A 230,686-nucleotide genomic window follows, 5' to 3' on the forward strand; every position below is an offset into this window, starting at 1 on the left:
CGCCGGTAGCATCACCAATAAAGGCCTTGAATTGGCGTTGAACTACAACAATCAAGTGAACGACTTCAAGTATCAATTGATCAGTACGTTCACCGCCATCAGCAACGAGGTGACCGCTTTGGGAACCGGAAGCCAGCAGATCTTTGGCGGCCAGCCCACGCACCACGGTGCTTCCGCTACCGTGACACAAGCCGGCTTGCCCGTGGGATCGTTCTACTTGATCAAAGATGCGGGGATCTTCCAAACACAGGAAGAGATCAACGCCTACTCGAAGAACGGGCAACTCATTCAACCCAACGCCAAACCCGGCGACATCAAATTTGAAGATGCCAACGGCGACGGTGTGATCGATCAGAACGACCGTCAATATGCCGGCAGCCCGACGCCGAAATTCTCTTACGGTTTTGGTGGTAATGCCGCTTGGAAGAATTTCGACATCACCATCTTCTTCCAGGGCACACAAGGCAACAAGATCTACAACGGTTTCCGCCAGGACCTGGAAAGCATGAGCTTGGAAGAAAACTATGCAGCATCGACCAAGAATGCCTGGACGCCTACGAACACCAATACGGACATGCCGCGTGCCGTGATCAACGACCCGAACTACAACTCGCAAACGTCGACACGCTTCCTGGAAAACGGATCGTATCTCCGCTTCAAGACGTTGCAGATCGGCTACTCGCTGCCGAAGAACGTGCTGAACCGTGCGAGCATCACCTCGGCTCGTCTGTATGTGAGCTTCGACAACCTGTTTACCATCACAGGCTACAAAGGGTTTAACCCCGACATCGGTCGTCAGGATACCGGATTGCCTTACTCGGTGCTGGATCGCGGCGTGGACTTTGGACACGTGTCTTATCCGCTGCCCCGGACTTCCTTATTTGGCGTTCAACTCTCCTTCTAATCTAAAACATGAACACGATGAAACGATATACAATTGTTTTGCTGACACTCCTCGCAGTGTCGGCGTGTACGGATGAACTGAACCAGGTAAATCCCAACAGCCTCACCACGGTAAATTTCTGGAAAACGCAAGCCGATTTCGAGTCAGGGTTGGCCGCTTCCTACAAAGTGTGGAAGGATGTGAACAACGGCTATTGGGCCGTGCGTGGCATCGAGCTCACCAACGGACGCGGCGATGATTCCTTCATCCGCAACGACGTGAAAGATCTCTACCAGCTTTCAACCTTCACGAACAACGCTACCACGGGCACACCCGCCAGCATGTTCACCGGCGCTTACAATGCCATATTCCGTGCCAATCAGGTGATTGAAAATCTGCCGGCAAGTGAATTGTCCGCCGATCTTAAAACGCGGTTGACGGCAGAAGCAAAATTCCTGCGCGCGGTCAACCACTTTAACCTCGCTACGAATTTCGGATCGGTGCCGATCATTACCGCGGTGCCGAAAACGGCCAGCGATGCCTTCATCGCAAAATCACCCGAAGCCGATGTGTGGGCACAAGTGATCACCGACCTGAAAGATGCGGCCGCCGGCTTGCCGGTGTCGTATGATGCCAGCGGTGTGGGTCGTGCCACGAAAGGTTCTGCGCTGGGTTACCTGGGCAAAGCCTATGTGTACACCAAGAACTGGCCCGAAGCCGAAAACACGTTCAAGCTGTTGGCTCAACCCAATGGCCAGCCGCAGTCGCCGTTCACCTATGATCTGCTCACCAACTATGAAGACAACTTCCTGGCGGGTATGGACAACAACAAAGAATCGTTGTTCGAGATCCAGATCCAGAACGTAGGCGGAACCGCTCCCTGGAATGGTGAGAACGCAAACGAATCGCAAGGTGTCACCACCGCGCAGGAATTTGCGCCCACCGAAGTGGCCGGCTGGTTCGAAATGTTCCCGACCGACAAGATCTTCAACGAGTTTGAAAAAGAGAAAACAACGGACAACGATTTCGACCCCAGAATGTATGCATCCCTGGTATGGGATTATCCCGGAGCGACGTACTACAATCTTCCTTACACCTCGTTCTCGAATCCTTTCAACTCGAAGGCCAGAATCCGCAAGTATCAAAACTGGCGCAACAACAACGAAGGCATCTGGATCTCCGAGATCAACGAAAAAGTTCTCCGCTATGCCGACGTCCTGCTGATGTATGCCGAAACGCTTACCATGCAAGGTCGCCAGGCCGAAGCCTACCCGCTCATGAACCGCATTCGCGAACGTGCCCACCTGGCCGATCTGACCGTTGGTATGTCTGCCGACGCCATGATGGCGGAGATCCGTCACCAACGCATGATCGAGTTCTATCGCGAAGGTCTTCGTTTCTATGACCTCAAGCGTTGGGGCCTCGTGCAACAAGAGATCACCAACAGCGACAAAGTAGGCCGCGAGTTCTACGAAGACAAGTTCCAATACTTCCCCATCCCGCAAAACGAGATCAACACCAACATCAAGATGGTGCAAAACGATCCTTGGTAGACGCGTTGATGAAGTGTTCTTAAAATAAAACAACCAGCATTTTGCTGGTTGTTTTATTTTGTACCGTCGCGGATGCGATCGAAACGCGCGGGAATGATGGCGCTGAGTTTACGAAATTAAATATCCAAATCCGGTATAATCGTCCACTGGTAACCAAATTTCAGACCGGCCAAATCCCGGAAGCCGGCGGAGGAAGGCGGGCCAACAAACATGTTGGTGGGTTCGTCAAAACTTCCTCTGTCGAGCTGGAGCGTACCACGCCCGTTGTCGTGGGCGAGCATGAGTAAGCTGTGGATGATGGCATCCACCTCGTCTGTGCTGAGTTGATTGGAACCACTAATGTTCATATCGATGATGTGGTGGGTTCCCGGCAGGATGACATGTTTCAATTGGGGGATACCTTCCAGCCCAACCGACCATAGCTTTGGATTCAGACTCAGATCTATGGTTTCAGGCCCATGATTGCGATTGATCAGCATGACCCCGAGATTCGGTAAGCCTTGGAAGTCGATCGCGTCGATCTTGCCCAGGTTGAAACCCGCCGAGAACCACCGGATCGTTTCGAGTGCGCCGGTGATGGAGATATCATACTGGCCCGGTGCCGGATAGGTGTGATTCAGTCCGGTCGGCTCTACGTCGGAAGGAAAGGCAATTTCTTCGTGTGTGCCATCGCCCCACGACACGTCGATCGTTTTGCTGGCACCACCACCTATGGAGCATGAGAAAAAGAGATCGTCGTCAACCACCGCCGTTAAGGTGAATAGATTCAGCAACACCTTCAACGGCTCGCCGTGCAAGGCTGCGAACAGTTCGTTAAACATAAAATCCTTCGTGAAGGTCCCGTATCCTTCTTTGGTCACGACCAGCCGGTAGGGCATGTGCGGGTCGCCCGAGAAGGCGATCACATTGGTTCGCGCTTCCAGCGGATAGGTTCCGACGGTCGTCGAGCCGCGACTGAGTGTGGCCTCTGCCGTGGTCATCGAAACTTCCCCGTCGATGGAAACAAAGACCACTACCTTCAGGGTGTTGACGTAATTGATCTGAAATGTGGCATAGCCAAAATCTTCGGGTATGCGCTGTGACACGTCAACGACTTCCATGTCTACGGTAGTAACTGCTGAATTCGAAACCACGAAGCTGTAGGGAAGGGGATGGGTCACGGCCGTGGCCAGGGGCGATCCTGCTTTTGGTGTGGCATACAACACGTTGTTGTCGTCGTCCACCAGCAAGAAGTCGGTGATGGCATACGTGCCCGGCGGGAGTTCGATGGGGTCCGTCATGAGATTGGAACCGATGTGCAACAAGGGTATCCTTTTGCTGGTGAACACCGGATCGCCGATGCTATTCTCCAGGCTGAGCAACAATGCGACGGGCTCTGCCGTTTCGGTTCGGCCACCGGAAGGAGCTGAGGGGTGAACGCCGAACGTGAACTGAACCTTTTGCAGGGCGACCGGGCTACTTTCATTCTTACAAAATTGGAGGGCTGTGCTCATCGCGACGAGTCCGATCCAAAATAGAATATTTTTCATGGTGGAATAATGCTAAAGTTTGATGATAAGGCATTTGAAACCTGCGCGTACTTCCTTACGCGCCCGGATCCGGAAGAACTTGCCAACCGTAATTTTCCTTCAGATCTCTTAGCATCTCCACGGAGGAGGGAGAAGGCGGCCCCACCATTCCATTGGTCGGGCTTGCCCAGTTTTTGTCGAGCAGGAAGCGGCCGTTCCGTGTGTTCCAGAGTGTCACCGAATCATGAATTTTTTGAATGATGTCGTCTACCTCTGCCGTTGACAGGTCACCAGGCCCCTGAATGTCCATGTAGCTGATCATATTGGCCAAGGGGAGCGACACATGATGCAGTTTCCTATCGCCGGCAAACGCTACGGAAGTGAGCTGCGTATTTTGACTGAGGTCTATCGAACTCGGGCCCGGCGTCAGCACGGCCCAGAACTCGTTCAGGTTGGTCAGGGCCTGCACATCGATGGCTTCGATGTTGGGCTGATCGTACGCTAGTCGAATCGATGTGATCGATTCCACATCGCCCGTGATCTTTATTTCAAAGCGGCCCAAGGTCGTGTAACTATGTTCGAAGCTATTCTCCGATGACGTGCCGTCGCCCCAATCCACATGGAAGGAAGAGCCTCCTTCCACGCTCATTCGGAAGTCGGAAGTTACGCCATCCGCGGTGTTCACCAGGATCGTGAATTGATGCAGCACAATTTGCAAAGGCGCGCCATGCAAAGAAGCGAGCAATTCGCTGTAGATAAAATCTTTGACGTATGTTTTGAAACCTTCCTTGATGACGATCAGGCGGTAAGACGCGTGCGTGTCGCCCGCGAAGGGCAGGAGGTTGGTTTTGGCTTCCAGCGAATAGTTGGCGATGACTTCATCACCATGATCGAGAATCGCGCTGGCCGTGGTCAGCACAAGCTCGCCGCCGGTGTTGATAAACACGGCCACTTGTAAGGTGTTCACCAGGTTGATATCAAAAGTAGCATAACCGAAATCCTCCGGCGTGCTTTGCGAAACGTCGACCACTTCCATGGCCACCGTGGTGGCGTCATCCGCCGATACGGTGAAAGCGTAGGGAAGCGGATGGGTGACCGCGCTGGCCAAGGGTGATCCGACTTTTGGAGTGGCATACAAAACCGAACCGGCATCATCGACCAGGAGAAATTCAGTAATGTTGTAAGTTCCCGTAGGCAATTGAATGGGTTCCGTCATCACACTGGTGCCCACGTGCAGCAAGTTTATGCGCTTGTGTGTGAACACGGGATCACCCGCACTGTTTTCAAGACTGATCAGTAAAGCGGAAGGTTCCGCCGTCTCTGTCCGCCCGCCCGAAGGCTGTGGCCGGAGGCCGAACGAAAATTGAACGTTCTGAAGACCGACCGGGTCCGTGTCGTTCTTACAAGTTTGGAGGGTTGCACCAACAACGAGCAACGCCATCCAGAGGAGGCACTTCTTCATGTTAGCTGGATTGATAAGATTAAGAAATAGGACTATAGACTACCTACTCCAGGTGGGCTGTGGTCTGTAAGAACAGGTTTTGATCAACGCGTTGCGAGAGGGGAGTGGGGGAGCGCATTGTTCAGGAAGGATCAAGGAGTATACACTAATGTAATTGATTTAAACCGGGAATCAAATTAAAGTCGACACACCGTGATGTGTGACAATGTCCTTGATCAAAAATTCCCAGGTCATTATTCGATCTGCACGACGATGAGGAGACCTCGCATAACATCCCCAGCGACGTTCCCCGACAAAATGAACCAACCCCAGTCACAAAAACCAATTTCTTTGTACTAAGAATATAACAACGTGTAATTTTTTTTACCCAGCTTCTTTTCCCCTTTGCAAATATTCTCCCCCGAAACCCACGGTTGACGCAACGCACCTACCTTCATAACAACCCGGAGTCATAACACCATCATCCAAAATCCAAACCAGGACGAACCCACCCTCGCCAAAAAAATCCCAAACCAAACTTTCCCTCCCCATCTCACTCATCCCTGAATACTGCCAACTGAATGCCAGCCACTAACTACTAACTACTGACTACTGGCTACTGACTACTGACTACTGACTCCCGATACCGTACATTTTATTATTCCCTCCACCGTACCTTCCCCCCAAACCCAACCTCCAACCCCTACGTACCACCAGCAATACAAATATTTGTCTTATATTATCCAATTATTGTTTTCCGAATCCCTATGAAAAAGTTCTTAAAGATTGCCGGGCTCGTACTCGGACTTGTCATTCTATGTGTCGCCGGTCTCGCCTTCTATGTCGCGAAGTTCCTGCCCGACGTAGGTCCCGCGCCGATCATAAAAGTGGATATCAGCCCCGCACAGATTGAACGCGGCCGCTACCTGGCCAACAATGTGATGGTGTGCATGGATTGTCACAGCACGCGAAACTGGTCGGAGTTTTCCGGACCTATCGTGCCCGGTACGTTCGGGAAAGGAGGCGATGTGTTTGACCAACGGGCGGGCTTTCCCGGCGTTTACTATGCCGCCAACATCACCCCGGCCGCGCTAAGCGCCCACACTGACGGCGAGATCTTCCGTGCCGTGACTACGGGTGTAAAGCGGAACGGCGAGCCGATCTTCCCCGTGATGCCCCATGGCCACTATGGCAAAATGGATGTCGACGATATCCACGCCGTGATCGCCTACGTGCGCTCGCTGGATCCCATCACCAACACACCGCCGGTCTCGCACTCTGATTTTCCGATGAATATTCTCATCAACACCATGCCGGCCAAGGCCGCCTTCACCGAACGCCCCGACACCACCGACGCCCTGGCGTATGGTGCATACCTGGTGAACGCCGCCGCATGCTTTGATTGCCACACGCCTTTTGACAAAGGTGCCTATGACGAAAACTTTGCTTTTGCCGGTGGCCGCCTCTTCAACATGCCCTTTGGCGCCCTGCGCTCCTCCAACATCACGCCCGACGAATCGGGTATTGGCAACTGGTCCAAAGAATTCTTCGTCGCCCGGTTCACCGCCTATCGCGACAGCGCCAACAGCCACCGGGCGGTAGATCCCACTAAAGATTTTAACACCATCATGCCCTGGACCATGTACGCCAACATGACGAACACGGACCTGGCCGCCATTTATACCTACCTGAAAACATTGAAGCCGGTAGCAAACACTGTAACGAAGTTTACCCCGCATCCGTAGAAGCAGGAGCCGGTTTGGAGCCGGCTCCATCTTTTATACGTATGCCCGATCTGTACGCCGTCACCCAACAGGATGTCATGTCCTTCTCTAAACACGCGGATGCTTTGCCGCAGGGAGGAGAATACGAACACGTAGTTTCGCAAAGCGCCTTGTCGGGCGTTTATCGTGAAAAGCTGATCAAGACAGCGCACTACCAGATCCGCGACATCCAGGCCGAATTCAGTCAGATGCTGAAAGTGGATTTTGAAGACGGGAACATGGAGGACTATGTCAACATCTGCATGTGCATGGCGGGAACGGAGTATGAGATCCGCTTCGACGCCAGTAAGATCCGGTCGCGCTTACAAGCCTCGCGCTATCATTTCAACTACATTCCCGACAGCCGGTATCAACTGGTGTTGCCCAAGAAAATACGCACGGTTCACCTGGCGATGAACCGCGACTACTATACGAACCTGCTGAATACATTTGAAATTCCGGCCACCGACCTGCAGAAGAACGTGCAGCGCGAAGAGCCCTTTAACAGCGGCCCCATCCATGCCGGCACGGCCATGAAAAATATTTTTATCGATTTGTTCAGCACGCCGCTCACCGGAAAGATCAAAGAACTGTATGTCGAATCGAAAGTGATGGAGATCGTGGCGTTGCAGGTAAACGAAAGGTTGGCCGTAAGCAAAGATCCCCAGGCCTTGCGCAAGAAAGATCGGGACACGTTCCACGATCTGAAGACCTACCTCGATCGCGCGTTTACCGAAGAACATTCCCTGAAGTCACTGTCTACCCAATTCGGCCTCAACGAGTTTAAATTAAAGAAAGGATTCCGCGAGCTCTTCGGCACGTCTGTCTTCGACTACCTGCTGGATCAACGTCTCTCCCTTGGCAAATCGCTCTTGCAGGAAGGCGGCTTTCGCGTGAATGAAGTGGCCGCTCGCATCGGCTACAAAAACGCCAACCATTTCTCCACCGCCTTCAAACAAAAGTTTGGGATCACTCCCAAAGACCTCAGAAAATAACTTCCTGTATTGATTTATCCTCCGGTGCTTGTCAACGTAGCGCGGAGTGGTCGCCATGCATTAATGCGCTCCGGGCGCCGCAAATTTTTTCGACCCGTCGTCGATCACCAATATCCAATCTTTTCCTCCTGACGGCGGCGTGAACGATTTGATGCCGCTTCCTTTCACGCTCTTTCCCGCGGTTGATTTTCCGGTGCGTGGATCGAACCACCAAACATTTTTAGTGGAGCCGCTGACTTTGCTGATGTCAATTTTAACGGGACTGTTTTGAGGCAAGTAAATAAAAGCATACGAACCGTTGGAATCGCGCGTGGCAATGATCACATCCAGGTAGGTGGTGCCGCGCGCTGAGGCGATCAGGTTTTGGTCGGGTATGCGCGAGAAATAAGGACGCGATAACATGAGGTCTTTCAGGTATTGCATCTCGCCCGCGGCTTCGGCGGTGGCGGCTTTTCGCCAGGCGATGAGGGTATCGCCCACGTTGATCGGTGGATTGAGACTGGTGTCGAGAAATTGCCAGACATGATGATGGCCGTACGTGACGCCGCAGCCACCGGCGAAGATGCCGCGGTAGATCCGTGCGCGCACATCGTAGGCGGTGAAGTAGCCACGGGCGCGCGTCCATTTTCCGTCCCAGGGGTTCACGGGATGGTCTTCATAACAGGGCTCCATGTCGAGCGTCGGTTTCTGAGGTTTCAGCGCGAGGTCGCGCGTCACCCAATCCCAGGCGGGCGTTTCGCGGGCACCGTGGCCCGATTGGAACGTGTTCATGTCCAGCCAAGGTTCGCTGTGGATCTGTTGTGAGGTCGAGTATTCGCCGCCAGACGGATGATAAGTGATGAATGCCTCCTTGCCCAGCACCCCTTCGATGCCGTGGGCCATAGCCGTCCAGATGGGCCGGTCGTCGAAACTCTTTCGCGTGGCATCGGGATTGGCCGCGTAGAATGCGGGACGATCGCCGCCGAGGATCCAGATCACATTCCAATCCCGGGCGTAGCGCTTGGCCAGCGTGGCGGCATATATCTCTGCATTTTTTTCGTTGAAGATCACCGGGCCTTCCCCCCACATCTGAGTGACCTTGTCACCCCATGTAGGAAGCAAACCGATGTACATACCTTTCTCGGCTGCCTTTCGGATAACGAAATCCACGTGATCCCAATAGTCATATGCATAAGGATCGTTCGGATCGTCGCCGGGTGTCTCTGCCAATTGGGTGGGGTCTTCGTTGTTGATCGGGAAATCGCCATAGCGATTGGGATGACGGATACCGTTGAATTCCGTTAGCCCCACGATCTGCAAAACATTGAAGCCTTGTGCGCTGCGAAGGGAAATAAATTCTTCGGCTTCTTCGCGTGTCAGACGATGGACCAATTCCCAATCGGTGTCGCCAAGCCAGAAGAAAGGCTTGCCGTCTTTGGTGGCGAGAAGGCGATTGTTGTCGCTCACCTTGATCTGCCCTGGAGCAAGAATGGATGAGCACAGAAGAAAAAGAAGGAAACAGGCGGTGGAGTAGGTTTTCATAAAGAGCGGTTCGGGCGCGAGAAGATACTAAAGAATTATTTATTTCGTAACCGGTTCCTTCATGCCACGCCGCAACAGCCTGTCAACGGATTTGGATCTACTCTTCTTTCGCATGTCTAAAGCCGATCTTTCGAGCCGGCTCGGTGGGCGGCGGCTCCAGAAGTTCTTTCAGGTAGGCGAAAATGACCCTGAAGTCGTCATCGTGTTGCGCTGCCTTTCGTTCGATTTGCTCGAGTTTCAATAAAATGTCTTTTGACGTAATGAGCAGTTGCCGCATCTTCGAGAACACCCGAATCACCTGAATATTTACAGAAATGGCCTGCTTACTGCCCAGAACGCTGGAGAGCATGGCCACACCCTGTTCCGTAAAAGCCATGGGTGCATAGCGGACACCGCCCCAACTTGAGGTGCCAAATTGGCACCTCAAGTTTTCGAGCTCCTGTGGCGAGAGCTCAAACATGAAATCTTCGGGGAAGCGTTCGATATTTCGCTTTACTTGTCGCTTCAAATACCGGGTTTCCACGCCATAGAGTGCGGACAGATCCATATCGAGCATCACTTTCTGTCCGCGGATCAGGTGGATCTTGCTGATCACAGCGTCGTCTGAAACGGTTAGGCTATCGGTCATCTCTTAAACTTGAACTATGTGCTACAAGCTTAAGAAATGAGACTGAAAGAAAATTGCAGTGACCTTTGTTAATGCCCACCCAACCCATGATCGCCCAGCGAATACATGACCGCAAGCTTCCATTCGCGCCCCACTTTTTTCAGGACGCGCGTCTCATAGTTCGTATATCGCTTGCCGTCCGCGCCATCGGTTTGCTGCAGAAAGTTGACCCACATCCATTCATTGGAAAATTTTTGGAAGAACCACTGCGATCGCACGATGTTGGGTTGCGGCTGGGGCTTTGGATTCTTGCGAAAAGCTTCTGTGAAATTTTTGCGGATGGCGGCCAGCCCTTTGAAAGAGCCATACGATCCGTTGGAACCATTCCAGGCACTTTGGGTGATGCGGTCGTCGACATAGAAGCTGAAGAGTTTGGTGCTGTCCTTGTTGAAGTAGGCGGCGGTCTCCGCTTCAATAATGCTGCGGATGGCTTGTTCATCCTGTTCGGTTGCTGCGAGGGATTCGCCTGCGAGGTTAGCTTCGCGGGGATGAAATGAAAAAACAGAAAAGACTGCACAGAGCAAGCAGGCGAGAGCGTAGGGAGTCCTCATATGGATTTTTTTAGATTGAATTGAACGGTTTGTACAACCGAATAAACGCAATCTTACTGTGGGTAAAGAAGAGGTGATGACGGAAAAAGCACCGTCACGATATTCAACCACGAAAGCCGAACAAACGCCGTTTGTCGAGGGTATATACTCGTTAAGCCGGAAGTCAGGGCAATGCTTCTTGGTGGTCGCCGTCTGAATAAATTCGTGCCGGATCGCTATACAAGCGCCTGGAATTTCATAGCTTGGTTGGATGCCTGCGCTTGTCGTAGCGCCACACCTTAATGCCGTAACGCTTTGGAAATCGAAACGCTGTCTGCTAAGACTACCTCCGTGGGATATTATCGTTGGCGTATTTGTGCGCTCCTGTTCTTTGCCACCGCCATCAACTACATCGACCGCCAGGTACTGGGCATCCTGGCACCACAACTGCAGACAGAAATGGATTGGAGCGATTCGCAATACGGATTGATCGTCACCGCTTTTCAAGTAGCCTATGCCATCGGCTTCCTGTTCATGGGCAAGCTCATGGACCGGTTTGGGTGTTGGGGAGGCTATGCGTTTTCCGTGTTGGTGTGGAGTGTGGCTGCCATGCTGCACGCGGTCGCCCGCACGGCGGTGGGTTTTGGCGGGTGGCGGTTTGCGTTGGGTTTGGGTGAGGCGGGTAATTTTCCGGCCGCCGTCAAAGTGGTGTCGGAGTGGTTCCCCATAAAAGAGCGGTCGCTGGCCACAGGCATTTTTCTTTCCGGCAGCAGCATCGGTGCGATCGTTGCGCCATTGGCGGTGCCCGTCATCGCCATTCACTATGGGTGGCAGTGGGCTTTCATCCTCACGGGTGCATCGGGTTTTGTGTGGCTGCTATTTTGGCTGGCCACCTATCGTCCCGTGGAGCAACACCCCAAACTTTCGGCATCGGAACTGGCCTATATTCAAAGCGATCCTCCCGAGCCCACCACGGAAGTGCCCTGGTTGCAATTGCTGAAGTACAAACAGACGTGGGCGTTTGCCCTGGCAAAATTTCTGAGCGACCCGATCTTCTCGTTCTACTTTTTCTTCCTGCCAAAATTTTTCAACAGTCAGCATGGTCTCACGTTGGATAAGATCGGGGTGCCCATCATGATCATCTACGTCATGTCCGATCTGGGCAGCATGGCCGGTGGGTGGTTCTCTTCGCACCTCATCCGGCGCGGATGGTCGGTCACTAAAAGTCGAAAGTTCACCATGTTGCTGGCGTCTGTTACGGTGACGCCGGTGTACCTGGCATCGCAGACCACAGACCTGTGGGTAGCGGTGGGGTTGATCGGGCTGGCCCTGTTCGCACACCAGGCATGGTCTGCCAACTTGTTGACGTTGCCTTCCGACATGTTTCCCCGACAGGCGGTGGGCTCTGTGGTCGGCATCGGCAGCACCGTCGGCGCCATTGGAGGAATGTTCGGCGCGACCACGGCGGGCTTCTTATTGCAGTCCACCCATTCCTACGCGCCGCTTTTTGTGGTCGCCGGCTCAGCCTACTTGGTGGCACTGGCCATTCTTCACAGCCTCACGCCGCGTTTGCGAGCCGCTATTCCTTAATTCTTTCCACGAATCACAAGCCGAACGCAGGAAAGGGGTGGAACAAAAAAGTTTGCACTCTTCATTTTCGGCTTGCGCGAAGTTTTTGCTTACTTCGCTTCCTTCAAATCATCAGAAAACATATGGTTATTGGAGTTGATGTAGGCGGAACAAACATCCGCGCAGGTCTGGAACGCGGTGGCGAGATCATTCATCCACGGAATGCGCCGTTCAACACACGGGGCAATTTGCGCGAAACGCTTGACGAGTTGACGCGGTTTATCCGCCCGCTTTTCGACCACGATGTGACAGGCATCGGCATCGGTGTGCCCTCGGTAGTTGACGTGGACAAAGGTATCGTTCTCAACGCGGCGAACATTCCGTCGTGGGAGCGTGTGCCCATAAAAGATATTCTGCACGAGGCCTTCAATGTGCCGGTCTATGTGAACAATGACGTGAATTGTTTTGCGCTGGGCGAGCACCGCTTTGGACAGTTGAAGGGCGTGAGGAACGGCGTCGGCATTTCTTCGGGCACAGGATTGGGCTGTGGCCTCATCATCAACCACCAGCTTTATTCCGGCACCAATTGTGGCGCGGGTGAGATCGGCCTGTTGCCCTATCTCGACCACAACATGGAATATTATGCCAGCGGGAATTTCTTTCGCGTAAACTATAACCTCAGCGGCGAAGAAGCCAGCCGCCTTGCCCAGCAGGGCGATCGCGAGGCTTTAAAATACTGGGACGCATTCGGTGTCCACATGGGGCAAGCCATCAAGAGCGTCATGTACGCCTATGATCCCGAAGCCATTGTGCTGGGTGGATCGTTATCGAAGTCTCTTAATTTATACGAAGCATCCCTGTATACTTCTCTCCAAGACTTTATCTATCCTGAGTCTGTGAAGCGTATCAAGATCTATCAATCACAAAACCCGAACATTGCTTTGTTGGGCGCTGCGGCTTTAGTGCCGGAGCCGTCGTAAAATCAAGCGAGTTCCTTACTGCTTATTCACGCTGATCGGAGCGACATGCTTACTCATACTTGAGCGTGTCTGCCGGGTTCGTCTTCGCGGTCTTAAAGATCTGGAAGCTGATGGTGGCAAAGGCAATAGCCAATATGGTCACCGCCGGCAAGAGGAAAAGCGTCCACTGCAATGCGATCTTGTATGGATAGTTCGACAGCCATTGCTGCATCGCCATATAGGCCAACGGGAACGACAACACAATGGCCACCGCCACCAGTTTGATAAAGTCGGCCGACAAAAGCGAAACGATGCCCAAACGCGAAGCACCTAAGGCTTTGCGTATGCCGATCTCTTTCGTGCGCTGAACGGCCGTGTAGGAAGAGAGGCCGATCAATCCCAGGCAAGAGATGATAATGCCCAGCAGGGTGAAAATGGTCACTACTTTTGCAAAGCGGTCTTCGTCATTGTATTGGCGGTTATAGCGGTCTTCCAGGAATGAATATTGAAAGGCATTGTTGGGAAAAAACTTTTTGAAGACCGTCTCCACTTGCGCGATCACCGGCTTGGGATCATTGGTTTTGATCTTGATAGATGTTTCGGCGTAGGTGCTGTAGGTGGGAACGAACACAATGGGCTCCATCGGTTTCTTCAGCGACTCCTGGTGAAAATTGCCCACGACGCCGACGATGTGCACCTTCAAATCTCCATCCAATATTTCTTTTCCGATGGCTTCCTGCGCATTGGCGATCCCCAACAGTTCCACGGCATTCTGGTTTATGATCACACTGTTGATGGCATTAAAATTGAATTTGTGGTCGGTCGGTAAAAATTTACGTCCCGCCACCAGCGGCACATCATAAGTATCCATGAAATTATGGTCGGCACCAAAAAAGCTCATGGTGTAATGTGTGTCGGAAGGTTGTTCCGCGAGCCGCAGTCCGAATGTGCGGCCAAGCCGGTTGCCGGGGATCCGGCTTGACGTTGCCGCGCTGACCACGCCGTTGATCTTGGTGAGTTCGTCCTTATAATTTTCAACACGGGTCATGAAGGTGGAGTCCCAGGCCGTGAGTTCGGGTGGATCCACAAGCATGATGTTGCGAATGGCAATGCCCAGGTCGGCTTCGTTCATGAATTTTAATTGCTTGGAAACAATAAGCGTTCCCGTAATGAGGGTAGCGGAAGCTGTGAACTGGAAAACGACCAAGGCCTTCCGCATAAATTTCCCGCCCGACGAATGTTGAAACTTACCCTTCAAGACAGTCGCCGGCTGGTAAGACGAGAGTACGAAGGCCGGATAGAATCCTGCCAACAGCACACCCGATACTAGAACCAGGACGGCGATGATGATCGAGGGTGCTTGCATCTCACCCAACACCTTCAGCATCGACAGCGGGCTGCCGACAATATCGTTGAACGTCGACTGCGAAACCCAGGTGATCACCACGGCCACCACAAACGCGATCAAACTGATGAGAACGGATTCAAAGATAAACTGCCGCACCAATTGTGTTTTCAGCGCACCCATCACTTTGCGCAAGCCCACTTCCTTCGCACGGTCCAGTGCCCGGGAGGTGGTGAGATTGATGTAATTGATCCACGCAATCACCAAAATAAAAATAGCAACGATCAACATGGCCCACACCGCCTTGCCACTGGCCGTGCGTGCGATATCGTATTCATAGTCGGAGTACAAATGCGCTTTTTTCAACGGCTGCAAATAGAATTTTTCGACGCTGCCCGATACCTTGTCGCCTTTGAAATAGCGGTCGCTAAAAGCGGGAAACTTGCTTTCGAATGCCTTGTAATCTATGCCCGGTTTTAACACGATGTAATGCCGGAAATCCGACCACGTCCAACTGTCGTCGGCGCCGTGCTCTTCGGGACGGATGAGTGTGGCATACGACACCAGCGCATCGAACGTGATGTGCGAATTGTCAGGGTTGTTGGCACACACGCCGGTGATCTTATAGGGCTGCTGATCAAGACCCCAATAGAATGTTTTTCCCAGGATGCTGGTGTAGTCGCCGCCAGTAACGCCGTAATATTTTTTGGCCACACTTTCGGTCAGCACCACCGCATACGGTTCCTTTAAAGCCGACGCGCGATCTCCGGCCAACAAGGGAAAGCTAAAGACCGACAGGAAGTGCTCGTCCACAAAATGACAATTGTCGCCGCGGAATATTTTGTCGTCAATCTTCACGTTCATATCGCCACCCGGCATGAGACGCGTATACATCTCGATCTCGGGATAATCCTTGGCCATCGTCGGTCCGATGGTGGGATAGGTGATCGTGCCATGCTGGATCAGCTTGCCATTTTGAAAACGATCGTTGGTGACGCGATAGATGCGATCGGCGTTATCAAAAAATGTATCAAAGCTCAGTTCATGCGACACAAATTGAAAGATCAGCAGACAAACCGCCAACCCCGTGCCCAATCCGAAAATGTTGATCAGCGAAAAGACCTTGTTCTTGGTCACATTCCGAAACGCGATGATGAGATAGTTGCGCAGCATAATGGTGTTGATAAGTTGATAGGTTAATTTATTTCGAAGCACGATGCCGGGTCTGAAAAACCGGATCGCGTTCCATTCAAATCGGCGCCGGGCCCTGGATAGTCCAAACCGCCTGACGTCCGACGCGAACTTCTGGATCAGGTCGCCTTCGATCTCTTCCGCCAAATGATCGGGACAAACCGATCGTAGAAAACGAAGTGCCCAGGAGGGGGGATGGGGGGTCATACCGACATTTTTAATTGGGGAATAAGCTTCCAAAGATCCATCCGCGTTTCTTTCATTGTACGCAGCAAAGCCAGACCCGCACTGGTGATGGTGTAGATCCGTTTGCGTCGGCCGCCGCGTTCGCTGGTGGCCCCGCCTACCTTGGATTTTATCAGCCCTTTGTCTTCCAACCGGTACAAGGTCACGTGCACAGCGCTAAGGTTCACATCGCGTTTCAGGCGCTTTTCGATCTCCTCGGCGATCACCGCCCCATACGCCTCTTCCTGCAACACGCCCACCATGGTCAGGATCAATTCTTCGAACTCGCCGAGATACTCTTTGCCCATTTGCTTATATTTTGTTAAGTAAATAAAGCCAATGCCTTCCAGAAAAAAAAGAAATTTGAAGATTTACTTGAAAAGGGGGGAAAGGTTACAGACTTTCTCAGCGACCGGACTCTGGGGGGTCTAAAGAAAATATGTATCTTTCCCTAGAACTGACTTTTTAGAATGAAAGAAACACTTGCCCTTCGCGGAGGGCCCAAGACCGTGACCCGGAATTTTTCCTGGCCGGTTTTTGACGAAAGCGATGTTGCCGCCGTCACGCAGGTAGCCCAAAGCGGTCAGTGGGGAAACCCCGATTGCAGCGGCCTGGTGGAAAAGTTTGAAAACGAATTTGCCTCCTTTTGTGGCAGCAAGTATGCCATAGCGTGCGCCAACGGCTCCGTGGCGTTGCGGCTGGCGCTCATCGCATCGGGTGTAAAGCCTGGCGACGAAGTGATCGTTCCGCCCTACACCTTCATTGCCACGGCCACCATCGTGGTGGAGGCGAACTGCGTTCCCGTTTTTGTCGACATCGAGCCCGATACTTATAACCTCGATCCCGCCAGGATCGAAGCCGCCATCACGCCGCGCACAAAGGCCATCATCCCCGTGCACTTCGCCGGGCAGGCCTGCGACATGGACCGCATCATGGCGATCGCGAAAAAACATAACCTCACCGTCATCGAAGATGCGGCCCATGCCCATGGCGGCGTATATAAAGGAAAGAAGCTGGGGTCGATCGGTCATGCCGGCTGTTTTAGTTTTCAATCATCAAAAAACCTCAACGCCGGCGAAGGGGGATTGGTGGTGACCGACGACGAGTCGCTTTACAACATGATGAATTCCCTGCGCAACGTGGGTCGTGTAAAAGGAGGTCAATGGTATGAGCATCACTACCTGGGTTGCAACTATCGCATCACGCAATTCCAGGCGGCCCTGCTATCGCAACAACTTGCGCGCCTGGAAGAACAAACACGGGTACGCGACACCAATGGAAAATATTTGAGCAACCTACTGGCTTCGATCGACGGCATCGCCCCGCTCACGCGTGGACACGGCGAAACGGTGCACACCTATCACTTGTTTATTTTTCGATACGACAAATCGAAATTCGGAGGATTGTCGAAAAAGGAATTTGCCGAAGCGCTGGCCGCCGAAGGTGTTCCCGCATTCATGGGCTATCCGAAACCGATTTATGAGCAGCCGGTATTTCAACAAAAGAACTTCATGTGCTATGCCCTTCCCGACACGGTGGACTATACCCGTGTGCACTGCCCCGTGGCCGAACGCGCTTGCTATGAAGAAGCCGTGTGGATCTTGCAACATGCCATGCTCGGATCAAAAGAAGATATGGAGCAGTTTGCAGCGGCCATAAAAAAAATACAACACGCCGTTCGTCGCGACTGACAAACGGCGCCATCTTGAAACAAACCTATGAAACGCAACACCGTCATCGTCTTACTCGTCTTTCTCATTTTCTCCGTCATTTCGTTTCTCACCAACATTCTCGGGCCGCTGGTGCCGGATATTATAGACAGCTTTCAATTGAGCATCGGACTGGCGGGGTTCCTGCCGTTCTCTTTTTTTGTTGCTTATGGTGTGATGTCTATTCCGTCGGGTGTGTTGATCGAGAAGTATTCCGGGAAAACGGTGATCATCGTGGCTTTTGTCCTGGCGATGGTGGCGGCGCAGGTGTTTGCCATTTTTCCGCAATTTACGATCGCGTTGCTCTCGTTGTTCTCCATCGGCATCGGCATGGCGATGTTGCAGGTGGTGATCAATCCTTTATTGCGGCAAGCAGGAGGGGAGGAGCATTTTGCGTTCAACTCGGTGTTGGCCAATTTCTTTTTTGGGGCGGCATCGTTTCTCAGTCCGTTGCTTTATAGTTACCTCGTGGGGAACATTCACAGCCATCACGCCAGTGGCATCGCTGCGCTGTTCAACGGTCTGGTGACGCCGGAGTTGAAATGGGTCTCGTTGTACTGGGTCTTTGCCGTTACCTGCCTGGTCATGATCGTGGTCATTGCCGCGATCACCTTTCCAAAAGTGGAATACACGGCCGAAGACCGCATCGATACTGGCGAAACGCTTCGTGAACTGCTGCGCGACAAAACGGTGCTGCGCTTTTTTGTGGGCATCTTTTGTTATGTGGGCACCGAGCAAGGCATCGCAAACTGGATGTCTAAATTCTTACAACTCTATCATGGCGTAGATCCTGCCACCGTCGGCGCCACCAGCATTGCTTACTTTTGGGGCCTCCTCACCTTTGGTTGTTTTGTGGGCTTGTTGCTGCTAAAACTTTTCGACAGCCGTCATATCCTGATCGTTTTTGCCTTGGGCGCGATGCTCAGTCTTTTGTCCGGACTGTTTGGTGATGTGCGCATCGCGTTGGTCGCGTTGCCGCTCACCGGATTTTTTCTTTCGATCATGTGGTCCATTGTTTTTTCGTTGGGCATGAATTCGCTCCCGAAACATCACGGCACGCTGTCGGGGATCTTGTGCACCGGCATCGTGGGAGGTGCCGTGATGCCGCTGATCATCGGAGGTCTTGCCGAAAGCGTTGGACTGAGGTTCGCCATGTTGGTCTTGTGCATGACGTTGGGATACATTCTGAGCATTGGCATCGGGGCGCGACCCCTGGTGACCAACGCCCGGGTTAAGCGCTGGCGCGATTTATTTTCGAAGCCCGCTGTGGAATAATATCTACAACTATCCTGTTCTATGCTGATCGATTAGATCTGTACTCATTATATAATTAGAATCTAAAACTTTGTTCCGATATCATGGCCATTACCCAACTCAACCCCGAAGGCGTTTTTCCACCCTATCGCAACTATAGCCACGCCGTGGAGATCAGCGGCGATTCAAAACTGTTGATCATCAGCGGCCTCAACGGCTACGAGGCCGACGGTCAAAGCATGCCCGAATCGTTTGAGGAACAAGGTGAACTGATCTGGAAACACATCGGCACCATTCTGCGGTCGGCGGGAATGAATTATGCGAACATCGTTTCATTACGGACTTATTTAAGCGATCCGTCATTCGACGAAGCCAATGTCCGGTTGCGCATGAAATACCTGGGCGACAACAGGCCGGCGTTAACAGTGATATGCTGTCAGCTGTTGGAAACGAAGTGGAAGTTGGAGATCGAAGCCATAGCGGCGAAGAGCGCAGGTTAGGGATGAGCGGTGCTAAGCTTTGATGGACGTGGCATGATCACGTGCAGGCGCCGAGCAGCACCATCGCTATCATAAAGAATATAAGATGATCCAGCCGCAGGCGAAGTTTCTTCAATGCCTGGCTGATATGGTATTCAACCGCTTTTCCCGACACGTTCAGACGGGAAGCGATCTCTTCATTGGTGTAACGGTCGAAGCGACTGAGGCGGAAGATGGTCTTGGTAGTATCGGGAAGTTTGTCGATCTCACTGTTTAACAGCTCCAGCGTCTCGTCATAGGCCACGGCTTCCTCCGTCGTGTGTGTCTCCTCCGAAAAAGTCTGCTTGGCTTGGCGGACCAGTTTTTCCTGGCTCGCAATTTTATCGAAGTGATCGTAGATGCGATTTTTCATAGACCTGAACAAGTAGGCGCTCAGGTCTTCGACGTGGCCCAGGTTTTCGCGCTTCATCCAGAAATTCACAAACACATCCTGCACCAATTCCTGCGCGGTGGTCTTATCGCGAAAATAGTTATACGCCAGGCCATAAAGTTTAGCCCAGAAGAGATCGTAAATCTCTTCAAATTCCGCTTCCGTCATACCGGTTGAGCCGATCTTTAACATGCCATAAAATTGGGTTGGGCGTAGAAAGGTAGCAAAAATGCAATCGTTTTAAAAAAAATTACAATCGAGTTAGGGTAGCAGCGGGTCATAACCTTCTTACATATATACCAAGCCTGAAAAAAGTGCGATGAATAAATATGTATTGGCGGATCTGATCCGGCGTCTCCGGGCGGGCAAAGCCTCGGCTGAAGATAAATATCTGTTGGAACAGATCTGGCAGGAAGCGATGCGCGACACATCCTATCTCGACAGCTTGTCGGACGCGGAACGCGAAGTATTGAAAAAGAAGATGTTTGCGGCCACACAAGAAGAGATCGGTCGTCGCATGCAACCGCGCAAGGTTGTGGCCTGGCGCCCGTGGGCGTTACTCGCTGCAGCAGCGTTTGCCCTACTGTTCACCGTTTCAATCGTATTATATTGGAATGCCAACCGCTACACGGAAGTGCATACCGGCTATGGCGAACGCATTGCCGTCACGCTCCCCGACAATTCGACGGTTACACTCAATGGCAACTCTATACTCCGTTACCACAGGAAGTGGGATCATGAACATACACGCGAAGTGTGGATCGACGGCGAAGGTTTCTTTGCCGTGCAACACACCGTGAACCACCAGAAATTTGTTGTCCACGCTTCCGACCAACTCAACGTGGAGGTGCTCGGCACAAAATTCAACGTGAAGAGCCGCGAAAAGAAATCCGAAGTGATGTTGACCGAAGGGAAAGTGAAGTTGGACATGCAAAACACCCAGGCAAAGGCCAGTTCAGTTTTCCTCGCACCAGGAGAACTGGCCACCCTGGGCACTGACCGCCACCTCTCCAAACGCACCGTAAAACAAAAACAATACACATCGTGGCTGCAATACACTTTGTATTTCGACCGAACCACGCTGCGCGACGTCGCTGTTCTCTTAAAAGATACGTATGGGCTGGACGTTGTTTTTGACGACGCCACGCTGCAAGACCGCGAATTGTCGGGCGAAATCTCGTCCGCCAGTATCAATGACATTTTATATGCCATCGCCGAAACGTTCAACCTAAGCGTTACCCGCGATGGCACCAGTGTTTATATTTCTTCCAAATAAACTAACCGCAAACCCGTATGCTAAAACAGTACAGTAATTACTACACCGTATGGAGGAGTTGCTTATGTCTGGTGATGCTAAGTTTTCCAGCGCTCTTGTTGGCGCAGGACCAACTTTTTGCCAACGCCCTCCAAATGAACCGCACCACGCCGCGTCGTGCCGAAGTGCGTTCGTTGCGCGAGGCACTCGAAGAGGTGCAGGATCATTTTAACGTATCATTCTTATATGAATCTACCGTCCTGGAAGGAAAAGAGGTTTCCGCCAAGATCGCCATCAAAGGAAAGATCGAAAACACACTGACCAATTTGCTGGAACCCGTCGGTCTGCGATTCAAAAAGATCAATGACCGCACGTATTCCATTTTGCCTAAGACTGCCCCGAAAACTTCCCGCGATCAGCGCGGTGCGGCCGCTTCTGAAAAGGATAGTTCGGCTGACCTCAGTCCTTCTCCCGCAGATGCAGAAGCGTTATTTGAAGCAGCGGCCGAGAACCGGTTTGTCGAGATCGTCGTGCAAGGTACCATCACCGACGAGAACAATGGCCCCATCCCCGGAGCAAACGTGCTGGTGAAGGGAACCACGAAAGGCACCACTACCGATGCCGATGGTAAGTTCTCCATCAGCGTACCCGACGAAAATGCCGTGTTGGTCGTGAGCTTCATCGGCTACACGTCCGAAGAAGTGCCCGTGGGCAGCCGCACGACAATCGATGTGAAACTGACCCCCGACATCCAGCAGCTCAGCGAAGTGGTTGTCGTGGGATACGGCACACAGAAGCGCTCTTCCGTGACGGGAGCGGTGGCCACCGTGGGCTCCAAAGAAGTATCAGCGTTGCCTGTCGTGAGTGTGGAGTCGGCCATTCAAGGTCGTGTTCCCGGCGTGCAGGTAACCAGCAATGGTAGCCCCGGAACAACGCCTACGGTGCGCATCCGCGGGATAGGCTCCATCACCGGAGCTTCTCAGCCGCTGTACGTGATCGACGGCTTTCCTGCTGCAGGAAACCTGAACAATATTGATACGAAGGACATAGAGTCTGTCGAAGTGTTGAAAGATGCCGCTGCGTCAGCGATTTATGGATCGAGAGCGGCAAACGGGGTGATCATCATCACCACCAAGAGCGGTTCGCGCGACAGCAAAGTGCATGTGGATGTTGATACCTACTATGGTGTACAGAAAGCCTGGAAGCAATTGGATTTGCTCGGCACCGATGATTACTTGAAATATGGTACAGCATTGTTGACAAATGCCGGTAACGCTTTGCCCCCTCGGTTTTCGGCTATGAATGACCCGATCTACGCAGGATCAACCCAAACCTACGCGCAAACCAACAGCGACTGGCAGGGTGCCATGTTCCGGACCGCTCCGATTTCTCAAACGCAAGTGGCCTTGTCGGTGGGTTCGGAAAAATCCAAGTTGTATACCTCCGTGAGCAAATTCAACCAGGAGGGGATTATGCTCGGCACGAACTTCGACCGGTACAGTTACCGGTTGAATTATGAAAATAAGATCAGCAGCCGGTTCACGTTTGGCGAGAACTTTAACATCTCGTATTCCAGCACACGGAACCAGGCTGAAAGCGGTGGACGAACCATTCTGCAGCACATTATTCACTCGGTTCCTTACATCCCGATCTATGATCCTACCTTGCTTGGAGGCTTCCGGGCACCAAGCGGAAATGATGGATCGGATCCTGAAAATCCCGTGCGCATCGTTAGTATGGACTCCAACAAAGACAATGTGATGAACATTATCGGAAGCGGCTATCTGGAAGCCAAGATCTTCGATGGGTTGAAATACAAATTCACCGCCGGTGTGAACTATGCCGTACGCCGTCACTTGGAAGACTATCCCATGTACAACGATGGCTTTGTGTCGCGCAACCAGCATAACCTGGTCGACAACCGGAACACAAGCTTCTCTCCCTATCTGTCGAATCAACTCACCTACGATAAGACGTTTGGATCGCACGCGCTCAACGTGATCGCCGTAGCAGAGAAGCAAAACTACACGGGGTCAAACCTCAATGCCAGTGCGCAACAGGCCCGCAACGATATCGACCAGATGACGGGATCGTCCAATCCTACGCTGAGTGGCGACAAATCGGAAACGACGTTGTTGTCTTACCTGGCACGTGTGAACTATGAATACAAAGGAAAATATCTGTTGAGCGCTTCCATTCGCAGGGACGGTTTCTCCGGATTTGCACCCGATCACAAGTGGGGTAATTTTCCCGGCCTGTCGGTGGGCTGGCGCATGAACGAAGAGAATTTCATGAAGCAAGTGCCCACGATCTCCGAATTGAAACTGCGCGCCAGCTATGGTTCACTGGGTTCCATTGCCAACGTAGGGGCGTATGACTATCAATCGTTTATCAACACCAACACGTCCTACGATTTCAACAACGCACCCGCTGCCGGGGCTGCCTACTTCGACAAGATCCAAAACCTGAACCTGACATGGGAAAAAACAAAAATGTCAAACTTCGGTATCGACCTGGGTTTGTTTGAGAACCGCGTGACGTTTACCGCCGAATACTTTGTAAGGAATGTCAGCGACTTGTTATTGGATGTTATCCCCGCCAACTCGCTGGGCTATACGTCGGCCACAAAACAGAACGTGGCATCGATGAAGAACTGGGGATATGAATTTATAGCAGGCTATGCAAAGTCAACCGGCCCGATCACGTTCAACATCAGCGCCAACATCGGCATCATTCGCAATACGGTAAAACAACTGAACGCACCCAACGCCGTGTTGTACAGCGGCAAGAACGACGACTTTGGTGGGTTTCAAATCACACGCACCATCGCCGGCAGCTCGATCCAGGAGTTTTATGGCTATAAGACCGACGGCATTTTCCAAAACCAGGCCGAGATCGACGCAGCCAATGCCATCGACGGCAACGCGTCCACGAAGTATCAGTCCAACGCAGCCCCTGGCGACATTCGCTTTAAGGATATCAACGGCGATGGCGTGATCGATGCTTCCGACCAAGTGAGCTTAGGCAGCTATCTTCCGAAGTTCAATTACGGTTTCAATGTCACGGCCAACTACAAGAATTTCGACATGACACTCTTCTTCCAAGGTGTGCAAGGCAACAAGATCTACAACGGCACGAAGGTGCTCGGTCAGGGCATGCTCCGGTTATTTGGCGCCGAGAAAGAAGTGATGAATGCGTGGACGCCCGACAACACCAACACCAATGTTCCGCGTGCAGTGAACGGCGATCCCAATCAAAATTCACGGACATCGGACCGGTTCATCGAAGACGGTTCCTACTTCCGGTTAAAGAATATCAGTATCGGTTATTCCATACCGTCGGCGGGCATACAAGACCTGACCAAGGGCACACTTAAAAAACTCCGGATCTATATCTCGTCGCAAAATCTGTTCACCGTCACGAAGTATACGGGTTATGATCCGGAAATCGGTAATCGCTACCAGAACAGTACGGGCAACACGCTGATCAATGGTATTGACTATGGCCAGTTCCCGTCGCCAAGAACCTTCATGGCCGGTCTTCAAGTTGGGTTTTAAGGCGTAGCAACAAAAAATGAAAACCATGAAAACGAAAATCATATTTTTTACTGTAGTATCGAGCCTGATCGTCAGCTCCTGCGGCGAAAACGTTCTGGACAGGCAAAGCACGACCAACGTGAAGACGGAGAATTATTACAAAACCGTCGACGAACTGAACTCCGCGCTGACCGGTTCCTATGCCATACTGCAAGGCACGGACCTTGGCGGGCGTGAGTATTTCTTCCTTCATGACCTGCGTTCCGATGACGTGGCCAGCGGCGGGGGTCAGTTGGAAACTGCCCGGAACCAGATCCTGATCGGTTCCCTGGGGGCAACCAATTCGGTGATGACGTCCGTGTGGAACGGCTTTTACCGGTTGATCCATCGTGTCAATGCCATCATTGAAGATGCACCGGATGCTACGGGCGACGCGGGTGTGAAAGCCAGAATTGTAGGCGAGGCCCGGTTCTTAAGAGCATGGGGTTATTTTCAACTGGCCGCCTTCTGGGGAGATGTTCCGCTGTACGATACCTACGCAAAAGGGTTCGAGGACGTGAAAGCCCGCAGCCCGCAAAGCGATGTTTTTAAATTCGTGATCACCGAATTGAACAGCCTGCAGGCCGACTTACCGGTTTCTTATTCCGGCAACGACCTGGGACGTGCTTCCCGCGGGGCAGCGCTGACCTTGTTGGCCAAAGTTTACATTTTCACGGGCGACTACACGAACGCAAAAACACAACTCGAAGCCGTGAAAGGTATGGGCTATGCGCTGATGGATAACTACTTTGATAACTTCAAAGAAGAAACGGAGTACAACAAGGAATCGATCTTCGAACTTTCTTATACCTCCAGCGGTAATTTTAACTGGGATGCCGATGGCAACGGAACGAGCGTAAACGAATCGTGGATCCGCTCGCAAGAATACTCCGCCGTGGGATGGCGCAACCTGATCCCTTCCGACAAGCTGCTGAACGAATACGAAGCAAACGATCCCCGCCTGAAAGAAAACTTTTATTTCATCGGCGACAAGTACGGCGATCCGGCCGCACCGCTGACGCTGACCGCCGATAAAGTACAAGGCAACTCCAGCAATTTCCACAGCGTGACCCAAAAGGTCAGCTGGAGAAAATACTCGGTCATGTATAAGCTGGACCCGGGAGGATATTATGACAAGATCGGGATCAACTATCGCATGTACCGCTACGCCGACGTGTTGCTGATGCTGGCGGAATGCGAGAACGAAGTGGGCACGGGCGCTGCGGCAATAAGCTATATGAACATGATCCGCAACCGCGCCAGCGTGAGCATGCCTAATTATCCTACAGCCGACTTCCCTTGCAATTCCAAGGCAGAGATCACCCGCGCCATCATACACGAACGCCAGGTAGAGCTGGCCGGCGAAGAAGTACGCAATTTCGACATTCTCCGTTGGAGGAAGAACGGCAAGCTGACCACCGAACCGATTTCCTATTTCGAAGCGAACAAATTTGAGCTGCTCCCCATACCGCAGGATGAGATCAATACCAACAAGGAGATTCCGCAAAGCGAGCAGAACCCCGGGTATTGATCAGCGGTCCGAATTAAACTGAAGACAGGGCGATGTTTCATCGCCCTGTTTTTTTACTTTTCAGATGAATTCACCAGAACCTATGCTCAAAAATACCCTCCCGCTATTCGCCCTTGTTCTTTTTCTCGCCATGGGTTGTCATACGCAACCCACCCGCTTCGAGCTTTTGCCTTCCGGCACCACGGGCATTGCGTTCAATAACCTGCTGACGGAGAGCGATACGCTCAACATCCTGTCGTTCGAGTACATGTACAACGGTGGTGGCGTTGGCGTAGGCGATTTTAACAACGACGGTTTGACGGACATATTCTTTGCCGGGAACATGGTGACCAGCAAACTCTATCTCAACAAAGGCAACTTCCGTTTCGACGATATTACGGAGCCAGCGAAGGTGACCACAAAATATTGGTGCACCGGCATTTCAGTAGTCGACATCGACCAGGACGGTTGGATGGACATCTATGTGTGCACCGTAAATCCCCACGACGACAGATCGACGCCCAACCTGCTTTTCCACAACAAGGGCGTCGGCGACAACGGCGTTCCCGTGTTCGAGGAAGTGGCCGCCGCAGTGGGCCTGGCCGATCGGAGCTACTCCACCCAGGCTGCCTTCCTGGACTATGACCTCGACGGCGATCTCGACATGTACCTGCTCACTAACGCGCTGGAAAACTACACACGGAACTCACCCACCGGGCAACACACCGACGGCACGGGCAAGAGCGTAGACAAGCTCTTCCGAAACAACGGTCCTGCCAACGGGCTGCCGCATTTTGAAGATGTGTCTGCCGCGGCCGGGATCCGCACGGAGGGATGGGGACTCGGCATCGTGGTGGACGACCTCAATCGCGATGGCAAGCCCGATGTGTATGCGGCCAACGACTTCCTCTCCAATGATCACGTCTACATCAATCGTGGCGACGGCACCTTTGGGAACGAGAAGGAGCGCATGAAACACACGGAATACAACGGTATGGGGGCCGACATCGGCGATATCAACAATGACGGCCTGGACGACATCCTGGTGGTTGATATGTTTCCCGAAGACAACCTGCGGCAAAAGACGATGTTTAGCGGCATCGGCTACGACCGGTTCAAAAAAAATATCCAGATGAAATACCAGCCGCAGTACGTGCGCAACGTCCTGCAACTCAACAACGGCAACGGTACCTATAGCGACATCGGCTATCTCTCGGGCCTCTATGCCACCGACTGGAGTTGGAGCGGTCTCATCGCCGATGTGGACAACGACGGCTGGCAGGATGTGCTCATCACCAACGGCTATCGCAAGGACATCACTAACCTCGACTTTGTTACCTACAGCAAGGAGTCCAGTATGTTTGGCACGGACGCCACGCGGATGAAAAAAACGTTAGATGCTGTGAATAAGATTGAAGGCGTGAAGAAGCCCGATCTTATTTTCAAGAACAACGGCGACCTGCGCTTCACCAACAAATCGAAAGAATGGGGATTGACGCACGAAGCCTATGGCAACGGCGCCGCCTATGCCGACTTCGACAACGATGGTGATCTCGACATGGTGATCAACAACATCAATGATGAAGCATCGGTATATAAAAATAATGCGCGCGAGCTTGAGCCTGGAAAAAGCAACTACTTACGCATCGCCCTGAAAGGTCCGGCGGGAAACCGGAGCGGGTTGGGTGCGCAGATCGAGATCCGTCAAGGTAATAAAATACAATACCGCGAGTTTGAAACGCAGCGCGGTTTTCAATCTTCGGTGGAGCCTTTTGTTCACTTCGGATTGGATAGCCTCACACAGCTTGACGAACTGGCGATTCGCTGGCCGGATGGACATGAGCAGACATTGAAAAATGTGAAGGCCAATCAAGTCTTGACGTTGGCGTATACCGATGCCGTTAAGCCTGCAGCGGCCGATTCTGCCGGTTTCTGGGCATTGCCCCTGGAGGAGATGGCTTCATTGGTCTCTTTTGGGAAGGTGACCGCTGCTACCGGTCTTTCCTACAAACACGAAGAAGACGAGTATATCGACTACAAAGCCACAGCCACCTTGCCTCAAAAATATTCGCAGGCCGGCCCGGGTCTTACCATCGGCGATGTCAACCAGGACGGTCTCGACGATGTGCTGTTGTGCGGCGCGGCCGCCCGCGGCACCACGATGTTCATTCAGCAAAAGAACGGGACGTTCAAAAAAGATTCGCTGGGTGCAAAGCCACAGGAGGACATGAGCATGCTTTTGTTCGATGCCGATGGCGACAACGACCTGGACCTGTATTGTGTCAGCGGCAGCTCTGAATTCGGCGCGGCGCCGAGTGCCTATCAGGACCGTTTTTATCGCAACAACGGTAAGAAACTTGTAGAGGACACCACGGCCCTGCCAAAGGAAAACGCCAGTGGGAGCACCGTAGTCGCCACCGATTTTGACAAGGATGGCGACCTCGACCTTTTTGTGGGCGGAAGGATTGTGCCTGGGCGTTATCCCGAAGCCCCGCAAAGCTTCCTGTTGCAAAACGATGGAAAAGGAAATTTTATTGATGTAACAAAATCGGTGGCGCCCCTGCTCGAGCGTGTGGGCATGATCACCGGTGCGCTGTGGACCGATTTCGACAACGATGGCTGGACCGACCTGGTCATCGTAGGAGAGTGGATGCCCGTTTCCTTCTACAAAAACAACCAGGGCAAGGCCTTCTCAAAAGCCTTCGAAGACGCCCCCGGTTGGTGGACCAGCATCACCGGCGACGACATAGACCACGACGGCGATGTTGACTACATCTGTGGGAACCTTGGACTCAACTCGCTGTTCCAGGCTTCGCCAGAAGAGCCCGTCAGCATCTATGCAAAAGATTTTGATGGCAACGGCTCGTTCGACCCGCTGGTGACGCGCTATGTGCAGGGCAAGGAATATTTAACGCATCCGCGCGAGACACTGACCGACCAGATCGTGAGCTTGAAACGCAAACTAGTTCGCTATGCCGTCTACGGAGGCGCTTCTATACAGGACATCCTTACGCCGGAACAACTGCAAGGCGCGCTGGTCTATCGTGCGACAACGCTGTCATCATCCTATGTGGAGAATCTCGGTGGAGGCAAATTCAAAATAACAGCTTTGCCGGTGGAAGCTCAATTCGCCCCCTTGAACGGCGTTCAAATAACCGACCTGAATGGCGATCATCACCCCGATGTCCTTGGCATAGGCAATTCCTATGCGGCCGATCCGCTTACCGGCTATTACGATGCCGGCACGGGGGTGTGCTTGCTGGGCGATGGAAAAGGAAACTTCCAGGCGCTCCCCGTCAGAAAGAGCAACTTTGCTGTTGACACCGATGCCAAGAGCCTGGGCCTGCTGAGGCGGGCAAACAACATACCGCTGTACATCGCTACAGCGAACCGCGATAGTTTGCAGGCATGGGAGCAACTGCCCTCAGACTATCCCCGGCTCCAGCAGTGGATAACCCCGGGACGGACGGATGTGCAGGCCGAACTCAAATGGGCCGATGGCAAAGTGGAGAAAAGAGAGCTATACTATGGTTCGGGCTACTTGTCGCAATCCACCCGTGTGATCCCGATTTTTTCCGGGGTACAGGAAGTCTGGCTAAAAGACAGTGCCGGCAATCGACGGAAGGTCTGGGGGACCGGCGCCGGGTCAAAATAATTCTGGTTGGTATAAAATTTTTTTTTGCCGGAGTGGACTTCGGAAAGAAATACTTACCCGGGTTCATCGGAAAATTTCACCCGATTGAAACACTCATTTTTGGGAGAAAAAGGCATGGGAAAGGGCACGCTTTAACGCTTGTCCAAAGGGCTTTGAACAAGAAAGGGCAGGATTTAAACAAGTGTTTGAAAACCCCTTTTTTAGCGTGGATATTATATTTTTTTTACCTTTTCGTTAGATCAAAATTAAAAACTTGTTCTACTTTTGGACCGTAAAACGAAATCGTTCGAAACATTCTTTAGAATAAACTGCGATTTCGTTCGACTTATCAAGTAGTCGAAACGGAAATCGGCTCCAATAGGTTCAGATAACAATTGATTTCTATTCGCATGAACAAACTCTTACAAGCCAGGATCGCCACTTTCACTGCGGCGAAGGAAGCCCGTGAAAGGGGCATCTATCCTTACTTTCGACCCATCTCGTCCGCACAGGACACCGAGGTGATCATTGAGGGCAAACGCGTGCTCATGTTCGGTTCCAATTCCTATTTGGGATTGACCAATCACCCACGCATCAAAGAAGCAGCCCAGAAGGCAATCGAAAAGTACGGCACCGGATGCGCCGGCTCCCGCTTTCTTAACGGCACGCTCGACATTCATATCGAGTTGGAAGACCGCATCGCCGCGTTCACCGGCAAGCCTGCTGCGCTCATTTTCAGCACCGGCTTTCAAGTGAACCTTGGCGTGATGTCGAGCCTGACCGGGCGCAATGATTATTTGATCTTGGACGAGTACGATCACGCTTCCATCTACGACGGCACACGCTTGTCGTTTTCGCGCGTGATCAAATATGGCCACAACGACATGAACGACCTGGCCCGTCGTCTGAGCATGCTGCCCGAAGAAGCGATCAAACTCATCGTGGTCGACGGCATCTTCAGCATGGAAGGCGACCTGGCCAAGCTTCCCGAGATCGTGACGCTGGCCGAGCAATACGGTGCCACGGTGGTGGTGGACGATGCGCATAGCCTCGGTGTGATCGGCGACAAAGGCGCAGGCACCGCGTCACACTTCAAACTCGACGACAAAGTAGACATCATCACGGGCACGTTCAGCAAATCGCTCGCTTCCCTCGGCGGCTTCGTAGCCTCCGATCGCGACACGATCGATTATCTGAAACACCAGGCCCGTTCGCTCATTTTCAGCGCCAGCATGACGCCGTCTTCTGCGGCCAGTGTGTTGGCTGCACTCGACATCCTGGAGACCGAGCCCCAGCACATGGAGCAATTGTGGAACAACACCCGCTATGCCATGCACCTTCTCAAAGAAGAAGGCTTCGACATCGGCGACACGGAGAGTCCCATCATCCCCATCTATGTGCGTGACAATGAGAAAACCTTTATTGTCACCAGCCTGCTGCAACAGCAAGGCGTGTTTGTGAACCCGGTGGTTTCGCCCGCCGTGCCTTCGCATGCGTCGCTGCTTCGCTTCTCGCTGATGGCGACGCACACCTTCAGCCAGATCGAAGAAGCCGTAGAGAAACTTGCTTATACATTCAAGCAAGTAGGAGTCCTGAAAATTAAAGAACGCATTTAATGAAGCGTGTAGAGCCCGTCACCACCAAAGCCCAACTTGAAGCATTTATCGATTTCCCGCATGATCACTATAAGGATGATCCTTGCTATGTGCCCGAGTTGTTCATCGCCCAGCGGGATCTGCTGACCCCCGGCAAGCATCCTTTTCACGAGCATTCGCCGGTGCAGCTTTTTCTGGCCTACGACAAAGACAAAGTGGTGGGGCGCATCGCAGGCATTCTCAACAAAAACCACAACACATTCAATAAAACCGAAGACGGATTCTTCGGATTTTTTGATGCCGTGAACGACGGCGAGATCAACGCGTTGCTGTTTCAACAAGCCGAACAATGGCTTCGCGACAAAGGCGCCAAGACCATCATCGGGCCAGCCAACTTTTCGACCAACGAAACCTGCGGCCTGCTCATTGCCGGCTTCGATACACCGCCGTTCGCCATGATGACCTACAACAAGGAATATTACGAGTCCCTGTTGAACCAGGCCGGCTTTCGCAAGAAGGTGGACCTCATTGCCTACCGCTTTGGCGAAGACGGCTACGACGACAAATCCGTGCGCGTAAAGAAGGCATTGCTGGATCGCCTCCAGTCAAAAGGCATTACGATCCGGCCCGTCGTCAAGAAGAATTTCGAACAGGAAGTTGCCCGGATCCGCGAGGTCTACAACTCGGCCTGGGACCGCAACCTCGGCTTTGTGCCGATGACGGAAAAGGAGTTCGACTACCTGGCCAAAGACATGAAAATGATCCTGGACACCGACTTCTGCCTGGTGGCCGAAAAGGACGGGAAAGCGATCGGCTTTGCGCTGGCCATTCCCGACATCAACCAACTGCTCATCAACATCAAGCGCGGACGGTTGTTGCCTTTCGGATTGTTCAAACTTCTTTTTGGTTTGAAAAAGATCAACGGCATCCGTGTCATCGCCCTGGGGGTGATGGAAGGATACCGCAAGCTGGGCATTGAAGCGTGTTTTTATGGCACCATCATCGAAGCGTATCGCCGCAAGAAATTCAAGCGCGCGGAAGCTTCGTGGATCTTGGAAGACAACGATCTCATGAATAATGCCTTGCTGCATGTGAAGGGCGTGCCCCACAAGCGCTACAGGATCTTTGAGAAAGCGATATGAAAGAACGCGTGCTGATCACCGGGGCGAGTGGATTTGTGGGGTATCACCTCATCGAGGAGGCCTTGGCAAAAGGCCTGGAGGTGTCCGCCGCGGTGCGCGCGTCGAGCCGGGTGGATCACCTGCGGAATTTGCCGGTCCAGTTTGTGACCACCGATTTTTCGGATGTCAGGGCCATCCGGGCAGAGCTGGAGGCGAAGGACTATCAATACGTGATCCACGCAGCCGGGGCGACCAAAGCCCTGAGCGAGGCCTCCTACAACGAGGTCAACGCCGTGTACACACGCAACCTGGCACGGGCCGTGTCGGAGGTGCAGGTGCCGTTGAAGAAATTTGTTTTCCTCAGCAGCCTCGCGGCCATGGGCCCTGCAAAGAATGGGCACCCCATCCTGGAAAAGGACGCGCCGAACCCGGTGACATTCTATGGAAAAAGCAAGTTGCTGGCCGAAAGCTATCTCTCGGCCTTGGACGGCCTGCCCTCCATCGTGTTGCGCCCCACAGCCGTATATGGCCCCCGTGACCGCGATATTTTCATCATCCTGAAAACCATCGCACAAGGCTTGGAGCCCTACATCGGGAGAAAGCCACAGCAGTTGAGCTTCATTTATGTGAAAGATCTGGCGGCGGTGAGCATAGGGGCTTTGTTCAGTTCAGTTGTCAAAGGATCGTATAACGTATCCGATGGGGGAAGTTATGACCGCTATGAACTGGCCAACATTACCAAAGAAATATTGCACAAGAAGACGTTAAAGGTTCATATCCCCATGGGGATGGTAAAAGCCATGGCGTTTGTCCAGGAGACCCTGGGACGGATGCAGGGCAGCATGCCGGCGCTGAACCAGGACAAGCTGGCCGAGCTCACGGCCGCCAACTGGTCGTGCAGCATCGACAGCATCCGGAAGGACCTTGGATTTTCGCCCCGCTACACGCTGGCGCAGGGGTTAGACGAAACCCTTCAATGGTACAAAGCCAATCGCTGGCTCTAGGTGAACCCAAACAAAAGACTTTAATAAAATGCTATGAAAGAACAGATCGAACAAGCAAATGGAAAGCTGGGCATATTGATCCCTGGCCTGGGTGCCGTGGCGACCACCATGATCGCCGGTGTGGAGGCCGTGAAGAAGGGATTGGCACAACCTGTCGGTTCGCTCACTCAAACCGGCAACATCCGCCTGGGAAAACGCACCGAGAACCGCTATCCCAAAATAAAGGACTTTGTGCCCCTGGCCGATCTGAACGACATCGTGTTTGGCGGATGGGATGTATACACCGACAACGTCTATGAAGCCGCGGTGAACGCCAAAGTGTTGGAGCTTGGATTGCTTCAACCCATTAAGGACGAGTTGGAAAAGATCAAGCCCATGAAGGCGGTCTTCGACAAAACCTACATCCGGAACCTGGACGGCACCAACATCAAGGAAGCGGCGACCAAGTTCGACCTCGCGCTGGCCGTGATGGAAGACATCGACAACTTCAAAAAAGAAAACGGATGCTCGCGCCTCGTCATGGTGTGGTGCGGCTCCACAGAGAAATACATCGAAGAAGCAGACGTTCACCAGAACATCTATGCTTTCGAAGACGGCTTGCGCAACAACGATCCGCTCATTTCGCCCAGCATGATCTATGCCTATGCCGCCATCAAAAAAGGAGTGCCGTTTGCCAACGGTGCGCCTAACCTGACATGCGACATCCCGGCGCTGATCGAACTGGCCAAAGAAAACGGTGTGCCCATCGGGGGCAAGGATTTCAAGACGGGGCAGACCCTGATGAAAACCATTCTCGCTCCCGGCCTGCACGCGCGTTCGCTGGGTATCCGCGGATGGTTCTCCACAAACATTCTCGGCAACCGCGACGGCCTCGTGCTGGACGACCCGGATAACTTCAAGACCAAGGAAGTGTCCAAGTTGGGCGTGCTGGAAGATATTTTGCAACCCGAGCTGAGCCCGGAACTCTACGGCGACCTGTATCACAAGATCCGCATCAACTATTATCCGCCGCACGGCGACAACAAGGAAAGCTGGGACAACATCGACATCTTCGGATGGTTGGGTTACCCGATGCAGATCAAGATCAATTTCCTGTGTCGCGACTCGATCCTGGCGGCTCCCATCGTATTGGACCTGGCCTTGTTCTTCGACCTGGCCAAGCGCGCGAACATGAGCGGCATCCAGGAATGGTTGTCGTTCTACTTCAAGTCGCCGCAAACTGCGCCGGGCTTGCGTCCGGAGCATGACATCTTCAAACAATTGATCAAGCTGCAGAATACGCTGCGTCACATCATGGGCGAAGATCTCATTACGCACTTGGGCCTGGATTACTACCAGGATCTGGTGGAGTCATTGTAAGCTTGCATGACCCTACACCAGATCATTGCAACCGTTGCAGGCATCGGATACATCCGCAAGGGAAGTGGCACGGTGGCCGCGGCCGTTTGCGCAATCGCCTGGTATGTATTTGCCGGCGGCGTTGATCCGGCGGTGGTCCTGTTCATTACCCTGGCCATCACCGCCATTGGTGTGTGGTCGGCCACGGTGGTGGAGCGATACTGGGGCATCGACAGTCATCGCGTCGTGATTGACGAAGTAGCGGGCATGGGCATCAGTGTGTTGTTCCTTCCCGTAAGTTTCGGCATCGGTCTGGCAGCCTTTGTGCTGTTCCGGTTTTTTGATATTGCCAAACCAGCCTATATCCGTTCGATGGAGAAACTTCCCCACGGATGGGGGGTGATGGCAGATGACGTGCTGGCGGGAATTTACACCAACATCCTGCTGCAGGTGGCTGTGAAACTATCCATACTCTGATCATAAAAGACGGACTCATATTCCTGAAGTCACAAACGGCTTCACTTATCGCATCGCTGGTGGATTTTGCATGCACTATTGTTTGCGTTGAGGTGTTAGGAGTTTGGTATGGCCATGCCGGCATTGTGGGGAATATCGTGGGAGCCATCACCAACTTCGTCATCGGCAGACAATGGGTGTTCATTTCTTCGGAAACGACCAACCTAAAGCAGCAGGCACTGCGCTATGCAATCGTTTGGATGGGTTATGTGGCGCTTGGTTTTTTATTGTTGGTGGCCGTGACGGACTACGTCAATATTAATTATGGTGTCGCAAAAGTACTGGTAGCGATTTTTTTAAGTGTTACGTATAACTACGTACTGCAAAAGAAATATGTATTTAAATAGGCGCGTACGGCGCGCATGAAGTGTGATGTATAGAATAAGTATAGTGATCGGTCTTTGGATGAGTGCAATCGCGGTGTTTGGACAGACCACCGTGAGCGGCGTCGTGACCGATGCTGAAACGAAAGAACCCCTGCCTTTCGTGAACGTTTTTTATGAAGGTACTACCGTGGGAAGCGTCACCGATGCCGACGGCGCCTATGTGATCCATACCCCCAACCTGGAAAATGTGAATCTTCATTTTTCTTTTTTAGGGTATAAGACCGTGATCCGCAAGATCCGTCCCGGCGAAACACAGGAGCTGAACGTGAAGATGGCCCCCGACGCCAAGATCCTCGACGAGGTGACCGTTACCTCCGGCAACCAACGGGAACGCTACCGGAACAAGAACAATCCAGCTGTGGACCTCGTGCGGGAAATGATCTCCCACAAGAAAGAAAACCGGATGGAGAGCTACAACTTTGCCGAGTATGAAGAATACGAAAAGCTTCAGATGTCGCTCAGCAACATGTCGGACAAATTCAAGGATCGCAAGATCTTTCGCAAATACAAGTGGCTGTTCGAAAACGTAGACACCACGACCATTCCCGGCAAAGCGCTGCTGCCCATCTACCTGCAAGAGACCTTGTCGGATCGCTACTACCGGCGCACACCCGAAAAGAACATCGCCGTCACGAAGGCCCATCAAAAAGTGAGCTTCGACGACTATATCGACAACGCGGGTCTGAGCACCTACCTGAATTATTTATACAGCGACATCGACATCTATGACAACAACACGGTGTTGCTGACCAACCAATTCCTGAGTCCCATTGCCGACAGCGCGCCGACCTTCTATAAATTCTACATTACCGACACCCTGAAAAACGTAACACCCAATTTGGTGGAGCTGGTGTTTGTGCCGCGCGATGCCGGTGGATTTTTATTTCAGGGGAAATTGTACGTTACGCTCGACACCCACTACGCCGTGCAAAAGGTGGAGATGACCGTGAACAAAAACATCAACCTGAACTGGGTACGCGAACTGCACATCGACCAGGATTTTGTGCAAACCCCCTCGGGACGTTTCCAGGTGGTGAAGAGCCGCATGCAGTGTGATTTCGGATTGTCGAAGGGTGGGGGCGGCCTATACGGCGAACGCGTGGTCTCCTACAAAAATTTTGTTATCGACAAACCCCGCGAGCCCAAGTTTTATGAAAGCGACTCGAAGCTAACGCTCACCGACTCGGAAAAGCACAACGACGGATTCTGGCTCTCCAATCGCCACGACTCGTTGTCTGTGGCCGAATCGAAAGTGTATCAAAATATCGACAGCCTTCAGAAGCTACCCTCCTTCAAACGCACGATGGACATTGCCACGCTTTTGCTGGCCGGCTACAAAGGTTTTGGCTGGTGGGAGCTGGGACCGGTGAACACGTTCTACAGCTTCAACCCCGTGGAAGGTTTCCGCCTCCGGGTCGGTGGACGCACGACGCCCAAGTTCAACGAACGCCTGTATTTCGAGACCTATGGCGCCTATGGTTTTAAGGATGAGAAGTGGAAATATTTTCTGAGCGCCACCTATTCGTTTACCGGCAAATCCATCTGGCAGTTTCCGGTGCACACCCTCCGCGCGAGTTTCCAGCGCGACACAAAAATTCCCGGCCAGGAGCTGCAGTTTGTTCAGGAAGACAACTTCCTCCTTTCGTTCAAACGCGGTGTGAACGACAAGTGGCTGTACAACGACATCTGGAACATCGACTACCTCCACGAATTCGACAGCCACTTCTCCTATAGATTAGGCTTCAAGAATTGGAAACAGATTCCGGCGGGAGGACTGAAATATGAAATCCGCGCAGACGACACCGTGACAGAAATCCAGCAGGTGACCACTTCGGAATTTTCATTGGAGCTACGCTGGGCGCCGGGAGAGCAATTTTACCAGGGTAAAGCCTACCGGATTCCCATTCCAAACCGGTATCCCATCGTCACGGCGCGTTTTATCGGGGGCGTGAAGGGGCTCCTGGGCGGCGAATACAATTATCAGTCGGTGGCCCTTAATGTGTTCAAACGTTTTTATTTGTCACAATTTGGCTACACCGATGTGGTGGCCGAGGGGGGCTATGTTTTTGGCCAGGTGCCGTTCCCGCTGCTGAACATCCACCGGGCCAACCAGACGTACTCCTATCAGTTGCAGTCCTATAACCTCATGAACTTCCTGGAATTTGTGAGCGACAAATATGTGAGTGTGAACTTTGATCACTACTTCAATGGATTTATTTTTAATAAAATTCCGTTGTTCAAAAAGTTAAAATGGCGCGAGGTGGCTACGTTCAAGTTGCTGTATGGTAGTATCCGGAGGGAGAACGATCCGAACTACAACGCGCAGACCTTTGCCTTCCCCACGAACAGCGACGGGGTGACCACCACTTATTCGCTGGCCGCGCAGCCCTATATGGAGTGCAGCGTGGGGATAGCCAACATTTTCAAGCTCATCCGTGTTGATATGGTGAAACGCCTGAGCTACCTGGATCACCCGACGATTTCGAGTTGGGGCATCCGCGCAAGATTTAAATTTGATTTTTAAGCTAGCAGATCGTATGAATACAACGACAACCCCCCAAGTGATACAGAAGCAACCGTTGCGCATCGTGTTGCAGCAACTGATCTATAAGGTGATCAATCCCTTCGTGAAATTTCTGGTGCGCATCGGGTTCACACCCAATGCCGTGACCACGGTGGGGCTGGTCCTGAACGTAGGCGTGGCCGCCATCTTTGTGGCCGGCGCCGAAGAAGGCAACCGCGGCGACCTGAGGTATGTGGGCTGGGCTGGAGCACTGACGCTCTTTGCCGGCCTGTTCGATATGCTCGACGGGCAGGTGGCGCGCCTGGGCAACATGAGCTCGACCTTTGGTGCACTATACGATTCAGTGTTGGACCGCTACAGCGAACTGATCATGTTCCTGGGAATTTGTTATTACCTGATCGGCCATCATTATTTTCTCAGCTCGTTGTTTGCTTTCATCGCCCTGATCGGGTCCATGATGGTGAGCTACATCCGGGCACGGGCCGAAGGTCTTGGGGTGGAGGTGAAAGGAGGGTTGATGCAACGGCCCGAGCGCGTGGTGACCATTGGGGTCTCGGCCCTGGCCTGTGGCATCACCGCCTATTATATCGGGGGTGACTATAAACTTTTTGTTCCCGGCATTCCCTTCCAGATCTTCGAGACCATTTCCGTGTTCACCATTCCCTTGACCATCATGGCCGTGTTGACCAACATCACGGCATTCCACAGACTACGCGAAGCGAAGAAAGCATTAGAGCAGAAAGGATTATAAGGATCGTTTAAGACGTATGAATTTTTTATTGAGCATATGGCTGATCACGATGGGGATGGCCCCCGTCAGAGAGGCTCCAAAGGCGGAGCCGTGCGAGTGCACCATCAGCAACCAGTTCCCCACGCCGCCAAGAGATCAGACCTCGCTCTTCTACATTCAACGAACACCCAACACCAACACCATCATGTACGAGCTGAACCTCGACCAGGGTGTGCCCAACGAAGAGGAGCCGGTTCGGGTCTATTGGTTGCGCTATGGCGAGAATGGCCAGCGGGAAGATCTTTCGTATATTCAACGTCATTATGCCTACGGCATCAAAAGCAAGAAGCTGGAGAACAACACGTTTGAACTCCGCTTTGTGTCCTATAAAAAACTTCCGTTCTACCTGTCACGTTCCGCACGCGATAATCGTTATCACATCCTGGCCACGGTCAATGGGAAGCAGATTGAAGTGAGCCGCGTGTTCCTGCAAATTGAAGGGGGAAGCTTCTGGCTTCCCAATGTGGTGTGCGCGCAGGTGAAGGGAATCGATCCGGTTTCCGGTAAAGAAGTTATTCAGTCCTTTAAACCTTAGGGTATGAAGAAGCAATTTGTCTCCAATTCAACCGAGTCGTCGCGCATGTTCAAGAGCGACTTCCTGGAGCGGTTTTCCGTAGTCCACTACAGTGTGCCGCTGATCGTTTTTATTCCCGTGATTTTATATTTCATCTACAGCGCCTTGTTTGTCTGGCACAATAACGTCGTCACGTTCGTGGCCTGCGGCCTGGGCGGCCTCTTGTTTTGGACGCTCACCGAATATGTGATGCACCGGTTTATTTTTCATTTCGAACCCAAGTCGAAATGGGGCCAGCGTCTTCACTTTATTTTTCACGGCGTTCACCACGACTACCCCAACGATGCCCTGCGGTTGGTCCTGCCCCCGTCGGTGAGCATTCCCCTGGCCACCGGTTTCTATTTTCTTTTCCAGGCTGTTTTGCCCCCGGATTGGGTTTCCGCCTCCTTTGCCCTCTTCATTGCCGGATATCTTTTCTATGATATTTCGCATTATGCCCTCCATCATGCTACCTTTAAAAGCCCATTTTGGAAAAGGCTGAAACACCACCACATGCAGCATCACTACAGCGATGCCACCAAGGGCTACGGTGTGAGCTCCGCCCTTTGGGATAAAATATTCAGATCGGATTTTGAAAAATAACCTGGATTACCCGGCGGCTGAGGCAACTAAACCTTTTGGACGTTACCTGGCCACCGCTTTGCTGGTATCGGCAGTCTATGTATTGCTCTCCGCCCTGCTCATCGGCTTCAAATCCGATCAGTTGGTGCTGGCGGGCATTTTTACGGTGCTCTATGTGTCGACCGCCATCACCCGGAAATTCATCCTGGGCTTTTCGATCTTTATCGTCTTCTGGGTCATTTTCGACTACATGAAGGCCTTCCCCAACTACTGGTTCAACGACGTGCACATCGGCAGCCTCTACCACGCGGAGGCCCGCCTGTTCGGCATCCACACCGTCGAAGGGGTGCTGACACCCAATGAATATTTCCAGCGCCACAGCATCGTGCTAGCGGATGTGCTGGCCGGCATTTTTTACTTATGCTGGATTCCCGTGCCCCTGGGTTTTGCCGCCTATCTCTTCTTTCGCAACCGCCGGAGTTTCCTCTATTTCTCCCTCACGTTTTTGCTCACCAACCTCATCGGCTTCGTCATCTACTATCTCTACCCGGCTGCTCCTCCGTGGTATGTCCAGGAATACGGTTTCGATTTCATCGCCGGCACCCGGGGCAACACCGCCGGCCTCATCCGCTTCGACCACTTCTTCCACATCACCGTCTTCCAATCCCTCTACACCAAAGGCTCCAACGTCTTCGCCGCCATGCCTTCGCTGCACTCGGCCTATCCGTTGCTGGTACTGTACCACTCCTGGAAAAACAAAATGGGCCTCATGAAGATCGTCTTTGCGATCATTACGGTGGGCATTTGGTTTGCGGCGGTCTATACGAGTCACCATTACATTTTGGATGTCCTGGCCGGCATTGCCGTGGCAGTCACCGGAATCGTGCTTTTTCAAATGATGCTGGCGAAAAGTAAGGGATTCGCTGGTTTTGTGGAGCGGTATGCTGGGGTGATTTCTTAGGAGCGAGAACTTCTGGCTACTGACTACTAACTCCTGGCCTGGATCTCAGGATCTGAGTTTGAATTACAGGTATTGGCTACTGACTACTGACTACTAGAATACCGAGAACAAGCTTCTGGCTACTGGACTCTAAATCTGAACGCTAGATTCTGAATTTGACTCTGGCAATTAACTCCTGGCTCCTGGCTCCTGGATTCTGGCTCCTGATTTCAACTCCTGACTCCCAGCTCCTGATTTAATCCCGTGGCAAATCAGATCCAAAATCACCTCCAACCGGTCACCCATTTTCTTAATGCGGCAATCCTCCAGCAATCCCATCTCAATGCCTCGCGTGGCGCTCAGCATGATATGACTCAGGTCGTCCAGGTCCTGGTCCGTGATGCGTTTGAATTCGTTGTTGTAGATGCCGAAGACGAGGATGTCGCGGAGGAGTTCCAGTTCCTGGGCTTCGAAGTTTTTCTTGAGTCCTTTGATCAGTTGGGGGTTCTCGGAGATCTCGCCAAAGACAATGCCGTAGAGGTTGGCTTTTTGGTTGATGGCCCTGATCTTGCTGATGGTGAACATACGGAGTTTTTCCTCGGCGGTGCAGGCCTTCTCCACGGCAGCTTTCACCTGGCTGAAGACTTCCTGCATGTCTTCGCGGATCACGGCATCGAAGATCTCGTCTTTGCTTTCGTAGTAATAGTATAGCGTACTCTTGCCTTTTCCCACGGCCTTGGCAATGTCTTCCATGGTGGTTTTGAAAAGGCCAAAGCGCTGGAATAGGGTCCGGGAAGCTTTGAGGACTTCCACGCGGATAAGTTCATCTTTGGAGAGGACGACGACGCTCATCTAATTTTTTGACCAATTTCGTTTTGGAGTCTAAAATTACGATAAATATACAAGAGCAGGAAGGGTTTGTACCATTTGTGCCGTAATAGATGGCTTGAAAATCGGGTTTCTTTTAACTGGCCATCCCAATTCAGGAACGGTTGAAAGCGGGGATAATAGAGGGGGTCAAGTTTTGCGTTCTAGGTATATTTACGGACCAAGAAAATGTATCCCTGTGAAAAGAAGCATGTACTGTTTGAACGCCACGACCAGCTCCGTCCTGAAACTGTTGCTATGCGCTGTGGGGTTAGCGGCTTGCAGGCCGGAGAGCAAACCAACGTTCACCGATACAAAGGCCGTGAGCAAAGAATACGCCACCACGTTCAAGTTTCGCCCCGGTGCGTTAGTGATCGTGGAGGATTACGAAAAAATGTCGGATGCCAGCGATAATACGCCTCCCAAGGCCATACGCGAGCTGCGCGACGAGGCCACCATCGGCAAGATCCTTGCCCTCGCTGCGGCGCTCCCCGACGAAGGACAGATCATGAAAAAGATGGCCAACGTCCCCCTGTTGCGGACCACGTTGATGTATGCGGACGACACCATTTTCTTCGATTACTACAACGCCTCCGTGAAAACCCCGAGGACTTCTTTCTATGCTAATCCTCCGCAGGAAGAGAAGGCGTTGTACGAGCTGTTGCAGTCGTTGGTAAAGTGAAAGGAAACGGTGAAACAAACCGTTGAGGGAGCTGATCATAGGTTGAATAAGCAGTCAATTTACGTCTAACGCGCTGTCTTCCACCTACATGTCAATATCAACCTTTCACTCACCCGGGACACCCACCTGATAATCGGGGGGCGGTCCGGCTCTTCCAATGTGGAAATTTGCAGTCTCAACTACCCCCAGATATGAAATTAAGACAAAAGATCACGCTCCTGATCAGCCTTGCTCTGCTGGTGCCTACTGTTGTCATCAGCACGGTAGCCATCTACAAGATCAAAAGCCAAGCCAACCGCGACATTGCGGAGTATCACGACGAGGAGTTTGCTCAGCTTAAAGTCTATCTGAAACACATTACCGACATCGCCTATGGCGTGATCGAAGCGCAACACAAAGCGCTCGCCGATTCGATCACCCGCTTCAACCAACACGCCGACTCCACCCAGGCCAAGCGGTCGCTCACACCGGCTATGATGGACCCCGCCTTGCAAGAATTGTCGTCCATCCGCTTCGACAATGGCGAAGGCTATTTTTGGGTGACCGACAACAAGCTTCCTTTCCCCACCATGCTGATGCATGCCGAAAAGAAAGACCTGAAAGGCAAGGTGCTGGACGATCCCAAACACAACGTGGAAAAGGAGAAAGGCCGCAACATCTACCAGGTCCGTGCCGAGCGTGCCAATGCCGACGGCGATGCGTTTGTGGAATACATTATGAAAAAGCCCGGCACGCAGGAAGTGGTGAACAAGATCTCCTACTCGCGTTTATATAAGCCCCTGGGCTGGATCGTGTCTACCGGGTTTTATACCGATGCGATCGATCAGGCGGTCGCGGAAAAAAAAGCAGCGTCAAACCAGCAAGTGGGGCAGATGGTTTTCTTCATTCTGGCGCTGGCAGCCTTTATCCTGGCCGTTGGACTGACGGTGTCCATCTATTTTAGCAAGGCGTTGACCACCGCTATTCTCAACATCAAAGATACGCTGGAGCAATTGGCGCAAGGACGCCAGGTGGAACAAGTGCATGTGCACCGCCGCGATGAGATCGGCTCGATGACGCACTCGCTCAATGCGCTGGTGCTCGGACTGTCGTCGTATACTTCCTTTGCCAAAGAGATCGGCGAGGGCAACTTGCAACAGACCTTCACGCCCCTGAGCCAGCAGGATATTCTCGGCAACGAATTGCTGTCGATGCGCAACAACCTGAAAAAAGCGGCCGACGAAAAAGCCATTCGCGATTGGGCCAACGAAGGCCTGGCATCGCTTGGCGAGGTGCTGCGCCGCAACAACATGAACACCCAGGAACTCGCCACGGAGACGCTGCGGGAATTGGTGAAATACACGAAGATGAACCAGGCGGCGCTCTTCATGATGGAAGAAGGATCGGGCGAGAACGATCAATATTTGCAATTGGTGGCGGCCTACGCTTATGAGCGAAGAAAATATATGCAGAAGACCATTGCCGTTGGAGAGGGTATGGTGGGCCAGTGTGTGTTGGAGCGCGGCACGATTCACTTGCGTGAAGTGCCCGAGGAGTATGTCAACATCACGTCGGGCCTGGGTCATGCCGTGCCGCGGACGTTGTTGATCATGCCGCTGATCTATAATGAGGTGGTATACGGTGTTTTGGAGATGGCTTCGTTCCGCGAATTTGGTGATCACGAGATCGCCTTCCTGGAAAAGATCGCCCAAAGCATTGCGGGCACCATCGCTAGCGTCCAGACCAATGAACGCACAAAAAAGTTACTGGAACAGAGCCAGCAGATGTCGGAGGAGATGAAAGCGCAGGAAGAAGAATTGCGCCAGAACCAGGAAGAGCTTCAGGCTACCTCCGAACAAATGCGTCGCCGGCAGGTGGAGTTGGAAAAAGAGAACGAGCGCTTGAAAGATACGCTTCGTTCGTCGGGGGTTGACGTCCAGACAACACGCACAGCTTATCAGACCGTATGATGATACACTACACTTCACGCCCACGGCTTTTTGTCCTGGCGAGTCTTTTCCTCCTAACGTCCATCCCAACCCTGGCGCAGGAAAAATATTGGGTGAAGCCGGACAGTCTCTACAAGTACGTGCAGCCCTCGGCCGCCCTGCAATTTTGGGGAACGTATACGTCTGGCGAGAAGGCGCAGTTTGCTGCAAACGGTCCGTTGGAAGCCGTCCAAAATCGCGTGAGCTTTATGGCGCGTCGCGCGCGTCTGGGCTTTAGCGGAAAGCCATACAAGGGCCTGAGCTACGCGGTGATGATCCAGTACGACAACCTGGGCAAAGACAAACTCAGCGGCGTGCGCGGAGCTACCAACACGGGAACACTCGGCATACTGGATGCGTATGTCACCTGGCGCTTTACCAAAAATGAAATGGGCGCCATCACCGTGGGTTATTTCCAACCGCAGATCAGCCGCGAATGTATTACCGGCGACTTGTTGGTGAACTCGTTCGACAAATCCGTTTCGCAAACCTATATCCGTCAGCACATGGATGGCAAAAGCTATGGCCGGGCTACGGGTTTGAACATTGGCGGCTTAAAAAATTCCGGGTCCTTTTCGTTTGGTTACAACGTAGGGATATTCAACAATGTGACCACCGCAGCCGACCCCAAGAACTTTCCCGAAAGCGCCGGCAAGTACTGGTCGCCGTTGACGGTGGAGCGGCTCACGTTCACCTTTGGTGATCCCGAAAAAAAGACCTACTCGATCAACTACGATGCGAACAACTATTACAGCAAACGCAACGGAGTGACCTTCGCCGTCTTTGGCTCGCAGCAGGGGCGTACCGATATTTTTCAAAACAACCACGTGAACGGATTTGACGTGCTCTTCAACTACAAAAACCTGAACCTTGACGGCGAATGGTCATGGCTTGAACGCAAAGCCGAAGGCCACACCCTTCGCGGTCAGACGGGACACATTCGCGCGGGATACAACATCGTAGTATCCGAAAAATATTTCCTGGAACCTTGTTTTATGTTGACGGACTATAGCGGCGACAGCAGTGGATCGGTTTCGGGCAGCGACCGTTTGTATGATGCAGGCGTGAACTGGTACCTCAATAAAAAGAACTGCAAGCTGAGTGTCCATTACATTGTGCAGGAGGGTGCCGGGGTCAATGGCTACACGGATGGGGTGACGTTTCAGAAAGGAAATTATGCCGGCGCTTCGTTGGTGTTGATGATTTAGGTTGAGGGATAAGAATAGTAAAGATAGGGTTAAACGTTAGGCGTTATTTTGTTTTGGGTTGTGGGACTGACTGTTTGCTTACGCGGCAGGAAGTCCCTTTTTTATGGCACTGCTTAAAGGCATTCGCCTGGATACAATATTCCCATAACTGCGGTGGCGCGTCATGCCATCAAAAATGTGGACACCGATCGAGGTATTGTGTGGCTGCCACAGGCAGGTGGGAAGTCAAGATTTTTTTAGCCCATTGAGAATTAAATCGAATAGTTGATTTTGTCTGCTTTCCAGAGACTCCACCGTTTGGTCGGCTTCCATGATGTCCCATTCAAGCACGTTGATTCGCAATTCGGCTAACAGCATCGTATCAAAATTGCGATATATCCCCGTTTGCTGACCTTTCACAAACAAGTCATTTAACATGATGATCAGTTCATGTTTGTATCGTTTTATCAGTTTGTAGGCGGCAGGATAATACTTCCGGATATCATAAAAGAACATGGGTCCCGCTTCGAGGGCGCGGTTAACGATGAACCCGTTAAAAATAGAGAGTCGTTTGATCTCCGTTTCTTCCCGAGTCATCCGGCTTTTGAGATCCAATCTGCTTTTTTCGACGGATAGTTTTACGAAATCCGTTACCATGGCATCCTTATCGGTGTAAACCTTGTAAAGCGTTTTCTTGGAGACACCCAGGTGTCTGGAGATATCATCCATGGTTACCCCATGGAATCCCCATTTTCCGAACAGGTGTCCACACCCTGCCAGTATGTGATCTTTCTCCATAACTAGTTCGTATCAGGGACCGCCATGGCGCCATGCGATCCGATTCGCTTAATGCCCTAATTCTCCCAGGGTTCTTTTTAAATTCGCTTCGGCTATTTTATAGCCGACCTTTGCATCAATAACGTTGCTATAGGCTTGCTGCCAGATGGTTTGTGCATCCAGGACATCTTTTCCGGCGATGGTACCGGCTTGGAAACGGTCTCGACTTAATCGTAAATTTTCGGCGGCTTGTTCTAAAGAAAGCGCTGCCAATTTAACGCGTCTTGCATTTTGGTTCAGTTGTAAGACCGACTGCTGTACTTGCAGCGAGATAATTTCTTTGCTCTCCTGGAGTTGATGTTCCTGCGCATAAATACGGTATTGCTGTTCTCTCACCTTCTCCGTTCGCTTGCCCCAACCGAATAGGGGAACATTCACGGTTAACAAACCATAATAGCTGGCGAGCGATGTGCCATTATTTTCCGGATTGATCCCTTGCTTCCCAAACGCACTGACACCGCTGATGCCGAGTGAAATACTGGGCAACAGTTCTCCTCTGTAAATTCGCTCCTGTAGCCGGGCAGATTCCAATGTTTTCTCCTGGATGCGAATTTCCGAGCGAACCGTCTGTGCGTGTGTTGTCAAGTCGGAAATGGAAAGCGAGTCAAACGTTCCGGTGATGCTATCCGATACATTGAAGTCTATGCTATCGGCCAGGCCAGTGAGTTGCGCCAGATTCAGCTTTGCCAGCGTAAGTGCATCTCGCCCTTGGATCAGGTTTAACGCGTTTTGATTTTGCTGGACGCGGGCGCGGAGCAGATCGTTTTTATAGGTAATGCCGGCAGTATATTGGTTGTTAATGTCGACGACTAACGCAGTCAATTGCTTGTGGCTCTGCTCGGCTAATGCAATTTGCTCTTTTGCGGAGATCACTTGCCAGTAGGTCACTTCGGTATTGTACAGCACATCGGAAGTGGTCAACGCCTTGCGTTCCGTTTGAATGTCCACCGTGGCGGCGGCCACTTTTTTCTCCAATTGGTTTCTGCCTCCCGAATAGATGGGCTGGTTAAAATTGATCCCCGGACTTACACCCTGTTCGGGCAGTAGCGTGTTGAGCGGTTTTCCAAAATAAAATCCGGTCACCGAACCGTCAATGGTAAACTTACTCTTGGTGTCGGCCTGCTTTTTTTGCGATTCGGCAACCAGAATATTCTGATCCGCGGTTTTTATATTGTTATTCTGACGGATAGCGAGTTGTCTAAACTCATCCAGCGTTATGTTGCGCTGCGCCGCCACGAACGAAGACTGTAGTAACGCGAGTATGAATATGAATAAGGAGCCCGGGAGGATCCCCGATGTTGTCGACTTCATTTGATGTTATTTTATATGATGTTTTAGTTTGTTGCTAAGCCTGGTGCTTCCCTTTCAAATCAAATGAGCTCCGGCTTATATTGGATATGCTCGTCGGCGTCCGGTTGATTCATTTCTTCATGAACCACCTGCGGTTTAATGAATTTGTAATAAAGCACGGGCACCACCAGGAGGGTCATTACCATGGAGAAGACAAGACCCAATGCCAACACGCTTCCTAACGGCGACCACAATGGCGACTTGCTGAGGATCATCGGAACAACGCCGATCGCCGCTGCCGAAGAAGTTAAAAAGATGGGCCGCATTCTTCTTTTTGCCGAGGCTATGGCTGCGGCCTTCAGCGTATAGCCGTGCTCGCGAATCAATTCATCGGCATAATCCACCAGGATGATTCCATTGCGCACGACAATTCCCATCAGACTTATAATGCCGATGAATGCCGTAAAACCCATGGGATTGCCGGTCAGCAAAAGTCCAAGCATGGCACCGAGCAAACTCAGCGGGAAAGCCGCTAGCACGATCAGCACTTTTTTAATGCTTTTGAACTGAAACAGCAACGTGAGGAAAATGAGCATCAGACTGATCAAAAGCGACTTGCCCATGTCTGGAGAAGTTTCGCCGGATGACTCCACTTCGCCTCCATAGTTGATGGTGATGCCCGCGGGCAGTGTAAGGGCTGCTATTTTTGGCTTTACTTCGTTGACGATGGTCGTAGCCGTGATGCCATACTGTGCTTCAGACCGAACCGTAAGCGTGCGAAGTCCATTGCGATGAGCAATGACGCCGGTATGCCACGCCGGTTGGAGTTCTACGACTTCTTTGAGTGGCACCTTTGTGTTGTATTGCGACGTGACGTAGATGTTTTGAAGCTTATCCAGGCCATCGCGATTTTTTCCATCGAGTCGCAAAACAATGTCAATGGGTTTATCATCCTCCCAGAGCGTGGAGACAGTGTTTCCTTTGATCTCACCCCCCAGCGTTTGGGTAATGGTAGAGTGACTTACACCCAGACGGCTTGCTGCGTCCTCTTTGATGATGGCACGCACTCCAAAATAGTCATCTTGGTAATCGGTGCGGATCCAGTTCGTGCCTTTCGTCTTCTCAACAATGGCAGCGATTTGTGCCGCCACCCGTTTTTGGTCTTTTAAATTTTCGCCCACGACGCGGATCTCTACGGGAGCCGGTGTCTCCTTATTCGACAACTGCCTTACCCTCACATAACCGTTGGGAAGAAAATTTTTGAACTTTGTCAGGTATTCACCGATCATCTCCACGGTGGCTTCCTCACTGGTGGTGTTGATAAATATTTGCGCAAAATTTTCGCGCGGCGTTTCCGGAGCATAGGTGGCGTGGAAACGGGGAGAGGAAGTGCCTACAAAGCTGGCCGTGGTGACAATGCGCGGATCATCTTTTATGGCGGCTTCTACTTTTTCTACGGCCTTGGCGGTTGCCGAAACATCGGTGCCATTTTGCATCCATAGCTCCAGGTTAAATTGATTTCGCTCGGCCATCGGAAACAGTTCCTCCTGTACACCGCCGCCAACCACCATAGCCAGAAAGACGGAAAAAAGACCTGTGAACATCGTAAGCTTTGGCCAACGAAAGCAAAACTCCACTGCCTTGTTGAACCCGTCCTGTAAGAGATCGAGTATGTTCTTTTTTGCAGGACGATCGGCTACATGATGCTTGAGCCCTTTTTTCAAGAAGACATAACACATATAAGGTGTTAAAAGCAGGGCAACCAGAAAGGAAGCGAATAATGCGATGGATACGGCGATCGGCAAAGAGACGATGAACTCCTTGGGAAGTCCTCTCAGAACAAACGCCAGCGGCATGAAGGCAAAAATGATGGCAGCGGTTGCCGTAAACACCGGGATCATCAACTGCGTTGCGCTCTGCCACGCGGCTGTCCAATTCGCAACGCCCTCATCCAGTTTTTCGATATAATTATCCACGATGACGATCGCGTCGTCGACCACCATCCCCAGCACGACAATCAGTGCGGCGAGCGATACCTGATGAATTTCTATTCCCACCAAATTGAGGATGGCAAAGGTTATCGCGATGGACACGGGTGCGGCAATCGCCGATATGGAAGCGATGCGGAAGGGGAGGAGTAACATCACCACGACGATCACCGCAGCAATGGCGATCCCAAATTCCACCATGAAATGACTTACCCGTTCGCCCACCACTTCAGGTTGGTCGACGATGGTCCGGATGGTAACATCGGCGGGCAACGTCTTCTTTACGGCTTCAATTTTCTTGTTGAGGTCATCGCCAAGGAACACGATGTTATTTCCAGGTTGCATTTGCACGGTCAGCATCATCACATTGTCGCTGCCGACCTTTATAAAACTATTCAGTTCTTCATAGCGTCGTTCAATCCGTGCGACATCTTTCAGTCGGACCACTTTTCCGTCGGGGCTGCTGAAAATGATCTGGTTGCCGATGGCCGCCTCATCTTTGTACCGGCTGTTGGCAAAGATGGGAACATTACTGGCCGACAAAGTAATGTCGCCGGTATAGTTGGTCACATTCTGTGTTTGTAATACAGCCGACAGCGTGGCAAAATCAAACCCATATTGCTGCATCTTTTCATCGTCAACAATGATATAGATCTGTTGACGCTGTCCACCGTATCGATTGATCTTAGAGACTTCGGGAATCGTTTTAATGCCGTCCTCGATCTTGTCCAGATACTTTTCAACTTCGGCATAGCTTCGGCCGGGTGCGCTCACCGTGATCATCTGCGCAACCACATCGCCGAATTCGCTATTGACAATCGGACCCTGTACACCGGGAGGAAGGGTAGGACGCAAGGTGCTATTCAACCCATGCTGCAAGGTGCTCCAAAACTTTTTGGGGTCTTTTACCTCGTCGTTCAACTCCGCGATAATGACCACCTGACCTTCTTTTGTTTCCGAGCGGGTTTTCGCCTTCTTGATCTCTTCGAAACTGAAAAGGAACTGCTCAATTTTGTCGGTCACCTGCTTTTCCACCTGGAGCTCATCCGCACCCGGATAGAGTGCAAAGACAATACCTTGTCTCACCGTAATGCGCGGGTCCTCGCTCCGGGGCATCGTGATCAACGCCACGATCCCCACCACAACCAATAATCCCGCAATCAACATCGATATCTGACTATACTTCATCGATGCTTCAATAATGTTTATTCTTCGTTTTTTCATGGGTTCTTATCCATCTGTAGATTCGCTTGTTCCTTCATTTTTTGAGCGCGTCGGTTAAAGCGACACCGTTTGACCGTCCTTCAATTGACTTTGTCCTTGTATGATCACGTTGTCACCAACGTGAAGACCTTCCGAGATAATGATCTCATCCCGTAACAGGCCATCAACGACGACCCTCTTTTTGATGGCCCTGTTTTTATTGTCCACAATGAAGACGTAGGTAAATTCTTCCGGATCGCGAACCACGGCATCGGCGGGAACGGTCAATGCCTCGCGTTTGTGATCCGTCGAAATGGTGATGTTTGCCAACATGCCGGGCAGAAGCTTTCCATTGGCGTTGACAAGTTTGACTTTCACTTCAAAACTTCGCGTGGAAGCATCTGCCTGCGGGTTAAGGATATTGATCTTTCCGTCTCTGGTTTCTTGTATGGCCGGAACCGTGACCGTTGCCGGCGTGCCGGCAGCGAGCTTGCTGATCTCACTTTCTGAAACGGAGATCTTGGCGTATACCAGATCGGTCTTCACCAGGGTGAAGGCCATCACTCCGGGAGAGGCGATAGCACCCCTTTCAATTTCTTTTGCCGTAACAATGCCAGCAAACGGAGCATAGAGTTTGGTGTCTGCCAATCTTTTGGCCGCGATACTCTTGTTTGCTTTCGCCTGTGATAAGGCAACCTTGGCGGCGATGTGCTCCCGGGCAGGCAGACTTCCTTTTGTATACAGCTCATCGAGTCGATTGAAATTATCCTGTGCCTGTTCGAGGGAAGCTTCTGCGAGGGAGACGTTGTTCTGGTATTCGATGGTTTCGATCGAAGCCAGTAACTGCCCTTCGGCAACGTGCTGCCCTTCCTCGACGTGAACAGCGACCACTCTTCCCGGAACGGAAAACCCCAGCGAAACGGAATTGTCCGCCTCAATCGAGCCACTGTAAGAAAGGGTCTCGGCTATGCCATTCGCTGCCAGTTGTCGTGTGCTGACTTTCAAAGGAGGAGCAGCGGGTTCTTTGTCCACGCTCTTGGTACAACCTGCCAGCAGGATCACGGCCAGACTGAATGAGGACAATTGCTTAAATACGTTCATAAAAATTATTCGTTTTGTTTTTTGTGGTGAGACTAAACCGGTTTGTAAAAATTGGGAGGGAGTCAAAGTAAATCTTCGACCAAGACGTTTCGTGGCGGTGAATGAAACAATGCTTTTGTCTTCGTGCTGTTATCTTCAAAGAGACCAAGTATGAAATCGGCTTCCTTGTCTCTGTTGACATTTTCATTTTCGGGCTGCGAGAATACGTGATAGTAGCGCACGCCATATGCCCCGACTTCACGATCAAGTTCTTTCGACATCTCCATGTGCAGCAAGCTGGCAATCCTGCCCAAAGGGGAGGGTGCGGATGTTAATAGTATGGGGTCGCTGCAGATCTGGATGAAGGTGCCGCGTCCGTGATATTTCATGAGCGGAAGGAGAAGCTTTGCCGCCATAAACCAAGAGGACAAGCTCTCGTATTGCATCTTGTCCCAGGTAACATAGTCGAGTTCGGTGAGCGGCAGCGTGGAGTAGGTAGCGCAGGACAGAATAATAACCAGGTCAATCCTTCCGTAACTCAATTGAATGTGATCGGCGATCTCTTTCGATCTTTCGTAGTCCGTCGGGTCGGTGACCAACGTCACTAATGAACCGGTGGAAATGTCGGCGACTTCAGTTTTTATCCGGAGAATCGTTTCCGCGTTGGGCGCAGGCACAATGACCAACGCACCGCGCTGAAGCAGCTGCCGGATAATCGAAATTTCAAGCGATTGCGTTGATCCTGCAACGATTGAAATGATATTCTTGAGTGACTGATCCATAGTGATGACATCCTTCGGGGATGACGATACAAAGATGGATCACGCAGGAGGTGAACGGAATGTTGAAAAGTACTTAATGTATGTCTGAAAGTACGCGTTCGGGCAGGAGTGCAGATTGCTCTTCCACCAGGATCGACGCGTCTTGTTTGCTTTTCCGGTACTCGGAGGGTGTGAGACTTGTTTTGTTTTTAAAGAACTTGCTGAAAAAGAATTGGTCGCTGAACTGCAACAAAAGGGCAACCTGCCCGATCGAATAGACCGGGTCATTCAACAAGATCATCGCCTCGGTGATGACCATCTCGTCGATCAGGTCTCCTGCTGTTTTACCTACGGCCTCTTTTACCGTTTGGGTTAAATACCGTGGCGTGACGGCAAGTTGGCCGGCGTAAAATTGCACACTCCGTTCTTCCCGATAGTACTTGATGAGTAACTTCATAAAGCGGGCGGCCAGATCTTGCTTGCGCGTGGGCTTGGTTTTTAATTTTTGATTGTGATGATAAAAGACATTGACGAGCTCATAGACCAGGAGGCTGAAATTGTGGTGAATGATCTCTTGTGAAAATTCACTCTTCTGCCGGGTCACGATGTTGGCATAGAGCATGTTAAAGATCCTGGACAGCAAAACGATCTCGTCATTTTCCAAGGCGACGTGCGTGTTGAGATCCGGCCCGAGCAACTTGAACGCGGAAAGATACTTTTGATAGATGCCAACTTTAAGAAGAAAGTCTTTAGAGAAGGACAGGCACCTGCTGGAGATGAATTCAGAAGAGCCGATGAATTGGCAGATCGTACCCGGTTCGATCAAAACAAATTCTCCTTCGCCAATGACATGATGTGTGAGATTCAACTTTAGGGATATTTCTCCCGAGGTGACCATGAATAGAAAATACTGATCGACTCGAAAAGGATAGAAAATAGGGATGGCCTTTTTCTCATTCTCGGCAACGGAAACCTGGAGGCCGTCTAATTGCTTGGTTTGCCCAAGGATAGTAAGGAGTTCCGAAAACGTGTGATTACGGACCATTTGTTCAGTATGCTTCGTTTGTTCAGTTGTCATCATACGAGTCGGTTTGTAAGCCTTAAGACGTAAAGAATCCAGGAGGTAGACGAAAGAACCCAGGCTTTATTTTAAGCTTGCCGCCGAAGAAGCGCCAATAATGTCCAAATCAAGATGGCATTTTTGATAGTGACGAGCTTTCCAGCAAAATCGACACACGCCTTGTCGCATTAAATCAACGGCTTAACAGAAAATTGGCGTGGTCATGTTTACAAATTTGAATACGGCTAAGCCCGTGCGACCTCATCGATAGGACCTGGTAAAGACAGTCGATTTTTCAAAGCGCTATACAATGATTCTAAAGGTGAGGTTTATCCTTGGTTTTAGAGGCGTGGTGGATTTGGCGATGCGGTGTTCCCAGTGTTGTTGGAGGTCGCCTTTCATGAGGAGCATCGAGCCGTTTTCGAGGCGGATGGCGTATTTGCGGTCGTGGTCCTTTTTGTGGCGGATGTCGAACTTGCGCACCTGGCCGAAGCTGACGGAGGCGATGATGGGTTGTTTGCCCAGTTCGGTTTCGTTGTCGCTGTGCCAGGCCACGGAATCGTTGCCATCGCGGTAGTAGTTGAGGAGGACGCTGTTGAAGCGGATGTGGGCCAGTGGTTCGATGCGTTCTTTGATGGCCAGCAATTCGGGCGTCCAGGGGTGGGGTTGGAAACGGGTGCCGGTGTAGGCATAGTTTTTTCCGGAGTCGCCAAACCAGGCGGTGAGGCGGGGGGTGATGACCGGCTTGCCATACATCACGACTGTGCGTTGTTCCCAGGGGATGGTGGCGATGAATTTTTGGAGGTAGTGGGCGCTTTCGGTGTTGGTGAAAAGTTGAGGGGTGTAGGCCACGAGGTCATCGGGCAGACCGGTGCTTATTCCGCTTTCGCCAAACATGTTCAATTGGTCCATCCCAGGTTAACTGAAAAGGAGAGGAATTGGTTGCGGCGTTTTTGCGGGGTTGGGGTGGCGAACAGGGCCTGCTTGCGTGAAGGATGGGAGTGGAAAGCCCGGAGTGCGGTGGGGAAAGGGGAGAAGGATTTGTTGGTGGGACACCAACAATGGGTTTGATCGGGTCTTGAAATGGGGGGACTAAGGGGTAGGCGGACTTGTAACGGACAGCCTGACCCCGGCGGGCGGGATGCGGGTGGAAAGAAGGGGGCACGCCCGCCCGGGATTTAAAAACGCTTAAAAAAGTGGTCTTCCGGATAGTGGTGGCACCACACTTACCTGTCTCTAGACGGATTATTAGGGTTAAAAAACGTTAATTTGGTTTTACGTTACAAAGGGATGGTGACTTTGCCCGAGGAGGATATGATCAGGGCCATTCGTGATGGCGATAAGGTCGCTTTTCAGCAGGTGTTTTATGCTTGCTACGATGGCCTGTGTCAGTATGCCTGCACGATGCTGAAGGATATGGACGAGGCCGAGGATGTGGTGCAAGCCATGTTTGTGAAGGTTTGGGAGAAGCGCGAGAGCCTGGGGATCCAGACGTCGATGCGGTCGTATTTGTTCCGGTCGGTGTATCACCAATGCCTGAACCAGTTGGAGCACCGTGCCATCAAGTGGAAGCACCAGGAGCAGGGCGCCTACGACAAACTGGGCGAGGTGCAACAACCCGAAGTGTTCCCGGAAGAATTGGAGGAGCGCATCAAGGCGGCCATCGGCGAACTGCCAGAGCAGTGCCGGATCATTTTTATGATGAGCCGTTATGAGGAGATGAAGTATGCCGAGATTGCGGCCCGGATGAACTTGTCGGTGAACACGATCGAGAACCAGGTGAGCAAGGCATTGAAAATTTTGAGAGGGCGGTTAAAAGATAATTTTGTTTAACATGAAAATCTGTGTCGCGTGATGAAGGAAAATGAAAGCGCCATAACCGATGAGCTGATCGTGCGGTATCTCGCCGGCGAAGCTTCCCCCGAAGAGGCGATGGCTGTGCAGGATGCATTGACGGATTTGAAATTCCAGTCGCGCTTTGCCGCACTGCAGAGCACGTGGGCGGCCACCCACCCGGGGAAAACAACACACCAAGTTTACGCAGCCGAAGCCTGGCTGGCCATCGAGGACCGGCTGACGCGGCGACCACTTCAAAAAGTAAAGACCTCGCCGGAAGAAAAAAAGTCGCGTGCGTTGCGCTTCAGTCATCGCGCGTTCCGCATAGCCGCGTCGTTGCTGTTGCTGGCGATAGCGGGCGTTGTGCTGTATAACATGCTGACCTCGCCGGATGAGGCGTTGACCTATGTGACCACCCAGGGAAAAGTGCAGCATGTGGACCTGCCGGACCAATCGGTGGCCACCGTGTTTCGAAACAGCAAGCTCTCGTATGCCGCCGATTTCAACAGCCACCACCGCGAAGTTTCGTTGCTGGAAGGCGAGGTGTTTTTCAACGTGACCCACGACCGCAAACACCCGTTTATCATTCACACCGCGGTGGCCGATATCAAAGTGATTGGCACAGCCTTTAACGTGACGTTGAACGGCGATGCCGTGGAGGTGTCGGTGAAGGAGGGTAAGGTGCAGGTCTATACGAAAACCGACAGCACCTTCCTGGAGGCCGGCGTGACGGGGGTGGCCCAAAAGGCCGGTCTCATCCAAACCCAGGACTCCGTGAACAGCAACGCCTGGGGCTATGCCACACACCGGTTTGTATTTAAAGACACCCCCCTGCGCGAAGTGATTCGCGACCTGGAAAAGGCCTATCCGTATACCATAAACGTATCGGACCAAGCCATTAATAATTGCAGGCTAACGGCTACTTTTGAGAATGATTCTGCCGAAAATCTGCTAAATTTAATGGCGGAATCTTTAAACCTTTCCGTAACAAGCAGTGGAGGCGTCTATACATTGGAGGGCGAAGGCTGCCCGTAATCTTCTGGTTGCGGCCATGGTGATCTGGATATCGGCAGATGTCCGGGGACAGGCCGTGGACGATATTCTGACAAAAGGAATCTCCCTTTCCTATCAAGACAAACGTTTTCATGACGTGGTGGAAGACCTGGAACGTGTGACAGGCCTTCATTTTATTTATAGCTCCGACAAGATCGAAGTAAACGGCCGCGTTACGCTGTCGGCCCACCGCCACTCGCTCGATGAAGTGCTGGCGCAGTTAGGCAAGCAAATGAACCTGGCGTTTAAAGTCCAGGGCAAGTATGTGGTGATCAAAACCCTTCCGCCTGCACCCGTAATTTCAAAATCCATTGTCCCTGCAACGCCTGCTCGCGTCAGTGAACCGGTAGAAGATCTTCAGTACACCACTTCGCTTATCGCGAACCCATCCTTCGATACGCGCGATTTTTCTGCGGCAACACTGTCTTATCCACAAGTGAAAAAAGATCTGCAAACGTTGCAAGTATATTTTGATTCGGATCTGCTGCAAAAAATTCCGCCGCAATACATTCGCCGGATCGGGCAGCGTCAGCGGCTGGGCTGGTTTGCCAGCGGTGGGTTTATGATGAATGACTACTCGATCGGCGCGGTGTTCCAGGCCGGGATGCGTTCGCTTTATTTTGTGATGGGCTCCAGTTGGATGACCGACAGCCGATACCACGGGTCTTATGGCCTAGGATCGTCGATAAAAATTGCCCGTAATTTCTCCGTCAATCCGGCCCTCACGTTTTCGCCGATGAAGGAGACCAACAAGCATACCACCAACTTCTATGGGCACAAAGTGGACGAAAATGTGCAACTCAAGGCGGGTCACTGGCAGATGAAATGGATGGTGCAGTATGCGCTGGGCCGTCATATCAATCTTAATTTCGGCCCGACCATTAACCGGCTGCACACCTCCTTTACGACAAAGGATGTGAGTCTGTCGCGCTACACACAGGTGGCGGGTTTTGTGGGAGACCCGCAAGGTTTTTCGGCCTATGGCCGCGAGCCCGCGACGCAGCCGATGGTGACCACCGTGATCGTTGTGGATAGTCATCAAAAGCAATATCAAACCCTGCAATATTGGGTGGGCTGGGAGGCCAGCGTTTCTTACCGCATAAATTTTTCGGGCCGCCGATAGTGGCAAGTCTTCTTTCGCCTGTCTCTGGGATGTGAGCGAGTGCCCACAGCATATCCAAACTTAAAACAGACTGACAGGTGAACTTACAATCACATCTACGAGATGCCCTCTGGGTCCTATTTACGTTTACGATCATGGGACTGTGCTTTGCGGTTCAGCAATGGGAGGACAGAAGATTTTCCGTCGAGTGCATCACGGCGGAAGTGCAGGACCTGTACCGCCTCGATGCGCGGCAGGCCAAGAGGATCCAAGAGATCAACTACGACTTTTATGACCGTGTGAGCAAGGCCTCGTTCCATTATCTCCTCAACGAAGAAGCTTGCGAAAAAGAAATCGAACGGTTAACCCTCGAGAAGAATGAGGCGGTGATGAGCGTTGTCAAACATCGCATGAGCCATCGAACGGTGGGAACGGAAGTGGGGTTGCAGTGAGACCTGCGAACCGCCCCGCCTTCGCTAAAGCTCCGTCTTCGCTAAAGCTACGACGGGCAAGTCGGCGGGCACTGAGAGGGGCAGGTCGGTAGTATTCTTTTTTTTTGCTTCTTTTCTAGCCCGCTGAGGCTTTAGCGAAAGCGAGGGCGGTTCAGTCTCCACGGCCTGATCGATGGGATCATTACCACAATCAAAATAGCTTGAGTTGATCTTTGTCTGCGGGAGGCTTTGCTTTTCCAAAGACCGTGCGGCCCCCGTGCTTGTAGGACTCGGCCCGCTCTTGGGCGATCACTTTATCGAATGCTCCGGGATCGGGTTCGAAATCTTGCTCCATCCGCTGCGCCACCACCGTCAGACTTTTTATGGCGGCTTGTTTGTCGGCGTCGCCGATCTTTGCTTTCTCTACGGATGTCTTCAGAATGTTGATGGTCTCGTCATAGACCTTGGTGGGAACCGGGAACGGGTGGCCGTCTTTGCCACCGTGTGCAAAAGAAAACCGCGCGGGATCGGTGAACCGCGACGGCGCACCGTAGATCACTTCGCTGACCAACGCCAGCGATTGGATCGTGCGCGGGCCGACGCCTTCCAATAGCAGCAGCGATTCGAAGTCAAGCAGCGACCGGTCTTGCGCCAGGTTCAAAACACTTCCCAGCCGCTTGAGATTAACATCTTTCGCCCGGACATCATGGTGCGAGGGCATCACGATGCGCTGGATCTCCGGCAACATCACCGAGGGTTTTTCTTTCACGATCTCCAGCATCGAAGCCTTGGCACGGGCAGCCTCCACGTCGGTCATGTTGAGGATCTCGCCTTGATTTTTTCCGTAGATGAACGTGTGCGGATTTTCGACAAACGACTTGACTTTCTCCGAATGCCAGTGATAGCGGCGGGCCATGCCGTTGGCATCGTTCATGCCCTGTTGCACCACCGTCCATTCGCCGGTGTCGGAAACCACGAACGTGTGAAGATAGAGCTGAAACCCATCCTGGATGGCCGTGTTGTCTACCTTGGCCGTGAGCTTACTGCTCCGGACCAGCGCATCACCGTCCAACCCGGTCTTGTCGGAAAGTTGCATCAACTCCAAGGGCGTTTGCCGCGAGTGTCGTCCCTTGCCGCCACAGATATAAATTCCCAGATCTTTAAATTTCGGATTGACGGCGCGCTTCAGAGCCCCCATCACCGACGTGGTGATCCCCGACGAATGCCAATCCATCCCCAGCACACACCCAAACGCCTGAAACCAAAACGGGTCACTCAACCGGCTTAACACCGCCCCCTTTCCATACTCCAGCACGATCGACTCCACAATCGCCCCGCCCAGCAAGCTCATCCGCTGCGCCAACCAAGGCGGCACCTGCCCATAATGCAAAGGCAGATCCGCAGAACGTACGTTATTAAAATGCAGCTTCGGCATAGCTCAAAGATACCTGTAGATCACCCCAAATCCCACCTTGCCCAACAAAAGCAGACCCCTTAAAAGTGCCTCAAACACTTGTAAAATTAAGTTTGACAAAATAAAAGTCCCCGCACTCAAAGCACGAATGGATGTTCCAACCAAATCACAGAGCATTTTGTAGCACCATCAGAGCTTTCCCTACGCATACAAAATCCAAAAAACATCCTATTTTTGATTCCACCGAACAAAGAGCACAAGCCAAAAGCAGCACACGACCTGGATAACCAAAAAAAACTCCTGGCTTCTGACTTCTGGCTCCTCAAGACAACTCCCAACACCGAACAAAACCATCGCTTGCCCCAGGCCCATCCTAACCAGCCTCCTCCAACCCCATATGACCGCCCCAACCCAAACGCTCGCGCTAAACAACCCGAAGATCATCCGCGCCTGGTACATGTACGACTGGGCCAATTCTGTTTATTCGCTCGTCATCGCCACCGCGATCTTCCCCATCTACTACAAGGCGGTTGCCGTGGATGGCAACGGGAGCGACATGGTGAACTTCCTGGGATTCACCATTCAGAATTCCGTGTTGTACTCTTATGCCTTATCGTTTTCCTTTCTCGTCGTGGCCGCGATGTTGCCTTTGCTATCCGGTGCTGCCGATTACATTGGCAACAAGAAGATCTTTATGAAATGTTTTGTGTGGTTGGGCAGCATGGGCTGCATCGGTCTTTTCTTTTTTGATGATATCACGATGTTGGGATGGGGCATTTTTTGCTCTATCGTCGCCAGCATTGGCTATTCCGGTAGCCTGGTGTTCTACGATGCCTTTTTGCCGGAGATCGTCACCGAAGATCGCTATGACGTGACCAGCGCACGGGGCTATTCCATGGGGTATTATGGCGGCGTGCTGCTCATGGTGATCTGCCTGGTCTTGATCATGAATGCGCAGGCCTTCGGGCTGGGGGCCACGCCCGGCGAAGCCAGCACATTGGCCACGAAAATATCGTTCATATTGGTCGGGCTTTGGTGGATCGGATTTTCACAAATACCGTTCCGCGTGCTGCCCGACAACCCCTTCAACAAAAAGCCTACCGGCAACATCTGGACCAACGGATACAAGGAAATACGGAGCGTTTGGAGAAGCCTGGAATATCAACCGCAGTTGAAGCGCTACTTGTTTGCATTCTTCTTCTACAACATGGGCGTGCAAGCCGTGATGTACCTGGCCACGTTGTTTGGAACGGATGTGCTCCATTTAAAAGATCAAAGTCTTATCGCCATCGTGGTCATCATTCAAATCGTTGGTGCAATGGGAGCCTATTTGTTCGCGCGTTTGTCGCGCCGGTTAGGCAACCGTCTTTCGTTGTTGGTGATGATCGTGATTTGGATCGGGGTGTGCATCTCGGCCTACCTCATTACCACGGAATATCAATTCTATGGACTGGCCTTTGTGGTGGGCATGGTGATGGGGGGCATTCAATCGCTGTCGCGCGCAACCTACTCCAAGCTGATCCCACAAAACACCACGGACCACGCTTCCTACTTCAGTTTCTATGATGTTACCTACAACGTCTCGATCGTGATCGGCACATTCTCGTATGGCTTCGTGGATCAAATCACGGGGAGCATGCGCTATAGCGCCCTGGCGTTGGGCGTGTACTTCCTTATCGGTTTCTTTATTTTATCGACCGTGCGGGCGAAAGAGATCCAGGCGGCGCAGGTCCGTTAGTAGCGCAGGTGCTTCACGGTCATGCCGTTGTTGATCAATTGCTTCAACGAGTCGATGCCGATCTTGAGGTGCAGCTCTACAAACGTTTTGGTCACCACCGAATCGCTGGCTTCGGTCTTCACGCCCTCGGGTACCATGGGTTGATCGGAAATGAGCAATAGGGCTCCCGTTGGAATTTTATTGGAGAATGCCGTGGAGAAGATCGTCGCCGTTTCCATGTCGATGGCCAGCGCGCGGATCTTGCGCAGGTAGCTTTTGAATTCTTCGTCCCATTCCCACACGCGCCGGTTGGTGGTGTAGACGGTGCCGGTCCAGTAATCTTGTTTGTGATCGCGGATGGTAGTGGAGATGGCTTTCTGCAAAGCAAACGCGGGCAAGGCCGGCACTTCGGGAGGGAAGTAGTCGTTGGAGGTTCCTTCGCCGCGGATGGCCGCGATGGGGAGCACGAGGTCGCCGATGTCGTTCTTTTTCAATCCGCCACATTTTCCGAGGAACAAGGCGGCTTTGGGTTTGATGGCGCTGAGGCAGTCCATAATGGTGGCGGCGTTGGGGCTGCCCATGCCGAAGTTGATGATGGTGATGCCCTCGGCGGTGGCGCTGCGCATGGCACGATCGTGGCCGTTCACCGGCACGTTGTGCCAGGCGGCAAACATGGTTACGTAGTTGTCAAAGTTGGTCAGCAGGATGTATTCGCCGAAATGGCTCAGCGGCTGCCCGGTGTAGCGCGGCAGCCAGTTTTCAACAATATCTTGTTTCGTCTTCATGGCCTAAAGTACTAAATCGGTAGAAATATTTGCAGGCGGTATCTAACGGTAAACAAAAAATAATCCGCGCGCGTTTGCGGGCCGGTGACGAGGGTGGAGAAAATTTGGTTTATTTGTGTGCATGGTCAAGCTCAACCTTCCCGATTTTGAATATGTCCTAAAAAAAGAGGAGGGCAAGCTTTTGATCCTCGACAGCATCCGCAAAAAATATCTGGTGCTGACACCGGAGGAATGGGTGCGGCAACATTTCGTGAACTACCTCATCCAAACCCTGCAATACCCGCGGTCGCTCATCCGGATCGAAGGCGGACTTCAATTCAACCGGCTGCAAAAACGTTCCGACATCGTGGTCTTCGATCGGGAGGGCAAACCTTGGATGGTCATCGAATGCAAGGCTCCCGACCTGGCCATGAGCCAGCAAACCCTGCGGCAAGCGTCGGTCTACAACCACTCGCTCAAAGCCAAATACCTCGTCATCACCAACGGCCTCCAACACATCTGCTGCGCCACCGACTGGGACGCCAACACGACGGCGGTACTGGAAGAAATGCCAGCCTATAACGGCTGACCATACCCCCAAAAAAACTGAGGGCGTCCTTCTTTGCTTGACCGAAGCGTCAGCGAAGGAGGACGCCCTCTGAAGCTTTCGCGAAAGCAGGGCGGTTCAAAATGATTTCGTCTTACAGGAATTTCTTCACGTCAGTATATCCCAGACCAAAAGCATCCGCCACGGCCTTATACACCACTTCCCCCTGGATCACATTCAATCCATTCCGCAATTCCATATTCTCCTGTGCCGCTTTCTTCCATCCCTGGTTCGCCAAGCGAATGGCATACGGCAACGTCGCATTCGTCAACGCCAAGGTTGACGTATAGGGAACCGCACCCGGCATATTCGCCACGCAATAATGCACGACGTCATCAATAATAAATGTAGGATCCTCGTGCGTCGTCGGACGGCAGGTCTCGATACAACCTCCCTGGTCCACGGCCACGTCTACCAGCACCGTGCCGGGCCGCATCGACTTCAACATATCGCGTGTGATCAGCTTGGGCGCTTTCGCTCCCGGCACCAGCACACCGCCGATGATGAGGTCGCTGTCTTTGATCATTTCACGGATGGTATATTCGTTCGATACAATGGTGTGTACATTCTTGGGCATCACGTCGTCTAAGTAACGAAGACGGGTGATGTTGAGGTCCATGATGGTTACATCGGCACCCATACCCGCAGCGATCTTCGCCGCGTTTGTGCCCACGACACCGCCACCGAGAATGAGCACTTTGGCGGGTCTCACACCGGGCACGCCGCCCAGCAGGATGCCTCTGCCTTTCAAGGGTTTCTCCAAATATTTTGCGCCTTCCTGGATGGCCATTCTCCCGGCCACTTCCGACATCGGGATCAGCAGCGGCAAGCTGCCATCGATGCGCTCTACGGTCTCATAGGCGAGACAAACCGCGCCCGTGGCGATCATGGCTTTGGCCAGGGGTTCATAGGAAGCAAAGTGAAAATAGGTGAACACCAATTGGTCTTTGCGGATGAGGTTGTACTCTTGCTCCACGGGCTCTTTCACTTTCATGATCATTTCCGCGATCGCGAAAACGCTGGCAGCATCGGGAAGAAGTTTAGCGCCGGCAGAAACATACTGTTCGTCGCTGAAGCCGCTGCCAACACCGGCTGTGGATTGTACATGAACCGTGTGACCGCGTTTCACCAATTCCTGCGTGCCGGCAGGTGTGAGGGCAACACGGTTTTCATTATTTTTAATTTCTTTAGGAACACCTATGATCATAAAACTATCGTTTTTTTAACGGCTGCAAATATACTAACATACAGTCGTTGTTTGCTGTAACCCTTTGAAATTATGAGCGAAAGCCTCCTGTATGCGTTCTATGGATCATTGCGCCGGGGCATGGACAACCATGCCCTATACGAGCATGATTTGCAGTATCAGCGCACGGTGGTGCTAAAAGGATATGCGCTCTACTCGCTGGTCGATTATCCCTATGCCGTGAAAACGGGCGACCCTCGTGATACACTGGTCGCGGAGCTGTACACCATCCCAGACCTGGAAACAAAACAAATCATACACGATATGGAATTGGATGCCGGATATATTTTTTCGGAGGAACAAATTGCCGAAGGAAAGTTTGGAATCTATATCTTCGCCACACCGGGTGACCACGACGAGCGGGTGCCCGGCGGGGACTGGGTGGCCTACCGCCTCGCTTTGGGAAAGTAAATGGTAATGCCTATTTTTGAACCGAATCTATTCACCTTTTCAACCCCAGGAAATTTGAGCGCGATCAAGGAAGTAAAGGTAAAGTTCTCGCAAGCCAGAGTGAAAGAAATTCTGGCCGACTACCGCCTGGCGGTAGAGAGCCGCGAGGCGAGCATCATCGGACGCAGGGAAGTGTTCATGGGCAAAGCCAAGTTTGGCATCTTCGGCGACGGCAAAGAGCTGGCGCAGATCGCGATGGCGAAAGTGTTCCGTCGCGGCGATTTTCGCGCCGGTTACTACCGGGATCAAACGTTCATGTTCGCCATCAATGAACTGACCGTTCAACAATACTTCTCACAACTTTACGCACACACCAGCGTGGAGGCAGACCCCGCTTCTGCAGGCCGCCTCATGAACGGTCACTATGCCACGCGTCTCCTCGACGAACACGGCAAGCTTCGAAACCTCGCCGAGAACAAGAACAGCAGCGCCGACATTTCGCCCACCGCCGGCCAAATGCCCCGCCTCCTGGGACTGGCCTATGCCTCCAAACTCTTCCGCGAAAACGAAGGACTAAAAGAATACACCACACTTTCCAACAACGGCAACGAGATCGCCTTCGGCACCATTGGCAACGCCTCCACTTCCGAAGGCATGTTCTTCGAAGCGATCAATGCCGCGGGCGTGTTGCAAGTGCCCATGCTCATTTCGATTTGGGATGATGAATATGGCATTTCCGTTCCGCAGGAATTTCACACCACAAAAGGAAGCATCTCAAAAGCATTGGCCGGTCTGCAGCGCACCGAGACGGAAAAAGGCTTTGAGATCATCACGGTGAAAGGATGGGATTACCCCGCCCTCATCGACGCCTATCAAAAAGCAGAACTCATTTGCCGCGAACAACACGTGCCCGTATTGTTTCATGTCTATGAGATGACACAACCCCAGGGCCACTCCACCTCCGGTTCGCACGAGCGCTATAAATCGAAAGAGCGCCTGGCGTGGGAAGCCGACCACGACTGCATCCGCAAAATGCGCGAGTGGATCATCAACGAAGTGATGATCCTTCCCGAAGAAGTGGACGACATCGAAAAAGAAGCCCGTCAAGCGGCCAAGCAAGCCAAAGAGCGTGCATGGAAAGCCTTTATGGACGATGTCCGCAAAGATCAGAATGTCGTGAACGAGATCTTGGACAAGGCTGCCGAGCAGGGCTCGCACCAGGAAGAGATCCTCCGCATAAAAGAAGATCTGGCCAAAGCGATCAACCCCACACGCCTGGAAACCATGCGGGCCGCAAAGCTCACGCTGCGGCTGCTCTACCAGGAAAGCATACCCGCAAAAGAAGAGCTGCAGCACTGGCTGAAGCACTCTGAAGCCGACAACTTCGATCGCTACTCGTCGCACATGCACAGTGTGTCGGATGAGTCGGCGTTGAACGTGCCCCGCGTCGATCCGGTGTACTCCGATTCGTCGCCGCTCATCGACGGCCGCGAGATCCTGCAAGCGTGCTTTGATGCCGCCCTCACCCGCGATCCACGCGTGCTCGCCTTTGGCGAAGATGTGGGCCGCATCGGCGATGTGAACCAGGGCTTCGCAGGATTGCAAGCCAAGCACGGCGATTTACGGGTGACCGATACCGGCATTCGCGAATGCACCATCGTAGGGCAGGGGATCGGCACCGCATTGCGAGGCCTCAAGCCCATTGCCGAAATTCAATACCTCGATTATTTTATCTACGCCCTCCCGACCTTGTCTGACGACCTGGCCTGTTTATACTATCGCACCAAGGGTGGCCAAAAGGCGCCGCTCATTGTGCGCACACGCGGCCACCGGTTGGAAGGCGTGTGGCATGCCGGCTCACAAATCGCGATGCTGCTGCACACCTTGCGCGGCATGTACATCATTGCGCCACGCAACATGACACAAGCGGCGGGATTCTACAACACCATGCTGCGATCCGATGATCCGTCGGTCATCATCGAATGCCTCAACGGCTATCGCCTCAAAGAAAAATTGCCCGACAACATCGGCGAGTTCACGGTGCCGCTGGGCACACCGGAGATCCTGAAAGAAGGAACGGATGTTACCGTGGTCACCTACGGTTCCATGTGCCGCGTGGTGATGGAAGCCGCCGAAGAATTGGAAAACTACGGCATCTCTTGTGAAGTGATCGACGTGCAGACCCTGCTTCCGTTCGATCTCCATCACAGCATCCTGGAGTCCATAAAGAAAACGAATCGTGTCGTGTTTGCCGACGAAGATGTGCCCGGTGGGGCAACGTCGTTCATGATGCAACAAGTGCTGGAAGAACAAAATGCCTACGCCTACCTGGATTCCAAACCCGTGACCATCACGGCAAAAGATCACCGCCCGGCCTATGCCTCCGATGGCGACTACTTCTCAAAGCCCAATGCCGAGGAAGTTTTTGAAAAAGTATACGGCATCATGTCCGAAATGGATCCTTCGAAATTTCCTTCGCTGTATTGAGCAAGAAGAAATAAATCAGAACAAAGAAGAAGGGACTACTCGATTTCGAATAGTCCCTTCTTCTTTTATCCCGTGTCGCTTTCGCGAAGCGTGTTATAACATCTTACTGCAAAAGTTATCCGCCGCGTTTGATGTCGTCCAGCGTAAAGTCGCCGGTGTCGACCACGTTGCTGGTGTGTAGCGCCCGGTCGCGGATCTTGACGAGCAACCTCATCGGTTTGGTCGTGAAGATGGACCGGATGCCCGTGGTCACCATGGCATAGGTGAGTTTGCCCTCCAGCGGACCGGCGTTGGAAGTCAGTATGGGGAAGCGTTGATTGAAAGAGATCGTACAAAATTCTTTTGTCCAGTCGAACTCGACGTAATCTTTTGAAAGGTCACTGCCGGTTCCCACTTTGTAAAAGAATCGCACATCGATGTTGGCGTAGTTTGGATTGGTACGATAGAAGAATGTGTCCAGCAACACGTAGGCTGGGAGAGGAGGCCTTCCCGGGGAGGGGTTCTCCAGGTATAGCGTGTCCTTGACATGGATGTCTGTTCCGGTGAAAATGCTTTTGTAGGCGTCTTCTACATAGACTGAATCATACATGTAGTAGAGGCAGTTATCAGCGTCGGTGTATTTGGGAAGATAACTGTATTCGGCGCTCCGGGTCGACCGCATCGTGAGCAGTTTGCCTTGTGCGCCGGAGGATACATCCAGGAATTGGGGAAGATCGTAGGGCAAAGTTTTCTTCCCGACGGCAGTGGTATCGCCGTTGTTGCCCAGGTACATGTTCACGTCGTTGAAGGGCGAGTCCGTCAGGTCAGACGAAAGACCAAGATCGCCGTCGCCGTCTTTGAAATTGATGGTGATCACCAATGAGTCTTTTTGGCCGCTGCCACCGCCGTCGCGGAAATAGATGTCGCCGTCGTAGCTGATCTGCGGCGTGTCAGGAAGTTCTGGAGGATTAAAGCACGCCCCGGCAATCAATGCTGAAATTCCGAATAATAATAGGCCCTTTAGTGCTTTCATCTGTACATTTGAGTCGGTCAAGTTAAGGAACGCTTGGAGACTTTTAAAAGTTTTGAATCAAAATTATACACCGTAAACGACCATTCCTTCACGGATATTGCTTTGGAATTGTTCCGCTTTCAGGCGGCGAATAACTCCGTCTACAAAAGTTTCATCCACCACCTCTCTATTGACCCAAACGGGGTTAAAACGTTGGAAGACATCCCCTTTTTTCCCATTTCTTTTTTCAAAACGCACACCGTGCAGACAGGGGTGTGGCAACCGCAGACCGTGTTCACCAGCAGTGGTACCACGGGAAGCGTGACCAGCCGTCACTTTGTTCACGATCTTGACTTTTACTTGCGCCACGCCCAACGCTGCTTTGAATCTTTTTTCGGACCCCTCACCGATTATCATTTCCTGGCCTTGTTGCCATCGTACCTCGAACGCCAGGGCTCGTCCCTCATCGCCATGATGGACCATTTCATCCGCGAAAGCCAATCGCCCTGGTCGGCGTTCTATTTGCAAGACGTAGACAAACTGTTGCGCGACCTGGAAGCCCTCCGCGGCGACCACCGCAAGGTGATCCTCTGGGGTGTTTCGTTTGCCTTGCTGGACCTGGCCGAGCGTGCCCCGCGCGACCTGCGTCCTTTTATGATCTTCGAAACCGGCGGTATGAAAGGCCGCAAAAAAGAGATGACCCGCCAGGAGCTCCACGGCATCCTTTCGGAGGCCTTCCGGGTGGAGGCCATCCATTCCGAATACGGCATGACCGAGCTGCTCTCGCAAGGCTATACCCGTGGCGGCACGGCGTTTTCAGGAGCCCCCGCCATGCGGGTCATTGGCCGCGATTTGACCGATCCGATGCGCAAGGGGTTACTTGACGAAACCTGTGGCATTAATGTCATCGACCTGGCCAACGTGCATTCTATTGCCTTTATAGAAACGGAGGATTTGGGAAGGGTATTTTCGGACAAAACGTTTGAAATTTTGGGCCGTATGGACAACAGCGATGTGCGGGGGTGTAATCTGCTGGTGGGATAAAAGGACCGTCACACCGCCTGAATTATCGTTTTGCGGATTTGTTTTCTGTTGAAAGAATGATATTTTTGTTTTACCAAAGCCATCGAAATGAAAAAGATTGTAGCCTTCGTTGTTTTAGCAGCTTTTATCTCTGCCTGTAGCCAGTATACGTGCCCTACGTATGCCAAAAAGGAAGTGCCTGCTAAAAAGAACGCAGAACAGAAGATCTGATGATCTTCCATCCCGGTTCAGAAAAACATACTTCTCTTTTCTGAGTATTCAGCAACAAGCTTCGCTTAGAAGCTGGCGAGCGATATACCTATGGTCATCGTGCTGAAGTTGTTGAATGTGCTGGAGTTGGCATCTTTCAAACCTTTGTCCTTTTCAAACAACGGCGTCAGGTTGTAATAACCAAACAGGCTGAAATTCCCAATGCCGATGCGGCCGGTAATGCCATACCGGAATTTATTCAGGTTGAAATCCTGCTTATCCTTGAGTTTCTTGGTCTCTCCATTCTCGCTGTATTTCACCTTCGTGAACGAATCGAACATGTAGCCCACGCGGCCGCCTACGCCCACCTTGAAGCTACGGGCCGGATCGTCAGGGTTCACCGTCCAGCGAAGTTCCAGGGGCACTTCGAAATAGTTGGTGATGATCTGCGAGCGCTTTATGTTGGGGATCCCCGTGTTGCCCGGAGGGATCAGCGAGGGCGTCGTGGCATTGGTAGAACTGTAGTCTAAGACGTAGTTGTTTGTAAGCTTATAGCGCTCCAGGCTAAAACCCACGCCCGGCACAAAGCTGAATTGCGACTTCAGGATCCTGAATTCGTATTGATAATAGAAGTTGATCGTACGCGACCCCCACAAGCCCTGTTTGAATTCCGATGGCGCGCTAAGGGCGCGGTTCAGACCCAATTCCAGCACAAAGGCACCCGGTATGTCGGGGCGTGCCGTGGTCTTTTTGGTAGTGGTGGCAGCCTGGCTAAAGGCGCCAATGGAAATGCCCGAAAGAAGGACGATGCACGCTAGGTTCTTGATCATGTAATACAAATATTCAGTAAATAAAGGCCCAAAAATAGCTTTTTTGTCGGCAGGGCAAAACCGTTTATTTTGTTGAGTGAAATTATTCTTTACATTTGCACTCCCATTTCCACACCCACACACGGAAACACACATTTGGACCCGTAGCTCAATTGAATAGAGCATCTGACTACGGATCAGAAGGTTTGGGGTTTGAATCCCTACGGGTCCACTGATAATCAGCCACTTACGAGTCTTTTGTGAGTGGCTTTTTTATTGCTGCATAGTTGAGATTTCATTATTGAATGCGCATCTGACCTGTCGTCTTGCCTCATCGTTGCCCTAGTTAAAACGAACAACTTCATCCAATTAGTTTTCATCGATTGCATTTAGCATTTGCTGATTATTGCCGTTTCATTTCTGATTTTCTTCTGATTTCCTCAATGATGCGACAAAGGCGATAATAGTTTTGTAAGCACCTCAGAAATATGGAGGACAGGACATCTAACTACTTTTCAAGTCTAAGATCTCATTTTCAGAAATTGCATTTTGCCAATGCTCCATAATCGCAAGAGTGTTTGTTATCCGCCAACGTCAACAATCATTACTATGAACCTGATACGCAACGCGGCGAAATGTAAAAAGATGTGGCGACGTCGCTAAATCGAGAGGGTCATATCATTTTGTGCGTGTGCCTGCAAGTTGCTTTCTGCTGATGGTGGATTGACCCAGAGGCCCTGGCGCAACATCCGGGAAAAGAAACGTTAGCGATTTTACATCCGTGAAGTCGCCCGGTTCGAAGACAACAACCCGGGGTTGGTCGACAATCTGCCGATCATCGCGGTTTATGCAGCTATTGTCGATATCTTTGCACAGATCATCGACTGCCCGCCTTGCGCTTACAGAGCAACACCTACCGGCACCTGTTTCATTTCTCGATCGCGTTGATCATTATGTTCCCGTGGGGCTACATCATTCGCCCTGGCGAGGGATCTGGCGGTCCGCGCATGCACGGGTTCCTCATGTACTGGCAGTGGTTTGCCATACTTTCTGTGCCGTTATATTTATTGAATTCGTACTGGGCTGTGCCCCGGTTGTTGAAGAACCAGCGCTATGGCATGTATCTGCTCATCATTGCGCTTTGCCTGCTAGTGAGCTTTTTGTTCAGGACCGGGTTTGAGCGGTTTACGCCCGCCGTAGCCAGCGTGCACCTGCCCGAATCCGTAACCGTCCGCCCCGTTCACATCTTCCCCTTATTGTTCATCTTCACCTTGGGTACCAGCCTGGAGATGATTCTGGGCTGGGAGAAGCAGCGCACGCTGCAACGCGAGATCGAGAAAGAAAAATTGGAGTCGGAACTCTCCATGCTCAAGACCCAGATCAATCCCCACTTTTTCTTTAACGCCCTCAACAGCATCTACGCCCTGTCTGACAAGAAATCAGAAAAGACCGGAGACGCCATTCTATTGCTATCCAGCATTATGCGCTATGTGCTGTACGATGCCAACCGCAGCAAGATAGAAGTCGCTAAAGAAGTGCAGCACCTGGAAGACTACATTGCCATGCAGCGGCTGCGCATATCCGACCGTGAGCAGGTGCAGATCGAATTTCAGTTTCAGGGTGATGGCACGGCGCAATTCATCGAGCCGCTTATTCTTATTCCCTTTGTGGAAAATGCTTTCAAACATGGCGTATCATACGATCAGCCCTCGTTTATCAACATCGATCTGCGGGTATCGGGTGGCGTATTTTACTTTGAGGTGACCAACAGCAAAAAGAAACATGCCGACACTGTCCACGCCACGCACCACGACTATCACGGCATAGGCATTACCAACACGCGCAAGCGCCTCGACCTGATGTACAAAGACCGCTACATCCTCACCATCAAAGACCGCAACGACCAGTACTCTACACAGCTCACCATACATCTGGACGACGCAGACCACGCACTCAACCGGAAGACCGCATGAAGATCAATTGCATTGTAATAGACGACGAACCCCTGGCGCTGGAGCTCATCGGCTCGCACATCCGGAAGGTACCCTATCTGCAACTCCGCGGGTCGTTTCACCGGGCGATAGATGCCGTAAAGCTGCTGCACGAAGAGAAGATCGACCTGATCTACCTGGACATCAACATGCCCGACATCTCTGGCATCGAGTTTCTCAAAGGGCTGCAAAACCCGCCGAAGGTCATCTTCATCACCGCCTATGACCAGTATGCCGTGCAAGGCTTTGAGGTCAATGCGGTAGACTATCTGTTAAAGCCCGTGTCGTTTAACCGGTTCTTACTGGCGTCTAATCGGGCCCTGGAGTTGATCGGCAAACAGACCCCGGCCGGCAACGGTTATATCTTTGTAAAGTCTGAACATAACAACTTGCGCGTGGCGCTGGAATCGATACATTATATTGAGGGCTATCGCGACTACCTCAAGATTCATACCGCCGATAAACACCCCATCCTGACCATCACCACATTCAAGGCTATTGAAGAGCTATTGCCCGATATATTCCTACGCATACACCGGTCGTACATCATAGCCGTGGATAAGATCATACTTTTTCGCAATGGCCAGGTGTTGGTGAAAGATAAATACATTCCCATCGGTGAATCCTATCGCGAGCTATTCCATCATGCGGTGGTTGCGGGGAAGATGTCGGGCACGGGGTATTGATGGATTGAGAAATAAGGGATTGGGGATTCGGGTTTGTCGGTGAATTGGCGGAGTCGGTCAGGGAAATATCGGGGCCAATCTGTTTTTGGAAATCAGCTGTAGGGTTATGCTCATCTTTCCGGGAAATATCAAACATGAAGATCAACCGGTTGATGTGCGTGGGGTGCACGCTTTTGTTTTTTGTGGTTAGTCAGGGCAATGTTTATGCGCAGGGTAAGGTTACGCTCAGTGGCACGGTGACGGATGCGGCCAATGGTGAGTTTATCATCGGCGCCAGTGTGCTGATACGGGAAACGGGCAGCGGGGTGGTGACTAATCCTTATGGATTTTATTCTATTACGCTTGCTGCAGGCACATATACCATAGAGTATTCCTTCGTAGGTTATGAAAAGGTCACGCGGCAGATCAGTTTGGTGGCAGATGCTCAACTAGCCATTGAGCTCAGCGAACTTCCAGAACAGTTGCAGGAGGTAGTGGTGACGGCGGCGGATGAAGATCAGTCTACCCATGTCAAGTCGCTGGAGATGAGTACCAACAAGTTTGACATCAAGACCATTCAGAAGCTGCCCGCGCTCCTGGGCGAGGTAGACGTGGTCAAGTCGCTGCAGTTTCTGCCGGGTGTGAGTACCGCGGGCGAAGGTGCCTCGGGCTTTAACGTACGGGGTGGTGGCACCGGGCAGAACCTCATCCTGTTGGATGAAGCGCCCATCTACAACTCGTCGCACATGCTCGGATTTTTCTCGGTGTTCAATCCCGATGCCGTAAAAGAAGTGAAGCTTTATAAAGGCGCAATGCCTGCCTACTATGGTGGCCGCACCAGCTCGGTGCTGGACGTGCGCATGAAGGAGGGCAACACCCGCCAGTTTGAGGCCAATGGCGGCGTGGGTTTGATATTCAGCAGGCTCTCGCTGGAGGCGCCCATCGTCAAAGATAAAGCATCTTTTATCGTGGCGGCGCGCCGGTCGTATATCGACGTTATTGCCAAGCCGGTGTTTGACGATGGCGGCCTCAACTTCTATGACCTCACGCTCAAGACCAACTATAAATTCAACGATAAGAATAAGATCTACCTGTCGGGTTATTTCGGTCGCGATAATCTGACTTTTTCCGATGCGGGTGGCTTTCACTGGGGTAACCAGACGGGCACCATTCGCTACAACAGCGTGTTGAACAATCGGCTGTTTGCCAACTTCTCGGGTGTATTCAGCAATTATAGCTATGAGTTGGACGTGCAGCAGGATGATAAAAACTCCTTTACCTGGAATTCGTCCATCACCAACTACCGCTTCAAGCCAGACTTCAGCTACTACATCAGCGAGCATTCAGAGCTTGACTTTGGGGGCGAGGCCATTTACTATCAATTTAACCCGTCTACCACCGTGGGCGTGACCAACGGCAGCGAGATCAACAGCAGCCTGGACCGTAAGTATGGATTGGAGTCGGCGGCATACATCAGCCACAAGCTGAAGGTGAACGACCGTATTGATGTGGAGTATGGCTTGCGCCTTTCGCACTTTCAATACCTGGGCGCCGGTACTGCCTATACGTATAACGACACCATACCCGGCAAGAAGCGAACGGTTACCGGTGAACAATATTACAACAGCGGCCAGACCATCGCTTCATACACCACGCCGGAGCCGCGCATCTCCGCGCGCTTTGGCATCAACGACAACAGCTCGCTGAAAGCCAGCTACAGCCGCAACGCACAATACGTGCACCTCATCTCCAACACTACCGCCTCAACGCCCCTGGATGTGTGGACACCCACCACCAACAACCTCAAGCCCACGCTGGCCAACCAATTTACGCTGGGCTATTTTCGCGCGCCGGGCGGCAACGCGCAATATGAGTTCTCCGCGGAGTCGTTCTACCGCACCTCAACAGGCGAGGTGGATTACATCAATGGCGCAGAGCTGCGCAGCAACAAATACCTGGAGGGTGATCTGCTGAGCGGCGATGGCCGTGCGTATGGCCTGGAGCTCTACCTGCAAAAGAAAACCGGCAAAGTAACGGGGTGGGTGAGCTATACACTCAGCCGGTCTGAGTTGAAAGTAGACGGCATTAACCGGGGCCACTGGTACCCCACGCGCTACGATCAGACCCACAACCTCAAGGTGGTGGGCTCCTACCAGTTAAGCAAGCGCTGGTCTGCCACAGCCGATTTTGTCTATACCACCGGCACGCCCACCACCTTTCCCGACCAGCGTTACACCTCGCAAGGCGTGCTGATACCCTACAACTCGCAAGACGCACGCAACGATACCCGCATGAGCAGCTATAACCGCCTGGATATCTCCTTCAGGCTCGACGGAAAAACGGTCAACAGAAACGGCAAGCTGCGCAAGAACCGCGACTACTGGGTGTTCTCAGTGTATAATGTATACGCGCGCAAGAATCCTTTTTCCATCTACTTTTCTCAAACCGGAGATCGCGTGGCCGTAGGTCAGCCCATGCAGGCAGAAGCACACCAGGTCTCCATCATCGGTACCGTGGTGCCGTCTATCTCCTACAACTTTAAATTCTAAACGAGTATGAAAAGGCAACAAGCCCTATGGCTGCTCCTGACCCTGGCATCGCTAGTCCTCACCGCGTGCGACGATGTAATAGACGTTAATACCGGTACCTCTACGCCGGTACTGAACATCGATGCCTGGCTCAACAACAAGCCGGAGACACAGACGATCTACCTCACCATGACACAAGATTATTTCGACAACGCCAACCCGCCACCCGCGGCATCTGGCGCAACAGTATCTGTGACTGACAACCGGGGTAACGTATACGCATTCAGTGAAGACGTGGAGTCGGCCGATGGGGCGTATCGTTGGACGCCGGCCGGCGGCGAGGGGCTGGGCGTGACGGGCCTGACCTATACACTGAATGTGAACTACGGCGGCGAAACCTTTCAAGCAAACTGCCGGGTGGGCCGTGTGCCGGCCATCGATAGCCTGACGTACGCCGAATGGGACCGGCCCATGGTGCGTGACAACGACAAGACCTTTTACCGCGGCGAGTTTTGGGCTACCGATCTGCCAGGCAAAGGCGACACCTATTGGATCAGGACCTACAAGAACGGTGTGCTGCTGAGTAAACCCAGCGAGCTTAACGTGGCTTACGATGCCGCCCGTGTATCGGGCAGTGCGTTTGACGGCGTGACGTTTACCGCCCAGGTGCGCACCGGCATTAATCCCACGGAGACCGATGCCAATGATGATCCGGTATCACCGGTAGAGCCGGGCGACTCGCTGTATGTGGAGATCCACTCGCTCACCGAGGCATCTTTTAACTATATGAACGAGGTGCTGAAGCAAACCGATCGCAATGGGGGCATTGCAGAACTGTTCTCTGCCGTGCCGCTGGCCAACGTATCGGCCAATATCGTGAACCTGGATGGCAACGGTTCGCCCGTGGTAGGGTTCTTTAATGTATCGGTGGTGTCGGGACTGGGCAAGACGTTCCGCCGCTAGTTAGCCCTTTCCCTCTGTTTTCAAGGTATCGTCACGCCTTTCACCTCGGTTGTATGAGCGGAAAATATTCCCAGTGCCCCGTTTGAGATATTGCTGGGAGGATTACTTAGTGTAGTGCCGCCGCCGGACTGGCGTCAGGCTCACGAGGGGCCTGTGCGGCAGGCCTGCGAGTACGATAAATCGCTGCGCGATCCAACGCTAAAGGCAGATACACATCCTGTATTGGGGCCTTTCTATTTCAGATGATCGACCCTGCCAATAGTTTTAAAGGAACTTGAAAGTATCCTTAAAATCTGCCTTCTTCGGTATGCGAATCAAACAACGCTTCCGCAACACGATGCAATATATAGACCTATGAAAAAGAAAAGCGCAGGTATCGTTTTAGCCCTTTTGATGGGAACCATCTCTTGGGCGCAATCAAAGGAACAGAAAAGGATCGTGGAGGAAGGGAAGAAGCTCTATCGTTCGGAAATGGCTTCCTGGTACGGAACCGATGTTTTCCTGGATAAGTTTAAAGACAAAAGTACAAGGGCCGGGGGCTATTTTTCATATGCCACAGAGCACCAGACGATTTGTGTGTTCTTTTCTCAGGACGCCGCCCCGAAAATACTGGCGACGTTTGCTTTCGATAGCACCTTCAGTGTGAATACCGTAATGATCGATGGACAGGAGCGTGCGTTGTCAAAACAAGAGTCTGACTTGTTGGCTATTCGGCAAATTGCCCTGGCCAAGTTGGGAACCGATACGCTGTTTAAATTCTATCAAGACATGAATCCCAACATCATTCCTTTAAATGATGCACTGGGCAAAAGAGTCTACGTTTTGACCGGTCCAAAAAAAGTAGGGGTCGTTGTCTTTGGCAATGATTACCTGCTGACGTTTGACGATAAAAATGAATTGAGGAATACGAAAAGACTTCATCACAATTTGATCCGTACTGACTACGGCAAGCCCGGGGAAGTGGCGGTCTCGGCCATGCATACCCATGTGCCGGAGACGGGAGACCTGATCACCGCCACGGACATTTGCACCCTGATGTTGTATGCGAAATTTGCCCGGTGGAGGACCTACTATGTGCTGTCTCAAAAGAACGTGTCGATATGGGATTGTGAAAAAGATCAACTGATCGTGATGACGAAGGAGGCTTTTGAGAAAATAGGTAAAAGCGAGACCAAGCCGTAGCGGGTAGGCCATCAGTGGGAACAAAAAACCAGGTTTGGCTCAACGATCATACGCTCTACAAACGGATATCAAGCCTTGGGTTCCGGTGACCGGATTTGAAACTGGGGCCCTACACGCCCAAGCCCGGGATCATGCAATCGCTTGCAAACGATTTGAGTTCTGTGGACGTGTTTCATAAAGAGAAAAATACAGCTTCATTTTTGCCAAACTGAGAATGAGAAAGCAGGTAACTGTGTATAAAAATACACAGTCGGTTATTATTTAAGTTTTCTGGCGGGTATTGATAAATATGGCATCATTTTGTCATACCTTTGATATAAGTCTGTTGGAGCCCATCCTTCCCCTAAATGTGCGTCGACCCTAAGCTTATCATCCCAGATGATGAGACCGTGGAAGTATGTGCTCAGCAAACCGATTTAAAGTAGCGTTGTGGGGAATGCTCCACGTAGCACTTGTGTTTATCTAGACTTTTTACCTAAAAAATCTCTGATGATCCAGGTCAGGTAATCCTGCGGATGGATATCGGAATAAATATCTCGTCTATGGCCAGAAGTTTTACTGCTCTTAAAACCTCCATTTTTTTACTTTTCTCTCTCGCCCTCGCATCACCAAGTTTTGCCCAGACCAACACTTCACAAGTTGCTGGCGGTTTGTGGACCGCGGCGGCAAGCTGGTCGCTGGGTCACGTACCCCTTCCCGCTGAAGACGTGGTCATCAACACGAACATCACCATGAACGCTGGCTCCGTGACGGTCAATTCCCTCACGGTGAACAGCCCCAGGACGTTGACCATCGGCAACAGCACTACTGCCCAAACCCTTAACGTGACGACCTATGTTACGGTAAACTCCGGTGGAACCATCGCCGTGGGGAATTTCAATGCCGTCCATTCACTGACGGTCGGTGGAACGCTGACCAACGCGGGTACCCTGACGCTGTGGAACAGCGCCTCACAGGTTTGTAACCTGATCTTGAACGGCACTTCGCTCACGGGCAACGGTACCTATACGCTAAACAGCATCACCGTTGGCGGGGCTGTAACCAACAACTCCACGTCGAACATCACCGTAAAGGGCGACATCACTTCCAACAATACGTTCCAGTCAACGGCCGGCACGTTCACGTTCAATGCGGCCACCACCCAAAACCTGAACGGAACGACCAATCCCACCTTCAACAACATAAGCATCGCCACAAACAACACGATCGTTTTGCTCAGTGGGATCAGTGGCATCACGGTGAACGGCACCTTTACGATGGCCAACAACACGACATTTGATTTTGGATCGGGAAGCGCCCGTACCGTGACCATTGTCGGAAACCTGGTGACTCCGCAAACCATCACGATGACGGGTGCCGGTCTGGCGCACCAGTGGATATTGGGTGGTGCAACCAATGCTGCTCCGGGCACCTTTAACACCACGGCGAACTCGGGAAGCACCGTGGAATACAATAATGCTTCGACGCAAACTGTTTTTGCTTCCAACAACTACCGCCATGTAAAATTATCCGGTAGCGGAACGAAAACATTCTCAAATACCACCACCATTAACAACGATCTCAACATCACCGGCGCCAACGTGGTGGTCTCCAATGCCAATACCTTGACGGTAAGCGGAAACCTGAACAACAACGGAACAGGCACCACGGTATGGGGCGGCAACGCCAACACGTTGACCCTGACCGGAAACTTGCTGGTGACCAACAACACGACGTTTACCATCGGCAACGCCGCCCAGGTGAAGACCCTGAACGTTACAGGGAATGTCCAGGTTGATCTGGGTAGCACATTGAATGTGGGTGCCTTTGCTGCGGTGCATCTTTTATCCATTTCGGGCAACCTGCAGGTGGATGGTACTTTCAACATGGTGCAGACCTTTCCCGGCAATGTTTGTAACGTTACGTTCTCCGGTGCCACCAACAACACGGTGACATCGCCGGGAGGAACGGGCACGATCGGCTTCAATCAAATCACTTTAACAAAGGGCGCCGTCGGCAACGTGCTGGATGTCCAGGCACCCATCACCATGTCGTCGCCTACAGCGGCGGGAGCCTTTCTGACACTGACCAGCGGTACATTTAAATTGTCGAGTGCTTCCACGCTAACCCCTTATTATGGTGCCGCCACCATTTCCGCGGGAGCCGGTGGCTTGTGGCTCAATAATAGTGGCGCAAACGTTTCTTGTGTGCAGACGGCCACGACGACCGCCCCTGGAAACCCCACGGTGACCGGGTTGCTTCGCATTACGGCCGGCACGTTTGCCTATGGTAGTGGTAACGACGTGATGGCCGTGAACGCGGCAACCAGTAACCTGTGGATCGACGGTGGCACCCTGAACATGTATGGTGGTGTTTCGTTTTCCAGTACGTCGCAGTTCAACATGACGTCGGGTAATTTCAGGATCGACCCCCAGGCGGTCGATAATTATCCGTCAGGCACGGTCATGATCGGCTTTTCGTCAACCAGTGCGACAAATGCCGTAACCTTTACGGGCGGTACGCTCACCATTGTCGATCCTCCTGCCAGCGGCAACGGAACCACCTTGTTCATTACGCCCACCGCGGGCTATGCCTATAATTTTAGTGGAAGCACGATCAGTTTCGGCGACGGGGTGAGCAACAACACGGGGTCTGCGGGCTTTGGCTTCACCGTGGATGCCGGCAGCCGCTACCCGCTGTCAAATGTAGTTTTGAACAACGGAACGTCTACCGGATCAAACCGGTTTGTGAGGCTCACCAATACCGATTGTACGATCAATTCCAGCTTGGTTTTTGGAAACAATGCCAACGATAGCTTCCAGCTCAATGGAAGACAGCTCACGCTGAACGGCACCCTGACCCCGGCATCGGGAACACTGGTCGGCAGTGCGACGTCGACCCTCGTCATCGGCGGAAGCAACACGCCCGTGATGAGCTTGCCTCCGATTGTCGGCGGTAATCTTTTGAGTTTAACGATCAACAAAACCGGCACCAACAATACGGTAAACCTGGGTAGCTCCGTTACGCTGGCGGCCACGGGTATACTCACTTTGACATCCGGTGTGCTTGAAATTGGAAATTACAATCTAACACTGACCAATAACGCAGCCATTGCCGGTACGCCCTTTTCGGCCACGAACATGGTTGCAACGGATGGTAGCGGATATTTGATCCGGAACGTGGCGTCCACGCAGACGCTTAGCCCCATCGGCGCTGCCGGCTATTATACGCCCATGACGCTGAGCTCCATTACGGCGGGGGGTACCTACAGCATACGTGCGGTGCCCACGGCACTTAACCCGGGCTACATCAGTGTGTATTGGGATTTTGTTACCAGCACGCCAGGCAAAACGATCACTGCTACTTTTCAATATGATCCGGCACAACTCAACGGCGCCACGCAGATCATTTCTTATGCACCGGCACCCTACACCGTCTTTCAACGGCCCCCGCTGTCGGGTACATCTTCTTTTGGCACAAACTCGTTCACCATCACCGGCAACACCACCGCCACTGCCGGCGGATACTGGACGATGGGCAACACATCGACCTTTTACTCGTATCAAACCGGTGACTGGAACACGCCTTCGACCTGGACATCGGACCCCAGCGGAACCTTGCAGAGCGGGACCACGGTGCCGGGTTACAACGACAATGTCGTGATCTTGACCGGCCGCACGGTTTCAATGACGAGCAACATTACCGCGCAATTGCTGAACCTGCAGATCGACGGTGGCGGTTTCGTAGACATGTCGACCTTCAGCTTTACCAGTGGCTTGTCGACCCTTAGCGGGCAAGGTACGGTGCGATTGGCTTCCATCAATTTCCCTACCATTGCGGCGAACACGTTTATCAATGCCGGTGGCGGAACCGTTGAGTACTACAACGCAGCGTCTTTTGCTTTACCAGTTGCCCAGACGACGTATAACAATCTGACCATTAATTGCGCCGGCCGGACCGCAACGCAATTGATGAATTTGACATTGAACGGAAATCTGTTGGTGAAGGCCGGCACGTTCCAAATTAACGACAACACGTCCACCCGGCGTCAATTGACCATTAACGGCGACGTTACGGTGAACAGTGGCGCGGCAATCACGGTGGGTACAGGGGTGACCAACACCACGACCAACCCCACGACCATCACGACCGCGGTGGCGGGTCCTTTTATCGAGTACTATGACAATCAATCGCACCGCGTTGTCATCAACGGTAACTTCACAAACAATGGAACGGTAAGCTTTTCCAACATTCCTTACCCGGTTTACAACGCTTTTCCCCCTACGTCGACGGGTGCCACGTCGGGATTTGCCACGGTTTATTTCCAGGGCTCGACAAGCAACGTATTGACGTGTAACAACACCACGACCTTCTACAACCTGGTGTTGGATAAAGGCAACGACCAGACCTATTCCCTTACGGTCAATTCCTCGGCGTACGGTTATTTTAAATTGTATGGTGCCAACAACGCCGTGGCCGATGCCTCGGCGGGCGCTACGGCTACCAATCCCAACATCAAGAAAGCCTTGTGGATCCGGAATGGAACTTTGATTTTGCAAGGTTCAACGATCATCCCCTCGCTTACCGAGGGTAACACCACGGGAACGCTACCGGCAACTTCCGATTACTTTATTCCTGCAAACGGCGGGCTGTACATTAACGGACCCGACGTAGTTGTGCTGGGCACGGCCGATGACTACCGCGAAGTCAATACCGCCTATAGTGTATCGGGTGGTACCGGCCTGGCGAACGGTGTTTTGCAAGGCGGTTACAGCGCCCTCTATGTATATGGTAAGCTGCAGATCTCGGATGGTTATTTGTCCATGCGCGAATCGGGGGGTATCGTCACCAACGGTGGTTCCGGTCAGATCGTGATCAACGGTGGCGATGTGGATGCCAAGCAATTCCTGAACGCCACTTCGTCGACGGCGTCGTTTCAAATGAGCGGTGGCTTCTTCGCCCTCCGCGGGCGCATGAAACGTGTGCCTTTATCGTATGCGACCGTAGCCAATTTGGTCGACACTGTAGCCACTACCATCAATACCGTCAGGGCTACCAATGGAACGACCACCGGCTTTGGAACTTTTAACATCAACAATGCGGCAAACATTTTCAATATGTCGAGCGGCGACATCTGGATCTATGACGTGTGCGATGCTACGCCTCCGGCCACGGCACCGTATGTCTTTGATGTGAAATCGTCTGCGTCGAACATCAGTGTAACCGGCGGTACGCTTACCATCATTCCGACAGCGGGAACGGGTGCTGCCGACGAAACCAACCATGTGATCTCCTCCAATGCCGCGTTGGGCAATTTGGTGATCAAACGACCCAGTAGTTCGACCGTTGTTCAACTGGCGGCAGGCTATCCGCTTACGGTGCTGTCGAAGGTGAACATTCAGTCGGGAAGCTTTGATGCCAATGCACAGAACCTGACGATCGGGGGCAACTTCACCATTGCCAACGGTGCAACGTACGTGGCCACGGGTACATCGGCCAACACCACCATTTTGAATGGATCGGGAGCGCAAACCATCACGGTCAATACGGCCAGCGCGCTCGCCCTGAATAACCTGACGCTCACCAAAACCAGCGGCGTTGCTGTAAATTTTGCGGGTTCGCAAACTGCCATCAATGTCGGCGGCATCCTGAACCTTACGCTGGGCACGTTGAACGACAATGGAAATACTATCTCTGTAGCCGGTAATGTTTACAACTCCGGGGTGCATGCGGGTACCGGAAAGATCTCCTTGAACGGATCGACTTCCACCCAAACCATCGACGGTAACGGTATCTTCCAAAATCTTGAATTGAACAGCACCAATGCCGCGACGGCTCCGATCTCGCTGGCCAACAATGTAACGATCAATGGCGTGCTCACTTTCTCGCGCGACAATCTGTTCAACATCAGCACATACAATTTGAAATTCAATGCTTCGGCGACAGTGGCCAATGCAGGCACTTTACGCTACGCACAATCGGCAGGCACGGCGGGTGACGGTGGTATCACGAAGGTGTACACCTCTCCCACAGCGTTTGTTTTTCCGATTGGTGCAGCATCGACAAGCCATGTGGGTGTTCCGAAGTACACACCGGCGTCGATTGGGCTTAGTGCGGCGCCAACAGCCTATGGGTCCATTACGGTGGTTCCTGTCGGATATGCACATCCCAACGAAACCACTACCGGAAGAGCCTTGACCTATTTTTGGCGCGTGAAGTCTTCGGGCTTTACACTCGGTACGGCGAAAGTAACGCACGGCTATACGTATTCGGTGAACGATGTGGTGACGGGAACGAATATTACGGAAAACGGCTACGTGGCCGCACGCTATGATGTGAACACCACCTCCTGGACAAAAGGAACGACCAGCGACCTGGACATTACCAACAAAATTATCGGTCAGCCTACTGCAGGAACATTTTTGAAAAATGTGTCATTCATCGACGGCGATTACACGGCCGGCGACGATACCCCGACCGATCCGTTTGGAACGCCCAAAGTATTTTACAGCTATGCCACGGGTGCGTGGGGTACCGCGGCAAGCTGGACGAGCGATCCGACGCGTGCCACCTTTGTAAACATCGGTACACCGGGAGCAACCGACGTGGTGCATATCGGTGCCGGGCACACCATCAGCTTTGGAACACCAACAAACTATCTGACCAATCCGAATACCGATCCGCATAGCTGCGCCACGCTTTATATCGATGCGGGTTCTGTGCTCGATGTTCGTTATAATCCTTCCAGCAACCTGGGGATCGTCATGAACAGTTCGTTGGGTAACGGAAGGATTAAAATTACTTGCGCACAGGCGTCGGGAAGTACGTTTGCCAATCCGGCCGGCGACTTCAGCAGCTTCAATACCAATTTAGGAACGACCGAACTGTATAGTACAAACCCCGGCTACGGAACGACGTATTGGATGGCCAACGGCGTGACGACATATGGCAACCTGCTGTTCTCGCCTCTTGGTGGTTCTAATATTATTTTCCCGAACAACGACGTATTGATCTATGGTAATTGCACGGAAACCGGCGGCAATGCAGACTCGTGGTTGTGTCCGACCTGGTCTGGAAATTATCCCCTCGCTCCGGCAGTAACGGTTGCCAAAACCATTACGATCAACGGAAACCTGGACATACAGGGCGGAGCTTTCGGGTGGTATGGCAACGGAAACGTAGCACAGAACGTGGTTGTGAAGGGCAATGTTACCGTGTGTTCTGTTTGTGCTCTGGATAATTTTGGAGGGGGGGCAACAAATCAAACCCTGACAATTGGTGGGACGTTGACCAATGATGGAAACGGGCTTGCGAATGGTGGCGCGGGGCAAATCGCGCGGGTTGCATTGAGCACCGTTCCAGTCACCTTTAACGGCAATAACTCGGCGAGCATCACCAATACGGTTGGAACACCAACCACCATACTCGGTTCGGTTACGGTGAACAAAGGATCATCGCAGGCCACCACGCTGAATCTGAACATCGCCGGTACGCTCACCACGCCTGCAGATAACTGGCTGACGTTGCAAAACGGAACGCTGCAGTATCAACGGCCAAACCCCAATACGGATTTCACGATTTCTGCGGCCACGAACCTCAACATACCTTCGACGGCAGGCCTTTATATCAACTATACCAACAGCAACAACAAAAACGTGCTCATCGCCAGCAACGGTGCCGATGCCAGCGATCTGTTGCTGAGTGGAAAACTTACCGTGGTGAATGGGAACGTGTATGTTGGACAAGTGGGAACTTCGGCGTTCAACAATGATATCGAGTACTCCGGTAACTCCGCGGCCATCCAGGTGACGGGCGGAACATTGACGGTGAACGGGCAGATCCGAAGATCCACGGCATCGACGAACGGTGCATTGTCCTACACGCAAAGCAATGGAACGGTAACCATCAACGGTAACAGTTCGGCAGGCGGGTTGGCCACATCTTTAACACGGGCAAAATTGGAAGTGCTCAACACGGGCAGTCAATTCAATATGTCGGCCGGAACGCTTACGCTGCAAAGAGGCGGTGGTACTACGTTTGGTGACTTGTACATCAGGCCTTCAAGCTCTACCGTGACCGGTGGTACGATCATTTTCTCCAACACCGTTCCCAATGCCGTTCAGAATTATACCATGGATGCTACAGCATCGCTGAACAATCTGTCGGTGACGGCTGGCGGTTCTAATGGAACCAACGCTACGGTTACACTGATGACCAACCCGCTGGTATTGAAAGGAACTCTGACGCTTTCGAACAACAAGAGCTTCTTCAACGCTAACAACCGGAACGTGACCATCAACCAGGACCTGGTGAACAACGGAAGCACGGCGAGCTATGTGTATGGCACCAACCTGACCACCTTTACGGGTTCGACGCAGAACATCAGCGGAACATCGGCCACGAACTTCTACGACCTCACCGTCTCGCCGTCGGTTACGCTAACCGTCAACAACAGCTTTACCGTCAATCACGATCTCACGATCGGCAGTGGAAGCCTGTTGCTGAACGCCAACAAGGTCACCGTTTTGACTGACGGTGCTTTCGTTAACAACGGCGCTTTTTCAGACGACAACATCACCGGCGGTATCAGCATGGCGGGTTCATCCTTGCAAGAAGTTTCGGGTACCGGTTCGTTCAACCGGTTGGAGATCAACAATGCGAACAATGTGGCCTTGTTGAACGACATTACACTCGATCACAACCTGGTGATGACCAATGGTATCTTCAACATCAAATCGAATAACCTTATCCTGAACACAACGGCAAACATTTCGGGTTCGTCGTTTAGCTCTACAAAAATGATCATGACCGACGGTGTGGCTACCAGCCTCGGCTTGACAAAATTCTTCCCGGTCATTTCGTCGACCACAACCTTTACCTATCCCCTGGGTGTGGCGTCGAAATACACGCCGGCCGTTTTCACCATCAATGCCAGCGGTGCGATCGGCTATATCAAGGTGGCGCCTGTGGATTCGTATCAACCCACGGTGATCGACCCCAGCAGAGTTTTGGATTACTATTTCAGCATTTCAAGCTCCGGTATCGTCGGCTTTGACGGTACCCTCGTGCTGAATTACCTGGCGAGCGACGTGAACGGAACGGAGTCCGATTATGTAGCGGGCTGGCTGCAGCTTCCGGGAACGTACTGGAGCAAGGCGGCCGTAGGTCCTGCAACGGACAACGTGAACGAGACGACCCACAAGATAACGTTCCCTTTCCCGGCGGGGTCGAGCAACCTGAACGGTGACTATACTGCGGGTGAGGATCCGGCCATCCCGAGTCAAATCCCTACCTATATTTCCAACAGCGACGGTAACTGGTCGGACAATACTATATGGACGCCGGTGGGTGCGTCGCCTCCCTGTCCGGTGGGTGGTCCAAACGGCTACAACGTTATCATTCAAAATAACGTGTCCACTACGGTAAACAATTGCTTCGCCTACACCACCGTTATTCAAGGCACCGGCAAGCTGTCCATTCTTTCGCCTACCTATGGCCACAACTTTGGAACGGTCGATGGCGATGCCAGCTTGGGCACCGGCACGCTCTATTTGGAAAGCGCCAATTTGCCCGCCGGAAATTTCACGCCCTTCCTGGATTGCCTTGGCACGGGAACGATCGAATACGGCGGTACCGGAAGCTATACCCTGATCTTGAACGGCTTTACTTCGATACCCAACCTGACCTTTAGCGGCACGGGAACGAGAATCTTGCCCAACACTGACCTGACGATTTGCAACACGCTCAAAATAGACGGTCCCACGTTGGATAACAGTGTGAACAACCGGTCGCTCACCGTCAACGGTTCGATGGAGCGCTATAACGCGGGTGCCTTCCTGAGCGGTAGCGGCAGTACGGCAACCGTTACGTTCTCGGGTTCGGCAGCACAAACACTCGGCGGCGCAACGGGCGATTTCACCGGCGCGAATGCCTTTAACAATCTTGAGATCGACAACAGTGCCGGACTTTCCATCGGCGCAAACGGAAACATTGAAGTGAACGGAAATTTGTCGCTGACGAACGGTATTGTCACGACGACGTCGACCAATAGTCTCAGCATTCTCAACACTTCTTCCTCGGCCATAGTACCCACGGGCGGCAGCGCCACGTCATACATTAACGGCCCCCTGAAAAAACAAATTGTGAATGGCGGCGCGTTCGTCTATCCACTGGGACAAGGTTCGGTAAAGGGTCACACCTTTACGCTTACCTCGGCTTCGACGGGGACTTCGCTCTTCACGGCACAGTATTTTACCCCCAACCCCACGGCATCGTCGGTTACAGCGCCTATCATTAAAATGAACAGGCTCGAGTATTGGACGGTAACCGCTACCGCTTCAAAAACAGCCAGGGTTGGCATTGCCTGGGATGCGCAAAGCGATCTGAACGGATATATGACCGTGAATGGCATATCGGATCTGGAGGTTACCGAGTACAATACCGGCACGTCGTCGTGGGTAGGACTGACGTCTACGACCACAGGTGTAAACAACCTGGGCAGTGCCACCACGACAAGCAACGTGAACCTTTCGACAACGCCGAAGAATTATTCACTGGGAAGTATCACTGACCCCACACCACTTGCTGTGTTGTCGCCAACCGGCGCCGTGTGCGGAACCGCGGGTATTCCGGTGACGATCACCACGCACTCGCCCATCACGTTGAACTACACGATCAGTTATAGTTTTAACGGCGTGGCACAAACGCCGATCGTGGTCACATCGCTTCCTTTCACATTGCCTACATCGGCAGCGGGATCCTACCAGTTAACCGGGTTTAAGTACAACAACAGTACGGTTACCGGTAACGTGGATGGCACCGCCGTAACAACGGATGCTTCGCCAACCACGTCAGTAGCGGGCTCCAATCAATCCTTGTGTAATGCCACCAGTTTGAACTTGTCGGGGAACAATCCGACCGTGGGAACAGGTTTGTGGACCATTACCTCCGGAACGGGCGGTTGGTTCAACACCCCTAACGCCACAAATTACAACGCACTTTTTGGTGGCCCTCCCGGGCACACGTACACGTTGAAATGGACGATCACAAACGGTTCGTGTACATCGAGCAGCAGCGTCTCGATCTCTTTCCCCTACGCACCGCAGCAACCTTCAGCATTCACGACTGCGTCTACGTCGGTGTGTAAAGGCACTTCCGGCTACGTGTATACTGTGCCGGCGGTGGCAGGCGCAACATCGTACCAATGGTCGTACTCCGGCGCGGGAGCAACCATTGTGGGATCGAGCAACTCGGTAACGATTAACTTCAGTGCGGCAGCAACGAATGGAACGCTAAGCGTTTCTGCGGTGAACGGCTGCGGACCTGGAACAGCCAGGACCATAGGCATAACGACAACAACCCCTGCGGTGGCTACCTTTAACTATGCGGCAAGTCCTTATTGCCCGAATGCGTCCAACCCTAGCCCTACCTTTACCGGTGGTGGCGTTGCTGGAACGTTCTCGTCGACTACCGGATTGGTGTTCGTAAGCACCTCCACCGGGCAAGTGAACCTGTCGGCCAGTACGCCAGGCACCTACACGGTAACCAACACCATTGCCCCGGCAGGTCCTTGCGGCACGATCACCGCCACCAGTTCGATTACCATCACCGCCACCGGAAACTGGTTGGGTGGTATTAGCAGCAACTGGCTCGACCCTAATAACTGGATTTGTACGACGGTTCCCACGTCTAGCACCGATGTTGTAATTCCTGCTGGTGCGGCTAACATGCCCATCATCAACGCGGCGGGCGCCATTTGTAAAAGCATCACGATCAACAGTGGTGCGTCGTTAACGATCAACGGCACGAATAATCTTGATGTATACGGCAACTGGACGAACGGCGGCACCTTTACGCGCAACAGCAGCATGGTAACCTTCAAGGGTACGAGCTCGATAGGCGGCGCCGCGGTAACAACGTTCAACGATGTTACCATTTCCGCTACCGGTAACATAACAGCACCGGCGGGGAATGTGAACGTCGCTGGGAATTGGGTGAACAACGGAACCTTTACGGCGTCCACCGGGACGATCACGTTCACGGGAACCACACCCAGTACCATCAGCGGAACGACGACCTTCTACAACCTGACGATGTCTAAAACCGGCAACAATGCTACGCTCAACGGCACGGCGACTACCACGGTGAATAATGTGCTCACGCTGACGACCGGCAACCTGGTGTCGTCGGCCACACACGGCCTGGCCTTGACAGCCACCGCCACCACCAGCGGAAGCTCTGCCAATAGCTTTGTGTCGGGACCGATGACAAAGGTGTTGACCGGAACAAGTTTTGTCTTCCCGTTGGGCAGCGCTTCGGCAAACCGATACCGTCCTGCGATGGTCAACAACACGAGTGGCCCCGACACCTGGTCGGCCGAATATGTGGGTGCCAATCCTACCTCGGGTGGATACTCCAACAATATTTACAATTATTCATTCTTGAAGAAGGTCAGCGAGTTTGAGTATTGGTTGATATCGCGCGCGGGTGCAACATCTGCCGACCTCACGTTGTCTTACAACGTGGGCAGCTATATTCCGCCAAACATTGGGAATGTCGCCAATTTGAAAGTTGTTCATTGGGACGGCGCGATGTGGGATATTCCTACGGGTGGAGGCACCTTCTCGCAATCGGGAACGAATATCACGGGCACCGTGTCCATGACGCAAATTAATTCCTTCAGTCCTTTTACACTGGGGTCCGGAGACATTACATCGCCCCTGCCCATCAAGCTTTTATACTTCAAGGCGAGCGTAGTAGACGACGCCGTATTGACGGAGTGGGCTACCGCCGAAGAAGAGAACAACGACTTCTTTACGATAGAAAAATCATCGGATGGCGAGACGTTCACGGAAGTGGTGAAGGTTCCGAGTCAGGGCGATACTAAAACGGGTCATAAATATTCCTTTAGCGATCCGGATCCTTATCCCGGTTTGTCGTACTACCGGTTAAAGCAAACCGATTTTGACAGGAAGTTCACCTACTCAAAAGTGGTGGCCGTACGATACGATGGTGTGACATCGGTTTCGATGAAGGCTTATCCCAATCCGTTTGCCGGAAAGAAAATTACCGTGGAGCTCAAAGGCTTTCAGGGTGTGACCGACATACCGGTTCAAATATTCGACATGCTCGGGCAACCCGTCATGGAAAGAATACTGACGACAAGCAAATCAGGCATCGTGAGAGAAGACCTGGTTTTTGATAACACATTGCCGGCCGGGCTGTACATCCTCAAAGCCGGCCCTTCGCTGAAGCTGACGCAGAAAATAGAAGTAGAATAGCGGCGGCTAACGTGAGCAGGATAAAAAAAAGGTTCTTCAAAGAACCTTTTTTTATCCTATCCATGCGTGCCCGGGCGCCGATTCAACGGCTTGCCACAGGACTTCGGAATTGGCACATGGTTTGGCATGAGGTGCCTTGAAAGCGAGTGATCTGTACCCGCCTTCATCCCTTTCAATCCTACCAGAATGGCGAATGATATCTCCGAATTTAAAATTCTCATGGTCGACGACCGTAGTGAGAATTTGCTTGCTTTGGAATCGATACTCCAGAATGAAAATTACGCTTTAGTCAAGGCAAATTCCGGCAGGGAAGCCCTTTCGATCTTGTTGACTGACGTGGATTTTCATCTTATTCTGCTGGATGTGGTCATGCCCATCATGAACGGTTTCGAAACCGCGGAATTGATCTACAGCCGCGAAAGGCTGATCAATATTCCAATCATATTTCTGACCGCCATGGATATTGAGGGCAACGTTTACAAGGGATACCAGTCCGGTGCCGTCGATTATATCCGCAAGCCGATTATACCCGAGTTGTTGAAAGCAAAAGTAAAGGCTTTCGTAGAGCTGAGCGAGAAGAACAGGGCGCTCATCAGACAGGAGCGGGAACTCCGCGTGGCAAACGAAAAACTGGAACTTGAAATCGCAGAGCGCAAACTATCAGAAGCCAAGATAAAGTCGTTGAATGAAAGTCTCCAAAAGAGACTTGAGCAGGTAGAGTTTCTGGATTCCTTTAATTCGTCGATTTCACATGACCTGGTAGGTCCTTTAAACAGCATCATCGCCCTCACCACCCTGCTGCGCGACATGCCAATTGATGGTGAAGTGCTCGAGCTGGTAAATCTTATTATGCGCTCCTCCGACCGGATGGCAAAATTGATCCGGGACCTTTTGCACTTTTCGCGGCAGGCCCATGAGGACATTTCCAGCACCGCGTTCGGCATGAAAGAACTTGTAAATGAAGTGATTCATGACATTGCCCTGAGCATGCCGCTGGATAAGACCGAGATCGTCATTCACGACATGCCCGTCGTTCAGGGCGATAACAATATGCTCAAACAGGTTTGGACAAACCTGATTTCCAATGCCGTGAAGTATTCTCAAAAAAAAGAAAGCCCCCGGGTGGAGATCGGGGCCAGGCAAGAACAAGACAAATTGGTGTTCTTCGTCAAGGATAATGGTGCTGGTTTTGACATGAAGAACTATGACAAGTTGTTCGAAATATTCCAACGCCTGCATAGCGAGAAAGAATTCAACGGAAACGGCGTCGGCTTGGCTATCGTGAAAAGAATTGTCGATAAGCACAATGGAAAGATCTGGGCTGAATCAGACCCGGGCAAAGGCTCCAACTTCTATTTTACGCTCAATGACCAACCGCAGTAGTAGTTTGTCCGGAATACATTTTCCAACTACTGACGGTATGAGCGTTGAGGCTTCAACCCTGGGGATTTAAGGATAAAAATCCCCTTATTGTGGAGAAAAATACACAAAGAGATGGGGTATATCGTCGCACGGCCGTCGGCATTTTTTTGTTTTGCCGGTGATTTGCTGCATTTTTAATCTGCATGAAAGCCCAATTCATCCTGCCGCCCTTTGCCATCTCCCGGTGTGTGAAAAATATATTGGTGATCGAGGACGCCAACAGGCCAAGCGACTTCATCCTTCCACTCTTTGCCAACGGTGCTCCGACGCTCGTCTTTCAAACCGTAAAAGCGTCAAGAGAAGGCAAGCCGGTGGGCCATCTCACGCTCTTCGGCCAATTCATCGCACCCAGCGAACTGGTGATGAAGGGGGACTTTACATTGATAGCGTATTTCTTTTATCCGTATGCCTTGCGATCGCTATTCAACGTGAGCGGTACTGACCTTACGAACGAACATGCAGACCTGAATTTTTTTAAAGCGGCAGCCGATTTTAGCCTGCAGGAAAAACTGTTGAACGCGCCTGCGCTGAAGGACCGTCTGGAAGCGATGACGGCGTTTATCCAAAAGCGGATGGAGTGCAAAACAGCGGACGATAAAAAGATCGTGTTCGCCACCACCGAGATCCTGAAAAACAATGGCCTGCGCCAACTCCCTGACATCCGTCGGGAACTGAACGTTTCGGAAAGAACCTTTCAGCGGCTGTTCGAACTCAACGTGGGCGTTTCACCAAAGATGTACCGTCGCATCTGCCAGTTCGATGCCGCCTTTCAAGCGCTCAACCTGGATCCCCACGCCAAGCTGAGCGACATCGCCTATCAAAACGGTTTTGCAGACCAAAGCCATTTCATTCGCGTTTTCAAGGAATTTACCGGTCTCACCCCAACCCAATACCTCGGCCAGCTTTCACAATATATTCCCTGACTTTTTTTAAGTTTTTCTTGCGGTGACGGGTCTGTTCTATTTCTCCCGATGCGATGGCCCTAACGTTGTATAAATTTTAACCAATCACACATGAGACAACTTATCGTCACCGAATGGATGTCATTAGATGGCGTCTTCGATTCAACCCTGATGAACAAATGGTTCGAACCCTATCATAGCGACAGCCGCGCTGCGTCCATACGCGACACGATCGACAACTGCGAGGTGATGCTTTACGGACGGAATACCTATGAGATGATGTACCCGTATTGGTCATCGTTGAAGAACAATGAAATGGGCGTTGCCGGAAAGTTGAACGCCGTAAAAAAATATGTAGTATCGACCACGTTGACGACGGCGCCCTGGCAACCGTCTACCATTCTCGGGCAAAACGCCCTGAAGGAGATTGCAGCGATCCGGCAGCAGGAGGGAGGACCGATCTTGGTTCAAGGCAGCGCGACACTGGTGAAATCGCTGTTGGAAGCAAAGCTGGTGGATGAATTGAAATTGATGATCCATCCGCACATCCTTGGGTTTGGAAAGCGGCTATTTGAGGGAGCGTTGGATACTGGCTTGGAGCGTGTCGATATTCAAAAACTGGATAAGGGCGTGACGGTTGTCAAATTTAAAATGATTCGATAAGACGCCCTTCCCACCTTTTCGGGTATTTCAAGGAAGTCGTCCCGGGTGCTTTTGGAAGTCGGCGTTGGACTTGGGTGAGCTTTTGGGAATGTGTGCTTGGCCCAATGACAATTTAACACGTAGGGACTTGCGGTTACCGTTTTTTATTCCTTTTCAAGCCCGGCACATACGCGAGTGACAAGCTGGCGAAAGCCGTGGGATCGGCTTTTGCGTTACTCACATAATCGGAGCTTTTGCCGTTAAGCTTAACCATGCGATAAGCCAGCATGCATTCGACGCCCGTTCTGAATCCGAGTAACAGGCCATCTCGAACAGGGTATTCCAGGTTGACCCCCGATTGGAGAAGAATGTTGGAGATTTCATAGTCGCCCTTCAAGATGGATTGGTCGGGTGTTTTGAAGCCGTGGACGGTTGAGAGTTCTGTTCCGACAGAAAACCATCCGGCATGAAGCGGGTGTCTCAGGTAAAGCCGCGAGGGCAGGACGAAGTCAAGCTGCCATTGCTTGGGCAACCGGTGCCAATACGTAAACAGGGGTGTAAAGGGCAGGTTGGCAGTAGGGTCAATTAAAGCAATCAAGCCGGCTGTAATGATCGTTCGCTGGTTGGCTTTGAGGACCAGGGTGGCGGTGAAAAGACCTCGAAGCTTTTCGACGGATTTAAAATTTCTGCTGTTTAGCATCAGGGCCGATGTGAACACCGCCGTTTTGCCAAATAATGAATCTTTATAAACGGTATTGATCGACAACGTCAGGTCATGCGTTTCAACGTCTCGCCGATCTCTAAATTGAGGATAGGTGGGGGAGAGACTTTCTGTATTCCGCAGCGATTCTTTCTGATACACGTGGGTGAATGTTCCGTAAAGAACAAATTTGCGTTTTTTAAAGCTCGGAAAAGTAACGAAAGACCGTGCCCGGAAGGTCTCCGCAATCTCGCCTTTTTCAATTTTCTGCTTCAGAAAATTTGCATTGTAAACCCGATCGCTCACGCGATCGATCTGGATAGAATAGGGTCTGACGGTGGGGTACACCTTATTGATCCGCGCCGCTAAATTCAAGAGAGAATCTTTGACCTGCTGCTTCTCTTGTGCAGGTGTCGTGTATGATGCAAACACGAAGCATACAAAAATGAAACGTCGGGTATTGCTCCATACATCAGGAAGCGATCCGCTTATGGTTAACCCAAAAACAATTGGGAGTATCTTCAAATCGGCACTCCCGGGCGCGGCCTTCGATACGCCTGTTACTACATGGAATTTATTCATAGACAAACAATAGGATGGAGGCTAGTGGTGGAGTGAATGAAAAAGTTCGAATACGCGGTTGATAGAATGCTGAACCTGGGCAAGATCCGACGTCACTTCATTTTTGAATACGACAATTCCTTGGAGGTGAATATCACGATCGAAATGCCATGGACGCGCCACCCGGGCAAGATTAAAATCAGAGGGCTTGATGATGCTATCGAATTGAAGCTTGTTATGTTTGGGCATTCCCTCGCCATCGATCAAAGTACCGAGATCGGTTACTTCGAAGACCACCAATTTGGACGTGCCGTACAGCGATAATTTGCCATAGAGGAGATATTCATTCGCGGTTAGTCTTTCCCATTCCGTACTTTGAAAGGTGATAATGCGATGTTGAGCTGCGTTCAGACATGACGGCCCCATCAATCTACGCGTGAGGCGCATGGTCTTCGCCGATACGCTGTCGGCATATAAAACCATTTTCAACATGGATGTGCCGAGATCCGCTTCCTTCCAAACCATCATCGCGTCAAAGTCTGCAAACGAGCCTCGCAAAGCTTTGCCTCCCGGTAGGGCAACGGTGAAGAATATGTTGGAGTCCCGGCTATCGGAAACTCTAAACTGAGGATGTTTACATCGAATCATACGGCAGTGGATTGTTTATGCTTCCGTATTTCTATACGATGGCGGGATGAACATCTTTGCGTGTAGCTTTCTCCTTCCATCCTTCGATGATCAGGTACATGGCCGGCACGACAAAGAGCGTGAGCATCATCGAGCTGGTCAGTCCACCGATAATGACCCAAGCCATTCCGTTCTTTATCTCGGAACCGGCCCCCGAGGAAAGCGCAATGGGCAGCATCCCTAAGATCATCGCTAAGGTGGTCATCAGGATGGGGCGAAGCCTTTCTTTGCCAGCCTCTACCAGCGCGTCTTTTACACGGTGCCCCTCACGCTTCAATTGATTGGTAAAGTCAACAATGAGAATAGCATTCTTGGAAACAAGCCCCAATAACATGATCATCCCGATAATCGAGAATATATTCAGTGTCTCCATCGCCAAGGCTAACGCCAGGAGTGCACCAATCAAAGCGACGGGAATCGAGAAAAGGACAACAAAAGGATATATCATGCTTTCATAGAGTGCGACCATGATCAGGTACACCAATACAATGGCCGTCAGGAGGGCCAGCCCCAGGCTGCCAAACGCATCGCCCTGGTTTTTGACATCGCCTAAATATTCAATGGTGATACCAGGCGGGACCTCTACATGCTTTACTTTTTCTTTGATGTCGGAAGCCACTGTTCCCGTGGGGCGCCCGACCACATTGGACTGCACGGTGATGGCATTTAGCCGGTCACTGCGCTGCAAGACACTCTCGCTTTGTCCGCTACCGACCTCCGCAAACTGATTGAGAAGGAAGGTCTCGCCGTTGTTGTTTGTGAACGGCAGATTTCTAACATTCTCAATACTTGACCGGTTATATTGGTCAAGGCCGATAAGAATATCATATTCATTCCCGGCTTCTTTGAATTTGCTTTTGTTATCGCCGTTAAAGGCCTTCTGCAATGCGCTGCCGACCTGACTTGCATTGAGCCCAAGCAACGTCATTTTCTCACGGTCCAGTTTTACATATACCTGTTCCTTGAGGTTCTTTACGGAGAGCTGTACGAATTGCGTTCCAGGGACTGTTCCAACGATATCGCGATACTGTTCCGCCACCTTTCTGACCTGCGCAAGGTCGACACCCTTAACAGCGATCTGAATGGGAGCGGAATTGCTATTGCCTGCGATAGAGATCGGTGACGCGGTAACTTTAATCCCCGGTATGGATCCATTCAAGGTCTGTTGGATGAGCACGCCGAAGTCTTCGGATGAAATATTTCTTTCTTGTGCCTCCTTCAACGTAACGCTAAGTTCCGACACGTTGGCGTTGCTAGTCGCACCGGAGACACTGCCACCCACAAAGCCAATGCTGGAGAATACTTTCACGACTTCTGGCCGCTGCAGAATGAGTTGTTCAGCCTGTTGCGTCACCATGTTGGTTTGATAAATGGAAGCGGTGGGAGCAAGCTCCAGGGTGATCAGCACTTCACCGCGGTCGCCGGAAGGAATAAACGAAGCGCCAATAAAGCCTTTTGCCACCAGCATCAGGGAACCGATGATCAGCATCATGACTCCCGACAAGAGATAGCGTTTCTTTTGCAAGGCAGCGATCAACAGATTTGCGTACAAATCTTTCAAGGCATCGATCATCCGTTCAAATCCAAGGTTTAGCCTTCCCCATAAAGTTTTGGGATTCAATACAGCGACCGCTCCGAACCTGCTGGCGAGCATGGGCGTGATGGTAAAAGATACAAACAAACTCATGATGGTCGAGAAGACAACGACCAGTGAAAACTCCCGGAGAATGGACCCGATGATCCCCCCCGACATCGCCAACGGCAAAAACACCACGACGTCTACGAGCGTGATGGCCATGGCGGTAAAACCTATTTCGCTACGGCCGTCCAATGCCGCTTTCACACGATCTGCGCCCATCTCCAAGTGACGGTAAATATTTTCCAGGACCACGATGGAGTCGTCTACCAGGATCCCGACGACCAGGGACATGCCCATCAGTGACATCAGGTTGAGCGAGAAGCCCATCAAATACATGGCGATGAACGTGGGTATGATAGAGGCAGGTAATGCCACCAATACGAACAGAGAGCTTCGCACACTGTGCAGAAAACCCAGCATAACGATCGCCACGATGAGCACGGCCAGCCCGAGGTCCTCGATCACCAGGTCGGCCGAGCGAAGCGTGTAAACGGATTGGTCCGCGGATATGGTAAACGTTAGTTTTTCTTTTTCATACTCCTTTTCCAGTTGAGCGAAGACCTTCCTGACGCCTTTGCTAACGTTCACCGCATTGGCATCGGATTGCTTAATGATTTGAACACCGATGGAGGGCAGCCCGTTTACATGATTGATCGCCGTGGTCTTGGCCGTGGCGTCTATGACCTCCGCCACATCTTTTATATAGATACTTCCTGCCCCGGGATGTTGGCGGATGATAAGGTTACGGATCTGCTCAATGGAAGTAACATTGGCGTCGTACTGAATCGACACCTGTTGATCAACGGTTTCGATCCGTCCTGCCGGGAAAGACTGATTGGCATAATGGACCGCGTCCGTCACCTGGGTGATGCTGATACCATAGGCATTGAGCTTTTCCTGGTTAACATTGACCTGTATCTGACGTTCATCGCCACCAATGACGTTGACTTGTCCGACGCCGGTAACGTTTTGCAAGACCGGGCGGAGCTGCTTGTCAACCAGGTCATACAAATTCTTCGAGGCCAGTTGTGAGGTGATCCCTGCGCGAATGACCGGTGTCTCTTCCAGGTTCACTTTGCTGACGATCGGTCGATCGATGTCTTCCGGAAGCGTATTCAATACCTGATCGGCCTTGCGCTGCACGTTTCGCTCAGCTTCGTCAAGATCGGTTCCGCTTTTCAATTGAATGGCGATCTGTGACAGTCCTTCCTGTGAGGTGGAGCTAATTTTGTCGAGGCCTTCAACCGAAGCAAAGACATCTTCCAGTTTTCGGGTCACGGAGGTTTCGACTTCTGCGGCGGATGCACCCGGATAGACGGTGCTGACAGATACGGTGAGGACTTCCATCTTCGGAAGCAGGTTATAGTTTAACCTAAAGTAACATTGTACTCCAAATAGAATAAGGACTGTAAAGATGACAAGGACCAATAAAGGTCTCTTAACGGCAATCTCTGTTATTGACATGATCTGGCGCTTTAGTTGGAAACACGAACAACACTACCTTCCTTTAAATTGATCTGACCGGAAGTCACCACGACCTCTTCGGCGCGTAGCCCACGGGTGACTTGAATGTTTTCTCCAAGCGCTTTCCCCGTTTGAATAGGCCGCTGATGAACGACACTGTCGGAGACCACATATACCGATGCATTCTGGATGCTCTCCAGCAGCGCCTCGCGTGGAATGACCAACACTTTTTCGGTGGTGTTTTTGGAGAAGTCGACATAAACAAATGTTCCCGATCGCAGGAGTGAAGTCTCCGTATTGTTCATCATGACTTCCACCCGGTAGCTGTGCGTTTCATCCGCTTGAGGACTGATGAAGCTAACGCTGCCGGAAAAACTTTTGTCGGGGTATACATCGGTTTTAATCTTCACCGACTGTCCCTGCTGGATCTGGTATACTTCGCTTTCGGTCAGGTTAACCGCTACTTTTGCTTTGGAGAGGCTGATGATCGTGGCAATCTCGCTTCCTGCATTTGCATACATGCCCGACTCTACCGGCTTAGCGGAAATAATACCGCTGATCGGCGCTTTAATGGCCGCGTCACTGATATTCTTTTTGACTTGACTTACCTGGTTGAGGGCATCCTGGTAGTTTTTGCTGATCTCGTTTACCTTCTCCTGGGTAGCGGCTTTCCCTTGCAGCAATTCGGTGTATACTTGCAAGTCATGTTGTAATTTGCTGGCGTTCGTCTCAGCTTTCTGTAAGTCAAGTTGCAAGGCTTGCATGTCCATCACCGCCAATACCTGGCCTTCGGTTACGTGACTACCCAGATCAAAGCGAATTTGACGAATCATTCCACCGCTCAGCGCCAGCGCCTTCACTTCCTTGAACGGCGCAATGCTGCCCGTCTTGATCATATTGATTTCATGCAACTGTTCACTGGCGACAGCAATTTTTACGGGAATCCGGAGCTTGCTCTGCAGAGCCGGTGTGTTTTTTTCATCGAGCACTTTTTTGTTTGCCCAAAGATTGTAGCCAATCAGCAACACGATAAGGAAGCCGATTATGCTGATGATATGCATACTCTTCATAAAATTTAGTTTGATAGCGTCTGGTAAAAGTCTTTTAGTGTCCCCTGGGCTTTTTCAAGGTCAACCTTCGCCAGGAAAAAATTGTATAAGGAATTGAGATAGTTGCTTTGTGAGTCCCTCAGCGTGTTTTGTGCGGTCAGCCACTCGGTGAGGTCGGTAGTACCTTTCTGATATTGGAGATGAATGGCATTGAACGTTGATTGCGCCAGTTCGATATTCTCTGTGTAAAGGCGTAGGTTCGACTGCTCCTGTTTGAATTTGGACCTGGTATTTTCAAGCTCAACCTGGTATCTGCTTTCTTCCAGCTTAAAATTCTCGATGGAATTCCGCCACTTGTATTTGGCTTGCGTGATTTGTGCCTGTCTTTTAAAGTCAACAATCGGGATGGTTAGCTTAAGCCCAATGCTGGAATAAGAACTCATGGAGGACCATGCCTGGTTCACTTCATTTCCAAAGCCAACGTTGCCGTAACGGGCATACGCAGAAAGTTTGGGATAGATGATGTTCTTGAGCCTGCGTTCATCGATCTCCGTAAGCTTGGCATTAACCTGTAATAATTTATAGTCTGTGCGGTTGCTCACCGAAGCTTGTTGTAGTGAGTCCGTGGTGGGTATATAGAAGTCCAGTGTCTCGTTCGTTATGGGTTTTACGGTCAGTTGCTCCAGGATGGGAAAACCCATTTCAAACTTTAACTGGTTCTCGGATAATGTGAGATTTGTTTCGGCTACACGTATTTGCGTGAGCGAAGTGTTGTAGTTGACTTTTATTTTTTCAAGATCTTTTAACAGCGTTACGCCTTTATTGACTTGTTGTTCCGTTACCTGCATTTGACCCCGGTAAGTTTCGTTTGTGGAATGCAGCAACTCGAGTTGTTCGCGATACACAGCAATCTGGAAATAAGCATTACAGATATTGTAGATCAAAGTCTCCTCATTCTTGGCGACGTTGAGCTCCGCCTGAAGTTTGCTATAGCGGTTGGCCTGGAGACCGGTGATGAGCGATTTGTCGAAGATCGTTTGGTCCAGCTGTGCCATCGGGTTAACCTGGTACTGCTTGGTAAACGCAACCCGGACATCCTCCGGACCAAAGACACCGGCCGGTATAACGGTTTGTTGCACTTTTAGATTGTCGTCTAATGTGCCGGTTAGGGTCACGGTCGGCAGGTACGCAGCCAAGGCTTCTCTCGCCTTGGCATCGGCAAGCTTCTTTTCATTGGCGTATACTTGGTTGCTGTGGTTGTTTTTTAACCCATAGTCTATGCAGGACTTTAGCGTCCAAACATCCTGCGCAAACAATGCGGTTGGCAGTATTAACAGCAAGCTTAAAAAAGTACTTCTATTCATTCGTCTTCGTTTTTTCCTTTTGGGGAACAGCATTTTTACTTGTGCTGATTAGAACCTGAAGCAAAAGACGTGATTATGGTTCTGCGGGATTTTGTTATTATACCAAAGCCCCTCCCTTTTATACCAAATCCCCCAGGCGCCTGCGTGTATGTGATCTGAAAGCTCTAACTAGCATCGGGAACCAACGTTTGCGGGAATCGGGTCCGGCGGATATGCGTATCTTTGAATCAGAAAATCTCCAGAACTATGACGGACGATCGTGAAAATCTAAAGACCGGGAAGCTGATCAATTTTGTCGTCGAAGACCGGCACAGACTATTGCGGCATGTCATCTTTCTGCTGGGTTTATTCGCACTTTTGTATACCGCTAACTTCTCCACGAGCTATCCGGGTCAGTATAGATACTATATCTTATTCTCGGTGTACATCGTTTTTATTTCGATGTTCTATATCAATATGTATGTGCTCGTTCCCTATTTTTTCTTTAAGGACAGGTATGTACTATACTTGATACTTTTAATCATCGTGGTCACGCTGGGGTTGTCCGCTGTGGGCTATATTCTCAACATCCTCCTGGGTGATTATCGTATTCTCGAAGGGCGCCCGGAGGATAGGCGAGGTTTCTATGAAGGCGCCATTGAATCGGTTTGCGTTATATTGGTGACGACAACACTAAAGCTTTTGCAGCGGTGGGCAAAAGACAATGAACGGATTGCCGAGCTGAAAAACCTCACCTTGCGCATGGAGTTAAATGAATTGAGGAGCCAGATCAGTCCACACTTTCTCTTCAATATGCTCAACAACATAAAGGCCCTGGTCAGAACCAATCCGGAAATGGCCACTACGGTTATTATAAAACTGTCTGAATTTTTAAGATTTCAGCTCTATGAGAATAGCGAAGAGAAGACGTTGCTGACTTCGGAAATAAATTTTTTGTCGAACTTCGTCAACCTGGAAAAAATAAGAAGGGACAACCTCTTTGTCACCATACAAAATAAGATGGATCAGCAGACCGCGCGCAATATTTTTGTGCCGCCGAATTTGTTCATCATGTTTGTCGAGAATGCTGTAAAGCACAGCGTCGACTTAACGGACAAAGACGCACACATCGACATACAGTTCGAAGCGACCCACAACAAACTTCATTTTAGCTGTACCAATTCGGTAAACCCCGCCTATCCTGTTTCCGACAAGAAGAATGGCGGATTAGGTCTGGTCAATATCAAAAGAAGATTGGAATTGCTTTACCAGGATAAGTACAGTTTGGAGATCACTGCGACAGATAAAGTATATACTGTAAATCTAACGATTCCCCTATGACCTGTATAATTGTCGATGATGAGCCCTTGGCCAGAGAGGAGATGCACGCGCTGATCAAAGAGGTGTCGCAGCTTGACGTCCTTGGAAAATTTTCAAATGCGCTCGCTGCACTGGACTTTCTCAAGACAACGGACGTTGACCTTATTTTCCTCGACATTGAAATGCCGATGGTCTCCGGCTTGGAATTTGCCGAACGCATTCCGAAACAAACGCTCGTCATTTTCACAACGGCCTACCCCCAATACGCCTTAAAAAGCTACGAGCTCGATGCCATCGACTACTTGCTGAAGCCTATTGAAAAGGAAAGGGTTGAGAAAGCGATAAACAAGGCCCTGGTTTACAGGAAACTGTTATCGGATGATAGCGAAAAAAGTACGGTCGAATCAAATACAGAATCATTTTTGCTCATTAAGGCTGAGCGGAGATACTACAAGGTTAATTTCAGTGAGATCAAGTTTATCGAGGGCCTCAAAGACTACGTGGTCATTTATACGAAAAACCAAAAGCTGTTCACAGCGATGAATTTAAAGACGATTCATCAAAAATTGCCGCCAACCCTCTTCTTGCGCGTGAGCAAATCCTATGTGGTGAATAAAGATCACATCGAGTCGTTCGACAATCACACTTTGTTCATCGGCGATTCCGAGATTCCCGTCGGGGAGGTGTATCGAAAAGATTTTTTTGAAAAGTATGTGGGTAATTCGCTTAATGATTCATCGAATTTTTGATAAGTGCGATAGTGGGAAGGAGAGTTGAGCGTTGGCCGCAAGGCGGATTTGATTGGGCAAGTATCTGTGTAGAGCGGCTCTTGGCACAATATTCCCCGCGAACAAGGGAGTATTCATCCCGTGCGTTATTTGAATGACCAAATTGTTGAAGTTACCTGGATCAGCATATCAGTGTTGATGATCTTCGAGGTGGCCATAGCGCGTGGCACACTTACCTTAATAGGAGCGTTGCCATAGAAATCGTGGAGAAACACCAGCGAGCCCAGGATGGCGGTTACGACACCCGCTATGGCGAGGAGAGAACGGACTCTTGATCTGTTTCCTGTTTTGATGGTGTTGTGAGACGTTTTCATTTTGGCTTGTGATTATGATGTAAATAACGGCCTGGAAATGGGCTTTGGCTATGGGAAAAAGGCCGTTTCAGGGCTTGGGTAGGTGAATGCCGGAAAACGGGCGGTGAATTCTGGAAGCGGGCCAGGCTAAGCGGGCGTGGAAACGCTCGACGATGCCTGAACTTGGCGTGATTGCCACCGCCGGTGCTTCAAATGGAAATACGCCATCGATCCGCCGATCAGCAGACTGCCTGCCGCCGAAACGGCATATCCCGCCAGGAGAAAGAAATCCAGCCAGCTCACCTCCGCAAAACCAAACTCTTTGAACAGCACCACCCCCAGGCTCCCGAGGTATCCAAAAGAGTCGGCGATGTACATAATAAACCCAACGGTACCCACATACTGGAAAGCCGCCAGCAAGCGGTCGAAGAAAATGCTGTTGAAGGGAATGTAGCCCAGGTACAGTCCCAATCCGATCAGGATCATCCAAACGGTGGGAGAGATCAGGTGCTGCTGGAACAAGAACGTGCTCACCCCCACCAACACCATGCCCACAAACACGATCAGGTGATTCACCATCAGGGCAACTTTGTTGTTCTTAATGATCATCGTGCTGCCAATAATAATGAGCACAGCAATGGAGATGGGCGTTTCCGTGGTGGCAAAGATCTCCGGTGAATTTCCATAGCCCAGCGACTTCCAGACCTCGGCCGAAAAATTGTCGCGCAAGTCGCGGAAGGTGGTGAGCAGCATGTAGCTGAGCGTGAACAAGACGATCCCCGGTAAAAAAGTAGCGACAAAATTCTTGCGCTCGGCGGCGTCCATCGGTTGCCGTTTGGTGCGCAACTGTTCGTCCAGTGCGGAGGGCGGTGGAAGTTTGTCCAGCAAATACAGAAACACCAGCAAGGGCACCGCGAACACACCACACGCCGCAAACGGCATCCACATTTCTGAAACGCCCCAATCGCGCATGATAAAGCCGCCAACGGACTTAGCAAATCCTGCGGAAAAAATAAAGCTCACCGAGAGTCCGGCGCCCAGCACTTCCGTGAACCGCCGTCCTTCCAAATACCCGAACACCATGCCCCAGACAAATCCAAGGGGGAATCCATTGGTAAAAAGAAATACCATATTATACGGCGCCGGCACCACGGCAAACAGCAACCACGACAAACCGGCCAATCCCACCATCAGCAGGATGCCCATGGCCCGCGAAGCGGCTTTCAATTCAGAGATGATCTTGATGCCGACAAACTTGGCGCAGCCATAGCCCACCACCTGGAAGATGACCAGCCAACTCTTATAACTCAACGCTCCCACCCGCATACCTTCGAACGTGGCTACGGAGAAGGCTTTGCGAAAAGCATAGATACAGGTGTAGAGACAAAACGCCATAAGGGTGGCATACAACGCAAACCAAAAACTGTGGGTATGCTTTAACCAGCGGGTGATGGGCGACTCAGAAGGTAATGCCATGCGCGTTAAATGAAAAGGGTTTCCAGCGGCCTTCGTGTAAACAGCTGATCGTTTTGAATCCGACACGGTGCAAGAGGGCGGCCGTTTCCGGGAAGTGGTTGGTCAGATCCTCCGGACGATGGGCGTCGCTGTTGATGGTGACGGGAATATTTTTCTCCGCCATCATCTGCAATATCCATGGACTGGGATAGGGATCCGTCAATTTTTTATGATACAAGCCGCGGGTGTTCACTTCGACGATGGCGCCGCTTTTTTTTATGAGGTCCAGCGTTTGCCGGAGCTGATCGACATACCACGGATCCTGCTCGCTGAAGAATTGGCCGTCTACATTTTGGATTTTGATCTTGTCCAGGTGACCGATCACTGTGGGGCAGGCCTCGTGGATCATCTGCCGCGTCAACTCGTAGTAGCGCACCAGCGTGTCGCGGATATTCTTTTGAAAGATCTTTTCATAACCCTCCAGGAAATGCGCGTGGGGCCCATCGATCTCCCAATGCGTGCCATCGGGCAATGACTCCACAAAATGGATGGAGCCGATGGTGAAGTCCAGCAGGGGGCTGAAATCGGTTGGAGCCACCATGCCGGGAATGAAGTCCACTTCCAGGCCGGCGTAGAGCTCAAGGTCCGGGGTGGTCGATTTGAGGCTTTGTATTTCGTCCCGGTAGGCCGACAGGTTTTCCGTCTTCATACACCATTTGGAGGGAAAGGGCAGGGGAGCGTGCGAAGAGAAGCCGAGACTGATCATGCGTTGCTCCCTGGCCCGCGCGACGTGATCGGCAAGTGTGCCTTTGCCGTCGCAAAAATGACTATGGGTGTGAACGTTCGACCACATCAGGGGCTTTGCGGGGTTGAGGTTTAACTTCCGATTTAACGTATTTCAACCGGGTTTCAAAATAGGAATGGGGGAGAGACCTGGGGGATTGGCGCCTTTTGCCTGTAGAAGAGCGTCACCCTCAACGCCATCCTAACGAGAGTCAGTCGCACAGAAGGCCTGAGTTTTTTATTAACAAATTCATCCTATGTGGGTGACAGAGAATTCACATGCGTGTTTCACCTTTGTGCCCGTCCTTCACCATTCAAGCAGAATATTTCTTCATAAGTTTAGGTTAATGAAAGAACTTCTTCGAAGGGCGAGCCCTCCAGCCGGGAGGGCTTTTTTATTTTATACCCCTGTAACGCTTGAGCCACGGACCAAATAGCAATTGAGCCGTACACCAACTAAATTGGATTTACAATTCGTCACCTTCGCCTTGTAAATGTGAACGGTAAATGGAAATCATAAAACTAAGCACGGACTGGGCCAAGGCAGAAGTCATTTCATCAAAAATGGTAAGCCTGTTGAGCTTGCTGATTTTTTTGGTTGCGCTGGGATTCTGGCAATTGGGCAAAACGCCCATGGCAAAGTCCTTTGTGTGGCCTTTGCTGGTTGCGGGCTTACTTTTAGTGGCGGTCAGTGCGGGATTGTACTTCGCCAACGCCCCTCGCATCGCACAATTTGAAGCCGCTTATAAAAAGGATGCCGGCACATTCATCCAAAGTGAACTCGCCCGAACGGCAAAATCGAAACACGATCTGGCTTTGGTTTTTAAAGTGCTTCCCATCATCACCATGGCCGCCACCCTGCTCATTATATTTACCCAATCGACCTTGTGGAGAGCCATCGGCGTGACAACCATCCTCCTCATGACATTATTGATGCTCATCGACAGTCATACCGAGGCGCGGAATACCGCATATCATCAAAAATTACAAACGGCAAAACCATGAGCGATAAGATCCTTCCGATAACGCGGGTTTTGGAAGATAGCTTTGTGTATTCATGCGCATTTGAAAAACAACGCGGCTTTGAACAATTCGTTCCGCATCATGTGCTGGCTTTTCAATTCTCGGGTGAAACCCATATCCAGCATCAAAGCGGGGTCATCGTTCTAAAGAAAAATCAGGTGTTGCTGGCGCGAAAGCATCAGCTGACAAAAACCGTAAAAATCCCTGGGGCCGATAAGGAGTATAAAATTATCTCGGTCATCCTTACAGATATCGCACTGCAACAATTTGTTTCGGAGGCTGACCTTACCAACAACAAAAAGTATGAAGGCGAAAATATCCTGCTGCTAAAGTCAGACGCATTGATGAAAAGTTATTTTCAGTCGCTGTTGCCCTATATAGAGAAGTCAAAAAAAATCAGCAAAAAATTAGCTGCTATCAAAATCAATGAGGCCATTGAATTGGTGTTAAATCAAAAGCCTTCGCTGAAAACCTTTTTCTTTGATTTCGCCAATTCGCATAAGATAGACCTTCAGAAATTCATGTTGCAGAATTTTCATTACAATGTACCCATCGAAAATTTTGCAAAGCTTACGGGCCGCAGCCTGGCGGGTTTTAAGCGCGATTTTGATAAAGTATTTCGAACATCGCCCCGCAAATGGTTACAAGAAAAGCGATTGGCAGAGGCCCACTACCTCATTCAACAAAAAAAGCAAAAGCCAGGCGATATCTATCTGGACCTGGGGTTTGAAAATCTTTCTCATTTCTATACGTCTTTCAAAGAAAAATTTGGAGTAACGCCGGAGACGCTCATCCGCCAACAACCCTAAGATCAAAGAAATCAAAACAAACATTGAAAAATGAATACGGAACAACAAGGGCAACAAGCGGCCGATAGACTGGCCATCCGCAACCTGGTGGATCAATATGCGTATTGTGCCGACACGCGCGATGCGCAGGGACAAATGGCGCTTTTTACAGAAGACACCCGTTTCATTGTGTTCATGGACGCTAAATCATCCGAACCCACCCAAATCCTCCATAAAAGAGCAGACCTTTTTCCCGTCTTCGATAACCTGAATACGTATCGTGCCACGATGCATTTCAACGGACAAAGCACGGTGCTACAGCTGAGAGATGACACCGCAACCGGTATTACCTATTGCATTGCGCACCATCAAACGATCAAGGACGGCGTGCAACAGCTGATGATCGCCCATATTAAGTATCATGACCGCTTTGTGAAACAAAATGAGAAATGGCTTTTTGCCGAGCGCAAGCTAATGGTGGATTGGATAGAAAATAGATAGTTCTCAGGCCTTTAGCTTTTTTCGGATCGCCTCATATTCACTGATGGTCCTGAATCCCTGGAACAGTTTATATAGAATGAAGAGATGAAAGGCCAGGGCCAGCCACTGGGCCACGAGCGCATAAATTGCCGCATCGATCACATAGACAATGGCACCAACAATAAACGCCCAGCGTTGCAGCTTGGCGGCAAAGTATCCAAAGAAAATGAAGATTGCCGCACCGGCAAACTGAATAAAATAATTGGGCTCCACCTCGATGATGTCTCTTATTAAAAAGCCGTCGATAAACGAGGGGATGGCAAGGCCGGCAATAAAGTAAGCTCCCTTGGCTTGCAAGAAGACATTAATAATAGAAAGCGCCGCAATGGCATAAAACCAATAGGCCGCCTTTTGTACATGGGTGGCGCGCTCTTCCAGGTTCATTTCTACAACATCCAAGTTCTCGGCAATTTCATTCGTTTCAACGGGGTCGGATTCTGGCGTGTTTTGCATACAAAGGTTTGGTTAGGTTTAAGGTTAAAATGTATTCGTTTTAAAACTTCGATTCGTGCTGGGTAATTTTATAGCGCCCGCAACGGCTCTTTAATCAGAGAGCACCAAGCGTCCTGCCGATGTATGTAGTCGCTCCAAATCGTCTCCTTTCATTCCAAAAAAGTGCCCGAAATCTAATGTATTGATATTTCATAACCCATTCAACGGTAGCTTTTCATGAAGTAATATACCCTATACGAAGTCATTCTTTTAGTGTTCTGTTTTGGGAGTTTTGATAATCCAACCTGCCAAGTGTTAGTCACGAAAACAGTTGGATCTGAATAACTAAAAAACAAACCTATTAAGTATGAGGAAAATTTTACTAGTCTGTAGTATGTGCCTCGCCATAGCCTGGAGTGTGGTGGCGCAGGACCGAACGGTTACCGGCAAGGTAACCGAGCAAGATGGCTCACCCTTGCCGGGTGTGAACGTTATTGTGCAAGGAACGTCCGTTGGAACCGTCACGGATGTGGATGGGAAATATTCCCTTAGCGTTCCATCGGGATTCAATGTGCTGGTCTTTTCTTTTATTGGATTGACCACGCAGGAAATAGATGTCGCCAGCCGGACCTCGGTCGACGTTTCGATGTCGACCGACGTGAAACAATTGGGTGAGGTGGTTGTCACGGCCGCCGGCATTGAAAGAGAGGCCAAGTCGCTGGGCTATGCCGTGAACTCGGTGAGCGGCGACAAGGTGTCGCAAAAATCGGAGCCCGATTTACTCCGCAGCATGCAGGGCAAAGTGGCCGGGGTGAACATCCTCAGCTCCAGCGGGGCGCCGGGCAGCGCCACGCGCATCACCATTCGCGGTAACAAATCCATGTTTGGTAACAACCAGCCGCTGTTCGTGGTCGATGGCATTCCCTACGACAACGGCTACAACGTCACCTCCAACGAAGTGACCGATGGAGCATCCTACTCCAGCCGCATCGCCGACATCGACCCCAACAACATCGAGTCGATGAGCATCCTGCCGGGCGGTGCCGCAGCAGCCTTGTACGGTGTTCGTGCCGCCAACGGTGTGGTGGTCATCACCACAAAATCGGGTAGCAGCCGCGCTTCGCGCAAAGGATTGGAGATCGCTTACTCTTCCGGTTTCGCAATCGAGCAAGTGGCCAACCTTCCCGAATATCAAAACAAGTATGGCACCGGTTCGAAAGGCGACTATGCAGAAGCCAACGGTAGCTGGGGTCCGGCGTTCAACCGCCCCGGTCCGGGCGTGAACTATGGTCTCGACGGCAGCACAACCCCCAACGGAAGCGAAGTGGATTCCATTCCGTACTGGTCCTCGTATGCGGCTGTTTTTCCGAACGGCCCCAAGATGGTGCCCTATCAGGCCTATCCCAACAACGTGAAGGATTTCTTTAAGAATGGAAAGGTGTTCGAAAACTCCATCACCATCAGTGGTGGTAACGAGAAGTCGGTGCTCACCCTCGTGGCATCAAACCTGAAGCAGGATGGCTACATCCCGCATTCGTCATTCAACAAGACCAACGTCAGCTTGGGTGGACAAACCCAGTTGGTGAACGGTCTTCACGTGGGTGGAAACCTCTCGTATACAAATTCCGCGCAGCGTGGACCTTTGAGTGGTTACGGTTCGGCGAACCAGGTGAGCGCCTCGGCATTCTCGCGTATTCTCTTCCCGGGCCGCAGCTGGGACATCACTGGCCAACCCAAGTTTGACCCAGTCACGCAAGGCAACGTGTTCTTCCTGGGTTCTGCTGCCGACAACCCGTACTGGTCTGCCCAGAACAACGGCATTCGCAGCAACGTCGACCGGATAGCCGCCAGCGTAAATGCAGGGTATGACATCACGGACTGGCTAAACGTCACCTATAAGATCGGTGTCAACACCTACAACGACCGCCGGAAAGAAATTACGCGCAAGGGCTCCGTAGGTGCGGCAGGACTCGGACAGATCATCCTGGACAATATCTACTACCAGGAAATCGAATCGAACTTGCTGGTCACCATCAACAAAAACATCACGGATGACCTGAGCCTCAAAGCGATCATCGGACAAAACATAAACCAACGCACCGGCGAAAGCCAGGCGGTGAAAGGTGTGAACTCCATTGCGTTTGACATCGACGACATCGACAACTTCAACTCGGTGACGCCCTTTGGAGGCACGTACTATCGCAGAAGACTGGCGGGCCTCATGGGCGATGTTGCTTTGGGATGGAAAGACTATTTGTTCCTGAACCTTACCGGCCGCAACGATTGGTCGTCTACCTTGCCCAAAAGCAAAAACAGTTTCTTCTATCCGTCGGTGAGCACCTCCTTTATTTTTACCGAGGCGCTGGCCATGGACAAGAGCATTCTTTCCATGGGTAAGATCCGTGCCGCCTGGTCGAAGGTGGGTAACGACGCGTTGCCCTATTCCCTGAAGGCAACCTACAACCTCAACCAAGGCAACAGCAGCAACCTCGTAGGGGCGCTGCCTGGAAACGACCTGCCGTTCAGAGGACACCCGGGGGCTACGACCGGTACGACGGTGTATGACCCCAACCTCACACCGGAATTTAGTACGACCATCGAATTGGGAACGGACCTGTCATTTTTCCAGGATCGCATCAATGTGAAGGCGACGGTGTATAAAATCAACACCACCGACCAGATCGCACCCATCGCGCTGCCTGACGAAACAGGCTTTAACCAGATCATCACCAACTTCGGCGAATTGTCGAACAAGGGGATTGAACTCGGACTGGATGCCACGCCCGTTAAACTCGCCAACGGCTTTACCTGGAACATCTATGGCACATACACGCACAACGAGAACATCGTAGAGAAACTTTCTCCCGGGGTGGATGAGATCGTACTGCGCAACGTTTTTGGTGGCAGCGTGACCCCCATGCTGGCGGTAGGCAAGCAATACGGCATGTTGAAAGGAACCTATGATGTGACCGACGATCAAGGCAGGTTCCTGATCGACCCCGCCACGGGCGCGACCATCATCTCCAAGGACTTCCACTACATTGGAAATCCCAACCCGAAGTTCCTGGCCAGCTTGGGCAACGCCTTCAGCTTTAAAGGATTCACGTTGTCTTGCTTGTTCAACCTGCGCTATGGCGGCGACCTTTTCTCGGCCACCAACCAGTTCTATGTCGGAAGAGGCGTGACGCGCTACACCGAGGAACGCGATGGAACCTTCATCATTCCCGGCGTTTACGGCGACACCAACACCAACAAGCCGATCCTGGTCGACAACAAGGAAGTGCACAACACCACGCAAGTTATTAAGAACGACCTCTACTTCCAGACGGCCGGCGGTGGCTTTGGTATCAATGCTTCTGACAAACAAAGCATCTTCGATGCCACCGTGCTTCGCCTCAGCGAAGTAACGTTTGGCTACAGCGTGCCCAAAGTGTTCTTGAAAAAGACACCGTTTGGATCCTTGAGTCTCACGTTCACCGGCCGCAACCTCTGGTATAAGGCCCCCAACTTCCCGAAGTATTCCAACTACGATCCGGAAACCACCTCTTTCGGTGGTCAGAACTACACCGGTATAGAATACAACACAGCACCTTCGGTGAAGCGTTATGGCGTGAACCTGCGTGTTACCTTCTAATTTAACCTCGAACGAATCATGAACATGAAGACATGCACTAAATACATCGCCCTGTCCCTTTGCGCCTGGATCGCATCAGGGTGTAGCGATTTTCTCGATATCAACACCGACCCCAACAACCCCAGCAAGGTGAAGCTTTCGCAATTGCTCACGCAATCGGAAGTGACCATGGTGAACTCGTTGGGCATCGGTTCTAACGGTCTTTCTACCAGCACTTCCATATTGGTTCACCAAACCGTACAACGCGGCAGCGTGGATTCGTATGTAGTGTCGGGAGAAGACTTCCAGATCACCACCGCGTGGCAGAATTTATATTCAGGGGCATTGGAAGACTACCTGGCCATCATTGAGCAAGGCACGGAGAGCGGCGACGCACACTATGTCGGCGTGGCCCAGATCCTGACCGCCTACTCTTACAGTGTCATGGTTGACGTCTGGGGCGATATTCCCTATTCGGAAGCCCTCGTTGGGAACGCGGTGCACTATCCGAAGTACGATGACGATGCATCGATCTATCCGAAATTGCTGGAAATGATCGACAATGGCATCGCCAACCTCGCAGCAGCCTCCGGCGTCTCGCCGGGAGGTGATGATGTACTGTACAATGGCGACCTGGATAAATGGAGAAGATTTGCCAAGAGCCTGAAACTGAAATTGTACAACCAAACCCGCTTGGTAGACGATGTCACCGCGGAGGTAAATGCGCTGCTGACCGGAGGCGACCTGATGAAGGCCGGCGACGATTTCGAGTTGGCCTATGGCACATCGGTTTCTCCCGACGACCGCAATCCCGCTTTCGTCTTGGAATATACGCTGGGTAATCGCCCATCCTATATCAGCCCTTACTTCTACGAGATCATGATGAACAAAAGCACGTTGAATGATGTGCTCAGCGGCATCACCGATCCGCGCACGCCCTACTATTGGTTCAAGCAACTTACCGACCCGGCCGATGCTCAAAATCCCACGGAATACACCGATACCAACGGATTCCTGTCGATCTACTTTGCTTCACAAGGTGTGAATCAGGGCTGGCAGCAAGACCGGTCGCAAACCGTGCTCGGACTGTATCCCATCGGTGGTCGCTACGACGATGACGAAGGCGGCATCGTAAATACTTCGGGCGCTATTACCGGCCCGGGTAATGTAGCCCAGCGGTTGTATCCCTACTTCAGCGCGTTGTATACGCAAGCCGAATTGGCCCTCACCGTGCCGGGTGTGACCGGCGATGCCCGGGCGCTCTTCAAATCGGGTATGCAGGCCTCCTTCGCCAAAGTGAACGCGATCGCACAAGCCGCGAACGCTCCGCTCATCGCCGCGGCCGATGTCACCGACTATGTGAATGATGTGTTGGTGAAATACGACGCCGCCGATAACAACGGTAAACTGGAGTTGATCCTCACCGAAAAATGGATCGCCAGCTTTGGCTTTGCCATGGATACTTATACCGACTATCGCCGCACAGGCTTCCCCATCATGTTCGATCCCAATACGGACAACATTCCCTTCACGGTGACCAGCCGGGGATATCCGGTATCGCTCGCCTACAATGCGAATGCCTTGAACCTGAATCAAAATGCACCGGCACAAAAAACGGTGACGACTGACAGAGTGTTTTGGGACCCTAACTGATGATGTACTTTAAAATCTTAGCTTATGAAATATAAAATAAACTATATAGCGCTGGCGGTTCTCGGAATGCTGCTCACGTTCTCGTGCGAGGACAAAGACAAGCAATTGTTCGATGACTTCGAGCAAGGGTCGATCCCGCTCTTTGCCCAGGAAGACGACGATTCGGGGCTGGTGAATTTTCTCGATCCGGACCAAACCATGTTGTCGTTCAACGTCACGACCGAAGGATTGTCGCCCGTGAGCAGCGTCGATGTGTTGGTGACCTACAACAATTCGGAAACCGGCACCAGCGAGACGGTCACCTATACCAACGTGACTACTTTCCCGGCAACGGTGAAGATCACCCTCAACCAATTGCTGGCCGCCTTTGACACGGATGTAGTGACCCAGGACTCGTTGAGCCTTGGCGATAACTTCATCGTCGGCGGTGCCATGAAAATGGTCGATGGCCGCTACCTCAACGGCGGTTATAGCCCCAGTGTGTTCAGCAAACGGCCCGTCACCCTCACCTACACGGTGAGTTGCCCTTCCAGCATTCCCGAAGGCAAATGGGAAATTCATGTGGAGTCCAGCGATGCAACGTATACGGTGAACCTCACGAAAGTGGGCGGGGGCACCTATACAATCGATAACTTCAACTTCGACTATGACCTGGATTTCTATGGCGGCTTCAACGACCTGGCCGGAGCGGCAACTTTCGTTGACATCTGCAACGACCTGACGTTGAACGGCGTCGAGCCCAATTATGGCATCTCGTGGCGCGGCAGCGGCGTGTACGACCCCGTGGCACAAACCCTTACTTTTGGCGAGATCACCGATGTGGAGTATGAGCAAGGACCCTATACAAACGGTGGCGGCGACTGGGTGTTGACGTATAAACCGTAAAACAGAAAAGGAGTTATTTTGATGGAAAGAGAGGCCGCCCACAAAGCGGCCTCTCTCCGTTTATAAAATACCGCTTTTAGTTTCTGATACTCTTTTTCTTTTTTAGCTTCAAACTCATTAACCTGAATCTATGCGACCCACCTTGCCCTCCCTGCTCTTGTTGGTGCTTTTTCCCTTGCTTTCGCTCGGTCAAAAAAAGAAAGCCGACACCGAACCTGCACCCGTCACTTCGCCTATTGCCGACAAAGTGAAGAACTTCAAAAAGCTTCCCGGCTATTTCGAATATTACTATGACGAAAAGCAAGACAAGATCTGGTTGGTCATCGACAAGTTCGACACCGAATTCCTGTATGTCTACTCGCTGTCGGCCGGCGTAGGCTCTAACGACATCGGTCTCGACCGCGGACAACTGGGTTCGGAGCAAATCGTGAAGTTCGACAGAAGGGGCCCCAAGGTATTGTTGGTGCAACCGAACTACGCCTACCGCGCCATCTCCAACGACAAATACGAACGCAAGGCCGTGGAAGACGCCTTCGCGCAGTCGGTACTCTATGGATTTAAAGTCGAGGCAGAAGAAAATGGCAAAGTATTGGTAGACGCTACCAACTTCTTTCTGCAAGACATCCACGATGTGAAGGGAACGTTGAAAGCCACCAAGCAAGGAAGCTACCGGCTCGACGAATCGAGATCGGCCATCTATACCCCCCGCACCAAAAACTTTCCGAAGAATTCAGAGTTTGAAGCTACGCTCACGTTTCTGGGCGAACCCGAAGGTGCGTATATCCGCAGCGTGGTGCCGTCGCCGTCGAGTGTCACAGTGCGGGAGCACCACTCTTTTGTGGAGTTGCCCGATCAGAACTATACACCCCGCAAGTTCGACCCGCGTGCAGGCTACTTCGATATCTCCTACTTTGACTATGCCACGCCCATCAGCGAGCCGATTCAAAAACGATTCATCACCCGCCACCGCCTGAAAAAGAAAGACCCCACGGCGGCCTCAAGCGAAGCGGTGGAGCCCATCATTTATTACCTGGACCGCGGCACACCCGAGCCCATCCGCTCGGCGCTGCTCGACGGCGCCCGTTGGTGGAACCAGGCCTTTGAAGCGGCCGGATACACCAACGCCTTCCAGGTGGAACTGATGCCCGAAGACGCCGACCCGATGGATGTGCGTTATAACGTGATCAACTGGGTGCACCGCGCCACCCGCGGCTGGTCGTATGGAGCCTCAGTGATCGACCCCCGTACGGGTGAGATCATCAAAGGCCACGTAACCTTGGGATCGCTGCGCGTGCGCCAGGACTTCCTCATTGCCGAAGGGCTGTTGGCCCCTTACGAAGAAGGTAAACCCGTATCGAAAGAAATGGAAGCCATGGCCTTGTCGCGCCTGCGTCAACTCGCGGCCCATGAAGTTGGCCACACGTTGGGTTTGGCTCACGCGTATTCGTCCAGCAGCGAGAACCTGGCATCGGTCATGGACTATCCCCACCCGTATGCCGCCCTGGTCAATGGCAAAGTGGACCTGAGTCATGCCTACGACGACAAGATCGGCGCGTGGGACAAGGTATCCATCACCTACGGCTACCAGGACTTTCCATCCGGCACGGCCGCAGAACCTGCCCTGAACAATATCCTGCAACAAGCCTTGAAAGCCGGCCTCACATTTCTATCGGATCAGGACGCCCGTCCGCTGGGTGGATCGCATCCGTACGCCCACCTGTGGGACAACGGCAAGGACCCTGCCGATGAGCTGAGCCGCGTGCTCGACATCCGCACGGCGGTGTTGAAGAACTTTGGAGAAAACAACATTAAGCCGGGTGCGCCGATGGCCACGTTGGAAGAAGCGTTGGTGCCCATGTATTTTTTCCACCGCTACCAGACCGAGGCGTGCGCCAAGCTGGTGGGAGGCCTCAACTACCGGTATGCCCTCCGTGGCGACGGTCAACCCGTGACGGAAATGGTGTCGCCCGCCGAACAAGCCAAGGCCCTCGATGTATTATTGAAAACGATTGCGCCCCAGTCGCTGATGTTTCCCGACAAATTACTCCAGATCATACCTCCCCGTCCTTTGGGGTATACGCGTCACCGCGAGGTGATTAAGATCCGCACCGAACTCACCTTCGATGCCCTCGGCGCTGCGGAGAGCGCCTCACAAATGACACTAAGTTTGCTGCTCCACCCGGCCCGCGCCGGCCGGTTGGTGGAGTACCATGCCCGCGATCCCAAGCAGCCGTCGCTGGAGGAGGTGATCGATAAAGTGATCCTGGCCACCTTCAAGGCGCCGCGCAAGAGCGGCTACGAAGGAGCCCTCCAAATCACGGTAAACGACGTCCTTTTGACCAATTTGATCCAGTTGGCCCTCGACAACAATGCTTCTCCACAGGTGCGGGCCATCGCCTATTTAAAGCTCGAACAAGTCAAAGCCTGGATGACCCCACGCTACCAATCGGTGGTGGATGAGGACTGGAAAGCGCACTATACGTATGCTCTGGCCCAAATTCAAAAATTCCAGGAAAATCCCGACGAGTATAAAAAGGAGGTCCCCCTGGTTGCGCCTCCCGGTCAGCCGATTGGAATGGACGAAATTGGTTTTTGCGGTCGTTTTTGATAAATCCGGCGAATAAAAAGGCATTTTATGGTTCTTTTTTATAGAAGCCCGGCATGTAGGTTTTCATGTTTTTTTGAGTGGAATTTAAGATGGGGGCTGGCGAAGTTGCATGAACGGAATTGGAGCTTCCCCTATGTTACACCGAACGACCTTAGTCGTCTTGTTGCTATTACTGGTGCCTGCTTTCTGTTTTGCCCAACGAAGCGAAACGGATAGCCTGGAAAGCCTTGTAAAAAACATTCCGTCAGACACCACGAAGGTGTGGCTCCTCAATAAACTGGTGACCGGTCTTCGCGAACGCGACAACAGCAAAGCCATGGAATACGGCCGCCAGGCCCACGACCTGGCCCTCGTGCTCAACTACGAACGGGGACTGGGACAAGCCCTGGAGAATCTCGGCTGGATCCACTACCGCAAGGGTGATTATTCGCGTGCGTTCGAACTCTCTACCGCAGCCCTGACCATTGCCGAAAAATTTAATGACGGGTCGGCCATCGCCCGGTGCCTCAACAACGTGGCGGCTATCAGCTATGAACAAAAACAATTCATGGTGGCCATCGCCAACTTCAAGAAAGCCTACGAAGTAAGCAAACACATCGGCGACAGCGTGGCCATGTCGCGCAGCACGAATAACGTGGCGTTTAGTTTCCTGGGGATGGAGAGCTACGACTCTGCCCGGGTTTACGCCGAACGTGCGCTGAAAACAAGTCACGGCAAAGACAAACTTTTCCTGGTCGGATTTTCGTATCGCACCCTGGGCGACATCGACGTACACGACAAACAGTACGAGAGTGCGCTTACTAAATTTCACCGCGTGATCAGCATTGCCGATGAACTGGGCAACGTTTTCCTGAAAGTCTCTACGCTGCACCGCATCGGCAAAGCCTATTATTTGCTCGGCGATCCGGACCGTGCGCTTTCCCACTTGTTGCAAAATATTTCGCTGGCCAACGAGAATCAATTCAAAAACGAGATGGAGCGTTCGCTGAAACTGGTGTCGGAGATCTATGCCTCAAAAAAGGAGATCGGCAAGGCGTTCGACTATCAAACCCAATACCTGGCCGTTCACGATTCATTGTACAACCAGCGCAACGGCGAACAAATGGCCCTGATGCAGGCACGCTTTGATTCGGAAATGAAAGAAGCCAAGATCGAGTTGTTGTTAAAAGATTCCTTGTTGAAAAAAGAAGAGCTGCACGTGCAACGCAGCCTCATCTATTTTTCCGTGGGATCATTTGTGCTGATGGCCTTCCTCGCTTTCGTGTTGCTCTACAACAACCGCGTAAAGAAACGGGCCAACGACCAACTGGCCGCCAAGAACCTGGAGATAGAACATCAGGCGCAGCAACTGCGCAACGTGAACATCACCAAAGACAAACTGTTCTCCATCATCAGCCACGACCTGCGAAGCCCCTTGGCCAGCCTCCGCGGACTGATGGACATCATGAGTATCGAGGAACTGACGCGTGAGGAGTTCCAGACCACTACCACGAAGCTGCGTCAAAACCTGGACTCCGTACGCGAAGATCTCGACAACCTCCTGTTCTGGGCCCAGTCGCAATTGAACGGACTTCAAAGCAATCCCACGTTCCTGAAGGTGCGCCCGCTGGTGGAAGAAAAGATCCAGCTCTACGAGGAGATCGCGCGTCAGAAAGAGATCACGGTCGTGAACGAGATCGAAGAATCGCTGTCGGTGTTGGTAGACCGGAATCACATCAGCCTGATCATCCGGAACCTGCTCGCCAACGCCTTGAAGTTTAGCAAACCGGGTGGCCTCATCATTGTGCGCGAGAAGCTGAAAGGCGACCTGGTCGAGATCTCCATCACCGACTCGGGTGTGGGCATGACGTCGAACGATCTTCGGAAACTATTCAATGTCGAAACACACTTCTCCAACCCGGGCACGTTTCAGGAAAAAGGTGCCGGCATCGGCTTGTTGCTGACCAAGGAGTTCATAGAAAAAAATGGTGGATCCATTTGGGCCACCAGCGAGCTGGGCAAAGGATCCACCTTCACATTCACCGTTCGGCAAGACACCAACCTCGTGAACGAAGAAGAAGTCGTTTAACGGCAAACGTCAGTAATTCATCACGGTAATCAGCCCTTCAATTTTTTCAATTCGGCCTCATACGCGGGAGCGTTTGCTTTCTGGTCTTCAGGAATATTCTTGATGGCCAGTTCCCAGTTTTTGATCGCGCTTTTTTTGTCGCCCATGGCCGTGAAGCCGCGAGCCAGTCCCACGTAGGTGGTAAACATATCGGTGGGATGCAGTTGGCGGTTGAGCTTGAACACGTCCATCGCCTTTTGATTTTTACCGGAGGCCAGTAACGCCCGTCCGTATTGATGCACGGCCATCACCGTGGCGGTAGGTTGTTTAATGGCTTTGTCCATGACCACGTCTGCTTCTGCATCCTTGCCCATGGCTTGCAAAACCAGGGCCTTGGTTTGAAGGGAATTAAAATCTTCGACGCCGATAAAGTTTCCACTGATCGCGTTGTCGGCCCAGTGTAATGCTTCCTCCAGGTTCACTTTATTCTGGGCACAGAACTGTGCGGCCGCCATCCAGGGCTGATTGGTAAAACCGGCTGTGGTGCCTTCCAATTGGCCACGAAGTTTGTTCACATAAATGTCGTTCACATTCGGCACTTCGATCTTGAATGGGATCCGGCGGTTTTCCCATTGCAGATAGCCCGTGGCCGAGGTTTGCTGGCGGTCGTCAAAGCCATAGGTGAGCCATTCGGTGTAGGGGGCATCCACGGGGGTGGTCTTCACGCGCAGCGCATCTTCTTTCGGATTGTAGAAGTAGCTGCCCCAGCTGGTGGAGTTGTTGGAAAAGATCCAGGTCCAGGGGCCTTCTTTCTCAACGTCGAGATATACACCATAGGTGCCGGCCTTCAGGGGTTGGCCTTCGATCTTCACATCGTTGGAGAAGGTAATCGTCGTGTTTTCGTTGGAACCTGCACGCCAGGGAGCGGCCTTGGACGTGCCATAGCCCTGATCGATAAAACCGTAGTGTACCAACTCCCCCCAGATGTGACCTTTGCGGTCTTCTCCGTTGGGGCCATGAACATCCGGACTGTTGTAGGTGATGGAAACCGAGGCGGGACCGATCCATTGTGTAACGGTACATTTTTGGTTGCCACCACTGGGTGGCAGGGCCAATTGAGCAAGCAACTGCAGGCTCAGACATAAGCCGCAGGCCAGGAAAAGTAATTTTTTCATAATGAGTTATTGGTTAGGGTTGAAGTAAAGATAAACGAATAGCCTCCACTTTGGGTGTCACCCTTTCCTAGGTATTTTGATCAGACCGAATGAAACGCGCGTTCCGGTACCAATACTTGCAATGCACCCGGCATGATCCGGATGTCGAAATGGTCGTGTTCGCCACACGGTTCGCCGTCCACGTGATAGGCCACGGGATGCTTGGTTTTGAGGAGAATGGCCGGTGCTTCGAGGATCTGGCAAATGGCCGAGCTTTTCAATTGGCCGGTAAACATGGCATAGACAAAATCCATACGGTAGGCCGGCACTTTTTTCATGATATTGATGTGCAGCAGCCCGTCGCGCACGGAAGCCGCAGGGGCCACCCGCGCATTGTTGCCATACTGCGACGAGTTGGCAAACGCAATGATAAACGCTTGCTCGTGGATCGTTTTTCCATTCAACTCCATCGCCACTTCGAAGGGCTTGAACTTCATAAACTCGCGAAGGGTAATGGAAGCGTAACCCACGAGACCACGCCGGGTGTGGTTCGCAAAAAGATTGGCAATGTGTCCATCAAAACCGATACCCGACACGTTGAGCGAAAGTTTGCCGTTCACTTGAAAAGTGTCCATGGCCAACGCGCGGCTGGTGAAGATCTGGTCGATGGCTGTGGGGGTCTTTACCGAGATGCCCAGGTGCCGCCCCAGCCCATTGCCCGAACCCCGGGGAATGATGCCCATGGGGAGGGGTGTGTTGATCAGGCCCTGCGCCACTTCGTTCAACGTGCCATCGCCACCCACCGCTACAACAAACGCATAGTCTTTCCCCACCGCGTCGCGGGAGAGCTCCGTGGCATGACCGCGGTCGCGGGTGAACTCGATGGTGCACTCCACGTCGTTCTTGATGCAGGTGTCGATGATGCGGCCTTCCAGTTTGGGTTGGTAGCCGGTGCCGGCATATTTATTTACGATAAACAGGGCCTTTTTCATGCGGTGGATTTTCGCCTTCAACGTTAGTCATTTTTTTGAAGTTCTCCACTGGTCTGAAGGCCAGGATATTCCTCCGCATTTCGCGGACCTCCATGGCCTGATATGAAAAATGGCACCCGGTACCAGACCGCGTGCCATTGTGAATGACGTATGATGGAAGTCTACTTCTTGACTTTCTCCTGGATGTATTTCACAGCCTGGCCAAAGGTTTGCATCTTCTCAGCGTCGTCGTCGGGGATGCGGATATCGAACGTTTGCTCGAATTCCATGACGATCTCTGCATAATCCAGCGAATCGATGCCAAGGTCTTTTACGAAGTTGGCTTCGGGGGTGATTTCCGATTCTGCGATACCCAGCTTTTCCGTCAATATTTTTGTCACTTTCTGCGGGATGTCTTGCATAGCGATAAAACTGTTTCGGGGTAAATGTATTAAATCCGCTTTTGCCCTCCAAGCGGGTTTGGGGTGGGAGGGGAAACTTTCGGAGTGGTGGCTGTGGTGAAAAGAGCGGGCGGTGAGCGTGATGGTGCGTGGGTCCGAAAACTTGTTGGTGGGACACCGATAGGTGGGTGCGAGGTGTATCCCGACGGTGAAGGGGAATATTTTAAGCGCGGGGGAAAAACCCTCTTGTTGGTGTCCCACCAACAAGAAGCGGCGGGGGACCACCATAAAAAGTAGGGATCAAAACCGCATAAAAAACTCAGTGCCTTTGCCGACAGTGGATTTTACGGTCAGCGTGCCCTGGTGAACGCGCATGATCTGGCGCGAGAGGCTGAGCCCGATGCCGGAGCCTGATTTCTTCGTAGTGAAGAAGGGGATGAAAATTTTCTCCATCGCTTCAGGATCAATGCCCGTGCCGTTGTCTTTGACAGCAATGACGGCGCGCGATTTTTCGTTTACAAACACCTTGATCTCTATCTTTTTCTCTTCCTGGTCTTCGAACGCTTGGATGGCATTGCGGATCAGGTTGATCAACACCTGCTCGATCATGTTCTTGTCGGCAGAGAGGGTGAGGTCTTCGGGGTAGACCGATATGGTGAGTTGGATGCCGCGGTCGTTCAGGTCGCGGCGGTGCAGCATGGCCAGTTCCTCCAGCAGTGTGCGGATGTCGATTTGCACGGGCCGGGGCTTGGGAATGCTGGTGAGGCTGCGGAATTCTTTTACAAAATGGATCAGTCCTTCGCTGCGCTTGCTGATGGTCTGAAGCGAGAGGTGAATGTCGCCGAGTTGTTCCTTGGTGAGGGGCTCGTTGTTGTCTTCCTTGACGTGAGGTTTCAGTTCCTCTTCTACAATGCCGGCCAATGATGAGATGGGGGTCACCGAATTCATGATCTCGTGTGTGAGCACGCGCACCAGGTTTTGCCAGGCCTCCATTTCTTTTTCTTCCAATTCGCTCTGGATGTTCTGGATGGAGATGAGCTTCACGTTCTCGTTGCGCAGCGTCAGCTCGATCGCATAGATGGAAAGCTGCACCAGTTCTTCCCCGATCTTGAGGCGCACCAATTCGCGGCCGCCGGTCTTCAGCTTTTCGAACACGTTCACCAGCGTGTCGCTCACTTCGGCCAGGTCGCGGATGTTGACGGCGCGGTTGATCTTGAGTAGCTTGCGCGCGGCGCTGTTGAAAATTTCGATGTTGCCGTCTTCCTTGAACACGATGAGGCCGATCCCCACGTGCATCACAATATTTTTGAAGAATAGAAACTCCGAATCTTTTTCACGACGCGAGCTGCGCAGCTTCAGCATGGCTTCATTCATTTCCTGGTGAAGCCGCTTCACGGCGGGGTCGTCGCTTTCGGTCTTGAACGAATAGGAGAGGTCGTCGAATTGGATGGAGTCGAGGAACGAGGCCATGTTCTCGTTGGAACGGTCGAGGTACTCTACCAGCAATTTGATCTGGTAAGCGCTCACCGCCAGGAAGATGAGGGCATACATCCAGTCGCCGCGGGAAAAAGCAAAAAAAGCAAAAAGAAATATGGAGGCAGATAAGAACGCTACCCTTGGGAGTACAGGTGTTTTCCAGTTGAAATTAAAGTCCATACTTCTCCATTCGACGATACAGCGAGGCGCGCGTCAATCCCAGTTCGTCGGCGGCCTTTGAAATGTTGCCGTTGTGCATTTGCAGCGCTTTGGCAATGGCCGTGCGTTCCACTTCGTCCAGGTTCAGGGTGTTGTTCGCGGGGCCTGACGTGAGCGACCGGCTGAGGAGGAAATCGCTCTCCTGCAGCGTGGCCGAGTCGGTCATGATCACGGCGCGTTCGATGGCATGTTGCAACTCGCGGATATTGCCGGGCCAGGCATAGCGCTTCAGGCGGTCGAGGGCTTCGCTGGCAATCGTGGTGACCAGCTTGTGATATTTCTTGGCGTAATAAGCAAGATAGTGTTGCGCCAGCAGCGGAATGTCTTCCACGCGCTCGCCCAGCGGCGGTACGCGGATCTCCACGGTATTGATGCGATACAAAAGATCCTGGCGGAACGTGCCTTCCTGCACCATCTTGTGGAGGGGCATGTTGGTGGCGCAGATCAACCGGATGTTCACGGGAATGGCTTGGTTGGCACCGACGCGTGTCACTACGCGGGCTTGCAGGGCACTCAGTAATTTACTTTGTAAACTCATGCTCAGGTTGCCGATCTCGTCCAAAAACAGGGTGCCATCGTTGGCCAGTTCAAACCGGCCGGGCCGGTCTTCGCGGGCGTCGGTGAAGGCGCCTTTCTTGTGGCCAAACAATTCGCTTTCGAATAGGGTCTCCGTGATGGCCCCCATGTCGACCGACACAAAGCTGTTGTCTTTGCGCAGCGAGCGTTGGTGGATGGCGCGCGCGATGAGCTCTTTGCCCGTCCCGTTCTCGCCCAGGATCAACACGTTGGCATCGGTCTTCGCCACTTTGTCGATGAGGGCGAACACTTCCTTGATGGAACCGCTGTCGCCAATGATATCGCCGAAAGGCTTGCTGATCTGTTCCTCCAGCATCTCCTTTGCTTTCTTCAACTTATCGACCTGGTTGTACGATTGCTTCAACCGTATCGCCGTGGCGATGGTGGCGATGAGCTTTTCATTTTGCCAGGGTTTGAGAATGAAATCGGTCGCGCCTTGTTTGAGGGCACGCACGGCCATCTCCACATCGCCAAAAGCGGTGATGAGGATGACCACGGCCGTGGGGTCGTGGGCCAGGATCTGCTCCAGCCAATAAAAACCTTCCTTGCCGCTGGTGATGTCCTTGCTGAAGTTCATGTCGAGCAAGATCACATCATAGCTATCGTTGTTGAGGAGGAAGGGAATTTTCTTTGGATTCTTCTCAATGATCACGTGGTGGCCTTGCTTCTTGAGCAACATCTTGGCCGCGAGCAACACATCTTCATCATCATCGATCATTAAAATTTTGCCGCCTTCAGGATTCACAGTGTATGGTAGATTTAGGGTGAATGATCATCTCCAGGGAATTTTGTGCCAACTTCGAAATCAAGCGAATTTCGCCCATAAAGCGGACACGACTGTCCCTGAGGGTACAAAGATGTTCAAAAATGAACAGTTTTATAGTACGGTATTACGGTTTTGGCGTAAAAAAATCGATTGTCTTGTCCCGGATACTATAGATCCGCTCGTCGGTGACCAGGAAGAATTGGGCGGGCTGGGGCAGGGCCTGTTCGCGGGTCTCGGTGGTGAATAAGTTGAAGAACTTGAGCTTGTTCGCCTCGATATAGTACAGTTCTTCGCCGATAAAATTGAAGCTTTTCAGCGTTGGGCTTTCGATGGTCCTGAGCCATTTTCCCATCCGGTTGAAGACCTGGATGCCTTTGCGCGGCTGCAGCAAGAAAACAAACCCCTGGTACTCCCGGATAGCGGTAAACGCCTTGACATCCTTATAAAGCCCGGGGGGAATCTTCACGTCCACATCGACGGTCTCCGTGGCCTTAGTAACTTTTTTCAAACTACCGTCGGCGGCATCAACCACCCAGATGTCGTGGTCGCCGGAGATGGTGACCAGCCAGGGCTCGATCACAAAGGACGAATCGAGGTGATATGAGGCGGTCATGTCGAACGACGGATTATAAAAAGCATAATGGCGGTCGTTCCGGAAATAAGCAAAAAGCCGCGAGCCGTCGCGGGGATCAAACTGTGTGGGCAGGGTGCCGAGTTTGTAGACCACCCCCAGGGTTGCGTCCGGCGCGAACCGTTGCAGTTGCCCGCCTTTGGTGATCACGTAGAGGTCGCCGGGCCGGTCCACGGTGGCGTAGAGAATGGTATCGCTGAGGGAAATGGATTTGATCTTCACTTGCGCCGACGCCGCGGAGACGCTGAGCACCAACACTAAAAACAAAAACCGGAGCGGATATTTCATGTGGGGGATTTGAAAGTTTTAAGTGCTACCTGCTGTCCATCATATTCGGCATAGGTGCTGAAATTCACCCACTCGCCCGTGTTGATGTAGCGGCTGTTGGCGCCGATCTGCAGGTCGAGCGGAAGGTGGCGATGGCCAAAGATGTAGTAGTCGAAGTGCTCGCGGCTTTCCAGGTCTTTGCAATAGGACCAAAGAAACTCGCCTTCTTCTCCCTCAAATTTTTCCTCGCGCTTCTGATTACCCAGGCGGCTCTTGCGCGACCAATAGTTTGCAATGCCTATGCCAAAGTTGGGATGAAGGCGCGCAAACAACCATTGACACAACTTGCTGTTGAAAAACTTCTTGATGAATTTATACGTGTGGTCGCCCGGACCCAATCCATCGCCATGACCGATAAGCAATTTTTGTGCGCCCACCTGCAGCACTTGTGGATCGCGGAAGATGGGAATGCCTAGCTCCGTAGGAAAGTAGTCGAACATCCACATATCGTGATTGCCCGTGAAGAACACGATGGGGATACCCGCGTCGCGCAGCTCAGCCAGCTTGCCTTGGAGGCGGATGAACCCGCGGGGGATGGCGTGACGATACTCGAACCAGAAGTCGAAGATGTCGCCCAGCAGATAAATGCTGTGGGCCTCGTGCCGCACTTCCTCCAGCCAGGCTACGATGCGTTTTTCGCGTTGCAAACTGGTGGCGTGGTCGGGAACACCCAGGTGAAAGTCGGAAGCAAAGAATATTTTCTTTCCGTGAAGGCTGGCGACGGGTTCGATCATAAAAAAACTCAGGTGCTTGGGACACCTGAGTTCAAAAGTAAGATTAAAATGTCTAAATCAAGCTAGTTCGCTTCCTCGGGCGCCTCGCCCTCCAGCGTAGGAGTGGGGTCAACACCCGGCTGCTCGTTTTCGAGTGCTTTCTTCTCATACTTACCCTGGCCGTTGGTGAACTGCTGGTAAGTGGTCAGCTTCTCGAAGGGGCGTTTGCCGATGAGTCTTTCCAGATCGGCCTGGAACAGGATCTCTTTCTCCAGCAATTCCTTGGCGATCAGGTCAAGGTATTGACGGTGCTGGATCAGCAACTGCTTGGTGCGGGCGTATGCCGCATCGATAATTTTCTTCACTTCATCGTCGATCTTCTCAGCCATCGCTTCGGAGTACGGTTTCTGGAACGCGTAGTCCGATTGTTTGGAGTCGTAGAACGACATGTTTCCGATGGCGGGATTCATACCATAGATGGTCACAATGCTGTAGGCCATTTTGGTGATCCGCTCGAGGTCGCTGAGCGCGCCGGTCGAGATCTTGCCGAAGACAATTTCTTCTGCTGCGCGGCCACCAAAGGCCATGCACATCTCGTCGGTCATCTGCTCGGTTTGATACAGGAACTGCTCGCGGGGGAGATACTGCGCATAGCCCAGTGCGGCTACACCGCGGGGCACGATGCTCACTTTCACCAGCGGGTCGGCATGCTCCAGGAACCAGCCTGCCACAGCGTGACCGGCTTCGTGGAAGGCCACGATCTTTTTCTCTTCGGGGAGAATGATCTTGTTCTTCTTTTCCAGACCACCGATCACACGGTCGATGGCATCCTGGAAGTCCTGCATGTCTACGGCTTTCTTATCTCTGCGGGCGGCAATGAGGGCCGCTTCGTTACATACGTTGGCAATTTCTGCGCCGGCAAAACCGGGTGTCTGCGCCGAAAGTTTTTTGGGATCCAAGCTCGGATCGAGTTTGATGGGCTTCAAATGCACTTTGAAGATCGCCTCGCGTCCTACGATGTCCGGCTTGTCGATGCTGATCTGGCGGTCGAAACGTCCGGGGCGCAGCAAGGCTGAATCCAGCACGTCGGGACGGTTGGTGGCGGCCAGGATGATCACACCGCTGTCGGTGGCAAAGCCGTCCATTTCTACCAGCAGCGAGTTCAATGTGTTTTCACGTTCGTCGTTGGCACCGGGCAACTGGCCGCGTCCGCGGGAGCGTCCGATGGCGTCAATTTCGTCGATGAACACGATACAGGGTGCTTTTTCCTTGGCTTGCTTGAAGAGGTCGCGCACGCGGGCCGCGCCCACGCCGACAAACATTTCCACGAAGTCGGAGCCGGAGAGCGAGAAGAAGGGAACGCCTGCTTCGCCGGCAACGGCTTTTGCCAATAAGGTCTTACCGGTACCGGGAGGGCCCACCAGGAGAGCGCCTTTGGGTATTTTACCACCCAGCTTGGTGAACTTACCGGGGGTCTTCAAAAAGTCTACGATCTCTTTTACTTCTTCCTTGGCTTCGTCCAGCCCCGCTACGTCGGCGAAAGTGATTTTTACTTTGCTTTCGGCGTCGAAGAGGGCGGCTTTGGATTTGCCGATGTTAAAGATCTGTCCGCCGGGGCCGGCGCCACCGGTCATGCGGCGCATCAGCATCCAGAAGCCAAACAGGAGCAGGAAGAGGAAGCCCCATTGCACGAAGAGCTGAAAGTAGTCTTCGCGGTCTTCGGGTTTGTATTCGGGCGATTTAGCGGCGGGCAGCTTGTCGCGGAAGGTGCGGAACTCCTGGTCGAAGTTGCCGGCGTCTACCACGTGCATGACATAGTGCGGACCGCTGTTGTTGGGCGTGCTGAGCATGCCCTTGTTGAGGTCGTCCTTATATTTGACGTTGTTCAGGGCATCCTGCGTCAGGGTTACTTCTACGAATTTCCGGTTTTGAACCAGCACCACCTTTTTTACGTCGCCATTGCTCACCATCGTCTTGAAATCGTCGTAGTCCAGGTCTTTCAGGTTGCTTGAATTGCTGAAATACATGACTCCGAAGATCACCGCCAGTGTGGCCAGAATGACCCAAACCTGGTAGTTGCCACGGGGTGGCTTATTGGGTAAAAGGGGCTTATTATTTTCTTTCTTGTCAGCCATTATCTATTTCCTCGTCAATTTTTAAAATATCAAATCAATAACGTGTTGTAAATGAATTGGTTTTTATTTACCGTCTTCAATTTCGGTAATGTCCGCGTCACCCCAAAGTCTTTCCAGCGCATAAAATTCGCGTCGGTCTTTGCGGAAGATGTGGACCACTACGTCAATATAGTCGAGCAGCATCCACTCTTTATTGTTTTTTCCTTCGGTGTGCCAGGGATTTTCTTTCAGGGTCTTAAAAACTTCGGCGTCTACGGAGTCTGAAATAGCATCCAGTTGTTTGTCGGAGTTTCCGGAACAGATCACGAAGAAGTCAGCAACGGCGTTCTTTATCTTGCGAAGGTCCATGATCACAATATCCGTGGCCTTTTTCTCCTGCATGCCCTTTACAATCACATCGCTAAGCTTTTCGGCGCTGGCTCCCTTCCTTTTTTTAGCCATTAATCTATCTTCGTTTTTTGTTTAACCCACAAAACTAATCAAAAATACCTTGTATAAAATTCCTGCCAGTACGCTTTTCCTTGGAAAAAACCTTGTTTTTGTGCCGGAATGTCATTCCACCAACACCCTGGCCCTGCAACTTTGCCAGAATTCCGGGCCGGTGGAAGGCACTTTGGTGATCACCCCGAATCAAACGGCCGGCCGAGGCCAGCGCGGAAACGGCTGGGAGGCCGAACCCGGCAAGAATTTTACCTTCTCGCTCATCCTGAAACCCACCACGCTGGCGGTAAAGGACCAATTTTACCTGAACATCTTCACTTCACTGGCGCTCCACGACTACGTGACGGCCAAAGCATGCACCGCCGTTCGTGTAAAATGGCCCAATGACATTTACGTCGGCTCCAAAAAAGTATGCGGTATACTGGTGGAAAGCCAGATTTCGGGAAATAAGTTCTCGCATGTGGTGGTGGGCATCGGGTTGAATGTTAATCAGCAGAAATTCGGCACCGATACGGCAACATCGTTGAGCGTCTTGACCGGACTCCAATTTGACCTGCAGACGGAGTTGGAAACGTTACTGAAATTTCTTGAAGCGCGTTACCTGCAACTGCGCGAAGGGAAGATGACTTTACTGATGGAGGATTATCTGAATGTCTTGTACGGATTAAACACGCCGTTGTCGTTTGACGTGGACGGCATGCCCGTGGAGGGCATGATCGCAGGGGTGGATGAGTCGGGGAGGCTTCGCGTTTTAATGGAGGGGAAGGAGCGGGTGTTTGGTGTGAAAGAGGTTGGTTATAAAGTAGTGTGACGGCGTGCGCTATAGGACGCCAATACTTCCTGTTGATTATTTTTATAAATTAATGTACACCAGCCCATGGGTTTAGACACCGTCGAACTGCTCATCAACATGGAGAAACGTTTTAATATCTCCATCCCCGACCAGGAGGCTGGGCAAATCTATACCGTTCAGGATTTTGTGAATTGTATCTATGCCAAAATTTCAATGCACCCAGAAAAGGCGATGGATATAAGAGAGGTCGAGCGAATAGTCATCCACATCGTGAGTGAATCCTCCGGCATACCGGTGAGTGAAATCAAATTGACCCATAGCATCACCGATGATCTCGGTTTGGATTAAATGCGATTCGGATAACGAACGAACTATTTTTTACCCCGCTTCAACAAAGTTTTTCTTGTACCGGTCTTTTTCGATGCCTTCGCGTCTTTATTATGGGCCAGCGAAAGATCGATCCAATAATCGAAATCTTTTTTCGATTTTATCCCGCTTTCATCCACCAGAACATAACCGATCATCGGCCGGTTTGTGAAATCCATCGTCCGGCAACCTTTCTTTACAATAGCCTGCGCGTGAAAATTTTTATCGATGCGGCACATCAATTCGTCCTTCATCACGCCAACGCACATTTTTCCATTGTACATGAATACGAGTCCACCCATCATGGTTTTCTCTTCCACGTGGCGGAGTTCGTTGAATCGTTCGCGAATGCGGTCGGCCAATTTCTCGCTGTAGGCCATGGTGTTTTACGTTAGGTCGTCACGAAAGTCCACATACTTCTTCCATACCGTATGAACGACTTCCTTGCTGAGAGGTTTCGAAGCATAGTGGTCCACCATATCCGATTGCGCAGCCTTCTGTTTATCGCGCGGATCGAGCGAACTGGAGAGCATGCAGATGATACATTTCTGCTTGTGGGTTGAGAAGCTTTCTCTGAACTGGTCGATGAACTGCCATCCATCCATGCCGGGCATGTTGATATCCACGAAGATCAGTGAAGGCCATTTCTTTTCGCGCTGAAAGGCCGACAAGGTCTCCAACGCTTTTTCAGCCGACTGGATGGAGAGCACGGACTCCACGCACCCGGTTTGACGGACCATAATGGTGTTCAGAACGTTGACTACATCGTCGTCGTCGATCAGCAGGGCCAAATTCAGTTTTTGATGATCCTCCATTACGGTATGGTGAAGTTGAAGACGCTTCCCTTCGGTGTGTTTTGTTCCACCCAGATCTGCCCGTTGTGAAGCTCGGTTACAATCTTGTGGCATTGTGCCAGGCCCAGGCCATTGCCTTCATACATACCCCGGGGATGGAGCCGTTGATAGAGTCTGAATATTTTTTCATGATGCGTTGGATCTATTCCGATGCCGTTATCGGCCACAAGAAAATTCCAATATTCGCCTTTTTTGATACAGGAGATCTTCACCCGCGGCGGCTCTTTGCTTCTGAACTTTAAGGCATTGCTGATGAGATTTTGAAACACGATCCGCAGTTCCATGGCGTAGCCCATTAACGCGGGCAATTCATCCACTTCAATGGTGGCATCACAGGCTTCTATCAAATGGCTGAGATCGGCGCGCACCTCTTTCAGGATCTCGTTGCAGTCGACTTTTGACATCACATTTTCTTTTCCGATCCGGGAATACTCCAGCAGTCCCCGGATGAGACCCGACATCCGGGTAGCGCCTTGTTGGATGTAGCCGATGTATTGCGAAACTTCCGGATCCGGATTTTTCGAGAGTTTATTGCTCAAGAGAGAAATGAAGCCTTGTATCGTGTTAAGCGGCTCCTGCAGGTCGTGTGAGGCCACATAGGCGAACTGTTCCATTTCAGTATTTTTCCGCTCCAGCTCGTCGGCGTACTTGGCGATGCCCTCCGCTTTCTTTAGTTCTGTGTTGTCGATGTGGCAACCGATCATGACAAGCGGGTTGCCTTGCTCATCGCGTTCGACAATATTTCCCGAACAGATCACCCACACGATCGACCCGTCCTTGTGTTTATATCGACATTCGATCTCAAAAGGGATCAGGCCATCGGATTCAATGTGTTTTGCCAGCAGTGCATAGGTGTCGGGCAGATCGGAAGGATGCATCAGCCTGTTGATGGTCTCGGTCGAGTTCTCTAATTCCGAGTCTTCATAGCCCAGCATGGCCTTCAGGTGCGGGCTGATGAACATGGTGTTCTCCGGGATGTTAAAGATCCAATAGCCCGCCAGTGTGCTCTCCGTAATGCTGTTGAACAAAGCCTCTTTCTCTTTCAGTTGGTGGCGCACGGCTGAAAGTTCTTTCTGAAGGCTTTCCAGGGTGATGGATTCGTCCTTCATACTTTGTAAGCCCTCGCAACCATCGGCATGGATTCACCAATAGGGTCATGCAGATCCTTAAACTCCGGATTTTCCTTCACGATGAACATAATGAACAAAGGCAGTCAAATGAATAGGGGTGCGGCAGTTTGAGAATTCGCTAACCTCTTTTATCCCATCGTTCGTATTCGACAAAACTGCCTCCGCGAAATTAGCGAAATGCCCTTGAATTCCGTACGCTGTCCTGAAATTCGCGACAGAAAATTCAATGGCGATTCTCGTCTGCGCTTTTGCTGAACCTCGCCACCAGGTACCAGGTGATCAGGATTTGTAGAAGTATAAATGTGGGTAGAATGGCAGGGTAGAGGATAAATACATCCAACGCCTTCCCCGACGCGAGCATCACAGGCAGGTCGAATATGTTAAATAGTATAATCGCCGCTAAAAGCCGCTTGTTGCCTTTGAAATACCACCAGCAAAATATTCCGTAAAGAAATTCCAGGACAAAGTTCAGGAACGGGAATGAAATGATGCCCAGCCCCCAAACCGGCGTCTCGCTGAACGGCGAAAGCCTGATGTCCTTCTCGTGAAAAAGAATATCCAGCGCCACATGCGACAGCACGCCCAACGCAAAAGGCAAGGCCAAGGGCTTGTTCTTGACGATCCAGCGAACTATGCCGTAGGAGATCAGCGACAACAAGAGGCTGGAGAAGATGGAGTGTGAGTAGGGAAGAAAATCGAGATGAAGTTTCCCGTCCCGCACAGAAAAATGTTCGATGCCCAGGTAGTTAAACGCGACCCAAAATAGTTCAACGACTTGGGTGGAGATCAGCAGGGGTAGAATGGGGACGTTTGGCCGATCTTTTTTGAGCAGCAAGCTGGTCGCCGCGTGATTGATTGCATACATAAGTTCTGAATTTTATGTACAAATCAACGCGGGTAATACCTGGTATTTTTTGACCTAGGTCAAAAAGCGAAGACGTTCGGTTTGCGCTATTGGTTTAAGGATAATTTCCGCCTGATGCGGCTAAGCGTCTCCTGTTTTATGCCTAAGAAAGAGGCAATATCGCCGAGCCGGGCAGCTCTGTATACTTCCGGGTAAACTTTCAGAAACCATTCATACTTGTCTTTGGCGGGAAGATGGATAATTTTTTTCAGGAAGTAGTCTCTGTCCATACAGGCTTTCTCGAGTGCTTTCCGTCCCATCACATTTAGAGAAAGGCTCTGCGCATAGAGCTTTTGCAGCGCATCAAAACGGATCAGGAACAGCTGGCAATCCGTCACCGCTTCAATGGATTCATAGGCCGGACGTTGCGAATAGAAGCTGTGGTATGAACTGCAGAATGTGCCGGGGCCGTTAAACTCCGTGGTTATTTCGTTGCCTTGGTGATCCAGGTGAAAGGTTCGCAGATAGCCGCTTTCAATGAGCGCCAGGTGAACACTAAGTTGCCCTTCGGTGATAAAGTATTCTCCTTTTCTGAGCTGGCGTGCCGACAAGGATTCTTTAAAGGCGATCAGTTCGTCGTGCGGTAATCCCAGGCCAGTGAATAGTTTGTCGCTCATAGGCAGAGTTGTTAAAAATCAGGACGCATCCGTTTGAAATGTCATTGTCCATTCAAACCTTTCGCATCATGCATCTGCAAAACATGCATTAAAGATAATGTATTAAAGAATTCAAAGTTTTTATCTATTATTGACGCTACGTTATCTATCATGAATGGTATGAAAAAAATTACGTTACTGCTCTTTTTAGTGATTGCCGGAAAGGCGTTCAGCCAGCAAGCCTATCCTCCCATCGATCTGGATCTTATCGTTTCCTCCATAGACGCTGCTTCGGGACGGCGAGAGTTATCGCTTGAACTCCTTGCCACGAAGATCTCCAAAGATGACCGGGTCAGGATGGAGAAAGCCATCGAAGATCTGAATGTTTCCATTTCGCGCGACCGGACCAACGCCACGCTCTTCCTCGAGCGCGGCCTGTTGAAGAAACAATTGAGCATGTGGCTGGATGCCACGGCGGATGTAGAGCGCGCATTGCGAAACGATCCCAAAAAACATGAGGCCCATTTCTATCTCTCCGAATTGTGGATGATGCAAGGGGGGCGCTACAATGCCCTCACAGAAATCGAGCAGTACATCAAACAATACCCCGACAGTGCAAAAGGCTTCTATCAAAAAGGTCTTGTCCTGACTTTTCTCACGCGCGCGAAAGTCCGCAACTTCAAGGACCAATGCACGGAATCTATTCCCGAGTTTGAAAAGGCGATCGCGCTGAATCCCAATTACCGGGAAGCCTTGTTGGTGAGGGGTTACTGCAGTCAGTTCCTTGCGCTCTTCGAACTTGCCCTGGCCGACTACGACAAGGTCTTGGCAAGCCACCCGGATGATAGCCTCGTGTATTTTTTAGTGGGGAGTTTTTACGACGAACGGAAAGACGTTGCGAACGCCTGCAGCAGCTACACAAAAGCCAGGGACCTCGGTGCTAAAGTGCCCGATCGCATCCTGAAAAGAATTTGCCCCGGCAAGTAGACCGGGTTCGATCATTTGCTCCTTACGATCGGGGCTACTCGCGTGCCGATCAATTCGATGGACTTGAGCAGTTTCTCCTGCGGAAGATGCGCGTTGTCCATTTGGAACGTCAGCCGGGAGATGCCACCCAGGGCTTCGCTGTGGCGGATGATCTTCTCCGCTACTTCTTCCGGGTTGCCCACGATCAAAGCACCTCGCGGGCTGGCCTGCGCGTCGAAGTGAGGTCTCGTTACCGGCGGCCAACCGCGCTCCCTGCCGATCTCGGTAAAGGTGCGCGCATATCCGGGATAGAAATCATCCAACGCTTCTTTTGTGGTGTCGGCCACGTAGCCGAGGGAATGCAATCCCACTTTCAACCGGTCGGGAGAATGGCCGGCCTTGGCGCCTGCTTCTCTGTACATATCGATCAGCGGGCGGAACCGATGTGTTTCCCCTCCAATCACCGCCACCATCAAGGGAAGTCCAAGGGCTCCGGCGCGAACAAACGATGCGGGCGTGCCGCCAACGCCTAGCCATATCGGTATGGGATTTTGTACAGGCCGCGGGTACACAGCCTGGCCGGTGAGCGGCGCACGGAATTTGCCCGACCAATTCACGCGTTCGTTGTCGCGGATGGTCAGCAGCAAGTCAAGCTTCTCGGCGAAGAGCTTGTCGTAGTCCTGGATGTTCAACCCAAACAGCGGGAACGACTCCGTAAACGAACCCCGCCCCACCACCATTTCGGCGCGGCCTTTTGAAACCAGATCCAACGTCGCGAAATTTTGAAACACCCTCACCGGGTCGGCCGCGCTCAATACCGTGACGGCACTCGTCAGCCGGATATTCTTGGTGCGGGCCGCGGCAGCTGCCAGGATCACCGTGGGCGCCGAGTCCAGAAACTCGCGGCGATGATGTTCACCCACCCCAAACACATCCAACCCCACCTGGTCGGCCTGTTCTATCTTCTCGAGCAGGTGGCCCATGGCCTCTATTGCATAAATGCCCGTGCTGTCAACTTTATCTTTTTGTATGGCGGCAAAACTGTCAATTCCAATTTCCATGGCTAATGTCCCAATAGGTTTGGTTATCTACATTTTTTTCTTGGGAAATGTTCCATGGACGAGAAGGATTTAAAAAATGCGTTAAGCTCCACAAACCCTCCGACAACGCACATCATTCCGCAGGCACAAGCTTCCTCTGGCCTCGCACGTGTTCAAGGAACCCCGTGGATAGCGCACGGGATTTGGCTGCATTTCGAATCGGGGGGTACACTATCGGTGTTGACGGATGCTTACATCAACCCGTGTGCAGCATGTTACCAATACTTGACCGTGTTGTACAAATCATTCCATTCGGGGTTGAACCCGACGATCAGTTCGATCTTTTTTATTCTTGAATAAGTCTTGAGTTGTTTTTCCCGGGCGATGGCTTCTTTGCGGGAATCGAAGGTTTCATAATAAACAAGCTTATTGATATTGTATCTCGCAGTGAAGCTACGCGAGTTGACTTTTTCTCTGTGTTGGGTGATCCTGGCGTATAGGTTTGACGTGGCGCCGACGTAGAAGACGGTGTGGCGGTTATTTACTAGGATATAAACACAACAGCCCTTGGCCATGGTGTTAAAGTAGTGGTTCTTTTTTGAAACTGCGAAATGAAAGAAGTACTTCGGGCGTAGGTTTTAAAAAAGGCGTGCCAGCGACATGACGGGGTTTGCCGGTGTTCGTTTCATTTCGTGCGCAGCATATCCGGTTTCATTGCTGTCGGAATTCGGGATGTCTTGAATTGCGGGCGTACGGTTTTATGAAGATTGTGCCTGCGACATTGTCGGTGATAAAAAGAAAAAGCACCTCAGGGGTGCCTTTTCTTTTTATTATGACCGACAACTCACTCACCAACCAAAGATCTGTTTCAAATTAGGATTCAAAACAACTTCCGGTTGGGGTACGGGGCGGTAGTAATACTTGGGCTCTGCAAATTCGCCACGATCCGGGTCGGTCACGCAGGTGCCGCTGGTGCCGTTGGAAAGGTAGAAGGAGGCATCGCTGCCTTCGGGGCCGACGCGGTAGTAGATCAGTTTTACTCCGAGGGAGTTTTCCTCTTTGTCGCCTTCTTCGGGGATGGATTCGGACTCGGCGATGAGGATGATGTCTTCAATGCCGTCGCCGGTCAGGTCGTATTTGCCGAGGCCGGGGAAATACAAGCCTTCCAGTTCTTTTTCGATGAGCTTGCCGGCGTGCCAGCGCATGAGGTCATCGAAGCGGAAACCTTCCAGGGCGAGTTCCACTCTTCGTTCTCTCCGGATCTCGAGCAACACATCGGCCATGGCGCCGCTCACGTTCGGGTATTGGGCATGCAATACGGGGTCAGGCGTGGGGGCCATGGTGAGGTGGGGCATGGCGACGCGGTCGCGGAGGCTGTTGATGGAAACATCAAGATCCCCTTGGGTGAGCACGCCAAGTTCTGCACTGGCTTCGGCATAGGTGAGCAACACTTCGGCAAAGCGGAGAACGGGAATGTCGGTGCTGTTTTGAACCGTTACATCAGTGTCATTCACAAAGCCTTTCAATTGGTGATAGCCCGAAAAGTTTTTGGTGAGTTGCTGGACATAGATGCCGGCGCCTTGGGCATACGTGGAGGAGTTGATAAGTTCCCAGCCTGGATAGGCATAGGTTTGATAGAGGCGCGGGTCGCGATCCTGAAACTCCTCTACGAATTGTTTGGTTTCATAATTGGCCTGGTTGGTGTATGGAGTTCCGTCGGTCATCAGGTAGGCTTGCAGCAAGTCCTTGCCCGGGTTGGATTCATAGTTGCCAAACATATACCCCCACCAACCGCTGTTGAGCAGATCGTTTTGATAGAGCCGGCTGAAGATTACTTCCGGGTTACCCGACAGATCCGTGCTGACAAAAAGTTTTCCGTAATCTTCCATAGGGTTACCGTTGGAGTACAACGAAAATCCACCGCCGTCCATGATCGCTTTCGAAACGTCACGGGCGATCTGCAGATACTTGTCCGCTGTGCCTTGCAATGAAAGTTCGTCGTGATATTTCCGGAAGGTACCTTCATAGAGTGCATGCCGGGCGTAGTAGGCGCCGACAACCCATTTGTCAACAGGGCCTACGCGCGGATCGTCTTCAACATGCTCCCAGGCAAAGGCATAGTCTTCAAAGATGTGGTCCACCACCGTGGCTCTTGGGTCGCGTCCTTTGTACAGGTCGGGATCGTTGCTGGTCAATGTCCGGTCGTACCAGGGCACATCGGAGTAACGTTTCACTTTCTCCATGTAGAATTTTGCCCGAAAGAACCGACCCAATCCTTCATAGTGATTCTTTGTGGCGTCGTCAACTTGAGCCTTTCCGAAGTTATCCAGGAAGTAATTGACTTTTCTCAGCTGCGCCCAATCGCTAACCGGACTCCAGCCGTCGAGAACGGTGGCGGGCGTTGGTGAGCCGAGCATCATATTCTTGATCTCCGTCATGCCGGTAGTGGCAGCGTTGTCGGTCGACCGGTCGTCGATGTAGATATCAAATCCTTCGAAGTCATAGAGGCTGTTGATATAGATCTCCAGGTCCTCGGCGGTATTGAAGAAGTTCTCCTTCGAGATCTCGGTTTCGGGTGCGCGTTCCAGGAAATCATCGTTGCAGGACTGGACGCCCAGCAGCAGGGTAACGGCGAGTAATACGATATATTTTTTCATGTCTTTAGATCTTTTGGGTTCTTAGAAACTCAATTCAAGTCCAAATGAATATCTTCTTTGGAACGGATAGGCATAGCCCCAACCCGAACTGGTCGACAGTGAGGGGTTGGTTTTGTTGACGTTATCCGTAATGGCTTCCGGATCAAAATACTTTTTCAGGGCCGACCACTCCGTGAGGTTTTCACCACTCACATAGATGCGCAAACGGTTTATGTGCACGCGTTCCAACACGGCACGCGGGATGGAGTAGCCAATAGTGAGGTTCTTCAAGCGAAGGTAGGCTGCACTCAGCATGTAGCGGGTCTGGGGTATTGCCAACCCTTGTGACTGGTCGACGCGCTCGCCTAAGTTGCGGTCGGCAAGCCAGGCTTGCAGTACAGGATATTTGGCATCGGGGTTTGCCTCGGCAAGTCCCGCGTTGATATACGATTGTGAATGCTGGGCCATTTGGGTCGGGCTGTCGTCCGCTCCGCGGTAGAAATCCAGCAGGTGCTCATAGCCGCCGGCATAGGGCTGCTGATAGAATCCCCAGTAGAGATATTGCAAAGGATAGTAGTCCATTTTGCCAACACCCTGGAAGAAAATACGGAAGTCGAAGCCATTCCATTCTCCACCCAGGTTGATGCCATAGCGGTAGCGTGGCAGCATGTTGCCAATGACGGAGAGATCCTTGGGATCATTGACGGTCGTCCCCTTTTGGATCGTATGATCGCCATCCAGATCCTGATATTTTGGCCATCCCGGCACGATGTTCAGCGCGCCCCAGGGGATGATGGAAGTTTGGTCGAGGTTGTTGATCTCTTCCTGGGTTTTAAACAGGCCATCACTCTTCAATCCCCAGATCTCGCCCAGTCGTTGTCCCTCATAGAATTGCGTGAGGTTCTTGTTGGGGTTGTCAAACCGGGTAACGTACGAGCGGTTGTCCGACAAGATGAATCTGGCGTTGAAGTGGAACGGCTTTGCCGCTACCGAAAACTCGTCGTCATAGGCCAGGGACATTTCCCAGCCCTGCGTTTTCAGGTCTGCTGCATTTTCGAGCGGCGGGTTTGCTCCAAAAACACCGGGAAGGGTTTTTCCAGGCATGAGCATGTCTTTGGTGTCGCGTCGGTAGATATCAAACGTCGCGCTGATGCGTTGCTGGAGGAAGCCCAGGTCGATACCAAGATTTCGGGTATAGACTTTCTCCCAGGTATAGTTGGACGATACTGGTGCAGGTGCCGAGATCATCGTCGGGCGGGCGCCGTCGAAAAGGTAGCTGGCGGTGCCGGCGTACATCAATTCGCGATATCCATATTCTCCCACACCGGATTGATTTCCCAGCGCGCCGTAGGATCCACGCACCTTGAAGGCGTTCACTACACCTGACAACGGTTCCCAGAAACTTTCTTTATCCAGCCTCCAGGCAGCAGAAGCCGACGGGAAAAATCCAAAGCGTTTGTCCTTTGGGAACTTGGACGAGCCATCATAGCGTCCGTCCAATTCCACGATGTAACGATCGTTGTAGATATAATTCAGGCGGTAGAAAGCTCCCCGGATAGACCAACTCTTGATTCGCTCGCCAACGGTAGGTATGCCGGTAGCCAGCTGTGGTGTGGGGAGTGCAGTGGAGATCACCCCGGTCCGGGCCATCGTCGTCGTTCCGAGATTACTGAATTCCTGGTTGTATCCAACAATGGCATTGAAGTAATGACGGCTCAAGGTCTTTTCGAACGTAGCATATGTGTTCGATACATAATAGCTATAGAAGGCAGCGGACCGGTAGGCGGTGTTGCTGCCTTGCGTACGGATGTCGCCGGGACCGTATCCGATGTCATATTTCCGTTGATAGCTTGTGGAGTCGGTGTTGTCGCGGCGCACGGTGAAATCAGAGTTGATGCGCAGCATTCGGTTAAAGAATGAAAGCTCCCCGCTGAACGTGCTTTGAAGCATATTTATTTTATTGTTGGTCTGGCCGCCGTTGGTGAGCTGCGCGCCGAGGTATCCAACATCGTTGTTCGCCCAGGTCCCATCGGGGTTTTTGTCCCAGCTGGTGGGGGTAAGATTGTAAAGGTTTTGGAGGTCCATATAGAAAGGCTTCACCCGGTCGGTGAAGGCCACCGAGGTGTTGTTGCCGATTGAAAGCCACTTATAGGGTTTGAAATTTATTTTTCCCCGGAACGAGTAACGATCAAATTTGTCTTTGGCCAGTTTGAGGGCTCCGTTTTGAGAATCGTATGACCCGGAAAGATAATAAGACGTGTTGCCCGCCTTGCCGGATAACGACAGGTTTTGACGTTGCGACACGGTGGGATTGTCGAGGTAGTATTTTGTCCAGTCGCGATTCCCCATGTATTGCCATTGGGTGTTGTCGTTTGGATTGAGCCGCACGGGCGCGCTGGAGTTTGGATCGTCAGAGCGTTCTTTTGCCCATTGGTATTGCTCTGCCGTATAATTGACATAATCCCAAGGCGTGTTGTCCGTTGACGTTTCCTGCAACCGCATATAGATGTAGGGATCGGTTATTTTATTGGGAAGGATGGTGGGTTTGCTCCATGAAAAATTGTTCGTGTAGTTCACCTGGATACCATCTTGTGTGCCGGTTTTGGTCGTGATCAGGATCACACCATACGCTGCCCGGGCGCCGTAGATCGCCGCCGACGAAGCATCCTTCAAGACGGAAATGCTCTTAATGTCTGCCGGGGCAATAAAGTTGAGATCTTTGGGATCCATAGGCACATTGTCCACCAGGACCAGGGGCTGTCCGTTAGCACTCAGGGAGGTGATGCCCCGGATATTAATGTTGGGTGTACCGCCTGGCTCGCCACTCAGAAAATCGACGTTGAGGCCGGCCACCGCTCCTTGTAGGCCCTGACCGACATTCGTAATGGGTCGAGCCTCCAGCACTTTCCCTTCGATCGCATCGACGGCGCCGGAAAGATTCGCTTTCTTCTGCTCTCCAAAGCCGACGACCACCACTTCCGCCAGGGAGGTCGTGTTCACTTTGAGCGGAACATTGATCATCGTTTGGCCGCCGACAGGTATTTCTTCCGTCAGGTAACCAATGAAGGAGACCACCAGCACGTCGTTGGCTCCGGCTTCCAGCGAAAACTTCCCATCCACATCGGTAATCGTGCCCTGGGTGGTTGACTTGATCAAAATATTGGCCCCTACGATAGGGGTACCGTCAGCGGCGTCGGTGATCGTGCCCTGAACGCGTGCGCTTTGTGCCATAACCGGGAACGACGCAATGACCATGAGCACCATGCACACGGTCATCACTCTTGTCGCGGTTAGCATCTGATTGTAGAAATGATCCATAATTTGGGTTTTGGTTGAGTTTGATAGGTTAGATCCAAATGGGTATTCAAATGTATCGTTTCAAAATAGATTGAATGACCATTCAATTAAATTTAACAGATTCTTCATATTGGAACAAATTCATTTAATTTACTTTGACAAAAGTTTAATACATGGGAAGAATAAGCCTCAAAGACACCCGCCAGAAAGAAATTATCCTGGCATTTTATACCGTTGCGAAAAAAATAGGACTCGAAAATGCCTCGATTGCCAAGGTGGCCGACCATATGGACATCAATCCCAGCCTGATCGTACACTATTTTAAAACCAGGGAAGCGTTGTTTTCCGGACTCATTGACTTCATTTTGGAGCAATACAGCGACATTTACAAAACAAACGGGCAGGACTATACCAATGCCCGCGAACTGAAACAGCTCATCGACAACCTATTTTCAAGAAAATGGAACAAGCTTTTTGACGACAGCGTGTTTTACAGTTGTTATGCGCTGGTCTACAGGGACAAGAAAATACGATCGGCCTTCAAAGCCCTGCACGATTCCCTCCGCAAGCTGCTGACGGACGCCCTGCAAAAGGCCAATAAAAACGGTGTGATCAGCATCCGCAACGAAAAAGAAACGGTAGAGATAATTTTTGCGCTCATGGAAGGAGCCTATTACTACCTGGGCATGATAGATTCCAAAACAGACTATACCCGCAAACTCAACATGCTGAAAAAACATGCGCTTCTGCAGTTGGGATTGTAGCGGCAGTATATGAAATCAAGTTGAACCACCTTTCTTCGCTCGCTGAAGCTTTAGCGAAAGCTGGGCGGCTTAATATATTATAGAGCACGTCAGCGCTCTTTATTAATTATACACTTTCTGTTTATCGCTTGATTTTCAAAATACGAAGGATAGAAAGACTCGCGATCACCACCCAAATGACATTGACAAACAGGTTGGGCGTATCGGATTTATGATAGGAAAGGACGACCAGGCAAATGCCTCCAAAAGCATTCAACGCGTGATAATTTATCCGGTCGGGCTTCATTTTGCCCAAACTCAATAAACCATAAGCAACAACATAGGCCACTACGCCGGCCCACCCGATAATTTCTATCATTACGCTATGTAGAAGAGCCGTTTAAAAAAATAATCATTCAATAATTGCGGATGCTTTTGGGTGTCCTAACTAATTTTCAATTTTGAACAGTTATTCAATATATTACGATTTACAAAAATTACGCATATCCCTTTTATGATAAAAGTTAAATTTCTGTTATCTATTCTGTGTTTTCACCTGGTCGTTTTAGGACACGCGCAACGCAAGGCGGTTTTTATTATTCTTGACGGCATACCGGCGGACGTGATCGAAAAAGTTGAAACGCCCGTGCTCGATGAAATTTCCTCCAAAACGGGGTACACACACGCATACCTTGGCGGCGAAAAAGATGGCTACAGCCAATCGCCCACCATTTCGGCCGTGGGCTACAACCACGTGCTCACCGGCGTTTGGACGAACAAACACAATGTTTGGGACAACGACATTGAAGCGCCGAACTATCACTACTGGAATATTTTCCGCATCGCCAAAGCATCCAACCCGAATGTAAAGACCGCCGTGTTCTCTTCGTGGACCGACAACCGCACCAAACTGGTTGGTGAAAACTTGCCGGCAGCCGGCGGCGTGAAACTGGATTATTCCTACGATGGATTGGAATTGGATACCGTGCGTTTCCCCCACACCAAAGACGCGAAGCACATGTCCGATATCGACGAAGCCATATCGACCGAAGCCGGAAAATACATTCTCGAAAACGGGCCGGACCTCTCGTGGGTGTACCTGGAGTTCACCGACGACATGGGCCACATGTACGGCGACAGTCCCTCGTTTTATGATGCCGTGAAAAAAGCCGACGCGCGCGTCGGTAAAGTATGGAACGCCATAAAAGAACGCGAACGAAAATTTGGCGAAGAGTGGATGATCGTCATCACCACCGACCACGGCCGCGGCGCAAAAACCGGCAAAGATCATGGTGGCCAAAGCGATCGCGAACGCACCACCTGGATCGTCACAAATGGCAAACCGCTAAATGCCCGCTTCCACCAGACACCTGGCGCGGTCGACATCGCGCCTTCCATTCTTACGTTTATGAATCTCTCTATTCCGGAGGATATTAAAAAGGAGATCGACGGTGTGTCTTTTATCGGCGATGTGTCGGTCAGCAATCTGAAAGCCATTCGCACCGGCGACAAGGTCGAACTGAGCTGGAGCGTACTCAATCCAACCGGTGAAGTGGAAATTCAGCTCGCGACAACGAATAATTTTGCAAAAGGAGGGATCGATACCTACACTACTCTGGGGAAAGCGCCGGTCAAGGCAGGTAAATACACGTTCAACCTTCCTGCGCCGGCATCAGCCGATGTCTACAAAATATTGATCAAGGCCCCTTTTAACATGACCAATACCTGGGTTGTGAAAAAGGATCTCAAGAAACGCAAAAGCTGACGTCAAAACCGGAGGATCCCGCGTGTGTTGGCTTCACATGATTTGAGGAAGCAAACGCGCGCGGGTAACAGCCGGTTAGAAATACGAGGAAAATCCAAATTGGAAGCCGGCGGTTTTTGAAGCGGGGTTGCCCAGGATGTCGACTTGCCAATTGTAGCGATAGTTCAGACGGATCACCGTTTGTGATGTGGGCCTCCAACTGATCCCCGGCACGATGGAAAAGAAATCTTCCCGGATGTTGCCACCGGTTTCCATGAACGTGCCTTTGTTCCAATCCACATACTCGATCCGGAGAGCGGCGTTGACAACCGATCTTTCAAACCCGAGCAAACTTCCTTTTCGGATCGGTTGAACCACGTCCATATATCCACCCACCTGACGTTTGCCATATTGCTGGCTATAGGAATCGGGAACGTCAACATGAACAAAGGCCCACTCGGCTCGGATGTAGGTGTTTGTCACCGGCACCGTGGAGGTGAAATCGACGGCCCAGGTGTCCACTCTTCTTTTCTTGTCGATGATCAGGCCGTCTTCCTGGAATTTATTATAGACTCCGCCCATATAGGAAAGACCGAGTTCGCCGATTCGCTTGTTGCGCAGCGCGACCTTGGCGGTGATCAGCGGCTCACCGTTAAAGCTTTCTTCAAACCGGTCGGCGTTCAGTTTTGTGGCAGGAAGGAACGTTTTATTTTCCGCGTTGCTGATGATCTTGTCGTCAAAGCCGTTGGTGAGATACACTTCATAGGCATAGACCCAGTCCTTCTTGTACAACTTCCCGTAAAGACCAAACCCCACGTTGCTCCACGTGGCCGGCAGCATTTGTGTGGCAGAAATAGGTCGGTCAATAAATTCCCATTTGGGGCCGTCATGGTTTTGGTTGAACGCCCCGATGGGGTTCATGATCACCCCACCGCGAAGATTGAGCAAGGGATGGAATTCAAAATCGACGGAAGCAAATTCAATGTTGATTTCCTTTGTGCCGTCTTCGAATTCAATTTCAGACAAGAATTTTATTCGTCGGTAGATGCTGGAGGCAATAAACAATGTCAACCGGCGCATCTGAAATTGGTGTCCTTCCGAAACGCCATCGGTCCCGAGGTGTTGCCAGTTTGCTTCCACGTATCCGCCCACGGCAACCGGCAATTTGCCCACCGAGAGGAACGGCCGGTTGTAGACCGCGTCCATGTTGAGGAGCAATTTCGTAGTGTCCTTTGGAGCACGTCGCAGCAGCGTGGAATCGATCTGGCCGCTCGCGCGAAAGGTTAACAGCAACAAAACAAGTATACCGAAGAGTAAAGGTCTTTTCATGATTGTCGTAGGTCTATTTTGATCTTGCCATCACCCACCGTGACCGGGAATGATCTTAAATTTTTCTCCGCAGGCCCCTGGCTCACCGTGCCCTTGTTGTTGAATTCACTGCCGTGACTGGGGCAATGCAAATGATCGCCCGAGGCTTGCAGTTCGGAACCCTGGTGCGTGCACTTCATCCACAAGGCGCTGTATTCATTTTCCGAAAAGCGGTACACGTAGATGGGAAACTCCAGCGTATCGTTTTGCACCAGGATATAGGGGCGTATAACGGTCTGCTCTTTTTTGAGATAGCTGAATTCAGAAAGTGGCACAACGATCCCATTGGCTTCGACGGTGCCCGTGGCGTAGTGTGTACTCTGGCAGTTTGTTAAGACCAGGGGAGCGAGGCTGCCGCCGAGACAACCCAGGCAGGTTTGCCGGATAAATTTTCTTCTGTTCATACTATTGCCCCTACAGGTTTTCGAGGAATTGAATCAATTTGGTTTTGTCATCGTCAGAAAGATTCACATACCGCTCTCTCGCTTGCGTGGCCTCTCCGCCATGCAATCGGATGGCATCTTGAATACTTCCTGCGCGTCCATCGTGTAGGAGGAAATATTTTCCGCCTTGCGAATTTTTTGAAAGCCCCAAGCCCCACAGCGGGGGCGTTCGCCATTCGTAGGTTTTTGCTGATCCTTCCGTATAGCCATCGTCTAACTCCGGACCCATATCGTGTAGCAACAAGTCGCTATAGGGTGCAAATACTTTATGGGCCAATGCGTTGATGGAAGAATTTCCCGTTTTCATTTCGGGCCGGTGGCATTTGGCGCAGCCCGTGGTGTTGAAGATCTGCGCGCCCGAAACGAGTTCGTCCTTTTGTCCGCGGGCAATGGGCGCTTTTAGGGTCTTCAGATAGAACACCACGTCGTTGACTCTTTGGTTGGGAATTTCGGGGTCGATCTCCAGTCCCGAATAAGTGTCGTAAGGTTCGTAGGTTGTGGTGATGCCGATGTCTTGATTATAAGCCGTCACAGTTTGTTGAAGGAGATCGTAGGTGGCGCCCTTTTTGCCAAAGCGGCCGATATACTTTTCGTCCTTTTCGACACTGCCTTCACGGGGCGTAACATATCCTTTTAATGCGATCCAGTTGGCCACGCCGCTGATGCCATCACCATCCTGGTCGTCAGGGTCGGCCCAGCTGAGGATCTCTTCGTCGGCCACCGCATCGATGAAGCCCAGGCCTGTGTTGGCGGGCGGTGTAAATTTTGAGAAGGGAGCACCAGCAGGAATGTTTTCAGGGGCATACCCCGGGAGGGCCCGGTGCTGCAATTGGGGACCGCCCATATTTAAAAAGAGATTGCCTCTTTCGTCGCTTTGGCCAAACCGGGTGAGGGTGGTGAAGGGATGACCTTTGCCATCGCCCGCATGACAACTGCCGCATGACGTGGCGACAAACAAGGGCCCTAAACCATTTTCGGAAGTGAAAATGTCGTTGTTGAAGGCTGCATCGCCGTTCAGAAAATGCTGATTCTCAGCCGCAGACAGTCCTTCCACGGGACCGTCCAAAAGGGAATCGCTTTCGCGTGCGCCGGGCTCGAATTCGGAGCAGGCCGCGCCCAGTATCAAAAATGCAAAAAGGCTCGGCCGGGAAAATATTCGGGTATTCATCGAACAAAAGTACGAATGTTAGAATTAAAATGTTAGATGAATCTAATAAAATAAATTTAATATTCTTACCCAGAAATTGCGATTTTTGACATAAATCGAGGCTATGGGGTCATTAACGGAAGAAAACTATATCAAATCGATCTACTCCTTATCCGGCGAAACCGGCGAAGTTTCGTTTACTGACCTCGCCCGGAAACTGGAAGTAAAACTTCCCACGGTCAACAGCATGGTAAAAAAGCTGGCCGTCAAAAAGATGATCGTTTATGCTCCCTATAAAGGCGTGAAGCTCACCGAAAAGGGAAAAAAAGAAGCGCTGTCGATCATTCGAAAACACCGCCTGGCCGAGTTGTTCCTCGTGAAAGTGATGGGATTGGGATGGGAAGAAGTGCACGACATCGCCGAGCAACTGGAGCACGTGGACTCACCGCGCTTTTATGACCGGATGGATGAATTGTTGAACTTCCCCAAAGCCGATCCCCACGGCGAGCCCATCCCGGATACGGATGGAAAACTCCCTGCAAAAAAACACATCGCCCTGAGCGAAGTCGCGGAAGGAAAAACCGTAAAGATCATCGCCGTGTCGGTCGATGAAAAACCTTTCCTGGATCTCCTCAATATCAAACGCATCCACATCGGCGACACCATCACCATCCAAAAGCGCGAACCCTTCGACGGGTCCCTCGCGATCCTGAAAGCCGGCCACGAGATCATCCTAAGCCAGCAGGTAACGGAGCGGCTGTTTGTCGAATGACATGGCGGGCTCCGGATCCATCCGCGTAGTTGCGGTTAACTTTCCTTAAAAAAGGATTATCTTTAATCATGCTCATCACCTGGCGGTCCCTATGGCCGGTTAGCTGTAGTCATCCGTCTAAATGAAATAGTATATATGTCCGATTTCTTCCAGTGGTTGCCCGGATTCTTCGTTGTCGTTGACGCGAATTTCAAGATCGTGTCGGCCAATAAGTCTTTCGTGGAGCATGTCTCGCAGGCTCAGGGAAACATCATCGGCAAAGAAATATTTACGGTGTTCAACGCCCCGCAGCCCGTGCTGCAGGCCGCGTTAGACAGTGTTCTGATCCATAAACAACCGGGCCCCCCGTTGCTTTTTGCCGACGCCGACAAAACGGTCAGGATCGAATGCACACCCGTACTCGAGGGCGCAGGGAATCCCTTCATCATTCTGAAGGTAGAGTACATCCCCGGCATCGTTCAACCCGCAACCGATCCTCACGATCTTTTCGTTACCCTGTTCGAATACAATCCCGCCGCCCTGGCGATTTCACGTTTGCACGACGCCAAGATCATCAATGTGAACGAGTCGTTATTGCGACTGCTCGAGTTTTCCGGCAAGGCCGAGGTGGTTGGCAAGACCTCTGAAAGTTTGAACCTGATGGACAACCCGGAACAACGAAACGAGATCATCCGTCAGTTGAAAGAAAATAAGAAGGTGATGAATACGGAAGGCAGTCTCCGTACGCGGAAGGGAAATGTGAAATGGACGTCGCTGTCGCTGCTGTTGGTGAACCTGAACGACGAACCCTGTTTGATGGCCGTCATGATCGACATCACGGAAAGAAAAATCGCGGAGGACAAATTAAAACGCATCAATGCCGATTTGGAGGAACTGGTCACGGAACGGTCGAAAAAAATGATCGAAACGGAGCTTGAATATCGCTCGGTCATCGAGCAGGCAACGGATGGTATTTTTATTTCCGACGCCAAAGGAAAATACATCGATGTCAACCCCAGTGCCTGTGCGCTGCTGGGGTATACCAAGGAAGAGTTCCTGGAAATGACCACGCAAGATGTGCTTCAACCGGAAGAAGCGAGACGCAACCCTCCAAAGTTTGCCGAATTGCTGAATGGCCAAAAGATCTTGAGCCGGCGGAACCTGATCCGGAAAGACGGTTCTGTCGTTCCCGTCGAGATCAGTGCACGGATGCTCACCAACGGTCGCATGTTGGGGATGGTGCGCGACGTCACCGAACGCCAGCGGGAGGAAGAAGCCATCCAAAGCATGAACACCGCCCTGGAGGAAAAAGTGAAGGAGCGGACGGCCGCGTTGGAGCGGAAGGTGATGGAATTAAAAGAGAGTGAAGATAAATTCGAAAAGGCGTTCAAGGCGAGCTCTGCCGGCATCACCATCACCCGGCTTTCGGATTCGCGGTACGTGGAAGCCAACGATGCTTTTTTGCAAATGGTCGGTTGCTCCCGGGAAGAGGTGCTTCATCACAGCTCCACCGAGCTGGGGTTGATCGTGGATATAAAACAGCGGGAGGAGGTTTTGAAGGCTTTGATCCGCGACGGTTCTTTCAAGCATATGGAGATGACCATAAAACGAAGAACGGGCGAATTGGTGGAGATCTTGTCATCCATCGAAACCATTCAGCACGGCGGAGAGAAGTTTGCCATCAACATCATCTACGACATAACCGAACTCAAACACGCCCAACAGAAACTGGAGATCGCGAACCGGGAGTTGGAAGCGTTCACCTATTCTGTTTCCCACGACTTGCGCGCGCCGCTCCGGGCCATCATCGGCTATTCGGAAATATTGAAGGAAGATTTTGATCCTGTTCTGAACGACGAAGGAAAGAAACAGCTCAACCGGATCCAGGACAACGCCTCCAAAATGGGGCGTTTGATCGATGACCTCCTGGCGTTCTCCAAGCTCGGCAAACAGGAACTGGCCAAAGCACAGATCCAAACCGCCGCGCTGGTCGAAAAGAATATCCACGACCTCGTTGCGTCAACCCAAACCAACGCCGAGATCATCGTGGAAACGCTGGAGCCTTCTTTTGGCGACCTGTCGATGCTGAACCAGGTGTGGCAAAACCTGATTTCCAATGCCATTAAATATTCTTCAAAAAAAGAAAACCCCGTCATCCGCATCGGTTCTTTTTCCGAGGGACATGAGGTGGTTTATTACATCAAAGACAACGGCTCGGGCTTTAATATGGATTATGGTCACAAACTGTTTGGCGTTTTCCAGCGCCTGCACAAGTCCACCGAGTTTGAAGGAACCGGCGTGGGGCTGGCCTTGACAAAAAGAATCGTCGACAAACATGGTGGCCGCATTTGGGCCGAAGGAAAAGACGGGGAGGGGGCTACGTTCTTTTTTTCCCTTCCCCCGATGCCAGCGGATTAAAGAAAGAATGGCAAACGTCCATCCATAAAATTGCAAGGGATGCCAAAAAAAATAGACTATACCGCCACAGCGCAGCGAATTTTCGCCCAATTCCCCTTCCTCACTTTTCTGAGCATTCAAATAAATTTCTGGATCATCGCCAACGTTCTCCTGGGGACGATCATGCACCTGCAAACCCGTTCGGTTGGCGAAACCTTTCATTTGACCGGATTAGGTCGGCTGACCCCGGTGCTCATGGTTTGTGTCACGATAGGGATTTTGAATGGTGTGTGCCTTGGATCGGCCGACTATTATTTTGACAGGAAAATGGCCAGGAAGCAATCGCTGGGACGGCTCCTCCTTTTAAAGACCGTCATATCCGTCAGCGTTTTACTTCTCTTTTTTGCGCTCCTTCGATTTGTGTTATTTGATTGGGTGCGCTCCCCGCAACTGGCTTCCGGCCTGAGTCCTAAGTCATGGGAATATATCTTTTATATCCTGGCGATCTATTATTTCTTTATGACCCTCCTGATCAACTTCATCAACCAGGTGAATAAGAAATATGGTCCAGGAGTATTGGTCCCCTTGCTGCTGGGAAAATATAGTATTCCGAAAGAAGAGGAGCGGATCTTTATGTTCATGGATTTGAAATCCTCCACGTCCATTGCAGAAAAATTGGGTCACATAAAATACAGCGAATTCATCCGGGATAGTTTTATGGACATTAACCGGGAGCTGTTGCCCTATCGCGCAGAAGTTTACCAATATGTAGGCGATGAAATTGTGGTGACCTGGCGAGTGCCCGATGGACTAAGGGACTTTTGCTGTATACGATTTTTCTTTGCCAGCGAAAAACATTTTTTAGACAGAGCGGAATACTATACAACGAACTATGGTTTTCTCCCGCACTTCAAAGCGGGCCTGCACATGGGAAAGGTGACTGTCGTTGAAATTGGTGACATCAAAAGAGATATCGCTTACCATGGCGACACCTTGAACACCACGGCAAGGATCCAAAGTGTTTGTAACGAATACAACAAGAAATTTCTCATTTCAGAATACCTGCTGGAGAAAATTGACGTAAATCATCACCTTAAAACAGAAGCCTTGGGGATGATCCAATTAAGAGGTAAAACTTCGTCGATAGGAATAGCAAGCCTGGATTATGAAAGGATATAAAGAGATCATCCCGGATTGACCGGGATGATCTTCTCATATCGGAAGCATTCAGCAGGAGCTCTTTTCCGAGGCAGCATGTCTCGTGCTTCAAGATCACTCATATTTCAATTTGTCCACGGGATTGGCATTTGCCGTGCGGGCCGATTTTGTGCTCACAATCACTAATGCGATCACCAACACCAGGACTCCTGGCAAAACAAATCTCCACCACGACAGCGGGATGTGATAGGCAAAGTTGCTCAGCCAACTGTCGACCACATAATAAGCAACGGGTACCGCCAGTACAAAGGAGAGCGCCACCATCTGCACATACTCCCGCGAGAACATCACCAGGATCTGGCGCACGTTCGCGCCCAGCACTTTGCGGATGGCCACCTCTTTACCCTTGCGGTTCACAACGAACGTGATCAAGCCATAGAGCCCCAAACAACCGATGAGCAGGAACAGCAAGGCAAACAATTGAAAGAGCTGCGCGTATTTAGTTTCCTGTGCATAGAAGGCCCGGATGTTTTCGTCGAAGAATTGATAGGAGAACAAGTGGTCCGGGAAATTCTCTTTCCATATTTTTTCGATGTCCTTCACCGCCTGAATCAGGCTTTTTCCTTCCGTAGTTTGAAGCTTGATGCTCACGGTGGAGTATGAACCCGGTTCGGTGCGCATGGCGATGTTGTCGTATCCTTCCTTCAGGGAGTTCATAAAATAATTGTTCACCACACCGACAACGGTCATGATCTGGCCATTCCACTTCAGTTGCTGGCCGAGGGCTTCTTCCGGTGTGCCCAGGTGGAGGGAGTTGGCGAGTTGCTGATTGATAAGGATGTTCCGCGACGAGTCGGCGGCGTTCAGGTTTCGACCCGCCAATAATTTGAGTTGAAACAAGCCGAGGTAAGCGCTATCGATGGAGCCATATTCGAACACCACATAATCTTTCATCTCTTTCGCCTCCGGTTTTCCGATGTCCTGGTAGCTGTGGCTGCGGTTTACTCCCGAGGGCAGCGTATAACTAAAACTCACTCTCGCCACTGACGACAGGGCCCGGAGTTTGTCGGCCAGCACTTTTATGCCCGCCGCACTGCGGTCGGGCACCCGCACGCTGATGATGGCGTCGCGATTGAATCCCATATCCACATTTTGAAAGAATTGCATCTGGCTCACCACGATGAAGGTGCCCACTACCAGTACTTGCGTGATCGTAAATTGAAACACCACCAACACTTTGCGCAGGCTGATGCCCCCCAGCCGCTCCGTGGCAAATGTGTTTCGCAGCGCATCGATCGGATGGAAGCGTGAAATGGTCCATGCGGGGTAAAATCCTGACACCAGGGTGAGGACAGCGACAATGGCCGCGAGCAGGAGAATGACCGCCGGGTCTGTAAAATTATAGTGTGTAAGCCTCAGGTTTAGGATGGGCTGTAGCGCGATGATCAAGGCTTCCGACAACCCGAGTGCGATCACCCCGGCGCCAAGCACGACCATAAACGTTTCGATCAGAAACTGGATGACGAGGTTCTTGCGATTGCTGCCCATCACTTTGCGCAACCCGATCTCTTTCGACCGGAGCACCGATTGCGCGGTGGCCAAATTGATATAGTTGATACAGCCCGTCAGCAAGAGGAACAAGGCTATCAACTCCAGGGCCAGGATGGTCTCGCGGCTGATCGTCCGGCCACTGAACGTGCCGAAGCGCGCGTCGAAGTGCACATTGCTTAACGGTTGCAGCAGATAGTGCCGTGAACTTGACAATTCTTTCGATGCGTGCGCGGCATGAACCCGGGCGATCTGTTTTTCCATGTCGGCTTGTGTCATACCTTCGGGCAGGCGGATGTAGACACTGTGGCCATCGTTCACACCGGTCCATTCGTTGGGGGCGCCTGGGTTCAGCTTTGTCAGGCTGCTGTAGGACAGGAGGATCGAGAAGGGGAACTCGGTGTTGTTGGGGAAGTCTTCCACCACGCCGGTCACCTGGGCATCGTACCGTTTCTGAAGACGCAAGGTTTGACCGATAGGATTTTCGTCGCCGAAATATTTTTTGGCATACGACCTCGTGAGCACTATGCTAAGGGGTTCGACCAATGACTTGTCGGGATTGCCACTCAGCCAGGTGAGGCCACCCTTGCCGAAGTCGAAAACTTTAAAGAACGAGGGGTCCACCAGTGTGGCGCCGCTTTCTTCCCGGAACCTTCGAAGGGTGGTGCCCGATTTGTCGATCACATCCACATTGGCGCCTCCGAAATATTCCATGGCCGTCGTGTTCATGTTGTTCAGGCCGGGGATCTCCTCTTTTATGGCGACGGGAACCGGATAGGAGATACCCGTTCGGAACTCGGACATGTCATCGCCGCTCACACGCACCATCCGGTAGATGCGGTCGGCGCCGGCGTGGAACGTGTCGAAGCTCAATTCAAAACGCACCACCGCCAGGATCACCAGCGTGGCCGCGATGCCGGCGACGAGCCCAAGAACATTGATGACGGTGTTACCTTTCTGCGCTGCGAGACTGCGGCGAGCCATTTTGAAATGTGTGCTGAGCATAGGGGTGGGTTTGGGTTGATACGGAGATTTTTTCCAGAAGAAACTTTTGAAAAGAAAGCCCACACCGTTCAGCACATACCTTCTCCGGGCATATTGAATATTTTTGTTGAGGATATCTTTCACGAACATCTCGTAGAGATCGCCACGGATCTCTTCGGAGAGATCGGTTGGCGACAAGGAATCGATGACCTTGTCAACCCAGGCTGGTGGTTTGAGACTGTGATTCATAAGGTGGTAGTTTTGGCGATAAGATTCCAGATCAGGTTACGGGTATCGCGCAATTCTTCCAGCGCGTTGCGGCCGTGGGCAGTAATGCTAAAAAGCCGTTTTCTTCTTCCTCCACGTTCGGTGGATGCGCCGCCCATTTTTGATTTCACAAATCCCTTTTCTTCCAGTCGATGCAGAACGGCGTGTATGGCGCTGATGCTGAGTTCGCGGTTGGCCTGTGCTTTCAATTCTTCCGCCACCGTCACGCCATAGGCTTCCTTGTTCAGGAGGGCGACCATCAACAAAATCAATTCTTCCAACTCCCCGAGATAAATGCGAGATGACATAGCCGGTATTATTTCAACGTTTGTAGAGCAAATATACCGCCAAGGGCCAAACGGGATCAAAAGACCAGATTTATCCAGGCAAACTGTACGAATAGGATTCTTTTTCGCCCGTTTCCGGACGGAGGTTTTGCGGGCAATGTGCTAGCTTTACATACCCTATTAATAATATGAAGAGGCTTTATTCGGATGTCTGCATTTTTTAAATACGCGGGCTTATGCCTGTTGTTTGTTGTGTCCAGCACGGCGCTTCATGCGCAATACGAGGCCGCCCATTGGGCCTTTGGAACTTATGCCGGCCTGGATTTTACCTGCGCCAATACACGCCTGGACATCTCACCGTTTTTTGGGCTGGAGGGCGGATCAACCATGTCCACCCCGGACGGCAAGCTTCTTTTTATAACCAACGGAGACCAGGTCTGGAATAAGGATTTTCGGATCATGCCCAACGGCAGCGACCTTGGCGCCCAATGCCTCGGGTTTGGCGATAACCCCTCGTCTACACAAAGCGCCCTCATTGTTCCCCATCCCGGCAACTCAAATCAATATTATATTTTCTCGACCGACTGCGCCGAGGACTACTTTGCCGACGGGCTTAACTATTCCATCGTAGACATGTCGTTAAACAATGGGCTGGGGGATGTGATCCTGAAAAAACAAACGCTTCGCGCCCCGGTGGCCGAAAAAATAGCGGCCGTCTTTCAGCCGAATGGCAAAGATGTGTGGTTGGTGTCGCACGGGATCCGGAACAATGAATTCTATACCTATTCCATCACCAGCGCGGGGCTCAACCCTACGCCCATTGTCTCGGCCACCGGCCAGGTGCATACGGGTGGCCGGGGTTATCTCAAGTTCTCACCCAATGGCCAGCGCCTGGTGGCCAACAGTTTTGAAATTGGGTACTACAATAGCGATGGCATTTATCCCGAGCTTTTCAAATTCGACAAAAACACCGGCAAGGTCACTTCCGATTTTGTCATCACTTCCTCGCTGAGGGGCATGTACGGCGCCTCCTTTTCACCCAACAGCAAGGTGCTCTACCTCGCTTGTGCGTGGTTGTGCACCGAGCAAAACATTGTACAATACGACCTCAGCCTCGGCACACCGGACTTGATCATGTCCAAAAGACAAACCATGTCGGTCTGGACCGAGGTGGGGGCATTGCAATTGGGCATCGACGGCAGATTATATTTTCAACTCTACAACGGCGATGGTGGCTTGGGCGTCTTTACAAATCCCAACGGAATCGGTGCAGACGCCGGCATGATCCGCGACTTCATCAAATATCCATGCCCCATCGCCACGGGCTACGGACTTCCCAACTACATCGAATCTTATTTTGAAAAGCCGCTCGTCCGCTCCGGGACGTGCCCCGCGTTACCCGTAAGCTTTTTTAGGAATGTTGATTTCACTTCCAAAAGTGTTTGCGAAAATCTGACCGTGGAGTTTGCCATCCAGGCCGACTATATTCAATTTGATCATGCCCATGGAGATTACAATGCCTGGAGCGCCACGCCTAACTATGGGTGGGATTTTGAAAACCAAGGCTACTATGTCAATCCAGGGACGGATCCGATCACGCACGACTATCCGACTCCAGGGAAATATACCGTGACCTTAAGAGCCTATGATTATTTTTGTTTTGGAACGACAGTTCAAAAAGATGTCGGTGTGTCCATTCTCGAAGCAAAATTCAGCTACACCGTAGCGTGTGTGGGACATGCAGTGAATTTTAAAAATGAGTCGCTGGATTGTGAAGAGGGCACCACGTGGGCGTGGGACTTTGGCGATCCGGGTCCTGGGAACACCAGTACGCTCTCCGATCCCGTGCACGTTTACTCCCGGGCCGGCACCTACGAAGTTACGCTCACGGCAAACGGGACTTCCGTAAAAAAGATAAAGGTCGAAGTGGTTGAAGACCTTCCGGTGTTGCAGGAGGACATCGACTTTTGCTTTGCCACGCCCGTCACGTTTGGACCGACGTCCGACATTCCTGGTGCTACCTATCAATGGAGCGACGGCTCATCCCAGCGCCAACTCACCGCGGGTGATCCGGGAGAATATTCGCTCGTGATCACCCGCAACCAATGCCTGGCCGAAAGCAAATTCAACCTGCACTATCGCGATTGCGCACAATGCGATGGCCTGCTGAAGAGCATCTCGCTCGGGAGCGACACCGTGATCTGCGACGGCGATTCGTTTTCGATGGGCCTGCCCGAAACGACACCGGGCACCTTTGACTGGCGAAACGGGGCCACCACCTCGCGCATCCAAGTGGACAAGGCCGGAACATATTCATTAAAACTCACACAAGGAAACTGCGTCACCTCCGCGTCTCGCGCCGTTGACGTAAAGAATTGCGAGACGTGCAACGACTTTATCGCCAACATCATCACGCCAAACGGCGATGGGAAGAATGACACGTTCATTTTTACATCCGACTGCGATTACGATCAATTCCGAATGCATGTCGTCAACCGCTGGGGAAAGACCATCTACACATCGGCAACACCATCCTGGAACGGCATCACCGGAACCGATCCAAATGCTTCGGGCATTTATTATTATTCGATAGAATATTCCCATCCCGGCGCCCACGGCAGAAAAATAGCCGAACGGCGGAAGGGGTGGATCCATGTTGTGAAGTAGCAATGGTGTTAAATATTATTTTATTTTATTGACGCTCGCCCTCACGCCCTCGCCCTTGTTGGTGTTCTTCACCAACAAGATTTATGCCGTCACACCTTATCGTAACGAGTCAAATGATGAGGTGGAAGCGATGTGTTTAGTTTCCGGAATGCCGCAAGAAACGAATTCTTGTTGGTGAGAACACCAATAATGGCGACGGCTGTTGATGTGTCTCGGCTTGATGAGTGGAGGCAATGTGTTTTGATCGGGAAGGTGAGGGGAAGTAGATCTTGTCGATGAAGAGCACCCTCTTTATTTTTATTAGCGGAATACGAATGACCATAAAGTCGTCGTTAAAGCTATAGCCAAAACCTCACTTAGCCGCCATGAAATCAACCCAGGCCTACCGTTATTGTATGCTAGCCCTGCTGGCTATTCTGTTTTTTTCGTGTAAAAATTCCGATCTGGGGCCACAGCTGGATTTGGATAGTCTTTTGGTAGTGGTAACGCCCAAGTATGATTCCTCATCAAAATATCGCGGGCAATTGCTTTCCCTGAAGCTTGGCTCTGGCAGCGTGACAAAGCTTACGGACATCAAAGGATTGCCCGTCGCGATCAGCAAAGTGGGCGACAAGCTTTTGGTCCTTGCGAAGGATAACTTTTTTTGGAACTATCATTGGTTGAACCGGATCAATCTATTGAACGACAGCCTGGAAAAAACTACCACCTTTACGCCTTTGGAGTTCTACGACCCGCCAACGCGCATAGCCCTTTACAACAACAAACTTTACATACCCGGCATCAATTCCTATGAACTGAAGGACATGGTAAACATTGTAAATCCGGAAACCATGTTGGCCGAAGACACGCTTCATATGCCACCGATTGAGTACCTCACGGATGTTGTTGTGGTAGGGAATCGGTTGTTTGCTAAGCTTACCGATAAAATAAGAGTTTATAATAACACCACGCTCGAGCTCATCGGCACCATCCCGCTCCGGGCAAAGAGTTGGGCGGGAATGATCGTGGACAAAAACAACCGGATCCTCATTCCCGATGGACAAATTCAATCCATCAATCCGGATGATCTTTCCATCACCACGACCTCGGCAAAAGTAGACGTCTTCGATCGCCCGGGTGGTCTGCAACCGGCCCTGGACAGAGACGCGAACGTATTGTATTTTCTTAGTAAGGACGAAGACGATACATTTTATGCTTTAAAGAAAATAGATCTGGCAACCGGAGACGTTGAGATCTTAAGCAAGAGTAATGAAGCTTCCTTTCCAACGGGCATCATTTTTCTACGCTACGACAAATCCCGCAACATACTCATTGTTGGCGGCAGCGAAAATATAGGAACGGTGACCACGTTAAGCACCAGCGGCACCCTTATAAAAAAGTATAAAATCTATGTAACACCGTTGGATGTGGTTTTGGAGTAACCGCCCGCCCTTGTTGGTGTGGGTAAGTAAGGATTTTTATTAAAAACGAAGCCGTCCCCGAGTATAGCTTGCCATGAACGGGGAGATTTCATGCGCCTTTGAACCTGAGTGTATACCTGGCGGCCCCCCTCGGAGGCCTCGGGGCCGGGCTATCCGTTCCAAGTCCTCGCCCCGCGCACCTGCCCACCCGTCGCTATGGGCTTTCCACTACTATCCCTGGCCGGTCGACTGGTCCATTTTTAGCGCTGAAAAAAAGTAAAATCTTCGTCCCGTCGAAGAAAGTCAAACACCCCTTCTTCAATTCGAAATTATCCGAATGCAAACGGCTAATTTTCTTAACGACTTATTACCTTGTCCTCATGACAATCGAATTCAGGCGACGAAGCTTGCATCTCCGTTTGAAAATTAGAAAGGCTGCCCATCGGGGCAGCCTTTTTGATTATGATTAAAATCGATAGCACTACTCGAAATAACCCTTGTCTTTTAACTTCTGTTGAAGTTCAATCATCTGCTCGGTATAGGTGTGCGTGAAGTTAATATCGAACCACTGTTCAGCTGGCAATTTTAGCTCCTTAGGAGATGGATAATAAAAGATGTATAATCCCCGAGGCTTGGCGTCTCCAGTCTTCTTATAGTCTGAAACCTTAAATAACTTGACATTTGAGCTAACATCATTAAGATTGGAATCGTACAGTCTGAATTTTATAGAATCATTGTAATCAGTCTGCCTCGGTATATAAACCACCCCTTTAGAATTAAGCTTATAATATTCCTGTTCTGGCGTGTCTGGTTTTTCAATTGCGAAAATCCATCCACTATAATTCTTAGGCATCGAGACTCTGGTAATGTGGAGCGCACAGAAGGCTGCCCCCACCATCAGACCAAACACAATTTTCATCCTACTTAAATTTACTTGTTGTACGTAAACCACTGTAAGGTCGAGCGCAATGGGCTTGGCATGGAGGTAAATCCTTGAAATATTGCCGTATTGGTTTGCCTAAATTGCGTATTCTCCTTGTCACTTATTCGCTGTTGGATCATTGCATCCATTGGATACTGCAAACCGGTCATGGTTACCGCATGAGAGTAAACAAAGGATTGCGTACTATACTGATAATAAACTTCCGCGACGCCAGGAATGGACATCCGAACTGAAGGATACACGCCGTGCCCAATTTCCACATAAAATTGTCCCGCCGTGTTAATATTTACAGTTATTTTCTGATTAACATCTACAGCTCCGCCCATCATTTGCAAGCCGGATATTTCGCCCGCCCTTGTTGGTGTTCTTCACCAACAAGATTTATGGCCATACCCTTAGTAGCGGCGAGCCAAATGAGGATGGGAAATTTTCCGCGCGAAATAACACTACGCATCGCCCCATTATGATTGGGAGGAACGATCTTCGTTTAAGAAGGTGGGAGCGATACGCTTGCTTCAAGAATGTTACGGGAAGCGATTCTTTGTTGGTGAGACACCAACAAAGGGGGGTGGGGGCCATGGGCAATGTTTTGTTTGGGAGTATTGAATGGCACGAAGGGTTTGCTTCGGGAATGTCGCTGAAAGCGATTCTTGTTGGTGAAGAACACCAATAAGGGCCGGTGGGCCGGTTACAACTTCAAATAAAAATCCCGCGTCAATTCAACGTAGCTGTCAGACCATTCCAGTTTCTCCTTATATAATAAGATCTCGCCGGTCTCCGTCGCTCGTTCCTTTCGCGAAAATTCCAGCAGCCACCGTTCGATGGGCTTGCCTTCACGTGTCCGGAAGCTGTATTGCCGGGTACAGAAAAAGCCCCGTGGTTGTGCCAGGGTAATGAATTGAAGGCCTTCGGTGTAGGGGAGAACAACGTTGAATGTTCCTTCGCGCGTCAACAGACGATCGACCGCCCCGAGCAAAGCAGCGTGGTCTAGCGTCACCGTATGACGTGCTTCGTGACGTCGTTTGTTGGGCGGCTCTTGGCTGTTGATGAAGTAGGGGGGATTGCTGAGGATGACGTTATAGAGCGAGGGGGTTTGAGGTGGTGTGAAATCCTGGATAGGTGTAATATGAACATGCAGGCGGTCGCCCCACGGTGACGCAGAAAAATTATCAGCGGCTTGGGCGGCGTCTTGTCCCTCGAGCTCTACGGCATCGATTTGCGTGAGGGGTGAGGTCCGTTGGGCGGCCATCAGCGCGATGATGCCCGAACCCGTGCCGATGTCGAGGATGCGGTTGGCGTTTGCAACGTGGGCCCAGGCGCCAAGCAGGACGGCATCGGTGCCCACCTTCATGGTGCTGCGGTCGTGCTGCACTTCAAATTGTTTGAACTGAAAATGCGTTTTCCTTTTCATACCTTCACGGCCCGGGTTCGCGGGACAGCTTTCTTTCCATGATCTCCGTTAAGAAGAAAAGGAAAGGAGTGGTGGTCCTTTTATAAACTCTACACCGTAAGTATATGGAAAAAATTCGCTGGGGTATTTTAGGATGTGGCAAAATCGCCAACAAGTTCGCCGCCGACCTGCGGCTGGTCAAAGATGCAGAGCTGGTGGCTATTGCCTCGCGCAACCCAAAAAAGATCGCCGCCTTCACCGCAGAGTTTGCCGTGCCGCTCGTGTTTCATACGTACGAAGAACTGGCGGCCTCGCCCGATGTGGACGTGATCTATGTGGCCACCCCCCACGGCTTCCACCGCGACCATACCCTGCTTTGCCTGCAACATAAAAAGGCCGTGCTCTGCGAAAAGGCCTTTGCCCTCAACGCCTACCAAGTGCACGACATGATCGACGCCGCCCGCAAACACAACACGTTTCTAATGGAGGCCTTCTGGACAAAATTCCTGCCGCAATATCAAAAGGTAAGCACGCTCATCAAGTCGGGCGACATCGGCGAAGTGAGACTGGTCCAGGCCGACTTTGGTTTTCGCGCCGAGAAGCCCACGCCACAGCGGCTACACGACCCGGCCTTGGGTGGGGGATCGCTGCTGGACGTCGGCATCTACCCGGTTTTTCTCGCCCTGTCGTTCCTGGGCAAACCTGTGGATGTGAAGGCCGTCATGAAGCCCTATCCTTCCGGCGTGGACGAGCAGATCGCCATGACGCTGGTGTTCGAGAACGGCGCGCTGGCCAACCTCAGCGCCTCCTTCGCGGCCGACACGCCCGTGGAGGCCACCATTGTGGGCACGACGGGATACATTCGCATGAGCAATCGCTTTCACAATGCCACCTCGCACATCACGATGGTCAAGGATAAGCAACCACCCCAAACCATCGAAGTGCACCGCGAAGAAGGCTATGGCTACCAGTTCGAGGCACGTCACGTGAACAGCTGTTTAAACAAAGGCCTTACCGAAAGCCCGGTGATGTGCCACGCCGACTCGCTGTTACTCATAGAGACCCTGGACCGCATCCGCAAAAGCTGCGGCATCCGCTATGAAGCCGACCGGCAATAGAATTGGGAACTCCATATTTTAATTTATTGGCGCCGTCGGACCTGAAGAAATCTTTCAGAATAAAGAATTTAAACTAATTTTCGCCCTTCATTTTACAACCCGGTATGAACCCATCTTTGACTTTGACCGGCGACAAAGCCGCCGTATTTGCAACTGTTGAGAACTATTTGGCTAAGGCTGGCTTCGCGGTGGCCGCCAAGGACTTTAATCGCCCCTGGGGTGGTTTCTTTGTGCTGGACGAAACACAGGCCCAGGCATTCGCCGATCTGTATTTTCCCGGCATCAATCTCGATACGCTGCGCATCAGCGGCAAGCTGAGTCCGAAGATCCTGATGGTGCAGCCGCAGACACGCTTGTCGTGGCAGTATCACCACCGTCGCGCCGAGATCTGGAAACTGGTGGCAGGCACGGCCGGTGTGGTGACCAGCGAAACGGATACAGAGGGCGTTGTGAAGAGCCTGGCCCCCGGCGAGATTATCCGCCTGCGCCAAGGACAGCGTCACCGCCTGGTGGGCCTCGACGGCTGGGGCATGATTGCCGAGATCTGGCAACACACCGACGCCAACCATCCTTCCGACGAGAGCGACATCGTGCGGGTGCAGGATGACTTCGGACGGTGATCGTTTTTATCATAACCATTTAATATTGGAGGACCGGTGGCCAAGAAGTTGAAGGATGCCGAACTGAAAGCGTTCCTGGACGAGAAGGTGGACCGCTACAATCAACCGGGCTTCATCGAGCTGGATCCCATCTCCATTCCCCATGCTTTCACCAAGCCACAGGACATCGAGATCGCCGGTCTCTTTGCTGCCGTATTGGCCTGGGGGCAGCGCGTCACCATCGTGCGCAAATGCCAGGAGCTATTAGGCCTGATGGACAACGATCCACATCAATTTATCCTCCATCACCGGCCGCGCGACCTGAAGGCACTCGAAACGTTTAAACACCGCACGTTCAACGCGACGGATACCTTGTATTTTGTGGAGTTCCTAAAATGGTTCTACCAAAAACACAGTTCCTTAGAAGAGGCTTTTGTTGTCGATCCCGCGGCGAAGACCATAGAGGGAGGGTTGATCCATTTTCACGATCTTTTCTTTAGCCTCGACGATTATCCCCATCGCACGCGAAAGCACATCTCCACCCCGGAACGAAAATCAACCTGCAAGCGCCTCAGCATGTACCTCCGCTGGATGGTGCGCGACGACCACAAAGGTGTTGACTTCGGGTTATGGAAAAATATATCACCGGCACAGCTTGTATGCCCTTGCGACCTCCACGTGGATAGGGTAGGGCGGAGGCTGAAGCTGATCCGTCGCAAACAAACGGATTGGCAAACGGCGCTGGAGCTCACCGCCAATTTATCGCGACTCGATCCATCAGACCCGGTGAAGTATGACTTCGCTTTGTTCGGTTTGGGCATCGAAGAAGGACGGTCGAGGCGGGGAGGCTGACTTCGTGCGGAGATTGAGTGCGGGGCTTGCACAAGCCACCTGATCGGAGCCGCTGAGCCTTGAAATAACGCGGATAAATGTGGGATTTACCACACGTCCTTTCTGCCATCGTTAGCGAAATAGAAAAGTTCCCGTCTTTCTTTTGAAGGCCTTCTTAAAGCAAGCTTAAAGTCAGGATTTACACGGGCAAAACGTGCTCATTTCAATTTAAAATCATTCTAAATTACACTGATATTGTTGGAAATTGACCCCATCTAAGCATTCCGTAATTACCTTTCGCAGGTTTTGAAATGGGGCAGGAAAACCCCATATTTTATTGCGCAACGGCTTAAATAAATTTGAAAAAATGAGTTCCGATAGTAGATTTGTGCCGCTTGTTTTGAAAACGGACACTGAACCAAACATGAATAGAAATTTTATCTCCTCCGCTTGCAAGTTCCTCTCCCTGGTTTTCGTCTTCGCATTTCTCAATCTTACCTCCAACGCTCAGGAAATCTCCAAAGAGCCCGCTGCCATCAGCGCTGGTGAATCATTGTTTAATGCAAACTGTAAAGCCTGTCACAGAGTAAAGTCCAAGTTAGTAGGCCCTGCACTACAAAACGTTTACGACCGGGCCCCTTCCATCGACTGGATCAAGTCGTTTGTGAAGAACTCCTCCGGTGTCATCGCAAGTGGAGATGACTACGCCAACAAGCTGTACAATGAGTTCAACAAAACTCAGATGACAGCTTTTTCTTCGTTTAAGGATGCCGACATCATGAACATCCTGGCCTACATCAAGGCTGAAACGGAGAAGGTGGCTGTTACTCCGGTACCTAACGGTCCGGTTCCTCCCACGGGCGGCGGCGATGGTGGTGTTTCGAAAACCTACCTCGACGTCATCCTCGCCGGCATGCTCCTCATCCTGGTGTTGTTGTTGGTGATCTTGGGCTTCCTCGTTTCGGCCCTCAAGCGTTTCCTCGATCAGAAAGAACTTTCGGAAGAAGAAAAAGAAGTGGTTCATTCGCCCATCACGCTCGGTACCGTTACCAGCAGCTCGGGCTTCATTTTCATCGTGGTGTTCCTGGCCGGTTCGCTGGGCTTCAAGGCGGTGATCAATGGTCTTTATTCTATCGGTATTCAGCAAGGCTACGCTCCCAAGCAGCCCATTGCTTTCTCGCACAAGATCCACGCCGGTCAATTGGAGATCGACTGTAAATATTGCCACGTCGGTGTAATGAAAGGCAAGAGCGCCACCATTCCTTCGGTCAACATTTGTATGAACTGCCACAACCAGATCAAAGAAGGACAGCAGACCGGAACGGGTGAAATTGCCAAGATCACGGCAGCGTGGGAAAATAAGAAACCCATCGAGTGGGTTCGTATCCACAACCTTCCTGACCTGGCCTACTTCAACCACTCGCAGCACGTGAACGTGGCGGGCGTTGAATGCCAGACTTGCCACGGTCCTATCGAAACGATGGACGTTGTTCGTCAGCACTCCTTATTGACCATGGGCTGGTGTATCGATTGCCACCGCAAAACCGATGTGAACACCAAAGGCAACGCCTACTACGACAAGCTGGTAGAGCTGCACAAGGAAAAATCGAAGGCACCGATGAAGGTAGAGGATGAAGGTGGATTGGAATGTGCCAAGTGTCACTATTAATATATAGAATAATTACGGTCAACGCATCGCGATAAACGATTTATGGAAGAATCAAAGAAGGTATACTGGAAAGGCATAGAGCAACTGGCCAACAACCCGGAGTTTGTAAAGCACGCTCACGAAGAATTTGCTCAGCCAGGACCGGAAGAAGATCTGGGACATTCCCGCAGGGATTTCTTGAAAATGATGGGCTTTGGTGTGTCGGCCGTAGCATTGGCCGCTTGCGAAGCGCCCGTGCGCAAGGCTATTCCGTATGTGAACAAGCCGCTCGACATCGATCCCAGCATCCCGAACTACTACGCTTCAACCTACACCAACGGCGGCGACTACGCCAGCATCGTGGTGAAGACCCGCGAAGGCCGTCCGATCAAAATTGAAGGTAACGCGCTGTCAAGCGTGTCCAAAGGCGGCACCAGCGCTCAGGTAGAGGCTTCGGTGCTTTCTTTATATGATAACTCCAGGCTTCGCGGCCCTTTCACAAGAGGCACCGAGAAGAAGGAAAAGATCACCTGGGAAGACCTCGACAAACAGGTAGGCGCCAAGTTGAGCGAAATTGCCGGCAAAGGCGGCCAGATCCGCATTGTAAGCAACTCGATCCTGAGCCCTAGCACAAAGGCTGCGATCGCAAAATTCACAGCGAAGTATCCCACTACACAACATGTTCAGTACGATCAAACGTCTGCTTATGGCGTGTTGAAAGCCAACGAAGCTTCTTTCGGAAAGGCGTTCATTCCTTCGTACGACTTTAGCAAGGCATCCGTCATTGTAAGCGTTGCTGCCGACTTCCTGGGCAGCTGGATTTCTCCTATAGAATACACCAAGCAATACGCCATCACCCGCGATGTGACCGAGGAAAAGAGAGAGATGTCTCGCCACTATCAGTTCGAGTCCATCCTGTCGATCACCGGTGCCAATGCAGACTACAGATCGCAGGTCAAGCCTTCGCAAGAAGGAGCTGTGGTGGTTGCCTTGTATAACCTCATCGCTGCCAAAGCCGGCAAACCTGCCGTTTCGGGTGGCGACGATAAAATAACCCACGTAGCCAAAGCGGCCGAAGACCTCTGGGCTGCCCGCGGTAAAGCCCTGGTAGTAGCCGGGTCGAACGACAAGTCGGTGCAAATCCTCGTGAACGGCATCAACGACATGCTGGGAAGCTACGGCACCACCATCGACACAGCCGTTACGGTGAACTACCGTCAAGGCGACGATGCAGCGATGGCCGCATTTGTAAGCGATGTAGAAGGTGGCAAAGTAGACGGCGTGATCTTCTACAATTGCAACCCCGTATACGATTATCCGCAAGGCGCGAAATTAGGCGCAGCGCTGAAAGGCATTGCCTTAACCATTTCCACCAGCTATAAAGAAGAAGAGACCGGCGCGCTGACGCAATACCTGGCACCCGATCATCACTACCTCGAAGCCTGGAACGACGCCGAGCCGAAGAAAAATATGTACAGCTTAGGCCAGCCTGCCATCACGCCGATCTTCAAGTCGCGTGCCGCACAGGAAAGCCTTTTGTTGTGGGCCGGCGAACCGAAAGCCGACTACTTTGAAATTCTCCAAAGCAACTGGAAAACCTGGTTCTACAAAGGCCAAGGCGATTTCCAAACGTTCTGGGACAAAGCCCTTTATGATGGCGTGCTGGAGTTGCCTGCAGAACCCGCAGCAGCCGTTGCCTTTGCCGGCGACGTGAATGCCGCGGCCAGCAGCATTGCCAGCGCACCGAAATCCGCCGGCTTCGAGCTGGTGATCTACGAAAGCGGTAACATCGGCAACGGATCGCAATCCAACAACCCGCTGTTGCAAGAGCTTCCCGACCCGATCACCAAAGCAGTTTGGGATCACTATGTAACCGTATCGCCGAAAGACGCGAAAGACATCAACTTCAGCGAAAGCATCACCAAATATTTCACGATCGGTGTGGAAGGCAAGTCGATTGAACTTCCCTTACTGGTTCAACCGGGACAAACTCCCGGCACGATCGGTGTACCCCTCGGTTACGGCCGCACCAAAGCCGGCAAGGTAGCCGATAACATTGGTGTGAACGTTTACCCGCTCGTAGCCATGGTGAACGGTTCGTTGAGCTACACGCTCAACAACGTGAAGTTCGAAAAGACAAACAAAGAATATCAGATCGCGCAGACGCAAACCCATAATACTTACATGGGCCGTCAGACCGTAGTGCAGGAAACTACCCTGGCGAAATACCAGGACAAACATTGGGACCGCGAATACCATCCCACGGTTACCACCTGGGCCGATCCCAAACACAAAGTCGCTCCCGGTGAAGTGGCCATCTGGAAAGGTCACGAATACAAAGATCACCATTGGGGCATGGCCATCGACCTGAACACCTGTATCGGTTGTGGCGCCTGCGTGGTGGCTTGTAACGTAGAGAACAACGTGTCGCTGGTAGGTCGCGATGAAGTGATCAAGCGCCGCGAAATGCACTGGTTGCGCATCGACCGCTACTACAGCACCGACGCTCCCGCGGACGATTGGAGAGGTGTTGAAGTGGCTGCGGAAAATCCTGAAGTGGTGTTCCAACCCATGCTGTGCCAACACTGCAACAACGCACCTTGCGAAACGGTATGTCCTGTAGCGGCTACGACCCACAGCACCGAAGGTCTGAACCAAATGACCTACAACCGCTGCATCGGTACACGCTATTGTGCAAACAACTGTCCTTATAAAGTGAGACGTTTCAACTGGTTCAAATATCATGACAACCGTCAGTTCGAGACCGCTAACCCGGCCATGAACACCGACCTGGGTAAGATGGTATTGAACCCCGATGTGACTGTACGTTCACGCGGTGTGATGGAGAAATGCTCGTTCTGCGTGCAACGCATCCAGGCCGGCAAGCTCACCGCCAAGCGCGAAAGAAGACCGATGAACGACGGCGAAGTGGTAACCGCCTGCCAGGCATCTTGCTCTACGGGCGCCATTGTATTCGGCGACATCAACAATCCCGAAAGCAAGATCTCCAAACTGTTGAAGATCAGACCGGCCGATCCGGAACGCCCGCACCGCGTAGACAAGATCACGGACAACCCCCGTGCCTACCAAGTGCTGGAAGAGATCGGCGTGAAGCCCAATATCTGGTACCTCACCAAAGTAAGAAACAAGGATGCCGCCAAAGCCTAAGGCCGAGGTTGAAAATTGAAAAACGAATAAGTGTATAACGGATAACTTATAATCATAAAATGCAGGTAAGTTCAGTAGTTCGCGATCCCCTGGTAACCGGTGGCAAAACAGTAAAGGATGTTTCGCATGACATCAGCCGCCAGGTGGAGGGAAGTCCCACCCGCTTGTGGTGGATGGCCATGGCGGTCTCTTCCGTCTTCTTTGCCTTTGGCTTCTATTGCGTTTGCACCCTGTTGTGGAACGGGGTGGGCGTGTGGGGTCTTAACAAGACCGTAGGTTGGGCCTGGGACATCACCAACTTCGTGTGGTGGGTCGGTATCGGTCACGCCGGTACGCTGATCTCGGCCATCTTGTTGCTGTTCCGTCAGCGCTGGAGAATGTCGATCAACCGCGCTGCCGAAGCCATGACGATCTTCGCCGTGATCTGTGCCGCTACGTTCCCGCTCATGCACATGGGCCGTCTCTGGCTTGGTTTCTACTGGGCGCTTCCGCTTCCCAACGCTTTCGGCTCTCTCTGGGCCAACTTCAACTCGCCCCTGTTGTGGGACGTGTTCGCCATCTCGACCTACTTCACCGTATCGCTGGTGTTCTGGTATATCGGTCTTATTCCTGACTTCGCCGTCATCCGCGACCGCGCCGTGGTGCAAGGCAACATGTTGCGCGCCAATGTATACAACGCCCTCAGCTTCGGCTGGCAGGGTGGTGCCAAGACCTGGATGCGCTACGAATCTGTTGCGTTGATCCTCGCCGGTCTTTCCACGCCACTGGTACTCTCCGTTCACACGATCGTATCCATGGACTTTGCGACGTCGGTTATCCCCGGCTGGCACACGACCATCTTCCCGCCCTATTTCGTTGCGGGTGCTATCTTCTCCGGTTTCGCTATGGTGTTGACCCTGTTGTTGGTCACCCGCGTGGTGTTCAAGCTGGAGGACTACATCACCATCTACCACATCGAGTTGATGAACATCATCATCATCGTGACCGGTTCGGTAGTAGGGGTGGCTTATATCACCGAATTGTTTATCTCCTGGTACTCCGGTGTGGAGTATGAAGGATATGCTTTCTATAACCGCGTGCAAGGTCCGTATGCCTGGGCATACTGGTCCATGATGACGTGTAACGTGATCTCCCCGCAGCTGTTCTGGATCAAGAAGATCCGCACCAGCATCGCGGCCACGTTCATCCTGTCCATCATCGTAAACATCGGTATGTGGTTCGAGCGCTTTGTGATCATCGTGACTTCGCTGCACCGCGACTACGTACCGTCGAGCTGGACGATGTTCCACCCCACGATGTACGACATCGGGGAGTACCTGTTCACCTTCGGTTTGTTCTTCTGTGCCTTCCTGCTGTTTGCCAAATTCTTCCCCGTGATCAACATGGCCGAGGTGAAGAGCATCATCAAGGTAGGTTCCGAAAGAGTAGCGGCGGAAGAAATTCCGGTCATGGAAGAGTCGAACGATACGCATCATTAATGCACTTGTAAAACAGAGACAATGGACGCAGAAAAAAATTATTTAGTAGGAGTATTTGACGACGAAGACGTGCTCCTGAGCGGGGTGACTTCCATTCGCGAAAGCGGTGTGAAGATCCACGAAGTATATTCGCCGTTCCCGGTGCACGGCCTGGATGAAGTGTTGGGTTACAAACGCAGCCGTTTGCCCATCGCGGCCTTCCTGTTTGGCCTCACCGGCACCAGCCTCGCCTTGACCATGCAGATCTGGATGCTCGGCTACGACTGGCCCATGATCATCGGTGGTAAGAACTTCGTGTCGCTGCCGCCTTTTATCCCCGTGACGTTCGAGCTCACCGTATTGTTGTCGGCCCTCGGCATGGTGGCCACCTTCATGATCGTGAGCGACCTGAAGCCCTACCGCTGGCCCCGCCAGTTCGACCTGCGCAGCACCGACGACAAACACGTGATGGCCATTGACCTGGCATTGAACCACGGCAAAAGCAAAAGCGAGATCACCAGCATCCTGAAAGCCGCTGGTGCCAGTGAAGTGAATGAAAAGAATTTTGAATAATCCGAGAATATACTTTATGCGCATTGTATCAACCTTGTTCGTAGCATTTTCTGCAGCCGTCGTGTTGACTTCCTGTGGCGCCGGTGGTGAAAACCAGGGAACAGAATATGCCCCCAACATGTATCACTCCGTGGCGTATGAGCCCTATTCTCAGATCACCGACGAGGACGCCGGACGCTGGTTAACATCGATCGACTATCCCGATGGCCACGCCGAATTTTACAACTCCAACAAATTCAACCCGTACCGCATGAACATGCGCGAGGCGGCTCCCCACACCGTGGCCCGCAACAAGCATGGATGGTTGCCTTACCGTCTCGGTAAAGACAGCCTGGCCTTTGCTGCCGCCAACGTGAAGAGCCCGCTCGACTCCACGGCCGCCATCATTGCCGACGGAAAAGTATTGTACGAAACCTATTGCGACCACTGCCACGGCCCCAAAGGCAAAGGCGACGGCAAAGTAGCTGCCGGTGGCGTGAAGGTCGAAGTGAATGGTGAACAGAAAGAACGCTCCATCTACGCCGGTGTAGCCAACCTGACCAGCGACGCATTGAAAGGCGTGAGCGAAGGTCACATCTTCCACGTGATCACCATGGGCAAAGGCCTCATGTGGTCGCACGGCTCGCAGATCAGCCCCGAAGACCGCTGGAAGATCGCCAAGTATGTGAAGACCCTTCAAAAATAATTGAGGTACCAACGTAGAACTGAAAAACGGATAACGATAAAACAATGGCTCATCAAGTAGAAGTTACGGAAGAACATTATGTATTCAAGCCATCGCTCAAGACGAAGCTTTATGCCATCTTAGGCATTGGAGCACTCCTTTTAGTGCTTGGCCTCTTTTTGTCGAAAGACCCTGCAGAGGCTGAGGGAGCAGAGCATGGCGGTGGTCATGGTGGTCACAGTGCCAAAGTAGAAGCCACACACCTGGTGGCCAGCGCTGAAGAACATGCCGCAGCTTCCGAAGGTCATCACGAGGCCGGTGCCGAGCACCACGAAACCAAGTATTGGATCAAGCGCCTGTACACCACCCTGTGGATGAACAACGTGTATTTCGCCGGTCTGGGCATCATCGGTTTGTTTTTCGTAGCCGTCCAATATGCAGCACAAGCGGGATGGTCGGTAGGGGTGCAGCGCATCGCGCTCGCCATGGGCACTTGGATTCCGGTTGCCGGCTTGCTCATGCTGGCCCTCTGGTTCGTTACCAAGCACGACATTTTCCATTGGACACATGCCTATCTGTATCAAACAGGCGGTGCTGAATTTGACGCCATCATTAACAAAAAAGGTCCATTCTTTTTCTGGCCTTTGAAAGGCGGCAGTTTCCCGGTCTTTTTCATCTTCCGCATGGTGTTGTTCTTCGGCTTGTGGTACTGGTTCTTCTCTAAGATCCGCCAGAACATGATCTCCGAAGACCTGGAAGGCGGAACTTCCTGGTGGTATAAGAGCCGCGGTCTTTCCGCTTGGTTCCTTGTATTCTTCGGTGCCAGCTCCTCTATCGCAGCCTGGGATTGGGTCATGAGCATTGACACCCACTGGTTCAGCACGATGTTTGGCTGGTACGTATTCGCCAGCTGGTGGGTAACCGGTTTGGCCGTGATCACCCTCATCGCTGCACACTTGAAAAGCGCCGGCTATCTCAAGATCGTTAACGCAAACCATCTCCACGACCTGGGCAAGTTTGTGTTCGCCTTCTCCATCTTCTGGACCTACATCTGGTTTTCGCAATTCCTGCTGATCTACTACGCACACATCCCCGAAGAAACTGTGTACTTCGTGGAGCGGATGCGCAACAGCCCGTACAGCTGGATCTTCTACTTCAATATTATTGTTAATTTCGTGTTGCCGTTCCTGTTGTTCATGACGCGCGATGCGAAGCGCCACTTGTCTACACTGAAGCTGGTTTGCCCCATCGTCATCGTGGGTCACTGGTTCGACTTCTTCAACATGGTAACGCCCGGCGTTATGAAACACTCTGGAGGAATTGGCTTTGTGGAGATCGGTATGTTCATGGTCTTCGCCGCAGTGTTCCTGCTGGTCGTGCTGAATAGTCTGACGAAATTGCCGCTCTGGGGCAAAAACGATCCGATGTTACAAGAGAGTCTTCATCACCACATTTAATGTATAGAAACTGATATGATGAGTTTGATTATTATTCTTGGCGTTGTTCTCATTCTGGGGATCCTCTATATGATCTTCCGGGTAGGCAACCTGGTAAGCATTGCAAAAGGAGGTGTGGTTGACGAAAAGTCAAGTACGGCGAACAAAGTAAATGCAGCCCTTTTTATCGTTTTCATGGTGGGAAGCCTCGGCTTGTTCTTCTGGTATTCCTTCAGCCATTTTCACGAATACACTTTGCCCGTCGCTTCCGTACACGGAAAACACACCGACAACTTGTTCTGGATCACCATGTGGGTGACGGTGATCGCTTTTGTGATCATCAGCATCGTGATGTTCGTGTTCATCTACCAATATCAATACAAAGAAGGCCGCAAAGCCAAATATTTCCCCGACAACCACTACCTGGAGTTGGCGTGGACCATCATTCCGGCGATCGTGTTGGCCGTGCTGATCTTCACCGGTCTGCGCGCCTGGAACGACATCACAAGCCCCGCTTCGAAAGATGCGGAAGTGATCGAGCTCGTGGCGCAGCAATTTGCATGGACCGCCCGCTATCCCGGCGTGAAAGACAAAGAACTTGGAAAAGTAAGCTATAAACTGATCGACAACTTCGGTAACGAATTTGGTCTCGACCTCTCCGACAAGCATTCCTTCGACGATTTCAAATCGCTGGAACTCCACTTCCCCGTAGATCAGGAGATCCTGTTGAAGATCCGTGCCAAGGATGTACTGCACAGCGTGTTCCTGCCCCACTTCCGGGTGAAAATGGACGCCGTGCCCGGCATGCCTACCCAATTCAAATTCAAAGCCACCAAGACCACACAGGAAATGCGTGACGAGCTTGGCAACCCGAACTTTAATTACGAACTGGCGTGCACCGAAATTTGCGGACGCGGTCATTTCTCGATGAAAATGCCTGTTGTCGTAGAGAGTCAAGAGGCGTATGAGGCCTGGAAGGCAAAGCAAGAAACGTGGTTGAAACAAAACCCTGGCTACCTCGAAAAGGTACCGGCAGCATTGAAGGAAGCGGCGATGATCCAGGCAGGCATGCAGAAAGATCCCGGCGCAACAGTAGCGGAAGTAAAACAATAGGTTAAAAGATTTATCAAGACATGGCAACGACCGATATTCACCTCCACCAAGATGTTCACCATCACGATGATCATGAGGATCATGAGCACCATGAAGGTAATTTCTGGACCACATATATTTTTAGCCAAGACCATAAAGTAATTGCCAAGCAATTCCTGATCACGGGTATTTTCTGGGCCTTGCTGGGCGGTACACTCTCCGTGATCTTCCGTCTGCAACTCGGTTTCCCCGAAACAAACCTGGATTGGCTCAAGCCTGTTTTGGGCGGCTGGATTACTCCCGAAGGAAAACTGGACCCTGAATTCTACCTGGCGCTGGTGACGATGCACGGAACCATCATGGTGTTCTTCGTGCTCACAGCCGGTCTGAGCGGTACATTCTCGAACTTCCTCATTCCCCTGCAGATCGGTGCCCGCGATATGGCCTCCGGTTTCATGAACATGCTTTCCTACTGGTTCTTCTTCCTGTCGAGCGTGATCATGTTCATTTCGCTCTTCCTGGAAACGGGACCTGCCGCCGGCGGTTGGACCATCTATCCTCCGTTGAGCGCATTGCCCCAAGCCATTAAAGGCTCGGGTCTGGGGATGACCATGTGGCTGGTAGCGATGGTGTTCTTCATTGTGAGCTCGCTCCTGGGAAGTATCAACTACATTACGACGGTTATCAACATGCGCACAAAAGGTATGTCCTTCACGCGCATGCCACTCACGATTTGGGCGTTCTTCTTTACGGCCATCATCGGTATCCTTTCATTCCCTGTATTGTTTGCCGCTGCCTTGTTGCTGGTTTTCGACCGCAGCTTTGGCACGAGCTTCTACCTGTCGGATATTTATATCGGCGGCGAAGCGTTGGCACACGAGGGCGGTAGCCCCATCCTGTTCCAGCACTTGTTCTGGTTCCTGGGTCACCCCGAAGTATACATCGTATTGTTGCCGGCGCTCGGTCTTTCTTCAGAGATCATCGCCACCAACTCGCGCAAGCCTATCTTCGGCTACAAAGCCATGATCGGTTCCATGCTCTTCATCGCCATCCTGTCGTTCATCGTGTGGGCTCACCACATGTTTGTAACGGGTATGAACCCTTTCCTCGGTTCCATCTTCATGTTGCTCACGCTGATCATTGCCGTGCCTTCTGCGGTGAAGATCTTCAACTATGTGACCACGCTGTGGAAAGGTAATATCCACTTCACGCCAGGCATGCTGTTCTCTATCGGTTTGGTGTCGTTCTTCCTCACGGGCGGTATCACCGGTATTTTCCTTGGCAACTCGGCCATCGACATTCAATTGCACGATACGTACTTCGTCGTAGCCCACTTCCACTTGGTAATGGGTAGCGCGTCGTTCTTCGGGATGATGGCGGGTGTGTACCACTGGTTCCCGAAATTCTTTGGCAGAATGGTGAACCCTACGCTGGGCTACATCCACTTCTGGCTGACCTTCGTGGGTGTGTACATGGTGTTCTTCCCCATGCACTACATCGGTATCGCCGGTTTCCCCCGTCGTTACTATTCCTGGACAAACTTTGAAACGTTCAGCGGCTTTGCCGACCTGAACATGCTGGTGAGCGTGGCCGCGATCATTACGCTGGGCGCCCAGTTCATCTTCTTGTTCAACTTCTTCTATAGCATATTCCGCGGCAGACTGGCCCCCGCCAACCCTTGGGATTCCACGACGCTGGAATGGACCACACCGCGCAATCCCGGTCACGGCAACTGGGTGGGAGAGATCCCGTCCGTATACCGCTGGCCCTACGACTATAGCAAGCCGGGTGCGAAGGAAGACTACATCCCTCAAAATATCCCGTACTCCGAAACACCGGAATCCAACTTGCCGCACGAAAATGATCTCATCAAACTGGAGACTTTGAACGGCGACGGATCTATTGTGGTGGAAGGAAGCAAGCACTAATTGACGACACACGATCTTCGGTTCAAGGTTCAAAGTGACGGACTTCTCCCCACTTTGAACCTTGATTTTTTAGAGCATATCCGCTCGCATTTTATGGCACAGGGGAAATTATTATGAGATCATTTCGCAGGCTCACCCTCTCAACGCTTATTGCCGTGTACGTGCTCATCCTCGTAGGAGGCATTGTGCGCAGCACCGGCTCTGGCATGGGTTGTCCTGACTGGCCGAAATGCTTTGGCAACTGGGTGCCCCCCACCTCGGTTTCCCAATTGCCCCCGGACTACAAAGAAATCTACGCCGCCCACCGCGACAAAAAGAATAAGCGCTTTGCGAAGTATTTATCGGCCGTAGGCATGGACGCCACGGCAGCGGGTATCCTCAACGATCCCGGGGTGCTGCACGAAAATGATTTCAATCCCGTAAAGACCTGGATCGAATATGTGAACCGTATCGTGGGGGTTATCATCGGCTTTCTCATCTTCGCGGTTTTCGTGGTTTCGCTGGGCTATTGGAAAAGCGAACGCAGGTTCACCGTGGTGGCGTTTCTAACGTTTGTGCTGGTCGGTTTCCAAGGGTGGCTGGGATCGTTCGTTGTGTCCAGCAACCTCACGCCGTGGACCATTACAGTACACATGTTCCTGGCCCTGCTCATCGTAGCTTTGTTGGTATACCTCGTAGACCAGAGCAGCTACCGCCCCGAGATCAATTCGTCCATAGGCTTCTGGTGGCTGGTGGCCTCGATGGCCGTGTTGCTGGTGCAGATCCTATTGGGCACACAGGTGCGGGAAGCGATCGATCGCGTGTCGCAAGTAGTGGTGCGCGAGGCATGGATCGCCAACCTGGGAGGAGAGTTCATTATTCACCGTTCCTTCTCGTGGATTGTGCTGATCATGCATGTGGGATTAATCCTGAGATTGCGTAAAACTGAGGGGGCAAAAACTTTTACCCTTGCCCTAATCCTGCTAATTTTGGGGACCATTTTAACGGGTTTGAGCATGGCCTATTTCGCTGTGCCGCCGTTCCTCCAGCCGGTGCACCTGCTGTTTGCGACAGTCACTTTCGGAACACAGTTTTTGTTCTTGCTGAAAATGAATAGAAAAGAAGAGCCTGCATTGGCATAGCCTATGATAGTCGGACAAATCGATCAGCTAACCGGAATCAACTTCGTGCTCGCGAAAGCGAAAGCGTACTGGGAATTGTTGAAATTCCGGCTCTCGTTCCTCGTGGCATTCTCCTGCGCGTTTGGATTCGTGCTGGCCTCACGTGAGATCAACTGGCTCACCTTCTGCATGCTGTTCCTCGGCGGATTCCTGCTGTCGGGTGCCTCGGGCATCATCAACCAAATTATTGAGAAAGACCTGGACGTGTTGATGGGCCGGACCATGAACCGCCCGTTGCCAACGCACCGCGTATCGGTAAACGAAGCCATCCTGGTGGCGGCTATCTGTACCGTGGCGAGCGTAAATATCCTCTGGAAATTCACCAACCCGCTGACCACCGGTTTGTCGGTGTTGTCGATGATCCTCTACGGTTTTGTCTACACACCCTTGAAAAGGGTAGGCCCCGTAGCCGTTTTTGTGGGCGCCATTCCCGGAGCCCTGCCGCCACTGTTAGGCTGGACGGCCGCCACGGGAATCATCTCGCATGAAGCACTGATCATTTTCGGCATCCAATTCATCTGGCAGTTCCCCCACTTCTGGGCCATTGCCTGGGTGGCCGACGAGGACTATAAAAAGGCGGGCTTCAAACTGCTGCCCTCTGGCGGACAAAAGGATTTGAACACCGCGGTGCAGATCATGATCTACACCATGTTCCTCATCCCGATGGGATTGTTGCCGGCCACCTTTGGCATCACGGGCATCAACTCTGCGATCGTGGCAACGCTTTGTGGAGTGGCATTTTTTGCATTGACATTTTCATTGATGAAATCGGGCGACCGGAAGTCGGCGCTGAAGATCATGTTTGCATCGTTCTTGTATTTGCCCATTGTGCAGATCGCGTATGTGTTGGACAAGATTTGATGTAGTGAAGGAAGAATTAATAAAGTGACAGGAAGGAAGCTTGTTGGTGAAGAACACCAACAAGGGCGAGGGTTGATAAAGAATGAAGCGTATGGCATTGGATATAAAGATCGTTGAAGAAGCACAGAAGCCCTTGGGGATGAACCCCAAGAAATTTGGGCTGTGGCTGTTCATGGGAAGCGTGATCATGGTTTTCGCAGCCTGGACCAGCGCCTACCTGGTGCGTCGTGCCGACGGTAACTGGAGAGTGTTTGAATTGCCGAGCTTGTTTTGGATCACCTCGGTCATTATCCTGGTCAGCAGCGGCACCATGCATTGGGCCTATTTGTCGGCGAAAAGGGACAACCTGGAGCAGACCAAGCTGGCCATCAGCATCACCAGCCTGCTGGGGGTGGCGTTTTTGATTGGGCAGTTCCTGGCCTGGGGGCAGATGGTAGAGCATAACGTGCATTTTGTGGGGAATCCGTCCGGGTCTTTCGTGTATGTGATCTCCTGGATGCACGGGTTGCACATCGTGAGCGGGGTAGTATTTCTGCTCATCGTGCTCGTGGCCACTTTCCAGTATAAAGTGCACTCAAAAAGGATGTCGCAGATGGAAATGTGTGCCACATACTGGCATTTTTTGGATGCCCTTTGGCTATATTTGTTTGTTTTTCTATTATTGAACCGCTAATAAAAAGGCTGTTTTTTGACGATATTCGCACACTCACCCACACCCTCATTTAAACGCGTAACCTATATAACGTATACCAATTAATACTATGGCAAGTACAGCAGCAGCAGCTCACGGCGAGAGCACATGGGACGGTGGATCCTCACCGATGGGAGCCAGCTATGGCAAACTCATGATGTGGTTCTTTTTAATGTCCGATGCTTTTACTTTCTCCGCATTGCTCATCACCTATGGCCTGGTGCGTTCTTCGCATCATGCATATACAAAAGCCGTAGATGCATTCACGTTCTCGCAAAGCTACTGGCCCATTCCTGAAAAGGTGTTCGAATCCGTTCCGTTCCTGGAAGGAGTGTCGCTTCCCCTGGTTTTCGTGGGTATCATGACTTTCATTCTCATCATGAGTTCCGTAACGATGGTACTTGCTGTTGAAGCCGGTCACCGTATGGACCGCAAGGCCGTTGAGAAATGGATGCTTTGGACCCTGCTGGGCGGTATCGCTTTCTTGAGCTGCCAGGCTTGGGAATGGACTCACTTTATCCATGGAGCACACCACGGTTCAGCAGTGGCAGAAGGAACAACTTTCTTCGGCGCTAACCTGGCCCATAACCAATACGGTCCCCCGGATTTTGCAGCCTTCTTCTTTTTCATCACAGGCTTCCATGGCTTCCACGTATTCAGCGGGGTGTGTCTGAATTTCCTCATCTATTTCAATACGGTCACCGGTCTCTACGAAAGAAGAGGTCACTATGAAATGGTGGAGAAGGTAGGCTTGTACTGGCACTTTGTGGACCTTGTATGGGTGTTCGTGTTCACGTTCTTCTACCTGGTTTAATCATTCTCAATCAATCGAATCATCTTATAAAGAAATTTAGATATGGCACACGCTGAAAACGAATCGCACGTAACCGTTCTTCCTCCCGATAAAGCGAAAATCAAAAAACTGTGGACAGTGGCCGCGTATTTGGGGGCAATCACTGCTGTAGAGTTCCTTGTCGCCTTCACCATGAACCACGGTCCTTTGAAGACGGCGATCTTCATCGGCATGACCATCATAAAAGCCGGCTACATTGTAGGCGAGTTCATGCACTTGCGCTATGAAGTGAAAGTGTTGTTCTGGTCCATCCTCATCCCCTTGATCTTCATCGTGTGGATGCTGGTAGCCTTTATTTACGAAGGCATCGCCATTTCACTCGTTCGCTAAGAAATTATCCATAACTCATTTCAGAGGCTTGAGTGTATGCGCACTTAAGCCTCTTTTTTTTGATCTAAGCGATTGGATAATCCCTTGCTACTATGAAAAAAACAAAAGCACTCCTTTTATTCCTCGCACTGTTGCTGCCGATACTGGTCTTTCTTTTTCTGAAATTTTTTGGGAAGAACGAGTTTGCAGTGCCACCTTTGTACACCAAAACCTTTCCTGAAGTGCCTCAAGGCTGCCCTCCTGTAAAAGCGCTGCCATATCGCATTGCCGACAGTGTAAGAGTGAAAATTCCTTTTGAAGGTGATAGCCTGGTATTGATCACCTTTAATACCCTCACCACCGAGGCGAAGAACCAAATCAGGCGAGTGGAGGAAAGGTTCACAAATTACCCGGTGGCCTTTATTCGCCAGGGAGAGCCAGCGTCCAAATGGCAATGCATCTTCTTCCTGAAGCCGCCTTACGATCAGGTGCTCATCGATCGCAAAGGAGCCATCCGCGGCCAATACACCGCCGCCGATCTGGACGAAGCCGACCGACTGATTACGGAGATAACGATTATATTAAAGAAATACTGAGATGGAGCCGAATGTAGTAAACGTAGAACAACAGAAAGAGCCCTACAAAAAATTGATCATTGCTGTATCGATTGCCATCCCGTTAGTGGTGGCGGTTTTGTTTGGCGTGAAGGTGCCCGGCTACGACCTTTCTTTTCTACCCCCGATCTATGCCACGATCAACGGCGTCACGGCCGTGTTGCTGGTGAGTGCATTGATCGCGATCAAAAACGGCAAGCGGAAGTTGCATGAAAATCTAATGAAGACGAACATCGCGCTTTCGGCGGCTTTCCTGGTGATGTACGTCTTGTATCACATGACCAGCGACCCTACGTCCTATGGCGGCGAGGGTGCCTTGAAATACATCTATTTTTTTATCCTCATCACGCACATTTTGTTGTCGGTCGCTGTTATACCGTTGGTGCTTTTCACATTTGTGCGGGCCTGGCGTGGAGACTATGTGCGGCACAGAGCGCTCGCCAAGATCACGTTCCCCATCTGGCTTTATGTGGCCGTGACGGGAGTGATCGTTTACCTGATGATCAGCCCATACTACGCAGCATAAAATTGGTTATCTTTAAGAGATCGATATGAAAAAGGCAGCCTTCCTCAGCATCGTTTTTGTGATCATCGCTACGGCGCAGTCGGTAGCACAGTGCGCCATGTGCCGGTCTACGCTGGAGAACAACTACTCCAACGGCAAGCCCGGCATCGCGGCCGGCATGAACACCGGCATCCTGTATTTGCTTTCCATGCCCTACCTGGCCGTGCTGGTGCTGTGGTATTTCTGGTATAAAACAAGTAGGAATGCAAGAAAGGAACTATCTCACGGCCCTGTTGCAAGGTAAGTGCCCCCATTGCCGCCAGGGCAACATGTTTGCATACCCCCTCCGAAAGCTGAGCAAGTTTAACGTGATGAACGCCACGTGTCCGCATTGTGGCATTCGACTGGAACCGGAGCCTGGGTTCTACCAGGGCGCCATGTATGTGGGCTATGGGTTCACCATCGCCTTCATCACGTTGGTCAGTCTCGTCCTGTATACGTTGGGTGATGTTTCGGAGTGGCACTACATCGGCGCGAGCGTGGGTGGCATGGCACTGCTCATCCCGCTGAATTACCGCTACTCGCGCATGGTGTATCTCTACCTTTTCGGCGGCATCAAATACGATCGCCGCCTGTCGCAAACAAAGTAGTTTTCTTACCTTTATCGATCATCACCTGGTCGACGATTGAAATCACGGACATTCATACTCTTTGGAAGTTGCCTGTTGACGTTCGCGTTAGGAGCGCTGGCGGCCTATTTTTCCCAGCGTCTTGAATCCTCCCAATCCGTCGAAGCCGCGATCGTGAAGAACCTGCAACAGGAGCTTGCCACCATGGCGGCCGAAGTGGATACGTTGATGCCCAAACTTCAACGATCGTCCACGTTGCCACCGCACCGCCGCCGCTTCTCTTTTTTTGTATACGATGCCCAGCAACTCGTAGCGTGGACCGACAACGGCTTCGTGCCTTCGCCCGCCTCGGTGGCCGAACCGTTTACGCTGAAGATGCTCATCAGCGGTAACGGCGATTACCTGGCCCGGAAATGGAAAGTGAACGATACAAAATTCCTGGTGGGGGTCATCCCCCTCTATCGCAAGTTCAGCATCACCAACAACTACCTGGAACCGTGGTGGAATCTTCGGATCTTTCCCTCCTCCGACATCACCTTGCTGGAGCCCGGCGCGGCATCCGGCACCAGCATCTGCGTGGAGGACCAATGTCCGTTTCGCGTCAACTTCCAGGAGCACGTACCCTTGCGCGACCCCGTGAAGTTTGCGGCCATACTGTTGTTGTCGCTTTCGATCGTTCTTTTCGTAGCACTTTTCTACGGGCAGCTCGAACGCCTGCCCTATGCGGAAGGAGCCTTGCTCTTGTTGTATGGATTTTTGATCGGGCTTCGATTTGTCATGATCCGGCTGAATTTTCCCGCAGCACTGGACGCCTCCGACCTGTTCGATCCCAAAGTCTTTGCATCTTCAACATTAAACGCTTCGCTGGGCGATCTTTTGATCAATGAGCTGGCCTTGCTGTTGTTGAGCGTATTTGCCTTTAATAATTACCAGAAGTTCAAAAGCTACCACTTCCTGTACCAGCGAAAAGCCATTGCGTGGTTACTCTCCGTTGTGGCGGGACTGGGTGTGCTTTTTGCAGCGTTGTTTCCGTTTGTGGTCATTCAAACGATCAATAACAATTCGTCTATCGTGATTGATATCTCCCAGTCGCTGCAATTCGACAGCCTGCGGTCGATGGCCACGCTCGCCGTATTGTTGGCGGGTGGTTGCTCATTTCTATTTGGCCATACGTTCTTGCGGCTGCTCATTGGCGATGGAAATAAACTTCGCGTCTTGGGGGCTTTCATGCTGTCGGCCCTCATCTTCGGCCTGATAAACTCGGCGACGGAACAGCCCTACCTCTCGTCGCTCGTGTTGGGGACCTGCTATTTCCTCATTGTGTATGTGTTGAAATTGTATGTGAGCCTGCGACGACTGGGCTTTGCCACGTTCTCTTACCTGTTCATCTCCATCTTTTTCCTGTCGGCCAACGGCGCCTACGCCATCTTCTATTTCACACGCCAGGAAAAGATCGCCAGTCAATTTAAGTTTGCTGAGAATTTTTTGGTAGACCGCGATTACTTTGGCGAATACCTGTTGCGCGAGACGGCATTGAAAATTGCGGACGATGCTTTTATTCAATCGCGGATCAACGTTCCCTTCCTGAGCCGCGATATCATCCGTCAGAAAATACGGCAGGTATTTTTGCCAAGCTATTTCAATAAATACGATGTCGAGATCTTTCTGTTCAACTCCCGGGGCGAGCCGCTGGACAACCAGTCGGCGTCGACGCTGTCGCAGGTGATCGGCATCTATGACCAGGACGCCTTTCGCACCGACTACGACCGTGTGTACTTTGTGACCAGCCCGGCAAAAGATGTCACCCAAAAGTATCTCGTGCTGGTGCCCATCAAACGCGCCAACTCCCTGCTGGGCCACGTCATGCTCGACCTGTCGCTAAAGAAACTGATCCCCGACAACGTTTACCCCGAATTGCTGGTAGACAACCGGACGCAGCAATTCTACCACACCCAGGACATCAGCTATGCCGTATTCTCGGACACCACGATCCTTTTCAGTTCAGGCAAGTTCAACTACGACGCCGCTTTTTACCGCGATTGGCTGGGCAATCCCGACCTCTACCGCAAGGGCATCAGTGCCGACGGTTTCACACACGTGGCGCAGGAATATCAAAACAACCGGCTGGCCGTAGTGTCCTCGCAGCAGCAACCGATCATGCTCACGCTGGCCAATTTTTCGTTCCTGTTGGTGCTGGGCTTGGTGATCATCCTGTTGTTGCTCCTGGCGCTGGGCATTGCCAATTACATTCAAGGGGAAAAGATCTATTTCTCTGCGCGCATCCAACTGTTGTTGAACATGGCGTTCTTTCTTCCCCTGATCCTGGTGAGCGTGACCACCCTAAACCTGACCAACCGCTCCACCCAAAACCAGCTGATGGAAGAATACCAGGAGCGGGCCGAGACCGTGAGCAGCCAATTGTCGGCGCAACTGGACCGCTATGTAAACGGCAACACCGAAAACGTGAACAACTTCGAGCAACAGCTCCGGGAGCTGGCGCAGTTGACCAACCTGGATGCCAACGTGTTCAACACCAAAGGCGAGTTGCTGGCCACCAGCCAGGCCCTCATCTTTGAAAATAATTTGATGTCACGCTACATCAATGCCAATGCCCTGCGAAAGATCAAGGGAGGCAGCCGGGTGGTGATCGAGACCGAGCGCGTGGGCAAGCTGGAGTATTTTGTGTCGTATGCGCCGCTCACCGCGCCGCTTAGCGGGAAGCTCATCGGCATCCTGGGGATCCCGTTCTTTCAATCGGCCAGTTCATTGGAGCGGGTGCAGATCAATATCGTGGCCAACATCCTCAACATCTTTTCGCTCATTTTCATTGTGTTGGTGGTGCTTTCTTATTTTGTCTCGCGGTGGCTCACCTTCCCATTGAAATTCATTACGCAATCGCTGCAGCGCACGTCGCTCACCAAAACCAACCAACCGCTCACCTGGAAAGCCGACGACGAGATCGGGTTGATGGTGAAGGAGTATAACCAAATGCTTTTCAAGCTCAGCGAGAGCAAGGCCGAACTGGAACAGACCCAGCGCGAAAGCGCGTGGCGCGAGATAGCCCAGCAGGTAGCCCACGAGATCAAGAATCCGCTCACCCCCATGAAGCTCACGCTCCAGCAACTGGAACGCGGGATTGGGTCGGGCACGAACACGCCGGAAAAAACAGGCAAGGCCGTGTCAACCTTGCTCACACAAGTGGATACGTTGAACGACATCGCCTCTTCCTTCAGCACGTTTGCCAAAATGCCGCAGCCGGTCATCCAGCGCCTGGAACTGGTGTCGCTGGTGCGGCGCACGGTGGTGCTTCACCATTCTTCGGGAGATGTGCAATTCGAGACCGCGCTACGCGAAGCCTATGTCCAGGGCGATGAGCAATTGCTGGGACGCACCTTCTCCAACCTTATCCTGAACGCGTTTCAGGCGGCCCGCCCGGGATACAATCTGCAGGTAAAGATCAGCCTCATCCAAACACCGGAAGGCTATCAGCTGGCTTTCCACGACAACGGGAAGGGTATTGCTCCCACGGTGGCGGAACGCATTTTCCTGTCGCATTTCACCACCAAGAAGTCGGGGTCCGGGCTCGGGCTGGCCATTGCCAAGCAGGCGATTGAACACATGCAGGGAAAGATCTGGTTCGAGACAACGGTAGGGGATGGCACGACCTTCTTTATTCTTTTGCCCCCATCCGGGGGAATCGCTTCGGTGCTGGAGGAAAAATCTGCCCCGGCAGTGTAACCAATTGTCGTTTTACGAGTAAATTCATGCAACCCACTGGGGATCCATAGGTCTTTCATAAAACACGTCGCCATGATCAAAAATTATCTCCTCATCGCCGTAAGGAATATCTTCCGGAATAAGTTGTTCTCCACCGTCAACATCCTGGGCCTGGCGTTCGGGATTTGCAGCGCACTGTTGATCTTTTTGTGGGTGAACGATGAACTGGAGTATGACTATTTCCACGCCAACGCAAATCGCCTCTACCGCGTCATGGAGAACCAGAAGTATACCGACGGTCGCATCTACACCTTTGCGGCCACGCCGGGTCCCATGGCGCCCTTTATAAAAGAAAAATATCCGGAGATCGAGAAGGCCACACGGTTCACGTGGGAGACCAACAACCTCATGCAGGTGGAGGATAAGACCTTCTACGAAATGGGCCGCTATGTGGACCAGGATTTTGTGGAGATGTTCAGCTTCCCTTTTCTGAAAGGCAACATGGCCACTGCACTGAAGGACAAGAACTCCATCGTGATCACGGAGAAGATGGCGAAAAAATATTTCGGCGACCAGGAGCCGCTCGGCAAAGTGTTGCTCATGAACACCAAACGATCTTTCACTGTCACGGGCGTCCTCAAAGATATTCCCCGCAATTCGTCTATCCAGTTTGAATACCTCTTGCCCTTCGAAGTTTTTTGGGATGACAACACCTGGCTGCACGAATGGGGCAACAACAACATCCGCACCTTCCTGCTGTTGCGCGAAGGAACGAATCGTGAGAATTTTGCAGCCAAGTTTAAAAATGAGATCGATGCACACCAGGAGAAAAGCAACGTAGAGCTTTTCATCCAACCCCAGGCAGAGGCCTACCTCTATGGCGATTTCGAGAACGGCGTGCAGTCCGGCGGACGCATCGAATCGGTGAAGATTTTTTTCGTGGTGGCCGTGTTCGTGCTCGTGATCGCTTGCATCAATTTTATGAACCTGTCTACCGCACAAGCCACCAAGCGCGCCAAGGAAGTGGGGCTGCGGAAAGTGATCGGGGCTGTGCCAAGCCAGTTGTTCCGGCAATTTATGGGCGAGTCGTTTGTGACGGTTTGTATCAGTGCGCTCCTCGCGTTACTCTTTGCGCTGTTGCTCATACCGATCTTCAACGAGATCACCGGCAAAGCGCTCACCTTAAACCTGCTGGATTCCCGGTTGCTGATGATCTTCGGGATCATCATTATCTTCACCGCTTTTGTGGCGGGTAGCTATCCCGCCTTGTTCATTTCCGAATTCAAACCGGTGCAGGTGCTGAAAGGTCAACTGAAAAGCGGCAGCCGTGCCGCAGTGTTCCGCAAGGTCCTGGTGGTGGTTCAGTTCACCATGTCGATCATCCTCATCATCAGCACCACGGTAGTGTTCCGGCAGATGAATTTTATGGAAAATCGCGACATCGGTTTCGATCGCGAAAATGTATTTTACCTGTGGATGGAAGGCGACGTCCGCCCCAAGCTGGAGACCTTCCGCACACGCCTGCTGGCACAACCCGGCATTGAAAGCGTGACCTCGGCCAGCCAGATCCCCATCGACATCGGCAATTCTACCGTAGGCGTCGAGTGGGAAGGCAAGGATCCCAACGAAAAGATCCTCTTCAGCAACATCAACGTGGACTTCGAATTTATCCAGGCCATGAAGATGAACATGAAGGAAGGCCGGCCCTTCGACCGGTCCCGCATCAGCGATACGTCCAACTACATCGTCAACGAAAAAGCCGCCGAGAAATTTGGCTTCAAAGACGGCGTGGCCGACCAGGACCTCACCATGTGGGACCGCAAAGGCAAGATCGTTGGTGTGGTAAAAGACTTTAACTTCGGGTCGCTCCATAGCGCCGTGGATCCGCTCATCCTGCGCATGGATCCGAAAGAAACCTACTGCTTGTTGGTGCGCGTGAAACCCACGGAAAAGGATGCCGGCCTCCGGTCGACTGAGATCTTGTGGAAAGAGTATGCCCCGGGGTATCCCTTCAAATATTCCTTCCTCAACCAGAACTGGGAAGACTTCTACAAAACCGAGGCCCAACGTGGCAAAGTGTTCAACACGCTGGCCATCCTGTCCATTTTCATTTCATGCCTCGGCCTGTTCGGACTCTCGGCCTTCTCTGCCGAGCGCCGCACCAAAGAACTGGGCATTCGCAAGGCGCTGGGTGCGTCCATGCCGGGCCTGGTCCGTTTGATGGGCAAAGAATTTACCGTGTTGGTGCTGTTCGCCGCCGCTTTAGGTTGCCCCTTCGGCTGGTACCTCATGACGCAATGGTTGGAGACCTATGCCTACCACGTCGATGTGGGCTATCTCACCTTGATCATGGCCGCGGTGGTTTGCCTGGTGATTTCACTGGTCACGATCTCTTACCACTCCGTGAAAGTAGCGGCAAGTGACCCGGTGAAAAGTCTGCGTTACGAGTAAAGGATAGTACAATCGGGCAGCATCTAGGCCAAGCTGAAGATGCTGTCCGATCACTGATTGACTACCAATCCAGGGTTGCCAGTCGGATGATAACAGAAATATAAAATACGATGATGCCCAGGTAAAAAATACGCCGGCCATGCCGCCTGTCTTTTTCTGCATATTCATACACCCGTTGGCCATCCGGTAAAGTCCTCTTGTACGTAAACAAGAGCCATCCTACAATGATGCCGAAGAGCCCCCCGAACAGCGCTGACAGATAACCGATAAAAATCCACACCCGGTTGCTTTCGTCTGGCTTTGCCAGTTCAGTGATGCGTTGCTTTTTTAGCGAGTCTATGATTTCATCATTGACTTCTCTTCCCCGTTCTGTTAATATTTTTTTTGCAAGTTGATAATCGAGCGCATTCCACTCGTCGGGCTTGCTCAGGATGTCGAAAAGTTCGTCGTCCGTAAACTCAAAGAGATAGTGTGTTTTGTCAACGGTTTCCAATTCGGTATTGCCGATGTCCAGCAGGAGTGCATTCGCTTTTGGAAAATCATCGGATTTGATTTTTACATAGTAGAACTGCGCCGAGGGCTGGGTGCCGTACAAGACGTCAAGATTTTCCTGATCCTGCGTGAGTTCAAAAGCGATCCCGTGCCTGAGGAGTAGGTTGGTCAAGGCCTCGGCGCTCTCCTTTTCGTTGTACTTCTTGAATGTTAAAAATTCCATAGCATGTGCTTCCCTTTATTGACGGATAAAGACGACTGACAATCTTATGTTCTATTTAAAACCTCAAGGTAAAAACCGTTTCCACGTCGGGTTCGGAAACGACGGTGATGGAACCGTTGTGCATTTGCATGATCTGACGCGAAAGGCTTAGGCCGATGCCGGAACCCTGGCGTTTGGTGGTGTAGAACGGCACAAAAATATGCTCCAACGCTTCCTTGATAATACCCGAACCATTGTCGCGGATTTGTATGATCACGGCGTTCTCATCATAGAACCCCGTCATTTCTAACAACGGTTTTTCAGTTTCCGCCAGCGCCTCGATGGCATTCTTCAACAGGTTGATCAGCACTTGCTCGATCATTTCCACATCGGCCTGGATGGTGAGGTATTCGGATGAACACGTGTAGTGAAAGTTGATGTGTGTTTTCTTCAACTCCGTCTTCATCAGCTGGGCCACGTGTTCGATAAGATCTTTGAGGCGAACGGTCGCCATCTTGGGTTTGGGAAGCGAGGTATATTCGCGGTAAGCGTCGATGAATTTGATCAGACCCTTGCTTCTGTTCTCGATGGTGCTGAGGCCTTCGCGCAAATCTTCCGCACCCTCTTGCTGCAACTCGTAGTGATCTTCTTTCTTCTCCATATCGTGATCAAGGATCTCGCGCAGGGTGGAGGTGAGCGACGAGATGGGCGTGATGGAGTTCATGATCTCATGGCGCAACACGCGCGTGAGGTTTTGCCAGGCCTCCAGTTCTTGTTGTTGCAATTCCGGCTGGATGTTTTGCAACGTCACGAGCTTCACGTCCGTGCCGCGGATGCGCAGCTCGGTGGACTGAATGGTGAGGTAAAGCTCGTTGCTGCCCTTGTAGAGCTCGCTCTTGCCCGACTCCACGCTGTTGATGGAGTGATAAAGCTTCGGGTTGATGTGAATGAGCTCGTTGATATTTTTGATGTTGGTGATGCCCATGAACTTCTTGGCATTGGCGTTGACCAGCTGCACATTGCCTTCGGTGTCGAACGAAAGAATACCCGTGCGGACCTGTTGCACCACCGTGTTGAGATATTGCCCGTGTTCCTCTTTTTCAGAACGTGCCCTGCGGAAGGCTTCGAGCACTTCGTTGAAGGCAATGTTGAGGTCTTTAAAGGATTTTCCCAGCTTATTGTCGGACGCAAACCCCGAAATAAAATCGGAATATTTCACCGACTCCAGGAAGCGTGTAAGCTTCCGGTTGGTCTGGCTCACAAAACGGAAGATCTCCGTGAGCTGGAGAACAATAATGATCCCGGTGAGCAACGCGGCAAAGAGCATGTTGGGGCGCGTGACCATGTACATAAACAAAGCCATGGTGAGGCCCAGCAGGATCACCCGCAGGATGACGCGGGTTCTGAAGTCATTAAATCCGAAGTTCAAGGGTAAGTGCGTTTCTCAGTATCCGGTTTCAAGTTCACGGTTTCGAACTTGTAAAGCAAGCCCGCGTCGTGTCGCAGGCACAAGCTTTTTAAAGATCTACGCCCGAAGTCCAAGACACCCCGAATTTCGATACCGAAAAAATGGATATACTTCAAACGAATTGAAACGAAACCCCCTAAACACCGAGGCTACCACACCCCCCCCCACAACGACGTGCAAGCGATCCCATACCTGATTAGACGGCTAAAGTCGAAAATAAAATAGTTGCCTATCAGGGCTAGGCGATGGCTTGTGAAGCAAATAAATAAGTGCTTTTTTGCGAACGCCAATTAATTAAAGGACCGGCGCTATAGCCCTGATGGCGTCCATGGGGGAACAACGTCATGCCCTGGATGTAAGCAATCATAATAACCTTTGCGTCAGATGAATACGATAAATGAAAAATTACCGCGGGCCTTTAGCAGTTTCCTCGTGGCCAGTATTGTAGCGATGGCAATGTCATGTCACGATGGGTCGGACGGTTTAACAAGTCTAATGAATGTCACCAATGAAGCTGCGGGCGCAAAGTGCCTGGATGGTGGACTTAAAGTGGAAACCGGCATCGACACCAATAGAAATGGTACGCTCGATGCGGGAGAAGTTCAGCAAACAGAATTTGTTTGCAATGGCGTTAATAATCAGAATACGCTCACGAAATACACGACCGAACATGCGGGTTCAAATTGCGGCGCTGGTGGACAGAAAATCGAAACCGGGAGGGACTCGAACGGCGATGGAACACTCGAGGAGAACGAAATCCAACAAACCATGTTTGTATGCAACGGTATGAATGGTGTGACCTTAAACGAGATAAGGGTAAAGATAACTAGTAATGCAGGTAACCCCGGCCAAGGAACCGGTTTTTCCTACACTGAACTATTCGACTTTGATATAAGAAACTATCCCGGAATCGACTCGGTAATATTTGTTGTAGACAATGCCCTTTCTTATGAGGGCTTTGCGAGCTTTCAATTATATGACGCAACACATAGCGCCTACATCGACGGATCGATAGTCAGCACTACTGTCGTGGATAATGTGACCTACAAAGGAGTGCGTCTCTACAGCGAAAATATTCTATCTAAATTACCTCAATCTAAGGCGGATTTTAACGTGGCGTTAACCAAGCCCGGGCAGTTTGATCATGCCTTTCTGTTTTTGTATGACGTAAAATAATTTCTTACAAGCCATACTTTTCCAACCGGCGATACAACGACGACCGGGTGAGTCCCAACTCCGAAGCCGCCTGCGTAATGTTCCCGTTGTACTTCTTCAGGACCTTCCGAATAAGCAGCTTCTCCACCTCTTCAAGATTGTATTGCTCCAAGCTCAGCTGCCCATCCTCCTTCGTAGACGATGCCGTAGTGAAATTGAAATCCTCTGGCTGCAACACATTGCTGCTGCTCAAAATGATCGCCCGCTCAATAGCGTGCTGCAACTCGCGAATGTTCCCCGGCCAGGGATGCTTGTGCATGCGCGACATCGCGCCTTCGCTGATCTTCGTCACCGGCTTGTCATATTTGGCGGCATAGTGTTTCAAAAAGTGATTGGCCAGCAAAGGAATATCTTCAAAGCGCTCGCGTAGAGCGGGAATTTCAATCTCGATAGTGTTGATCCGATACAGCAAATCCTGCCGGAAACGATTCTCCTTCACCATGTCATACAGCGGCATGTTGGTAGCGCAGATCAGCCGGATGTCGATCGGTGTATCCTTGTTGGACCCCACGCGGCTCACTTTCCGGTTTTGCAACACGGTGAGCAGCTTGGCTTGCAGGGGCATGGACAGGTTGCCGATCTCGTCCAGGAACAAGGTGCCGTTGTTGGCCAATTCGAAACGTCCGGGGCGGTCTTCTTTGGCGTCGGTGAACGATCCTTTCTTATGTCCGAAAAGCTCGCTTTCGAATAGGGTCTCCGTGATGGAGCCCAGATCGACACTGGCAAAGTTCTCGTTCTTGCGTGCGGAATTCCGGTGGATGGCGCGGGCGATCAGCTCTTTCCCCGTGCCGTTCTCGCCCAGGATGAGCACGTTGGCGTCGGTTTTGGCCACGCGGTCGATGGTCTGGAAGATCTTTTGCATGGCGGCGCTTTGACCAATGATCTCGCTGTAGCGGTCGTTGAGCACCTGGTTGATCTCCTGGTTTTTGATCTTGAGGGTTTCGATGACGTCGCGCGACTCGCGGAGGCGCATGGCCGAATAGAGGGTGGCCTGTAGTTTTTCGTTTTCCCAGGGTTTGAGCACAAAGTCGGTGGCGCCGGCCTTAATGGCTTTTACGGCCATTTGAATGTCGCCATAGGCGGTGATGAGCACGACTACCGCCGACGGATCTTGCTGCAGGATGCGCTCCAGCCAATAGTAGCCTTCGCTGCCGCTGCTCACGTCTTTGGTGAAGTTCATGTCCAGCAGGATCACATCGTAATCCTCGTTGTTCATGAGGGCGGGCAAGGCCTCGGGGTTCTTTTCGACATCGACCTGGGCAAAATGCCGTTTGAGGTGCATCTTGGCGGCTTTCAGAAGATCTTCGTTATCGTCTACAATGAGGATTTTTCCTTGTTTCTGTTCCATTCAAATTGGTTGGTTAGGCTCGTAAAAACTGTATCATTAACAAACACGGCTGTCCGCTAATGGGCAAAGGCCATACCGAAACATATTTCTGGCTAATTTCATCAAAAATAGCCCTTTTAGACCGTTTATTCGTTCGGAACCGGACAGTTACGTTCACATGTGAACGAGAAATGACGGTTCAGAACACGGAAATCAGGGCTAAAAATGCACTTCCCGCGGTTGGCACACTTGTTGGCATTGGAGGTAGCATGACGTGGAGCGGACATGCGCATTTTTACTGCCGCCGCATGCGTTCACGGTAAACCTGAAATTTTTAAAGCGATAGAATGGACAAGCAAATCAAGAAGAAGATCTGGACAGTGAAACGAATAGCCACCTACAGCGGCATTGCTCTTTTCGTAATATTCATTGGCTATCAGTTTATTTTTGCCGACCGGCGGTCGAAACTCAAGATCGAAAAAGACAAGATCACCATCTCCGACGTGAAGCGTGGTGTATTCCAGGAATTCATCCCGCAAACCGGTGTCATCGAGCCGGCCCGCACGGTTTATCTTGATGCGGTGGAAGGCGGAACGATCAAGCGCGTGGTGGCTGAAAGTGGTTCCATGCTGAAAGCCGGTGATGTTATTTTAGAGCTAAGCAACCTTAACCGCGAAATTACAGTCTTAACGCAGGAAGCAAACCTGAACGAAAGTATCAACCGCGTGCGCGAAACCCGCCTGCAGCTTAACCAGAACGACTTGCAGCAGCGGCAAACGTTGGCCCTCATTGAGAGCCAGTTGCAAATTTTGGGTCCGCAATACTTGCGTCAGAAGCAACTTTTTGAAAAGAAACTGATCTCTAAACAGGAATTTGAAAAGACCGAGGCGGACTATAAATACAACCTCCAGAATAAAAAGATCACGTACGAAGTGTACCGGATCGATTCCCTGGATCGGAAGCGTCAGATGGCGCAAATGAACTTTTCCGAAATGAAGATGACCCAAAGCCTCGACGGCATGGGAAAGATCCTGGATAACCTCGTTATCCGCGCCCCGCTGGATGGTCAGCTTTCCCGCCCGCAGCTCGATGCCGGCCAGAACGTGAACCCCGGCCAGCGCCTCGGACAAGTGGACGTGGTGGGGAGCTATAAAGTGAAAGTGCCTATTGATGAATTGTATTTACCCCGCATCACGACCGGGTTGCACGCCACGACAACGTTTAACAATAAGGATTATGCCCTGCAAATCATGTATATTTATCCGACCATCATAAACGGAAGGTTCGATGTGGACATGGATTTTGTAGGGGATGTGCCCCCCGGAATTCGCCGCGGTCAGTCCCTCAGATTGCGGATAGAATTGGGCCAGTCGTCGGAAGAGCTGTTGTTGCCTGTGGGCGGATTTTATAAAGATACCGGCGGAAACTGGGTATTTGTGTTGGATGGCGAAAACAAAGCGGTACGCCGCGATGTGAAACTGGGACGGAAAAATACCGAGAACTTCGAAGTACTGGAAGGCCTGAAACCGGGCGATAAGGTGATCACCTCGTCGTACGAGAACTTTGGCAACAATGAAGTATTGATGCTGAATTGACAACAATTCAAGACAATACGGTAACAACTGAAGGCAATTTGTAGTCTAACGAAGTAACCTTTGTGATAAAAAGAAGTAATTAGTCAAACCAAAAACGAGTATTAACCATCCATCTGAAAATAACCAGCCATGATCAAACTTAAGAACCTTGAAAAAGTCTACACGACTGAAGAAGTAGAAACCACCGCCCTCAACAATATCAACCTTGATATAAAGGAAGGTGAGTTTGTGGCCATTATGGGTCCCTCCGGTTGCGGTAAATCCACGCTGTTGAACATCCTTGGTTTGCTGGACAATCCGTCCGGCGGCGAGTATCACTTCGGCGAACACGAAGTGGCCAAGTACTCCGAACGTCAGCGTGCCCAATTGCGCAAAGGCTCCATCGGCTTCGTGTTCCAAAGCTTTAACCTCATCGACGAACTCACCGTATTCGAAAACGTTGAGCTGCCCTTGCTCTACATGAAGGTGCCTGCGTCCGAAAGAAAACAACGCGTAGAAGAAGTGCTGGAGCGCATGAACATCATGCACCGCCGCAACCACTTCCCGCAACAACTGTCGGGTGGTCAGCAACAACGTGTGGCCATTTCCCGTGCCATCGTAGCGAAACCTAAAGTGATCCTGGCCGATGAACCTACCGGTAACCTGGACTCTGCCAACGGCGAAGAAGTGATGAAGCTCCTTTCGCAATTGAACGAGGAAGGAACCACCATCGTGATGGTAACCCACTCGCCCTACGATGCCAACTATGCTCACCGCATCATCAACCTGTTCGACGGTAAGGTGGTAACGGAGAACATCAAGGAGCAATTCCATATCTAAGCGATCATACCAAAGAAGGCAGCCACGCGATTGTGGCGGTCAGAAGAAGCTGCCTTCCTCTAAGCAACATACCGGAGGCCGACTTTTTAGTCGGCCTCTTCTATTTAGAGCACTTTTAGAAGCTATGTCAGTTGCCAGTCCAGCCTTGACCTGCGGTCCGAGGCTGCTGTTATCTATAGTCCGGGCTGCCGTTATTTACGGTCCGGTGCTGCTGATACTTACGGTCCGGTGCTGCTGATACTTATGGTCCGGTGCTGCTGATACTTATGGTCCGGTGCTGCTGTAAGAAGTTGTCCGGGCGGGCAATTTTGTTTTGCCCCAGGGGACAATTCTTTTTTTCCTTGCCGGGATTTGTAAACCGACTCGGCTTCCAGGCCCTGACCCGCGTTACGGGATGTCTTGCGATAAAAGGCTGGGCTATGTACGCCCTTAATTTTTGAAGCCGGACATACCACTGTACACTTCCGTACATCGATCGGTCGGCAATCGTTAAAACGATCGTTTTTTGAACGAATCAGGTCATGGCATATTTCTTGGACATAGGGGTGCAACCTGTGACGCACGATTGTAGTCTTATTGTCGACCTAATAAAACCCCGCATGATCCAAAACTTTTTACGCATCACGATTCGCAACATGATGAAGAACAAACTGTTCATCTTCATCAACGTTTTTGGGATGGGCATCGCGATTGCCTGCTGCATTGTGGCTTATTTTAACTGGGAGTTCGATGCGCGTTTCAACACGCATCACGTCAATGCACCCACGATCTACCGTGTAAGCTCCATCCGTGAGTTTGAAAAACAAACGACGCTCTACGGCCATGCCCCGATCCCGCTGGGCGCTGCCATCCGCCAAAACATACCGGATGTGAAACACGTCATGCGCCTCTGGTGGTCGTATTCCGATTTTAAAGTAGAAGACAATATTTTTCGCGCCGGCCTGGCCTATGCCGATCCCGATATCTTCGACATGTTTACATTTGAATTTATCAACGGCAGTCCCGCGGCCCTGAAAGATAAATCCAAGGTGGTGCTCAGCGACGAGATGGCCATCAAACTGTTTGGCTCTACCGACGTGGTAGGCAAAATGCTCACCCAGGTAGACGGTGCCATTCTGAAGGAAAAGGAAGTAGGAGGGGTGTTTAAAAAGCAACCCGCCGGTTCCAGCTTCGCCGAGGACTCCTACACACACTTCGATAACTTCTTCGACGACGTGAAGGAGGTCACCGAAAACGACTGGAAGAACCGCGACATGCTGTTCGTACAGATCGACGACGCCAGCCGTGTGCCGGTCGTGCAAAAGCAGCTTCAGACGTTCGTGGAAAATAACAACAAGGTCCGCGAGGATTTTGTCATCAAAGAATTTTTACTCGATCCCTTCGTGGGCATGGCGCAACGCGACGAAAACATGGACACGTGGTCGAGATTGCACCCTTCCAGCCCAAAGGCCGCGGTGATCAGCCCCATCGTGATGGCCGTGTTGATCCTGCTCATCGCCTGTTTCAACATGACCAACACCGCGATTGCCATTTCTTCGCGAAGACTGAAGGAGATCGGCATCCGCAAAGTGATGGGCAGCGTGCGCGTCCAGCTCATCGTTCAATTCATCGGCGAAACGATGTTCATTTGCTTTGTTGCATTGATCGTCGGCTTGTTTTTGGGTGAGGTGTTATTGTTGTCATGGAATGCCTTGTGGACGGAGATGAAGCTCACGTCCCATTACCTCGACAATCCTTCATTTTTGATTTTCCTGGTGGCTGTATTGTTTTTCACAGGCCTGGTGGCCGGCAGCTACCCGGCTTTTTACATCAGCAATTTCGAGCCCGTCAGCATTTTAAAAGGCCAGATGAAGTTTGGGGGCACAAATTATTTCACCCGCACACTGCTGGCCCTTCAATACGCCATCTCCCTCACCGCCATCATCTTCGCCATCGCCTTCTATGCCAACTCCAGGTATCAATCCAACTTCGACCTGGGATTCAATGAGAAGAGTGTCATCATCGCCTACGTGAGCAACCAGGGCGAGTTCGATACCTATCGCAACGCGATTCAACAAAATAAGGACATCGTTTCCGTCGCGGGTTCCAAGCACAGTATTTTCTCTTCCGGATATAACGACCCGATCAAGTACGAATCCAAACAAATGGAGACCGACATCATTGAAGTGGGCGACGGCTACTTGAACACCATGAGCATGCACCTGGTGGAAGGCCGCGACTTTATTAAAGATTCTGAAAGCGACAAAAAAGAATCCATCATCGTCACCGAAAAACTGGCAAAGGATTTCGGCTGGGACAAACCCCTGGGCAAAGAGATCCTCTGGATGGACACCGTCAAGTTATATGTGATCGGCGTGGTGAAAGATATCTACACGAACGGCCTGTGGGATAAAATGGACCCGTTGATGCTCCGCTACATCGGCCCCGAGCAATACACCCATGTGATCGTGAGTGGTCCGATGGATAAAATGGTTTCTATCAACAAAGCCATGGAAGCCCAGTGGAAACAAGTGTTCCCCAACCGGATCTACAACGGACGCTTTATAGACGAGATGACCGTAGAAGCCCGCCAGGTGAACGACAACATTGTGAAGATGTTTGCCTTCCTGGGCATCGTGGCCCTGATGCTGTCGGGCACGGGCTTGTATACCCTGGTGTCGTTGAACATCATCAAGAAAATGAAGGAGATCGGCATCCGCAAAGTGTTGGGCGCATCCGTGTCCAACATCACGCGCATCATCAATACGGAATTCGTGATCATCCTGGTCATCGCCTCGGCGCTCGGATCGTGGTTGAGCTACTATGCCGTGGATTGGCTCATGGACAGCATCTGGGATTACTATCTCCCCATGTCGGGTGTCACCGTGGCCGTTTCGGTGTTCATTTTGTTCTTCATTTCGGCAGCGGCTATCGGCTACAAAGTGTTGGGCGCCGCGACCATGAACCCGGTGAATACATTGCGGGTGGAGTGATCAAATCAAATCAAGACTACAGGAAGATGTTACAGAAATCCCCGGAGCGCTGTAACATCTTCATTCTGAATATCGTCTCAAGTACTGTACCGGAATTTTTCTCTTGCGTGTTTAACCCTAGAAATCTTCTCCCAAGCGCATATGTTTAAAAACTATTTCAAAGTTGCCGTCAGGAATATCCTGAAGCACAAATTCTTTTCCGCCATCAACATCCTGGGCATGACCACGGGTATTGCCGCATGCTTGCTCATCATTCTGTACATCACCGATGAGTTGAGCTACGATACTTTCCATGCCAACGCCGACCGCATCTACCAGGTGGGCCTTCACGGAAAACTTGGTGGCCAGGACATCCGCACGTCAAACACCTGCCCGCCGATCGCCGCGGCCATGGTGGCCGAGATCCCCGAAGTGCAGGCAGCCACACGCATAACGCCCCGCTTTGGACGTCCGCCCGTGAAATACGAAGACAAAGTGTTTACGGAGGAAAAGGTTTTCTATGCCGACTCCAATTTCTTTGAGTTCTTCAGCTTCCGCCTGAAGGAAGGCGACATCAAGAATGTGCTGAAAGAACCCAACACCGTGGTGCTCACCGAGGAGATGGTTAAGAAGTACTTTGGCAACGAGCCGGCTGTCGGAAAAATCCTGGCCATTGGCGACGACAAGACCGCCTTCAAAGTGACGGGTATCGCCGAAAACCCACCATCGAACTCCCACTTCGGATTCAACATCCTGTTGTCGAGCGAATCGAACAAGGACTTGAAAACGGGCATCTGGCTTAACAATTTCATGTACAGCTACTTCATGCTCCAGCCCAACGCCAAGATCGAGGCCGTCAACAAAAAGTATGAGCACCTGGTGGAGAAATACATCGGTCCCGAATTGGAAAAATTCATGGGCACCACACTGGCGCAGATGAAAGCCAGCGGCGGCGCCTTCGGTTATTTCAGCACCAAGATCACGGACATACATTTGCGTGCCACTGCCCAGGATTCACTGGAAGCGGGCGGTAATGTGACCTACATCTATTTCTTTGGCGGCATCGGCGCTTTCATCATCTTCATCGCCTGTATCAACTTTATGAACTTGTCGACCGCACGCTCGGCGGGAAGGGCCAAGGAAGTTGGCCTGCGCAAGACCTTGGGCTCCCAACGCGGCCAGATGATCGGTCAGTTCCTGGCGGAGTCCATGTTGTATAGCCTCGTCGCCGTTGTGCTGGCCTTGGGCGCTTGTTATTTCCTGTTGCCGTCGTTCAACTTGCTATCGGGCAAGCTCATGAACATGCGTGTTTTGGCGAGTCCGCAGTTGCTCTTGGGCATTGCAGGGCTCATTGTGTTTGTGGGGCTGGTGGCCGGTAGCTATCCCGCTTTCTATCTCACCTCGTTCAATGCGGTGGAAGTACTGAAAGGAAAAGTGCGCGCCGGTATGAAGACCAAGGGGGTGAGAAGCTTCCTGGTGATTTGCCAGTTTGCACTGTCCATCTTCCTGATCATTTTCACGTTGGTGGTCTATCAACAGATTCAATACATGCAGGAGAAGAACCTGGGCATCGACAAAAACAACATTCTGATCCTGAGCAGCACAAGCCGGTTAGGTACCAATAAAGAAGCTTTTAAAAACGCGCTGGCCCAACAAACCGGCATCGTGAAGCTCAGCTACACCACCAATACATTTCCGGGCGTTAACAGCACCACCATCTTCAAATCGGCCGGCTCCGAACAAGACCACATCATGGGGGTTTACTTTGCCGACCAGGATCAACAGGATGTGATCCGGTTTGAAATGAAGGAAGGACGTTATTTCTCCCGCGAATTTCCCAACGACTCGACGGCCATCGTCCTCAACGAAGCCGCCGTGCGCGAATTTGGTTTTGATCAGCCCATCGGAGAAGAAATATTATACAATGGCGATGGCGACGGCACCACGACCACTCACCTCCGAGTGATCGGCGTGGTGAAGAATTTCAACTTCGAATCGTTCAAAACCGACGTGCGCCCCATTTCTATCCGCCTCACCAAAGATGCCAACAACCTCATGATCCGCTACGAAGGCAGCCCCAAGGCATTGGTGGCCACGGTTGAAAAACTTTGGAAGGAACACTCCACCAACGAGCCGTTCGAATACACGTTCCTGGACGAAAACTTTGACGAGTTGTTCCGCGCCGAGCAGCGCATGGGCAACCTCTTCAGCATTTTCTCGGGATTGGCCATCTTCATTGCTTCCCTTGGATTGTTTGCGCTGGCCGCATTCACCTCGGAACAACGCACCAAGGAAATCGGCATCCGTAAAGCGATGGGGGCAACCGTGTTCAGCCTCACCGTTTTGTTGTCGAAGGAGTTCACCAAACTGGTGCTGATTGCGTTTGTGCCGGCCGCCATTGGCGGGTGGTATGTGAGCAACCAGTGGCTGCAAAGCTTTACCTACCGCATTCCCGTAGATCCCATGGTGGTGATCCTGAGCGGGCTGGGAGCCATCCTGGTGGCTTGGCTGACGGTGAGCTACCAATCCATAAAAGCGGCCCGTTCAAACCCCGTGGAATCGCTCCGGTATGAATAGGGTCAGGTCGAAAGAAATCTGACAAAAAGGGGCGCTTTTTTTAAGAAAAGCGCCTTTTTTATGGAAATTCGCAGCCTTTTTTGTTCTAATGTTAAGTTTTTGTTAATGTATTCACATTCGACTAACATTTGATACCTTAGTGAATCAACCACAAGTTTTATGGAAAAAGCGAAGACCCCAAAATCGTCCAAAAAGGCTCTGAGAAGCCTCATTAACGACTCTCTTCAACAATCCCTCAATACCCTGGAGCTTCCGCAATCCAGCAAGAAGGCCAAAAAACTTCTTCACCGCAGCGCCAAAAAACTGGCGATCATTTTCGCCGATGCTATGAAGCGCGAGGAGAAGAAAAAAAAGAAAGCCGAGAAATTCATGGAAGACGCCGCGAGCGGAAAGGGAAAGAAGAAAAGCTCCAAGCATGTAAAGCTGGAAAAGCACTCGGAGTTGGCGAGCTGATCTTCTAAAAGACAACCACGAGAAACACACTAAGCCCTTTGATAAAAGGGCTTATTTTTTTGCCCCGAACTTTGCGCGGTAGTAGTCGCGATCTTCAAACCACTCCATGATTGCGATGTTCATGAGCACGAGCAGCATGCCATAGAGGAAATCTTCAAACGGGATGGTGCCGAGACGGAAACCCAGAATCTGCTTGTCGTTGTACCACACCACCGGCGTGTGAAGCAGCCAGCCCGTAAGCACACCGTTGAAGAGAAAAAAGGGCAGCAAGATCACGACGAACGCGAAATAGAATCGCCCCATATACCGTGGCCGGATCTTCAGCATCAGGTAGGCCAGGAACAACGACACGACCACGAACGTAACGCCCGTATACAGCTTGTCCATGTGAAAGATGCCTGCGATGAGCAGCAGGATGATCAGCGCGCTCGAGATCAACTCCTGGTGGGGAAAGAGATAGTCTTTCTCGATCAGATGATTCAAGGCGAAGTAGGTGAATACACACGCGTAGGGGATGCAAATAAAAAACAAGATCTCCTCCAACGGCAGGTTGCCGATGAAGATGCCGCAAAGATATTGAGGGTTGAATCCCCACACACCCAGGTGGATGAACAGGCTATCCCAGATACAAAAGAAAGGCACTGAAATGAGCAATGCGATGCCCAGGTATTTCCATTTCTTGTAGAAGGGAGCTTTGGGCAGGAAGCTGACCAGAAACGGCAACAGGAGGGAAACGATATCGATGGACAGGTATAGGTATCTTGAATTCAAAGGCTATTGGGTTTCTTGGCGTTCTTGTTTATAGGTGAAGTCTTTTGGTTCATATTTTTTGGAGGCAATTAAAAATCCAAACGCTTCGCAGCCCTCCCTGGAATGCTTGCTGTGGTGAATATAGTGTGCGTGGATGATTCGCTGAAGATATTTGCTTCTTTTTTCCGGCCGCCACCGGATGCGTTGGTGCACCAGGATGTCGTGGAAGACCACGTAGAACAGTCCATAACAGAAAATGCCCGTGGCCACGGCCAGCAAATAGGGGTTAAACACCACCTGCGACGCGTAGTAGAACAGGCCGATACACGGTAAGCTAAACACGAGGGCAAACAGATCGTTGCGTTCCAGGGCATGTCCATGCACGGTGTGGTGAGACTTGTGCCAGCGCCATAAAACTCCGTGCATCACATATTTATGGGTGAGCCAAGCCACGAATTCCCACAACAGAAAGGTGCCGGCAATGATGAGCGAGCACAATATCAGGGTGAGGAGATTCATGGGCGATAGTCAAAAATAGCACTTAGCGAGCGCTCCGCAAAAAGGCTGGAACAACGGCCGGAGGCCTAAGGGAATACCGTAGCATACTTCATCGGTAGTTTCCGCGCGCCTGGAAACTTCGCGAATGTGACGGAATTTTGAGAAAAAATCAACGAGTCCGTTCCCATACGGATGGAGTAAACTGCACACGTTTTAGTGGATAAATTTTCATACATTTCCCTACACATTCCGCCCAAAATGGTTTTGAAATTCTTCCGAAAAAATGAACTTGGAACTGCATTGTAAGGCTATGAAAAACTTTTCGTTTTCAGTTGCGACAATGACCCTCATCGCTATCGTCATGCTGACTTCTTCCTGTCGGGAAAAGCTCTCCGCATCGCGTTCAAAAGACTCTGTTGATTACAATCTCCACATCCGGCCGATCCTTTCCGACCGGTGCTTTAAATGCCATGGCCCCGACGCCAATCAGCGCAAAGCCCATCTGCGCCTCGATACACAGGAGGGCGCCCTGGCCGCGTTGAAAGACAATCCCGAAGGTCACGCCATCATACCCGGCGATCCCGAGCATTCCGAGGTATATCTCCGGCTCGTCTCGACAGATACGGCGGAAGTGATGCCACCGGTAAAGTCCAATCTCAAGATCAACGAACAGGAAATCGCCCTCATCAAAAAATGGATTGCCCAGGGCGCCAAATACAAACCCCACTGGGCCTTCATTCCACCCCATAAGACGCCAGTGCCCGAAGTGGACGATGCGGAATGGCCAAAAAATGAGATCGATAATTTTATTCTCGCACGCCTCGAGAGCAACGGCATCGAACCCAACGAACAGGCCGACCCCGCCCGCTTGCTAAAACGCGTCTGCTTCGACATCACGGGCCTGCCACCGACCCTGGCTATGCAAGACAAATTTTTAGAGGATAGCTCACCCGAAGCTTACGACAAGGTGGTCGACGAGCTTTTGAGGCAACCTCAATACGGCGAAAAAATGGCAGCCTACTGGATGGACGTTGCCCGCTATGCCGACTCCCACGGCTACCAGGACGACGGTCTCCGCACCATGTGGCCCTGGCGCGATTGGGTCATTCATGCCTTCAACGCCAATTATCCCTACGATCAATTCATCACCTGGCAACTGGCCGGGGATCTTCTGCCGAATCCCACCAAAGAACAACTGCTGGCCACGGGGTTCAATCGCAATCACAAGATCACGCAAGAGGGCGGTGTCATCGACGAAGAGTACCGCATTGAATATGTGACCGACCGCACCAACACCTTTGGCAAAGCCTTTCTGGCCCTGACGTTCGAGTGCGCGAAGTGTCATGATCACAAATACGATCCCATCCTTCAAAAGGATTATTACAGCACGTTCTCGTTCTTTAACCAGGTACCCGAAAAAGGACTGGTAGGCGACATCACGCTGGCCTCTCTGGCGGATCCCCCGAACATGAAGATCACCACCGCCGACGTGGAGAAGATCCTCACCTTCATCAATAAAAAAGATACCGCGACCGTCCCCGTCATGATCATGGCCGACAGACCGGAAAAACGGGCAACCTATCTCCTGAAACGGGGTGTTTACGATGCTCCGGGCGATAGGGTATACGTTGGTCTGCCCAAAGCCATCCTGCCGTTCGACTCCGTGCGCTATGGCAACAACCGCTTGGGCTTGGCCCGATGGCTCACCGACAAGAATAATCCGCTCACCGCGCGCGTCTTCGTAAACCGTATGTGGCAGGAATTTTTCGGACGCGGACTCGTGAAAACTTCCGGCGACTTTGGCATGCAAGGTGAAATGCCGTCCCACCCCGAATTGCTCGACTGGCTGGCGCTTGACTTTATGGACCATGGATGGGACATCAAACGACTCATCAAACAATTTGTCACCTCAGCAACCTACAAACAATCGTCGGTGGTGACGGAGAAGAAACTGGCGGTAGATCCCGAGAATATTTTGCTGGCGCGAAGCTCGCGGGTGAAAATGTCGGCGGAGGTTATTCGCGACCTGGCGTTGGCCAGCAGTGGTCTGTTGGTGAAAGAGATCGGCGGCCCGAGTGTGAAACCTTATCAACCGAAAGGGATCTGGGAATCGTCTACCTCCGGTCGCGGCGTGTTGGCGCGATACGTGCAGGATCACGGCGACAAATTATACCGGCGAGGATTGTACTGTTTCATCAAGCGCACCGTGCCACCCCCCAGTATGCTGGTTATGGATGGCAGCAATCGCGACCAATGTGAAGTGAAGCGCATGCGCACCAACACGCCCCTGCAGGCACTGGTACTGTTGAACGACCCGGTAGTGCTGGAATCGTCGAGGGTCTTTGCCGAGCGATTGGCGCAGAAAAATTCTACGATTGAACAAAAGACCATTGAAGCGTTCCGTTCCATCGTGGCGCGCGCGCCAAAACCGGAAGAGCTGAAAGTGCTGTTGACGTATTACGAAGAAGAGAAGAAAGGCTTTGATCAGTCGCCGGAGAAAGCGAAGGAGTTTATTGCCGTGGGAGAATACCCGCAGACAGAGATCAAAGACGTGGCCTCGGTGGCGGCCCTGATGCAGGTAGTGCACACGATTTTTAATTTGGAGGAATCCATCACAAAAGTTTGAGGTATGGAAAATGAATTTTTAAAGCAACGCTTCCACATCACCCGCAGACATTTCTTAGGGAAGATGAGTCTTGGGTTGGGCTCGGTGGCACTGGGCTCGTTGCTGATCCCCGACCTGTTCAAACCCGGCGCCGACGAAGGGGCGATGTTAACGGGCCTTCCCCATTTCGCCCCCAAGGCCAAACGCATTATTTATCTTTTTCAAAATGGCGCGCCCTCGCAGTTGGAGAGCTTCGACTACAAGCCGCTGCTGAATAAAATGGCCGGCCAGGATCTGCCCGCGTCCATCCGCATGGGCCAGCGCCTCACGGGCATGACCTCGGGGCAAGCCAGCTTTCCCCTGGTGGGCTCGCATTTTTCGTTCAAGCAATACGGTCAGTCCGGCGCATGGGTAAGCGAGATCTTCCCCAACATGGCCAAGATCGTCGACGACGTTTGCTTCATCAAGACTATGCACACCGAAGCCATCAACCACGATCCGGCGTTGACTTTCATGCAGTCGGGGGCACAGCAAGGCAACCGCCCCAGCATGGGCGCCTGGCTGAGCTATGGGTTGGGCAGTGAGAATAAAAACCTTCCCGCTTTTTGTGTCCTGCTTTCCCGTGGCCGCGGCAACGGTCAGGGGGTTTACTCGAAGCTGTGGTCCAACGGATTTTTAGATAGCATCCACCAAGGCGTTCAATTTAGTAGCAGCGAAGAACGCGTGTTGTACCTGAAAGATCCCCAGGGAAGAGACCGCAACGGCACCCGCAAAATGCTGGACAACCTCGCCGAACTGAATGGCATGAACTATCAGGAGTTTGGCGATCCGGAAACACAAACGCGTATCCAGCAATATGAAATGGCCTACCGCATGCAAACCGCGGTACCTGAACTTTCCGACCTGACCCAGGAGCCGGACCACATCATCAAGATGTACGGTGCCGACTGCCTCGTGCCCGGTACATACGCCTCCAATTGTTTGCTGGCGCGGAAGCTGTCCGAGTCGGGCGTGCGCTTTGTGCAATTATACCACCAGGGCTGGGATCAGCACGGCAACATGGTGGGCGAAATGCCCTTGCAAGCCGAAGATGTTGACCGCTCTACCGCCGCACTGGTGATGGATTTGAAACAACGGGGCCTGCTGGACGAGACCTTAGTGATTTGGGGAGGAGAATTCGGACGCACAAACTATTGCCAGGGCAAGCTGAGCAAGGAGAACTATGGACGCGACCATCACCCCCGAGCCTACACCATCTGGATGGCCGGTGGCGGTGTGAAGCCTGGCCTGGTCTATGGAGAGACCGATGAATTTGGTTACAACATCGTGCGCGACCCCGTGCACGTAAACGATTTTCATGCCACCGTCCTTCACTTGATGGGACTGAACCATGAACAACTCACCTATAAACACTTGGGTAGACGATATCGCCTCACCGACGTAGCCGGTAAGGTGGTTTCGGGAATACTGGCTTGAACCGCTCATGGAGAGACTACAGCGCATCATCCTGAATATCATTTTTTGTATCCAGGTCCTTCTGATTTTTTTGTTGTTTTTCGAAGACCAAATACAACTCCCGGCCTGGCTGCAGGTGGCGGGTCGCATGCATCCGTTGGTGTTGCACATTCCGATCGGTATGATGATCTTTTTGGTGGCGTTGATCTTGCTGGAGAAATGGCTGGATCAGGCCGTTGCCCCCGTGATCATCAACTTCGGGCTCATCCTAACCTCGCTGTCGGCTTCCGTGACCGCCCTGTTTGGATTTTTTCTGAGCCTTCAGGGCGACTATGGCGCCGAAGCACTCACGCGTCACAAGGTGAGTGGCGTGTTGTTGAGTTTCTTGTGTTATTTAATCGTCTTGTTATATCAGCAGAAAAAACGCCAATCCGTATTTTTTGGAGCGGGCCTGGTGTGTTTCGTCACCCTGGTAGTGGCCGGTCACACCGGTGCCATACTCACCCATGGCGAAAACTTTGTGCTGGCCCCGATGACCCACGATAAAAAGCCGGTGTTAACGGTAGAGACGGCGTCCGTCTATCACTTCGCGGTGGAACCGATCCTGGAAAAGAAGTGCTTCTCCTGCCACAACGAATCGAAGGCCAAGGGTGGACTCATCATGACCACGGTAGAGAAGTTCAAGGCCGGCGGAAAAGAGGGCACAGCCTTCACCGAGGGCCATCCCGAGGCGAGCCGTATGATCAAGGCGTTCTATCTTCCCCTAAGCGACGACAAACACATGCCTCCCGATGGCAAGCCCCAACTCACATCCCTCGAGATCACCACCCTCAAAGCATGGATAAAGGCCGGGGCCGACTTTGACAAAAAGCTGGCCGAGTACAAAACGAGCGACTCACTCACTTTCATCACCACCGCCTTTGCGTCGTCCACGCCAGACCAGGAAAATCAAGTGCTGTATACTTTTCCGGGATTGTCCGATGACAAAGTAGCCAAGCTCAATACGCCATTCCGGTCGGTGTTTCCCCTGTATCAAAACAGTCCCGCGTTGCAGGCCGATTTTTTTGTAAAGAAAGCATTTGAAGTAAAAGCGGTGGAGGAATTGAAAGCGGCGGCCAATCAATTGGTCGTGGTGAACCTTTCACGGATGCCGGTAACCGACAAAGAGATCCCGCTGCTGGCGACCTTCAAAAATCTGGAGCAATTGAACCTGAACTTCACGGCCATCACAGGAAGCACGCTTGGCGAATTAAAAGCGCTTAAGCATCTGAAGCTCCTTTCCCTTTCGGGAACGGCCATAAAGGCAAAAGACCTCGCACCGGCATTGGACGCGCCGGCCTTGCACACGGTGTATCTGTGGAACACCGCCGTGACCGACGCCGAAATCGAAGCCTTTCAAAAAGAACATCCGAAGATCACCCTGATAAAAGATTCCTTCCACGACAATACCATCCTGCGACTCAGCAAACCCTCACTCGAAAACGAGGGCGTGGTGAAACGAAACGGCAAGGTAACCTTAAAACACACCATGCCCGGCGTCACGATCCGGTATACCCGCGACGGAACGGTCCCCGACAGCGTGAAAGGCACGGAGTTTAAAGAACCATTCCCCGCCACGGAAACCTTTGTAGTAAAAGCACAGGCCTGCAAGGCCACATGGTTTTGTAGCGAAGTATATGAATCCACAGTATTTGTGGAAGGCATTCATCCCGTAAAAATGGAATTCTTCAACGAGCCCGATCCGCAATATCCCGGCGAAGGCGTGACAAGCCTCATGGATCACCGGAAGGGTGTGAGTGACGTGTTGAAAGAGCCGTCGTGGCTGGCCTATCGAGACAAACCGTTTGCAGCCGGATTTTGGTTTGATAAAGAGTTTCCAAAAAGCATGGTGTTCAGCTACGCCAGGAACCTGGGTGCATTTAGTTTTCCCCCCACCGGTATAGAGGTGTGGGCGGGTAAGGATGAGAAGGATGCCAAACTGATCCAACGCATCAAAATAGATCAGCCGAAGGGTTACGATCCCAACAAGGTCGCGGCCCTGACCATACCCTTGTCACCCCATCCCTATGCGTTCTACAAGATCGTGGCGCACCCGGTGGCGAAACTTCCCGCGTGGCACGACAGCAAGGGGGAGAAGGGCTGGGTGTTCTTCGACGAAGTATTTTTTTATTGAACTACCCCAAAGCATTCTTGAATACGCGTAGAACACGTTCGCGCGCGAAGGCGTGGTCGACTATGGGTCTGGGATATTTTTCGGATTCGAATTCGGGGACCCATTTTTTTATGTAGGCCATTTCTTTGTCGAATTTTTCGGTTTGCAACTGAGGGTTGAAGACACGAAAATACGGGGCAGCATCACAGCCGGATCCCGCGGCCCACTGCCAGCCGCCGTTATTCGCGGCAAGATCGTAGTCCAATAATTTTTTCGCAAAGTAGGCCTCGCCCCAACGCCAGTCAATGAGGAGGTGTTTGGTGAGAAAGCTGGCCGTGATCATGCGCACGCGGTTGTGCATGAACCCCGTAGCGTTCAATTCCCGCATGCCAGCGTCCACGATAGGGTAGCCCGTTTTGCCTTCGCACCAGGCTTCAAACTCTTGTGGGTCGTTGCGCCAGGCGATGCGATCGTAGGCGGGCTTGAACGAATGCTCTTGTACCTGCGGAAAATGCCAGAGGATCATTTGGTAAAATTCGCGCCAGATCAGCTCATTCAACCAGGTGGTATTTTTTTGCATACCCAACTGCGCCAGCTTGCGGATGCTCACCGTCCCAAAGCGCAGATGAACGCTCAACCGTGTCGTGCCCCTCAAAGCAGGAAAGTCGCGTTGAAGATCATATTTCTCAATGATGGTTCGTTTGACAACGCGTTCCGGAAAATCAATAAACGATGGTGTGAACCCCAAATGCTCGAGCGTGGGGAAAGGAAGCGTTTTTGTTTTGAGAAAATTCGAAAAGTGTTTTTCCGTGGGATACTGCTTCAGGTGAAGCGGTGATAACGTTGCCTTCCACTTCCGGCTGTAGGGCGTGAAGACCGTGTAAGGCGATCCGTCGTCCTTAACAACTTCGCTCTTTTCGAAGATCACCTGGTCTTTAAACGTTTTAAAGGGAATACCTTTTTTCTGTAAGATACTGCTGACTTGCGCGTCGCGTTCCCGGGCATAGGGCTCGTAGTCGTGATTCGCGTAAACAGCCTTTGGGTTGAACTTTGCATACAGCGTAACGGGGTCGCCATGCAACACCAGCAGCGAACTCCCCAATGCTTCCAATTGCGTTTTTAAAATCTCTAGTGACTGGTGTATGAACGTGACGCGCGCATCATCGCGGTCATCCAGTTTGTCAAGGATCACCGTATCGAATACAAAAACGGGAAGCACATCCGGATTCTCCTTCAAAGCATGAAACAACCCGGCATTATCTTGCAACCGAAGGTCCCTCCGATACCAAAACAATGTCGTGGACGATGTGATCAATGTGGCGGGAACTTCGAATGTGGTAGCCTTCACGAAAATCGTTTTTCTTCTAACAGACAATGGGCGAAGTGGTTTGAAATTTCATTTGCGCTTCGCCCTGAACGTGCCGTTGGGTTGAATAGAAACCAATTCACGCGCTTTTCCCGAAGCATCGACTTCAAACTTCACCTGGAAACCTTCCAGTATTTTGATCTTGAATTCGTTGGGTTTGGTGGCCGCTAATTCGTATTCCGGCTGACCGGGCACGAACAGGTAGAGTTTGGAAGTCTCTTTGATGTATACGCGGGCCACGTTCCCGCCAAAGTCATAGTCGCCGGTATAGTTGGCCAGTGTGGGAGCCGGTACATCGAGCGGTTGCCATTTTCGTTTGAAGACAATGTCTTTCACCGCGGGCTCCAGCCGCACTTGGATTTCGTCGATGGTACCGTCCAGGCCTGTAATAAATTGAAATTTTTCGCCGTCGAAATATTTTTCGTTCGTCGACCGGAAAATATCGTAGTGATAATGTTCAAGTTTAGTTTTCAATCCGTGTACATCTGCGGTCAGCGCAGTGCCATCCGAAGTGATCTCCACTACACCATAGGCAGGATGTTCGAACTTTCCGACAAAAGCTGTCAGCGGATGCGACGGATGAGTGTCCTTCACACGATTTTGGTCGTCCTCTTCTTTTTTGATGCGTGCTTGAAGATCTTTGTTTTTATTTCTTTCGTTTAGAAAGCGCGTGTTCCAATCCACGACCGGGAGCCCCAGCATTCTGTCCAGTATGTTATTGCGAATGATAGCGGGTACGGTAGAGGCATTCATGTTGCTGAGCACGACCACCCCGATGGAATCTTTGGGCATGAAACACGTGCTCGCCGAAAAGCCGTCGATGTTGCCCCCGTGGTCGACGCGCACGTGGCCGCGGTAGGCGGTGATCATCCATCCTAATCCATAGGTATTGTAAAACGACTCGTCATACTGCACAGGCACCTGCGCAATGCCGACCATCGTAGGCGTTTGAAGCTGCCGGACGCTGTTTTCAGAAATTATCTTTTTGTTGTTGTAGCGGCCACCGTTAATGAGGGCCATCAGCCAGTGACTCATGTCATCGGCGCTGGAGTTGATGGAACCTGCCGGTCCGAGCGCGTCGATGTTCATATAAGGCATGACGCGTATCGTGTCATGTTGCTCACGATAGCCCGTAGCAAAATCGGTGGCACGTTGCAGGTCGTTTATGGAAAAGTTAGTAGACGTCATTTCCAGCGGAACCAGGAAGCGATCGCGCGTGAAATTCTCCCACGATTGTCCGCTGACCTTTTCCGCCAACAGACCGGCCGTCATGAACATCAGGTTTTGATATTGATAGGTAGAACGGAACGGCTTGCTGGGTTCCAGGTAGCGCAGCCGTTCATAGAGCTCTTGGCGGGTATAGGTCGAGCCATACCACAACATGTCGTGCCGTGGCAACCCCGAGCGATGGCAAAGAAGATCGCGTGGCGTGACATTAGCCGAAACATAATCGTCCTGGAGTTTGAAATCCGGCAGATAATCTCTCACGGGTTTATCCAACGCCAACTTGTCTTCTTCTTCCAGCAGGCAAAGCCCCGCGGCCGTAAAAGCCTTTGTACACGAACCGATCGCAAAAAGGGTTTGCGGCGTTACAGGAAGCTTTCTTTCTGCGTTTCGGTAACCATATCCTTTCGACAACACCACTTTATTTTTATAAACGATCGCCACCGAAATGCCCTGCGCCTTCCAGTCGTGCATGACGGAGACAACGTACGCATCGAATCCTTTTAATTTTTTGTCGAGATCTTTGTTTTGACCAAACGCGATCGTGCCTGGCGTCGCCAGGATCAGGAGGCATAGAATGTGTCGCATAGAGGGAGAAGGTTGGTCTCTCTAAAATAAGAAATTGACACTGGTAAAGAAAGGTCAGGCGGCGATTTTGTTCAGCTCCGGATGATTCAGGATGAGCTTGAACCAGGCAGTGTATGCCTCGGGATGCTGCTTCACAGCCTCACGCAATAACGCAAGGCTCATAAATTTCCACTCCTCCACTTCGTCTTTGTTCACCACGGGCTCGCCATCAAAGGTGCCTACGTAGACATGATCATATTCATGCTCGACGAGGTTGTTGTCGAGAGCGGCACGGTAAATAAATTTATAGGCAAACTCCGGTTGCAGATCGATGCCCATTTCTTCTTTCAATCGCCGGCGTGTGGCGTCGGCCATGGATTCGTCCGGGAGGGGATGGCTGCAGCAGGTGTTGGTCCAGAGGCTTGCGCTGTGGTATTTGGTCGGGGAGCGCTTTTGCAGCAAGAGCTCACCTTTGGTGTTGAACAGGATAATGGAAAAAGCACGATGTAAAAGTCCCTTGCGGTGGGCTTCCATTTTTTCGAGCGTGCCCACGGCGTTGTCGCGCTCATCTACGAGGATCACCTGTTCCATCAGAGCCAATTCAATTGATGTTTCACATACGAATAGGCAAGGAGGGTAGCTTTTTGGGGTTTCGGTATCCGGATACGGCTGCGCATAACAATGTGTGACGGCGTGTTCTTTATTTTTCTAAACAACGCAAGGTAATATACATACGCCACATAGACACCGAAACGGGCCGACCGTGGCAATTTTTTTATACCCACATAGGCTTCATCAAAATCCCTCCGGATACTGTCCTCAATTCGCTTTTTACAGGGCTCGTCGAAGTGCTCCAGGTCCACGCCCGGGAAATAGACGCGGCCCATCGCTGCATAATCCGACTGGAGGTCGCGCAGGAAGTTCACTTTTTGAAACGCGGCTCCCAGCCGCATGGCAAAGGGCTTCAGGTCGTGGAACATTCGTTTGTTGCCATGGCAGAACACGCGCAGGCACATGAGGCCCACCACCTCGGCCGAACCCAGCATGTACGCCTGGTAGGCCTGTTCATCGTAAGTGGTCTTGTAAAGATCCATTTCCATGCTCTTCAGGAATTGGGTGATCAATTCGTCTTCTATGCCGTACGCATTCACCGTAAACTGAAAGCTGTTGAGAATGGGATTGAGACTGATTTTCTCCCGCACAGCCCGAAAGGTGTCGTCTTTGAACCGCTCCAGCAATGCGCGCTTATCAAAGTCATGAAAGGTGTCCACGATCTCGTCGGCAAAGCGGACAAAACCGTAGATGGCATAGATGGGGTCTTGCAATTCCCGGGCAAGGCAGCGAATGCCCAGCGAGAAGGAGGTGCTGTAGGCCTGCGTGGTGAGGCGGCTGCAGCGAAGCGAAACCTGGTCGAACAGCTCCTTCATAAGTCAATTTACTTTAGAAAACCCCGGGTGCCTCCTGATCAGTTCCCGGGCCACCACTTGCCCCGAAATAATAGCCGGAGGCACACCCGGCCCCGGCACGGTGAGCTGGCCCGTATAAAACAAGTTGTCCACTTTTTTGTTGACGATCGACGGTCTCAACGTTGCCGTTTGCAGCAACGTGTTGGCCAATCCGTACGCGTTGCCCTTGAACGCGTTGTAGTCGGCAACAAAATCGCGATGCGCATAACTCTTCTTGAACACAAGATATTCACGAATGTCCTGACCGGTCAACTTCTCCAGCCGTTTCATCACCATCTGGAAATAGTGCTCGCGAATTTCTTCCGAATCATCTAAATCGGGCGCAACAGGGATAAGAATAAAGAGGTTCTCACAACCTTCCGGTGCCACCGTGGGGTCGGTTTTGGAGGGACATGACACGTAGAATTGAGGTGCGGCCGGCCACTGCGGATCATCGTAGATTTGGGCCGCGTGTTGTTTGAAATCCGCATCGAAAAATAAAGTGTGGTGCCGCAGGTTGTCCATCTTCTTGCGAACACCCAGATAAAAAATAAGACACGACGGCGCCATCACCCGCTTCTGCCAGTAGGCTTCTGAATACCGTCGATAGGGTGCCGGCAATAAATGCTGCTCCACATGATGATAGTCCGCGCCGGCCACCACATAGTCATACGGCTGAAATGTTCCGTTCACCACCAGGCCTTTCGTCTTTGTCGTGTTCATCTCCAACTGCTCAACGTTACGGTTGTACAAAAATTTCACACCAAGCGAAGTGGCTAGCGACACCATCCCCTCGATCACCTTGTGCATGCCCCCCAGGGGATACCACGTGCCAAGCGCCATGTCGGCGTAGTTCATCAGGCTGTAGAGTGCCGGCGTTTTTTCAGGCGCGGCACCCAGGAACAAAACCGGGAACTCCAGCAGCTGGATAAGTTTGGTGGATTTGAAATATTTTTTGATGTAGGACGAGATCGATTCAAACACGTGAAGTTTGAATAAGCCTTTCATCAGTGTTACGTCGAAAAATTCAGTAAACGATAGCCCTGGTTTGTATACCAGGTCGTGCATGCCGAGGTCGTATTTGAATTTGCTTTCCGCTAGAAATTTTTTCAGCTGCTCACCACTGCCCGGTTCGAGGGATTCAAAAAGGACGCGCAAGGCGTCGGCGCCCGCAGGAACATCCAGCGTGTCGTGCCCGTCATAGATAATGCGATAGGAAGGATCGAGGCGTACGAGGTGATAAAATTCGTCGACGCGTTTTCCGAAATGCCGGAAGAAGGATTCGAACACATCGGGCATCCAATACCAACTTGGACCCATGTCGAACGTGAACCCGGCTTCATGAAATTTTCGTGCCCGGCCGCCGGGAGAATCATTTTTCTCGAGCACGGTAACGTCAAACCCTGCCTCCGCCAAAAAACAAGCCGCCGAAATTCCAGAAAAGCCCGAACCGATAATGCCTACGCGGCGCTTCTCCATATATGAAATCCCTTCCGGGAAGTTAATTCACACGTCGCCGCAAGACGCGACTAATAGCCATGCAAGCGCTTCTGAATTTCCTTTCGGGCGTGAAAGATCCTGTTTTTCACCGTGCCGATGGGAATGTTCAGATGGGCTGCAATTTCGTGATATTTATATCCGGTCGTGTGCATCTTGAAGGGTGTGAGCAATTCCTCCCTCAAGTGATTCACGTTGTTCCAGATCTCCCGGAATTCCATGCTCTCCTGCGGCCGGTTAAAGGTATGCTCTTCTTCGACATTCAGAAAGTACAGGTCTTTGGTGGTATCGTGTGAAGTTTTTGTACGTTGATTTTTCCGATAGTTGTTGATGAACGTGTTGCGCATAATGGTAAAAAGCCATCCCTTCAAATTGGTGTTGTCGCGAAACTTGTCGCGGTAGGTCAGGGCCTTCAGGATCGTGTCCTGAACGAGATCCAGCGACTCGTCACGATCGTGTGTGAAACGGCGTGTGAAGGTTTGAAGGGTGCTGCGCAGTCCGGCTATTTCGTGGGTGAATTCGAGGGTTTTCATTTGGATTGTGTTTAAGTAAAGGTGAATCAAGTTTAAACAAACGTACCCAATGCAAAGAATTGACCAATAATTCTGTTTAATGATAATATAACGATATTAAACAGAATTTCTCGGTCAAATGAATTTCACCCTTTAATAAAAGGCTCAAAAACGGGGGTATCAGCCCACTGGAAGGAAAGTATTACAGAAACAACCGTAGTTCTGCTGCCGTGGAAAAAGTCTGCACATTGGCGATCTTTTGGCCTTTAAAACGCTGTATTTGGAGGCCAGACACAAGAATTGGGCTTAACGGGAAATCCTTTGTCAGACGCTGTAAATAGTCCTCCACAGGGGTGTTGGGGACGGATGTTATGCTGCTGAGCAAAATATCGGGCTGGTGTGTGGAATACACAGAGATGAGGTCCTCATGTGGAACATTTTGCCCAAGATAGTAGGTGCGATACCCACTTCTCCGGGTGAGGAAATGGTAGAAAAGGAGGCTCAGTTCGTGCATTTCGCCCTCGGGCAAAAAAAGCAGGATCTTCCGGGCCGATTTCGGTGGCAGGGGCAATCCGTCGATGGCTACGATGATCTTTTGCCGGATCAGGTTGGAGATGAAGTGCTCGTGGGCCGGCGTGATGTTATGCGTCTGCCACAAAATGCCAATCTTCTCCAGGAACGGATAGATGATTTCCGTTACCGATTTTTCGAAACCATAGCGGAGGATGAGATTGTTCAGGATCTTCTCGAACAATTCCTCCTCCATGTCGATCATAGCCACCACCAACTGATCGATGTGCACCATCGCGTCGTTGTTCAGTTCGCTAAGTTGGAGCACCTTGCGGTTCATGTCGTCCAGCGACATGTCGGCAATTTTAGAGATTTTGATGCCGTTGTTGTTGAGCAACGAAACATTGATGATCTTTTTCAGATCTTCGTCGGAATAGAAGCGGATGTTGGTGGCCGTTCGGTTGGGGGCAATGATCTTGTGACGCTTCTCCCAGATGCGGATGGTGTGTGCCTTGATTCCTGAAAGCTGTTCGAGTTCTTTTATAGAATATTTACCCATCGTCCAACCTTTACTCTCCTTTAACCGGCCCGTGCGGAAATTGTTTTTTGACAAGCGGGGAAATCATACTTTTATTCTTCATGGCTCCTGATATTATAAAAATAGGAAAAGATTGGTTCTCGTCCAGAGGATGGAAAGTGTTTCCTTTCCAGCAAGCAGCGTGGAAGGCTTACCTGAACGGGCAGCACGGTCTCGTGAACGCGCCCACCGGCAGCGGGAAAACCTATTCGCTGATGGTGCCATGCCTGCTGGAATTTATCCGCGACCATCCCAACTTTGCCTCACAAAAGAACAATGGCCTGCAGGTGATCTGGATCACACCCATCCGGGCACTTTCCAAAGAGATCGAACTTTCGGGCAAACGCGTCATCGAGGGGCTGGGCTTGCCCTGGAAAGTGGGTGTGCGCTCGGGCGATACGTCGGTGAAAGAGCGCGCAAAACAAAAAGAAAAACCGCCGGAGTTGCTCATCACCACACCCGAAAGCCTGCACCTGCTGCTGGCCCAAAAGGGCTACCCCGAATTTTTCAAGAACCTGCGCGCCATCATCGCCGACGAGTGGCACGAACTGATGGGATCAAAACGCGGTGTGCAAGTGGAGCTTGCGCTTTCGCGATTGAAGACCATCTCACCACACCTGAAAGTATGGGGCATCTCCGCCACCATCGGCAACATGGACCAAGCGCTGGAGGCGTTGCTGGGAAATTATTATCATGAAAAAAATTACACCATCGTCCGCTCCGATCTGGAAAAGAAGGTGGAAGTGGTTTCCCTCTTACCCGAAACGCTGGAGAAATTGCCCTGGGCTGGGCACTTGGGCATTCAACTCTTGCAGAAGGTCATCGACATTGTGAAGACGAGCACGACCACGCTCATCTTCACCAACACGCGCTCCTTTGCCGAGATCTGGTACCACCGCATGCTGGACAAAGCACCGGAGCTGTCGGGTCTCATCGCCATGCACCACGGCTCGATCAGTCAGGAGATCCGCAATTGGGTGGAGGAACAACTTCACGAAGGAAAGCTGAAAGCCGTGGTGTGCACCTCCAGCCTCGATCTCGGCGTGGACTTCCGCCCCGTGGAAACGGTCATTCAAGTGGGTGGACCAAAAGGCGTGGCTCGTTTTCTTCAACGCGCCGGCCGCAGCGGCCACCAACCTGGCGCCACCAGCCGCATTTACTTTGTGCCAACCCATTCGCTGGAGCTCATGGAAGCTGCCGCCATCCGCGAAGCCATCACCCGAAAGATCGTCGAGGATCGGTTGCCCTACATCCGTTCTTTCGACGTACTCATCCAATACCTCGTGACACTAGCCGTCTCCGATGGATTTTATCCCGACCAGATCTACGCGGAGATCAAAAACACGTTCTGCTATCAATCCGTGTCCGAAGACGAATGGCATTGGCTCTTGAATTTTATCACCACCGGCGGTGACTCGTTGCAAGCCTATGATGAATACCGCAAGGTGATCATCTTGCAGGGATTGTATAAAGTGGACAACCGCATGATCGCCATGCGCCACCGCCTTTCGGTGGGCACTATTGTGGGCGACAGTTCCCTGTTCGTGCGTTTTGTGTCGGGAAAATACCTGGGCACCATCGAAGAATATTTTATCTCGCGTCTCAATCCCGGGGATGTCTTTTGGTTTGCCGGCCGGAACTTGGAGCTGGTGCGCATCAAAGAGATGGAGGCGCAGGTGCGCAAGTCGAATAAGAAGTCAGGCGCAGTGCCCTCCTGGCAAGGCGGGCGCATGCCGCTCTCGTCGCAAATGAGCGAGATGATTCGCGTGAAGCTGGACGAAGTGGTCCGGGGCGTGGAGAAGGACGACGAATTGATTTTTTTAAGACCGCTTTTTCAATTGCAAAAAGACCGCTCGCATCTGCCGGCCAAAGACGAATTTCTCATCGAATATTTCAAAAGCACCGAAGGCTATCACGTGCTCATGTACCCGTTCGAAGGACGTTTTGTGCACGAAGGCATCGCCGCCCTCATGGCCTACCGCATCGCGCAGATCCAACCCATCACGTTCTCGATTGCCATGAACGACTACGGCTTTGAATTGCTTTCCGACCAACCCATTCCCATCGAAGAAGCGGTGGAGACCAATGTGCTGGGGGTGGAGGATCTGCTGAAGGACATCCAAGCGAGCATCAATTCTACCGAGATGGCGCGGCGCAAGTTCCGCGACATCGCTGCCATATCGGGGCTCGTGTTCAAAGGCTATCCCGGCAAGCCGGTGAAGGACCGGCATCTTCAATCCTCGTCACAACTGTTTTTCAATGTCTTTCACGATTATGAAGCGCACAACCTGTTGCTGCAACAGGCCTTTGAAGAAGTGATGGATTTTCAATTGGAGGAAGCGCGGTTGCGCAGGGCCTTGGAGCGTATCGCGCATCAAAAAATTATCATTACCCGCCCGGCCATGCCCACACCCTTTGCCTTTCCCATCATGGTCGACCGCATGCGCGAGAAACTAACCTCCGAAAAACTGGAAGACCGCATCAAGCGCATGGCCCTTCAGTTCGACACAGACTAGTGGACGAACTCAGTGAACGCGAATAGCGTATGAGATCTAGAAAATAGAGCGGAACACGAGGAACAATGTGCCGGCCATGATCATCACCACAGGCAACGTAAGGAACCATGCAATCAGAATATTGCGCACCGTATCGGGCTGCAAGTTCTTCACACCGCGGTTGGCCACCATGCTACCGGCGATCCCCGACGACAACACGTGCGTGGTGCTCACGGGCAATCCGAAATAAGATGACAAGCCAATAGTGCTGGCCGCGACAAGCTCCGCGCTGGCACCTTGGGCATAGGTGAGATGTTCTTTGCCGATCTTTTCCCCCACGGTTTTCACAATGCGTTTCCAACCGATCATCGTGCCCAGACCCAGCGAAAGCGAGATCATGAGAAGAACCCAGGTAGGGGAGTAGTCGGTGGCCTTGCGAACATTTTTAAGTTCGTCTTTCAACGATTTCTTTTCGGCTTCACTGAGTTTCACATCTTCTTTTTTCGAGATGGATGTGAGTTCGCGATCCATGATCATGATGTCTTTTCTGACCTGGAAACGTTCGGTTTTCGGTATGTCATGAATGTCGCTCAGCGTGGCAAAGCGCAGCTTTAACCGATCGTTAATCTGTTTGGCCTCGTGTAAATTCCGGCGATCGGTCAAGGACAAATGAGAAGAGTCGATACTGGAGATGACTTGTTCGATCTTGGTAAGCGATCCAGGCAACTTTGTGGGAGAGAAGGATTCGTCCAAAGCAAAATAGGCCGGCACCACGCCAATGAGAATGAGCATGATCAGACCAACACCCTTCTGACCGTCGTTGGAGCCGTGAAAGAAACTTACGAGTGAGCAGGTGAGTACCAGTATGCTCCGGATCCAAAGCGGCGGTGGCTGATTTTTCTTTGGCTCCTTGAACAAGCTGTCGCCATAGGAAGTTTTCTTTGTAAACGTTCGGATCAGGTACATCAAAATGATGGTCATCGAAAACCCGAACAGGGGAGAGATCAATAGGGAAATCCCGATCTCCTGTGCCTTTCCCCAGTTAACCGCATCGCCAGAAGCCTCGGGCAAAAGCGAATAGGCCAATCCAACGCCAAGGATAGAACCAATAAGGGTATGCGAGCTGGAGCAGGGAATGCCGAAATACCAGGTAAGTAAATTCCAAAAAATGGCCGTCATCAGAAGGGCCATCACCATGGATATGCTGTGAGCGATATTTTGATCGACCAGGGTCTCCACCGGCAGCAGGTTGATAATGCCTACCGCTACGGCGATACCGCCCCAAAAAACACCAATAAAATTGCAAAAGCCCGACCAGATCACGGCCACCCAGGGCTTTAGTGAATTGGTATAGATCACCGTGGCCACGGCATTGGCCGTATCATGAAAACCGTTAACAAATTCGAAGGAGCAGGCAGCAATAAGGCAGATGATAAGCAGGGCTGAGTACGCGAAGTCTAATTCGAACATAAACCTTTTATTCCGTGTGCAATCTAGGGTGAATTCCCGTCCACAATGTTATCGCTATGTTAACTTTTTTTTCTGAAAACCTCCGAATTAGTCCCATTTGGCTGGTTTTCAGCGGATTGGCAAAGGCTGTGCGGATTAATTTTTGATTTACTAGATTGACCCGGTCATGGAAATGGAGATTTTAGGAGAGCGCCTCAAACTATACCCCCAAAAGGCGGTTTTTTGGCCTGGAAAAGACATACTTTTTGTTGCCGACCTACACGTGGGCAAGATCAATCATTTTCGCCGGTCGGGCATACCCCTGCCGGTAAAAGCGAACGATCGAAACATCGAGCTGTTGATGGACCTCATTCAGGCCACCCATCCCAAACGGGTCATTTGCCTGGGCGACCTTTTTCACAGCCACTACAACCCCGAGTGGGAAGTGTTTGGTGAGGTGGTCAAACATTTCAACAACATTTCCTTCGAATTGGTCATGGGCAACCACGACATCATGAGCGAGATCCAATACAGTCGTAAAGGCATCCTGCTCCATGACGAGCTCCGAATCGATCCGTTCATCTTTACACACCATCCCATGGAAGAAGTGGAGGAAGGGGCCTACAACCTTGCCGGTCACATCCATCCCGGCGTCAACCTGAGGGGCAAGGGCCGACAATCGTTGACATTGCCTTGTTTTTATTTCGGATCTTGCGCCGGCCTGTTGCCCGCCTTCGGGATGTTTACGGGACTGGCCCGCATCCATCCGAAGAAGAACGACAAAGTGTTTATTATTTTGGAAGATAAAATCATGGAAGTAAGTCCAACGTAAAGCGCTCACCTGAATCGAACCTATGCAGCATAAAAAACTAAATTCCTCAAAATCGCCTCAATCGTTCAAAACGTCGCGTTGGCTCATACTTGTATTTTTATTTGCGGGCTGTCACGCCTGGTCGCAAGATACCACAAGGCTCTCGCTCCTTTTTGCCGGCGATGTGATGGGACATGACTCCCAGATCGCTGCGGCCTACGACGCCACAAAGAAGACCTACGACTACACGGCCTGCTTCCAGTACATAAAGCCTTACATCGAATCGGCCGATCTGGCCATCGCCAACCTGGAAGTGACCTTGGGCGGACCGCCTTACAGTGGCTACCCGCAATTCAGCTCACCCGACCAACTCGCCGTTACCCTGAAAGACGTTGGCTTTGACGCCTTGGTCACGGCCAATAACCATTGCGTTGACAGGGGCAAGAAGGGGATAGAGCGCACCGTGGCGATGCTCGACAGTTTCAACATCCCCCACACCGGCACATTTTACGACACCGTTTCGCGTCTCAACGACTCGCCCCTCATCCTGGAAAAGAATGGCTTCACCCTCGCGCTCCTCAACTACACCTACGGCACCAACGGCATTACCGTTCCGAAAGGCAAGATCGTGAACCTGCTCGATACCGCCGTGATCCGCCAGGATCTTCTCAAGGCCCAGTCGTTGCACCCCGACGCCATCATCGTGTTCACCCATTGGGGAATAGAATATCAGAACCTTCCGTCGAAAATACAGAAAGACCTCACCGACTTTTGTTTTGCCCACGGTGCCCGCCTGGTCATCGGCGCCCACCCACACGTGCTCCAGCCGATGGAGTGGCGAAAGGAAAAGAATCAATTCGTGGCCTATTCGTTGGGAAATTTCGTTTCCGGCCAACGGAAGCGCTACACGGATGGCGGTGGCATGGCCTACCTGGAGCTCTCCAAGATCACCTACAAACCCGACAGTGCCATCACCACCATCGACAGTGCGGCCTACGGGCTCCAATGGATCTACCGTTCAGCCGAAGCCCACAAAAATTATTACATCATCCCTGTGCAACCCGGCGACAAAGCGGCCCTGGAAATTGTGAAGACGCAGACCGCGCGCGATGCCTATCGCATCTTCGTGGAGGATTCGCGCCAGCTTTATAAAAAGCATAACAAGGAAGTACCCGAGCGAGCTGGATTCCCGCCGACGCCGCCCCCTGCAGAGATTCCGACAGAACAGCAGCACTGACGGATAGCACAGATCATTGCCAGATTATTTTCCGCGCTTATAAAAGCGGTCGGCCAGTATGGCAATGGGCAACCCAATGCACACCATCAGAATCCCCATTTGCAAAGCGGCCTTCGCCACATCAAAGGGGCCCATCTTGACGAGTGTGAGCGGAACCACAATTTTGTTCATGCAGACCCATACAAACGCTCCATACAAAACGCCCGACACATATTTGTTCTTCGCTAGAAAAGATAAATAAGGAAACGCGAGAAAATACAACACCGTCCACCCATAAGCGATGATGTAGTGAAAGAGCAACCCGGTCAGGGCCATCCCCGCGCCGCCCGCATAAGCCTCCTTCCCAAACACCGCCGAAGCGATATAGTGAAGCACGATCACCGGACTCCCACCGGCGACGATATAGAAATGAATAAACGCCGAAAGAATATCCATCGTCCCTGCCAGCAACCCGGCAAGTATAATGGCTTTGACAATCCCATCCGAAAGGCGAGCATTAGCAACATTTTCCATAATCAAAAATGATTTTGTACCGTCACGAAGGTATCACAAAACCAACAATCATGCGATGACGCAGATCGTGTGAATTTTACACCACTCCACCCTGAGAAACCACTACCAACCCAAGAAATTCCAACATCCATCTCCTGACCCTGACTAGCTCTCCCGAATTCTGACTACTGGTTGTTGATTTCTGCATCCTGGCTTCTGACTCACGACTCCATCCCCACCGTTGCAAATATTTCGTCCCATTCGTCGCCAGGTAAGTATCCCGTAATATTTTCTGATTTCCGGGTCAAAAAAAAATTCAGAAAAAATCAAACTGCAATCTCATTGCAGTCTCTACCCTGATCTTTGTTCTCGATAAAGCCAAACTTATAGACGTGGAAGTAAGGTGATAACCAACGTTGAAGACGTTGACCGAGGTTATCACCTTTTCCTTTTTAACGGAAGTGGAAAAAAGAAAACCTAATCGCTATGCGCATGAGACCAAGTTCATTTTTTGTGTGTGGTTCGCTCGCAATCGCCGTGCTGATGGAGTCAAACCGGAGTTTCGGGCAAGTTAACAAACCACCCATCTTCACTGATCCTGCGCCGGTTACGGTAGTGGAGGATTTTGGCACGCAAGGAATTCCAAATGTCATTGCGGGTTGGAGTCCCGGAAGCGCGATAGAATCGGAAATGGGACAAACCGTTTCCTTCCATATAGTCAGTTCAAGCGTCGACCCCCGTTTTTTTTCAAGTATCGCCATCAACGCAGGGACTTTAAGTTTTACCGTAGTACCCAACGTGAATGGAGCTACCTCCATAGAAGTTTATGCAAAAGACAGCGACGGGGCAGTCAGTGTCATAAAGAGGATAAACATTAAATTTCTACCCGTCAACGACCCGCCTTCGTTCACGAAAGGACCGGACATATCCCTTTCTGCGATCAGTGCCGGGCCACAGACTTGGCCATCTTGGGCGACCGACATCAGCCCAGGACCAGCGGACGAGTTAGCACAAACCGTTCATTTTGAACTAAACGGATTTGACGCGTCCCTTTTTTCTGTACAGCCTGCTATTGACGCTCATGGCACATTAACTTTCGTGCCCGCGCCCACCACGTCAGGCCAGATCGGTGTTGTGGTTACCGCGGTGGACGACGGTGGAACAGACAACGGGGGGATCGACCACAGCCTTCCCCAACGGTTTTTCATTTCGATCCCTTCCAATCAACCCCCAACGTTTGTCAAGGGCGGGGACATAACCGTACTGGAAGACTCCGGGCCACAGCAAGTCAGTTCCTGGGCAACCCAAGTGTCAGCGGGCACAAATGAACCGCTTCAGCAAATTTCCTTTCAGCTCTACGGCTACGATCAGACCCTTTTCCTCGAAGGGCCATCCGTCGACCCCCAGGGGAACCTTACGTTCACACCAGCGCTCAACGTTTATGGCAGCACACCCGTATCCGTTCAGGCTACCGACAATGCGGGCACGTCAAACGGAGGACAAGATCACAGCGCACCAGCAACATTTGCCATCACCCTGCAACCGGTAAACGATCCACCCACTATGGACCTCGTGCCAACCCAACACACGAAGATCAGCGCCACCACCCAAATCGTTTTTCTGACCGGCATAACCCCAGGTCCATTGGAGAACAGCCAAACCATTGCGCTCACCGCATCGGCAAACGACCAACTTCTGAATGAACCGCAGGTATTCTATTCGGGAGGGAGTCAAGCCAAGCTGGAATATTCACCGAAGAATATGCCCGGTACCGCTACGATCACCGTGACGCTTACCGACGACGGTGGAGTTGACCATGGAGGCAGAGACCAATCGAAGTATACTTTCGAGATTGTCATCGACGATGAGATCCAGCCACCGCCAAAGCCTCTGGTTCAAGCGCTGTTTGTTCCCACCGTATTTTCGCCCAACGGCGACAATTCCAACGATGTGTTCAAAATACGGGGTGACGGCATAGCCTCACTACAGTTTGCCATTTTTGACTTATCGGGTCGAAGAGTGTATTACGCCAGCGACGTGAGATCGGTCACGGAGCAAGGATGGGATGGCAGCTTCAACGGTGTCATGCTACCCGCCGGCAGCTATGCCTGGACCTTAAAAGGAAGTCTTGTCGATGGCAGCGAGCTTTCCTTTAATGGAAAAAAATATGGTCAGGTATTGCTGATCCGATGAACACAACAGGCATGGTTAATTAGAAAAGGAATCAAAATGACAAAATCTAAAAAAGTTTTCACGTACGTCTGTCTTGGCATGCTCACCGTGACGCTGTCATGTTCCAAATCCCCTTGCGAAGAAAGCAAAGACAATCTGATTGTGGAGACCGTGCTCACCGCCGACGAACAATCGCGACTCACACCGGATCAAGTCATTCAAAGCCTACGCGAGGGCAACGCCCGGTTTTGTTCAAACGACCTGACAGCCCGCGATCACAGCAAACAAGTCAGGGAAGCCGCACGCTCACAATTTCCCAAGGCGGTCATCGTCTCCTGCCTCGACTCGCGAATACCGGTAGAAGATATTTTTGATAAAGGCATCGGCGACGTCTTTGTAGCGCGCGTGGCGGGTAATGTGATCAATGAAGATATTCTAGGTAGCCTGGAATATGGCTGCGCGGTGGCCGGTGCAAAGGTGGTGGTGGTGCTCGGTCACGAAAACTGTGGGGCCATCAAGGCCGGCATCGACAACGTGCGCACAGGCAACATCACGTCACTTGTTCTCAAGATCCGCCGCGCCGTCGACCATGCCATGGCTACTGAAACTGACCCTGCGCCGGAAAACCAAGATTTTATCCGTGCAGTATGCCTCGCCAATGTTCAGATTTCCCTGAACGACATCCACGGAAATAGCCCCATTCTGAAAGCCCTTGAAAAGCAGAATAAAATCAAGATCGTCGGTGCACTATACGACATCAACACAGGCCGGGTGAAGTTTCTGGAAGGTCAGTGATCTGCATGCACATTCTCGGTGCTATCCACAGAGGACAGAAAAAAAAGCGCTACTCAAAAGAGTAGCGCTTCTCTTTACAACAAAAAATCATTAACCCGTCGGCAAAGGTCGCATTCTCTACTGCAATTATTTTGCAGTGGCTCTTTTTTAAGCTATTGGTTTTTGAGGCGCGTAGATGCCCAGCTTCTTCATGCGCGAGGCGAGCGTGGTGGGTTTCAGGTTTAAAATGTCGGCCGCGCCACCGGTTCCCCGGATACGCCAATTGGTTTTTTCGAGTACGCGAATGATGTGAAGCTTTTCCGCCTCCAGCATCGAGATGCCATCGTCTTTTTTGATGGCGGAGATGGGCTTCCAATCGCCGATAGACAATTCGTTGCCGGGACTTGTAATGATGAGGCGTTCGATCACATTCTCAAGCTCGCGAATGTTTCCAGGCCAATCATAAAGCATCAGTTGTTCGATGGTGGCCGAGGAGATCTGTTTTATCTCTTTGCCGATCTTCTTGCTATGCTTGTTCACAAAGTGATGCACCAAGGCTGGAATGTCCTGACGCCGTTCCTGCAGGCTGGGGTTGTGAATGGGAAAAACGTTGAGGCGGAAGAAGAGATCTGACCGGAAATTTCCAACGTTCACAGCTTCTTCAATATCGCGGTTTGTGGCGGCGATAACCCGGACGTCTACCCGCGTGGCCTTGGCATCGCCCAGTTTGTGGAAGTCGCCATCTTGCAGTACGCGCAACAATTTGGCTTGCAGATCCAGCGGAAGTTCGCCGATTTCGTCCAGAAAAATTGTGCCTTTATCCGCCAGCTCAAAAAGCCCGATCTTGTTCACCAGCGCTCCGGTAAAAGCGCCCTTCACGTGCCCGAACAATTCGCTTTCAATCAGGTTGGCGGGCAACGCGGCGCAATTTACTTTCACCATGCTCCGATTGCTGCGATTGCTCATCGTGTGAATGGCCCGGGCCAACAACTCTTTGCCGGTACCCGTTTGCCCGGTGATCAGCACGGTGGCGTTGGTGGAGGCCACCTGACGGACTTTTTGCAGTACTTCTTCAAAGATCTTGCTTTCGTACACAATCTCACTGGGATTGTTGTGAGCCGAGATCTCGCGCCGCAAATATTGGTTCTCTTGTTCCAATCGTCCTTTCAGCTTCTTGATCTCTTCGTTGGCGTCCAGAAGAATGGAATTCTTTTCATGGAGTTGTTTGTTGGTGACCTGCAGTTCTTCCAGCAGTTTTGCATTCTCGAGTTTGAGGTTTCTGGATTCCAGACCCTTTTCGATAATGCTCCGCAAATGCTTCAGATCCCAGGGTTTGGAGATGAAGTAGAAGATCTTGCCGTCGTTGATGGCGTTGATGACGGTTTCAATTTGAGAGTACCCAGTGATGATGATCCGCACCATGTCAGGATATTGCGGCACCAATTCCTTTAACAAGTCGAGCCCGGTTTGATCGGGCATCTTTTGGTCGGTGAGAATAAGGTCTACGGCGTTATCTTTAATGACCTGTTTTGCTTCTGCGGCCGAGGCGGCCACGAGGATGTTGTATTCTTTTTTGAAAAGCGATTTGAAAATAGTAAGATTTTCAATTTCGTCATCAACATACAAGAGCGTATTCATTATTGAACCTTTGTATAATACACTAAAATGTAACACATAATTTAGAGAAATTCAATCCTTCATTTGCATAAACCGCGAAGAGTGGTCAAGAATTTTCGCATGATCTCACCGGGCAGATGATGTTTGGGTTTACACTTTATCGAAGATTGCGGCCACCAACAGGCTTTTGGAAAAAGGACCGCTCACGCTACCCGAAACCATTCCATCTTTAAACAACAGGATCGTCGGGATTTCCAAAATGCTATAGGTACGCTCGAAGAAGGGATATTCGTCCAGGTTGACTTTGTAGAACAGAACTTTGTCTTTGAAATCGTCTGTGAATTCCTGCAGGAGCGATTCGGCCAGGAAAGATAAGCCACTGTAGTTCTTATAAAACTCTACCAGGACGGGTTCCTTGGAGAGCAGCACTTTTTCGGCGAACTGAATTTCGATGTCGCTTCCGGTCATCTGAAGTATGCCCATAGTTTGTGATATTAACGTAACCCCTTCAATAAATTTTGTGCCAGTAAAAAATGCCGTTTGCAATCAAATTTTAGAGGTGATCGTCTCGAAGACCGTCGGAATTTCGTTCGTCCGACGAAATTTCGTTTCATAGGCCCGACCAGTACACATCGACACGCGACAAATCCGCCAAGGCATGACGGCATGTGTATGAACCGTGAACATTACCGATGCAATAGGACCGACGAAATTCCGACGAACCAACGATATTTCGTTGGCATGAAAGTCTTAAAACTGTGTTAATTTATTGATAATCAGATTATTATGTTTGGGCCTGATCCTTGTAATGAAGCGTTAAAAAAAACATATCGAAATGAGATTTATAAGCCGTGTGCGATGGCACAGAAAGAGCATGCGTTCGCGAGATCCAGTCGTTGAGTCCTTGCAAAGGACAAAGATTAATCCTTCTTCTTTTGCTTTTTACTTTCTATATTCAACAAGTACTTGGCGTAGTTTTGTTGTTCGCCCGCCCTTCCCAAAAGTTTTCTCAGATCTAACGACTCCACGTATGGTTACGCTTACCCCATAGCTATGCAAGCTCAACATCCTTTTACCATACTATATGTTGACGATGAGAATGAAAATTTGATCGTATTTAAAACGACGTTTAAAAAACATTATAACATTCTCACAGCATTGTCGGCCAAAGAAGGGCTTGAGATTCTGCGTAGCCAAACCGTGCAAGTACTCATTACAGACCAACGCATGCCCGAGATGTCAGGCGTTGACTTTTTGGAACTTGTGAAACGGGAATACCCGGATTGCATCCGACTACTGATGACGGGCTATACCGATTCGGAGAGCATCATCCTGGCCATCAACAAGGGGAGTGTTTTTTATTTCATCCGCAAACCCTGGGTAAGAGAAGAACTGTTTACGCTGCTGGAGAAATGTCTTTCCTTTTACACCCTGAAGCGAAGACGGAAAGAGCTCGAGCATCAGTGGACCAGGGCGCTCCAGGACCTGGAGACATTTTTCTATAAATCCTATCACGATCTGAAAGGACCCATCTCCACCCAACTCGGTCTGCTCAACATGATCAAGCTGGACCAGTCTCCTGAGATGACTACAAAGTATCTTTCTCTCATTGAGGAAGTAACACTGAAGCTGGACCGGACGCTTAATAAGGTGCAGTGCTTAAGCGAAGTTTTGAGAGACCAGGTGACACTGGAGGCCGTAGACATCTATGAGATCGTCCGTGAGATCCTGTTCGGGTTCAAGGAGGATATTCAAAGCCGGGGCATCGAAGTGCTGATGGATGACAACACGATCCAAATCATGCAGACGGACCGTAAGCTGATAAAATCGCTGCTGGAAACGCTCATCGAAAACAGCATCCTCTATATGAGCGACAGCCAGATCGAAAAGGAGATCCGCATAGTCGTTTACAAGGCCAACGACGAATTGTTTTTTTGCCTCTTCGACAATGGCATCGGTATAAACGAAGATATACTGTCGAAGGTATTCGATGCGTTTTATAAAGGCACCTATAATTCAAAGGGCGGAGGCCTGGGCCTTTACCTCGCCAAGAAAATAACCGAAAAGCTTCACGGCACCATCGAACTGAAAAGCCCAGGCGGCAAGGGCACCGAAGCCATTATCAGGCTTCCGGAGATGCATCCGCAGTTGGCGAGTCATCCAGTTTGATTTTTTTTCTCTGGCGCCCTTTGACCGTAATGCTCGTCTTCCGGCCAAGGCTGGCCGTGATTTATTCGTCAAGACAAATCCACCCTGCGATTGCATGTAAAGATTACATCTGGACCTGCGTTTGGCCATCTGGTTAGCAATAGAAAAGGCTACTGAAATATAGTTTCAGTTTCACCGCCGTATTTGCCAGGACGATACAACGAGCGGATACATGAAGAGAAAGCATCATTTTGATCTGGGAGGGAAGAGCAGCTATTTCCTGGAGAAGGTGAACCTGGTTCTGAAGCCAGCGGGGTTCAGTTTCAAAAAAAAGGAGAACGCGATGCTCTTTCATAGGGGCACGCTATTCGGATATAACCAGGTGTATTTATCGACGACCGTGGAAGATCGGATGTTGCGGATAACGCCGTACTTTTATGTGCGTGTCAATTCCGTCAACATGATTGCCAATCCATTCCTGGGTTGCCCGGAGAAGCTTTATGGTTGCAATCCAACCATTGGTGCCAATCTGCGAAACCTGGGGCTTGACGAAGACCACCTGCTGGTGAAGACCATCGGAGATGTAGAGGCCTCGCTTTTTATTTTTGAGGACATCGTCGAATCCAAGATGTTACCCTTTTTTAATGCATTCTATTCAGCCGCTCGCCTCGATGAAGAATTAAATCGCGACGAACGTCCGGCCAATCTTTTTCTCAATGACATCATCGAGCGTCCCGTGGTTGGCACGGTGGCGGCGATGCTGAACCGGAACAAGCGGTTCTCCGCACTGGTGGACTATTACCGGCGCAAGTTGCTCATGACCACACCCAAAATTGAAGAGAACTACGAAAGCCTTCTGAAATTCCTGCAGACCAATTGCCAGTAACCCAGCCGGTACCGACAAAAAGGTTCCGGCCAGCGATCTGCAAGTTGCTATAAAGCGTAAAGGATGCTAACTTGTCTGAAGGAATGCATGTTCGCGCCTATCTGTGGCTTTATATACTTGCCTATGAAAAAAAGCTTCCTCATCTTTTTATGTGCCACGACCTTATCGCTTGCCCTGGCCCAGGAAAACAGCGGTAAGAAAATTAAACCTTACGTTACGACAGGAGGTGAGCTTATTTTTTCTTTGGCTCATCTTTCGATAGATCAATCCGAACAGGGAACACCGCTTCGATTTTCACCGGTGTTCAATGCGCAAATGTGGATACATGCCGATCAAAATGAACACTTTGGGTTTTTCTCAGGCTTCACCCTTCGCAACGTTGGCTTTATCTATGACCTTCCCGGAACGGATACCCGAAAAAAAGCACGCAGCTATAACATAGGCATTCCCTTCGCCTTTAAGTTTGGCGACATGAGCAGTACATTTGTGTATGCCGGCTATGAAGTCGAGTTGGCGTTCAACTATAAGGAAAAAACGTTTGTAGAAGGTGATAAGAAGGACAAATTCAACCGGTGGTTCAGCGATCGCATGAATCTTTTTCAACACGGTCTCTTTGTGGGCGTTCAGTTGCCGCACGACGCCAATCTCAAATTCAAATACTATGTCTCGAAATTCTACAATAGCAACTTTGCCGAGACCGATGCCAATGGCGTGGTGGTCCATCCGTATCAAAACATTGACGCTAACGTTTTTTACTTTGCCCTGAGTTTTATGCTACGGCGCGAAAAGCTGGAAAAATTTAGACGCCCCGATACGTATTCCACGCGCCGCTAGTTCCCGGAC

Annotated in this window: 178 protein-coding genes and 1 tRNA gene (2 of these 179 running past the window's edge); 106 read left to right on the forward strand and 73 right to left on the reverse strand. The window is 51.5% G+C overall.

Annotated elements, in window-relative coordinates; genetic code table 11:
* Positions 1 to 904: the 3' portion of a SusC/RagA family TonB-linked outer membrane protein gene (locus D4L85_RS19430; RefSeq protein WP_160143854.1), read on the forward strand. It extends 2,462 nt beyond the left edge of the window; only the last 904 of its 3,366 coding nucleotides appear in the window; its start codon lies off the left edge, out of view; its stop codon occupies positions 902 to 904.
* A gap of 17 nt (positions 905 to 921) precedes the next feature.
* Positions 922 to 2,436 (forward strand): RagB/SusD family nutrient uptake outer membrane protein, encoded by a 1,515-nt coding sequence (locus D4L85_RS19435; RefSeq protein ID WP_160143855.1) that lies wholly within the window; start codon positions 922 to 924, stop codon positions 2,434 to 2,436.
* Positions 2,437 to 2,552: 116 nt separating this feature from the next.
* On the opposite strand, the gene D4L85_RS19440 is transcribed toward D4L85_RS19435, so the two are convergent.
* The gene (locus D4L85_RS19440; RefSeq protein WP_160143856.1) at positions 2,553 to 3,965 is read right to left on the reverse strand and encodes a hypothetical protein; all 1,413 of its coding nucleotides are present in this window, start codon (positions 3,963 to 3,965) and stop codon (positions 2,553 to 2,555) included.
* A 55-nt stretch (positions 3,966 to 4,020) separates the two neighbouring features.
* On the reverse strand, positions 4,021 to 5,406 hold the full coding sequence (locus D4L85_RS19445) for a hypothetical protein (protein WP_119755870.1): 1,386 nt from the start codon (positions 5,404 to 5,406) through the stop codon (positions 4,021 to 4,023).
* A 746-nt stretch (positions 5,407 to 6,152) separates the two neighbouring features.
* Between D4L85_RS19445 and D4L85_RS19450 the strand changes: the two genes are divergently transcribed.
* Both D4L85_RS19450 and D4L85_RS19455 read left to right on the forward strand, forming a co-directional pair.
* On the forward strand, positions 6,153 to 7,130 hold the full coding sequence (locus tag D4L85_RS19450; protein ID WP_119755871.1) for a c-type cytochrome: 978 nt from the start codon (positions 6,153 to 6,155) through the stop codon (positions 7,128 to 7,130).
* A 41-nt stretch (positions 7,131 to 7,171) separates the two neighbouring features.
* Complete coding sequence (locus D4L85_RS19455; protein WP_119755872.1) at positions 7,172 to 8,143, forward strand: helix-turn-helix transcriptional regulator; 972 nt, start codon at positions 7,172 to 7,174, stop codon at positions 8,141 to 8,143.
* A gap of 60 nt (positions 8,144 to 8,203) precedes the next feature.
* On the opposite strand, the gene D4L85_RS19460 is transcribed toward D4L85_RS19455, so the two are convergent.
* The 3 genes from D4L85_RS19460 to D4L85_RS19470 form a co-directional block, all read right to left on the reverse strand.
* A complete protein-coding gene (locus D4L85_RS19460; protein WP_119755873.1) occupies positions 8,204 to 9,664 on the reverse strand; it encodes a glycoside hydrolase family 140 protein in 1,461 nt (486 codons plus the stop codon).
* Between the two features lie 97 nt (positions 9,665 to 9,761).
* Positions 9,762 to 10,292, reverse strand: coding sequence for an ORF6N domain-containing protein (locus D4L85_RS19465; protein WP_119755874.1), 531 nt, complete (start codon positions 10,290 to 10,292; stop codon positions 9,762 to 9,764).
* 68 nt (positions 10,293 to 10,360) lie between these two features.
* On the reverse strand, positions 10,361 to 10,882 hold the full coding sequence (locus D4L85_RS19470; RefSeq protein ID WP_160143857.1) for a YybH family protein: 522 nt from the start codon (positions 10,880 to 10,882) through the stop codon (positions 10,361 to 10,363).
* 294 nt (positions 10,883 to 11,176) lie between these two features.
* On the opposite strand from D4L85_RS19470, the gene D4L85_RS19475 reads away from it, so the two are divergent.
* The gene (locus D4L85_RS19475; RefSeq protein WP_119755876.1) at positions 11,177 to 12,451 is read left to right on the forward strand and encodes an MFS transporter; all 1,275 of its coding nucleotides are present in this window, start codon (positions 11,177 to 11,179) and stop codon (positions 12,449 to 12,451) included.
* A gap of 122 nt (positions 12,452 to 12,573) precedes the next feature.
* Complete coding sequence (locus D4L85_RS19480; protein ID WP_119755877.1) at positions 12,574 to 13,410, forward strand: ROK family protein; 837 nt, start codon at positions 12,574 to 12,576, stop codon at positions 13,408 to 13,410.
* 49 nt (positions 13,411 to 13,459) lie between these two features.
* Here the strand turns inward: D4L85_RS19480 and D4L85_RS19485 are convergent, their stop codons facing one another.
* Complete coding sequence (locus D4L85_RS19485; RefSeq protein WP_119755878.1) at positions 13,460 to 16,132, reverse strand: ABC transporter permease; 2,673 nt, start codon at positions 16,130 to 16,132, stop codon at positions 13,460 to 13,462.
* On the reverse strand, positions 16,129 to 16,458 hold the full coding sequence (locus tag D4L85_RS19490) for a PadR family transcriptional regulator (protein ID WP_119755879.1): 330 nt from the start codon (positions 16,456 to 16,458) through the stop codon (positions 16,129 to 16,131). The genes D4L85_RS19485 and D4L85_RS19490 overlap by 4 nt, the downstream gene beginning before the upstream one ends.
* 162 nt (positions 16,459 to 16,620) lie before the next feature.
* Here D4L85_RS19490 and D4L85_RS19495 point away from each other — a divergent pair, with 162 nt between their 5' ends.
* From D4L85_RS19495 to D4L85_RS19505, 3 genes are all read left to right on the forward strand, one after another.
* Positions 16,621 to 17,841: a DegT/DnrJ/EryC1/StrS family aminotransferase gene (locus D4L85_RS19495; protein ID WP_119755880.1), complete on the forward strand. Its 1,221-nt coding sequence runs from the start codon at positions 16,621 to 16,623 to the stop codon at positions 17,839 to 17,841.
* Between the two features lie 27 nt (positions 17,842 to 17,868).
* A complete protein-coding gene (locus tag D4L85_RS19500) occupies positions 17,869 to 19,134 on the forward strand; it encodes an MFS transporter (protein ID WP_119755881.1) in 1,266 nt (421 codons plus the stop codon).
* An 83-nt stretch (positions 19,135 to 19,217) separates the two neighbouring features.
* Positions 19,218 to 19,613 (forward strand): RidA family protein, encoded by a 396-nt coding sequence (locus D4L85_RS19505; RefSeq protein ID WP_119755882.1) that lies wholly within the window; start codon positions 19,218 to 19,220, stop codon positions 19,611 to 19,613.
* Between the two features lie 37 nt (positions 19,614 to 19,650).
* Here the strand turns inward: D4L85_RS19505 and D4L85_RS19510 are convergent, their stop codons facing one another.
* A complete protein-coding gene (locus D4L85_RS19510) occupies positions 19,651 to 20,214 on the reverse strand; it encodes an RNA polymerase sigma-70 factor (protein ID WP_119755883.1) in 564 nt (187 codons plus the stop codon).
* 127 nt (positions 20,215 to 20,341) lie between these two features.
* On the opposite strand from D4L85_RS19510, the gene D4L85_RS19515 reads away from it, so the two are divergent.
* From D4L85_RS19515 to D4L85_RS19585, 15 genes are all read left to right on the forward strand, one after another.
* Entirely contained in the window at positions 20,342 to 21,298 is a 957-nt protein-coding gene (locus tag D4L85_RS19515) for a FecR family protein (RefSeq protein ID WP_119755884.1), read from the forward strand.
* A gap of 17 nt (positions 21,299 to 21,315) precedes the next feature.
* On the forward strand, positions 21,316 to 24,834 hold the full coding sequence (locus D4L85_RS19520) for a SusC/RagA family TonB-linked outer membrane protein (RefSeq protein ID WP_119755885.1): 3,519 nt from the start codon (positions 21,316 to 21,318) through the stop codon (positions 24,832 to 24,834).
* A 25-nt stretch (positions 24,835 to 24,859) separates the two neighbouring features.
* On the forward strand, positions 24,860 to 26,383 hold the full coding sequence (locus D4L85_RS19525; protein WP_119758862.1) for a RagB/SusD family nutrient uptake outer membrane protein: 1,524 nt from the start codon (positions 24,860 to 24,862) through the stop codon (positions 26,381 to 26,383).
* Positions 26,384 to 26,465: 82 nt separating this feature from the next.
* A complete protein-coding gene (locus D4L85_RS19530; protein ID WP_160143858.1) occupies positions 26,466 to 30,017 on the forward strand; it encodes a VCBS repeat-containing protein in 3,552 nt (1,183 codons plus the stop codon).
* Between the two features lie 389 nt (positions 30,018 to 30,406).
* Positions 30,407 to 31,612 (forward strand): serine palmitoyltransferase, encoded by a 1,206-nt coding sequence (gene spt / locus D4L85_RS19535; RefSeq protein ID WP_119755887.1) that lies wholly within the window; start codon positions 30,407 to 30,409, stop codon positions 31,610 to 31,612.
* Positions 31,612 to 32,733 (forward strand): GNAT family N-acetyltransferase, encoded by a 1,122-nt coding sequence (locus D4L85_RS19540; RefSeq protein ID WP_119755888.1) that lies wholly within the window; start codon positions 31,612 to 31,614, stop codon positions 32,731 to 32,733. Before spt ends, D4L85_RS19540 begins: the two co-directional genes overlap by 1 nt.
* The gene (locus D4L85_RS19545) at positions 32,730 to 33,716 is read left to right on the forward strand and encodes an NAD-dependent epimerase/dehydratase family protein (RefSeq protein WP_119755889.1); all 987 of its coding nucleotides are present in this window, start codon (positions 32,730 to 32,732) and stop codon (positions 33,714 to 33,716) included. The genes D4L85_RS19540 and D4L85_RS19545 overlap by 4 nt, the downstream gene beginning before the upstream one ends.
* Before the next feature lie 33 nt (positions 33,717 to 33,749).
* Positions 33,750 to 35,075, forward strand: a complete 1,326-nt coding sequence (locus tag D4L85_RS19550) for an inositol-3-phosphate synthase (RefSeq protein WP_119755890.1) — start codon at positions 33,750 to 33,752, stop codon at positions 35,073 to 35,075.
* 6 nt (positions 35,076 to 35,081) lie between these two features.
* Positions 35,082 to 35,531 (forward strand): phosphatidylglycerophosphatase A family protein, encoded by a 450-nt coding sequence (locus D4L85_RS19555; RefSeq protein ID WP_119755891.1) that lies wholly within the window; start codon positions 35,082 to 35,084, stop codon positions 35,529 to 35,531.
* A 59-nt stretch (positions 35,532 to 35,590) separates the two neighbouring features.
* Positions 35,591 to 35,917: a GtrA family protein gene (locus D4L85_RS19560; protein ID WP_160143859.1), complete on the forward strand. Its 327-nt coding sequence runs from the start codon at positions 35,591 to 35,593 to the stop codon at positions 35,915 to 35,917.
* 58 nt (positions 35,918 to 35,975) lie between these two features.
* The gene (locus D4L85_RS19565) at positions 35,976 to 38,480 is read left to right on the forward strand and encodes a DUF5686 and carboxypeptidase-like regulatory domain-containing protein (protein WP_228450536.1); all 2,505 of its coding nucleotides are present in this window, start codon (positions 35,976 to 35,978) and stop codon (positions 38,478 to 38,480) included.
* A 13-nt stretch (positions 38,481 to 38,493) separates the two neighbouring features.
* Positions 38,494 to 39,231, forward strand: coding sequence for a CDP-alcohol phosphatidyltransferase family protein (locus D4L85_RS19570; protein ID WP_228450537.1), 738 nt, complete (start codon positions 38,494 to 38,496; stop codon positions 39,229 to 39,231).
* 16 nt (positions 39,232 to 39,247) lie between these two features.
* Positions 39,248 to 39,805 carry a DUF4833 domain-containing protein gene (locus D4L85_RS19575; protein WP_119755894.1) on the forward strand — a complete coding sequence of 186 codons (558 nt, stop codon included), beginning with the start codon at positions 39,248 to 39,250 and terminating at the stop codon, positions 39,803 to 39,805.
* Between the two features lie 3 nt (positions 39,806 to 39,808).
* Positions 39,809 to 40,426: a sterol desaturase family protein gene (locus tag D4L85_RS19580; RefSeq protein WP_119755895.1), complete on the forward strand. Its 618-nt coding sequence runs from the start codon at positions 39,809 to 39,811 to the stop codon at positions 40,424 to 40,426.
* On the forward strand, positions 40,416 to 41,366 hold the full coding sequence (locus tag D4L85_RS19585; RefSeq protein ID WP_228450538.1) for a phosphatase PAP2 family protein: 951 nt from the start codon (positions 40,416 to 40,418) through the stop codon (positions 41,364 to 41,366). The genes D4L85_RS19580 and D4L85_RS19585 overlap by 11 nt, the downstream gene beginning before the upstream one ends.
* 168 nt (positions 41,367 to 41,534) lie before the next feature.
* Here D4L85_RS19585 and D4L85_RS19590 read toward each other — a convergent pair whose 3' ends face one another.
* The gene (locus D4L85_RS19590; RefSeq protein ID WP_119755896.1) at positions 41,535 to 42,197 is read right to left on the reverse strand and encodes a TetR/AcrR family transcriptional regulator; all 663 of its coding nucleotides are present in this window, start codon (positions 42,195 to 42,197) and stop codon (positions 41,535 to 41,537) included.
* 214 nt (positions 42,198 to 42,411) lie between these two features.
* On the opposite strand from D4L85_RS19590, the gene D4L85_RS19595 reads away from it, so the two are divergent.
* The 3 genes from D4L85_RS19595 (at position 42,412) to D4L85_RS19605 (ending at position 46,069) form a co-directional block, all read left to right on the forward strand.
* Positions 42,412 to 42,894, forward strand: coding sequence for a hypothetical protein (locus D4L85_RS19595; RefSeq protein ID WP_160143860.1), 483 nt, complete (start codon positions 42,412 to 42,414; stop codon positions 42,892 to 42,894).
* 191 nt (positions 42,895 to 43,085) lie between these two features.
* Positions 43,086 to 44,843, forward strand: a complete 1,758-nt coding sequence (locus D4L85_RS19600) for a cache domain-containing protein (RefSeq protein WP_119755898.1) — start codon at positions 43,086 to 43,088, stop codon at positions 44,841 to 44,843.
* Complete coding sequence (locus tag D4L85_RS19605; protein WP_119755899.1) at positions 44,840 to 46,069, forward strand: porin; 1,230 nt, start codon at positions 44,840 to 44,842, stop codon at positions 46,067 to 46,069. The genes D4L85_RS19600 and D4L85_RS19605 overlap by 4 nt, the downstream gene beginning before the upstream one ends.
* 225 nt (positions 46,070 to 46,294) lie before the next feature.
* Here the strand turns inward: D4L85_RS19605 and D4L85_RS19610 are convergent, their stop codons facing one another.
* From D4L85_RS19610 to D4L85_RS19640, 7 genes are all read right to left on the reverse strand, one after another.
* The gene (locus tag D4L85_RS19610; protein ID WP_119755900.1) at positions 46,295 to 46,846 is read right to left on the reverse strand and encodes a TetR/AcrR family transcriptional regulator; all 552 of its coding nucleotides are present in this window, start codon (positions 46,844 to 46,846) and stop codon (positions 46,295 to 46,297) included.
* A gap of 48 nt (positions 46,847 to 46,894) precedes the next feature.
* Positions 46,895 to 48,196 carry a TolC family protein gene (locus D4L85_RS19615; protein ID WP_119755901.1) on the reverse strand — a complete coding sequence of 434 codons (1,302 nt, stop codon included), beginning with the start codon at positions 48,194 to 48,196 and terminating at the stop codon, positions 46,895 to 46,897.
* Between the two features lie 59 nt (positions 48,197 to 48,255).
* A complete protein-coding gene (locus D4L85_RS19620; protein WP_174236163.1) occupies positions 48,256 to 51,387 on the reverse strand; it encodes an efflux RND transporter permease subunit in 3,132 nt (1,043 codons plus the stop codon).
* Between the two features lie 54 nt (positions 51,388 to 51,441).
* Entirely contained in the window at positions 51,442 to 52,467 is a 1,026-nt protein-coding gene (locus D4L85_RS19625; protein ID WP_119755903.1) for an efflux RND transporter periplasmic adaptor subunit, read from the reverse strand.
* A 62-nt stretch (positions 52,468 to 52,529) separates the two neighbouring features.
* Positions 52,530 to 53,228, reverse strand: a complete 699-nt coding sequence (locus tag D4L85_RS19630) for an SDR family NAD(P)-dependent oxidoreductase (RefSeq protein ID WP_119755904.1) — start codon at positions 53,226 to 53,228, stop codon at positions 52,530 to 52,532.
* 73 nt (positions 53,229 to 53,301) lie between these two features.
* Positions 53,302 to 54,288, reverse strand: a complete 987-nt coding sequence (locus tag D4L85_RS19635; protein WP_119755905.1) for an AraC family transcriptional regulator — start codon at positions 54,286 to 54,288, stop codon at positions 53,302 to 53,304.
* A gap of 282 nt (positions 54,289 to 54,570) precedes the next feature.
* On the reverse strand, positions 54,571 to 55,179 hold the full coding sequence (locus D4L85_RS19640) for an alpha-ketoglutarate-dependent dioxygenase AlkB family protein (RefSeq protein ID WP_119755906.1): 609 nt from the start codon (positions 55,177 to 55,179) through the stop codon (positions 54,571 to 54,573).
* 357 nt (positions 55,180 to 55,536) lie between these two features.
* Between D4L85_RS19640 and D4L85_RS19645 the strand changes: the two genes are divergently transcribed.
* The 4 genes from D4L85_RS19645 to D4L85_RS19660 all read left to right on the forward strand — a co-directional run bounded on the left by D4L85_RS19645 (position 55,537) and on the right by D4L85_RS19660 (position 58,710).
* Entirely contained in the window at positions 55,537 to 56,100 is a 564-nt protein-coding gene (locus D4L85_RS19645; RefSeq protein WP_228450539.1) for an RNA polymerase sigma-70 factor, read from the forward strand.
* A gap of 21 nt (positions 56,101 to 56,121) precedes the next feature.
* Entirely contained in the window at positions 56,122 to 57,138 is a 1,017-nt protein-coding gene (locus D4L85_RS19650) for a FecR family protein (RefSeq protein ID WP_119755907.1), read from the forward strand.
* A 16-nt stretch (positions 57,139 to 57,154) separates the two neighbouring features.
* Positions 57,155 to 58,279 (forward strand): STN domain-containing protein, encoded by a 1,125-nt coding sequence (locus D4L85_RS19655; protein ID WP_119755908.1) that lies wholly within the window; start codon positions 57,155 to 57,157, stop codon positions 58,277 to 58,279.
* A 134-nt stretch (positions 58,280 to 58,413) separates the two neighbouring features.
* Positions 58,414 to 58,710, forward strand: a complete 297-nt coding sequence (locus D4L85_RS19660; RefSeq protein WP_119755909.1) for a hypothetical protein — start codon at positions 58,414 to 58,416, stop codon at positions 58,708 to 58,710.
* A gap of 190 nt (positions 58,711 to 58,900) precedes the next feature.
* On the opposite strand, the gene D4L85_RS19665 is transcribed toward D4L85_RS19660, so the two are convergent.
* Complete coding sequence (locus tag D4L85_RS19665) at positions 58,901 to 60,124, reverse strand: DUF763 domain-containing protein (protein ID WP_119755910.1); 1,224 nt, start codon at positions 60,122 to 60,124, stop codon at positions 58,901 to 58,903.
* Between the two features lie 376 nt (positions 60,125 to 60,500).
* On the opposite strand from D4L85_RS19665, the gene D4L85_RS19670 reads away from it, so the two are divergent.
* Complete coding sequence (locus D4L85_RS19670) at positions 60,501 to 61,841, forward strand: MFS transporter (protein WP_119755911.1); 1,341 nt, start codon at positions 60,501 to 60,503, stop codon at positions 61,839 to 61,841.
* Here the strand turns inward: D4L85_RS19670 and D4L85_RS19675 are convergent.
* Positions 61,838 to 62,605 (reverse strand): AMP nucleosidase, encoded by a 768-nt coding sequence (locus tag D4L85_RS19675; protein WP_073139457.1) that lies wholly within the window; start codon positions 62,603 to 62,605, stop codon positions 61,838 to 61,840. The genes D4L85_RS19670 and D4L85_RS19675 overlap by 4 nt on opposite strands.
* A 121-nt stretch (positions 62,606 to 62,726) precedes the next feature.
* Here D4L85_RS19675 and D4L85_RS19680 point away from each other — a divergent pair, with 121 nt between their 5' ends.
* Positions 62,727 to 63,173 (forward strand): type I restriction enzyme HsdR N-terminal domain-containing protein, encoded by a 447-nt coding sequence (locus tag D4L85_RS19680; RefSeq protein ID WP_174236164.1) that lies wholly within the window; start codon positions 62,727 to 62,729, stop codon positions 63,171 to 63,173.
* Positions 63,174 to 63,285: 112 nt separating this feature from the next.
* Here the strand turns inward: D4L85_RS19680 and ald are convergent, their stop codons facing one another.
* Entirely contained in the window at positions 63,286 to 64,398 is a 1,113-nt protein-coding gene (ald, locus tag D4L85_RS19685) for an alanine dehydrogenase (protein ID WP_119755913.1), read from the reverse strand.
* A gap of 72 nt (positions 64,399 to 64,470) precedes the next feature.
* Here ald and D4L85_RS19690 point away from each other — a divergent pair, with 72 nt between their 5' ends.
* Both D4L85_RS19690 and D4L85_RS19695 read left to right on the forward strand, forming a co-directional pair.
* Complete coding sequence (locus D4L85_RS19690) at positions 64,471 to 64,848, forward strand: gamma-glutamylcyclotransferase family protein (protein ID WP_119755914.1); 378 nt, start codon at positions 64,471 to 64,473, stop codon at positions 64,846 to 64,848.
* Between the two features lie 54 nt (positions 64,849 to 64,902).
* Positions 64,903 to 67,314 carry an alpha-ketoacid dehydrogenase subunit alpha/beta gene (locus D4L85_RS19695; protein ID WP_228450540.1) on the forward strand — a complete coding sequence of 804 codons (2,412 nt, stop codon included), beginning with the start codon at positions 64,903 to 64,905 and terminating at the stop codon, positions 67,312 to 67,314.
* A 115-nt stretch (positions 67,315 to 67,429) separates the two neighbouring features.
* Here the strand turns inward: D4L85_RS19695 and D4L85_RS19700 are convergent, their stop codons facing one another.
* Complete coding sequence (locus D4L85_RS19700) at positions 67,430 to 68,326, reverse strand: hypothetical protein (RefSeq protein ID WP_160143862.1); 897 nt, start codon at positions 68,324 to 68,326, stop codon at positions 67,430 to 67,432.
* Between the two features lie 33 nt (positions 68,327 to 68,359).
* Between D4L85_RS19700 and D4L85_RS19705 the strand changes: the two genes are divergently transcribed.
* Positions 68,360 to 69,349: an acyl transferase gene (locus D4L85_RS19705; protein ID WP_119755916.1), complete on the forward strand. Its 990-nt coding sequence runs from the start codon at positions 68,360 to 68,362 to the stop codon at positions 69,347 to 69,349.
* Between the two features lie 87 nt (positions 69,350 to 69,436).
* Positions 69,437 to 69,559 (forward strand): hypothetical protein, encoded by a 123-nt coding sequence (locus tag D4L85_RS34985; protein ID WP_257791759.1) that lies wholly within the window; start codon positions 69,437 to 69,439, stop codon positions 69,557 to 69,559.
* Between the two features lie 65 nt (positions 69,560 to 69,624).
* Here the strand turns inward: D4L85_RS34985 and D4L85_RS19710 are convergent, their stop codons facing one another.
* Complete coding sequence (locus tag D4L85_RS19710) at positions 69,625 to 70,368, reverse strand: porin family protein (RefSeq protein ID WP_160143863.1); 744 nt, start codon at positions 70,366 to 70,368, stop codon at positions 69,625 to 69,627.
* A 137-nt stretch (positions 70,369 to 70,505) separates the two neighbouring features.
* Here D4L85_RS19710 and D4L85_RS19715 point away from each other — a divergent pair.
* From D4L85_RS19715 to D4L85_RS19765, 10 genes are all read left to right on the forward strand, one after another.
* Positions 70,506 to 70,579: transfer RNA gene (locus D4L85_RS19715), tRNA-Arg, on the forward strand.
* 661 nt (positions 70,580 to 71,240) lie between these two features.
* On the forward strand, positions 71,241 to 72,320 hold the full coding sequence (locus D4L85_RS19720; RefSeq protein WP_119755918.1) for a sensor histidine kinase: 1,080 nt from the start codon (positions 71,241 to 71,243) through the stop codon (positions 72,318 to 72,320).
* Positions 72,317 to 73,024 (forward strand): LytR/AlgR family response regulator transcription factor, encoded by a 708-nt coding sequence (locus D4L85_RS19725; RefSeq protein WP_119755919.1) that lies wholly within the window; start codon positions 72,317 to 72,319, stop codon positions 73,022 to 73,024. Before D4L85_RS19720 ends, D4L85_RS19725 begins: the two co-directional genes overlap by 4 nt.
* A 134-nt stretch (positions 73,025 to 73,158) precedes the next feature.
* The gene (locus tag D4L85_RS19730) at positions 73,159 to 75,552 is read left to right on the forward strand and encodes a TonB-dependent receptor (protein ID WP_119755920.1); all 2,394 of its coding nucleotides are present in this window, start codon (positions 73,159 to 73,161) and stop codon (positions 75,550 to 75,552) included.
* A gap of 6 nt (positions 75,553 to 75,558) precedes the next feature.
* On the forward strand, positions 75,559 to 76,494 hold the full coding sequence (locus D4L85_RS19735) for a DUF4249 family protein (protein WP_119755921.1): 936 nt from the start codon (positions 75,559 to 75,561) through the stop codon (positions 76,492 to 76,494).
* A gap of 354 nt (positions 76,495 to 76,848) precedes the next feature.
* Positions 76,849 to 77,676: a hypothetical protein gene (locus tag D4L85_RS19745; protein ID WP_228450541.1), complete on the forward strand. Its 828-nt coding sequence runs from the start codon at positions 76,849 to 76,851 to the stop codon at positions 77,674 to 77,676.
* Positions 77,677 to 78,218: 542 nt separating this feature from the next.
* The gene (locus D4L85_RS19750; RefSeq protein ID WP_160143864.1) at positions 78,219 to 90,935 is read left to right on the forward strand and encodes a hypothetical protein; all 12,717 of its coding nucleotides are present in this window, start codon (positions 78,219 to 78,221) and stop codon (positions 90,933 to 90,935) included.
* Positions 90,936 to 91,121: 186 nt separating this feature from the next.
* Positions 91,122 to 92,318 carry a sensor histidine kinase gene (locus tag D4L85_RS19755; RefSeq protein WP_119755924.1) on the forward strand — a complete coding sequence of 399 codons (1,197 nt, stop codon included), beginning with the start codon at positions 91,122 to 91,124 and terminating at the stop codon, positions 92,316 to 92,318.
* Positions 92,319 to 92,500: 182 nt separating this feature from the next.
* Positions 92,501 to 93,280: a helix-turn-helix domain-containing protein gene (locus tag D4L85_RS19760; protein WP_119755925.1), complete on the forward strand. Its 780-nt coding sequence runs from the start codon at positions 92,501 to 92,503 to the stop codon at positions 93,278 to 93,280.
* A 90-nt stretch (positions 93,281 to 93,370) separates the two neighbouring features.
* A complete protein-coding gene (locus D4L85_RS19765) occupies positions 93,371 to 93,922 on the forward strand; it encodes a dihydrofolate reductase family protein (RefSeq protein ID WP_119755926.1) in 552 nt (183 codons plus the stop codon).
* 133 nt (positions 93,923 to 94,055) lie between these two features.
* Here the strand turns inward: D4L85_RS19765 and D4L85_RS19770 are convergent, their stop codons facing one another.
* The 5 genes from D4L85_RS19770 to D4L85_RS19790 all read right to left on the reverse strand — a co-directional run bounded on the left by D4L85_RS19770 (position 94,056) and on the right by D4L85_RS19790 (position 101,365).
* Positions 94,056 to 94,976, reverse strand: a complete 921-nt coding sequence (locus tag D4L85_RS19770; protein WP_160143865.1) for a hypothetical protein — start codon at positions 94,974 to 94,976, stop codon at positions 94,056 to 94,058.
* Between the two features lie 228 nt (positions 94,977 to 95,204).
* Positions 95,205 to 95,810 (reverse strand): YceI family protein, encoded by a 606-nt coding sequence (locus D4L85_RS19775; protein ID WP_119755928.1) that lies wholly within the window; start codon positions 95,808 to 95,810, stop codon positions 95,205 to 95,207.
* 31 nt (positions 95,811 to 95,841) lie between these two features.
* A complete protein-coding gene (locus D4L85_RS19780; RefSeq protein ID WP_119755929.1) occupies positions 95,842 to 98,952 on the reverse strand; it encodes an efflux RND transporter permease subunit in 3,111 nt (1,036 codons plus the stop codon).
* Positions 98,953 to 98,963: 11 nt separating this feature from the next.
* The gene (locus D4L85_RS19785; RefSeq protein ID WP_119755930.1) at positions 98,964 to 100,022 is read right to left on the reverse strand and encodes an efflux RND transporter periplasmic adaptor subunit; all 1,059 of its coding nucleotides are present in this window, start codon (positions 100,020 to 100,022) and stop codon (positions 98,964 to 98,966) included.
* 5 nt (positions 100,023 to 100,027) lie between these two features.
* Positions 100,028 to 101,365 (reverse strand): TolC family protein, encoded by a 1,338-nt coding sequence (locus tag D4L85_RS19790; RefSeq protein ID WP_119758867.1) that lies wholly within the window; start codon positions 101,363 to 101,365, stop codon positions 100,028 to 100,030.
* Between the two features lie 246 nt (positions 101,366 to 101,611).
* Between D4L85_RS19790 and D4L85_RS19795 the strand changes: the two genes are divergently transcribed.
* On the forward strand, positions 101,612 to 102,685 hold the full coding sequence (locus tag D4L85_RS19795; RefSeq protein WP_119755931.1) for a sensor histidine kinase: 1,074 nt from the start codon (positions 101,612 to 101,614) through the stop codon (positions 102,683 to 102,685).
* The gene (locus D4L85_RS19800) at positions 102,682 to 103,413 is read left to right on the forward strand and encodes a LytR/AlgR family response regulator transcription factor (RefSeq protein ID WP_119755932.1); all 732 of its coding nucleotides are present in this window, start codon (positions 102,682 to 102,684) and stop codon (positions 103,411 to 103,413) included. The genes D4L85_RS19795 and D4L85_RS19800 overlap by 4 nt, the downstream gene beginning before the upstream one ends.
* Before the next feature lie 125 nt (positions 103,414 to 103,538).
* Here D4L85_RS19800 and D4L85_RS19805 read toward each other — a convergent pair whose 3' ends face one another.
* The 3 genes from D4L85_RS19805 to D4L85_RS19815 form a co-directional block, all read right to left on the reverse strand.
* Positions 103,539 to 103,766: a hypothetical protein gene (locus D4L85_RS19805; protein WP_119755933.1), complete on the reverse strand. Its 228-nt coding sequence runs from the start codon at positions 103,764 to 103,766 to the stop codon at positions 103,539 to 103,541.
* Between the two features lie 126 nt (positions 103,767 to 103,892).
* The gene (locus tag D4L85_RS19810) at positions 103,893 to 105,221 is read right to left on the reverse strand and encodes a DUF5690 family protein (RefSeq protein WP_228450542.1); all 1,329 of its coding nucleotides are present in this window, start codon (positions 105,219 to 105,221) and stop codon (positions 103,893 to 103,895) included.
* Positions 105,205 to 106,053: a histidinol-phosphatase gene (locus tag D4L85_RS19815; protein WP_119755934.1), complete on the reverse strand. Its 849-nt coding sequence runs from the start codon at positions 106,051 to 106,053 to the stop codon at positions 105,205 to 105,207. The genes D4L85_RS19810 and D4L85_RS19815 overlap by 17 nt, the downstream gene beginning before the upstream one ends.
* A gap of 437 nt (positions 106,054 to 106,490) precedes the next feature.
* On the opposite strand from D4L85_RS19815, the gene D4L85_RS19820 reads away from it, so the two are divergent.
* The 3 genes from D4L85_RS19820 to D4L85_RS19830 are packed head-to-tail and all read left to right on the forward strand — an operon-like array spanning position 106,491 to position 108,295.
* Positions 106,491 to 106,988, forward strand: a complete 498-nt coding sequence (locus D4L85_RS19820; protein WP_119755935.1) for a hypothetical protein — start codon at positions 106,491 to 106,493, stop codon at positions 106,986 to 106,988.
* A complete protein-coding gene (locus tag D4L85_RS19825) occupies positions 106,985 to 107,815 on the forward strand; it encodes a helix-turn-helix domain-containing protein (protein WP_119755936.1) in 831 nt (276 codons plus the stop codon). The genes D4L85_RS19820 and D4L85_RS19825 overlap by 4 nt, the downstream gene beginning before the upstream one ends.
* A gap of 30 nt (positions 107,816 to 107,845) precedes the next feature.
* A complete protein-coding gene (locus D4L85_RS19830) occupies positions 107,846 to 108,295 on the forward strand; it encodes a nuclear transport factor 2 family protein (protein ID WP_119755937.1) in 450 nt (149 codons plus the stop codon).
* A 3-nt stretch (positions 108,296 to 108,298) separates the two neighbouring features.
* Here the strand turns inward: D4L85_RS19830 and D4L85_RS19835 are convergent, their stop codons facing one another.
* A complete protein-coding gene (locus tag D4L85_RS19835) occupies positions 108,299 to 108,787 on the reverse strand; it encodes a hypothetical protein (protein ID WP_119755938.1) in 489 nt (162 codons plus the stop codon).
* Between the two features lie 346 nt (positions 108,788 to 109,133).
* Between D4L85_RS19835 and D4L85_RS19840 the strand changes: the two genes are divergently transcribed.
* The 5 genes from D4L85_RS19840 (at position 109,134) to D4L85_RS19860 (ending at position 119,593) form a co-directional block, all read left to right on the forward strand.
* Positions 109,134 to 112,400 (forward strand): SusC/RagA family TonB-linked outer membrane protein, encoded by a 3,267-nt coding sequence (locus D4L85_RS19840; RefSeq protein ID WP_119755939.1) that lies wholly within the window; start codon positions 109,134 to 109,136, stop codon positions 112,398 to 112,400.
* Between the two features lie 18 nt (positions 112,401 to 112,418).
* Entirely contained in the window at positions 112,419 to 114,032 is a 1,614-nt protein-coding gene (locus D4L85_RS19845) for a SusD/RagB family nutrient-binding outer membrane lipoprotein (protein WP_119755940.1), read from the forward strand.
* Positions 114,033 to 114,056: 24 nt separating this feature from the next.
* On the forward strand, positions 114,057 to 114,917 hold the full coding sequence (locus D4L85_RS19850) for a hypothetical protein (RefSeq protein WP_119755941.1): 861 nt from the start codon (positions 114,057 to 114,059) through the stop codon (positions 114,915 to 114,917).
* A gap of 130 nt (positions 114,918 to 115,047) precedes the next feature.
* Positions 115,048 to 117,525, forward strand: a complete 2,478-nt coding sequence (locus D4L85_RS19855) for a zinc-dependent metalloprotease (protein WP_119755942.1) — start codon at positions 115,048 to 115,050, stop codon at positions 117,523 to 117,525.
* A gap of 133 nt (positions 117,526 to 117,658) precedes the next feature.
* On the forward strand, positions 117,659 to 119,593 hold the full coding sequence (locus D4L85_RS19860) for a tetratricopeptide repeat-containing sensor histidine kinase (RefSeq protein WP_160143866.1): 1,935 nt from the start codon (positions 117,659 to 117,661) through the stop codon (positions 119,591 to 119,593).
* Between the two features lie 29 nt (positions 119,594 to 119,622).
* On the opposite strand, the gene D4L85_RS19865 is transcribed toward D4L85_RS19860, so the two are convergent.
* The 9 genes from D4L85_RS19865 to rsfS all read right to left on the reverse strand — a co-directional run bounded on the left by D4L85_RS19865 (position 119,623) and on the right by rsfS (position 129,382).
* Positions 119,623 to 120,747 (reverse strand): DUF2911 domain-containing protein, encoded by a 1,125-nt coding sequence (locus D4L85_RS19865; RefSeq protein WP_119755944.1) that lies wholly within the window; start codon positions 120,745 to 120,747, stop codon positions 119,623 to 119,625.
* Positions 120,748 to 120,827: 80 nt separating this feature from the next.
* The gene (locus D4L85_RS19870; protein WP_119755945.1) at positions 120,828 to 121,718 is read right to left on the reverse strand and encodes a diacylglycerol/lipid kinase family protein; all 891 of its coding nucleotides are present in this window, start codon (positions 121,716 to 121,718) and stop codon (positions 120,828 to 120,830) included.
* A 161-nt stretch (positions 121,719 to 121,879) separates the two neighbouring features.
* Positions 121,880 to 122,119 (reverse strand): acyl carrier protein, encoded by a 240-nt coding sequence (locus tag D4L85_RS19875; RefSeq protein ID WP_073139866.1) that lies wholly within the window; start codon positions 122,117 to 122,119, stop codon positions 121,880 to 121,882.
* Positions 122,120 to 122,398: 279 nt separating this feature from the next.
* Positions 122,399 to 123,754 carry a sensor histidine kinase gene (locus tag D4L85_RS19880; protein ID WP_119755946.1) on the reverse strand — a complete coding sequence of 452 codons (1,356 nt, stop codon included), beginning with the start codon at positions 123,752 to 123,754 and terminating at the stop codon, positions 122,399 to 122,401.
* The gene (locus D4L85_RS19885) at positions 123,744 to 125,087 is read right to left on the reverse strand and encodes a sigma-54-dependent transcriptional regulator (RefSeq protein WP_119755947.1); all 1,344 of its coding nucleotides are present in this window, start codon (positions 125,085 to 125,087) and stop codon (positions 123,744 to 123,746) included. The genes D4L85_RS19880 and D4L85_RS19885 overlap by 11 nt, the downstream gene beginning before the upstream one ends.
* Positions 125,088 to 125,259: 172 nt before the next feature.
* Positions 125,260 to 126,054 carry a hypothetical protein gene (locus D4L85_RS19890; RefSeq protein WP_119755948.1) on the reverse strand — a complete coding sequence of 265 codons (795 nt, stop codon included), beginning with the start codon at positions 126,052 to 126,054 and terminating at the stop codon, positions 125,260 to 125,262.
* Positions 126,051 to 126,827: a UDP-2,3-diacylglucosamine diphosphatase gene (locus D4L85_RS19895; RefSeq protein ID WP_119755949.1), complete on the reverse strand. Its 777-nt coding sequence runs from the start codon at positions 126,825 to 126,827 to the stop codon at positions 126,051 to 126,053. The genes D4L85_RS19890 and D4L85_RS19895 overlap by 4 nt, the downstream gene beginning before the upstream one ends.
* A 62-nt stretch (positions 126,828 to 126,889) precedes the next feature.
* The gene (ftsH, locus tag D4L85_RS19900) at positions 126,890 to 128,941 is read right to left on the reverse strand and encodes an ATP-dependent zinc metalloprotease FtsH (RefSeq protein WP_119755950.1); all 2,052 of its coding nucleotides are present in this window, start codon (positions 128,939 to 128,941) and stop codon (positions 126,890 to 126,892) included.
* Between the two features lie 63 nt (positions 128,942 to 129,004).
* On the reverse strand, positions 129,005 to 129,382 hold the full coding sequence (rsfS, locus tag D4L85_RS19905) for a ribosome silencing factor (protein WP_073139880.1): 378 nt from the start codon (positions 129,380 to 129,382) through the stop codon (positions 129,005 to 129,007).
* 100 nt (positions 129,383 to 129,482) lie between these two features.
* On the opposite strand from rsfS, the gene D4L85_RS19910 reads away from it, so the two are divergent.
* Positions 129,483 to 130,193: a biotin--[acetyl-CoA-carboxylase] ligase gene (locus tag D4L85_RS19910; protein WP_160143867.1), complete on the forward strand. Its 711-nt coding sequence runs from the start codon at positions 129,483 to 129,485 to the stop codon at positions 130,191 to 130,193.
* A gap of 66 nt (positions 130,194 to 130,259) precedes the next feature.
* Complete coding sequence (locus D4L85_RS35070; RefSeq protein WP_119755952.1) at positions 130,260 to 130,523, forward strand: acyl carrier protein; 264 nt, start codon at positions 130,260 to 130,262, stop codon at positions 130,521 to 130,523.
* 23 nt (positions 130,524 to 130,546) lie between these two features.
* On the opposite strand, the gene D4L85_RS19920 is transcribed toward D4L85_RS35070, so the two are convergent.
* The 5 genes from D4L85_RS19920 to D4L85_RS19940 form a co-directional block, all read right to left on the reverse strand.
* Positions 130,547 to 130,921: a TfoX/Sxy family protein gene (locus tag D4L85_RS19920; RefSeq protein ID WP_119755953.1), complete on the reverse strand. Its 375-nt coding sequence runs from the start codon at positions 130,919 to 130,921 to the stop codon at positions 130,547 to 130,549.
* A gap of 6 nt (positions 130,922 to 130,927) precedes the next feature.
* Complete coding sequence (locus D4L85_RS19925) at positions 130,928 to 131,356, reverse strand: response regulator (protein ID WP_160143868.1); 429 nt, start codon at positions 131,354 to 131,356, stop codon at positions 130,928 to 130,930.
* On the reverse strand, positions 131,356 to 132,504 hold the full coding sequence (locus tag D4L85_RS19930) for a sensor histidine kinase (protein ID WP_119755955.1): 1,149 nt from the start codon (positions 132,502 to 132,504) through the stop codon (positions 131,356 to 131,358). Before D4L85_RS19930 ends, D4L85_RS19925 begins: the two co-directional genes overlap by 1 nt.
* Positions 132,505 to 132,748: 244 nt before the next feature.
* The gene (locus D4L85_RS19935) at positions 132,749 to 133,390 is read right to left on the reverse strand and encodes a metal-dependent hydrolase (protein WP_119755956.1); all 642 of its coding nucleotides are present in this window, start codon (positions 133,388 to 133,390) and stop codon (positions 132,749 to 132,751) included.
* Between the two features lie 86 nt (positions 133,391 to 133,476).
* Positions 133,477 to 134,046 (reverse strand): Crp/Fnr family transcriptional regulator, encoded by a 570-nt coding sequence (locus D4L85_RS19940; RefSeq protein ID WP_119755957.1) that lies wholly within the window; start codon positions 134,044 to 134,046, stop codon positions 133,477 to 133,479.
* Positions 134,047 to 134,205: 159 nt separating this feature from the next.
* Here D4L85_RS19940 and D4L85_RS19945 point away from each other — a divergent pair, with 159 nt between their 5' ends.
* Positions 134,206 to 135,012: a tetratricopeptide repeat protein gene (locus D4L85_RS19945; RefSeq protein WP_160143869.1), complete on the forward strand. Its 807-nt coding sequence runs from the start codon at positions 134,206 to 134,208 to the stop codon at positions 135,010 to 135,012.
* An 11-nt stretch (positions 135,013 to 135,023) separates the two neighbouring features.
* On the opposite strand, the gene D4L85_RS19950 is transcribed toward D4L85_RS19945, so the two are convergent.
* The 4 genes from D4L85_RS19950 to D4L85_RS19965 form a co-directional block, all read right to left on the reverse strand.
* Complete coding sequence (locus tag D4L85_RS19950; protein WP_119755959.1) at positions 135,024 to 136,052, reverse strand: LLM class flavin-dependent oxidoreductase; 1,029 nt, start codon at positions 136,050 to 136,052, stop codon at positions 135,024 to 135,026.
* 254 nt (positions 136,053 to 136,306) lie between these two features.
* Positions 136,307 to 136,606 carry a GIY-YIG nuclease family protein gene (locus D4L85_RS19955; RefSeq protein WP_119755960.1) on the reverse strand — a complete coding sequence of 100 codons (300 nt, stop codon included), beginning with the start codon at positions 136,604 to 136,606 and terminating at the stop codon, positions 136,307 to 136,309.
* Between the two features lie 273 nt (positions 136,607 to 136,879).
* Positions 136,880 to 138,688, reverse strand: coding sequence for a RagB/SusD family nutrient uptake outer membrane protein (locus tag D4L85_RS19960; RefSeq protein WP_119755961.1), 1,809 nt, complete (start codon positions 138,686 to 138,688; stop codon positions 136,880 to 136,882).
* A gap of 21 nt (positions 138,689 to 138,709) precedes the next feature.
* Positions 138,710 to 141,985 (reverse strand): SusC/RagA family TonB-linked outer membrane protein, encoded by a 3,276-nt coding sequence (locus D4L85_RS19965; protein ID WP_228450543.1) that lies wholly within the window; start codon positions 141,983 to 141,985, stop codon positions 138,710 to 138,712.
* 152 nt (positions 141,986 to 142,137) lie between these two features.
* Between D4L85_RS19965 and D4L85_RS19970 the strand changes: the two genes are divergently transcribed.
* A complete protein-coding gene (locus D4L85_RS19970; protein WP_119755963.1) occupies positions 142,138 to 142,728 on the forward strand; it encodes a TetR family transcriptional regulator in 591 nt (196 codons plus the stop codon).
* 121 nt (positions 142,729 to 142,849) lie between these two features.
* Here D4L85_RS19970 and D4L85_RS19975 read toward each other — a convergent pair whose 3' ends face one another.
* Positions 142,850 to 143,086 (reverse strand): CBU_0592 family membrane protein, encoded by a 237-nt coding sequence (locus D4L85_RS19975; RefSeq protein ID WP_119755964.1) that lies wholly within the window; start codon positions 143,084 to 143,086, stop codon positions 142,850 to 142,852.
* 135 nt (positions 143,087 to 143,221) lie between these two features.
* Here D4L85_RS19975 and D4L85_RS19980 point away from each other — a divergent pair, with 135 nt between their 5' ends.
* Positions 143,222 to 144,472 (forward strand): alkaline phosphatase family protein, encoded by a 1,251-nt coding sequence (locus D4L85_RS19980; RefSeq protein ID WP_119755965.1) that lies wholly within the window; start codon positions 143,222 to 143,224, stop codon positions 144,470 to 144,472.
* A gap of 75 nt (positions 144,473 to 144,547) precedes the next feature.
* Here D4L85_RS19980 and D4L85_RS19985 read toward each other — a convergent pair whose 3' ends face one another.
* The 3 genes from D4L85_RS19985 to D4L85_RS19995 are packed head-to-tail and all read right to left on the reverse strand — an operon-like array spanning position 144,548 to position 147,430.
* The gene (locus tag D4L85_RS19985) at positions 144,548 to 145,780 is read right to left on the reverse strand and encodes a hypothetical protein (RefSeq protein WP_119755966.1); all 1,233 of its coding nucleotides are present in this window, start codon (positions 145,778 to 145,780) and stop codon (positions 144,548 to 144,550) included.
* Entirely contained in the window at positions 145,777 to 146,223 is a 447-nt protein-coding gene (locus tag D4L85_RS19990; RefSeq protein ID WP_119755967.1) for a QcrA and Rieske domain-containing protein, read from the reverse strand. Before D4L85_RS19990 ends, D4L85_RS19985 begins: the two co-directional genes overlap by 4 nt.
* A 10-nt stretch (positions 146,224 to 146,233) precedes the next feature.
* Positions 146,234 to 147,430 (reverse strand): di-heme oxidoredictase family protein, encoded by a 1,197-nt coding sequence (locus D4L85_RS19995; RefSeq protein WP_119755968.1) that lies wholly within the window; start codon positions 147,428 to 147,430, stop codon positions 146,234 to 146,236.
* A 103-nt stretch (positions 147,431 to 147,533) separates the two neighbouring features.
* Here D4L85_RS19995 and D4L85_RS20000 point away from each other — a divergent pair, with 103 nt between their 5' ends.
* From D4L85_RS20000 to D4L85_RS20010, 3 genes are all read left to right on the forward strand, one after another.
* Positions 147,534 to 148,181 (forward strand): metal-dependent transcriptional regulator, encoded by a 648-nt coding sequence (locus D4L85_RS20000; RefSeq protein ID WP_119755969.1) that lies wholly within the window; start codon positions 147,534 to 147,536, stop codon positions 148,179 to 148,181.
* 135 nt (positions 148,182 to 148,316) lie between these two features.
* Positions 148,317 to 150,578 (forward strand): PAS domain S-box protein, encoded by a 2,262-nt coding sequence (locus tag D4L85_RS20005; protein WP_119755970.1) that lies wholly within the window; start codon positions 148,317 to 148,319, stop codon positions 150,576 to 150,578.
* 39 nt (positions 150,579 to 150,617) lie between these two features.
* On the forward strand, positions 150,618 to 151,736 hold the full coding sequence (locus D4L85_RS20010; protein WP_119755971.1) for an adenylate/guanylate cyclase domain-containing protein: 1,119 nt from the start codon (positions 150,618 to 150,620) through the stop codon (positions 151,734 to 151,736).
* Between the two features lie 93 nt (positions 151,737 to 151,829).
* Here D4L85_RS20010 and D4L85_RS20015 read toward each other — a convergent pair whose 3' ends face one another.
* Entirely contained in the window at positions 151,830 to 154,496 is a 2,667-nt protein-coding gene (locus D4L85_RS20015) for an ABC transporter permease (protein ID WP_119755972.1), read from the reverse strand.
* Positions 154,493 to 154,822, reverse strand: a complete 330-nt coding sequence (locus D4L85_RS20020) for a PadR family transcriptional regulator (protein ID WP_119755973.1) — start codon at positions 154,820 to 154,822, stop codon at positions 154,493 to 154,495. Before D4L85_RS20020 ends, D4L85_RS20015 begins: the two co-directional genes overlap by 4 nt.
* A 186-nt stretch (positions 154,823 to 155,008) precedes the next feature.
* Here D4L85_RS20020 and D4L85_RS20025 point away from each other — a divergent pair, with 186 nt between their 5' ends.
* Positions 155,009 to 157,468 carry a T9SS type B sorting domain-containing protein gene (locus D4L85_RS20025; RefSeq protein ID WP_119755974.1) on the forward strand — a complete coding sequence of 820 codons (2,460 nt, stop codon included), beginning with the start codon at positions 155,009 to 155,011 and terminating at the stop codon, positions 157,466 to 157,468.
* A 365-nt stretch (positions 157,469 to 157,833) separates the two neighbouring features.
* On the forward strand, positions 157,834 to 158,889 hold the full coding sequence (locus D4L85_RS20030) for a YncE family protein (protein ID WP_160143870.1): 1,056 nt from the start codon (positions 157,834 to 157,836) through the stop codon (positions 158,887 to 158,889).
* A gap of 460 nt (positions 158,890 to 159,349) precedes the next feature.
* On the opposite strand, the gene D4L85_RS20035 is transcribed toward D4L85_RS20030, so the two are convergent.
* Positions 159,350 to 159,787 carry a hypothetical protein gene (locus D4L85_RS20035; protein ID WP_119755976.1) on the reverse strand — a complete coding sequence of 146 codons (438 nt, stop codon included), beginning with the start codon at positions 159,785 to 159,787 and terminating at the stop codon, positions 159,350 to 159,352.
* Positions 159,788 to 160,499: 712 nt separating this feature from the next.
* Positions 160,500 to 161,222 (reverse strand): tRNA1(Val) (adenine(37)-N6)-methyltransferase, encoded by a 723-nt coding sequence (locus D4L85_RS20050; RefSeq protein WP_119755979.1) that lies wholly within the window; start codon positions 161,220 to 161,222, stop codon positions 160,500 to 160,502.
* A gap of 104 nt (positions 161,223 to 161,326) precedes the next feature.
* Between D4L85_RS20050 and D4L85_RS20055 the strand changes: the two genes are divergently transcribed.
* From D4L85_RS20055 to D4L85_RS20160, 22 genes are all read left to right on the forward strand, one after another.
* On the forward strand, positions 161,327 to 162,319 hold the full coding sequence (locus D4L85_RS20055) for a Gfo/Idh/MocA family protein (protein ID WP_119755980.1): 993 nt from the start codon (positions 161,327 to 161,329) through the stop codon (positions 162,317 to 162,319).
* A 104-nt stretch (positions 162,320 to 162,423) separates the two neighbouring features.
* Positions 162,424 to 162,939, forward strand: a complete 516-nt coding sequence (locus tag D4L85_RS20060; RefSeq protein WP_119755981.1) for a cupin domain-containing protein — start codon at positions 162,424 to 162,426, stop codon at positions 162,937 to 162,939.
* Between the two features lie 36 nt (positions 162,940 to 162,975).
* Positions 162,976 to 163,770 carry a TIGR02757 family protein gene (locus D4L85_RS20065; protein ID WP_228450544.1) on the forward strand — a complete coding sequence of 265 codons (795 nt, stop codon included), beginning with the start codon at positions 162,976 to 162,978 and terminating at the stop codon, positions 163,768 to 163,770.
* A 403-nt stretch (positions 163,771 to 164,173) separates the two neighbouring features.
* Positions 164,174 to 165,418, forward strand: coding sequence for a c-type cytochrome (locus tag D4L85_RS20070; protein WP_119758870.1), 1,245 nt, complete (start codon positions 164,174 to 164,176; stop codon positions 165,416 to 165,418).
* Between the two features lie 42 nt (positions 165,419 to 165,460).
* The gene (locus D4L85_RS20075; protein WP_119755982.1) at positions 165,461 to 168,565 is read left to right on the forward strand and encodes a TAT-variant-translocated molybdopterin oxidoreductase; all 3,105 of its coding nucleotides are present in this window, start codon (positions 165,461 to 165,463) and stop codon (positions 168,563 to 168,565) included.
* 59 nt (positions 168,566 to 168,624) lie between these two features.
* Positions 168,625 to 170,043: an NrfD/PsrC family molybdoenzyme membrane anchor subunit gene (gene nrfD / locus D4L85_RS20080; RefSeq protein WP_119755983.1), complete on the forward strand. Its 1,419-nt coding sequence runs from the start codon at positions 168,625 to 168,627 to the stop codon at positions 170,041 to 170,043.
* Between the two features lie 21 nt (positions 170,044 to 170,064).
* The gene (locus tag D4L85_RS20085; protein WP_119755984.1) at positions 170,065 to 170,595 is read left to right on the forward strand and encodes a DUF3341 domain-containing protein; all 531 of its coding nucleotides are present in this window, start codon (positions 170,065 to 170,067) and stop codon (positions 170,593 to 170,595) included.
* 16 nt (positions 170,596 to 170,611) lie between these two features.
* Positions 170,612 to 171,280 carry a c-type cytochrome gene (locus D4L85_RS20090; RefSeq protein WP_119755985.1) on the forward strand — a complete coding sequence of 223 codons (669 nt, stop codon included), beginning with the start codon at positions 170,612 to 170,614 and terminating at the stop codon, positions 171,278 to 171,280.
* Positions 171,281 to 171,324: 44 nt separating this feature from the next.
* The gene (locus D4L85_RS20095; RefSeq protein ID WP_119755986.1) at positions 171,325 to 172,716 is read left to right on the forward strand and encodes a quinol:cytochrome C oxidoreductase; all 1,392 of its coding nucleotides are present in this window, start codon (positions 171,325 to 171,327) and stop codon (positions 172,714 to 172,716) included.
* A gap of 15 nt (positions 172,717 to 172,731) precedes the next feature.
* Positions 172,732 to 173,808, forward strand: a complete 1,077-nt coding sequence (locus D4L85_RS20100; RefSeq protein WP_174236165.1) for a cytochrome c oxidase subunit II — start codon at positions 172,732 to 172,734, stop codon at positions 173,806 to 173,808.
* 20 nt (positions 173,809 to 173,828) lie between these two features.
* Positions 173,829 to 175,715, forward strand: coding sequence for a cytochrome c oxidase subunit I (locus D4L85_RS20105; RefSeq protein WP_119755987.1), 1,887 nt, complete (start codon positions 173,829 to 173,831; stop codon positions 175,713 to 175,715).
* 113 nt (positions 175,716 to 175,828) lie between these two features.
* Positions 175,829 to 176,836, forward strand: a complete 1,008-nt coding sequence (locus tag D4L85_RS20110) for a COX15/CtaA family protein (RefSeq protein ID WP_119755988.1) — start codon at positions 175,829 to 175,831, stop codon at positions 176,834 to 176,836.
* 3 nt (positions 176,837 to 176,839) lie between these two features.
* Positions 176,840 to 177,736: a heme o synthase gene (gene cyoE, locus D4L85_RS20115; RefSeq protein WP_119755989.1), complete on the forward strand. Its 897-nt coding sequence runs from the start codon at positions 176,840 to 176,842 to the stop codon at positions 177,734 to 177,736.
* A 91-nt stretch (positions 177,737 to 177,827) separates the two neighbouring features.
* On the forward strand, positions 177,828 to 178,409 hold the full coding sequence (locus D4L85_RS20120; protein ID WP_119755990.1) for a cytochrome c oxidase subunit 3: 582 nt from the start codon (positions 177,828 to 177,830) through the stop codon (positions 178,407 to 178,409).
* Positions 178,410 to 178,497: 88 nt separating this feature from the next.
* Positions 178,498 to 179,241: a cytochrome c oxidase subunit 3 gene (locus D4L85_RS20125; protein WP_119755991.1), complete on the forward strand. Its 744-nt coding sequence runs from the start codon at positions 178,498 to 178,500 to the stop codon at positions 179,239 to 179,241.
* Positions 179,242 to 179,283: 42 nt separating this feature from the next.
* A complete protein-coding gene (locus D4L85_RS20130; RefSeq protein WP_119755992.1) occupies positions 179,284 to 179,610 on the forward strand; it encodes a cytochrome C oxidase subunit IV family protein in 327 nt (108 codons plus the stop codon).
* A gap of 92 nt (positions 179,611 to 179,702) precedes the next feature.
* Positions 179,703 to 180,185 (forward strand): hypothetical protein, encoded by a 483-nt coding sequence (locus tag D4L85_RS20135; protein WP_119755993.1) that lies wholly within the window; start codon positions 179,703 to 179,705, stop codon positions 180,183 to 180,185.
* A 1-nt stretch (position 180,186) separates the two neighbouring features.
* Positions 180,187 to 180,729, forward strand: coding sequence for a DUF420 domain-containing protein (locus D4L85_RS20140; RefSeq protein WP_119755994.1), 543 nt, complete (start codon positions 180,187 to 180,189; stop codon positions 180,727 to 180,729).
* A gap of 25 nt (positions 180,730 to 180,754) precedes the next feature.
* Positions 180,755 to 181,012 (forward strand): hypothetical protein, encoded by a 258-nt coding sequence (locus tag D4L85_RS20145; protein WP_119755995.1) that lies wholly within the window; start codon positions 180,755 to 180,757, stop codon positions 181,010 to 181,012.
* Positions 180,972 to 181,358, forward strand: coding sequence for a DUF983 domain-containing protein (locus D4L85_RS20150; protein WP_160143871.1), 387 nt, complete (start codon positions 180,972 to 180,974; stop codon positions 181,356 to 181,358). The genes D4L85_RS20145 and D4L85_RS20150 overlap by 41 nt, the downstream gene beginning before the upstream one ends.
* A 36-nt stretch (positions 181,359 to 181,394) precedes the next feature.
* On the forward strand, positions 181,395 to 185,075 hold the full coding sequence (locus D4L85_RS20155; RefSeq protein ID WP_160143872.1) for a sensor histidine kinase: 3,681 nt from the start codon (positions 181,395 to 181,397) through the stop codon (positions 185,073 to 185,075).
* A 72-nt stretch (positions 185,076 to 185,147) separates the two neighbouring features.
* The gene (locus tag D4L85_RS20160) at positions 185,148 to 187,505 is read left to right on the forward strand and encodes an ABC transporter permease (RefSeq protein WP_119755998.1); all 2,358 of its coding nucleotides are present in this window, start codon (positions 185,148 to 185,150) and stop codon (positions 187,503 to 187,505) included.
* Positions 187,506 to 187,566: 61 nt separating this feature from the next.
* Here the strand turns inward: D4L85_RS20160 and D4L85_RS20165 are convergent, their stop codons facing one another.
* Positions 187,567 to 188,220 carry a hypothetical protein gene (locus tag D4L85_RS20165; protein ID WP_119755999.1) on the reverse strand — a complete coding sequence of 218 codons (654 nt, stop codon included), beginning with the start codon at positions 188,218 to 188,220 and terminating at the stop codon, positions 187,567 to 187,569.
* Positions 188,221 to 188,275: 55 nt separating this feature from the next.
* Positions 188,276 to 189,628: a sensor histidine kinase gene (locus D4L85_RS20170; RefSeq protein ID WP_119756000.1), complete on the reverse strand. Its 1,353-nt coding sequence runs from the start codon at positions 189,626 to 189,628 to the stop codon at positions 188,276 to 188,278.
* A gap of 423 nt (positions 189,629 to 190,051) precedes the next feature.
* On the opposite strand from D4L85_RS20170, the gene D4L85_RS20175 reads away from it, so the two are divergent.
* Entirely contained in the window at positions 190,052 to 190,843 is a 792-nt protein-coding gene (locus tag D4L85_RS20175; protein ID WP_119756001.1) for a DUF7151 family protein, read from the forward strand.
* Between the two features lie 4 nt (positions 190,844 to 190,847).
* On the opposite strand, the gene D4L85_RS20180 is transcribed toward D4L85_RS20175, so the two are convergent.
* Positions 190,848 to 192,230 (reverse strand): sigma-54-dependent transcriptional regulator, encoded by a 1,383-nt coding sequence (locus D4L85_RS20180; RefSeq protein ID WP_119756002.1) that lies wholly within the window; start codon positions 192,228 to 192,230, stop codon positions 190,848 to 190,850.
* Between the two features lie 326 nt (positions 192,231 to 192,556).
* Between D4L85_RS20180 and D4L85_RS20185 the strand changes: the two genes are divergently transcribed.
* The 5 genes from D4L85_RS20185 (at position 192,557) to D4L85_RS20205 (ending at position 200,604) form a co-directional block, all read left to right on the forward strand.
* The gene (locus D4L85_RS20185) at positions 192,557 to 193,804 is read left to right on the forward strand and encodes an efflux RND transporter periplasmic adaptor subunit (protein WP_119756003.1); all 1,248 of its coding nucleotides are present in this window, start codon (positions 192,557 to 192,559) and stop codon (positions 193,802 to 193,804) included.
* Positions 193,805 to 193,933: 129 nt separating this feature from the next.
* Positions 193,934 to 194,623, forward strand: a complete 690-nt coding sequence (locus D4L85_RS20190) for an ABC transporter ATP-binding protein (protein ID WP_073140006.1) — start codon at positions 193,934 to 193,936, stop codon at positions 194,621 to 194,623.
* Between the two features lie 599 nt (positions 194,624 to 195,222).
* Positions 195,223 to 197,595 carry an ABC transporter permease gene (locus tag D4L85_RS20195; RefSeq protein WP_160143873.1) on the forward strand — a complete coding sequence of 791 codons (2,373 nt, stop codon included), beginning with the start codon at positions 195,223 to 195,225 and terminating at the stop codon, positions 197,593 to 197,595.
* A gap of 141 nt (positions 197,596 to 197,736) precedes the next feature.
* Positions 197,737 to 200,151, forward strand: coding sequence for an ABC transporter permease (locus D4L85_RS20200; RefSeq protein ID WP_119756005.1), 2,415 nt, complete (start codon positions 197,737 to 197,739; stop codon positions 200,149 to 200,151).
* A 159-nt stretch (positions 200,152 to 200,310) separates the two neighbouring features.
* Positions 200,311 to 200,604, forward strand: coding sequence for a hypothetical protein (locus tag D4L85_RS20205; protein WP_119756006.1), 294 nt, complete (start codon positions 200,311 to 200,313; stop codon positions 200,602 to 200,604).
* A 51-nt stretch (positions 200,605 to 200,655) separates the two neighbouring features.
* On the opposite strand, the gene D4L85_RS20210 is transcribed toward D4L85_RS20205, so the two are convergent.
* Together D4L85_RS20210 and D4L85_RS20215 are read right to left on the reverse strand one after the other, a co-directional pair.
* Positions 200,656 to 201,375: a lycopene cyclase domain-containing protein gene (locus D4L85_RS20210; protein WP_119756007.1), complete on the reverse strand. Its 720-nt coding sequence runs from the start codon at positions 201,373 to 201,375 to the stop codon at positions 200,656 to 200,658.
* Positions 201,376 to 201,378: 3 nt separating this feature from the next.
* Positions 201,379 to 201,873, reverse strand: coding sequence for a sterol desaturase family protein (locus D4L85_RS20215; RefSeq protein ID WP_119756008.1), 495 nt, complete (start codon positions 201,871 to 201,873; stop codon positions 201,379 to 201,381).
* 319 nt (positions 201,874 to 202,192) lie between these two features.
* Here D4L85_RS20215 and D4L85_RS20220 point away from each other — a divergent pair, with 319 nt between their 5' ends.
* Genes D4L85_RS20220 through D4L85_RS20230 form a run of 3 tightly spaced genes read left to right on the forward strand, consistent with a single transcriptional unit; the run spans position 202,193 to position 208,085 of the window.
* Positions 202,193 to 204,478 (forward strand): DUF1553 domain-containing protein, encoded by a 2,286-nt coding sequence (locus tag D4L85_RS20220; protein WP_418219834.1) that lies wholly within the window; start codon positions 202,193 to 202,195, stop codon positions 204,476 to 204,478.
* A 3-nt stretch (positions 204,479 to 204,481) separates the two neighbouring features.
* A complete protein-coding gene (locus D4L85_RS20225; RefSeq protein ID WP_119756010.1) occupies positions 204,482 to 205,933 on the forward strand; it encodes a DUF1501 domain-containing protein in 1,452 nt (483 codons plus the stop codon).
* 7 nt (positions 205,934 to 205,940) lie between these two features.
* Complete coding sequence (locus D4L85_RS20230; protein WP_119756011.1) at positions 205,941 to 208,085, forward strand: c-type cytochrome domain-containing protein; 2,145 nt, start codon at positions 205,941 to 205,943, stop codon at positions 208,083 to 208,085.
* 1 nt (position 208,086) lies between these two features.
* Here D4L85_RS20230 and D4L85_RS20235 read toward each other — a convergent pair whose 3' ends face one another.
* From D4L85_RS20235 to D4L85_RS20265, 7 genes are all read right to left on the reverse strand, one after another.
* The gene (locus D4L85_RS20235) at positions 208,087 to 209,412 is read right to left on the reverse strand and encodes a cryptochrome/photolyase family protein (RefSeq protein ID WP_228450546.1); all 1,326 of its coding nucleotides are present in this window, start codon (positions 209,410 to 209,412) and stop codon (positions 208,087 to 208,089) included.
* A 48-nt stretch (positions 209,413 to 209,460) separates the two neighbouring features.
* Positions 209,461 to 211,242 (reverse strand): serine hydrolase, encoded by a 1,782-nt coding sequence (locus D4L85_RS20240; RefSeq protein ID WP_119756012.1) that lies wholly within the window; start codon positions 211,240 to 211,242, stop codon positions 209,461 to 209,463.
* A gap of 54 nt (positions 211,243 to 211,296) precedes the next feature.
* Positions 211,297 to 211,812: an isopentenyl-diphosphate Delta-isomerase gene (idi, locus tag D4L85_RS20245; protein WP_228450955.1), complete on the reverse strand. Its 516-nt coding sequence runs from the start codon at positions 211,810 to 211,812 to the stop codon at positions 211,297 to 211,299.
* Positions 211,812 to 212,648, reverse strand: coding sequence for a phytoene/squalene synthase family protein (locus D4L85_RS20250; protein ID WP_119756013.1), 837 nt, complete (start codon positions 212,646 to 212,648; stop codon positions 211,812 to 211,814). The genes idi and D4L85_RS20250 overlap by 1 nt, the downstream gene beginning before the upstream one ends.
* A gap of 3 nt (positions 212,649 to 212,651) precedes the next feature.
* Complete coding sequence (locus tag D4L85_RS20255; protein ID WP_119756014.1) at positions 212,652 to 214,145, reverse strand: phytoene desaturase family protein; 1,494 nt, start codon at positions 214,143 to 214,145, stop codon at positions 212,652 to 212,654.
* 50 nt (positions 214,146 to 214,195) lie between these two features.
* A complete protein-coding gene (locus tag D4L85_RS20260; RefSeq protein ID WP_119756015.1) occupies positions 214,196 to 214,696 on the reverse strand; it encodes an RNA polymerase sigma factor in 501 nt (166 codons plus the stop codon).
* A gap of 181 nt (positions 214,697 to 214,877) precedes the next feature.
* Entirely contained in the window at positions 214,878 to 215,744 is an 867-nt protein-coding gene (locus D4L85_RS20265) for a MerR family transcriptional regulator (protein WP_160143874.1), read from the reverse strand.
* An 80-nt stretch (positions 215,745 to 215,824) separates the two neighbouring features.
* On the opposite strand from D4L85_RS20265, the gene D4L85_RS20270 reads away from it, so the two are divergent.
* On the forward strand, positions 215,825 to 218,278 hold the full coding sequence (locus tag D4L85_RS20270; protein WP_119756017.1) for a ligase-associated DNA damage response DEXH box helicase: 2,454 nt from the start codon (positions 215,825 to 215,827) through the stop codon (positions 218,276 to 218,278).
* Positions 218,279 to 218,314: 36 nt separating this feature from the next.
* Here D4L85_RS20270 and D4L85_RS20275 read toward each other — a convergent pair whose 3' ends face one another.
* On the reverse strand, positions 218,315 to 219,727 hold the full coding sequence (locus tag D4L85_RS20275; RefSeq protein ID WP_119756018.1) for an inorganic phosphate transporter: 1,413 nt from the start codon (positions 219,725 to 219,727) through the stop codon (positions 218,315 to 218,317).
* Positions 219,728 to 219,899: 172 nt separating this feature from the next.
* Between D4L85_RS20275 and pdeM the strand changes: the two genes are divergently transcribed.
* Both pdeM and D4L85_RS20285 read left to right on the forward strand, forming a co-directional pair.
* Entirely contained in the window at positions 219,900 to 220,538 is a 639-nt protein-coding gene (gene pdeM, locus D4L85_RS20280) for a ligase-associated DNA damage response endonuclease PdeM (protein ID WP_160143875.1), read from the forward strand.
* Between the two features lie 22 nt (positions 220,539 to 220,560).
* The gene (locus D4L85_RS20285) at positions 220,561 to 221,754 is read left to right on the forward strand and encodes a CapA family protein (protein ID WP_119756020.1); all 1,194 of its coding nucleotides are present in this window, start codon (positions 220,561 to 220,563) and stop codon (positions 221,752 to 221,754) included.
* A gap of 24 nt (positions 221,755 to 221,778) precedes the next feature.
* Here D4L85_RS20285 and D4L85_RS20290 read toward each other — a convergent pair whose 3' ends face one another.
* Positions 221,779 to 222,267 (reverse strand): hypothetical protein, encoded by a 489-nt coding sequence (locus D4L85_RS20290; RefSeq protein ID WP_119756021.1) that lies wholly within the window; start codon positions 222,265 to 222,267, stop codon positions 221,779 to 221,781.
* Between the two features lie 471 nt (positions 222,268 to 222,738).
* Here D4L85_RS20290 and D4L85_RS20295 point away from each other — a divergent pair, with 471 nt between their 5' ends.
* Both D4L85_RS20295 and D4L85_RS20300 read left to right on the forward strand, forming a co-directional pair.
* Positions 222,739 to 224,439: a T9SS type B sorting domain-containing protein gene (locus D4L85_RS20295; protein WP_160143876.1), complete on the forward strand. Its 1,701-nt coding sequence runs from the start codon at positions 222,739 to 222,741 to the stop codon at positions 224,437 to 224,439.
* A 36-nt stretch (positions 224,440 to 224,475) separates the two neighbouring features.
* Positions 224,476 to 225,213, forward strand: coding sequence for a carbonic anhydrase family protein (locus tag D4L85_RS20300; RefSeq protein WP_228450548.1), 738 nt, complete (start codon positions 224,476 to 224,478; stop codon positions 225,211 to 225,213).
* A gap of 147 nt (positions 225,214 to 225,360) precedes the next feature.
* Here D4L85_RS20300 and D4L85_RS20305 read toward each other — a convergent pair whose 3' ends face one another.
* Both D4L85_RS20305 and D4L85_RS20310 read right to left on the reverse strand, forming a co-directional pair.
* A complete protein-coding gene (locus D4L85_RS20305; RefSeq protein ID WP_119756024.1) occupies positions 225,361 to 226,830 on the reverse strand; it encodes a sigma-54-dependent transcriptional regulator in 1,470 nt (489 codons plus the stop codon).
* Positions 226,831 to 226,959: 129 nt separating this feature from the next.
* Entirely contained in the window at positions 226,960 to 227,292 is a 333-nt protein-coding gene (locus D4L85_RS20310; RefSeq protein WP_119756025.1) for a thioredoxin family protein, read from the reverse strand.
* 570 nt (positions 227,293 to 227,862) lie between these two features.
* Between D4L85_RS20310 and D4L85_RS20315 the strand changes: the two genes are divergently transcribed.
* The 3 genes from D4L85_RS20315 to D4L85_RS20325 all read left to right on the forward strand — a co-directional run bounded on the left by D4L85_RS20315 (position 227,863) and on the right by D4L85_RS20325 (position 230,677).
* A complete protein-coding gene (locus D4L85_RS20315) occupies positions 227,863 to 228,978 on the forward strand; it encodes a hybrid sensor histidine kinase/response regulator (protein ID WP_119756026.1) in 1,116 nt (371 codons plus the stop codon).
* 211 nt (positions 228,979 to 229,189) lie between these two features.
* Positions 229,190 to 229,843: a hypothetical protein gene (locus tag D4L85_RS20320; protein ID WP_119756027.1), complete on the forward strand. Its 654-nt coding sequence runs from the start codon at positions 229,190 to 229,192 to the stop codon at positions 229,841 to 229,843.
* A gap of 123 nt (positions 229,844 to 229,966) precedes the next feature.
* On the forward strand, positions 229,967 to 230,677 hold the full coding sequence (locus D4L85_RS20325; RefSeq protein ID WP_119756028.1) for a hypothetical protein: 711 nt from the start codon (positions 229,967 to 229,969) through the stop codon (positions 230,675 to 230,677).
* Here D4L85_RS20325 and D4L85_RS20330 read toward each other — a convergent pair.
* Positions 230,674 to 230,686, reverse strand: partial view of a LutC/YkgG family protein gene (locus D4L85_RS20330; RefSeq protein ID WP_119758874.1) — the 3' end only. It continues 587 nt past the right edge of the window; the window shows 13 of its 600 coding nt (coding positions 588-600); its start codon lies off the right edge, out of view; the stop codon is at positions 230,674 to 230,676. The two genes, D4L85_RS20325 and D4L85_RS20330, sit on opposite strands and share 4 nt — an antisense overlap.

Source organism: Chryseolinea soli (genome assembly GCF_003589925.1).
In the GTDB taxonomy this organism is placed as follows: domain Bacteria; phylum Bacteroidota; class Bacteroidia; order Cytophagales; family Cyclobacteriaceae; genus Chryseolinea; species Chryseolinea soli.

What these genes read in the sequence shown, in the direction of transcription:
- D4L85_RS19435 (WP_160143855.1), top strand. Translation starts at nt 922, where the DNA reads ATGAAACGATATACAATTGTTTTGCTGACACTCCTCGCAGTGTCGGCG.
- D4L85_RS19440 (WP_160143856.1), bottom strand. Translation starts at nt 3,965, where the DNA reads ATGAAAAATATTCTATTTTGGATCGGACTCGTCGCGATGAGCACAGCC.
- D4L85_RS19445 (WP_119755870.1), bottom strand. Translation starts at nt 5,406, where the DNA reads ATGAAGAAGTGCCTCCTCTGGATGGCGTTGCTCGTTGTTGGTGCAACC.
- D4L85_RS19450 (WP_119755871.1), top strand. Translation starts at nt 6,153, where the DNA reads ATGAAAAAGTTCTTAAAGATTGCCGGGCTCGTACTCGGACTTGTCATT.
- D4L85_RS19455 (WP_119755872.1), top strand. Translation starts at nt 7,172, where the DNA reads ATGCCCGATCTGTACGCCGTCACCCAACAGGATGTCATGTCCTTCTCT.
- D4L85_RS19460 (WP_119755873.1), bottom strand. Translation starts at nt 9,664, where the DNA reads ATGAAAACCTACTCCACCGCCTGTTTCCTTCTTTTTCTTCTGTGCTCA.
- D4L85_RS19465 (WP_119755874.1), bottom strand. Translation starts at nt 10,292, where the DNA reads ATGACCGATAGCCTAACCGTTTCAGACGACGCTGTGATCAGCAAGATC.
- D4L85_RS19470 (WP_160143857.1), bottom strand. Translation starts at nt 10,882, where the DNA reads ATGAGGACTCCCTACGCTCTCGCCTGCTTGCTCTGTGCAGTCTTTTCT.
- D4L85_RS19480 (WP_119755877.1), top strand. Translation starts at nt 12,574, where the DNA reads ATGGTTATTGGAGTTGATGTAGGCGGAACAAACATCCGCGCAGGTCTG.
- D4L85_RS19485 (WP_119755878.1), bottom strand. Translation starts at nt 16,132, where the DNA reads ATGACCCCCCATCCCCCCTCCTGGGCACTTCGTTTTCTACGATCGGTT.
- D4L85_RS19490 (WP_119755879.1), bottom strand. Translation starts at nt 16,458, where the DNA reads ATGGGCAAAGAGTATCTCGGCGAGTTCGAAGAATTGATCCTGACCATG.
- D4L85_RS19495 (WP_119755880.1), top strand. Translation starts at nt 16,621, where the DNA reads ATGAAAGAAACACTTGCCCTTCGCGGAGGGCCCAAGACCGTGACCCGG.
- D4L85_RS19500 (WP_119755881.1), top strand. Translation starts at nt 17,869, where the DNA reads ATGAAACGCAACACCGTCATCGTCTTACTCGTCTTTCTCATTTTCTCC.
- D4L85_RS19505 (WP_119755882.1), top strand. Translation starts at nt 19,218, where the DNA reads ATGGCCATTACCCAACTCAACCCCGAAGGCGTTTTTCCACCCTATCGC.
- D4L85_RS19510 (WP_119755883.1), bottom strand. Translation starts at nt 20,214, where the DNA reads ATGTTAAAGATCGGCTCAACCGGTATGACGGAAGCGGAATTTGAAGAG.
- D4L85_RS19515 (WP_119755884.1), top strand. Translation starts at nt 20,342, where the DNA reads ATGAATAAATATGTATTGGCGGATCTGATCCGGCGTCTCCGGGCGGGC.
- D4L85_RS19520 (WP_119755885.1), top strand. Translation starts at nt 21,316, where the DNA reads ATGCTAAAACAGTACAGTAATTACTACACCGTATGGAGGAGTTGCTTA.
- D4L85_RS19525 (WP_119758862.1), top strand. Translation starts at nt 24,860, where the DNA reads ATGAAAACGAAAATCATATTTTTTACTGTAGTATCGAGCCTGATCGTC.
- D4L85_RS19530 (WP_160143858.1), top strand. Translation starts at nt 26,466, where the DNA reads ATGCTCAAAAATACCCTCCCGCTATTCGCCCTTGTTCTTTTTCTCGCC.
- spt (WP_119755887.1), top strand. Translation starts at nt 30,407, where the DNA reads ATGAACAAACTCTTACAAGCCAGGATCGCCACTTTCACTGCGGCGAAG.
- D4L85_RS19540 (WP_119755888.1), top strand. Translation starts at nt 31,612, where the DNA reads ATGAAGCGTGTAGAGCCCGTCACCACCAAAGCCCAACTTGAAGCATTT.
- D4L85_RS19545 (WP_119755889.1), top strand. Translation starts at nt 32,730, where the DNA reads ATGAAAGAACGCGTGCTGATCACCGGGGCGAGTGGATTTGTGGGGTAT.
- D4L85_RS19550 (WP_119755890.1), top strand. Translation starts at nt 33,750, where the DNA reads ATGAAAGAACAGATCGAACAAGCAAATGGAAAGCTGGGCATATTGATC.
- D4L85_RS19555 (WP_119755891.1), top strand. Translation starts at nt 35,082, where the DNA reads ATGACCCTACACCAGATCATTGCAACCGTTGCAGGCATCGGATACATC.
- D4L85_RS19565 (WP_228450536.1), top strand. Translation starts at nt 35,976, where the DNA reads ATGAGTGCAATCGCGGTGTTTGGACAGACCACCGTGAGCGGCGTCGTG.
- D4L85_RS19570 (WP_228450537.1), top strand. Translation starts at nt 38,494, where the DNA reads ATGAATACAACGACAACCCCCCAAGTGATACAGAAGCAACCGTTGCGC.
- D4L85_RS19575 (WP_119755894.1), top strand. Translation starts at nt 39,248, where the DNA reads ATGAATTTTTTATTGAGCATATGGCTGATCACGATGGGGATGGCCCCC.
- D4L85_RS19580 (WP_119755895.1), top strand. Translation starts at nt 39,809, where the DNA reads ATGAAGAAGCAATTTGTCTCCAATTCAACCGAGTCGTCGCGCATGTTC.
- D4L85_RS19590 (WP_119755896.1), bottom strand. Translation starts at nt 42,197, where the DNA reads ATGAGCGTCGTCGTCCTCTCCAAAGATGAACTTATCCGCGTGGAAGTC.
- D4L85_RS19600 (WP_119755898.1), top strand. Translation starts at nt 43,086, where the DNA reads ATGAAATTAAGACAAAAGATCACGCTCCTGATCAGCCTTGCTCTGCTG.
- D4L85_RS19605 (WP_119755899.1), top strand. Translation starts at nt 44,840, where the DNA reads ATGATGATACACTACACTTCACGCCCACGGCTTTTTGTCCTGGCGAGT.
- D4L85_RS19610 (WP_119755900.1), bottom strand. Translation starts at nt 46,846, where the DNA reads ATGGAGAAAGATCACATACTGGCAGGGTGTGGACACCTGTTCGGAAAA.
- D4L85_RS19615 (WP_119755901.1), bottom strand. Translation starts at nt 48,196, where the DNA reads ATGAAGTCGACAACATCGGGGATCCTCCCGGGCTCCTTATTCATATTC.
- D4L85_RS19620 (WP_174236163.1), bottom strand. Translation starts at nt 51,387, where the DNA reads ATGAAAAAACGAAGAATAAACATTATTGAAGCATCGATGAAGTATAGT.
- D4L85_RS19625 (WP_119755903.1), bottom strand. Translation starts at nt 52,467, where the DNA reads ATGAACGTATTTAAGCAATTGTCCTCATTCAGTCTGGCCGTGATCCTG.
- D4L85_RS19630 (WP_119755904.1), bottom strand. Translation starts at nt 53,228, where the DNA reads ATGGATCAGTCACTCAAGAATATCATTTCAATCGTTGCAGGATCAACG.
- D4L85_RS19635 (WP_119755905.1), bottom strand. Translation starts at nt 54,288, where the DNA reads ATGATGACAACTGAACAAACGAAGCATACTGAACAAATGGTCCGTAAT.
- D4L85_RS19640 (WP_119755906.1), bottom strand. Translation starts at nt 55,179, where the DNA reads ATGGACCAATTGAACATGTTTGGCGAAAGCGGAATAAGCACCGGTCTG.
- D4L85_RS19650 (WP_119755907.1), top strand. Translation starts at nt 56,122, where the DNA reads ATGAAGGAAAATGAAAGCGCCATAACCGATGAGCTGATCGTGCGGTAT.
- D4L85_RS19655 (WP_119755908.1), top strand. Translation starts at nt 57,155, where the DNA reads ATGGTGATCTGGATATCGGCAGATGTCCGGGGACAGGCCGTGGACGAT.
- D4L85_RS19660 (WP_119755909.1), top strand. Translation starts at nt 58,414, where the DNA reads ATGGGACTGTGCTTTGCGGTTCAGCAATGGGAGGACAGAAGATTTTCC.
- D4L85_RS19665 (WP_119755910.1), bottom strand. Translation starts at nt 60,124, where the DNA reads ATGCCGAAGCTGCATTTTAATAACGTACGTTCTGCGGATCTGCCTTTG.
- D4L85_RS19670 (WP_119755911.1), top strand. Translation starts at nt 60,501, where the DNA reads ATGACCGCCCCAACCCAAACGCTCGCGCTAAACAACCCGAAGATCATC.
- D4L85_RS19675 (WP_073139457.1), bottom strand. Translation starts at nt 62,605, where the DNA reads ATGAAGACGAAACAAGATATTGTTGAAAACTGGCTGCCGCGCTACACC.
- D4L85_RS19680 (WP_174236164.1), top strand. Translation starts at nt 62,727, where the DNA reads ATGGTCAAGCTCAACCTTCCCGATTTTGAATATGTCCTAAAAAAAGAG.
- ald (WP_119755913.1), bottom strand. Translation starts at nt 64,398, where the DNA reads ATGATCATAGGTGTTCCTAAAGAAATTAAAAATAATGAAAACCGTGTT.
- D4L85_RS19690 (WP_119755914.1), top strand. Translation starts at nt 64,471, where the DNA reads ATGAGCGAAAGCCTCCTGTATGCGTTCTATGGATCATTGCGCCGGGGC.
- D4L85_RS19700 (WP_160143862.1), bottom strand. Translation starts at nt 68,326, where the DNA reads ATGAAAGCACTAAAGGGCCTATTATTATTCGGAATTTCAGCATTGATT.
- D4L85_RS34985 (WP_257791759.1), top strand. Translation starts at nt 69,437, where the DNA reads ATGAAAAAGATTGTAGCCTTCGTTGTTTTAGCAGCTTTTATCTCTGCC.
- D4L85_RS19710 (WP_160143863.1), bottom strand. Translation starts at nt 70,368, where the DNA reads ATGATCAAGAACCTAGCGTGCATCGTCCTTCTTTCGGGCATTTCCATT.
- D4L85_RS19725 (WP_119755919.1), top strand. Translation starts at nt 72,317, where the DNA reads ATGAAGATCAATTGCATTGTAATAGACGACGAACCCCTGGCGCTGGAG.
- D4L85_RS19730 (WP_119755920.1), top strand. Translation starts at nt 73,159, where the DNA reads ATGAAGATCAACCGGTTGATGTGCGTGGGGTGCACGCTTTTGTTTTTT.
- D4L85_RS19735 (WP_119755921.1), top strand. Translation starts at nt 75,559, where the DNA reads ATGAAAAGGCAACAAGCCCTATGGCTGCTCCTGACCCTGGCATCGCTA.
- D4L85_RS19745 (WP_228450541.1), top strand. Translation starts at nt 76,849, where the DNA reads ATGAAAAAGAAAAGCGCAGGTATCGTTTTAGCCCTTTTGATGGGAACC.
- D4L85_RS19750 (WP_160143864.1), top strand. Translation starts at nt 78,219, where the DNA reads ATGGCCAGAAGTTTTACTGCTCTTAAAACCTCCATTTTTTTACTTTTC.
- D4L85_RS19755 (WP_119755924.1), top strand. Translation starts at nt 91,122, where the DNA reads ATGGCGAATGATATCTCCGAATTTAAAATTCTCATGGTCGACGACCGT.
- D4L85_RS19760 (WP_119755925.1), top strand. Translation starts at nt 92,501, where the DNA reads ATGAAAGCCCAATTCATCCTGCCGCCCTTTGCCATCTCCCGGTGTGTG.
- D4L85_RS19765 (WP_119755926.1), top strand. Translation starts at nt 93,371, where the DNA reads ATGAGACAACTTATCGTCACCGAATGGATGTCATTAGATGGCGTCTTC.
- D4L85_RS19775 (WP_119755928.1), bottom strand. Translation starts at nt 95,810, where the DNA reads ATGATTCGATGTAAACATCCTCAGTTTAGAGTTTCCGATAGCCGGGAC.
- D4L85_RS19780 (WP_119755929.1), bottom strand. Translation starts at nt 98,952, where the DNA reads ATGTCAATAACAGAGATTGCCGTTAAGAGACCTTTATTGGTCCTTGTC.
- D4L85_RS19785 (WP_119755930.1), bottom strand. Translation starts at nt 100,022, where the DNA reads ATGAAGAGTATGCATATCATCAGCATAATCGGCTTCCTTATCGTGTTG.
- D4L85_RS19790 (WP_119758867.1), bottom strand. Translation starts at nt 101,365, where the DNA reads ATGAATAGAAGTACTTTTTTAAGCTTGCTGTTAATACTGCCAACCGCA.
- D4L85_RS19795 (WP_119755931.1), top strand. Translation starts at nt 101,612, where the DNA reads ATGACGGACGATCGTGAAAATCTAAAGACCGGGAAGCTGATCAATTTT.
- D4L85_RS19800 (WP_119755932.1), top strand. Translation starts at nt 102,682, where the DNA reads ATGACCTGTATAATTGTCGATGATGAGCCCTTGGCCAGAGAGGAGATG.
- D4L85_RS19805 (WP_119755933.1), bottom strand. Translation starts at nt 103,766, where the DNA reads ATGAAAACGTCTCACAACACCATCAAAACAGGAAACAGATCAAGAGTC.
- D4L85_RS19810 (WP_228450542.1), bottom strand. Translation starts at nt 105,221, where the DNA reads ATGGCATTACCTTCTGAGTCGCCCATCACCCGCTGGTTAAAGCATACC.
- D4L85_RS19815 (WP_119755934.1), bottom strand. Translation starts at nt 106,053, where the DNA reads ATGTGGTCGAACGTTCACACCCATAGTCATTTTTGCGACGGCAAAGGC.
- D4L85_RS19820 (WP_119755935.1), top strand. Translation starts at nt 106,491, where the DNA reads ATGGAAATCATAAAACTAAGCACGGACTGGGCCAAGGCAGAAGTCATT.
- D4L85_RS19825 (WP_119755936.1), top strand. Translation starts at nt 106,985, where the DNA reads ATGAGCGATAAGATCCTTCCGATAACGCGGGTTTTGGAAGATAGCTTT.
- D4L85_RS19830 (WP_119755937.1), top strand. Translation starts at nt 107,846, where the DNA reads ATGAATACGGAACAACAAGGGCAACAAGCGGCCGATAGACTGGCCATC.
- D4L85_RS19835 (WP_119755938.1), bottom strand. Translation starts at nt 108,787, where the DNA reads ATGCAAAACACGCCAGAATCCGACCCCGTTGAAACGAATGAAATTGCC.
- D4L85_RS19840 (WP_119755939.1), top strand. Translation starts at nt 109,134, where the DNA reads ATGAGGAAAATTTTACTAGTCTGTAGTATGTGCCTCGCCATAGCCTGG.
- D4L85_RS19845 (WP_119755940.1), top strand. Translation starts at nt 112,419, where the DNA reads ATGAACATGAAGACATGCACTAAATACATCGCCCTGTCCCTTTGCGCC.
- D4L85_RS19850 (WP_119755941.1), top strand. Translation starts at nt 114,057, where the DNA reads ATGAAATATAAAATAAACTATATAGCGCTGGCGGTTCTCGGAATGCTG.
- D4L85_RS19855 (WP_119755942.1), top strand. Translation starts at nt 115,048, where the DNA reads ATGCGACCCACCTTGCCCTCCCTGCTCTTGTTGGTGCTTTTTCCCTTG.
- D4L85_RS19860 (WP_160143866.1), top strand. Translation starts at nt 117,659, where the DNA reads ATGTTACACCGAACGACCTTAGTCGTCTTGTTGCTATTACTGGTGCCT.
- D4L85_RS19865 (WP_119755944.1), bottom strand. Translation starts at nt 120,747, where the DNA reads ATGAAAAAATTACTTTTCCTGGCCTGCGGCTTATGTCTGAGCCTGCAG.
- D4L85_RS19870 (WP_119755945.1), bottom strand. Translation starts at nt 121,718, where the DNA reads ATGAAAAAGGCCCTGTTTATCGTAAATAAATATGCCGGCACCGGCTAC.
- D4L85_RS19875 (WP_073139866.1), bottom strand. Translation starts at nt 122,119, where the DNA reads ATGCAAGACATCCCGCAGAAAGTGACAAAAATATTGACGGAAAAGCTG.
- D4L85_RS19880 (WP_119755946.1), bottom strand. Translation starts at nt 123,754, where the DNA reads ATGGACTTTAATTTCAACTGGAAAACACCTGTACTCCCAAGGGTAGCG.
- D4L85_RS19885 (WP_119755947.1), bottom strand. Translation starts at nt 125,087, where the DNA reads ATGATCGATGATGATGAAGATGTGTTGCTCGCGGCCAAGATGTTGCTC.
- D4L85_RS19890 (WP_119755948.1), bottom strand. Translation starts at nt 126,054, where the DNA reads ATGAAATATCCGCTCCGGTTTTTGTTTTTAGTGTTGGTGCTCAGCGTC.
- D4L85_RS19895 (WP_119755949.1), bottom strand. Translation starts at nt 126,827, where the DNA reads ATGATCGAACCCGTCGCCAGCCTTCACGGAAAGAAAATATTCTTTGCT.
- ftsH (WP_119755950.1), bottom strand. Translation starts at nt 128,941, where the DNA reads ATGGCTGACAAGAAAGAAAATAATAAGCCCCTTTTACCCAATAAGCCA.
- rsfS (WP_073139880.1), bottom strand. Translation starts at nt 129,382, where the DNA reads ATGGCTAAAAAAAGGAAGGGAGCCAGCGCCGAAAAGCTTAGCGATGTG.
- D4L85_RS35070 (WP_119755952.1), top strand. Translation starts at nt 130,260, where the DNA reads ATGGGTTTAGACACCGTCGAACTGCTCATCAACATGGAGAAACGTTTT.
- D4L85_RS19920 (WP_119755953.1), bottom strand. Translation starts at nt 130,921, where the DNA reads ATGGCCTACAGCGAGAAATTGGCCGACCGCATTCGCGAACGATTCAAC.
- D4L85_RS19925 (WP_160143868.1), bottom strand. Translation starts at nt 131,356, where the DNA reads ATGGAGGATCATCAAAAACTGAATTTGGCCCTGCTGATCGACGACGAC.
- D4L85_RS19930 (WP_119755955.1), bottom strand. Translation starts at nt 132,504, where the DNA reads ATGAAGGACGAATCCATCACCCTGGAAAGCCTTCAGAAAGAACTTTCA.
- D4L85_RS19935 (WP_119755956.1), bottom strand. Translation starts at nt 133,390, where the DNA reads ATGTATGCAATCAATCACGCGGCGACCAGCTTGCTGCTCAAAAAAGAT.
- D4L85_RS19940 (WP_119755957.1), bottom strand. Translation starts at nt 134,046, where the DNA reads ATGAGCGACAAACTATTCACTGGCCTGGGATTACCGCACGACGAACTG.
- D4L85_RS19945 (WP_160143869.1), top strand. Translation starts at nt 134,206, where the DNA reads ATGAAAAAAATTACGTTACTGCTCTTTTTAGTGATTGCCGGAAAGGCG.
- D4L85_RS19950 (WP_119755959.1), bottom strand. Translation starts at nt 136,052, where the DNA reads ATGGAAATTGGAATTGACAGTTTTGCCGCCATACAAAAAGATAAAGTT.
- D4L85_RS19955 (WP_119755960.1), bottom strand. Translation starts at nt 136,606, where the DNA reads ATGGCCAAGGGCTGTTGTGTTTATATCCTAGTAAATAACCGCCACACC.
- D4L85_RS19960 (WP_119755961.1), bottom strand. Translation starts at nt 138,688, where the DNA reads ATGAAAAAATATATCGTATTACTCGCCGTTACCCTGCTGCTGGGCGTC.
- D4L85_RS19965 (WP_228450543.1), bottom strand. Translation starts at nt 141,985, where the DNA reads ATGGATCATTTCTACAATCAGATGCTAACCGCGACAAGAGTGATGACC.
- D4L85_RS19970 (WP_119755963.1), top strand. Translation starts at nt 142,138, where the DNA reads ATGGGAAGAATAAGCCTCAAAGACACCCGCCAGAAAGAAATTATCCTG.
- D4L85_RS19975 (WP_119755964.1), bottom strand. Translation starts at nt 143,086, where the DNA reads ATGATAGAAATTATCGGGTGGGCCGGCGTAGTGGCCTATGTTGTTGCT.
- D4L85_RS19980 (WP_119755965.1), top strand. Translation starts at nt 143,222, where the DNA reads ATGATAAAAGTTAAATTTCTGTTATCTATTCTGTGTTTTCACCTGGTC.
- D4L85_RS19985 (WP_119755966.1), bottom strand. Translation starts at nt 145,780, where the DNA reads ATGAAAAGACCTTTACTCTTCGGTATACTTGTTTTGTTGCTGTTAACC.
- D4L85_RS19990 (WP_119755967.1), bottom strand. Translation starts at nt 146,223, where the DNA reads ATGAACAGAAGAAAATTTATCCGGCAAACCTGCCTGGGTTGTCTCGGC.
- D4L85_RS19995 (WP_119755968.1), bottom strand. Translation starts at nt 147,430, where the DNA reads ATGAATACCCGAATATTTTCCCGGCCGAGCCTTTTTGCATTTTTGATA.
- D4L85_RS20000 (WP_119755969.1), top strand. Translation starts at nt 147,534, where the DNA reads ATGGGGTCATTAACGGAAGAAAACTATATCAAATCGATCTACTCCTTA.
- D4L85_RS20005 (WP_119755970.1), top strand. Translation starts at nt 148,317, where the DNA reads ATGTCCGATTTCTTCCAGTGGTTGCCCGGATTCTTCGTTGTCGTTGAC.
- D4L85_RS20010 (WP_119755971.1), top strand. Translation starts at nt 150,618, where the DNA reads ATGCCAAAAAAAATAGACTATACCGCCACAGCGCAGCGAATTTTCGCC.
- D4L85_RS20015 (WP_119755972.1), bottom strand. Translation starts at nt 154,496, where the DNA reads ATGAATCACAGTCTCAAACCACCAGCCTGGGTTGACAAGGTCATCGAT.
- D4L85_RS20020 (WP_119755973.1), bottom strand. Translation starts at nt 154,822, where the DNA reads ATGTCATCTCGCATTTATCTCGGGGAGTTGGAAGAATTGATTTTGTTG.
- D4L85_RS20025 (WP_119755974.1), top strand. Translation starts at nt 155,009, where the DNA reads ATGTCTGCATTTTTTAAATACGCGGGCTTATGCCTGTTGTTTGTTGTG.
- D4L85_RS20030 (WP_160143870.1), top strand. Translation starts at nt 157,834, where the DNA reads ATGAAATCAACCCAGGCCTACCGTTATTGTATGCTAGCCCTGCTGGCT.
- D4L85_RS20035 (WP_119755976.1), bottom strand. Translation starts at nt 159,787, where the DNA reads ATGAAAATTGTGTTTGGTCTGATGGTGGGGGCAGCCTTCTGTGCGCTC.
- D4L85_RS20050 (WP_119755979.1), bottom strand. Translation starts at nt 161,222, where the DNA reads ATGAAAAGGAAAACGCATTTTCAGTTCAAACAATTTGAAGTGCAGCAC.
- D4L85_RS20055 (WP_119755980.1), top strand. Translation starts at nt 161,327, where the DNA reads ATGGAAAAAATTCGCTGGGGTATTTTAGGATGTGGCAAAATCGCCAAC.
- D4L85_RS20060 (WP_119755981.1), top strand. Translation starts at nt 162,424, where the DNA reads ATGAACCCATCTTTGACTTTGACCGGCGACAAAGCCGCCGTATTTGCA.
- D4L85_RS20070 (WP_119758870.1), top strand. Translation starts at nt 164,174, where the DNA reads ATGAATAGAAATTTTATCTCCTCCGCTTGCAAGTTCCTCTCCCTGGTT.
- D4L85_RS20075 (WP_119755982.1), top strand. Translation starts at nt 165,461, where the DNA reads ATGGAAGAATCAAAGAAGGTATACTGGAAAGGCATAGAGCAACTGGCC.
- nrfD (WP_119755983.1), top strand. Translation starts at nt 168,625, where the DNA reads ATGCAGGTAAGTTCAGTAGTTCGCGATCCCCTGGTAACCGGTGGCAAA.
- D4L85_RS20085 (WP_119755984.1), top strand. Translation starts at nt 170,065, where the DNA reads ATGGACGCAGAAAAAAATTATTTAGTAGGAGTATTTGACGACGAAGAC.
- D4L85_RS20090 (WP_119755985.1), top strand. Translation starts at nt 170,612, where the DNA reads ATGCGCATTGTATCAACCTTGTTCGTAGCATTTTCTGCAGCCGTCGTG.
- D4L85_RS20095 (WP_119755986.1), top strand. Translation starts at nt 171,325, where the DNA reads ATGGCTCATCAAGTAGAAGTTACGGAAGAACATTATGTATTCAAGCCA.
- D4L85_RS20100 (WP_174236165.1), top strand. Translation starts at nt 172,732, where the DNA reads ATGATGAGTTTGATTATTATTCTTGGCGTTGTTCTCATTCTGGGGATC.
- D4L85_RS20105 (WP_119755987.1), top strand. Translation starts at nt 173,829, where the DNA reads ATGGCAACGACCGATATTCACCTCCACCAAGATGTTCACCATCACGAT.
- D4L85_RS20110 (WP_119755988.1), top strand. Translation starts at nt 175,829, where the DNA reads ATGAGATCATTTCGCAGGCTCACCCTCTCAACGCTTATTGCCGTGTAC.
- cyoE (WP_119755989.1), top strand. Translation starts at nt 176,840, where the DNA reads ATGATAGTCGGACAAATCGATCAGCTAACCGGAATCAACTTCGTGCTC.
- D4L85_RS20120 (WP_119755990.1), top strand. Translation starts at nt 177,828, where the DNA reads ATGGCATTGGATATAAAGATCGTTGAAGAAGCACAGAAGCCCTTGGGG.
- D4L85_RS20125 (WP_119755991.1), top strand. Translation starts at nt 178,498, where the DNA reads ATGGCAAGTACAGCAGCAGCAGCTCACGGCGAGAGCACATGGGACGGT.
- D4L85_RS20130 (WP_119755992.1), top strand. Translation starts at nt 179,284, where the DNA reads ATGGCACACGCTGAAAACGAATCGCACGTAACCGTTCTTCCTCCCGAT.
- D4L85_RS20135 (WP_119755993.1), top strand. Translation starts at nt 179,703, where the DNA reads ATGAAAAAAACAAAAGCACTCCTTTTATTCCTCGCACTGTTGCTGCCG.
- D4L85_RS20140 (WP_119755994.1), top strand. Translation starts at nt 180,187, where the DNA reads ATGGAGCCGAATGTAGTAAACGTAGAACAACAGAAAGAGCCCTACAAA.
- D4L85_RS20145 (WP_119755995.1), top strand. Translation starts at nt 180,755, where the DNA reads ATGAAAAAGGCAGCCTTCCTCAGCATCGTTTTTGTGATCATCGCTACG.
- D4L85_RS20150 (WP_160143871.1), top strand. Translation starts at nt 180,972, where the DNA reads ATGCAAGAAAGGAACTATCTCACGGCCCTGTTGCAAGGTAAGTGCCCC.
- D4L85_RS20160 (WP_119755998.1), top strand. Translation starts at nt 185,148, where the DNA reads ATGATCAAAAATTATCTCCTCATCGCCGTAAGGAATATCTTCCGGAAT.
- D4L85_RS20165 (WP_119755999.1), bottom strand. Translation starts at nt 188,220, where the DNA reads ATGGAATTTTTAACATTCAAGAAGTACAACGAAAAGGAGAGCGCCGAG.
- D4L85_RS20175 (WP_119756001.1), top strand. Translation starts at nt 190,052, where the DNA reads ATGAATACGATAAATGAAAAATTACCGCGGGCCTTTAGCAGTTTCCTC.
- D4L85_RS20180 (WP_119756002.1), bottom strand. Translation starts at nt 192,230, where the DNA reads ATGGAACAGAAACAAGGAAAAATCCTCATTGTAGACGATAACGAAGAT.
- D4L85_RS20185 (WP_119756003.1), top strand. Translation starts at nt 192,557, where the DNA reads ATGGACAAGCAAATCAAGAAGAAGATCTGGACAGTGAAACGAATAGCC.
- D4L85_RS20190 (WP_073140006.1), top strand. Translation starts at nt 193,934, where the DNA reads ATGATCAAACTTAAGAACCTTGAAAAAGTCTACACGACTGAAGAAGTA.
- D4L85_RS20195 (WP_160143873.1), top strand. Translation starts at nt 195,223, where the DNA reads ATGATCCAAAACTTTTTACGCATCACGATTCGCAACATGATGAAGAAC.
- D4L85_RS20200 (WP_119756005.1), top strand. Translation starts at nt 197,737, where the DNA reads ATGTTTAAAAACTATTTCAAAGTTGCCGTCAGGAATATCCTGAAGCAC.
- D4L85_RS20205 (WP_119756006.1), top strand. Translation starts at nt 200,311, where the DNA reads ATGGAAAAAGCGAAGACCCCAAAATCGTCCAAAAAGGCTCTGAGAAGC.
- D4L85_RS20215 (WP_119756008.1), bottom strand. Translation starts at nt 201,873, where the DNA reads ATGAATCTCCTCACCCTGATATTGTGCTCGCTCATCATTGCCGGCACC.
- D4L85_RS20220 (WP_418219834.1), top strand. Translation starts at nt 202,193, where the DNA reads ATGACCCTCATCGCTATCGTCATGCTGACTTCTTCCTGTCGGGAAAAG.
- D4L85_RS20225 (WP_119756010.1), top strand. Translation starts at nt 204,482, where the DNA reads ATGGAAAATGAATTTTTAAAGCAACGCTTCCACATCACCCGCAGACAT.
- D4L85_RS20230 (WP_119756011.1), top strand. Translation starts at nt 205,941, where the DNA reads ATGGAGAGACTACAGCGCATCATCCTGAATATCATTTTTTGTATCCAG.
- D4L85_RS20240 (WP_119756012.1), bottom strand. Translation starts at nt 211,242, where the DNA reads ATGCGACACATTCTATGCCTCCTGATCCTGGCGACGCCAGGCACGATC.
- idi (WP_228450955.1), bottom strand. Translation starts at nt 211,812, where the DNA reads ATGGAACAGGTGATCCTCGTAGATGAGCGCGACAACGCCGTGGGCACG.
- D4L85_RS20250 (WP_119756013.1), bottom strand. Translation starts at nt 212,648, where the DNA reads ATGAAGGAGCTGTTCGACCAGGTTTCGCTTCGCTGCAGCCGCCTCACC.
- D4L85_RS20255 (WP_119756014.1), bottom strand. Translation starts at nt 214,145, where the DNA reads ATGGAGAAGCGCCGCGTAGGCATTATCGGTTCGGGCTTTTCTGGAATT.
- D4L85_RS20260 (WP_119756015.1), bottom strand. Translation starts at nt 214,696, where the DNA reads ATGAAAACCCTCGAATTCACCCACGAAATAGCCGGACTGCGCAGCACC.
- D4L85_RS20265 (WP_160143874.1), bottom strand. Translation starts at nt 215,744, where the DNA reads ATGGGTAAATATTCTATAAAAGAACTCGAACAGCTTTCAGGAATCAAG.
- D4L85_RS20270 (WP_119756017.1), top strand. Translation starts at nt 215,825, where the DNA reads ATGGCTCCTGATATTATAAAAATAGGAAAAGATTGGTTCTCGTCCAGA.
- D4L85_RS20275 (WP_119756018.1), bottom strand. Translation starts at nt 219,727, where the DNA reads ATGTTCGAATTAGACTTCGCGTACTCAGCCCTGCTTATCATCTGCCTT.
- pdeM (WP_160143875.1), top strand. Translation starts at nt 219,900, where the DNA reads ATGGAGATTTTAGGAGAGCGCCTCAAACTATACCCCCAAAAGGCGGTT.
- D4L85_RS20285 (WP_119756020.1), top strand. Translation starts at nt 220,561, where the DNA reads ATGCAGCATAAAAAACTAAATTCCTCAAAATCGCCTCAATCGTTCAAA.
- D4L85_RS20290 (WP_119756021.1), bottom strand. Translation starts at nt 222,267, where the DNA reads ATGGAAAATGTTGCTAATGCTCGCCTTTCGGATGGGATTGTCAAAGCC.
- D4L85_RS20295 (WP_160143876.1), top strand. Translation starts at nt 222,739, where the DNA reads ATGAGACCAAGTTCATTTTTTGTGTGTGGTTCGCTCGCAATCGCCGTG.
- D4L85_RS20300 (WP_228450548.1), top strand. Translation starts at nt 224,476, where the DNA reads ATGACAAAATCTAAAAAAGTTTTCACGTACGTCTGTCTTGGCATGCTC.
- D4L85_RS20305 (WP_119756024.1), bottom strand. Translation starts at nt 226,830, where the DNA reads ATGAATACGCTCTTGTATGTTGATGACGAAATTGAAAATCTTACTATT.
- D4L85_RS20310 (WP_119756025.1), bottom strand. Translation starts at nt 227,292, where the DNA reads ATGGGCATACTTCAGATGACCGGAAGCGACATCGAAATTCAGTTCGCC.
- D4L85_RS20315 (WP_119756026.1), top strand. Translation starts at nt 227,863, where the DNA reads ATGCAAGCTCAACATCCTTTTACCATACTATATGTTGACGATGAGAAT.
- D4L85_RS20320 (WP_119756027.1), top strand. Translation starts at nt 229,190, where the DNA reads ATGAAGAGAAAGCATCATTTTGATCTGGGAGGGAAGAGCAGCTATTTC.
- D4L85_RS20325 (WP_119756028.1), top strand. Translation starts at nt 229,967, where the DNA reads ATGAAAAAAAGCTTCCTCATCTTTTTATGTGCCACGACCTTATCGCTT.